Source organism: Maribacter sp. R86514 (assembly GCF_044597005.1).
Taxonomy (GTDB): Bacteria; Bacteroidota; Bacteroidia; order Flavobacteriales; family Flavobacteriaceae; genus Maribacter.
Genome location: NZ_CP138999.1, coordinates 2,372,028 through 2,602,713, shown reverse-complemented (window position 1 = coordinate 2,602,713; position 230,686 = coordinate 2,372,028). Strand labels below are relative to the sequence as shown.

General features: G+C 35.6%; 186 protein-coding genes and 5 tRNA genes (2 of these 191 only partly in view). 117 read left to right on the top strand and 74 right to left on the bottom strand.

Annotation, left to right across the window (positions count from 1 at the left end; translation table 11 throughout):
* On the bottom strand, positions 1–189 hold the 5' portion of the coding sequence (locus tag SJY30_RS11420; RefSeq protein ID WP_396632304.1) for a DUF7009 family protein. The gene continues 177 nt to the left of window position 1, outside the view; 189 of the gene's 366 nt are visible here — the first part of the coding sequence; it begins with the start codon at positions 187–189; its stop codon lies off the left edge, out of view.
* A gap of 263 nt (positions 190–452) precedes the next feature.
* A complete protein-coding gene (locus tag SJY30_RS11415; protein ID WP_396632303.1) occupies positions 453–1,331 on the bottom strand; it encodes an NDP-sugar synthase in 879 nt (292 codons plus the stop codon).
* Positions 1,332–1,475: 144 nt separating this feature from the next.
* Here SJY30_RS11415 and SJY30_RS11410 point away from each other — a divergent pair, with 144 nt between their 5' ends.
* Positions 1,476–2,828, top strand: a complete 1,353-nt coding sequence (locus tag SJY30_RS11410) for a Gfo/Idh/MocA family protein (protein ID WP_396632302.1) — start codon at positions 1,476–1,478, stop codon at positions 2,826–2,828.
* Between the two features lie 8 nt (positions 2,829–2,836).
* Here the strand turns inward: SJY30_RS11410 and SJY30_RS11405 are convergent, their stop codons facing one another.
* From SJY30_RS11405 to SJY30_RS11390, 4 genes are all read right to left on the bottom strand, one after another.
* Complete coding sequence (locus SJY30_RS11405; RefSeq protein ID WP_396632301.1) at positions 2,837–4,012, bottom strand: AEC family transporter; 1,176 nt, start codon at positions 4,010–4,012, stop codon at positions 2,837–2,839.
* A 117-nt stretch (positions 4,013–4,129) separates the two neighbouring features.
* Positions 4,130–5,320 (bottom strand): pyridoxal phosphate-dependent aminotransferase, encoded by a 1,191-nt coding sequence (locus SJY30_RS11400; RefSeq protein WP_396632300.1) that lies wholly within the window; start codon positions 5,318–5,320, stop codon positions 4,130–4,132.
* 28 nt (positions 5,321–5,348) lie between these two features.
* The gene (locus tag SJY30_RS11395; protein ID WP_396632299.1) at positions 5,349–5,852 is read right to left on the bottom strand and encodes a hypothetical protein; all 504 of its coding nucleotides are present in this window, start codon (positions 5,850–5,852) and stop codon (positions 5,349–5,351) included.
* 28 nt (positions 5,853–5,880) lie between these two features.
* Positions 5,881–8,844 (bottom strand): TonB-dependent receptor domain-containing protein, encoded by a 2,964-nt coding sequence (locus SJY30_RS11390; protein ID WP_396632298.1) that lies wholly within the window; start codon positions 8,842–8,844, stop codon positions 5,881–5,883.
* A gap of 534 nt (positions 8,845–9,378) precedes the next feature.
* Here SJY30_RS11390 and SJY30_RS11385 point away from each other — a divergent pair.
* The 3 genes from SJY30_RS11385 (at position 9,379) to SJY30_RS11375 (ending at position 11,043) form a co-directional block, all read left to right on the top strand.
* Complete coding sequence (locus SJY30_RS11385; RefSeq protein ID WP_276471471.1) at positions 9,379–9,852, top strand: Lrp/AsnC family transcriptional regulator; 474 nt, start codon at positions 9,379–9,381, stop codon at positions 9,850–9,852.
* Between the two features lie 272 nt (positions 9,853–10,124).
* Positions 10,125–10,583: a COG2426 family protein gene (locus SJY30_RS11380; RefSeq protein WP_396632297.1), complete on the top strand. Its 459-nt coding sequence runs from the start codon at positions 10,125–10,127 to the stop codon at positions 10,581–10,583.
* 106 nt (positions 10,584–10,689) lie between these two features.
* On the top strand, positions 10,690–11,043 hold the full coding sequence (locus tag SJY30_RS11375) for a pyruvate kinase (protein WP_396632296.1): 354 nt from the start codon (positions 10,690–10,692) through the stop codon (positions 11,041–11,043).
* Positions 11,044–11,226: 183 nt separating this feature from the next.
* Here the strand turns inward: SJY30_RS11375 and hutG are convergent, their stop codons facing one another.
* The 4 genes from hutG to hutH form a co-directional block, all read right to left on the bottom strand.
* Positions 11,227–12,183 (bottom strand): formimidoylglutamase, encoded by a 957-nt coding sequence (hutG, locus tag SJY30_RS11370; RefSeq protein WP_396632295.1) that lies wholly within the window; start codon positions 12,181–12,183, stop codon positions 11,227–11,229.
* Between the two features lie 166 nt (positions 12,184–12,349).
* The gene (locus tag SJY30_RS11365; RefSeq protein WP_396632294.1) at positions 12,350–14,350 is read right to left on the bottom strand and encodes a urocanate hydratase; all 2,001 of its coding nucleotides are present in this window, start codon (positions 14,348–14,350) and stop codon (positions 12,350–12,352) included.
* A gap of 55 nt (positions 14,351–14,405) precedes the next feature.
* The gene (gene hutI / locus SJY30_RS11360) at positions 14,406–15,659 is read right to left on the bottom strand and encodes an imidazolonepropionase (RefSeq protein WP_396632293.1); all 1,254 of its coding nucleotides are present in this window, start codon (positions 15,657–15,659) and stop codon (positions 14,406–14,408) included.
* A 4-nt stretch (positions 15,660–15,663) separates the two neighbouring features.
* On the bottom strand, positions 15,664–17,238 hold the full coding sequence (gene hutH / locus SJY30_RS11355; protein ID WP_396632292.1) for a histidine ammonia-lyase: 1,575 nt from the start codon (positions 17,236–17,238) through the stop codon (positions 15,664–15,666).
* 84 nt (positions 17,239–17,322) lie between these two features.
* Here hutH and SJY30_RS11350 point away from each other — a divergent pair, with 84 nt between their 5' ends.
* Positions 17,323–18,216 carry a LysR family transcriptional regulator gene (locus SJY30_RS11350; protein WP_396632291.1) on the top strand — a complete coding sequence of 298 codons (894 nt, stop codon included), beginning with the start codon at positions 17,323–17,325 and terminating at the stop codon, positions 18,214–18,216.
* Between the two features lie 140 nt (positions 18,217–18,356).
* Entirely contained in the window at positions 18,357–18,914 is a 558-nt protein-coding gene (locus tag SJY30_RS11345) for a nitroreductase (RefSeq protein WP_396632290.1), read from the top strand.
* Between the two features lie 8 nt (positions 18,915–18,922).
* Here SJY30_RS11345 and SJY30_RS11340 read toward each other — a convergent pair whose 3' ends face one another.
* Entirely contained in the window at positions 18,923–19,438 is a 516-nt protein-coding gene (locus SJY30_RS11340) for a DUF456 domain-containing protein (RefSeq protein WP_396632289.1), read from the bottom strand.
* A gap of 144 nt (positions 19,439–19,582) precedes the next feature.
* On the opposite strand from SJY30_RS11340, the gene SJY30_RS11335 reads away from it, so the two are divergent.
* The 6 genes from SJY30_RS11335 (at position 19,583) to hemW (ending at position 24,290) form a co-directional block, all read left to right on the top strand.
* Complete coding sequence (locus SJY30_RS11335; RefSeq protein WP_036151723.1) at positions 19,583–19,945, top strand: BlaI/MecI/CopY family transcriptional regulator; 363 nt, start codon at positions 19,583–19,585, stop codon at positions 19,943–19,945.
* On the top strand, positions 19,942–21,585 hold the full coding sequence (locus tag SJY30_RS11330) for a TonB family protein (RefSeq protein ID WP_396632288.1): 1,644 nt from the start codon (positions 19,942–19,944) through the stop codon (positions 21,583–21,585). Before SJY30_RS11335 ends, SJY30_RS11330 begins: the two co-directional genes overlap by 4 nt.
* Positions 21,586–21,670: 85 nt before the next feature.
* Entirely contained in the window at positions 21,671–22,147 is a 477-nt protein-coding gene (locus SJY30_RS11325; RefSeq protein ID WP_396632287.1) for a hypothetical protein, read from the top strand.
* Positions 22,148–22,152: 5 nt separating this feature from the next.
* The gene (gene ruvC, locus SJY30_RS11320; protein ID WP_396632286.1) at positions 22,153–22,713 is read left to right on the top strand and encodes a crossover junction endodeoxyribonuclease RuvC; all 561 of its coding nucleotides are present in this window, start codon (positions 22,153–22,155) and stop codon (positions 22,711–22,713) included.
* Positions 22,714–22,757: 44 nt separating this feature from the next.
* The gene (locus tag SJY30_RS11315; protein WP_396632285.1) at positions 22,758–23,120 is read left to right on the top strand and encodes a four helix bundle protein; all 363 of its coding nucleotides are present in this window, start codon (positions 22,758–22,760) and stop codon (positions 23,118–23,120) included.
* Positions 23,121–23,156: 36 nt separating this feature from the next.
* Positions 23,157–24,290 (top strand): radical SAM family heme chaperone HemW, encoded by a 1,134-nt coding sequence (gene hemW, locus SJY30_RS11310; protein ID WP_396632284.1) that lies wholly within the window; start codon positions 23,157–23,159, stop codon positions 24,288–24,290.
* Between the two features lie 309 nt (positions 24,291–24,599).
* Here the strand turns inward: hemW and SJY30_RS11305 are convergent, their stop codons facing one another.
* On the bottom strand, positions 24,600–24,890 hold the full coding sequence (locus SJY30_RS11305; RefSeq protein WP_396632283.1) for a GIY-YIG nuclease family protein: 291 nt from the start codon (positions 24,888–24,890) through the stop codon (positions 24,600–24,602).
* Between the two features lie 488 nt (positions 24,891–25,378).
* Between SJY30_RS11305 and SJY30_RS11300 the strand changes: the two genes are divergently transcribed.
* The 7 genes from SJY30_RS11300 (at position 25,379) to SJY30_RS11270 (ending at position 30,889) form a co-directional block, all read left to right on the top strand.
* A complete protein-coding gene (locus tag SJY30_RS11300) occupies positions 25,379–26,125 on the top strand; it encodes a cyclase family protein (RefSeq protein WP_396632282.1) in 747 nt (248 codons plus the stop codon).
* A gap of 2 nt (positions 26,126–26,127) precedes the next feature.
* The gene (locus SJY30_RS11295) at positions 26,128–26,487 is read left to right on the top strand and encodes a DUF4260 domain-containing protein (protein WP_396632281.1); all 360 of its coding nucleotides are present in this window, start codon (positions 26,128–26,130) and stop codon (positions 26,485–26,487) included.
* Positions 26,480–27,106, top strand: a complete 627-nt coding sequence (locus SJY30_RS11290) for a DUF4230 domain-containing protein (protein WP_396632280.1) — start codon at positions 26,480–26,482, stop codon at positions 27,104–27,106. The genes SJY30_RS11295 and SJY30_RS11290 overlap by 8 nt, the downstream gene beginning before the upstream one ends.
* Before the next feature lie 53 nt (positions 27,107–27,159).
* Entirely contained in the window at positions 27,160–27,519 is a 360-nt protein-coding gene (locus SJY30_RS11285; RefSeq protein ID WP_396635326.1) for a Dabb family protein, read from the top strand.
* A 79-nt stretch (positions 27,520–27,598) separates the two neighbouring features.
* On the top strand, positions 27,599–27,952 hold the full coding sequence (locus tag SJY30_RS11280) for an MmcQ/YjbR family DNA-binding protein (RefSeq protein ID WP_396632279.1): 354 nt from the start codon (positions 27,599–27,601) through the stop codon (positions 27,950–27,952).
* A gap of 69 nt (positions 27,953–28,021) precedes the next feature.
* Positions 28,022–29,794 carry a DNA mismatch repair protein MutS gene (locus tag SJY30_RS11275; protein ID WP_396632278.1) on the top strand — a complete coding sequence of 591 codons (1,773 nt, stop codon included), beginning with the start codon at positions 28,022–28,024 and terminating at the stop codon, positions 29,792–29,794.
* Between the two features lie 93 nt (positions 29,795–29,887).
* Complete coding sequence (locus tag SJY30_RS11270; RefSeq protein WP_396632277.1) at positions 29,888–30,889, top strand: metal-dependent hydrolase; 1,002 nt, start codon at positions 29,888–29,890, stop codon at positions 30,887–30,889.
* 4 nt (positions 30,890–30,893) lie between these two features.
* Here SJY30_RS11270 and SJY30_RS11265 read toward each other — a convergent pair whose 3' ends face one another.
* Entirely contained in the window at positions 30,894–33,164 is a 2,271-nt protein-coding gene (locus SJY30_RS11265; RefSeq protein WP_396632276.1) for a BamA/TamA family outer membrane protein, read from the bottom strand.
* A 43-nt stretch (positions 33,165–33,207) separates the two neighbouring features.
* Positions 33,208–38,199, bottom strand: coding sequence for a translocation/assembly module TamB domain-containing protein (locus tag SJY30_RS11260; protein WP_396632275.1), 4,992 nt, complete (start codon positions 38,197–38,199; stop codon positions 33,208–33,210).
* A gap of 423 nt (positions 38,200–38,622) precedes the next feature.
* On the opposite strand from SJY30_RS11260, the gene SJY30_RS11255 reads away from it, so the two are divergent.
* Complete coding sequence (locus SJY30_RS11255; RefSeq protein ID WP_396632274.1) at positions 38,623–38,751, top strand: hypothetical protein; 129 nt, start codon at positions 38,623–38,625, stop codon at positions 38,749–38,751.
* A 57-nt stretch (positions 38,752–38,808) separates the two neighbouring features.
* On the opposite strand, the gene SJY30_RS11250 is transcribed toward SJY30_RS11255, so the two are convergent.
* The 3 genes from SJY30_RS11250 to SJY30_RS11240 all read right to left on the bottom strand — a co-directional run bounded on the left by SJY30_RS11250 (position 38,809) and on the right by SJY30_RS11240 (position 42,849).
* A complete protein-coding gene (locus SJY30_RS11250; protein ID WP_396632273.1) occupies positions 38,809–39,912 on the bottom strand; it encodes a DUF4407 domain-containing protein in 1,104 nt (367 codons plus the stop codon).
* Between the two features lie 136 nt (positions 39,913–40,048).
* Positions 40,049–42,481, bottom strand: a complete 2,433-nt coding sequence (locus SJY30_RS11245; protein WP_396632272.1) for a M56 family metallopeptidase — start codon at positions 42,479–42,481, stop codon at positions 40,049–40,051.
* A 2-nt stretch (positions 42,482–42,483) separates the two neighbouring features.
* Positions 42,484–42,849: a BlaI/MecI/CopY family transcriptional regulator gene (locus SJY30_RS11240; protein WP_396632271.1), complete on the bottom strand. Its 366-nt coding sequence runs from the start codon at positions 42,847–42,849 to the stop codon at positions 42,484–42,486.
* A 222-nt stretch (positions 42,850–43,071) separates the two neighbouring features.
* Between SJY30_RS11240 and SJY30_RS11235 the strand changes: the two genes are divergently transcribed.
* Positions 43,072–43,650, top strand: coding sequence for a PhnA domain-containing protein (locus tag SJY30_RS11235; RefSeq protein ID WP_396632270.1), 579 nt, complete (start codon positions 43,072–43,074; stop codon positions 43,648–43,650).
* Between the two features lie 177 nt (positions 43,651–43,827).
* Here SJY30_RS11235 and SJY30_RS11230 read toward each other — a convergent pair whose 3' ends face one another.
* Positions 43,828–45,219 carry a dipeptidase gene (locus SJY30_RS11230; protein WP_396632269.1) on the bottom strand — a complete coding sequence of 464 codons (1,392 nt, stop codon included), beginning with the start codon at positions 45,217–45,219 and terminating at the stop codon, positions 43,828–43,830.
* 128 nt (positions 45,220–45,347) lie between these two features.
* On the opposite strand from SJY30_RS11230, the gene SJY30_RS11225 reads away from it, so the two are divergent.
* The 3 genes from SJY30_RS11225 (at position 45,348) to SJY30_RS11215 (ending at position 47,209) form a co-directional block, all read left to right on the top strand.
* Positions 45,348–45,429, top strand: a tRNA-Leu gene (locus tag SJY30_RS11225).
* 275 nt (positions 45,430–45,704) lie between these two features.
* A complete protein-coding gene (locus SJY30_RS11220) occupies positions 45,705–46,910 on the top strand; it encodes an alpha/beta fold hydrolase (protein WP_396632268.1) in 1,206 nt (401 codons plus the stop codon).
* Positions 46,911–46,930: 20 nt separating this feature from the next.
* The gene (locus tag SJY30_RS11215; protein ID WP_209435205.1) at positions 46,931–47,209 is read left to right on the top strand and encodes a DUF427 domain-containing protein; all 279 of its coding nucleotides are present in this window, start codon (positions 46,931–46,933) and stop codon (positions 47,207–47,209) included.
* A gap of 64 nt (positions 47,210–47,273) precedes the next feature.
* On the opposite strand, the gene SJY30_RS11210 is transcribed toward SJY30_RS11215, so the two are convergent.
* Entirely contained in the window at positions 47,274–47,522 is a 249-nt protein-coding gene (locus tag SJY30_RS11210; protein ID WP_396632267.1) for a hypothetical protein, read from the bottom strand.
* A gap of 405 nt (positions 47,523–47,927) precedes the next feature.
* Here SJY30_RS11210 and SJY30_RS11205 point away from each other — a divergent pair, with 405 nt between their 5' ends.
* Positions 47,928–50,723 carry a triple tyrosine motif-containing protein gene (locus SJY30_RS11205; RefSeq protein WP_396632266.1) on the top strand — a complete coding sequence of 932 codons (2,796 nt, stop codon included), beginning with the start codon at positions 47,928–47,930 and terminating at the stop codon, positions 50,721–50,723.
* Positions 50,724–51,022: 299 nt separating this feature from the next.
* On the top strand, positions 51,023–53,107 hold the full coding sequence (locus SJY30_RS11200; protein WP_396632265.1) for a family 16 glycosylhydrolase: 2,085 nt from the start codon (positions 51,023–51,025) through the stop codon (positions 53,105–53,107).
* A gap of 185 nt (positions 53,108–53,292) precedes the next feature.
* Here the strand turns inward: SJY30_RS11200 and SJY30_RS11195 are convergent, their stop codons facing one another.
* The 3 genes from SJY30_RS11195 to SJY30_RS11185 form a co-directional block, all read right to left on the bottom strand.
* Positions 53,293–53,415 carry a hypothetical protein gene (locus SJY30_RS11195; protein WP_262493301.1) on the bottom strand — a complete coding sequence of 41 codons (123 nt, stop codon included), beginning with the start codon at positions 53,413–53,415 and terminating at the stop codon, positions 53,293–53,295.
* 234 nt (positions 53,416–53,649) lie between these two features.
* Positions 53,650–53,781 (bottom strand): hypothetical protein, encoded by a 132-nt coding sequence (locus SJY30_RS11190; RefSeq protein ID WP_262493302.1) that lies wholly within the window; start codon positions 53,779–53,781, stop codon positions 53,650–53,652.
* Positions 53,782–53,962: 181 nt separating this feature from the next.
* Positions 53,963–55,210, bottom strand: coding sequence for a 3-deoxy-D-manno-octulosonic acid transferase (locus SJY30_RS11185; protein ID WP_396632264.1), 1,248 nt, complete (start codon positions 55,208–55,210; stop codon positions 53,963–53,965).
* Between the two features lie 89 nt (positions 55,211–55,299).
* Here SJY30_RS11185 and SJY30_RS11180 point away from each other — a divergent pair, with 89 nt between their 5' ends.
* From SJY30_RS11180 to SJY30_RS11165, 4 genes are all read left to right on the top strand, one after another.
* Positions 55,300–56,454 (top strand): DegT/DnrJ/EryC1/StrS family aminotransferase, encoded by a 1,155-nt coding sequence (locus SJY30_RS11180; protein ID WP_396632263.1) that lies wholly within the window; start codon positions 55,300–55,302, stop codon positions 56,452–56,454.
* Positions 56,455–56,498: 44 nt separating this feature from the next.
* Positions 56,499–57,515, top strand: a complete 1,017-nt coding sequence (galE, locus tag SJY30_RS11175; RefSeq protein ID WP_396632262.1) for a UDP-glucose 4-epimerase GalE — start codon at positions 56,499–56,501, stop codon at positions 57,513–57,515.
* Between the two features lie 76 nt (positions 57,516–57,591).
* Positions 57,592–58,863, top strand: a complete 1,272-nt coding sequence (locus SJY30_RS11170; protein WP_396632261.1) for an amidohydrolase family protein — start codon at positions 57,592–57,594, stop codon at positions 58,861–58,863.
* Between the two features lie 46 nt (positions 58,864–58,909).
* Positions 58,910–59,263 (top strand): hypothetical protein, encoded by a 354-nt coding sequence (locus SJY30_RS11165; protein ID WP_396632260.1) that lies wholly within the window; start codon positions 58,910–58,912, stop codon positions 59,261–59,263.
* Positions 59,264–59,270: 7 nt separating this feature from the next.
* On the opposite strand, the gene SJY30_RS11160 is transcribed toward SJY30_RS11165, so the two are convergent.
* Both SJY30_RS11160 and SJY30_RS11155 read right to left on the bottom strand, forming a co-directional pair.
* Positions 59,271–60,374, bottom strand: a complete 1,104-nt coding sequence (locus SJY30_RS11160; RefSeq protein WP_396632259.1) for an acyltransferase family protein — start codon at positions 60,372–60,374, stop codon at positions 59,271–59,273.
* A gap of 36 nt (positions 60,375–60,410) precedes the next feature.
* Positions 60,411–60,926, bottom strand: a complete 516-nt coding sequence (locus SJY30_RS11155) for an alpha-ketoglutarate decarboxylase (protein ID WP_396632258.1) — start codon at positions 60,924–60,926, stop codon at positions 60,411–60,413.
* Positions 60,927–61,043: 117 nt separating this feature from the next.
* Between SJY30_RS11155 and SJY30_RS11150 the strand changes: the two genes are divergently transcribed.
* Positions 61,044–63,839, top strand: a complete 2,796-nt coding sequence (locus tag SJY30_RS11150) for a 2-oxoglutarate dehydrogenase E1 component (protein WP_396632257.1) — start codon at positions 61,044–61,046, stop codon at positions 63,837–63,839.
* Positions 63,840–63,864: 25 nt separating this feature from the next.
* Complete coding sequence (odhB, locus tag SJY30_RS11145) at positions 63,865–65,085, top strand: 2-oxoglutarate dehydrogenase complex dihydrolipoyllysine-residue succinyltransferase (RefSeq protein ID WP_396632256.1); 1,221 nt, start codon at positions 63,865–63,867, stop codon at positions 65,083–65,085.
* A 44-nt stretch (positions 65,086–65,129) separates the two neighbouring features.
* On the opposite strand, the gene SJY30_RS11140 is transcribed toward odhB, so the two are convergent.
* Positions 65,130–65,579: a retropepsin-like aspartic protease gene (locus tag SJY30_RS11140; RefSeq protein ID WP_396632255.1), complete on the bottom strand. Its 450-nt coding sequence runs from the start codon at positions 65,577–65,579 to the stop codon at positions 65,130–65,132.
* Between the two features lie 37 nt (positions 65,580–65,616).
* On the opposite strand from SJY30_RS11140, the gene SJY30_RS11135 reads away from it, so the two are divergent.
* From SJY30_RS11135 to SJY30_RS11100, 8 genes are all read left to right on the top strand, one after another.
* Complete coding sequence (locus tag SJY30_RS11135) at positions 65,617–66,384, top strand: TatD family hydrolase (RefSeq protein WP_396632254.1); 768 nt, start codon at positions 65,617–65,619, stop codon at positions 66,382–66,384.
* Positions 66,385–66,405: 21 nt separating this feature from the next.
* Complete coding sequence (locus tag SJY30_RS11130) at positions 66,406–67,437, top strand: asparaginase (RefSeq protein WP_396632253.1); 1,032 nt, start codon at positions 66,406–66,408, stop codon at positions 67,435–67,437.
* A 71-nt stretch (positions 67,438–67,508) separates the two neighbouring features.
* Positions 67,509–67,596: transfer RNA gene (locus SJY30_RS11125), tRNA-Ser, on the top strand.
* A 77-nt stretch (positions 67,597–67,673) separates the two neighbouring features.
* Positions 67,674–68,423 carry a MotA/TolQ/ExbB proton channel family protein gene (locus tag SJY30_RS11120; protein WP_396632252.1) on the top strand — a complete coding sequence of 250 codons (750 nt, stop codon included), beginning with the start codon at positions 67,674–67,676 and terminating at the stop codon, positions 68,421–68,423.
* A 25-nt stretch (positions 68,424–68,448) separates the two neighbouring features.
* Entirely contained in the window at positions 68,449–68,880 is a 432-nt protein-coding gene (locus tag SJY30_RS11115; protein ID WP_348353261.1) for a hypothetical protein, read from the top strand.
* Between the two features lie 15 nt (positions 68,881–68,895).
* Positions 68,896–69,519: an ExbD/TolR family protein gene (locus SJY30_RS11110; protein ID WP_396632251.1), complete on the top strand. Its 624-nt coding sequence runs from the start codon at positions 68,896–68,898 to the stop codon at positions 69,517–69,519.
* A gap of 22 nt (positions 69,520–69,541) precedes the next feature.
* Positions 69,542–70,024, top strand: coding sequence for an ExbD/TolR family protein (locus tag SJY30_RS11105; RefSeq protein WP_396632250.1), 483 nt, complete (start codon positions 69,542–69,544; stop codon positions 70,022–70,024).
* A gap of 77 nt (positions 70,025–70,101) precedes the next feature.
* Positions 70,102–70,770 carry a porin family protein gene (locus SJY30_RS11100; RefSeq protein WP_396632249.1) on the top strand — a complete coding sequence of 223 codons (669 nt, stop codon included), beginning with the start codon at positions 70,102–70,104 and terminating at the stop codon, positions 70,768–70,770.
* A gap of 599 nt (positions 70,771–71,369) precedes the next feature.
* Here SJY30_RS11100 and rpoN read toward each other — a convergent pair.
* The 5 genes from rpoN to pyrH form a co-directional block, all read right to left on the bottom strand.
* A complete protein-coding gene (rpoN, locus tag SJY30_RS11095) occupies positions 71,370–72,827 on the bottom strand; it encodes an RNA polymerase factor sigma-54 (protein ID WP_396632248.1) in 1,458 nt (485 codons plus the stop codon).
* A 38-nt stretch (positions 72,828–72,865) separates the two neighbouring features.
* Positions 72,866–74,299: an asparagine--tRNA ligase gene (gene asnS, locus SJY30_RS11090; RefSeq protein WP_396632247.1), complete on the bottom strand. Its 1,434-nt coding sequence runs from the start codon at positions 74,297–74,299 to the stop codon at positions 72,866–72,868.
* 90 nt (positions 74,300–74,389) lie between these two features.
* On the bottom strand, positions 74,390–76,780 hold the full coding sequence (locus SJY30_RS11085; RefSeq protein WP_396632246.1) for an RND family transporter: 2,391 nt from the start codon (positions 76,778–76,780) through the stop codon (positions 74,390–74,392).
* 131 nt (positions 76,781–76,911) lie between these two features.
* Positions 76,912–77,466 (bottom strand): ribosome recycling factor, encoded by a 555-nt coding sequence (gene frr, locus SJY30_RS11080; protein WP_036151827.1) that lies wholly within the window; start codon positions 77,464–77,466, stop codon positions 76,912–76,914.
* Between the two features lie 45 nt (positions 77,467–77,511).
* Positions 77,512–78,219 carry a UMP kinase gene (pyrH, locus tag SJY30_RS11075; RefSeq protein ID WP_036151830.1) on the bottom strand — a complete coding sequence of 236 codons (708 nt, stop codon included), beginning with the start codon at positions 78,217–78,219 and terminating at the stop codon, positions 77,512–77,514.
* 142 nt (positions 78,220–78,361) lie between these two features.
* On the opposite strand from pyrH, the gene SJY30_RS11070 reads away from it, so the two are divergent.
* A complete protein-coding gene (locus tag SJY30_RS11070; protein WP_396632245.1) occupies positions 78,362–80,245 on the top strand; it encodes a peptidase M61 in 1,884 nt (627 codons plus the stop codon).
* 82 nt (positions 80,246–80,327) lie between these two features.
* Here SJY30_RS11070 and tsf read toward each other — a convergent pair whose 3' ends face one another.
* The 4 genes from tsf to rplM form a co-directional block, all read right to left on the bottom strand.
* Positions 80,328–81,293 (bottom strand): translation elongation factor Ts, encoded by a 966-nt coding sequence (gene tsf, locus SJY30_RS11065; RefSeq protein ID WP_036151832.1) that lies wholly within the window; start codon positions 81,291–81,293, stop codon positions 80,328–80,330.
* A 70-nt stretch (positions 81,294–81,363) separates the two neighbouring features.
* Positions 81,364–82,482 (bottom strand): 30S ribosomal protein S2, encoded by a 1,119-nt coding sequence (gene rpsB, locus SJY30_RS11060; RefSeq protein ID WP_396632244.1) that lies wholly within the window; start codon positions 82,480–82,482, stop codon positions 81,364–81,366.
* 241 nt (positions 82,483–82,723) lie between these two features.
* Positions 82,724–83,110: a 30S ribosomal protein S9 gene (rpsI, locus tag SJY30_RS11055; RefSeq protein ID WP_036151836.1), complete on the bottom strand. Its 387-nt coding sequence runs from the start codon at positions 83,108–83,110 to the stop codon at positions 82,724–82,726.
* Position 83,111: 1 nt separating this feature from the next.
* Entirely contained in the window at positions 83,112–83,567 is a 456-nt protein-coding gene (gene rplM, locus SJY30_RS11050; protein WP_036151839.1) for a 50S ribosomal protein L13, read from the bottom strand.
* 245 nt (positions 83,568–83,812) lie between these two features.
* Between rplM and SJY30_RS11045 the strand changes: the two genes are divergently transcribed.
* On the top strand, positions 83,813–86,443 hold the full coding sequence (locus SJY30_RS11045) for a DUF5916 domain-containing protein (RefSeq protein ID WP_396632243.1): 2,631 nt from the start codon (positions 83,813–83,815) through the stop codon (positions 86,441–86,443).
* Between the two features lie 94 nt (positions 86,444–86,537).
* Positions 86,538–87,044: a hypothetical protein gene (locus SJY30_RS11040; protein ID WP_396632242.1), complete on the top strand. Its 507-nt coding sequence runs from the start codon at positions 86,538–86,540 to the stop codon at positions 87,042–87,044.
* A 52-nt stretch (positions 87,045–87,096) separates the two neighbouring features.
* Here SJY30_RS11040 and SJY30_RS11035 read toward each other — a convergent pair whose 3' ends face one another.
* The 5 genes from SJY30_RS11035 to SJY30_RS11015 form a co-directional block, all read right to left on the bottom strand.
* Positions 87,097–87,396: a T9SS type A sorting domain-containing protein gene (locus tag SJY30_RS11035; RefSeq protein ID WP_396632241.1), complete on the bottom strand. Its 300-nt coding sequence runs from the start codon at positions 87,394–87,396 to the stop codon at positions 87,097–87,099.
* An 89-nt stretch (positions 87,397–87,485) separates the two neighbouring features.
* Complete coding sequence (locus SJY30_RS11030; protein WP_396632240.1) at positions 87,486–88,160, bottom strand: hypothetical protein; 675 nt, start codon at positions 88,158–88,160, stop codon at positions 87,486–87,488.
* A complete protein-coding gene (locus SJY30_RS11025; protein ID WP_396632239.1) occupies positions 88,157–91,852 on the bottom strand; it encodes a thrombospondin type 3 repeat-containing protein in 3,696 nt (1,231 codons plus the stop codon). The genes SJY30_RS11030 and SJY30_RS11025 overlap by 4 nt, the downstream gene beginning before the upstream one ends.
* A 120-nt stretch (positions 91,853–91,972) precedes the next feature.
* Positions 91,973–94,807, bottom strand: coding sequence for a DNA polymerase I (polA, locus tag SJY30_RS11020; RefSeq protein WP_396632238.1), 2,835 nt, complete (start codon positions 94,805–94,807; stop codon positions 91,973–91,975).
* Positions 94,808–94,909: 102 nt separating this feature from the next.
* Entirely contained in the window at positions 94,910–95,896 is a 987-nt protein-coding gene (locus tag SJY30_RS11015) for an isoaspartyl peptidase/L-asparaginase family protein (protein WP_396632237.1), read from the bottom strand.
* A 41-nt stretch (positions 95,897–95,937) separates the two neighbouring features.
* Between SJY30_RS11015 and SJY30_RS11010 the strand changes: the two genes are divergently transcribed.
* The 3 genes from SJY30_RS11010 to SJY30_RS11000 all read left to right on the top strand — a co-directional run bounded on the left by SJY30_RS11010 (position 95,938) and on the right by SJY30_RS11000 (position 98,336).
* Complete coding sequence (locus SJY30_RS11010) at positions 95,938–96,660, top strand: copper homeostasis protein CutC (RefSeq protein WP_396632236.1); 723 nt, start codon at positions 95,938–95,940, stop codon at positions 96,658–96,660.
* A 57-nt stretch (positions 96,661–96,717) separates the two neighbouring features.
* A complete protein-coding gene (locus SJY30_RS11005; RefSeq protein ID WP_396632235.1) occupies positions 96,718–97,947 on the top strand; it encodes a metallophosphoesterase in 1,230 nt (409 codons plus the stop codon).
* 92 nt (positions 97,948–98,039) lie between these two features.
* Positions 98,040–98,336, top strand: a complete 297-nt coding sequence (locus SJY30_RS11000) for a thioredoxin family protein (protein ID WP_396632234.1) — start codon at positions 98,040–98,042, stop codon at positions 98,334–98,336.
* An 80-nt stretch (positions 98,337–98,416) separates the two neighbouring features.
* Here the strand turns inward: SJY30_RS11000 and SJY30_RS10995 are convergent, their stop codons facing one another.
* Entirely contained in the window at positions 98,417–101,740 is a 3,324-nt protein-coding gene (locus SJY30_RS10995) for a DUF2723 domain-containing protein (RefSeq protein WP_396632233.1), read from the bottom strand.
* Positions 101,741–101,908: 168 nt separating this feature from the next.
* On the opposite strand from SJY30_RS10995, the gene SJY30_RS10990 reads away from it, so the two are divergent.
* Positions 101,909–101,979: transfer RNA gene (locus tag SJY30_RS10990), tRNA-Gln, on the top strand.
* Between the two features lie 252 nt (positions 101,980–102,231).
* Positions 102,232–102,564 (top strand): hypothetical protein, encoded by a 333-nt coding sequence (locus tag SJY30_RS10985; RefSeq protein ID WP_051941699.1) that lies wholly within the window; start codon positions 102,232–102,234, stop codon positions 102,562–102,564.
* A 34-nt stretch (positions 102,565–102,598) separates the two neighbouring features.
* Here SJY30_RS10985 and SJY30_RS10980 read toward each other — a convergent pair whose 3' ends face one another.
* The gene (locus SJY30_RS10980) at positions 102,599–103,924 is read right to left on the bottom strand and encodes a cation:proton antiporter (RefSeq protein WP_396632232.1); all 1,326 of its coding nucleotides are present in this window, start codon (positions 103,922–103,924) and stop codon (positions 102,599–102,601) included.
* Positions 103,925–104,145: 221 nt separating this feature from the next.
* Here SJY30_RS10980 and rimP point away from each other — a divergent pair, with 221 nt between their 5' ends.
* From rimP to infB, 3 genes are read left to right on the top strand one after another with little or no spacing between them, the layout of a single operon-like run.
* The gene (rimP, locus tag SJY30_RS10975; protein ID WP_396632231.1) at positions 104,146–104,607 is read left to right on the top strand and encodes a ribosome assembly cofactor RimP; all 462 of its coding nucleotides are present in this window, start codon (positions 104,146–104,148) and stop codon (positions 104,605–104,607) included.
* Between the two features lie 12 nt (positions 104,608–104,619).
* Positions 104,620–105,852 carry a transcription termination factor NusA gene (gene nusA, locus SJY30_RS10970; protein ID WP_396632230.1) on the top strand — a complete coding sequence of 411 codons (1,233 nt, stop codon included), beginning with the start codon at positions 104,620–104,622 and terminating at the stop codon, positions 105,850–105,852.
* 42 nt (positions 105,853–105,894) lie between these two features.
* A complete protein-coding gene (gene infB / locus SJY30_RS10965) occupies positions 105,895–108,711 on the top strand; it encodes a translation initiation factor IF-2 (RefSeq protein ID WP_396632229.1) in 2,817 nt (938 codons plus the stop codon).
* A gap of 56 nt (positions 108,712–108,767) precedes the next feature.
* On the opposite strand, the gene SJY30_RS10960 is transcribed toward infB, so the two are convergent.
* Complete coding sequence (locus SJY30_RS10960; protein WP_396632228.1) at positions 108,768–109,139, bottom strand: SPOR domain-containing protein; 372 nt, start codon at positions 109,137–109,139, stop codon at positions 108,768–108,770.
* A gap of 232 nt (positions 109,140–109,371) precedes the next feature.
* On the opposite strand from SJY30_RS10960, the gene SJY30_RS10955 reads away from it, so the two are divergent.
* The 9 genes from SJY30_RS10955 to SJY30_RS10915 all read left to right on the top strand — a co-directional run bounded on the left by SJY30_RS10955 (position 109,372) and on the right by SJY30_RS10915 (position 122,112).
* Complete coding sequence (locus tag SJY30_RS10955) at positions 109,372–110,745, top strand: c-type cytochrome (RefSeq protein WP_396632227.1); 1,374 nt, start codon at positions 109,372–109,374, stop codon at positions 110,743–110,745.
* A 35-nt stretch (positions 110,746–110,780) separates the two neighbouring features.
* Positions 110,781–113,900 carry a TAT-variant-translocated molybdopterin oxidoreductase gene (locus SJY30_RS10950; protein WP_396632226.1) on the top strand — a complete coding sequence of 1,040 codons (3,120 nt, stop codon included), beginning with the start codon at positions 110,781–110,783 and terminating at the stop codon, positions 113,898–113,900.
* A 32-nt stretch (positions 113,901–113,932) separates the two neighbouring features.
* The gene (gene nrfD / locus SJY30_RS10945) at positions 113,933–115,678 is read left to right on the top strand and encodes an NrfD/PsrC family molybdoenzyme membrane anchor subunit (protein WP_396632225.1); all 1,746 of its coding nucleotides are present in this window, start codon (positions 113,933–113,935) and stop codon (positions 115,676–115,678) included.
* A 2-nt stretch (positions 115,679–115,680) separates the two neighbouring features.
* Positions 115,681–116,211, top strand: a complete 531-nt coding sequence (locus SJY30_RS10940; protein WP_276471553.1) for a DUF3341 domain-containing protein — start codon at positions 115,681–115,683, stop codon at positions 116,209–116,211.
* A gap of 2 nt (positions 116,212–116,213) precedes the next feature.
* On the top strand, positions 116,214–116,774 hold the full coding sequence (locus SJY30_RS10935; protein WP_396632224.1) for a c-type cytochrome: 561 nt from the start codon (positions 116,214–116,216) through the stop codon (positions 116,772–116,774).
* A gap of 15 nt (positions 116,775–116,789) precedes the next feature.
* Positions 116,790–118,124, top strand: coding sequence for a quinol:cytochrome C oxidoreductase (locus SJY30_RS10930; protein WP_396632223.1), 1,335 nt, complete (start codon positions 116,790–116,792; stop codon positions 118,122–118,124).
* A 32-nt stretch (positions 118,125–118,156) separates the two neighbouring features.
* Positions 118,157–119,260 carry a cytochrome c oxidase subunit II gene (locus SJY30_RS10925; RefSeq protein ID WP_396632222.1) on the top strand — a complete coding sequence of 368 codons (1,104 nt, stop codon included), beginning with the start codon at positions 118,157–118,159 and terminating at the stop codon, positions 119,258–119,260.
* 60 nt (positions 119,261–119,320) lie between these two features.
* On the top strand, positions 119,321–121,150 hold the full coding sequence (locus tag SJY30_RS10920) for a cbb3-type cytochrome c oxidase subunit I (protein ID WP_396632221.1): 1,830 nt from the start codon (positions 119,321–119,323) through the stop codon (positions 121,148–121,150).
* A 134-nt stretch (positions 121,151–121,284) separates the two neighbouring features.
* On the top strand, positions 121,285–122,112 hold the full coding sequence (locus SJY30_RS10915; RefSeq protein WP_396632220.1) for a GIN domain-containing protein: 828 nt from the start codon (positions 121,285–121,287) through the stop codon (positions 122,110–122,112).
* Here SJY30_RS10915 and SJY30_RS10910 read toward each other — a convergent pair.
* Positions 122,109–124,373 (bottom strand): acyl-CoA dehydrogenase, encoded by a 2,265-nt coding sequence (locus SJY30_RS10910; RefSeq protein ID WP_396632219.1) that lies wholly within the window; start codon positions 124,371–124,373, stop codon positions 122,109–122,111. The genes SJY30_RS10915 and SJY30_RS10910 overlap by 4 nt on opposite strands.
* 129 nt (positions 124,374–124,502) lie before the next feature.
* Here SJY30_RS10910 and ruvB point away from each other — a divergent pair, with 129 nt between their 5' ends.
* The 26 genes from ruvB to tsaB all read left to right on the top strand — a co-directional run bounded on the left by ruvB (position 124,503) and on the right by tsaB (position 155,796).
* Complete coding sequence (gene ruvB, locus SJY30_RS10905; RefSeq protein ID WP_396632218.1) at positions 124,503–125,525, top strand: Holliday junction branch migration DNA helicase RuvB; 1,023 nt, start codon at positions 124,503–124,505, stop codon at positions 125,523–125,525.
* Positions 125,526–125,527: 2 nt separating this feature from the next.
* Complete coding sequence (queG, locus tag SJY30_RS10900; RefSeq protein WP_396635325.1) at positions 125,528–126,448, top strand: tRNA epoxyqueuosine(34) reductase QueG; 921 nt, start codon at positions 125,528–125,530, stop codon at positions 126,446–126,448.
* A 169-nt stretch (positions 126,449–126,617) separates the two neighbouring features.
* Complete coding sequence (locus SJY30_RS10895) at positions 126,618–127,934, top strand: MFS transporter (protein WP_396632217.1); 1,317 nt, start codon at positions 126,618–126,620, stop codon at positions 127,932–127,934.
* Positions 127,935–128,055: 121 nt separating this feature from the next.
* On the top strand, positions 128,056–130,350 hold the full coding sequence (locus SJY30_RS10890) for an NADP-dependent malic enzyme (RefSeq protein WP_396632216.1): 2,295 nt from the start codon (positions 128,056–128,058) through the stop codon (positions 130,348–130,350).
* Positions 130,351–130,424: 74 nt separating this feature from the next.
* Positions 130,425–131,006, top strand: a complete 582-nt coding sequence (ruvA, locus tag SJY30_RS10885; RefSeq protein WP_396632215.1) for a Holliday junction branch migration protein RuvA — start codon at positions 130,425–130,427, stop codon at positions 131,004–131,006.
* Between the two features lie 5 nt (positions 131,007–131,011).
* Complete coding sequence (gene sprA / locus SJY30_RS10880; protein WP_396632214.1) at positions 131,012–138,190, top strand: cell surface protein SprA; 7,179 nt, start codon at positions 131,012–131,014, stop codon at positions 138,188–138,190.
* Positions 138,191–138,322: 132 nt separating this feature from the next.
* Positions 138,323–138,703: a glycine cleavage system protein GcvH gene (gcvH, locus tag SJY30_RS10875; protein WP_036151913.1), complete on the top strand. Its 381-nt coding sequence runs from the start codon at positions 138,323–138,325 to the stop codon at positions 138,701–138,703.
* A gap of 34 nt (positions 138,704–138,737) precedes the next feature.
* Positions 138,738–139,088, top strand: coding sequence for a VanZ family protein (locus SJY30_RS10870; protein WP_396635324.1), 351 nt, complete (start codon positions 138,738–138,740; stop codon positions 139,086–139,088).
* A gap of 62 nt (positions 139,089–139,150) precedes the next feature.
* A complete protein-coding gene (locus SJY30_RS10865; RefSeq protein ID WP_396632213.1) occupies positions 139,151–139,855 on the top strand; it encodes an energy transducer TonB in 705 nt (234 codons plus the stop codon).
* Positions 139,856–140,087: 232 nt separating this feature from the next.
* Entirely contained in the window at positions 140,088–140,990 is a 903-nt protein-coding gene (cyoE, locus tag SJY30_RS10860; protein WP_396632212.1) for a heme o synthase, read from the top strand.
* A gap of 2 nt (positions 140,991–140,992) precedes the next feature.
* Positions 140,993–141,574 carry a heme-copper oxidase subunit III gene (locus SJY30_RS10855; protein WP_396632211.1) on the top strand — a complete coding sequence of 194 codons (582 nt, stop codon included), beginning with the start codon at positions 140,993–140,995 and terminating at the stop codon, positions 141,572–141,574.
* A gap of 98 nt (positions 141,575–141,672) precedes the next feature.
* On the top strand, positions 141,673–142,650 hold the full coding sequence (locus SJY30_RS10850; protein WP_396632210.1) for a cytochrome c oxidase subunit 3: 978 nt from the start codon (positions 141,673–141,675) through the stop codon (positions 142,648–142,650).
* 53 nt (positions 142,651–142,703) lie between these two features.
* Positions 142,704–143,087 carry a cytochrome C oxidase subunit IV family protein gene (locus SJY30_RS10845; RefSeq protein ID WP_396632209.1) on the top strand — a complete coding sequence of 128 codons (384 nt, stop codon included), beginning with the start codon at positions 142,704–142,706 and terminating at the stop codon, positions 143,085–143,087.
* A 125-nt stretch (positions 143,088–143,212) separates the two neighbouring features.
* Entirely contained in the window at positions 143,213–143,836 is a 624-nt protein-coding gene (locus tag SJY30_RS10840) for a hypothetical protein (protein ID WP_396632208.1), read from the top strand.
* Positions 143,837–143,839: 3 nt separating this feature from the next.
* A complete protein-coding gene (locus SJY30_RS10835) occupies positions 143,840–144,574 on the top strand; it encodes an SCO family protein (RefSeq protein WP_396632207.1) in 735 nt (244 codons plus the stop codon).
* A 4-nt stretch (positions 144,575–144,578) separates the two neighbouring features.
* Positions 144,579–145,112, top strand: coding sequence for a DUF420 domain-containing protein (locus tag SJY30_RS10830; protein WP_396632206.1), 534 nt, complete (start codon positions 144,579–144,581; stop codon positions 145,110–145,112).
* Positions 145,102–145,320 carry a hypothetical protein gene (locus SJY30_RS10825; protein ID WP_396632205.1) on the top strand — a complete coding sequence of 73 codons (219 nt, stop codon included), beginning with the start codon at positions 145,102–145,104 and terminating at the stop codon, positions 145,318–145,320. The genes SJY30_RS10830 and SJY30_RS10825 overlap by 11 nt, the downstream gene beginning before the upstream one ends.
* Positions 145,321–145,435: 115 nt before the next feature.
* Positions 145,436–146,683, top strand: a complete 1,248-nt coding sequence (locus SJY30_RS10820; RefSeq protein WP_396632204.1) for an ABC transporter permease — start codon at positions 145,436–145,438, stop codon at positions 146,681–146,683.
* Positions 146,684–146,720: 37 nt separating this feature from the next.
* The gene (locus SJY30_RS10815) at positions 146,721–147,977 is read left to right on the top strand and encodes an ABC transporter permease (RefSeq protein WP_036151940.1); all 1,257 of its coding nucleotides are present in this window, start codon (positions 146,721–146,723) and stop codon (positions 147,975–147,977) included.
* Between the two features lie 30 nt (positions 147,978–148,007).
* Entirely contained in the window at positions 148,008–149,123 is a 1,116-nt protein-coding gene (locus SJY30_RS10810; protein ID WP_396632203.1) for an efflux RND transporter periplasmic adaptor subunit, read from the top strand.
* Between the two features lie 94 nt (positions 149,124–149,217).
* Positions 149,218–149,919 carry an ABC transporter ATP-binding protein gene (locus SJY30_RS10805; RefSeq protein WP_027064946.1) on the top strand — a complete coding sequence of 234 codons (702 nt, stop codon included), beginning with the start codon at positions 149,218–149,220 and terminating at the stop codon, positions 149,917–149,919.
* Positions 149,912–151,141 (top strand): ABC transporter permease, encoded by a 1,230-nt coding sequence (locus SJY30_RS10800; RefSeq protein ID WP_396632202.1) that lies wholly within the window; start codon positions 149,912–149,914, stop codon positions 151,139–151,141. The genes SJY30_RS10805 and SJY30_RS10800 overlap by 8 nt, the downstream gene beginning before the upstream one ends.
* A 1-nt stretch (position 151,142) precedes the next feature.
* Positions 151,143–152,399 (top strand): ABC transporter permease, encoded by a 1,257-nt coding sequence (locus SJY30_RS10795; RefSeq protein WP_276471579.1) that lies wholly within the window; start codon positions 151,143–151,145, stop codon positions 152,397–152,399.
* A gap of 44 nt (positions 152,400–152,443) precedes the next feature.
* Positions 152,444–153,568 carry an efflux RND transporter periplasmic adaptor subunit gene (locus SJY30_RS10790; RefSeq protein ID WP_396632201.1) on the top strand — a complete coding sequence of 375 codons (1,125 nt, stop codon included), beginning with the start codon at positions 152,444–152,446 and terminating at the stop codon, positions 153,566–153,568.
* Positions 153,569–153,635: 67 nt separating this feature from the next.
* Positions 153,636–155,030 carry a TolC family protein gene (locus SJY30_RS10785; protein WP_396632200.1) on the top strand — a complete coding sequence of 465 codons (1,395 nt, stop codon included), beginning with the start codon at positions 153,636–153,638 and terminating at the stop codon, positions 155,028–155,030.
* 85 nt (positions 155,031–155,115) lie between these two features.
* The gene (gene tsaB / locus SJY30_RS10780; RefSeq protein ID WP_396632199.1) at positions 155,116–155,796 is read left to right on the top strand and encodes a tRNA (adenosine(37)-N6)-threonylcarbamoyltransferase complex dimerization subunit type 1 TsaB; all 681 of its coding nucleotides are present in this window, start codon (positions 155,116–155,118) and stop codon (positions 155,794–155,796) included.
* Between the two features lie 60 nt (positions 155,797–155,856).
* On the opposite strand, the gene SJY30_RS10775 is transcribed toward tsaB, so the two are convergent.
* The 4 genes from SJY30_RS10775 to SJY30_RS10760 form a co-directional block, all read right to left on the bottom strand.
* The gene (locus SJY30_RS10775) at positions 155,857–156,687 is read right to left on the bottom strand and encodes a mechanosensitive ion channel family protein (RefSeq protein ID WP_396632198.1); all 831 of its coding nucleotides are present in this window, start codon (positions 156,685–156,687) and stop codon (positions 155,857–155,859) included.
* A 72-nt stretch (positions 156,688–156,759) separates the two neighbouring features.
* On the bottom strand, positions 156,760–158,811 hold the full coding sequence (locus SJY30_RS10770; RefSeq protein ID WP_396632197.1) for a thioredoxin domain-containing protein: 2,052 nt from the start codon (positions 158,809–158,811) through the stop codon (positions 156,760–156,762).
* 67 nt (positions 158,812–158,878) lie between these two features.
* Entirely contained in the window at positions 158,879–159,079 is a 201-nt protein-coding gene (locus SJY30_RS10765) for a dodecin family protein (protein WP_027064938.1), read from the bottom strand.
* Positions 159,080–159,149: 70 nt separating this feature from the next.
* The gene (locus SJY30_RS10760; protein WP_396632196.1) at positions 159,150–160,061 is read right to left on the bottom strand and encodes a NifU family protein; all 912 of its coding nucleotides are present in this window, start codon (positions 160,059–160,061) and stop codon (positions 159,150–159,152) included.
* Between the two features lie 123 nt (positions 160,062–160,184).
* Between SJY30_RS10760 and SJY30_RS10755 the strand changes: the two genes are divergently transcribed.
* Positions 160,185–161,207 carry a type IX secretion system membrane protein PorP/SprF gene (locus SJY30_RS10755; RefSeq protein ID WP_396632195.1) on the top strand — a complete coding sequence of 341 codons (1,023 nt, stop codon included), beginning with the start codon at positions 160,185–160,187 and terminating at the stop codon, positions 161,205–161,207.
* 37 nt (positions 161,208–161,244) lie between these two features.
* Here the strand turns inward: SJY30_RS10755 and SJY30_RS10750 are convergent, their stop codons facing one another.
* A complete protein-coding gene (locus tag SJY30_RS10750) occupies positions 161,245–162,420 on the bottom strand; it encodes a VWA domain-containing protein (RefSeq protein WP_396632194.1) in 1,176 nt (391 codons plus the stop codon).
* 203 nt (positions 162,421–162,623) lie between these two features.
* On the opposite strand from SJY30_RS10750, the gene SJY30_RS10745 reads away from it, so the two are divergent.
* From SJY30_RS10745 to SJY30_RS10715, 7 genes are all read left to right on the top strand, one after another.
* Positions 162,624–164,828, top strand: a complete 2,205-nt coding sequence (locus SJY30_RS10745; RefSeq protein ID WP_396632193.1) for a histidine kinase — start codon at positions 162,624–162,626, stop codon at positions 164,826–164,828.
* Positions 164,825–165,556: a LytR/AlgR family response regulator transcription factor gene (locus SJY30_RS10740; RefSeq protein WP_396632192.1), complete on the top strand. Its 732-nt coding sequence runs from the start codon at positions 164,825–164,827 to the stop codon at positions 165,554–165,556. Before SJY30_RS10745 ends, SJY30_RS10740 begins: the two co-directional genes overlap by 4 nt.
* A 10-nt stretch (positions 165,557–165,566) precedes the next feature.
* Positions 165,567–166,076 (top strand): gamma carbonic anhydrase family protein, encoded by a 510-nt coding sequence (locus tag SJY30_RS10735; protein ID WP_396632191.1) that lies wholly within the window; start codon positions 165,567–165,569, stop codon positions 166,074–166,076.
* A 77-nt stretch (positions 166,077–166,153) separates the two neighbouring features.
* Positions 166,154–167,041, top strand: coding sequence for an ACP S-malonyltransferase (gene fabD, locus SJY30_RS10730; RefSeq protein WP_396632190.1), 888 nt, complete (start codon positions 166,154–166,156; stop codon positions 167,039–167,041).
* 157 nt (positions 167,042–167,198) lie between these two features.
* A complete protein-coding gene (locus SJY30_RS10725; RefSeq protein ID WP_396632189.1) occupies positions 167,199–171,302 on the top strand; it encodes a Calx-beta domain-containing protein in 4,104 nt (1,367 codons plus the stop codon).
* Between the two features lie 8 nt (positions 171,303–171,310).
* Entirely contained in the window at positions 171,311–172,291 is a 981-nt protein-coding gene (locus tag SJY30_RS10720) for a type IX secretion system membrane protein PorP/SprF (protein ID WP_396632188.1), read from the top strand.
* 11 nt (positions 172,292–172,302) lie between these two features.
* Complete coding sequence (locus SJY30_RS10715; RefSeq protein ID WP_396632187.1) at positions 172,303–174,213, top strand: OmpA family protein; 1,911 nt, start codon at positions 172,303–172,305, stop codon at positions 174,211–174,213.
* A 22-nt stretch (positions 174,214–174,235) separates the two neighbouring features.
* On the opposite strand, the gene SJY30_RS10710 is transcribed toward SJY30_RS10715, so the two are convergent.
* The 5 genes from SJY30_RS10710 to mutS form a co-directional block, all read right to left on the bottom strand.
* Positions 174,236–175,486 carry an NRAMP family divalent metal transporter gene (locus SJY30_RS10710; protein ID WP_396632186.1) on the bottom strand — a complete coding sequence of 417 codons (1,251 nt, stop codon included), beginning with the start codon at positions 175,484–175,486 and terminating at the stop codon, positions 174,236–174,238.
* A gap of 49 nt (positions 175,487–175,535) precedes the next feature.
* On the bottom strand, positions 175,536–176,171 hold the full coding sequence (locus SJY30_RS10705; RefSeq protein WP_396632185.1) for a vancomycin high temperature exclusion protein: 636 nt from the start codon (positions 176,169–176,171) through the stop codon (positions 175,536–175,538).
* Between the two features lie 102 nt (positions 176,172–176,273).
* A tRNA-Leu gene (locus tag SJY30_RS10700) sits at positions 176,274–176,360 on the bottom strand.
* 42 nt (positions 176,361–176,402) lie between these two features.
* A tRNA-Gly gene (locus SJY30_RS10695) sits at positions 176,403–176,474 on the bottom strand.
* 97 nt (positions 176,475–176,571) lie between these two features.
* Positions 176,572–179,154, bottom strand: coding sequence for a DNA mismatch repair protein MutS (gene mutS, locus SJY30_RS10690; RefSeq protein WP_396632184.1), 2,583 nt, complete (start codon positions 179,152–179,154; stop codon positions 176,572–176,574).
* 166 nt (positions 179,155–179,320) lie between these two features.
* Here mutS and SJY30_RS10685 point away from each other — a divergent pair, with 166 nt between their 5' ends.
* Positions 179,321–179,851 (top strand): RNA methyltransferase, encoded by a 531-nt coding sequence (locus SJY30_RS10685; RefSeq protein WP_396632183.1) that lies wholly within the window; start codon positions 179,321–179,323, stop codon positions 179,849–179,851.
* 118 nt (positions 179,852–179,969) lie between these two features.
* Here the strand turns inward: SJY30_RS10685 and folK are convergent, their stop codons facing one another.
* Complete coding sequence (folK, locus tag SJY30_RS10680; RefSeq protein WP_396632182.1) at positions 179,970–181,112, bottom strand: 2-amino-4-hydroxy-6-hydroxymethyldihydropteridine diphosphokinase; 1,143 nt, start codon at positions 181,110–181,112, stop codon at positions 179,970–179,972.
* Positions 181,113–181,183: 71 nt separating this feature from the next.
* Here folK and sppA point away from each other — a divergent pair, with 71 nt between their 5' ends.
* The 3 genes from sppA to SJY30_RS10665 are packed head-to-tail and all read left to right on the top strand — an operon-like array spanning position 181,184 to position 186,438.
* Complete coding sequence (gene sppA / locus SJY30_RS10675) at positions 181,184–182,944, top strand: signal peptide peptidase SppA (RefSeq protein WP_396632181.1); 1,761 nt, start codon at positions 181,184–181,186, stop codon at positions 182,942–182,944.
* A gap of 3 nt (positions 182,945–182,947) precedes the next feature.
* The gene (locus SJY30_RS10670; protein WP_396632180.1) at positions 182,948–183,664 is read left to right on the top strand and encodes a queuosine precursor transporter; all 717 of its coding nucleotides are present in this window, start codon (positions 182,948–182,950) and stop codon (positions 183,662–183,664) included.
* Between the two features lie 32 nt (positions 183,665–183,696).
* Complete coding sequence (locus tag SJY30_RS10665) at positions 183,697–186,438, top strand: AsmA-like C-terminal region-containing protein (RefSeq protein ID WP_396632179.1); 2,742 nt, start codon at positions 183,697–183,699, stop codon at positions 186,436–186,438.
* Here SJY30_RS10665 and SJY30_RS10660 read toward each other — a convergent pair.
* Complete coding sequence (locus tag SJY30_RS10660; RefSeq protein ID WP_396632178.1) at positions 186,431–187,225, bottom strand: DUF2797 domain-containing protein; 795 nt, start codon at positions 187,223–187,225, stop codon at positions 186,431–186,433. The genes SJY30_RS10665 and SJY30_RS10660 overlap by 8 nt on opposite strands.
* A 79-nt stretch (positions 187,226–187,304) precedes the next feature.
* Here SJY30_RS10660 and SJY30_RS10655 point away from each other — a divergent pair, with 79 nt between their 5' ends.
* A complete protein-coding gene (locus SJY30_RS10655) occupies positions 187,305–188,819 on the top strand; it encodes a GH3 auxin-responsive promoter family protein (RefSeq protein WP_396632177.1) in 1,515 nt (504 codons plus the stop codon).
* A gap of 256 nt (positions 188,820–189,075) precedes the next feature.
* Positions 189,076–189,633 (top strand): hypothetical protein, encoded by a 558-nt coding sequence (locus SJY30_RS10650; protein ID WP_396632176.1) that lies wholly within the window; start codon positions 189,076–189,078, stop codon positions 189,631–189,633.
* 79 nt (positions 189,634–189,712) lie between these two features.
* On the opposite strand, the gene clpX is transcribed toward SJY30_RS10650, so the two are convergent.
* From clpX to SJY30_RS10620, 6 genes are all read right to left on the bottom strand, one after another.
* Positions 189,713–190,948, bottom strand: a complete 1,236-nt coding sequence (gene clpX / locus SJY30_RS10645; protein WP_396632175.1) for an ATP-dependent Clp protease ATP-binding subunit ClpX — start codon at positions 190,946–190,948, stop codon at positions 189,713–189,715.
* An 87-nt stretch (positions 190,949–191,035) separates the two neighbouring features.
* On the bottom strand, positions 191,036–191,716 hold the full coding sequence (gene clpP / locus SJY30_RS10640) for an ATP-dependent Clp endopeptidase proteolytic subunit ClpP (protein ID WP_396632174.1): 681 nt from the start codon (positions 191,714–191,716) through the stop codon (positions 191,036–191,038).
* Between the two features lie 88 nt (positions 191,717–191,804).
* Entirely contained in the window at positions 191,805–193,127 is a 1,323-nt protein-coding gene (tig, locus tag SJY30_RS10635; RefSeq protein WP_396632173.1) for a trigger factor, read from the bottom strand.
* A 100-nt stretch (positions 193,128–193,227) separates the two neighbouring features.
* Positions 193,228–193,575, bottom strand: a complete 348-nt coding sequence (locus SJY30_RS10630) for a phage holin family protein (RefSeq protein ID WP_396632172.1) — start codon at positions 193,573–193,575, stop codon at positions 193,228–193,230.
* A gap of 25 nt (positions 193,576–193,600) precedes the next feature.
* Positions 193,601–194,377, bottom strand: a complete 777-nt coding sequence (locus SJY30_RS10625; protein ID WP_396632171.1) for an alpha/beta fold hydrolase — start codon at positions 194,375–194,377, stop codon at positions 193,601–193,603.
* Positions 194,374–195,087 carry a pyridoxine 5'-phosphate synthase gene (locus SJY30_RS10620; protein WP_396632170.1) on the bottom strand — a complete coding sequence of 238 codons (714 nt, stop codon included), beginning with the start codon at positions 195,085–195,087 and terminating at the stop codon, positions 194,374–194,376. Before SJY30_RS10620 ends, SJY30_RS10625 begins: the two co-directional genes overlap by 4 nt.
* A 92-nt stretch (positions 195,088–195,179) precedes the next feature.
* On the opposite strand from SJY30_RS10620, the gene SJY30_RS10615 reads away from it, so the two are divergent.
* From SJY30_RS10615 to SJY30_RS10585, 7 genes are all read left to right on the top strand, one after another.
* Positions 195,180–195,836, top strand: a complete 657-nt coding sequence (locus tag SJY30_RS10615; RefSeq protein WP_396632169.1) for a CBS domain-containing protein — start codon at positions 195,180–195,182, stop codon at positions 195,834–195,836.
* Between the two features lies 1 nt (position 195,837).
* Positions 195,838–196,719, top strand: coding sequence for an NAD kinase (locus SJY30_RS10610; protein WP_396632168.1), 882 nt, complete (start codon positions 195,838–195,840; stop codon positions 196,717–196,719).
* 113 nt (positions 196,720–196,832) lie between these two features.
* Positions 196,833–197,519, top strand: coding sequence for a DUF6089 family protein (locus tag SJY30_RS10605; protein WP_396632167.1), 687 nt, complete (start codon positions 196,833–196,835; stop codon positions 197,517–197,519).
* Between the two features lie 8 nt (positions 197,520–197,527).
* Positions 197,528–198,268 (top strand): isoprenyl transferase, encoded by a 741-nt coding sequence (locus SJY30_RS10600; RefSeq protein WP_396632166.1) that lies wholly within the window; start codon positions 197,528–197,530, stop codon positions 198,266–198,268.
* A gap of 4 nt (positions 198,269–198,272) precedes the next feature.
* Positions 198,273–200,882, top strand: a complete 2,610-nt coding sequence (locus SJY30_RS10595; protein ID WP_396635323.1) for an outer membrane protein assembly factor — start codon at positions 198,273–198,275, stop codon at positions 200,880–200,882.
* Between the two features lie 103 nt (positions 200,883–200,985).
* Positions 200,986–201,831 carry an OmpH family outer membrane protein gene (locus SJY30_RS10590; RefSeq protein WP_396632165.1) on the top strand — a complete coding sequence of 282 codons (846 nt, stop codon included), beginning with the start codon at positions 200,986–200,988 and terminating at the stop codon, positions 201,829–201,831.
* A gap of 52 nt (positions 201,832–201,883) precedes the next feature.
* Positions 201,884–202,393 carry an OmpH family outer membrane protein gene (locus SJY30_RS10585; RefSeq protein WP_396632164.1) on the top strand — a complete coding sequence of 170 codons (510 nt, stop codon included), beginning with the start codon at positions 201,884–201,886 and terminating at the stop codon, positions 202,391–202,393.
* A 47-nt stretch (positions 202,394–202,440) separates the two neighbouring features.
* Here the strand turns inward: SJY30_RS10585 and SJY30_RS10580 are convergent, their stop codons facing one another.
* The 4 genes from SJY30_RS10580 to gcvP form a co-directional block, all read right to left on the bottom strand.
* Positions 202,441–203,295, bottom strand: coding sequence for a glycosyltransferase (locus SJY30_RS10580; protein WP_396632163.1), 855 nt, complete (start codon positions 203,293–203,295; stop codon positions 202,441–202,443).
* A gap of 15 nt (positions 203,296–203,310) precedes the next feature.
* A complete protein-coding gene (locus SJY30_RS10575) occupies positions 203,311–203,832 on the bottom strand; it encodes a methyltransferase (RefSeq protein ID WP_396632162.1) in 522 nt (173 codons plus the stop codon).
* Between the two features lie 2 nt (positions 203,833–203,834).
* Complete coding sequence (locus SJY30_RS10570; protein ID WP_396632161.1) at positions 203,835–204,893, bottom strand: 3-oxoacyl-ACP synthase III family protein; 1,059 nt, start codon at positions 204,891–204,893, stop codon at positions 203,835–203,837.
* A 162-nt stretch (positions 204,894–205,055) separates the two neighbouring features.
* Positions 205,056–207,908: an aminomethyl-transferring glycine dehydrogenase gene (gcvP, locus tag SJY30_RS10565; RefSeq protein ID WP_396632160.1), complete on the bottom strand. Its 2,853-nt coding sequence runs from the start codon at positions 207,906–207,908 to the stop codon at positions 205,056–205,058.
* Between the two features lie 129 nt (positions 207,909–208,037).
* On the opposite strand from gcvP, the gene SJY30_RS10560 reads away from it, so the two are divergent.
* Positions 208,038–208,865 carry a hypothetical protein gene (locus SJY30_RS10560; RefSeq protein WP_396632159.1) on the top strand — a complete coding sequence of 276 codons (828 nt, stop codon included), beginning with the start codon at positions 208,038–208,040 and terminating at the stop codon, positions 208,863–208,865.
* On the opposite strand, the gene SJY30_RS10555 is transcribed toward SJY30_RS10560, so the two are convergent.
* Positions 208,858–209,088, bottom strand: a complete 231-nt coding sequence (locus SJY30_RS10555) for a hypothetical protein (protein WP_396632158.1) — start codon at positions 209,086–209,088, stop codon at positions 208,858–208,860. The two genes, SJY30_RS10560 and SJY30_RS10555, sit on opposite strands and share 8 nt — an antisense overlap.
* 2 nt (positions 209,089–209,090) lie before the next feature.
* A complete protein-coding gene (locus SJY30_RS10550) occupies positions 209,091–209,645 on the bottom strand; it encodes a sigma-70 family RNA polymerase sigma factor (RefSeq protein ID WP_396632157.1) in 555 nt (184 codons plus the stop codon).
* Positions 209,646–209,716: 71 nt separating this feature from the next.
* Between SJY30_RS10550 and SJY30_RS10545 the strand changes: the two genes are divergently transcribed.
* Positions 209,717–210,070: a rhodanese-like domain-containing protein gene (locus SJY30_RS10545; RefSeq protein ID WP_396632156.1), complete on the top strand. Its 354-nt coding sequence runs from the start codon at positions 209,717–209,719 to the stop codon at positions 210,068–210,070.
* Between the two features lies 1 nt (position 210,071).
* Here the strand turns inward: SJY30_RS10545 and SJY30_RS10540 are convergent, their stop codons facing one another.
* Both SJY30_RS10540 and SJY30_RS10535 read right to left on the bottom strand, forming a co-directional pair.
* Positions 210,072–210,467 (bottom strand): response regulator, encoded by a 396-nt coding sequence (locus SJY30_RS10540; protein ID WP_396632155.1) that lies wholly within the window; start codon positions 210,465–210,467, stop codon positions 210,072–210,074.
* A gap of 6 nt (positions 210,468–210,473) precedes the next feature.
* Entirely contained in the window at positions 210,474–214,640 is a 4,167-nt protein-coding gene (locus SJY30_RS10535; protein ID WP_396632154.1) for a PAS domain-containing protein, read from the bottom strand.
* 306 nt (positions 214,641–214,946) lie between these two features.
* Between SJY30_RS10535 and SJY30_RS10530 the strand changes: the two genes are divergently transcribed.
* The 3 genes from SJY30_RS10530 to SJY30_RS10520 all read left to right on the top strand — a co-directional run bounded on the left by SJY30_RS10530 (position 214,947) and on the right by SJY30_RS10520 (position 220,729).
* Entirely contained in the window at positions 214,947–217,517 is a 2,571-nt protein-coding gene (locus SJY30_RS10530) for a toxin-antitoxin system YwqK family antitoxin (protein WP_396632153.1), read from the top strand.
* Between the two features lie 293 nt (positions 217,518–217,810).
* Positions 217,811–219,157, top strand: a complete 1,347-nt coding sequence (locus SJY30_RS10525) for a M48 family metalloprotease (protein ID WP_396632152.1) — start codon at positions 217,811–217,813, stop codon at positions 219,155–219,157.
* 3 nt (positions 219,158–219,160) lie between these two features.
* A complete protein-coding gene (locus SJY30_RS10520; RefSeq protein WP_396632151.1) occupies positions 219,161–220,729 on the top strand; it encodes a DUF6770 family protein in 1,569 nt (522 codons plus the stop codon).
* A 73-nt stretch (positions 220,730–220,802) separates the two neighbouring features.
* On the opposite strand, the gene SJY30_RS10515 is transcribed toward SJY30_RS10520, so the two are convergent.
* From SJY30_RS10515 to SJY30_RS10505, 3 genes are read right to left on the bottom strand one after another with little or no spacing between them, the layout of a single operon-like run.
* Positions 220,803–222,827, bottom strand: coding sequence for a M3 family metallopeptidase (locus SJY30_RS10515; protein WP_396632150.1), 2,025 nt, complete (start codon positions 222,825–222,827; stop codon positions 220,803–220,805).
* Between the two features lie 51 nt (positions 222,828–222,878).
* Complete coding sequence (gene purE, locus SJY30_RS10510) at positions 222,879–223,367, bottom strand: 5-(carboxyamino)imidazole ribonucleotide mutase (RefSeq protein ID WP_076547358.1); 489 nt, start codon at positions 223,365–223,367, stop codon at positions 222,879–222,881.
* 5 nt (positions 223,368–223,372) lie between these two features.
* Positions 223,373–224,527 carry a 5-(carboxyamino)imidazole ribonucleotide synthase gene (locus tag SJY30_RS10505; protein WP_396632149.1) on the bottom strand — a complete coding sequence of 385 codons (1,155 nt, stop codon included), beginning with the start codon at positions 224,525–224,527 and terminating at the stop codon, positions 223,373–223,375.
* A 136-nt stretch (positions 224,528–224,663) separates the two neighbouring features.
* Here SJY30_RS10505 and SJY30_RS10500 point away from each other — a divergent pair, with 136 nt between their 5' ends.
* From SJY30_RS10500 to SJY30_RS10485, 4 genes are all read left to right on the top strand, one after another.
* Positions 224,664–225,773, top strand: coding sequence for an adenylate kinase (locus SJY30_RS10500; RefSeq protein ID WP_396632148.1), 1,110 nt, complete (start codon positions 224,664–224,666; stop codon positions 225,771–225,773).
* 57 nt (positions 225,774–225,830) lie between these two features.
* Complete coding sequence (obgE, locus tag SJY30_RS10495) at positions 225,831–226,832, top strand: GTPase ObgE (protein WP_396632147.1); 1,002 nt, start codon at positions 225,831–225,833, stop codon at positions 226,830–226,832.
* Positions 226,833–226,844: 12 nt separating this feature from the next.
* Positions 226,845–227,555, top strand: a complete 711-nt coding sequence (locus SJY30_RS10490; protein WP_396632146.1) for an ion transporter — start codon at positions 226,845–226,847, stop codon at positions 227,553–227,555.
* A gap of 118 nt (positions 227,556–227,673) precedes the next feature.
* Positions 227,674–228,192, top strand: a complete 519-nt coding sequence (locus SJY30_RS10485) for a DUF4136 domain-containing protein (protein ID WP_396632145.1) — start codon at positions 227,674–227,676, stop codon at positions 228,190–228,192.
* A 2-nt stretch (positions 228,193–228,194) separates the two neighbouring features.
* Here SJY30_RS10485 and SJY30_RS10480 read toward each other — a convergent pair whose 3' ends face one another.
* Together SJY30_RS10480 and SJY30_RS10475 are read right to left on the bottom strand one after the other, a co-directional pair.
* Positions 228,195–229,202: a transglutaminase domain-containing protein gene (locus SJY30_RS10480; protein ID WP_396632144.1), complete on the bottom strand. Its 1,008-nt coding sequence runs from the start codon at positions 229,200–229,202 to the stop codon at positions 228,195–228,197.
* Positions 229,202–229,933 (bottom strand): carboxypeptidase-like regulatory domain-containing protein, encoded by a 732-nt coding sequence (locus SJY30_RS10475; protein ID WP_396632143.1) that lies wholly within the window; start codon positions 229,931–229,933, stop codon positions 229,202–229,204. Before SJY30_RS10475 ends, SJY30_RS10480 begins: the two co-directional genes overlap by 1 nt.
* Positions 229,934–230,200: 267 nt before the next feature.
* Here SJY30_RS10475 and SJY30_RS10470 point away from each other — a divergent pair, with 267 nt between their 5' ends.
* Positions 230,201–230,686 carry the beginning of a M13 family metallopeptidase gene (locus tag SJY30_RS10470; RefSeq protein WP_396632142.1) on the top strand. The gene runs 1,563 nt beyond the window's last position, so 486 of the gene's 2,049 nt are visible here — the first part of the coding sequence; the start codon lies at positions 230,201–230,203; the stop codon falls past the right edge of the window.

The window sequence follows — 230,686 nt, the reverse complement described above, 5'->3', positions numbered from 1 at the left end:
TAGAACGATACCGTTGTTGTCAAAACTGATATGAAGTTGTTCTGTATTACGCTTTAAAACTACACCGTAATTAAATGTTGCGGTTCCAAAATTAGTACTGTCATAAATTTGACCACTCTCCGATAATTGTCTTACTTCGGTCTGGGTCAGTCGAAACCGCACAGAATCACCTTTTATCCTAATTTTCATAGCTATAAATTCAGTTCACCACAAAAATAGACCATCTCACAACAAAAAATAAGCAGATGACATCAATTTGTTTCTGTTTTTTGACCTTACCTGTACATTTACAATGTAATAAAAAACGAATTAAATTTTTTCATTTTCATATAGTGTTCTCGTAAAAGAGTCCGGTCCTTAAAGGTCGGACTCTTTTTAGTTTAGATCATTTTAGAACATAAAAAAACCCATTAAATAACTATCTAATGGGTTCTACTATACGTTTTGAAAATTTACTTCCAAATAGGAGCAGGGTATTTACCTGAATCAGATTTTTCTTTTAAGCTGTTCATTGCTTTTTCTTTATCACTAGCATAAGTTACGCCAAACCAATCTCCGCCAGAAGGTATACATTTCACTTCAATTTCATTTGCCTGTAACATTTCTTGTATCATTAGAGGTATATATAACTCGCTATTCGCTATGCGGTCTTCATCTTTTAAGAATATTCTAAATTCAGATTCGATCTTATCAAAGATAGACGGTCTGCAAACCCAAAAATTCATACTAGCTTGTTCTTCGCCATTAAATTCAAGTTCTGTTTCTTCATCAATTATCTTATCACCTTTTTGAACCAATTTTAAACGTTCTTGAACAGAAACCAAGTTGTCTCCATTTACTTCACAAACACCTCTAGATACTGATCCATGCTCAGAAAGAGTGTTTTTTAACGTGTATCCTAAAAGAGCATATGCGTTATCATCGGTTTTCATGAAATCAGCTGCTTTTTTATAAGCAGATTGTCCGTAAAAGTCATCTGCGTTGATTACAACAAATGGTCCGTTAATAACATTTCTTGCCGTCCAAACCGCATGTGCAGTTCCCCATGGTTTCTTACGTTCTCCTGTAAAAGTAACCCCATCAGGTAAATCTGTAAGTTCTTGTGCAAGAACATTTAGTTTTATATTACTTGGTATTCTTTTAGAAAGGTGCTCCTCTAAAAAAGAAACGTTCTCTTTTTTTGTAATAACTACAATTTGATCGAAGTTGTTCTGAATGGCATCATAAATGGCAAACTCCATTAAAAACTCACCATTAGGCCCTAAATCATCAAATTGTTTTAGCTTTCCATATCTACTACCACTACCGGCAGCCATTAAAAGTAATGTCATAATTTTCTGTATTTACCGGGCAAAAATAGCGAATGTGATTAAAAATCGTACAAAATATTGGTTGTAACAGCTATAAACTTGATGATTAGTTAATATGCATCGGTAACTTTTTATAAATTCAATGTTCATAAACTACACAACTAAATGGCCACAAGAAGAAAATTTATTAGAAGTACATCATTGGCAGGTATGGGACTATTTGTAGTGCCATCTTTTGCACATAATAGTTTTAGCGCTGCAGATAAATTGAATGTTGGTTTAATTGGTGTAGGGTTGAGAGGAACCAACCATTTGCAGAATTTATTGCTAAGAAAAGATGTGAATGTCACCGCAATTTGTGATGTTGACGAAGAGAGAATAAAAATTGCCAATAAACATATAGCTAATGCAAAAGGCAAGTTGCCAAAAGCATTTGGTGCAAATGAACTTGATTATAAGAATCTATTGGCTTTAGAAGAGGTTGATGCAGTAATCATTGCTACACCTTGGTTATGGCACACACGCATGACGGTAGATGCTATGGAAGCCGGTAAATATGCTGGAGTAGAAGTTTCGGCCTCTAATACGCTAGAAGAATGTTGGGATTTGGTGAATACCCATGAGCGAACCGGCGCGCACATGATGATTTTGGAAAATGTGAATTATCGCAGAGATGTATTAGCGGTGTTGAATATGGTGAAACAAAACGTATTCGGTGAAATGGTGCATTACAGATGTGGCTATCAGCACGATTTACGACACGTAAAATTCAATGATGGTAAAACAGCTTATGGTAAGGGTGTTGAATTTGGTGAAAAAGGAATATCGGAATCTAAATGGCGTACCGAGCATTCCGTAAAAAGAAATGCCGATGTATACCCAACCCATGGTTTGGGTCCGGTAGCCGTAATGGCAGATGTTAATCGCGGTAATCGGTTTGTATCAATGACCTCGCATGCATCTAAAGGTATCGGTCTACATAACTATATTGTAAAATATGGTGGAATAAATCACGCAAATGCAAAAGTGAAATTTAAACAGGGCGATGTAATTACCTCTACCATTGATACCGCAATTGGAGAAACCATTATTATTACCCATGATTGTAATCTACCTAGACCATATTCTTTAGGATTTCGTGTGCAAGGTGCAAACGGACTCTGGGAAGTTGATGGTAGCAGAATTTATGTGGAAGGGAAATCTGAACCACATCAATGGGATGATGCGCAACCTTGGTTAGAAACATATGACCACCCGCTCTGGAAAAAATATGGGGAATATGCATTAAATGCAGGGCATGGCGGTATGGACTTTTTTGTATTGAACTCTTTTGTAGAATCTGCTAAGCAGAATATTGCTCCACCTTTAGATGCTTACGATGCTGCAGCATGGAGTGCGGTAACACCGCTTTCAGAAGTTTCGATTGCCAATAACGGTGAGCCTCAAGATTTTCCAGATTTTACTCGAGGCCTTTGGATGAAAAGAAAACCTTATGAATGGATGAAGGAATCTTATTAAATATAGCTTTAACTAGCTTTCGCCTCATTCAGGTTTTTTTTGTCTTCGTGGTTAAAATTGTTATTCGCAATAGTTATATGTGGGGTGCTGTCATTTACTTTTTGACGGCTATTGTAACTTATCGCTTTTAGAATATCCGGAGCAAAAGTAATTGCAAGAATAACAGTACCAATTCCAATTAATGTCAACGGGTTGATGAAGTAATCACTAAAAGAGAAGATGCCAATAATCAATAAAGTAGAAAAGGGTAACGAACAAGCCAAAATGTTTAAACCAAAGTTTACATCAAAAGTTGGCTTTGGGTGTTTGTCCTTATCTTCCATAGATTGTATGGCACTCATATGGGCAAATGGCCAAAAACTACAAGCACTTTGTGGAAATACCACTAATAGTAAAATCATGGCAGGTGTTAATGACGGTAAAATAAAGGCAAAAACTCCGCTAAGTAAAAATGCTAGACCACTTCTACGTAATAGCATGGATAAGATTAGTTTAAACTCCCCCGAATTTATTCTAACCGCCATACCGATAAATAGTAGTACCAAAGGGGTCATTAAGCCTTTTATACTTAACGCAGTGTTTTGAAAAAAGGTAGGAAGAGAAGAAAGGTTCAATCCAAAACCAAGCATAATCAAACCTACTACAATAACCATGTTTATAGGTTCATTGATCAATGATACCATTAGACCTTTTAGTTTGCTTTTAGAGGATTCTTTTTTCTCTGTAATGGAGTTCTTACGATACCAATGCATGGCTAACATATACAGTAGTATCAAAACGAATATTTTATTTCCAATATCTGCAAGTGCTGCTAATGCTAAGGTATCGTCACCTAAGTAAGCTACAATAAATGGAAAGCAAGAAAGACCAGGCGCAGTAGATGGCAATAGCATCATCAAGGTCCGTTTTTTACTATTTTCTTCGTTTGGTAATGAAGCTGCTAAAAAATATTTACTAGCGAGTAACATTAATAAATTGAAGGTCAAGGCCATTAATGGGTAAGCCAATAGAGTACCGTTAAGCTCTATTTTTAGAAGTGCAACAAAGATCGTTGCAGGTAGAGCAACACTTAATATTAAGACTTTAACTCCTTTTAAATCTTGCTTGGCTACCTTTTTCTGTAGAAGTACACCAAGACCTATAATAAGTATTAATTCGAGGGTTTTTTGTAGTGCAAAATTCATTTTCGAGTGTTTTTGTTTGAGTAGATAGATGGATTATGAATAGTCCGTAGGAGTTGAATTAAGATTTTTGTTGTCAAGGCAATTATCTGCACATTCAACTCCTGGACTAATTCAAACTTAAACTAGCACTTTTTCAAGGGCAGTTGTAAACAGCTTCATTTCATCCATAGTACCCATACTTACACGGCACCAGTTTTTTCCGTAGATTTCAAAAGCTCTAACACCAACACCTTCGGCGGTCATTTTTTCTAAGAAAGGTTTACCGTCCATTTCTATCGGAAATATGATAAAACTTGTAGAAGAAGGCACATATTCGAACCCTAATCTGTCAAGATTTTCATAGACATATTCCCTACATTCTTTATTCAATTTTCTAGATTTATCCTTGAAAGCAATATCTTCCATACTTGCCATTGCGGCATATACAGATGGTAAGGATATACCCATACCACCACGTGTAATTTTTTGTATGATGTTTAAAGTTTCCGGTTGCGCAACTACGTAACCAACACGTAAACCTGCCATACCCTGTATTTTAGAGAACGTACGCGCAATGATTACATTTTTACCTTCGTTGATCAATGATACCATACTCTTTTTGGCAGCATCGTCTAAAAAGCCTAAATATGCCTCATCAACAAAAATCGGAGTCTTTTCAGATACGCGAGAACAGAAATCTATCAGCTCTGCATGGTCTGTCATACTACCGGTTGGGTTATTTGGGTTACAGATGTATACCAATTTTGTGTCATCATCAACAGCAGCTTCCATTGCCGCTAGATCGTGAGACCAGTCTTTCTTTAGTGGAATTGGTTTCCAAGTAGCACCTGTAGCCTGAGCTACTTTGATCAACGACATGTATGCAGGGTCTGCAGAAACAATGTTTCCTCCATTTTGAAAAAATACCATGGCTGTTTTTTCCAATAGATCAGAAGAACCAGGTCCCATCATAATATTCTCTTGCTTAACACCCTCTTCTACAGCGATCTTATCCATAAGTTGATACAACTCTTTCCAAGCATATCTGTTTCCTTTCGGTGCATATTCCTGCATAGCGGAAACAGCCATTGGTGAAGGTCCGTAAGGATTTTCGTTTGCATTTAATTTTGCTGCAAGCGCTAAAGGTTCTGTTGGTGCATATGGTAAATACTCTTTAAAAAACGGAGTGTACGGTATGTTTCCTTTAGCATCTAATGCAATAGGTTGTGATGGGAAAGCCCCATAGGTCAAATAAGGTGCTGCCATTACACCTGCTGCTGTGAGAACGCCTTTTTTAAGCCAATCTCTTCTGTTTACATTTGTTTTCATACTGTGCTATATTTAAGTTAAAAAATTTCTAGTTTGAATCTACCGGCGTAGCATTGGCACCTATATTTCCTTCGGCAACAACAGTGTCATCGACTGTGCTCAATGCAATGCTTACATGTGCGTCTAGTGTTTCTAAACTGTCGTAAAACGATGTGTCCGTAATGAGAAAGAACTTGTTTTGAGTAAGTTCTCCAGTAGTTCCGTCTACATCATCTAACGTTGTTAAAACCGAAGTGCCAACGCCAACAGCTCCATCAATAATCACTGCTGGGTGAAAGGTGTCCTCTATGGTATTGTACATTGATATCTGTACCAATGTTTGCTCTAAATCGGTCTTCCAGAATACGATTCTTCCAAAAACATTGGATCCCATTGGGTCTGTAGAATCTATGGTATAGGCTGTAAACGTATCTAAGGTGCCACCACCTTCGGCTGCCTCTTGAGCTGAATCTAGCCGCTCTAAATCGCACGACCCGAATGTTATTAAGATTACAGTTAATACACTTAACTTTTTTATATATGTCTTTATCATTTTCTTAATTTTTAATATTAAACATCAATTAGAAGCTTAGTGTAGCCCTTACTGAATAAAAAGCCCCTAGAGATCCTTGTTGTGCATTACCGTATAGGTAAAAACCTCTTTCTTCTGATCGATATAAATCGGGATAATTATTGAAAATATTTTGTCCGGTTAGGGTAAAGGCCAAGTTCTCAGAAGCCTTATATGTAATCCCTAAATCAGAGGTGACCTGAGCCGAAAATGTTTGATCGGAAAAACCCTGTTCCCCAACATTTGGAAAGTTAGCATCGGTCAAGGTGCCAATTCCATCATCTATTCTAGCGATTTCCCCAAAATAGTTTCCTCTTAGCATTCCAGACCATTTTCCTATGCTATAGGTTGCAGAAGCAATGAATTGTGTATTTGGAACACCTTGCTCATAGGCACCTATTACGGCACGGTCAATGTAAAGGTCTTCAAGTTCTTGATCGGTCAAAACCGTATTCAAATCAGGAACATTTGCACCTTCAAAAGTTCTGTCCGATAGCAATCCGGATACGTTAAGATTCAACATTCCTTCACCAACTCTTTCACTATAGTTAGCTACTATTTCTATACCTTTTGTGCTGATATCACCACCGTTAATTCTAAAACTTGCCAAACCAGCACCTATAAGTGGTTCTAAAGCTGGGGCGTCACCTGCACTGAAGTTACCTGTACTGAACAAGCGGTCTTTAATATCTATTTGAAAGGCATCGATACTAAGGTCTAACTTGTTAAAAAGTTTTGCGGTAATTCCTAAACCTATGTTAGTAGATCTTTCTTCCTGTAACTGTTGAATACCGATGGTTTTTGCGACTTGACTGCTATTTGGGTATAGTGTTCCGTCAAACGGTTCTAGATCAACAAAAAAGGTAAATGTATGTGAGTAATTCAATTCTTGTAATGATGGTGCTCTAAAGCCATTACTGATCGATCCTCTAACTGATAAATTATCTGTAATAGAATAACGAGTAGCAAATTTGCCGGTAAAAACTCCGCCAAAATCCGAGTATTGTTCTGTACGTAACGCACCACTTACAAACCATTTGTCTGTAACATCTAATTCAAGGTCTAGATAAAGTCCAGTAACCGAGCGAAACTCATTTGCCTCGTTCTCAGGTGCAAAACCTCTAAAACATTGACAATTTGGACTGTATTGTAGTACAGGGTAGGAGCTGACACCACCATAAGGTAATACAAGAGCATCTCCATTACCATCAACAATTGGACTGCCGTCCAAACCTTCTAAAGGAAAACCATCTGGTCCAATAAGTTGTTGATTGTCTTCTGTTGCGGTAATAACACCTGCATCGCCTGCAGCGTAACTTTCTTCTTGTCCTCTTTCTATAATATAGTTCTCAATTCTAAATTCTCCTCCAATAGCGATGTTAAGGCCAGATAAGAAATCTGGATAGTATCTAGAAAGGTCAAAGTTGGTTGTGTTCTGTGTAAATTTGTGCGTACCCAAATCCATTTCTGTTGGTGAAGCGGATTGTAAACTGGCGTTAAACGTATTAAATTGTCCAAGTCTCTGAGTATTGGTGCCAAAGGTGTTGCTGAAATCAAAATCCCATTCACCTACTTTTCCTTTAATACCACCTGTAAAAGCCAAATTGGTTTGATCATTGGTCATTTGTGGTCTAAAACCGTTAGGATACAGGTCATAATTGAAACGATCGGTTTGTGCTGATCTTCTATAAAAACATCCAAATAGCTGACCTGCTTTATACCCAAAATCACCAAAGGAATAAAAGCTGCTTTCAGACATTTCAGAAAGTGGTATTTCTAGATCATAAGAAACTACGCCCAATACACTTGGTGATAAACCTGCAAAGGTTGATATGTCTCTCGCAGTTAGGCCACGTGCAGCAAGTAGTCCTGCATCTGTCTGTAATTCTGCGGCAAGTGCAGCATCTCCGGCAGTTTGTGCGGCCAATAATTCAGGATTGGTTATTATAGGATTACCCTGTGCATCTGTTCTTTCATTATTTAGATAAGAGTCTCCATAAGGTGTAGCGCCGCTAATATTTGGGCGAATTGCTGCTTCATTTTGACGATAGGTTCCTGCAACGTTTAGATATCCTCCGTTTTCAAAAGAGGTTCCGTAATTGATTCCAAGTTGATGTGTTATACCATCTGCTCCGTCTGTGTCGTTAAGCAAATCTTGGTCAGATTGGCTAATATTGGAATCACTAATATCTGGATTGGAATTGGTATAAAACCCGGCAGTGTAGTTTGCTGTGAATTTGTCTGTACCTTTTCTGGTAACTATATTGATTACCCCTGCAATAGCGTCAGAACCATATTGTGCTGAGGCACCATCCCGTAAAACTTCCACACGGTCTATAGCATCCAAGGAAATGAAATCCATATCAACTGAATTTGCAGATCCACCTGTTGCGGAACTTATTAACTGTGCTCCACTATGGCGTCTTTTACCATTTACTAGAACCAATAATTGATTGGGTCCTAAACCTCTTAAAGAAGGCGGTGTAACCGAAGCACTAAGGTCACCCCCCTGCGATCTAACAGCCGTAAACGATGGTGCGGAAGCAACAAGTAATTGACCAACATCCAATTGTGGCATGTTAATGGCCTGTTTACTTACGCTTATAACATCTACAGGAGCTGCCGTCTGTAATTTTGTTCTTGCTTGTCCCCTTGAACCTACTACTATGGTTTCTGTTAATTGTTGTGCAGATTCTTCAAGAATGGCGTTAATAGTCGTTTTGCTGTTTACGGGTATTTCTAGTTTGGCATAACCTATAAAAGAATACACAAGTATGGCATCACTTGATGCCGTAATGGAGTAAAGGCCATCAAAATCGGTAATGACACCTTTAGTGGTTCCTTTGACCATAACGTTAACGCCGGGCAAGGGTCCTTGTGTGTCAGACACTTTACCGTTAATTGTAATTTCCTGTGCTTGCGCTACGAATAGTGTACATAGTAACAAGAAGGATAATGTTAGAATTTTCTTCATAATCATGTGAGTTTAGTTGTTGCTCAATAGTATGCCTACCTAAAAAGCGTTTCTGTGGTTAGCAGAAATACTACTGGGGGAATACCTTATGCGTAAAAGAAAAGTTCCGGATACTTTACAGGTCAAAAAATCATGTTATTAGGTGACTAATTGACTTATACAATATTATAAATTGTTGCATCGAATTAAAAATAGCTGCAATTCGTTATGTGTTGATTATAAGTATGTTAACGGTGTATTTTTTAAATAATCGACAGTTTTTTAGAAAAAATCTATCATTAATTCAATTTTTTGGATTTTTGGAATTGGAAATGTGTCAATCTGGTATTATTGCCCAAAAATGTGCTTTTTATGTAATTAATAATTTGATTAGATAAAAATAAATAAAACGTCAATATTTGGCTTTTTTATTGCTTTATTATCACCAAATATTAGATTATTATAAATTAAATTTGTTAAAAATCCTTAAAACCTTATAATAATTTAACGATAGTTAAATATTGGTTGAAATAGCCGTAAAAACCTTTACCACAGATGAGAAATAAATTAGATCAGGTTGATTTCAATATTTTAAACATTTTAGCGGAAAACGCGCAGACCCCCTATACAGATGTAGCCAAGAAATTGATTGTTTCTCCTGGCACGGTACATATGCGAATGCGAAAGATGAGAGAAATGGGATTAATTACTGGTGCTACTTTAAGTTTGGACTATGCTAAAATGGGGTGGAAGATGACTATATTCTTAGGTATCTTTTTAAGTGAGATCAGCCTATTTAAAAAGGTAATGGCACGGTTGAACGAGATTGAAGAAGTTGTGAAAATACACCACGTAACGGGAAAATACGATGTCTTTATAAAGATGCACGCAAGAGATAGCTTTCACTACAAACAAGTATATCAAGATGAAATTCTAAGTATTTCTGGTATACGTGGTATAGAATCATTCATTTCTATTGAAGAGAATTTAGAACGTCATATTCGATTCGTAGAAGTTGAAGAAGATTAATTACAGTAGTTTCTTTTTTTTTGCAATTTCAACTAGCTGGTTACTTTCTAGCATAGCTTTCGTTTGACAAAAGAGCCGCACCTGCCGCTTTTGGTTTCAATTTTAGATGTTGTAATACTCTTCCCTTTCTACTTAACCATAGGTTATTAAAGCAAACGTTAAGTGTTTTACGGTCATTCATCTGTGTAATTGACCAATTGACAACATTTATGAAATAAATGGCATTAATTTTTTCAAGAACACCGTAATTTTGCATTCCCTTAAAAAAACAATTGTTGAAAGATATACTTATAGCGGCACTTTGGAGCATCTCGCCATTAGGAGAGGCTAAAGTTGGTATTCCATACGGTCTTCTACAAGGTGGTAATATTTATGTCATATTTTTAGTTTGTTTTTTAGCCAATGTTCTGGTCTTTCCAATAATGATGTTTTTTCTAAACACGGTCAATAGGTATTTGTTGAGATGGCATTTTTACAAAAAGAATGCAATATTTGTAGCAAGAAGGGCAAAAACTGGATCTGGTGATCAAATTAAGAAGTATGGTTTTTTCGGACTCATATTTTTCGTAATGTTGCCCGTGCCAGGTACTGGTGTTTATGCCGGTAGTATTGCTAGCTACCTATTTAAAATTGAAAGAAAGAAAGCCTTTTTGGCGAATACGATAGGTATATTTTTATCTTCTTTGATAGTTTGGGCAACTACTTTGTTGACCATGAAGGGAATGGCATAATATGTAATTTCCAAGATTTTTTATCCATTTTTTTTGTGAATAACTATACCCAATTTTAATTTCATTAACTGACTTGTCCTTTTAAATTTGTAGCTTTTTTTGAGCTATGGATACCCTTAAAATTGGAGACAAATTATATAATGTTGAACAGAACGGATTCAGCGATTTCGCACGTTATTCTTTTTCTGAAGTAGTACGGCTTACCGAAACCTTGGCGGTTTTAAAGAATGGCGTTAGACTCATTAATAGACCTAAACAGTCTTACATTATGGAAGATGTTGGCTATTCTGTCAATAGAAATAAGGGCTCGCATTGGCATATTGTTTCTTTAAAAGCAATTAGAAATGCCCAGATAGAAAATGAAAAAATACGGATTCATGATTGGTTTGAAGAGAAGCAATTCACATTAAAAGAGAAGCAATATATCTATAAATTGTTCAAAGCTGATGAAGAGCAATAATCTTTAAAAGTAGTATAGTTATTACAAGAAATGAACAGACCGTTTTTTAATTAAAAAACTCTTATTACCTTTACGGCGTTGTGTTGTGTCTCAAAGCAATTTGAGGCAATTGTGTTTATCGAATTTAATCGATAGAACCCAATGAAAGGCTTTCCATTAAGGGAGGCTTTTTTTGTTTTAACCCTATAGTTTATGTATCACGTAATGTAATAATGAGGCGGCTAATTTTGCCGTTTTATCGTCAATGTCATACTTAGGGTTTAATTCTACTACATCTAAACCTACTAATTTACCAGACTCTATAATAAGTTTTAAACTTTCAATTACAATATCTGGAGAAAAACCCATGGGTGAAGGTGCGCTTACACCTGGTGCAAAAGCCGAAGAAAACCCATCTAAGTCTATTGTAGTGTATACATAATCTACATCTTCAAGAAATTGAATAAGCCTTAATTGTACATGCTCAAGGTAGTTCATGTTAAAGTACTCCTGAAAGAGGTAGTTGACTTGGTGCAACTCTGCGAATTCAAATAAATCTTTGGTATTGGCATCTTTACGTATGCCTAAAGGCATGTATTTGATAGACTGACCATTCTTATTATGGTCTAAGGCAATTTGGTAAAATGGGGTGCCAGAATTATTGCCGTTAGTATGTGCCCTTAGGTCAAAATGAGCATCAAAATTTATAATTCCTATTTTTTCTTCGGGTTTTATATGTTGTAGTAACCCATTATAATGAGCATAAGATAAATCATGACTACCTCCAATAAGTATTGGGGTTGTTCTATTTTCTATTAAAAAGCTTACTGCATTGGCGCATTCTTTCTGTAGTTCTTCTAAGTTTTGATGTTTACATCCTAAATTTCCAAAATCTACTAGCTGGGTATCTTTATCTAAATGATTAGGCATTTTACCTAATTGCTTTCGAATAGCATCAGGACCCAAGGCTGAACCAACTCTTCCCTGGTTGCGTCTAACCCCTTCATCGCTGTTATAGCCTAACAATGCAATAGTCTTATTAGTGGTAACTGAGTTAGGTTCGCTTAGGTTTGAAAATGATACTTTTTCATGCAGATAAAGTTGTTTTTCAGAGCTTCGTCCAAACCAATTATCGGTATTCGCTAACTTATAAGTAGACATATCATTCTTTTTTTGGAATCATGAATCTTGAAATTCCTGATAACTTGAGGGAATTAAAATTCTAAAAAGTGTTTTAGCTAAACGAAAAAGTAATACTAATCTTACTTTTTGCTATGTTAAATGTGAAGATTTAGTTTTATGATGGCTTAATTAGTTGCCTTAATCTTTAAAATAAATCTTCTAGAAGCTTGTCTGCCACCAAGGTAGGGAAGGTTATTTTTAGAGTTTTTGTTCGTTCCATTTCTCGTTGCATCGCAAACATAGCCTCTTTGTTTCTTGCCCAGCTACGTCTAGCTATTCCGTTGTTTACATCGTAGAAGAGCATATTTTTTAATTTACGTGCGGCATCTTTAGAACCATCTAACACCATACCGAAACCACCATTGGTGACTTCTCCCCAACCAACGCCGCCGCCATTGTGTATAGATACCCAAGTTGCTCCTCTAAAACTATCTCCAATAACATTATGTATTGCCATGTCTGCGGTAAACCTGCTACCGTCGTAAATATTGCTTGTTTCTCTGTATGGTGAATCTGTACCACTAACATCATGGTGGTCCCGACCTAAAATTACAGGAGCGTGTAATTCTCCATTTTCAATGGCTTCGTTAAAAGCCAAGGCTATTTTTGCCCTGCCTTCGGCATCGGCATATAAAATTCGTGCTTTAGAACCAACAACTAGCTTGTTTTGCTCAGCTTCGGCTATCCATTTAATATTGTCTGATAGTTGCTGTTGAATTTCTGCGGGTGCTTCCTTTTTTATTTCTTTTAATACACGTAATGCAATGGCATCGGTTTTTTGTAGATCTTCTATTTTTCCTGATGAGCATACCCAACGAAATGGTCCAAATCCGTAATCGAAACACATGGGACCTAAAATGTCTTGCACATACGACGGATACTTAAAGTCTATTTTGTTTGCTGCCATTACATCGGCACCTGCTCTTGATGCTTCCAATAAAAAGGCATTGCCATAATCAAAGAAATAGGTGCCTTTTTTTGTATGCTGATTAATTGCTTCTGCATGCCTACGAAGCGATTCTTGTACTTTTGTTTTAAATGCGTCAGGATCTTGATTCATCATCTCATTAGATTCTTCAAAAGTCAACCCGACAGGATAATATCCACCTGCCCACGGATTATGTAAAGAGGTTTGATCAGAACCTAGGTGAATGAATAATTCTTCTGTATAAAATTTTTCCCATACATCGACCACATTGCCTATATATGCGAGTGATACTACTTCGTTTTTAGATGTGGCTTCCTTTGTTCTGGTTACTAAAATATCTAAATCATCAATCAATTCATCTACCCAACCTTGTTCATGTCTCTTTTTTGCTGCAAGCGGATTCACTTCTGCGCAAATGGTAACGCATTCGGCAATGTTACCGGCTTTTGGTTGTGCACCGCTCATTCCGCCTAAACCTGCAGTCAAGAATATTTTTCCATTGGGATTTTCATCCGTATTTAACACCTTTCTAAAAGCATTCATAACTGTAATTGCGGTGCCATGAACAATGCCTTGCGGACCTATGTACATATAGGAGCCCGCAGTCATTTGACCGTATTGTGTTACGCCAAGTGCATTGTATTTCTCCCAATCGTCTTGTTTGGAGTAATTCGGAATCATCATTCCGTTTGTGACTACAACTCTTGGTGCTTCTTTTGATGATGGGAATAATCCCATTGGGTGACCGGAATAGATATGTAAGGTTTGTTCGTCGGTCATTTCAGATAAATACTGCATGGTTAATAGATACTGCGCCCAATTTTGGAAAACGGCTCCGTTACCACCATAGGTAATGAGTTCTTGCGGATGTTGTGCAACGGCAGGGTCCAGATTATTCTGAATCATGAGCATGATGGCTGCAGCGTGACTAGTCTGTGCCGGATATGCTGAAATAGCACGGGCATGCATATCATAAGAGGGTTGAAAGCGATACATGTAAATTCTGCCATAGGTCTGTAATTCTTCAGCAAATTCAGGAGCCAATACTGAATGCCAGTCAGCAGGAAAATAACGCAAGGCATTTCTAATTGCCAAATGCTTCTCTTCTTTAGAAAGTATCTGCTTTCGGTTTGGTGCGTGACTAACCGCTGAAGAACGCTCCTTTCTTGGAGGTAATTCAGTAGGAATCCCTTGTTGTATTTCTGACTTAAAATCCATTTTTTATGTTTTGAGCTATAGAATTAGAATATTTTAAGAGTTCCCCCTTTGGGGGCTAGGGGGCTTTATGTCTATCAAAAACTAACTCTCCATTTTTCCATATCATACACGGTTTTAGATTACCTTGATTGTACAGAATATCTTGGTAATTATCGGAGTGAAATACCGCCAGGTCAGCTAAAAGTCCCGCTTCCAATTTGCCGCGATCTTTTAGTTTTAAAGCTGCCGCTGCTCTAAATGTGATCCCTGACAGAACCTCGGCATTGGTCAATTTTTCAAAAGTTCCCAGAATACTGGCTTGGGTCAGTAAATCGCCCATTGGTGCGGATCCTGGATTATGATCACTGGCGATGGCAAGTGCTGCTCCCGCATCTAACAGTTTACGAGCGGGAGTAAAATCGCACCCTAATCCTATAGAGGCTCCGGGTAATGCTACGGCAATGGTATCGCTGTTTGCTAAAAGTGCTATTTCTGTATCTGTAATAGCTTCAAGATGGTCTGCGCTAATGGCTTTATGGTTCACGGCAACTTTGCTACCACTTGTGGAGAATTGATCTGCGTGCACGGTAATATCAAAATCTAGTTCACTTGCTTTGGTGAAATATCCCTGAATATCATCCGCGGAAAAAGCACTTTGTTCGATAAAAGCATCCATTCTATGGGTTAGATTTTCCTCTTTAAGAACAGGGAAAAGCTCCTCAGAAATCATTTTTAAATATTCCTTCTCTGAGCCATTAAAATCTTTGGGTAACATATGCGCTGCAAGGCATGTAGCTATCAATTCTGGTAATGCCTTTTCATTAGCTTCTCTAATTGCGCGAAGCATTTTCAATTCGTCATCTATTGTTAGTCCGTAACCACTTTTAACTTCTAGTGTAGTCGTTCCATTTTTAAGATGCCGATTGGCTCTTTTAATGGTGTTTTTGGTCAATTCCTCTATACTCGCCTTTCGGGTTTCGGTAACGGTATCCCAAATACCACCACCGGCATTTGCAATTTCCATATATGATTTACCGGCATTTCTCATTGCGTAATCTTTGGCGCGCGAGCCACCAAAACAGATATGGGTATGGGCATCGACAAAGCCAGGGAGACAAACATGATTTCCTTTTAATAATTGGATGTCCGCTGCTGGATATTTCGATTTTAAGTCTTCAAAATTTCCTGTGGCTAAAATGAGGTTGTTTTCTATTACAATTCCGCCATCGGCAATCACCTGAAGCTCATGTTCGGCAATTGCACCTTTCAATGCCATGCCGGTCATGGGGATGATCTGTTTAAACGGACCTATAAGTGTTCTTTTTGTCATTAGATTAGTAGTTTTCGAACTCTTCTGAGTGTTTTGTCTTTAAAGATATGTTATGTTCTGCTTGTACACGGTCTATAACTTTAAGTATGGTCTGATCTTTTATCATAGCAATACCTTTTTCAATATCGTCTGCAAATACGCGGTCTTTACTTGCAAAAGCTACTTGGCTGCGAACTGCATTATGTACCTCGTCTAAATAAATGCCCGATTTCAAAGGCTTTCTAAATTCAAAAGCTTGAGCAGCGGTTAGTAATTCAATTGCCAAAATCTTCTCAACATTACCAATAACCTGCAACGCCTTTCTGCCACCAATAGAGCCCATGCTTACATGGTCTTCTTGACCAAGGGAGGTAGGAATACTATCTGCGCTTGATGGAAAGCAAAGTCCCTTATTCTCACTTGCCAATGCTGCGGTAGTGTATTGTAAAATCATATATCCGGAATTGATGCCGGTGTCGTTCATGAGAAGTTTTGGTACACCGGGACTATTACCTTCTAAGGAAAGATAAATACGCCGGTCGGAAATGTTTCCGATTTCAGATGCTGCTAAACAGGCATAGTCCAAAGCCATGGCTAAAGGTTGACCGTGAAAATTACCACCACTAATGGTCAGTTCTTCATCTATAATTACAGGATTATCGGTAACCGAATTCAACTCTACTTCCAATAATTCTTTTAAATGTAACCATGCTGTTCTTGAAGCACCATGCACCTGTGGAATACAGCGGATGGAGTAGGGGTCTTGGACTTTCTCACAATCTACATGGGCTTCCATGATTTCTGAACCTTTTAATAATTTCTTTACTCGTTTGGCCACATGCACATTCCCTTTAAATGGACGCAGTGCATGAAGCTCGTTATAGAATGGTTTTACAGAACCCTGTAAACCTTCTATCATCATGGCGCCAATAACATCTGCTTGTGCCAAAATAGAATGTAATTGTGCTACTACTTTTACGGCATGTGCCGCTATAAATTGTGTGCCATTTATCAATGCCAGTCCTTCTTTTGGTCCCAATTCAATTGCCTCCAGTCCTGTTTTTTTGAAAAGGGTTTCAGTAGTTATCGTTTCATTTCTGTATTCCACTTTACCTAGACCAATAAGTGGTAGAAATAAATGGGAAAGTGGCGCTAAATCTCCTGATGCACCAACAGAACCTTGCGATGGTACTATAGGGATGGCATCGTTTTCTATATGCCATATAATTCGGTTTAAAGTGGTCAATGCTATTCCCGAATATCCTTTTGCCAACGATTGTGCTTTAAGAATCAGCATTAATTTTGCAATGTCTTTTGCTATAGGGTCACCAACACCTACACTGTGACTCTGAAGTATATTGCTCTGTAAAATATTAGTTTCTGACTTTGATATTTTGGTGGTACATAATGGTCCAAAACCTGTATTAATGCCATAAACAGGATGACCTTTATCTACAATGTTCTGTACAATTTTCCAGCTTATGGTTATTTTGTTTTCCGTAGCTTTAGACAGTATGGGAGAAAATTCACCATGTACAATTTGCATTGCTTTCCCCGATGTAAGCCAATCTTCGCCCAATTTAAACGTCTGTTTGCTCATAGCTATCTGTCTTGAATATTCTAATTAAAATTAATGACTATTTTTGATACTTAGTAATATCATTTTTGTCATTAATCAATAACTATGAGTAATCAGATAGAATTGCGTCACCTGACCTATTTCCTAGCGGTAGCGCAAGAATTACACTTTAGAAAGGCTGCAGAAAAATTATTCATTTCGCAACCGGGACTTAGCAGGCAGGTGAAGCAGATGGAAGAGATTCTAGAGACCCAATTATTCGAAAGAAATAAGAAAAAAGTGACATTAACACCGGCAGGTCACTACTTAAAGAAGGAGGTTGAATATATTTTCAACCATCTAGAAAAAGTAGAACGTCAATTGAAGTTGGTGGGCGATGGTAATAGTGGCGAACTGCGTATTGGTTTTTTAGGTTCTGCGATGCAACAGGTAATACCTGAATTATTACTTGGATTAAAGGAAAACTATCCAAAGGTAAAAACATCTTTGGAAGAACTCTCTAATGTTGCCCAAGTAGATGCTGTTTTAAAAGATAAATTGGATATAGGTTTTGTACGGGTTTCAAGGGTGCCAAGTACCTTAGAAATGAAAACAGTATTTACAGATACTTTTTCGTTAGTGTTGCCAGAAAGATACCCCATGCTTACTAGGGAGTTTGACGGGATGCAACGATTTGCCAATGAAGATTTCATATTGTTTAGTCAGGCTTATAGTCCGTTGTATTATGACACTATAATGAGTATTTGTCAAGATGCTGGTTTTGCACCTAAAGTCTCTCACAAATCGGTTCATGCGCATACTATTTTTAAGCTGGTAGAAAATCACATGGGCATTGCAATTGTACCTACTTCTTTGCAAAACGGATTTCAAATGAGGGTGAAGTTTGTGGAACTAAAGGATATTCCCCAACGAGCGGAACTATCGGTTATTTGGAAAAAGGAACATACCAACCCTGTTCTTAAGAATTGTATGGAGTTGCTTTTAAAAGATAAGTTTTAATACTTATGTAACATAGAATGAGGTGTTCAAATCTTAATTTTACTTTGGTTACGAAAGGGAGAAAATAGAAAATAGAGAATAGAAAAGAGAAATTTGGCGTGCTGCGCTTAGCGTAATGCGCACAGCGAATAAACGAAAATATGATATTTGATATAATTAAAAAGAGACGATCGGTTTTTCCGGTACAGTATAATGATACACCAATTGCGAAGGCAGATATAGAGAAGGTTTTAGAAGCAGCAAACTGGGCTCCAAACCACAGGTGTACAGAACCTTGGCGATTTAAAGTGATTCAAGGTGAGGCAAAGGGTAGACTTGGGGTTTTCTTAGCAAAAAAGTATGAAGAGTTTGATCCCAAGCCAAAGGCAATGAAGATTAAGAAATTACAAGAGAATCCTATAATGGCAAGCGCAATTATTGCTATTTGCATGCAAAGAGATCCTAACGAATCCATACCTGAATGGGAAGAAGTGGCAGCAGTTGCCATGGCCGTACAAAACATGTGGTTGCAATGTACTGAAATGGGTATTGGATGTTATTGGTCTTCTCCGGGACTCATAAAACATATGGGTGAATTTTTAAATTTAGCCAATGGCGAAAAATGTTTGGGATTTTTCTACATGGGCAATTTCAATGAAGAATTGACCAAAGGAAAACGTGGGTCTATTGAAAGTAAAACAGAATGGATTACGGAGTAATCACTCATTTAATTAAAGAAAGGAAACAAAGTAGTACTATGTTCCCAAGCTTTTGAAATGAAGAGTCCTAGATAAACAATGGCGACCATAAATTTCAAGAACGTTCCTGTCAAGAATCCTAAAAAAGAACCAAAAGCCGCTTTCGTAGCGGTTTTTTTGTCCGCCTTATTCAGTAATTCTCCCACTAAAGCACCAACAAAAGGCCATATAATAATTCCGAAGGGTCCTAGAACTGGGAATATTAAAGCAACCAATAATCCTACCGTGGTACCTATTACTCCCGCTTTCGTACCTCCAAACTTTTTTGTTCCGATGGCTGGTATTACGTAATCTAATCCAAAAACTACTAAGGCTATAACTAATGTAATGCCTAAAAACGTCCAATTCATGGTAATGACGCTTGTAGAGTAAAGTAGCAGCAAACCGACCCAACTAATTGGTGGTCCTGGTAAAATGGGTAAAAAGCTTCCTAAAATGCCTACAAGCATTAAAATGAATCCTAGAACTAATAAAAATATATCCATTGTAAATAGTAAGTGTTGCTTATAAGACTAATATAGGTTGCATTTGTTACATGATCACCTATCAAAAGTAATTTTTTCAACTATAAAATTAGTTTAAACTAAATATTTAGTTATATTTGAGCATAGAACTAAAAGATTAGTTGAATGAAACAGTTGACAAAAGCAGAGGAAGAAGTGATGATTGTGTTATGGGAATTACAGAAATGTAACGTAGCATCGATCATTGAAAAGTTACCTGAACCAAAACCGGCATATAATACCGTTTCTACAATTGTTAGAATTTTAGAAAGCAAGGGTTTTGTTGATCATGAACAAGTAGGTAAAGGATATTTGTATTTCCCTTTGGTGAAGAAATCAGATTACAGTAATCAATCCATCAATAAACTGGTAGACGGCTATTTTCAAGGTTCATTTAAAAGTATGGTGTCGTTTTTTATGAAGAAGAACGATATGAGTCTGTCTGAATTGGAATCGGTATTGAATGAAATTAAAAAGGAAAAACCATGATACAATACATTTTGGAGTGTATCGCCTTTCAACTTCTTTTCTTAGTTATTTATGACTTTTTTTTAAAGAAGGAAACCTTTTTTCAATGGAACAGATTGTATCTGCTAGGAACATTTTTGTTGTCCTTGATTTTACCTTGGGTAAAAATTGAAGCTTTTAAGCAGCAAGTGCCGCAGACATTTGCCAATTACCCAGAATATTTATGGGGATTACAAAATGAAGCTGTTGTGGTTCAAGTTCAGGAATCAGCCAGCTGGAATCTTACTTGGCAAGAAGGTGTTTTTTATGGCGGAATGCTTGTAGCATTAGTGTTATTCGGATTAAAAATTAGACAATTATATCTCTTGAGAAAGAGCGGAGAAAAGATTTCTTACCCTTTGTTTACCCAGATTGTTATAGAAAATAGCAACATTGCTTTTTCATTTTTTAAATCCATTTTCATTGGAGATAAAGTATTGAAAATGAAGCATGATACCATAATAGCACATGAACTGGTACATATAAAACAAAGGCATACGTACGACTTGTTGTTTTTTGAGTTGATGCGAATTGTAGGCTGGTTTAATCCGCTAGTGTACGTATATCAAAATCGCATTTCAGAATTACATGAGTTTATTGCCGATGCTCAAGTATCAAAAGAGCATAAAACAGATCATTATGAGCAGTTATTGGCTCAGGTTTTTCAGACCGAACATATATCATTCATCAATCAATTTTTTACAAAATCATTAATCAAAAAACGAATAATCATGTTACAAAAATCAAAATCAAAAAAAGTTTGGCAGTTGAAGTATTTACTATTAGTACCAATGGTGCTGGGAATGTTGTTTTATACTAGTTGCGAGATGTCGCCAAAATCAGAAAACGATGAATTTATTAATGGAACTTCATTATCTACAAGTGTTGATGTTCCTTATGCTGTAGTTGATGAAGTCCCAATTTTCCCAGGCTGTGAAGATGCAGACGATAAGCGCGCTTGCTTTAATGAGAAAATTCAAAAACACATCGGTAAGCATTTTAATTACCCTCAAAAGGCTCAAGATGCTAATATAGAGGGACGAGTAAGTACGATGTTCACTATTTCCTCTGAGGGAACAATTGAAAATATTAAAATGCGTGGTCCAGATAAGCTGCTGGAAGATGAGGTGGAACGCATAATTAAAAGGTTGCCAAAGATGACACCTGGAAAGCAATCTGGTAAAGTAGTAAATGTTCCTTTTTCAATTCCTGTACAATTTGTTTTAGATAATACTACTAGTTCTACATTAAACGAGAAAACATACATGAATGAAAATGATGTTCCTTTCGCTGTGGTTGACGAGGTTCCAATTTTTCCTGGTTGTGAAGATGCAGATAATAAACGTGCTTGCTTTAATGAGAAAATGCAGCAACATATTGGGAAACATTTTAAGTACCCCAAAGCAGCTGTAGATGCTAATATTGACGGTAGGGTAAGTACTATGTTTATGATTAATTCAGAGGGAACTATAGAGAACATTAAAATGCGTGGTCCGGATAAGCTGTTGGAAGATGAGGTGGAGCGTATAATAAAAAGGTTGCCAAAGATGACTCCAGGGAAGCAATCAGGGAAAGCAGTTAATGTACCTTTTTCTATTCCTGTTAATTTTAAGTTGCAGTAACTCTAAAGTTAATATTCTATAGTAGGTTTTAATTGTTGAAATAACTCCTCAAAAAAATCGTAATTTCACCAGTAGAACAGGTGAAATGAAACGAGTTATCTATTTTCTTGTGTTAATTTTAATAAGTTCTTGTTCGTTCTTTGAGTCCAAACAAAAAAGAACGCAAGAGCTTATTGATGAGGAGTTGCGCCATATGGATTGGAACAGTGTAGATTCTTATCCGTTTTTCTATACTTGCGATGAAGCGGTTACCAAAGAACAGCAGAAAATTTGCTTTGAAGAAACCTTAATCTCCCATTTTCAAGAAACCTTGAATGATTTTGAATTTACCTTGACAGATAAGGAAAGTGAAACCGTTGAGGTTATTTTTGTTATTGATACCTTAGGTCGAATACGAGTTAATAAGATTTATAAAAATGAACTAGTATTAGATCAAATGCCAGAATTTGATGGCGTTATTACACAAAGCTTAAAGAATCTTCCTAAACTTGCACCCGCTTTAAAAAGAGGAATTCCGGTGAATACCAAATATCGAATTCCGGTTCAATTAAATACAAAATAAGCATTTTGGCGAACGAGAAAATAATTTTGGGTATTGACCCAGGTACGACTATTATGGGTTTCGGACTCATAAAAGTGGTAGGTAAAAAAATGGAGTTTATTCAAATGAACGAATTGCTTCTTCAAAAATATAACGACCCATACACCAAATTAAAACTCATTTTTGAGCGTACTATAGAATTGATAGATACCTATCACCCAGATGAGATTGCCATTGAAGCACCTTTCTTCGGTAAGAACGTACAATCGATGCTTAAACTAGGTAGAGCACAAGGGGTTGCTATGGCAGCGGGACTATCACGTCAAATACCGATTACCGAATACTTGCCCAAAAAAATCAAAATGGCGGTTACCGGAAATGGTAATGCCAGTAAAGAGCAAGTTGCTAGAATGTTACAAAGCGTATTGCGACTAAAAACACTCCCAAAAAACCTAGATAGCACTGACGGACTTGCTGCTGCAGTATGCCATTTTTATAATCAAGGGAGAGTTGATGTGGTCGGTAAAAGTTATTCTGGCTGGGATGCTTTTGTGAAGCAGAATGAGAAAAGGGTTAAGAAACCTTAACAATGACTAATAAACAATTAACAGTTAACAGTAATTAATTGGCAATGAATAATGAAAATCCTCTTTTGAGTAAATCTTATGATTTTGCTTTGCAAATTGTTAAATTATATCAAGAACTAACGAAGAAAAAAAGGGAGTATGTTCTATCGAAACAACTTTTGAGAGCAGGAACTTCTGTAGGTGCGAATATAGCAGAAGCTAATGGCGCGATATCAAAAGCCGATTTTTCAGCTAAGATTTCAATTGCTTATAAAGAAAGTTTAGAGACTAAATATTGGTTAAACCTTTTAAAGGATTCAGAATATATTGAATTGTCAATTGCGAATGGTTTAATAGAAAAAGCTGATGAACTTTCTAAAATTATGTTCGCTATACTTAAATCCACAAGAACTAAAAAACAAGCATAATTGTTAACTGATTATTGCTAATTGCTAATTGAACTCATGTCCGGTATCTACATCCACATTCCTTTTTGCAAGCAGGCTTGCCATTATTGTGATTTCCATTTTTCTACCACTATGGGTAAGAAAGCGGCGATGGTGAATGCTTTGTGTAAAGAACTGGGGCTTCGTAAAAAAGAGTTTAAAGGTGAGCAGGTAGCTACTATTTATTTTGGCGGTGGAACGCCTTCTGTTTTGGAGACTGAGGAAATTGAGCAATTGATAGAAGCGGTTCGTGAACATTATCATGTTGTAGACAATCCGGAGATTACCTTAGAGGCGAATCCTGATGATTTATCCGAAGAAAAAATATTGCAATTGGCGGATAGCCCAATAAACCGATTAAGTATTGGTATCCAGTCTTTTTTTGAGGAAGATCTAAAACTGATGAATCGTGCACATAATGCTTTGGAAGCTGAAAAGTGTTTGCAATTGGCGAGCGAACATTTCGATAATATTTCGATTGATCTTATTTACGGAATGCCGAATATGACTTTAGAACGCTGGAAACGGAATATAGATAAAGCACTTGGTTTTAATATTCCCCATATCTCTAGTTATGCCCTTACGGTTGAGCCCAAAACGGCACTTGCGAAGTTTGTAGAGGATGGATTAATTACTCCCGCTACTGACGAAGAAACGCAAGAGCATTTTAACTTGCTGAACGAGACTTTGCTTGGGGAAGGATTCGATTGTTACGAGATTTCCAATTTTGGGAAACCAGGGTATTACTCTAAGAATAACTCGGCCTACTGGCAGCAGAAAAAATATATCGGTATTGGTCCGTCTGCGCATTCATTTGATGGTGTTCGTAGAGGATGGAACATTAATAACAATCCGAAGTATATAAAATCCATAGCGCAGAATATATTACCTATGGAGGTTGAAATACTTTCTTCGACCGATAAATACAACGAGTATGTGATGACAGGCTTACGCACCATTTGGGGTGTTTCTCTTACTAGAATATCAACTGAATTCGGTTCTCAATACAAAGAATATGCGCTAATGCAAGCTGATAAATTTATAGAAGAACATTTACTTTTTGTTGACGGTGACATTCTGAAGACCACTAAAAAAGGGATGTTTCTAGCAGACGGCATTGCGGCAGATTTGTTTATGTTGAATTTGAAATAATCTATTTGCAAAGTTGAGGCAAAACGTAATGTCAGTTCGAGTGATTTTTATTGAAGTGTAACGGAAATATAAAATAGTATCGAGAACAGTTTTGGAACACGCGAGCTTCTCGATACCCTCCTCAACGACCGGCAGGCAAATTTTCTCATACCTCGTAAATCCACTCGAAGTGACATGAGTACTAGAAGAAATCATTTTGTTAGGGTTAATGTTAAACGTATTGTCAGTTCGAGTGATTTTTTATTGCAGTGAAACGGAAATTAAGAATTGTATCGAGAACAGGTCTGGAACACGAATTCACCATTGTCTTTATTTAAACTTCTTTTTCGAAAGATTCGGCAATTCGTCGTATTCTCCTGCAATAAGCGCTCTTTTCTTAGCTTTTGACCATTTTTTAATACGCTTTTCGGTTTCAATTGCGATATTGGGGTCAGTGAATTCACAATAATAGACTAGAGTGACAGGTTTTCTTTTGCTTGTGTAGCTGTCCTTATATTTACCTGATTGGTGTGATTCTAACCTTTGAGTTAGTCTAGAGGTTATGCCGGTGTAAAAAGTGCTGTCGGCACATTCCAATATATAAACATAGTAAGTGATCACCTTTTCAATTTACGATTTAGATGGTCACAAACGAGTTCTCGATACAAATTTCTTCGTGCCTCAAAAATTCACTCGAAGTGACAAGAGTACTGGAAACAATCATTTTGTTAGGGTTAATATTAAACGTTTTGTCAGTTCGAGTGATTATAAGCTGCAATGTAATGGAAGCATAAAATTGTATCGAGAACAGGTTTGGAACATGCGAGTTCTTGATACCCTCCTCAACGGCGGGCAGGTAAATTTTCTCGTACCTCAAAAATTTCCTCGAAGTGACATTAGTACTTGAAATATTCTATTTGTCAGAGTTGGTATAATACGTACTGTCAGTTCGAGTGATTTTAAGCTGCAATGTAATGGAAGCATAAAATTGTATCGAGAACAGGCTAGGGACACGAATATTCACCTCTTCTAAAATCCTTCGAAATAACCGCCCAAAAATTTGTAAATTTCTTATCTCAAAGCTACTATGTAAATTGAGGCTAAAGACAATGAAGACTACCATAACCTATAATGCCAACGAGTACGAAATAGACTTGTCTAAACCCCTAGATATTTCCATACCAATCACTAATAAAGATGATAACGTAAACGCTTGGTATGTTGATGCTCCAACAATAGAGCCCCATAGAGAAACTAATTTTACAGGAAGTATTGCGGCAGGTTCTAGCACCAATTTTTATGATATATCTTTCAATCCGCATTCTCATGGTACGCATACCGAATGTGTTGGTCATATTTCTGCAGCGCATCAATCTATAAATCAGCATTTAAAACAGTTTTTCTTTTTGGCTGAGGTGATTACGATTACACCATCTGAAGAAAAAGGAGATTTGGTCATCACAAAAGATAAAATTGAAAATGCACTTAGCGATAATACACCAAAGGCACTAGTGATAAGAACGCTTCCTAATCAGGCATCAAAACAAAATAGGCAGTATTCGCATACCAACCCGCCCTACATATTAGAAGATGCGATGGTGTTTATAAGAGAATTGGGAGTGGAGCATTTGTTGATCGACTTGCCATCTGTAGACAAGGAAAAAGATGATGGCAAGCTTCTGGCACACAAGGCATTTTGGAACTTCAATTCAGAGGTGAGATTGAACGCTACCATTACGGAGTTCATATATGTTACAGATTCCATTACTGATGGTTCGTACTTTGTAAACTTGCAGGTGGCACCTTTTGAGAATGACGCTAGCCCAAGCAGACCGGTGCTTTATAAAATAGAATAATTATGAAAAATCTACTAAAATTAGAGGAACTCGCCTTAATGGTGCTCGGTATTTTTATGTTCGGCTTGTTAGGTTATCAATGGTGGTGGTTGCCAGTTTTGATACTTACACCAGATATTTCAATGTTGGGTTATTTACTAGGTTCCAAAATTGGTGCAGTGTGTTATAATACCTTTCACCATAGGGGATTCGCCGTACTATTATACTTTGTAGGTATTTATTTTATGTTACCTATAATACAATTAATAGGTACAATTCTTTTTATACATACCGCCATGGACCGTATCTTTGGTTACGGACTCAAATATGATAAAGGGTTTAAGTTTACGCATTTAGGCGAAATAGGTAATAACAATGGATAATATATTTGATACGATTCTCGGTCTGGTTTTAGGGGCTATTGGCATGTATTGGCTTTTTAATTTTTTTAAAGGCAAGAAAAGTAAAGAGATCACAACACACCAATCTACCGTATTGTTAGAGAAGATGAAAAGTGTTTGCAAATTGATATCTGTAGAAGGGGAATTTGCAGAAATCTACCAGTATGAAAATGTAAAAGATTTCATGAGTTTGGTGAGTAGTAAAAAGAAGGCTTTAGTAGTTATAAAAGCTAAAGCACATATTGGTTATGATCTAAGTAAACTTTTAATGCATGCCGATGAGAAAAAGAAAAAAATAGTTCTTGATAATTTTCCGCAACCAGAAGTATTGAGTATTGAACCAGAACTGGAATTTTACGATATTAAAAGTGGATTTTTTAACTTTTTTGCTCCAGATGATCTGACCAAATTAAATGCGGAAGCCAAATCGCATATAAAGGAAAAAATTCCTGAAAGCGGACTAATGGATAACGCAAGAAAAGAAGCCTTGCAAACAGTTTTGATTATGGAAAAGATTGTTGAGACCATAGGTTGGACATTAGATTATTCCGCACTTAAAATTCCGCAAAAACAAATAGAATTACTCGAAGAAAAACAATAAACAACTAAGATTTAATTATGAAAAACGTAATTTGTATCCTTGCAATAACACTAATGACCTCTGTAACTTTTGGTCAAAATGATGATAAAATGACTGAATTCGACGCTAATTTTTCCCATACTGTATTTTTTTGGTTGAAAAACCCTGATAATCAAGCAGACCGAACTGCTTTTGAAACTTCTTTACGTAAGTTTTTAGATAACTCGGCATATGCTAAAACACAATTTATTGGCAAGCCGCCAAAAGCGAGTAGAGATGTGGTAGATGGTTCATTTACGTATTCTTTAATCGTAAGTTTCGACTCTGCTGAATCTCAGCAAGCATACCAAGATGAAGCACCACACAAGGTGTTTATTGCCGAATCTGAAAAGTTGTGGTCTAAGGTCATCGTTTACGATTCTACAGGTATTTAAAAAGTACCATAATTTTAAGGTCGGGTACTGTTTATTGTATTTGACCTTAAGTTAATTTATGTTCTAAAACCTCAATAGCATGAATGTTGAAGAATACCGAGATTATTGTATCTCAAAGAAAGGAGTAACAGAATCTTTTCCTTTTGATGAGACGACGCTGGTATTCAAAGTTATGGGTAAAATGTTTGCCCTTTGTGGCTTGGATAATGTTCCGCTTCGCGTTAATTTAAAATGCGACCCAGAAAGAGCTATAGCACTTCGTGAAGAGCATGATGGCATTATTGAAGGTTGGCACATGAGTAAAAAGCATTGGAATACCGTATACCTAGACAAAATATCTAAAGACCTTACAAAAGAACTTGTTAATCATTCGTACAATTTGGTGGTTTCTAAATTGACTAAGAAAGTGAAGGCGGAGTTGGAGGCACTTTAATTCATCATTCCATTTATAGAAACCATTTTCTAAGGCTATCTTTACCTTTTCTATAATAGGTTGATATTCATGAATAATTTAGAAGAATTTTACACCCAACGCGTACAAAAGTTTGAAGAGGTTATTGAAGCCTTGAATAAGAAACTTTTTTTATTTAGCACGTTACGATTACTGATATTCTTAGGTACAATAGCTGCACTTTATTTTGCTTCGGTAAATGCCAAATATGTGGTTGCCGTGTTATTTGTTGGTATACCATTGTTCTTATTTTTAGTAAGTAAGTACACAAATCTAAAACTTCAAAAAGCTAAAATTGAAGAATTGAGAAATCTCAATCAAGTAGAGCTTAAAGTACTGAAGAGAGATTACTCTGAACTACCTAACGGAAAAGAATTTGTCGATGACATTCATTTTTTCAGCCAAGATATAGACTTGTTTGGTGAAGGTTCTTTTTATCAAATTTCGAATAGGACAAAACTTGCTGAAGGCAGCCTTTTATTAGCCGATATTTATAAGGAGAATTCGATAAACGAAATTGCCGATAAACAAGAAGCAATTGCTGAAATTGATGAAAAAGTCGATTGGCGACAAGAGTTTTCCGCCATGGCGGCGTTAACGAAAACGGAAACTTCTACACATACTATTGCCAAATGGTTAAAGAATTACGAGTCTTTTGTACCAAAGGCAATGAAATTTATTCCGTTAATATTTTCAATTATTTCAGTGGCTATTTTTATTGCATACTTTTTGGATTACCTACCGGAATCTGTATTGATTTCATGGTTGGTTCTAGGTATGATCATTGTTGGCCTATTTACAAAAAAGGTAACCAATTTAGGACAGAGTGCTACCAAAATGAAATCTACTTTTGACCAGTACAATCAACTATTGGCAATGATAGAAAAGACTGATTTTACATCAGATCTATTGAAAAAACAAAAGGAAAACATTTTAAGCAATGGTGAACATAATTCTAAAGTTCTAAAGAAATTTGCATCACTTTTAAGCAACCTAGACCGTAATAATAATCTACTCTATTTAATATTTGCAAACGGATTTTTCCTTCGCTCATTAACTGATTGTCTTGCTATTGAAAAATGGATTGATGCGCATGGTAAAAGTGTAGAAATTTGGTTCAATACCATCGCATTTTTTGATGCCTATAGTAGTTTAGGGAACTTTGCTTTTAACCATCCGAATTTTACATATCCTACGATTACCAATGACGGAGTGGTATTAAAGTCTAAAAATGCAGGTCACCCGTTGTTAGATCCAGCAAAAAGTGTATTAAATGATATTACTATTGATGGCGGACAGTTCTTTATCATTACCGGTGCAAATATGGCTGGTAAGAGTACATTCTTACGAACTGTTTCATTACAGATTATGATGGCTAATGTTGGGTTGCCAGTTTGTGCTGAATCCGTAAGTTATTCCCCAATAAAACTAATTACCAGTATGCGTACTACAGATTCATTGACAGATGATGAGTCTTACTTCTTTTCAGAATTAAAACGACTTAGATACATTGTAGACGAAATACAAACAGATTGCTATTTTATTGTTTTAGATGAAATTTTAAAGGGAACTAATAGTACTGATAAGGCATTGGGTTCAAGAAAGTTTGTAGAGCGTTTGGTAAAGAGTAAATCTACTGGCATTATTGCTACACATGATCTTAGTCTTTGCGAAGTCGCTAATGAATATGATGCGGTAAAAAACCATTATTTTGATGCAGAAATCATAGATAACGAACTACATTTCGATTACACCTTTAAAGATGGTATTTGTCAAAATATGAACGCTTCTTTTTTGTTAAAGAAGATGGGGATTATAGAATAGAACTGAAAGTCAAGAAATTAAATTTTAATATTATTAAAAATAATATCAATAACTATTAATTCCCCCTTTGGGGGCTAGGGGGCTCTGCATCATATGGATTCATTAACACAAATTGTACTTGGCGCAGCAATGGGCGAGGCGGTTCTTGGTAAGAAAGTGGGCAATAAGGCTATGCTTTATGGTGCAATTGCAGGTACAATTCCCGATTTAGACGTAATAACACGCTATTTCCTAGATACCGTTACGGCTACCGAATGGCATAGGGGAGTTAGTCATTCTATTTTCTTTTCAATAGTATGTGCACCCATTTTTGGTTGGTTGGCCTGGAAAATAAATAAGAGAGAATCGGCTACTTGGAATGAATGGTCTTGGCTCATGTTCTGGGGGCTCTTTACGCATCCGTTGTTAGATGCATTTACTACTTGGGGCACACAATTATTCTGGCCATTTAAAACTAGGCTGGCGTTTCAAAGTGTATTTGTGATCGATCCATTGTATACAGTTCCGTTTATCATTTTTTTGATATTGGCCATGTTTCAAAATAGGACGTCTGTAAAACGCAGAAAGTATGTAAAACTCGGACTCCTAGTTAGTACATCATATTTAGTATTAACATTAGTTTTAAAAGGTATCGCTTTTCAGAAATTTGAAAATGCGCTTGAGGAACAAGGTATTTCTTATAATGAAATGAATACCCGCCCTGCACCATTGAATACGGTATTGTGGATGGCAAATATAGATACTGAAGATGCTTACTTAATGGGAGATTATTCTTTCTTTGATACGCAGCCTATCTCGTTTATATCGTATCCTAAAAATCATGAATTACTGGGTAAATGGTCTGGTAACGATAAAATAGAGCGACTTGTAAAAATAACCGAAGGCTGGTATACGATTACCGAAAATGATGGGCAGCTGTATTTTAATGACCTAAGATTCGGACTTATTAGTTTAGACAATAATGAAACCCAGTTTGCATTCAGTTATAAATTAGTACCTAATGGAGATGATTTAATTTTGGAAGAAAGACCAAAGTTTAAAAGAGACGCCAAACGTTTAATGGTTGCGTTGTGGCAACGTATTTGGGGCAATTAGCTTCTTAAAACGGATAACCTATCGCAAAATTCAAGGTCATATTATTATCAGCATTTCCAAAGAAAGGTACATTCCAACGTTCGTTTTCATCTAAATAGGGTATACGCAGTGGCGAAGCTAAATCTAACCGAATCACAAAACTTTGAATATCTAAACGAACACCAAAACCTACACCTGCGGCTACTTCGCTTAACCAATCTTTTTCGAATTTACCATCGGTAAAAAGTGTTTCTGAAAAACTACTGTTTCTTTGGTCGGCTTCGATATCAGAGTAGTCACCTGTCAACCAAACATTACCTGCATCAATGAAAAAGGCACCCTTTAGGTAAGAAAACAAAGGGAAACGATATTCAACATTGGCTTCTAATTTTAGGTTTCCAGACTGGTCAAAATAATCTGTAGTGGCGTTTTCGGTTTCTGCGTTAAAATTACCCGGACCCAAAGAACGAATATTGAAGGCCCTAACACTATAGGGACCTCCAGAATAAAATTGCTTTATAAAGGGTAGCGTTGTGCTATTGCCATAAGGCACACCCCAACCGGCATATATGCGAGAAACTAAGGTGCGTTCTTTTTGCCAACGCAAATATAGTCTCAAATCTGCATCTGCCTTTGCATATTGTGCATAAGTAGAACCGAATACAGTCTCTGATCCACTGCTAATAAGACCCAGAAGATTACCGGCTACATCAACATTTGTAGCGAAATATATTGGTGCCTCTTTACTTAATTTAGAAACTTCATCGTAAGTAAAACTATACAATAAGCCTGCAATAAAGCGCTGCTCGAAACTTTGGCTGAGATATTCGTTATCGTCTAGTATGGTCTGGAAGTCATTGGTTACGTTAGAAAGTTTAGAGTAGTTGATACTAATAGGGTCTAGGGTGTGGTATACATATTGATTTTCTTGCCATGTATAGCCAAAAGAAGCATTAACTGAGCTTAGAGTAAACAATTGGCTGCGCTGTAAAAAATCGTAGCCTAGGGATATTTTTGTCTTGGGTACTGCATATTGAAACCTGCGAGGAGATAATGGTACGGATCTAGGTATGACCAAGTCTGCGCTTATACCACCGGCAATGCTGCTTAAACTGGAATTATTACCACTTGATAATTGCGATTCATAACTGAAATTGGCGGAAACACTAAAGGTTTCGCCCCCATTAAAAATGTTTCTATTGATATGGCTTAATAAAACACCTGGCCCGGTAAATCCATTTGATTTAGATACGGCCTGTATCTCTGCCCTAATAGACCTTTTGGTCAATGGAGCCAAATAAATGTTTGCTGCCAACGAACCGCCATTGCCATCGGTTGCAGTGGTGTCTATTTCGGTGTATTGTATATTTACATACTTATAACTGCCTAATGCAGATAATCTGTTGCTTGTTTGTTTAGACGTGTTGGCATTGTACAAATCTCCCTTATTGAATAATAAATACGACTCTAAGAGTTCTGGTTTAAAATAAAGCTCTTCTTGAATAAAATCGATACCGTTAACCCGTGTAGTATTTTTTTCATTCAAGGGTAATGTGTCGTCCTCAATAGTATAATTTGGATAAACAGTAATAGAATCTATAGTGTAAGGAATAGATGCACGCGCTGGTACATCTTTTTTAAGCCTGAGAAATAAATCGAACTTGCGATTTTTATATTGATTGGTGTCCGCTTCAAAAATCAAAAGGTCTTCTTGGCTGTTATAAAACCCCCTTTGTTTTAGTCCATTATTCAAACGTATTCTTTCAGCTTTTAATAGATTTAGGTCAAAACGGTCTCCTTTCTTTAGAGCTGTTTCAGGTAGCATTTTTTCTATTTCCTTATATATGGGTAAGGTGTCAGATTCTAGATTGTAATTCTCCAATACATAAGGAACAGGTAACTTGGCGGAATAATTTACAGAGGCAAATTTCTCATCTATGACCGTTTCAGATGCTGATCTACTGTAGAAAAATCCATTATTATCCAGTCGGTTCAGTATCAATTCTTCTATACGTTCTGGGTTTACATCTGAAAAATATACAGGTTCTTCCCCAAAAGATTTGTTTAGAAATTTGTATATGAAACCTGGTTTTTCTCGCTGCGCTTTATAATGAAAGAACAAAGCTGGCTTCATTCCTAAAAACGTAGTATTCGGGTTGGGCTCAATAAGACCTAGTAGTTCTGATTTTATTTCTTTTTCGTCTTTACTGTTACTTTCTGTAGTTAACTCAAGAGTTGATCCTGTATATAGTTGCTCACCCTCTGGTATATACTTCTCTATTCCACAAGAATGCATGAATAATAGTATTATGCAGCATAGATTAAGGTATGTTGTTTTTTTATTTTTCAATGTCCTCTTCTTTCTTATCCTCTTTCAGAGATTTTTTATCGGAATTCTTATCTTTTATCGGGCTGAATAATTGACTGAATTTATTGAACTCGCGGTTAAATATAAAAGCCACACCGGTTATGATCAACTGTCCATCTATAATATTTTGATATTCTTGTTTTCTAAAACCTTTAATTCTATACGTACCTTCTTCACTTAATAAATATTCTAAGGTAACGTTACCGATTATAGGGGTTTCGGTATCGCTAGATGATGCGCTGCCCTCAACGTCTACGGCACTACCTGCCGTTACTATCAAGCGTTCGTTGAATAGTTTTTTACTGGCATTAATATTTAACTGTGTTCTACTCTCTGCGGTACCACTTTCATAATCTTCAAAGCTATCTAAATCAAAACCAAGCTCAAAACCTGTATTGCCCAGTAGTTTACTTGAAATAGCGGTAAGTTCGTTTGAAAGTACTTTGTTGACGTTGTTTTTTGCAATGGAAATAGCACCGCCACTACTACCATCACTACCAGAAGTAGGATAAAATCGGTTGAGTGCCAATAGCGAAAACACCTGTTTGTTCAATTCAGCTTCTTGCTCGTTCAATTGTTGAATACGACCATAAACCGCACCACCAAAATTACCTTGTTCGTTTTCGGGCATGTCCAAAGCAAATGAAATTTCTGGTTTAGTTAATTGACCGTCGATATTCAAGTATACCAAAAAGTCTGTCGCCTGCTGATAAATGCCTGAAGCGCTGTTGTCAGTACCGTAACTAATAGATGACATTAACGAAGATGCCGAGGTTTCTATCTCGTATATGGCGGTAACATCCATTCTGGCATCATAAGGGTCTCCACTCCAAACGATACTGCTGCCTTTTTGTAATTGAAATTCACGGCTAACTAGATTATACAGGCTTGTTCTATAAAAGCCTGAATTTAATTCTAATCTGCCAGCGAGACGTATATCTTGATTTGGATCAATATTTAAATTCAATGTTGCACTACCTGATGCCTGTAATTTATCTTGTGTTTTCTCATCGAGAACAATAGTGAATTTGGCTTCTTCACCAACCTCCAATATGGTATTGATATCCATGCCGGCAAAAAAAGATTCGGTAGTTTCTTCATCTGTTCTGGTAAGAATAGCATCGGGATTTTGCCTGTTTACGAAAATAACAACCCCGTCACGCTCTTGAATGTCCAATTGGTCTTGTGGTACAACATAGGTAATATCCGTAATATCACGAATACGTAATTTTCCATCTACAATCGGTAATTCTAAGTTACCCTGTACTTTTAAATCTGCCTGTATACTTGCAATACCATATACGAGTTCATTATCTCCTTTTTTAGAATCCAATACTCTAAACTGATCGGTCATCAGAGACAAATTAAAAGTAGGATTTGCAAAACTCTTTGTAGTAACGTTACCATCAATGGTTAGTTTACCCTGGTTGACATCGTTTATGTAGAAGTCATTAAAGGTGATTTCATCTTGATCGATATCAATACTTTGATTGTCAATGAGCAATGCAGACTTGTAAGCATTTAAGCTTATGCCAAATTCATTAAAATTTATTCTTCCGGAATATTTAGGTTGGGTAAGTGTGCCTTTGACCAATAAGCTACCATCTAAATAACCACTACCGTTTGTTAGTTGTTCGTTAGAAAATCCTTCAACAACACTAGCCTGTAGCTTTTGAATATCAAGTTCCATGTTTAAATACGCAGCATCTTCCGTAGCCTTGTAGTCTCCTGTCAAGGTGAGGTTAGCACCACCATCTTTAACCGCAAGGTCGAAGTCGTATTCTGATAAAGATTTGGAGGATCCGTCTAAGGTTAACGTACCTAACGGGTTTTGCATTACTTGAAAATCTTTTATATCGATATCGGCAATTAAACCAGAGGCCGAGTATGGATTAAGAATAACAAAATTACCTTCTACGTTGCCTTTTGCAAGAGCTTCATCAGGATTCAAAAAGCTTAGAAATGTCTGTAACTGAAAATTCTCGAACAGAATGCCAATATGTTCGCCCTTCATTTTCGGTACTTTGTTTGAAATTTCAAGTTTTTGTGTGTTTCTGGACAAAATTAGATTCTTGAAGTCTGAATATTTATCGGCTATAACGATATTATTATCCTTAGGTATTTGCCATTGTTTTTTATTTAATGTCAAATCTTTAGAATCAATTTGTAGTTTTAAGGTATCCTTTTGAAAAACGAGTTTAGAACCTATATGCATTACTTGAACAGAGTCGTTCTTGGATGTAAAATCAAGCAAAAGCTCTTTGTTACTCAAATTACCCTTTAAATAAGTCTGTTTTAGGTGAACGGGTTCATAAATCAAATCTGCCAAACCTGCCGAGAACCTAAGGTCAACGGCATCTCCTTTTATGAATGCATTTAAACTATCAACAGAGCTGCCTGCATAAGCAATATGCGGTACTTTAACCTCTGCGGATATTTTTCTATTTTTAGAATTAAAACTTGCATCTATATTCAAAGAGTCTAAATCTTCTACTCCGTTGAAAAACACTTTAGAAAGAACCGGAGTTGGAATAATTGCGAGAGCCAATTTCGCGTCAATATCATCCTCAACTTCAAATGTGCTGCCGTCTGTAGAGAAGTAATTCGCCATTTGTTTTTTTAAGGCATTAGTAATTCTATTGGGTGATGTGTTTGATGCCAATTGCCCGTTCAAGAAGTTACTTTCAACAGAAACGTCGGTAATAGTATCTTCAATGTGGGCTTTTAAAAGTATGGTAGAAACTTGATATTGTTCGTTATCTGCAATGGCAATACCGTCATCAATAGTTGTTTTGATCCTGAAATTTGATGGATTGCCTTTATAATTACCATTGATATTTGCCGCAATTTTTATGTTTTGCTTTGTAAGGGCAAGCTGCTGTAAATCTGCGCCAATGATATTTGAAGTGAACGTAATATCATTTTCTTCTGCTGAAAGCACCATTTCTGCATTAGCTTTCATGTTCAAATTTGGATCTTTTATGTTGGCTGTTACATCGCCATTTCCGTCTTTTAGAAAACCATTAATACTCACTTCTTTATAGGTATATCCACTGTACTGAAATTGCGAAACCGTACCGTTGATATTAGCATTAAAATTACTTAATTCATTACCTGATCCTTTAGCTTTTACATCAAGTGAAATGTTACCCATTCGATTGTTTTGTAGCAGCTGCCCCAGCTCTAAACTATCCACTGAAACAGTGCCGTCGAATTTCATGATATTTTCAAAATCCACTAGGGCATTAATGTTAGCGTTTCCTTCTGGTATTTTAATGTTTAAATTGGGGTTTGCCCATGTTGTTCCACCAGATAAACTCCCTTTTGTAACTATGGTTTTTGGAATAGAAATACCTAAATTTTTGGACGATATTATTTTATTAATAGCCATTTTGGTAGTGTGAAGGCTAATATTGTTCAATTTGTAATTGAGGGAATCTGCATCTGTAAGATTATTTATACTGCCTTCTGCAATAAGTTCGGTGTCTTTGCCCCATTGTAGTTCTGTATTGAAATTATCTACTTTTTTCAAGGTCCCCTCAGCTTTTAAATTCCCCTTAATAGGATATGCGGATAGGGAATCTATATACTGATTTTGAGCTAAGTAAGGTTGAAATCTCAGTAGATCGTCAAGTTCTAAATTAAGGTCTGAAATTTGTGCGAACAAAGTACTTTTCTCAGGATTTTTCATTGCTCCTTTCAAAGAACTAAACCGTATATTAAAATCTGCATTTGCAGAACTCTGATTCATTTGAAAAACCACATCTGAAAGTGACGCTTTGGTATTGGTCAAACCTACATTAAATGTCAATTGATTTAACCTGATGCCGCTAGATTCTGAAAAGGAGAAATCAGAAAGGTTTAGATTGAATTTCTTTGGTTGGTACTTTAAATCTTCAGCTAGCAGTTGTAGCTTTTCAATTTTAAATGCTTTTGGGTTGAAGGCTTCAGTTTTATATTGGTTACCATTTAATGAATAACTAAATGTATTTTTTGAAATATCAATATCGTTGGCTGCAATGATAAATTCGGGCCATATAAATTCAGCTGTATTATTGGTAGTTTCTACTGCTTCTTCACTATTTATTTGAAGGTCGATTTTTGAATTTTGAAAAACAAAGTCATCTGTCTCGTAACTATTCTTAGAAACATCTGCTAGTATATCTGTAAGTTCAATAGTGCCTAATTGTAATTTAGTTTGTAAACCACCAGATTGGCTATCGTAGTTGATATGAACATTTTTTACATTAAAATCTTCAACTTCTATATATGGTAGGGCTGTACTAGTGGTGTCTTCTGTTATTGGAAAGGCTTGGGATTGTACATATGTAAACTCAGTATCGCTAAGCTCAAAATCATCTAAAGAAAATTTCATGGCATCTAGGTCAAATTCAGATACATCGATATCTAGTTTACCAAGTACTAAGTTCATATCCGTTCCTAAATAGGTATCGTTATACTTCAACTTCCAATCGGCTATATCTAAATTGCCCACAGTAATACTCATTGGTTCGCTGGCAGTTGTAGTAGTATCCGTTGGTGTGGTCAGGGCATCGATCAAAAATGTAAAATTAAATTCATCGGGGTTGCTTGCTCGACTAACATTAGCAACTACGCCGTTCGATATGACATCATCTACATTTAAAGAATTTTGAAAGACAAGTGGGTAAATAGGTATATCTGCCTGCAATGATTTGGAGAAGAACAAAGTATCTCCCTTTTTATCCTCAAGAAATATATTTTCTATTTGAACGTCTCCTAAGAAGGTGAGGTATAAATTACCAACCTCTACTTTAGTATTGGTTTTGTTTGATATGGAACCAGTGACCTTTGAAACAATAAAGTTCTGCGCCCAAGGAGTTCTAATTATTAAAATTAATATGAGGAATAGAAACAAGAGACCAAGAGCTGTTTTTCCTAGTCGTTTTAGATATTTTTTAAATTTCGGATTTATATTGGCCATTTCGTTAATACTGAGTGATTGAATACTAACATTCAATTATAAACCTGGGCAATACTATCCCAGTTGAGCCATAAAACCTGTAGCAATTATAATCAGCAGTACTATTATAATAACGAGGTTGTAAAACCTTCTCTTTTTTTTCTTGGATTCTTTAAGTGATGCCATAAAACAGCAAAGTTAAACCTACCAATAGATAAATTTAGCTTTTTTGAAAAGAAGATTATCTGTATGCGTTTTTATTTGATCGAAGACTATTGTTTGTTCTTGATATAATTAGGTGTTAGTAATAGCACATCTATGCAAAACGGTATTTCGTCTACACATACCGCTGATTTGGCAGCTACGGTCTTTTAAAGCCAGACCGTCACCATATCTTTGAAGTGTAAGTAACGATTAACAAACAAAGTATTATTAGTAAGGTCTATGAAAAAAGTAGTCAACGCAAAACAATGTTTAGGTTATTTTGAAACCGTTAGCCAAGATGAAATTTTCGAAATCGGCAATTTTAATATTACTTGTTCTGAACTAATTTTAGAGGCTATGGCAAAATAGGTAATTGTTCAGGTAGTTCCCCCAAATCACTAAAAGCCAATAGTAATATTGGCTTTTTTATTTTAATCCTTTGGTCTGAATTTTATGAAAACTATCGGCTTGTAGGCGAAGTAGTTCTTCTGCCTTTTTCTTTTTATAGCCGTACAATTCTTCTTCACCTTTTAAATCTTCATATATTTTTTGATTAATTTCTCCGTCAGTTGAAGCTATAAGTTGACGTTGTGCCAATTTTTGTTCTACCCAAGTAGAAAGTACACTTTCTTCCTCTTCTTGTTTAATATCATATTCTCCTTTGGGGGCAAGTAATTTTGCAATAATCGGTGATGTTTCAATAGCCAGAAACAATAGAAATATAAAGAAAGAAGGTAACCACGGCAATTCGTCTAAAGCGGTAATTCGAGCCATTAATCCGTCGAAACCATCTATTATGGGTTGCGAATTTTTTACTACTTCGGCATATTCAGTGTTTAAAACTGCAATTTGAGATTCTATCGCCGATACCTTTTCATTGTTAGTGGTTTTTAACGCCTGTAATTCTGCAAGGGCGGCATCATGCTTATCTCGTTTTTCAGCATAAACGGGACCTTTGCCTAGCAGTTTGGTTCCGGCAGTACCTTCGGCTTCATTGATATAAATATCATAAAGCGCATTTGTTTCTTTTTCTTTAGTCGCGATTTCTGATTTTAAATCGGTAATATCTTGATTCAATTGCGCAACCCTTGGCGTGTATTGCAATGCAAGTTGGTCTTTATTGGCAAGGGTAAGTTCATTCTTTTGCTCTAATAGTACCTGATTTATTTCCTTCTCGAAAATTTTCATTTCCAAGGGTTTTGAAATTACTATGGCAATTATGACAGCGAGAATGATACGTGGAGTAGCTTGTAAAAACTCTTGACCAAAATTGTTTCTTTTTTTAATGGTAGCAACTATAAAACGGTCTAAATTGAATATTAATAATCCCCAAATGAAACCGAAGAATGCTGCGGCATACACATTGTCGAAAACCGTGAATAATGCATAGCTACTAGCAATAAAAGCCATTACCGCTGTAAAAAATACGGTAGCGCCAATACCTGCATATTTGTTTTGTTCACCTTTAGAGCAGGTTTTTAAAAGATCGGCATCTGCCCCTGAGCAGAGAATAAAGAAGTTTTGTATCATGATGATTGATTTGATTCTTACACACTTAATGGCGGGTAAGTTGATGATGATGTATACTGGGTGAACGTAACTATTTCACTTTTGGTACTGAAAAAGCCCTCGTAAAGAGGGCTTTAACATATGTTTGACGCTGTGGTTATCTTATTGTTACAGGTTCTTTGGTAATTCTTACTTCTGCTTTGCCATTTTTCTCTCTAGATTCTATATTTAACGCTTTGTTTTTCTTTAGTAGGTCAATGGCTTTGTCAGACGAAACCTTTTTGCCTTCATAGAAGAATGTTGCTCCTTTTTTTGCCATATCAATGGCATAATCTAATGGAGATGGTGGAGTAGGAGGAGATGGCGGAGGTGGAATAAGATCGGTATTAGTTTTCTTGTAAATTTTAATCTCTGGTGGTCTGTTGGTATAAGGTAGAGTTTGAATTTTAATGTCCTTTTCGTACTTTATAATTTCAAAACCTTCTTCTGAGGATATTTTTTCACCTTCAAAATAGAATTGGGCATTTTGTTTTTCTAGTGAGCGTAAATATTCCATTAGACTAGGGTTGTTTTTAGTTTTGGAGCTATTTGAGTTATAAATGTATACTCTAGTGTTTTCTGGTTTCTTCTCATCATATTTTAGCTCTTCATAAGTGTTGATATAGGCAGTGTTATTATGAGGTAAATTATTCTCTTTGTGCTGAAATAATTCTCCATCGTATGTGTCTTGAGTTGCTATAATCCTTTCAATTTCAGCATCTGCATAATCAGAAGTGTTTGGGGACTTAAGTGCCTTTGGAGCAGGTGGTGGCTCCGGGAAATCAGGGAATGGCTCTGCATTCACTTTTTGTTTTTCAGACATTAATCCGTAGATATATGTTAGTTGATCAACATCTGATTTTAGAATGCGAATGTTTCCGCCTTCGGAAATCATGGTGTTGTATTTTTTAGCTAATGCATTGTAGGTGGAAAGTTGTTTTTTTGTTGCAATCTCTTGTAAAATAATATCGTTAGTTTTTAAAATAACAGTTTCAGGTGTTATCTCAACAATTTCTTCATATTCGTTTTTAGGCATGATATACTTATCTGAAAAAATAGTGATGCTTTTTGTCTTTAGCTTTCTTAATTCTTTGGTAATTGCATCTGTAAAACCAGAATTAATAACCTCTGTAGCATAAATTTGCGCTGATAGTTTATTGTTTTCAATAGCTAATGGAAATTCCACCTTTATCTTTTCATTTAGTTTTGATAGAGGAACAAGTTGATTATTGAACCAAATTTCATTTTCATTCTTTACTTCTATCCAGGCTACTTCTAACAATGGTTCATGATTGACATCAGTTTTATGCTCATTTAATACATTGTTCTTTCTGATAAGTTTTGCTTCATCTACTGTTTTTCCATGATACTCACTTGCTTGAAATCCGTTTTTGCCAAAAATATTCGTAGTTCTTTTACTAAAATGTTCAATGTTAGAAATACCTATAGCTGCTAGTTCTGTCTGAACTTGGTCAATTAATCCATACTGATTTTCATGATAAAGAATATGAGCCGTTAGATAGTTTTTTATGATGTAAGGACCGAAATTTTGATTGGCTCTTAGAACTTCTGTCGAAAGGTTTTCTAATGCTACTGGCTTATTATTGATAAGTAAATCTCCAGTTTTTGTGATTTCTATATTAATGTCTTTAATAGTGTTTTGAGTTATTACATTTTTTTGACTGAAACCATAAAGCATTAAAGCCAATACAGGTAGCAACAATAGACTTCGAATTGCAATTCCTTTTTTTGAGGTTTGTTTTTTCATGATGATGAATCGTTTTTTGATTGATGAATAATTTATGGCATTTGCAATGCCAACTGATTGATGGGTGTTAAAATTGTCGTTTGATAAGTACGACAGTAATGTATTTTGATAGTTTAAGTGGTCTTCTTGACCATTTAGTACAGCACTATCTGCTAAAAATTCATGGTTTAGTTTTATTGTTTTTTTGTAAACGTAAATCAACGGATTAAACCAGAATACCACTTGCAATACCTCCAGAAAAAGAACATCCAAACTATGCCTTTGTATAGCATGGGTTTCTTCATGTAGCAGCACAGAATTAGGTATGCTTTTGGTCTCAAATTTTTGTTTGTTCAGAAATATGTACTTTAAAAAAGTGTGTGGCGGCAGGTGTTCTTTTAATAGGATTCTATAGATAGTACTATGTTTCGTTTTTGGATTATTACGAATACGTTTCCATATTTTAAGTAGATTAAACATAAAGCGAAATGAGAATCCTGCAACTCCTAGTCCGTAGATAGTCCATAGTATTAAAGACCAATTCATGGGCGATTTTTCAATAGCCTGAACTATTGGTGGTATATTCTGGGGTTCATTTATGGATACAATTTGAGTTACTGCCGTGGTGGGTTTTACTTCAATATATTCTGTAAATACAATTTGTGGTATTATAAAAGAAGCGATGATTGCAGTTAATAGAAAGAATCTTTTAAATTGATGCATACTTTCATTCTCCAAAAGGATTTTATAAAAAAGCAAGAAGATGCCCATACATGCGGCAGATTTTAAAAAATAGATTTCCATAATTACTTCTTTTCTATTTCAACATCTATTAGTTTTTTCAGTTCTTCCAATTCTGCTTTGCTTAAATTGGTTTCTTGAGTGAAAAATGATGCGAACTGACTGGCACTATCATTGAAAAAGTTTTTAATGAGTCCGTTAACGTGTTTAGAGAAGTAATCTTTCTTTTTTACTAACGGAAAGTATTCTCTACTTCTACCAAAGTTTTTATAGTCAATAAACTTCTTGTCGGTCATTCTTTTTAAAAGTGTGGCAACCGTTGTAGTGGCAGGCTTGGGTTCTGGGTAAGCATCGAGCAAATCTTTCATGAAAGCCTTCTTTTGCTTCCATAGAATATTCATTAATTCTTCTTCTGATTTGGATAACTGCATTTTCTACAAGTCTAGAGTATGTTCTACAAACATAGAACATATATTTTGATTCTACAAATGTAGAGTAAGTTTTGTTTTTTGCCTTAGGGATAGTAATGAAAAGCCCGCATTCGCTTTTTGCGAAGTGTACTTGTAATGTATAGCCCGACCCCAATTCTTTGGGGAAAGGTCCAATTGACCCACTTAAAAGATGTAAGTTTGTTTTCTTAAACAACCAATAATATGAGTGTATTAGCAGATTTGGAAGCGCGTAGTGGCTCCACTTGCGAATTATGTACGGGAATCGATAATTTAGAGGTTTTTGAAGTAGAACCGGTTTCTATTAGTGGAGTCGATTCAAGTATTTTGGCTTGCGAAACATGCCGTACCCAAATTGAAGACCCGGAGCAGATGGATGCAAACCATTGGCGTTGTTTGAACGACAGTATCTGGAGTGAATATGACTCAGTAAAAGTTGTAGCTTGGCGAATGCTTTCTAGATTAAAATCTGAAGGCTGGCCTAAAGATTTGCTGGATATGATGTATTTGGAACCAGAGGTTTTAGATTGGGCAAAAGCTACTGGCGAAGGATTAGCAGAAAGCGAGAAAATAATTCACCGAGATGTAAATGGGGTAATTCTTGAAAATGGCGATAGTGTGATTTTGGTTAAAGACTTAAAAATAAAAGGTTCTAGCCAAGTAGCCAAGCAAGGTACCGCGGTTCGTAGAATTTCTTTAGATCGTGAAAATGCAGAATACATTGAAGGTAAGGTAGGACCAACCATGATGGTTATCATTACAAAGTATGTGAAGAAAATTTAGTTGTTGATTGTAGGTTCTTAAAATCAGTATCTCATCTATAAAAGATACTTCTAGAACAAAATAAACGTCTTTGCGAGGAGCTTTTTAGCGACGAAGCAATCTGTAAGTTTCGTGTTTTAAAGTTACAGATTGCTTCGCCAAACTCGCAAAGACGTTTTATGTTCAACTGTCAACCATTTACTTCTTGGTCATCTCAGTAAAATATTCATAGAAATAAGGAATGGTTTCAATTCCTTTAAAATAGTTCCATACTCCGAAATGTTCGTTAGGGGAGTGTATGGCATCACTATCTAAACCAAAGCCCATTAGTATGGTCTTGCTTTTTAGTTCTTTTTCAAATAGAGAAACTATGGGGATACTACCTCCACTACGTTGCGGTATCGGTTTTTTACCAAAGGTAGTTTCATAAGCCTTGGATGCTGCTTGGTATGCAATGGTATCAATAGGCGTTACATACCCTTGTCCGCCATGGTGAGGTTTTACAACCACCTTCACACCTTTTGGAGCAATAGCTTCAAAATGTGTTTTGAATAAATCGGTAATTTCTTTCCAATCTTGGTTCGGTACCAATCGCATAGATATTTTAGCAAAAGCCTTACTAGCAATAACTGTTTTTGCACCTTCGCCAGTATATCCGCCCCAAACACCATTAACATCTAATGTTGGTCTGATAGAGTTGCGTTCGTTGGTAGCATATCCTTCTTCTCCGTAAACAGATTCAATATCTAAAGCCTCTTGGTATTTTTCAATACTAAAAGGTGCTTTTGCCATTTCAGCTCTTTCTTCAGCAGAAAGCTCTTCTACCTTATCATAAAAACCAGGAATGGTAATATGATTTTTCTCGTCATGTAGACTAGCAATCATTTTTGTCAAAATATTGATAGGGTTGGCAACAGCGCCACCATATAAGCCAGAATGTAAATCACGATTAGGTCCGGTAACCTCTACTTCAACGTAACTTAGTCCGCGTAAACCTGTAGTTATAGACGGGACATCATTGGCAATCATTCCCGTATCCGAAATTAAGATAACATCGTTGGCCAGTTTTTCTTTGTTCTCGGCTACGTAGATGCTTAAGTTATTACTGCCAACTTCCTCTTCACCCTCGATCATGAATTTTACATTACATGGTAGCTGGTCGGTTTTCACCATAAGTTCCAATGCTTTTACATGCATATACATTTGCCCTTTATCGTCACACGCACCACGTGCAAAAATGGCTCCTTCCGGGTGTAAGTCCGTTTTTTTAATAACTGGCTCATATGGTGGTGAAGTCCATAATTCTAATGGTTCGGCAGGTTGTACGTCATAATGACCATAAACCAGTACGGTTGGTAGGTCTTTATTTATAATTTTTTCGCCATAAACTATCGGGTAACCGGCTGTTTCATGAATTTCAACAATATCGCAGCCCGCACCCTCTAATCTAGTTTTTACCATTTCTGCGGTATTTAAAACATCTTGCGAATAAGCAGGATCTGCACTAACAGACGGGATCTTAAGTAGTTCTATGATTTCGTTTAAAAATCTGTCCTTATTTTCCGCTATATAATTCTTTACGTTTTTCATGTACTTTTTTATATGACTTTCGATAAAAGTACAAAAAGCGTAATTTTTAAATAGCTAAAATTTAGAGAATTGATTTTTTGCATTATATTTGCACCCCGATAATCACATATCGTGATTTAGGAAAGTATGCAGGCGTGGTGGAATTGGTAGACACGCTAGACTTAGGATCTAGTGCCTTGCGGTGTGAGAGTTCGAGTCTCTCCGCCTGTACAACGAGAAGCCTTTCAGGAAACTGAGAGGCTTTTTTTATGGAAAAAAATATTGGAGATTCTATTCGGAGAGATGAGAAGTTTATCCTGAGCGCAGCCGAAGGGAGTCTCTCCGCCTGTACAACGAGAAGCCTTTCAGGAAACTGAGAGGCTTTTTTTATGGATGAACTTTTTAAATAAGCACTTTAGAACTTCCCTTTTAAAACAGATCTGTAAGTTTTAACCTTTATTTACTTCTAATGCTATAGGTTAAGTCAAATAGTAGAAAGGATAATTATGGGGTTCGAAAAAGTATCGTTTACAAATTCTGAAGGAAAACAATTAGCGGCTAGGTTAGAAGTGCCTAACAATCAAGTGGCGCATAGTTATGCAATTTTTGCCCATTGTTTTACGTGTAACAAGAATTTTTCTGCCGTTCGTAATATATCAAGAGCTCTAGTAAATAAAGGTATTGCGGTACTTCGATTTGATTTTACCGGGTTAGGAGATAGTGAAGGTAGTTTTGAAGACACTAATTTTTCATCGAACGTTTCTGATCTTATTCACGCGGCTAATTTTTTAGAAGAAAATTATAAGGCTCCTTCTCTTTTAATTGGACACTCGCTTGGTGGTGCAGCTGTTATTTTCGCAGCTTCTCAGCTTGAATCTGTTGTCGCCGTTTCAACTATTGGGGCTCCATCTTCACCAGCTCATGTAAAACATTTATTTAAATCTAATGTGGAGGAAATAAATGCGTTAGGAAAAGCAAAAGTGAATATTGGCGGTAGAGACTTCACCATTAAAAAAGATTTTATCGATGATATTGAGTCAAAACCTATGAAAGAGGTTTTAAAGAACTTGAGAAAACCATATTTGGTCATTCATTCGCCACAAGATACTATTGTGGGTATTGAAAATGCAAAAGAACTCTATCAATACGCGCATCATCCTAAAAGCTTTATTTCAATAGATAAGGCGGATCATCTTTTGACGGATAATGAAGATTCTACATATGTAGGTAATGTTATTGCCGGTTGGGCAGAGCGTTATTTGGATATTCCTAAGAGAGCACCTTTAGAGACTGCTCATCAAGTAGCGGTGAGTATAGGTAATGAAGGTTTTACCTCTGAAATAGTTTCTGGTAATCATTTTTTGATTGCAGATGAGCCTACTGATTTTGGTGGAAACGATTTTGGTCCTTCTCCGTATGATTATGTTTCATCGGGATTAGGAGCTTGTACAGCGATGACATTGAGAATGTACGCCACTAGAAAAAAATGGGATTTACAAAGAATAATAGTACATGTTGATTATGGCAAAGAGCATGCCCCAGATTCTGAAAACACAGCAATGATTAAGAAAATAGATACCTTTAAAAGAAAAATAGAACTGTTCGGTAATCTAGATGAAAAACAACGTCAGCGGTTATTGGAGATTGCTAATAAATGTCCTGTACATAAAACTTTAACGATTGGTTCTACAGTATTAACGGAATTAAAATAGAATTAAATATTTAAGATATGATACAAGCAATTTGGAATAACGAGGTAATCGCAGAAAGTGATGCCACAGTAGTGATCGAAGGAAATCATTATTTTCCTCCAACAGCAATAAAACAAGAATTTTTTAAAGGTACCGAGACCCATACAAACTGCCCTTGGAAAGGAGTAGCGTCGTATTATGATATTGAAGTGAATGGAGATGTTAATAAAGATGCTGCATGGTATTATCCTGAAGTTTCAGAACTAGCCAAGGGAATTAAGGGTTATGTGGCTTTTTGGAAAGGCGTAGAAGTAAAATAGTTTATATTAAAAAAGGTCAGCTTTTGGCTGACCTTTAAATTTTTCACTTAAATATTTTTTGCATTTATGCAGTAGCATTTTGTGGTGCCCAATGGCTACAAGACATACCAGGTGCTGCCTTTTGTGGATTAGCACAATCACTTGTTTCAAACTTTACACAGGTTACACAATTGGTGTCATCTTTTAAAGTGGCTTTCATTTCAAAACTATCACACGTATAACTATTTCCTACTTTTACGCCGTGCACTTTACAAGTATTGCCTTCAACCAAATTATCACAATTAACACAACTATTTCCAAATCTTATCGACATAATCTTCCGTTTTAAATTCATATTAAAACTAGACCCTTCATCCTTTAGAAGCAATTTAAATAACTGTTTTTCAGTAGTATGTATTTAGATTATTTAAAAATAATACTTTGTTAAAAGCAACATAAGCGGTATTTTCAGGTGTTTTTAATCGAAAATGAAATTACTATTTCAATCAAAATTAAGACCTAGGTAAATATAAGATGACTATAAATGTTAGATTTGAAATATCATTTTGAATGAATGTAATTTAGACTTTCTCGATACTTAGTTTTATGAATGAAAGAAAATCTAGCAAGTCATATTTTATGTCTTTTTTGATTTAACATACAACGGTATTCAGTTCTTCTCTCGTTATAAATGCATTATATTTAAATGCAACTAATTTTGATTTTCCTAAAAATAATCATGAAGCCGTATTATTACATTTTTCTTTTGTATTCTTTATTTGTTTCTGCTCAAGAAATATCTCCTATTCAAAATTATACTCCTATTGAATATAATGCCGGTAATCAAAATTGGAATTTAAGCCAGTCAGAAGATCAAACTATATATGTTGCAAATAATAGTGGCTTGTTAGCATTTAATGGCACTACTTGGCAATTATATCAGGCTCCTTTTGGTACTCCTGTTAAATCTGTAAAATCCATTGGAAGCAAAATTTATACTGGAGGTTACATGGAATTCGGCTTTTGGGAAAAGGATGATTTAGGGGTTTTAAATTATAGTTCGTTATCCTCTGAATTAAATGAGCCATTAATTGACGATGAAGACTTTTGGAATATTACTCAGTTTAAAGATTGGGTTTTGTTTCAATCTTTAGATAGGATTTATATATATAATTCTAAAACAGGCTATTTTGAAATATTAAATGCAAAAAATACAAGAGCAAAAATTTTTGAAGTTGGGGGGAAGGTCTATTTTCAAATAAAGGATAAAGGTTTTTTCACTTTAGAAAATGGCAAACCACTCTTGGTTTCCGATGATTTTATCTTTAAAAATAATAATATTGTTGGTGCATTTCCATTTGGAGATAATATGTTAGTTATTACTGAAAATGGAGCGTTTTTATACTTGAAAGATGGTCATCTTGAAAAATGGAAGATTAAATCAGAGATAGATTTGTCAGCAGTAAAAGTTTATAGTTCTCTGATTTTAAATGATGGGACTTTTGTTCTGGGAACTATTTCAAAAGGTATTTATCATTTAGATAAGGACGGAAAAATAGTTGAACATATAAATCAAGAAAAAGGACTTAACAATAATACAGTTCTTTCTTTATTTCAAGATGATGATCATAATTTATGGCTGGGTCTGGATAATGGGTTAAGTGTTTTAAATCTAGATTCTCCGTTTAAAGAATATATAGATCATATAGGTGCTCTAGGAGTGGTTTATACTGCTAAGAAAATGAATAATGTTTTGTATTTAGGTACAAATCAAGGACTGTTTTATAAAAGTGACGAGGAGGAAGACTTTAAACTAGTCAAAGGTACGGAAGGTCAGGTATGGATTTTAAAAGAAATTAACGGTACTTTGTTTTGTGGGCATCACAAAGGTACCTACGTTGTTAAAAATGATACTGCTACCCTTATTTCAGATTATCCAGGTACTTGGGATATTCAACCTATAAAAACAAATTCAGAGTTACTAATTCAAGGTAATTACAAAGGGTTGAGTATTCTTGAATTTAAAAACGGAGCATGGAAATACAGAAATAATATAACGGGATTTGATAGCTCAAGTAGATTTTTTGAGTTTGTGGATAATCATCGAATATTAGTTAACCACGATTATAAAGGTGTTTTTGACATAAAGGTAGATGCAACATATACATCAGCTTTAGATGTCAAGCAAATTGAATCGAAAGGTAACGGATCAAGCTTGTTGAGATATAACAACGATATAGTATATTCTACTATTAACGGTGTTTTCAAGTTTAGTGCTAAAGAGAATAACTTTGTTTTAGATACATTGTTGACCAGTAAATTTTTCACTAAAAATGAAAGTATTCTTGGGGTGCTAAAATCTACTAATGATTTTGAGAGGTTATGGGGTTTTACAGATGATAATATTATTAGTGTTTCTACAGGGCACTTAAGTGAAGAACCAGAAAGTATTAAAATATCTATTCCCAATTTTTTTAGAAGAAGTATGGGAGTTCTTGGTTTTGAATCTGTAGTTCATTTAGAAAATGAATTGTATTTAATTGGAATTTCTAATGGTTACGTTACTTTAAATCTTAGTAATGTTAAAATGCAAGATTATAATATCAGTCTTAATAGTGTTTTACGTAAGGCTTATAATGCTCTAAGCGTTCCTGTCGCCTTTAAAGACAATGACAAGTATGCATATGATCAAAATAGTCTAAGCTTCAATTATAACATTACATCATATGATAAATTCACTGAGGTTTATTACCAGTATAGATTAGACGGTTTTTACAATGATTGGAGTAATTGGGATACTGGGTCAGAAGTTTCTTTTAATAATTTACCTTATGGTTCCTATGAATTTGAGGTTAGAGGAAAAGTAGGTAATGAATTAACCAAAAATACATCTTCTTATAGGTTTGTTATAGAACGACCATGGTACATCTCTTACTGGGCGCTGTTGGGTTATATGATATTAGGTGCTTTCCTAGCTGTTTTAATTCATAAGATGTACAAGGATTATTACAAGAAACAGCAAAGGAACCTTGTCAAGGAGAATAATAAGAGGTTGAAACGTAAAAAGCTGAAAAATCAAAGAAAGATAGTTCAAATAAAGAATGAACAGCTGCAAGAACTTGTAGAAAGCAAAAATAGAGAACTAGCTATTTCTACAATGAGTATTATAAAAAAGAATGAGTTTTTGAATACTATCAAAGAAAAGTTGAAAGATAGTAGTGATATTCCACTGATAAAATCTGTAATTAAAACAATAGATAGTAATATTAACAATGCAGATGACTGGAAATTTTTTGAAAGTGCATTTAATAATGCAGATAAAGATTTTCTGAAAAAGGTGAAAGAAAAGCATTCTGAGTTATCTGCTAATGATTTAAAATTATGTGCATATTTAAGATTAAACCTGTCTTCTAAAGAAATTGCACCTCTTTTAAATATATCGGTCAGAAGTGTTGAAGTGAAACGATACCGCCTGCGTAAAAAAATGAATCTTCCGCACGAAACTGGATTAACAGACTATATCATTAATTTATAATCTCCACTACAATACTCAAAAACACCACAACATTACCACAACAATAGCTGTTTTTATGTATTTGTGGTGTATGTTTTGTTGCTGATTTTTAGTTGATAATTCACGACTTTGTTTATCATAATCTCTTTTTTGAGCCATTTATTTTGTATTGTATGTTTTTTGTAGTGGTAAAAATTTACAATTTGATAATTGCATATTGTAAATTGCATAAGCGATTATCTTAGTTTTAACACTACATAGTTAGTTGGTGTTATGTTTAGATAAATTGTAAATCAAATAATTAACTCAAAAAATTAACTATGAAAAAATTAAAGTACATCATGGTGTCGGTATTTGCAGTAATGATGAGCTGCGATGGTGATGACATTGATATTCCAGAATCGGTTACGCCTTCTAATCTTACGGTTAGTGCTCAGAACATGGGCGAAGGTGTATTCGACTTTACAGCATCAGCAACAAATGCTAATTATTATCATTATGATTTTGGTGATGGCACAAGTGCTCTGGAAACTTCTGGAGCAACTTCAAAAACCTATGAAGAAATAGGTGATAATACATATACTGTAACTATTACTGCGGGTTCAACTGAAGGTAAAAAGATATCTGAGACTTTAGAGATTTCTGTTTCATTAGCTTTTACCGATACTGAAACGGTAACATTTTTAACTAACGATAGCTCAAAAACTTGGTTTTTAGCGGCATCTCAACAGGGTCACTTAGGACTTGGACCTGCTAGAGAAGGTATTGATGGCGATTGGTGGTATCCTAAATGGTATTCCGCTGCTGCATTTGAAAAATGTGGAACGGAAGATTCTGATTGTCTTTGTGATGATGAACTTACGTTTTCAGTAAATGCGACTGGTGGTTTAGTTTACAGTTTGGATAATAAAGGTCAAACATATTTTAATGTAGGTCATAAAGCTGTTGTTGGCGGAGGTGAGGATATTGATTTTTGTTATGATTTTGATACTTCAGGTGAAAAAGCAGTTCAGCTTTCTGAAGTAGAAGGAAATGTTCCAGAGGGTGAGACAACTGGAATACAAATGACATTTTCTGATGGAGGTTTCATGGGGTACTATGTAGGTTCTTCTGTATATGAAATACTATCTATAAGCGAGGATTTCTTATATGTAAGAACATATGATACGGAGAATGCTGATTTAGCGTGGTATCATAAATTTACTTCTGATGTTGCTGTTGATGGTGGAGACGAAAGTCTTGAAACCATTTATACCAATTTAGTTTGGTCAGATGAATTTGATGTTGATGGTGCACCAAATGCTGCCAATTGGGGTTATGACCTTGGCGCAGGTGGCTGGGGTAATGGTGAGGCTCAAACATATACAGATGCAGCTGAAAACGTTAAAGTTGAAGACGGTGTTTTAAAAATTACCGCTATAGCTGGTGAGGGAGAAGCAGCTGTTCACTATTTTGATGAAATGACATTAGTCGATGGAAGTGGTGCTACGCAAACTTTAGAAGATTTTGAAGGTGCGGCCCCTGTTTTTACTGGTTTTGGTGGTGTTGGTACTGCAGTTATTGCAAATCCGGATCCTACGGGAGAGAATACTAGTGCTAATGTGGCAGAATCTACTAAAGCTTTAGGTGCTGAGACATGGGCAGGTTCTTTCTTTGATTTGTCTGCACCGGTTGATCTTGTTGCATATCCTAGTATTAGTTTAAAAACATGGTCGCCTGCAGCTGGAGCCAATATAATTTTGAAACTTGAGAATCAAGCTAATGCTGATGAGAATGTTGAGGTAAGCGTAAATTCAACTGTTGCAAATGCCTGGGAAACACTAACATTTGATTTCACCGGTGTTCCTGTTGGTACTTATGACCGAGTTGTGTTGTTTTTTGATTTTGGTGTTTCTCCTTCTGGTGGAATCACTTCGGGTCGTATTAAATCTGAAAACTTATTCGAGTTTACTTACGGTAGAGTTGAGATAAGAGCTAAACTTCCATCAGCTGGTGGTACTTGGCCTGCATTATGGGCTTTAGGTGCTAATTTTGATGAAGTTGGTTGGCCTACGGCTGGAGAGATAGATATTATGGAACATGTTGGTAATAATAACAATACTATTAGTAGTGCATTACATTATCCTGGTAATTCTGCAGGTAATGCCGTAGTAGGATCTACGCCAGTGGAAAATGCAACTTCTGAGTTTCATAATTATACTGTAGAGTGGACGCCTGATAGTATTAAGTTTGTTGTAGATGATCAGTTAGTGCATAACAGTTTTGTGAACAATGCTACAACACCATTCAATGCTGATTTCTTTTTAATAATGAATGTCGCTATGGGTGGTACACTAGGTGGTACTATCGATGCGGCTTTTACAGAAGATACTATGGAAGTAGATTATGTGAGAGTTTATCAATAATAACATTTGGTTTATATAAAGGGCTGTTGATTTCTAAATCAACAGCCCTTTTGTTTTTCTTTAATAATTTTAGAAGAATTATAAGATTAAATATTACATGAATTGATCATATAAAAAATGCCCCTTGAATAAGGGGCATTTTTTTTAAAGTAATTTTTTCTCAATAAGGATTTGGTATTAAAAGATTAGACAATCCCCAAAAGGGCTAAAAAAGCTCCTACCACAACTACAGCTAAAAATGCATGCATTGCAATAACAAGCACGGAGAGATAAGTTTCTACTCCGGTTTTAAATGATAAATTGTTCATAACATTACCTACTTTAAAGTTACACTACTAAAGTTAGTTGAATTAAGCAACAATTCCATAGAAAAAGTTGTAAAACTCTCTTTAATAGATGTAAAATCTTACATTTTTGTGGTATATGTTTTTTAAAATATGCATTTCAGCCTAGAAAATGGTATCTCGTCGATAACTGAATTACAGCACTTTAGAATTTTATATCACAATTTGTAGCTTTCGTAAGTATTATTATGATGAAATCTATTTAATAAGATTCAACCAATCTGCTATGCCTGCCAAGGGTACAGATAAAAGTATTATTACCAAGCAGGTAACCATTAATTTAAGAAATCCATTGAGTATTTTAACTCCTGAAGTTAGTTCTTGTTCCATAATCATTATTCTATTGTTCTGCTTTCAATATGGTAGATCTAACCTAAAGTGCTGTTAAATAGAAGGGTAAAATCGATTAACGTATAGAAAGTATCTGTGTAAAGTATGTTTTCTATACAATAATTAACAGTTATGAAAATGGTTTATTAAATAATACAGAAGGTGTTTAATTGAAAATAATTCAATTATTTGATGTTAAAACTGCATTTAATTCAGAAACAATACGTTCGGTGGCACCAGCTTTTTCTTTGATGTAGCCTGTGTTTAAAAGACCGATTTTTGACCTGTAGTCAATATTTTCAAAGCACTTATCTGCATGCTCTTGGAATTCATTATTATTTTTTATAGAAATGACACCGCCTAGTTGTACCAATTCTTCTGCCTCGGCAAATCCATCATACTGTGGACCTATAATAACCGGGATACCGAAGACGCCTGGCTCTAATGTATTGTGCAATCCTGTAGCAAAACCACCACCTACATATGCAATGTCGGCATAGCTATATACTTTGGTCAAAATACCTATGGTGTCAATGACAAGTACATTATATTCAGCTAAAGTTGCGTGTTCCATTTCTGTATAGCGTATTACTTTTTTGTCAATAGCTGCTATTATCTCTTCAATATAATTATCCTTGATGGCGTGCGGAGCTATCACAAATTTTATTGGCTGAACATTTTTATTGATATAGTCTATAATGATTTTTTCGTCCTCTGCCCATGTGCTTCCTGCTACAAAGCAGTATTTATCATTTTTAAAGCGGGTCATGAAATCTAATTCGTTGTCACGCGCTACTATTTCACTTACTCTATCAAAACGAGTATCCCCGGCAATGGTTACATTAGTATAGTCAACGGAATTTAATAATGATTTTGATTTTTCGTTTTGCACAAAAAAGTGCGAGAAGTTATTTAATGCGTTGCGCATAAAACCACCATACCACTTAAAATAAATTTGATTGTCTTTAAATAATGCTGAAATTAAATAGGTAGGAGTATCAGCCTTTTTTAAGGCATTTAAGTAGTTGGGCCATATTTCATATTTAATAAAAATGGCGATATCTGGGTGTGCGGCTTTCAAAAAGGACTTTACTTTCCGCTTTGTATCCATTGGTAGATAGCAAATAACATCGGCTATTTTGCTATTCTTTTTTACTTCGTATCCTGAAGGAGAAAAAAAAGTAAGTATTATTTTATGTGCAGGATGATGAATTTTTAATTGTTCAATAACAGGTAGTCCTTGTTCATACTCGCCTAAAGATGCTGCATGAATCCAAATAACGCTGTCTTTTTTTGAAATAGATTGCTTAATAAGCGAAATAGATTCATTTCTGCCCTTTACAAATAGCGATAGTTTTGAATTCACCAATGCCAATACCTTTAAAATGGCAGATGCGCTTATGACAAGAAGATTATAGAGAAAGTTCAAACAGATGCTTTTAGGCTAAATTACGTTTCTTCCATAAAATTAGTGTTGTCTGTTTCGTATTTTTGTAGGACTTCATGTAATTACAACAGATGAAAAAGATACAAATGGTAGACCTAGGTGGTCAATACCAAGAAATTAAAGATCAAGTAAATACTTCTATAACTCAAATTTTAGAAACGTCGGCATTTATAAACGGACCAGAGGTTCATGCTTTTCAGAAGGAGCTAGAAGACTATCTTCAGGTCAAGCATGTTATACCATGTGCCAATGGTACCGATGCTTTGCAAATAGCTATGATGGGTTTAGGTTTGAAACCTGGTGATGAGGTTATTACAGCAGATTTTACTTTTGCTGCAACAGTAGAGGTTATTGCATTGTTACAACTTACTCCGGTTTTGGTAGATGTCTATCCAGATACGTTCAACATTGATATAGAAGCTATAGAAAAAGCAATAACACCAAAAACTAAGGCTATAGTTCCTGTTCATTTATTCGGTCAATGTGCCAATATGGATGCTATTCTTGAGTTGGCAAAAAAACATGATTTGTTCGTTATTGAAGATAATGCTCAGGCAATTGGAGCTAAATATCTCTCAAAAGATGGCACAAAGCATATGGCTGGTAGTATGGGTAATGTAGGTGCAACATCTTTTTTTCCTTCTAAAAATTTAGGGTGTTATGGAGATGGTGGGGCAATTTTCACCAATGATGATGAACTGGCACATACCTTAAGAGGTATTGTTAATCATGGTATGTACGAGCGTTACCACCATGATGTAGTTGGTGTTAATTCTAGATTAGATTCTATACAAGCTGCAGTGTTGAGAGCTAAATTACCTAGGCTAGATGGTTATTGCAATGCAAGAAGAAATGCCGCTCGTGCGTATTCAAAAGCCTTTGAGGGTCAGGAAAATATAATTACTCCCGTAACCGTAAATAATTGTGAGGGTATTTGCGATGTGTGCGATTGTCATGTTTTTCATCAATATACTTTGAGAATTACAAATGGTAAAAGAGATGAGCTAGCACAATTTCTGGCTGAAAATAAAGTTCCTTTTGGTGTCTACTACCCAATTCCGCTACATAAGCAGAAAGCTTATCAAGATGATCGATATAAGGAAGAAGATTTTCCTGTAACCAATCAATTGGTAACAGAAGTATTGTCTTTACCGATGCATACAGAATTAGATGAAGAACAGATTAACTACATAACTGAGTTAATTATCGGATTTGTAAACGGGTAGTGGTGTAGTTTTTTAAATTTGATAACGTTCAAACAGCATTATAAATGAAAGTATTAGTAACAGGCGGATTAGGTTTTATCGGTTCTCACACAGTAGTAGAGCTTCAAAACAAAGGCTTTGAAGTGGTCATTATTGATGATTGCTCTAACTCTGATGAAAATGTACTTGATGGTATTAAGGCTATCACAGGTAAAAAGCCGCTTTATGAAAAGTTAGATTTAAAAGAAAAGCATAAAGTTGAAGACTTTTTTCAACGATATCAAGATGTTACTGGCGTTATCCATTTTGCTGCCTCTAAAGCAGTAGGCGAAAGTGTTGAGAAACCATTGTTGTATTATGAAAACAATATTGGTACGTTAGTTTACATATTAAAAGAACTTTGTAAAAAGAATAAGGCTAGTTTTATTTTTAGCTCTTCTTGTACAGTTTATGGTCAGGCAGATAAAATGCCGATTACAGAAGACGCACCGGTTAAGGTTGCAGAATCGCCATATGGTAATACTAAGCAAATGGGCGAAGAAATAATTGCAGATACTTGTAAAGTTACTCCAAGTTTAAATGCAATTGCATTACGTTATTTTAATCCAATGGGAGCACACCCAAGTGGAGAAATAGGGGAGTTGCCAAAAGGAGTGCCTCAGAATTTGGTGCCTTTTATTACGCAAACTGGTATTGGATTAAGGGATCAGTTATCCGTTTTTGGAGATGATTACCCTACACCAGATGGTACATGTATAAGAGATTATATCTATGTAGTGGATTTGGCTAAAGCGCATGTGGTTGCTTTAGAGCGTTTGTTGAACGGAAAAAACGAATCTAATTTTGAAGTTTTTAATGTAGGTACCGGAACTGGTAGCTCGGTATTAGAGGCGATAAAAAGTTTTGAAAAAGTATCTGGCAGAAAATTAAATTATAAAATAGTTGACAGAAGACCAGGTGATATTACCACTGCTTATGCAGATACCACTAAAGCTAATAAGGTATTGGGTTGGAAAGCGGAGTATACTTTAGAAGAGGCCATGAATTATGCATGGATTTGGGAACAGAAAATACGTGACTGATTTTTTCAGGTGTAACCATATAAATAAGGGGAAATATAGCTATATTTCCCCTTATTTAATTTAAAGACCACCTCTTATGAAAAAATCATTATTTCTTCTCATGCTTCTGTCTTTTACAATAGCTACAGCCCAAGACACATACCTTCAGTGCGGTAAAATCGTAGATGTTGAATCGGGTAAAGTATTGTCTGAGAAAACAATTGTTATTTCGGGTAATAAGATTACAGAAATCAAAAATGGTTATGTAATTGGTGGTGATCAAGATCAGGTGGTGGATTTAAAGTCAAAGACCATTTTACCGGGTTTCATAGATATGCATGTGCACATTGAAAGTGAGTCTAGTCCGTCAAGATATTTAGAGGCTTTTACCATGAATGAAGCTGATGTCGCCTTTGAATCCACGGTTTATGCGAAAAGAACATTGATGGCCGGGTTTACAACCGTACGTGATTTAGGTGGGTCGGGAGTAAATATTGCCTTGAAGAATGCAATTAATAAGGGTACTGTTGTTGGTCCACGTATTTTTACGGCAGGTAAAGCACTTGCTACTACAGGTGGTCATGCAGATCCAACTAACGGTAGAAGTAATGAATTAATGGGTGATCCGGGACCAAAAGAAGGTGTAGTCAATTCACCTGCAGATGGTAGAAAAGCGGTTCGCCAACGTTATAAAGATGGTGCGGATGTCATTAAGATCACTGCAACCGGTGGTGTTTTAAGTGTCGCTAAAAATGGTCAGAACCCTCAGTTTACTATTGAAGAAATAAAAGCAATTACAGAAACGGCTAAAGATTACGGTATGCTTACAGCAGCGCATGCGCATGGTGATGAAGGTATGCAAAGAGCTATTTTAGGAGGAATTAAAACTATTGAGCATGGTACATTGATGTCAGAGGAAACAATGGAATTAATGATGAAGCATGATACGTATATGGTGCCAACCATTTCTGCAGGACAAGAAGCGGCTAGGTTGGCAAAAATACCAAACTACTTACCACCTGTTGTAGCTAAGAAAGCTTTGGAGATTGGTCCTAAATTGAATGCAACATTCGCAAAAGCTTATAAAAAGGGGGTGAGTATCGCTTTTGGTACCGATTCTGGAGTGTCGCCTCATGGAGATAATGCTAAAGAATTTATCTACATGAACAAAGCAGGTATGCCTATCATAGAAGCGTTACGTTCAGCTACGATTACAAATGCAATGCTTTTAGGCGAGAAAGAATTAGGACAAATCAAAGAAGGTTATATAGCCGATATCGTTGCAGTAAATGAAAACCCGTTAGATAATGTAGAAACATTAACAGATGTTGTTTTTGTTATGAAAGATGGTGTTGTATATAAGCAATGATTTTGGATTATTTTCTATTTGATGAAATAAGGTATATAGGTGCGAAATGAAGTTAAATGTTGATAATAGCGAGCAATTAATGCAGGTTGCTATTGGTGATTCTCTTTTTGATAAATTGAAGCATCAGGTGGAGAAGGATTTTGTTCTTGCCAATATACCTCTGCAAATTCCTGAAAAATTAGATCATGCTGAATTTATAGCGCTTATTCGTGAGAAGGTGTATTACTTAATGATGGAGCATTTTGCTGAATATTTAAACTTAATGTACATCATAGATATTCAGGAAAGTGCATTTCAGAATATTGAAATCACCGATACTGTTGATGTTGCAGATCAGGTCACATTATTGATTTTAAAGCGGGAGTATAAAAAGGTATGGTATCGTAATCGATATCAATAATGTTACTTCATACCTTTATATAAATACCTTTTTTGTCCATAATATAACCAACAAGCCAGCAGGTAAACATTATCCATAAGGCAAATAACAACGAGCCAAAATAATCACCAGCGGTGGCTATAAAAATGTTATCTGCTATCCAGTTATAAGCATTTGTGCCATTCATGGATATTGCGGCCAAGCTGATAATGAACAGTTCAGATAATAGGTAAATGAATAGTGTATTTCTGCCAAATACTTCAAAAAAATAAGTCCATTTGCCAGGTTTGGACATATCCATTAGATATATTAAAACGGCTATGATGAATATGTCTATTCCACTAGTAAGTAATACAAAAGAGCTAGACCAAAGCTTTTTGTTGAACGGTAATATTAAATCCCATGCAAATCCTGCTACAACAAGAAGACCTGCAACCATTATAAGTTTTGCAATGGTTTCGTAATTCTGACCGCTCTTTTGAATGAATTTTCCGGTAAAATATCCTGCAATAACATTTACTATAGCTGGTAGGGTGCTTAACAATCCCTCAGGGTCAAAAGCTACGCCACCGTTACCATGATACATATGGTCTGCGCCAATTAAGAATTTGTCAAGTTTTAAAACGGCATTGCCCATTAAAGAGAGGTCTCCAAAAACTACCAATATAACATGATAACATATTAATGCTAGGGCACTGAAAATTAGTACGGATTTTGTTTTAAAATAATGGAGTAGGATAGAAGCGAATAAATAGCATAGTGCAATTCGTTGTAATACTCCAAATATTCGGGTTTCTGCAATCGGTTTTAAACCACCATCTTCAAAAAATGGGAACCAATACATGAGAAATCCTAATAAAAATAGTATAGAAAAGCGTTTTAGAACCTTTTTGAAAAATGTACTTCTTCCTTCGCCTTCGTATTTTTTCATACTAAAACTCATCGCATTACCTACCACGAACAAAAATGTAGGAAAAACAAGATCGGTAAGTGTAAATCCGTTCCAAATGGCGTGTTTCAAAATTCCAAAACTCGTATCACCATTTCCGGGGGAGTTCACTATAATCATAAGCGCAACATCCATCCCCCTAAAAACATCCAATGAAAGATATCGGTTCTTAAATGTATTCATGTTGGTTGGTTTGGTCTTATGAAAGATAACGATTAATTAAAAATAAACACGTACAAATGGCATTAGGGCATTGCCGTAAATGCTTTTGTTGTCGTCATATAGTAAGTCGTACCGTATGCCAAATGTTATATTTCTGTTGCTGTATCCTGCGCCAATAAAAAATGCCGGTAGCCAATAGTTGTCTTCTATATCTATAGTCTGTGTGGCAATAGTTCTATTTATGCGTAATTGTTCAAATTCTGCAGATAGCTGTAATTGTGCGAATGGGTTGTATAGTGATAGAACACTGCCGCCATAAGCCAATAATTTATCATTGTCAAACTTGGCGTAATTGAAACTTAAGCTAGCGCCAGATGCAAATTGATCGTTAAATTGATAAATAGCACTTGGTGCAATTGATCCGTTAAATCCGTTATTTGTAAAACTTAAGCCAATACTTCCACCAAATCTTACGTTATTCCAGAAATCAGCATTGTTTTTTGGAGTTTGAGCAAGGGCTAAAGTGATATTTAGCATTGCGAGTCCAGTGAAAATTAATTTTTTTAAGTTCATATGACGATTTTGTTTTAAAGTTTCGTTTTTTTCAATAATACATGGCATTCTATCGTTAGATATTGTAAATGTTGTATTTTTGTTAGAAATTTATTCTAAAGATACAGAAAGTAATTCATGGATAAATATTCCTTTTTAAATACCGTTCATACCTCTTTTTTTTCAGAGTTATACGATAAGTACTTAGTAAATCCAGATAGTGTAGAGCCAAGTTGGAGAGCCTTTTTTCAAGGATTCGATTTTGGAATGGAGAGCTCTTTAGATGAGCTGGAAATCGATGAAAATCGTACTACAGTTGTAGTTAATGGCCATTCTAGTGAAATGCCAGAATCTCTTCAAAAAGAGTTTCAGGTAATTCGATTGATAGATGGTTACAGAAGCAGAGGTCATCTGTTTACTAAAACGAACCCCGTACGTGAGCGAAGACATTACGAGCCGACTTTAGATATTGAAAATTTCGGATTAGCTTCGTCTGATCTCAATACTGTTTTTAATGCAGGTGACGTAATTGGTATAGGTCCAAATTCCTTAAAAGAGATCATCAGGCATTTACAAAGTATCTATTGCGATGCTATTGGTGTTGAGTATATGTATATACGAAAGCCAGAGCGCGTTAAATGGATCCAAGATTGGATAAATGTTAATGACAATCATCCGAATTTTGAGCCAGACCGTAAAAAGCATATTCTTAAGAAGCTTAATCATGCTATTTCTTTCGAAACTTTTTTGCACACCAAGTATGTAGGGCAAAAGAGATTTTCTTTAGAGGGAAATGAATCGTTGATACCTGCCTTAGATGTAATTGTAGAACGCGCCGCTGAAATGGGTGTGAAGCAATTTGTTATGGGTATGGCACACCGTGGTAGATTAAATGTACTTACCAATATATTTGGCAAATCTGCTAAAGATATCTTTAGTGAGTTTGACGGTAAAGATTACGAACAAGAGATTTTTGATGGAGACGTTAAATATCACTTAGGTTGGACGTCTGACAGAAAATCTGATAACGGAAATAAAATTAAGATGAGTATTGCTCCTAATCCATCTCACTTAGAGACGGTAGGTGCAGTTGTTGAAGGTATTGCTAGAGCAAAACAAGATGCTGATTATCAAGATGATATTTCTAAGGTTTTGCCTATTGTAGTTCATGGAGATGCTGCAATAGCAGGTCAAGGTTTGGTCTATGAAGTAGTTCAGATGGCAGGTCTTGATGGATATAAGACAGGTGGTACCATACATATAGTTGTAAACAATCAAATTGGGTTTACTACGAATTACCTAGATGCAAGAACATCTACCTATTGTACCGATGTTGCTAAGGTGACACTGAGTCCGGTATTACATGTTAATGCAGATGATGCAGAGGCGGTAGTACACGCATCTCTTTTTGCATTAGAATATAGAATGCGCTTTAAAGGTGATGTATTTATAGATTTGTTAGGATATAGAAAATACGGGCATAATGAAGGTGATGAGCCAAGATTTACACAGCCTAAATTATATAAAGCAATATCTAAACATAAGAATCCAAGAGATATCTATGCGGAAAGACTGATTCAAGAAGGCGTTATTGATGGCACTTATGTAAAGCAGTTAGAAAAGCAGTATAAAGATTCTCTAGAAGAAAAATTAGAAGATTCGCGTAAAGAAGATAAAACTGTAATTACACCGTTCATGGCAGATGAATGGAAAGGTTTTGAAAATGTGCGTGAGTGGGAAATGATGGATGCGGTGAACACTAAATTCACTAAAACCAAATTGAATAAAATTGCCAAAGTAATAACGGCTTTACCAGAAGGTAAGAAGTTTTTACGTAAAGTGGAGAAATTGGTTAAAGATAGATACAATATGTATTTTGAAGCCGATAATCTTGACTGGGCCATGGGGGAACTTTTAGCATACGGTTCTTTATTAGAAGAAGGTTATGCGGTTCGTATGTCTGGACAAGATGTAGAACGTGGTACCTTTTCTCACCGTCATGCGGTAATGAAAGTTGAAGAAAGTGAAGAAGAGGTTATTTTATTGAATCACCTTTCTGAAAAGCAAGCTAAATTTCAAATTTACAATTCACTATTGTCAGAATATGGTGTGGTAGGTTTTGACTATGGTTACGCCATGGCTAGCCCTAATACACTAACTATTTGGGAAGCACAATTTGGAGATTTCAGTAATGGAGCCCAAATTATGATCGATCAATATATTTCTGCGGCAGAAGATAAGTGGAAGCTTCAAAACGGTTTGGTAATGTTATTGCCACACGGTTATGAGGGGCAAGGTGCTGAGCACTCTTCTGCTAGAATGGAGCGTTATTTACAATTGTGTGCTAAGGATAATATGTATATAGCAGATGTGACTACACCAGCGCAGATGTTCCATATTCTTCGTAGACAAATGAAGGCTAACTTTAGAAAGCCATTAATCATATTTACGCCTAAAAGTTTGTTGAGACATCCAAGAGCGGTATCTAAAATTGCTGATTTAACCGGTGGTGGTTTTCAAGAAGTAATAGATGATGAAACTGCAGATGCTAAAAAAGTAAAAAGTTTAGTATTCTGTACAGGTAAGTTCTATTATGATTTGCTTGCTGCTAAAGAAGAGGGCAATAGAGATGACGTTGCTTTGGTAAGGGTAGAACAGTTGTTCCCTATACCAGAAAAACAAATGAATGCTGCTATTGCCAAATACAAAAATGCCGATGATCTTGTGTGGGCTCAAGAAGAACCTAGAAACATGGGGGCATGGAGTCACCTATTGACGCATTTTGATGGAGCTCGAAATTTTAGAGTGGCATCTAGACGTTTTTATGCGGCACCTGCAGCAGGTAGTTCTGTGCGTTCAAAAGCACGTCACCAACAAGTTATAGATTACGTCTTTGACAAGACAAAGGACAATATGTCCAAACCTAAAAAATAATATAACATATCAAATTATAGAAAGAATGATTCTAGAAATGAAAGTCCCTTCGCCGGGAGAGTCTATCACAGAGGTAGAGATAGCGGAATGGTTAGTTGAAGATGGGGATTATGTAGAAAAAGATCAAGCAATTGCAGAAGTAGATTCAGATAAGGCTACTTTAGAGTTACCAGCAGAAGTAAGTGGTACAATTACATTGAAAGCAGAAGAAGGTGATGCTGTTGCCGTTGGTGCTGTCGTGTGTTTAATAGATACAAGTGCAGCTAAACCAGAAGGTGCTGCAGATGCATCTAGTGCACCAAAGGAAGAGAAAAAAGAAGCGCCAAAAACTGAAAAAGCTCCTCAGCCAGCTAAAGCTAAGGAAACTTATGCTTCGGGTGTGCCTTCACCGGCTGCAAAGAAAATACTTGACGAAAAAGGAGTGGATAGTACATCTGTTTCCGGTTCAGGTCGTGATGGAAGAATTACTAAAGAAGATGCTGTAAATGCAGTTCCTTCAATGGGTACACCTACAGGTGGTAACCGTGGTGAGACGCGATCTAAACTTTCTATGTTAAGAAGAAAAGTTGCCGAGAGATTGGTTTCTGCAAAGAACGAAACAGCTATGCTGACCACTTTCAACGAAGTGGATATGAGTGCTATTTTTGAACTTAGAAAAAAGTATAAAGAAGATTTTAAAAGTAAACATGGTGTGGGGTTAGGGTTTATGTCCTTCTTCACAAAGGCTGTGGTTAGAGCTTTGGAAATGTATCCTGCCGTTAATTCTATGATTGATGGTAAAGAGATGGTTTCTTATGATTTTTGTGATATTAGTATAGCGGTGTCAGGACCAAAAGGATTAATGGTTCCTGTAATAAGAAATGCTGAAAACTTAACATTTAGAGGTGTTGAGGCAGAAGTAAAAAGGTTGGCATTAAGAGCACGTGATGGAGCAATTACCGTTGATGAAATGACGGGTGGTACATTTACTATTACTAATGGTGGTGTATTTGGTTCTATGTTGTCTACGCCAATTATCAACCCGCCACAAAGTGCTATTTTAGGTATGCATAATATTGTAGAGAGACCAATCGCTAGAGATGGGGCTATTGCAATTGCTCCTATAATGTATGTTGCGGTTTCTTATGACCACAGAATTATTGACGGCAAAGAATCTGTAGGTTTCTTAGTTGCAATTAAGGAAGCCTTAGAAAATCCAGAAGAATTATTGATGGATAATAATGTAAAGAAAGCTTTAGAAATGTAAATATTCTAAAGTTCGTAATATATAGAAAAAGCGTTGAGGTAAACTCAGCGCTTTTTCTTTTTTAGATAAATACACTTTTTGTTGTAGTCTATAATTGCTTTAGACTTTTTTAGAATGTCGGCTCCAATAATTCCATCAACAGGTTCTGCATTGTGGGCAGTCAATGCTTCGTTAACGTGTTTAAGGTCGAAAAGTACGATCTCTAGTTTTTTATACTTCCAAGAGTTGATGTCAATTGTATTCTCTTTAGCAACTAAGGTTTCCATATTAGTGGCGCCTGCTCCTGCAGCTTTAATTATAGATTCTTCAGAAATCAATTTAAAATGTTCCATACGATCCATTCCAATACAGGTGTTGGATGCTCCGGTATCTAAAATAAACCGCCCTTCAACAGCGTTTATTTCTGCATTAATTTCAAAATGATCTGTAGCGGTCAAAACTAAGGGTATGCGTACGTAATTTTTATCCTTCAAAAAGTTTTTGAGGGTAGTCATAATTCATTTTTTTCAAAGATAAGCCTATTTTTGCGGCATGATAATAACAGATACGCATACACATTTATATAGCGAAGCTTTTGATGAAGATAGAAATGAAGCCGTGCAGAAAGCAATTGATTTAGGAGTGAATCGATTTTTTATTCCTGCTATAGATTCTACCTATACAGATAGTATGTTGGCTTTAGAGAAAGAATTTCCGGATCATATGTTCTTAATGGCAGGTTTGCATCCTACGCATGTGAAAGAAAATTTTGAGCAAGAGTTGTCGCATGTAGAAGAAATGTTGGGTAAACATACTTACTATGCAATAGGTGAAATTGGAATAGACTTATATTGGGAAAAGAAGTATTTGAAAGAACAGCAAATAGCTTTTAGAAAGCAAATACAGATAGCCAAAAAGCATAAATTGCCTATAGTTATACATTGTCGTGATGCCTTTGATGAGGTGTTTGAGATATTAGAAGAGGAAAAAGGTGATGATTTGTGGGGTATATTTCATTGTTTTACGGGAACATATGAGCATGCGGAAAAGGCTATATCATATAATATGAAGTTGGGTATTGGTGGAGTAGTTACTTTTAAAAATGGTAAAATAGATACTTTTTTAAATAAAATAGATTTAAAACATATTGTACTTGAAACTGATTCGCCTTACTTAGCGCCTACACCTTATAGAGGTCAAAGAAATGAAAGTGCCTACATTATTAATGTACTTGAGAAATTGGCGGGTATTCATGGTGTTCCGAATGAAGAGGTAGCTTTATTGACAACAGGGAACTCTAAGGATGTTTTTGGTATTTAGTAATTTAAATAAAGAATGGTTTTGGGTGTAGATAAAAGAAATATATTATTGATTTATACGGGAGGTACTATAGGTATGATGAAAGATTATACCTCTGGAGCCTTAAAAGCCTTTGACTTTTCGCAGTTGCTGAAGAATATACCTGAGCTTAATCAATTGGATTGTATCATATCTAGTTTTTCATTTGATCATCCAATAGATTCATCTAATATGAACCCTGCTCATTGGGTGGCTATTGCAGATATTATTTCAAAAAAATATCAAGAATATGATGGTTTTGTGGTGCTTCATGGTAGTGATACTATGAGCTACACGGCATCCGCACTGAGTTTTTTGCTAGAGAATCTTTCAAAACCTGTGATATTGACAGGGTCTCAATTGCCTATTGGTGATTTGAGAACCGATGCTAAAGAGAATTTAATAACTGCTATACAAATTGCTGCTTTATATAAAAAGGGTAAGCCTGTGATACAGGAAGTCGGACTTTATTTTGAGTATAAATTGTATCGTGGTAATAGAACTACGAAGATAAATGCAGAACAATTTCAGGCTTTTGCGTCTTTAAATTATCCTCATTTAATTGAATCTGGTGTGCATTTGACCGTTTTTAATGAATATTTATTGCCTCAAAAAAAGAAATTAACCTTAAAATCTCATAGAAATATGGATGATAATGTGGCGATTTTAAAAATTTTTCCGGGAATTAACAAAAATGTTATTGATGCAATTTTACAAGCCGAAAAGTTAAAAGCACTTGTTTTGGAGACGTACGGTTCTGGAAATGCGCCTATGGAAGAATGGTTTTTAGAGAAATTAAATAAGGCAATAAATAAAGGTATTCATATAATTAATGTTACGCAGTGTTCTGGTGGTGCAGTAATGATGGGGCATTATGAAACTAGTTCTAGGCTAAAAAAAATGCAAGTGATTAATGGTAAGGATATTACAACTGAGGCTGCCATTACAAAGGCAATGTACTTACTTGGTAGTGGTATATCTAATGAGTTGTTTAAAACTGTTTTTGAAACTTCTTTGCGTGGAGAGATGTTATAAATTTAACAGTGCTTTAATTTCTTAAACCAATATTTTTTTTGTTATTTGCCCACCCTTGAAAAAGGTGTCTTAGAGAGGTGGCCGAGTGGTCGAAGGCGCACGCCTGGAAAGTGTGTATACCCCAAAAGGGTATCGAGGGTTCGAATCCCTTCCTCTCTGCAAGTAAATTTTACTTTTTTTATATTGTTTTTTTTTTATCTTTAACCCTATTAACTAACTAATTTAAGTTTGAAAAAATGAAAAAATTATTCCCAAGCCTAGCAGTCGCTGGGGCATTTGTAGCAGGTACAAATATTGTAAGTGCAAAAGTAGCAGCAGTAGCTTTGCTAGTTCAAGAAGGAGGAGCTGAAACTGAAAGAGGTTTTACTCAACTATTAAAAGAAATGTTTATTACAGGTGGTGCCGGTTTCATGGGTATCGTTCTTTTATGTTTGATTCTTGGTTTGGCGGTTGCTATTGAAAGAATTATTTATTTGAACATGGCTAGTACAAATTCTGCCAAGTTGAAACAACAAGTTGAAGACGCATTGGCATCTGGTGGTGTTGAGGCTGCAAAAGAGGTTTGTAGAAATACAAAAGGACCTGTTGCATCTATCTACTACCAAGGTTTAGATAGAGCTGGTGAGAGTATTGAGTCTGCTGAAAAAGCTGTTGTTGCTTATGGTGGTGTTCAAATGGGTCAATTAGAGAAGAACGTTTCTTGGTTGTCTTTATTTATCGCAATTGCACCAATGCTTGGTTTCATGGGTACGGTAATCGGTATGATCGCAGCCTTCCAAAAGATTGCAGCTGTTGGTAACTTAAGTGCATCTCTTATTGCAGGTGATATTCAGGTAGCATTATTAACAACGGTATTCGGTCTTATTACGGCAATTATCCTTCAAATTTTCTATAACTACATTATTGCTAAAATTGATAGCATCGTTAATGATATGGAAGACTCTTCGATTACTTTAATCGATATGTTGGTTGATCACAAAAAATAAGTATCACTTTTAATACCTAAAAATTATGCAAAAAATTATTAAAATAGCATTAATTGCTATAGGTGTATTAAGTGCTATACTATGGTATTTATTACCAAGTTCAGATATGCCGGCAGCTGAAGCTGCTTCAAGTGGAGCTTTGAACACAATGTTTATTATTACATACCTTTTATTAGGAATAGCTGTTGTAGTAAGTTTAGTGTTTACTTTAAAAAACTTGTTTTCAAACCCACAAGGTCTTAAAAAGACTTTGTTTGTTGTAGGTGGTTTTTTATTAGTAGTTGGAGTTTCTTATGTATTAGCTAGCGGAACGGATGTAGATCCTGAGTTTGCTGCTATGTCAGATGAAGGTACTATAAAGAATATAGGAATGGGATTGAATGTATTTTTCATCCTTACTATAATCGCTGTATTATCTTTGATTATACCAGCTGTTAAAAACATGTTTAGTAAATAATAAAATTAGAAAACTATGGCTAGAAGAGCAGGAGCACCAGAAGTTAGTGCGGGTTCAATGGCAGACATAGCTTTCCTTTTACTTATCTTTTTCTTGGTAACGACTACTATTGAAACTGATGCAGGATTGGATCGTATGTTGCCGCCAATGGAGCCACCTACGGAAGCACCACCAATTATTAAACAGAAGAACATATTTACGGTAAATATTAACCGAAATGGTCAATTGTTGGTGGAAGATGAGATTCTTTCAATAGATAAATTGCGTGAAAAAGCAGTAGCATTTTTAGATAACGGTGGAGCGCCATCAGGAAGTCCTGATTATTGTAGCTACTGTAAAGGAAAACGTAATGCTGAATCTTCGGATAATCCGACAAAAGCAATTATCTCTTTGAAGAATGATCGTGAAACTAAGTATAGTACTTATATAACAGTTCAGAATGAGTTGGTAGGTGCATACAACGATCTTAGAAATAGAGAAGCTAAACGTTTATTCGGCAAAGATTATGTTGAAATGGAAGCTGAGTATTTAAATCCTGAAACTGAAGATTCTGTTAAAGAAGAATTGAAGGAAAAGGTACAGAGAATACAAGGTTTGTTTCCTCAAAAATTATCTGAAGCTGAAACTTCAAGCGAATAATTAATAAATAAAAAGTAACACTATGTCAAAATTTGCAAAGAAAAAAGATGGAGAGGTACCAGCGGTATCAACAGCTTCCCTTCCTGACATTGTATTTATGCTTTTGTTTTTCTTTATGACGGTTACCGTTATGAAAGATAGTTCCTTGAAAGTTGAAAACGTACTTCCGAACGCTAGTGAAGTAAAAAAATTGGAAAAGAAAGATCGTGTAATCTATATTTATGTTGGTAAGCCAACAAAAGAATACGAGAAGACATTTGGTAATGAACCAAAGATTCAATTAAACGATAAATTTGCTAGTCCTTCAGAAGTAGGTGATTATATTTTAATGGAAAGAGCTAAAAAGCCTCAGGAAATTCAAAATGTATTGACCACGGCACTTAAGGTTGATAAGAACGCTAATATGGGATTGATTTCCGATATTAAACAAGAGTTAAGAAAGGTTAACGCTTTAAAGGTAAATTATACTACCTATGAAGGTGACGCTTTCAATAATCTACAATAGTTAGTTAAGTAGAATATTACATTTTTAAAACGCTTCAAATTTATTTGAAGCGTTTTTTATTTCATTAAATTTACTTCATGCGCTTTGTCCTATTATTTTGTTTGGTCACACTTTATTCCCATGCTCAGTTAGTAACTGATAGTGTAGAGGATGAACGTTATTTTGAAGATCAGTTTTATATAGGATTATCCTACAATTTTATTTTAAATCATCCTGAGGGTTCTAATCAACGTAACTTATCTTATGGTCTACAAGCAGGTATAATTAAAGATTTGCCTTTAAATCGTTCAGGAACTAAGGCTATAGGTATAGGAGCAGGCTTGGCATTGAACAGTTATTACTCAAATCTTGTGGCAGATATTTCCGATGAAGGGATATCTTATAGTATTAACGACGATATTACCAGGAGTAAGCTCGAAACGCACTTATTAGAGTTTCCTTTAGAGTTTAGATGGCGGAATTCTACAGCAGAGGAATATAAGTTTTGGCGTATATATGGTGGTATTAAGGCTGCATATGTGCTAGGTGCTCGATCAAAGTATGATTTAGATGATATTAGTGAGGGTTTCAAGAATAACGATCTGACAAAATTTCAATACGGATTGACTTTAAGTTTTGGGTATAATACCTTTAATGTAAATGCTTATTATTCTTTAACCGAATTGTTTGATGGTAATGCTTCTGTAAATGGAGAGGTATTGCAGTATCGTCCACTTAGAATCGGACTTATTTTTTATATTCTATAACCAAAATCTTACGGTTAACAATTGTGATAATAGCCCTATAAACAGACCAACTATCACTTCAATATTTGTGTGTGCTCTTAGATAAAGTCTGGCGGTTATAATACTTCCCGTAAATAAAATAAATAAACTTATTGCTATTATTAAGTTGATTTCAAAGTGTATGCTTAGATTGATCAAATACATTAAAAGACCACTTACGCCAACAGTATGTAAACTGGTCTTAAAATTAAAAAGCAGTAATAAGATACAGGCAACAGTGGCTCCTAATAAACCCGTAAAATAAAAGTATAACTCACTCACGTAATTGTTTGGAATGACCTTGTAGAGTATTAAAAGAAGAATTGAGGCATGAATATAAAGGGGGTATTTTCTTTCTTGTATAGTGTTTAGGGATACTGATTGGACTAGACCCAAATTTTTCAATATTAAAAATGTAATTATGGGTATAATAACTGTCAATATAAAAATAGGTAGAATGCTAGCACTCTGTATTTCTAATGGTGTGTATTTTGGAGTTATAAGGAAATAGGCAACAGTACCACCTATGGGAATGAAAAGGGGGTGTAATATGTATGAGATTAAGTTAGAGAAAACCTTCATTAGATTTCTTTTCTCATGCGTGCTACCGGAATACTTAGTTGTTCTCTATATTTAGCAACCGTTCTTCTAGCAATAGGATATCCTTTTTCCTTTAGAATTGCTGCAAGTTTGTCATCTGTTAATGGCTTTTTCTTAGGCTCATTTTGGATAACTGTTTCTAAAATTTTCTTTATCTCTTTAGTAGAAACATCTTCACCTTGTTCATTTTTCATTGACTCGGAAAAGTACTCTTTAATAAGTTTAGTCCCATAAGGGGTGTCAACATATTTGCTATTTGCTACCCTTGAAACGGTAGAAACATCCATGCCGATTTCATCTGCAATATCTTTTAAGATCATGGGTCTTAAATTACGTTCATCTCCTGTTAGGAAATACTCTTTTTGATATTGCATGATTGAGTTCATGGTAATGAACAATGTCTGCTGACGTTGTCTAATAGCGTCTATAAACCATTTAGCAGCGTCTAATTTCTGCTTAATGAACATAACCGTGTCTTTCTGGGATTTAGACTTCTCCTTGGCTTCTTTATAGCCTTTAAGCATATTGCTATACTCTTTAGATACATGTAATTCTGGTGCATTTCTACCATTGAGGGTAAGTTCTAATTCACCTTCTGTAATTCTAATTGCAAAATCAGGTACAACGTGCTCTACAATTCTGTTGTTTCCAGAATAGGAACCACCTGGTTTAGGATTTAATTTTTCAATTTCTCCGATTGCCTCTTTTAGCTCAGCTTCGGTTATATTATGTTTTTGAATTAATTTTTGATAATGTTTTTTGGTAAAGTGCTCAAATGATTTTCTGAGAATATCCGTAGCAAGCTCAATACTTGGTGTAATTTCTTTACGTTCCAGTTGTATGATCAAACATTCTTCTAAGGACCTTGCGCCAACACCTGGTGGGTCTAGCTCTTGAACTATGCCCAGTATTTTAGTTATGGTTTCTTCGTCTGTGTATACATTTTGCGTAAAAGCCAAATCATCCATAATGTCGGCTATTGGTCTACGTATGTATCCACTTTCATCTACACTACCTACTAAGAACTCGGCAATGTTCCATTCATCATCTGTTAGATAAACGGTATTTAACTGATTTAATAAATGTTGGTTGAATGAAATACCTGCAGCATAAGGAACACTTTTTTCCTCATCGTCAGAGCTATAGTTATTTGCTTTGGTACGATAATCAGGAATTTCATCATCACTTAGATAATCGTCTATATTGATATCTTCTGTATTGATGGTTTCATTGTCCGATGCATCATCATAAACATCATCATAATCATCGGTAGTGCTTTCAACATCTTCTTTACCGGTTTCTAAAGCAGGATTCTCCTCTAATTCTTGTTTTAGGCGTTGTTCAAAAGCCTGCGTAGGCAATTGAATGAGCTTCATCAATTGAATTTGCTGGGGAGATAACTTTTGGGAAAGTTTAAAAGATAAATGTTGTTTTAGCATTACTTTATTCTAGTACTTGTAAAAGTAATTAAATCCGCTTAGAATTCAGCATTCTGCGGTGTTCTAGGAAACGGTATTACATCTCTAATATTGCCCATACCTGTTGCAAAAAGAACTAATCGTTCAAAACCAAGTCCAAATCCACTATGCTCTGCAGTTCCAAATTTTCTCAAATCTAAATACCACCAAAGTTCTTTTTCGTCAATACCTAGTTCTTTAACCTTTTCCTTTAATACATCTAAACGCTCTTCTCTTTGAGATCCACCAACTATTTCACCAATACCAGGGAAAAGAATATCCATGGCTCTAACAGTCTTTCCGTCTTCGTTTAAACGCATGTAAAAAGCTTTGATTTTTGCAGGATAATCAAACAATATTACAGGACATTTAAAATGTTTTTCTACTAAATAACGTTCATGTTCACTTTGTAGATCGGCACCCCATTCTTCTATTATATATGAGAATTTTTTCTTTTTATTGGGCTTGCAATTTTTTAGAATATCTATAGCTTCAGTGTAACTAACTCTTTTGAAGTTGTTATCTGCCACGAACTTTAATTTTTCAATTAAAGGCATTTCACTACGCTGAGCTTGCGGCTTGCTTTTTTCTTCGTCTAACAATCTCTTTTCTAAGAACTCTAAATCTTCTTGACAATGTTCTAAAGTATAAGAAATAACATTCTTAATAAAGTCCTCCGCCAAGTCCATATTAGCATCTAAATCAAAGAAAGCCATTTCTGGTTCTATCATCCAAAATTCTGCTAAATGCCTAGATGTATTAGAATTTTCAGCTCTAAATGTTGGTCCAAATGTATATACTTTTCCTAAAGCCATAGCGTAAGCTTCAGCTTCTAGTTGACCAGATACCGTTAAGTTAGTTTCTTTTCCAAAAAAGTCTTCTTTGTAATTAACATCTCCGTCTTCAGTTAACGGTGGATTTTTTTCATCAAGTGTGGTTACTCTGAACATTTCACCTGCACCTTCTGCATCTGATCCCGTAATAATAGGCGCATGAAAATAGTTGAAACCATTTTCTCTAAAGTAGTTGTGTATAGCAAAAGATAAGGTAGATCTAACACGCATAATTGCTGCAAATGTGTTAGTACGTATTCTTAAATGTGCTTTTTCTCTAAGAAATTCTAAGGAGTGTTTTTTAGGTTGAATAGGATATTCTTCTGGATCTGCTATACCCAATACTTCTAAAGCGCTAACCTGAATCTCTACAGATTGTCCGCGACCTTGACTTTCAACAAGCGTTCCCGTTACTTTTAATGCAGCACCAGTATTTACTTTTTTTAATAGCTCTTCGTCAAAATTTTCAAAATCAACAACACACTGAATGGTGCCCAAGGTAGAGCCATCGTTCAATGCTATAAATCTATTACTTCTAAAGGTTCTTACCCAACCTTTAATTGTTACTTCTTGTAGTAAGTTCTTACTTGCTAGTAATTCTTTTATTGTTGCTAAACGCATGATCTTGAATTGAAAATTATAGTCCCAAAGATAGGATTTTGTTAAAAAATAGAGAGCTTAAATAGCTATATAACTTGTGATGAAATAATTTTATTGGTTATTATTTTCATCTTGTGGTAAAATATCTATTTGTGGTTTTTTAAGTGTTTGTTTGTTAGCGATACTTTTTTCCAGTGACAAGAGTAGTGATGGCAATAAAATTAAGTTGGCCAACATGGCTAATAACAATGTTGCTGAAACTAACGAGCCTAGTGCTACGGTGCCACCGAAATTAGATATTACAAAAACTGAGAAACCGAAAAATAATACAATTGAGGTGTAGAACATACTAACCCCTGTTTCCCTTAATGCATTATAAACCGATTTTTCTATGCGCCAATTGTTAGCCGTGAGTTCTTGTCTATACTTTGCGAGAAAGTGTATGGTGTCATCTACCGATATACCAAAGGCAATACTAAATACCAAAATGGTAGATGGTTTTATTGGAACGCCAACAAAGCCCATAATACCAGCGGTTATTACCAGTGGCAATAAGTTTGGAATCAATGAAATAACGATCATTCTAAATGATCTAAACAAGTAGGCCATAAATAAGGCAATTAACCCAATTGCTAAAGCAAGTGACATGATAAGGTTTTTTACCAAGTACTTAGTTCCTTTTAAGAACAATAATGCACTACCCGTCATGTAAACATTATATCGCTCAGCTGGGAATATTTTTGTAATATTCTCTAATAAACGCTCTTCTATTTCCTCCATACGGCTGGTATTAACATCGCGCATGAAAGTCGTCATTCTGGCTGTTTGTCCCGTGCTGTCTACAAAGGCTTTTAATAAATCGCCATTATCACCAGATTTACGGGCAACATCCATAATGAACGTATTTTCTTGACTGGTAGGTAATTGATAATATTTTGGAATACCATTATAGAAAGCCTGTTTAGAATACTTTACCAAATTCACGACAGAAACAGGTGTAGAGAGTTCTGGAATTTCTTCAATAACTTCCCCAAGTTGGTTCATGCGCTTAAGGGTAACAGGTTTTAAAACGCCTTTAGGCGTTTTAGTGTCTACTACTATTTCTACAGGCATAATACCTTTGAACTCTTTTTCAAAAAAACGAATGTCATGAAAGAATTCAGCATTTTTGGGCATGTCTTCAATAGGGCTTCCTGATATTCTTATTTGATAAATTCCTATAATACTTATTACCAATAACGATATAGAAACTATATACACCGTAATTCTTCTATGTCTTACAATGCGTTCCATCCACTGAACAAAGGCATCAATCCATTTTTTATTTAAATGTTTTAAATGCTTTGTTTTTGGAAGCGGCATAAAACTATAAATAATCGGGATGATCAATAGCGATAAAACAAATATGCCTATGATATTAATAGAGGCAACTATACCGAATTCTTTTAATAAGGTACTGTCTGTTACAATGAAAGTAGCAAAGCCTGATGCGGTCGTAATGTTGGTCATCAAAGTAGCATTTCCAATCTTAGAAATAACTCGTTGTAGTGACAATGCTTGGTTACCGTGTTTCTTGACTTCTTGCTGGTATTTATTTATCAAAAAGATACAATTAGGTATACCTATAACAATAATTAATGGTGGAATAAGTGCGGTAAGAACGGTTATTTCATATTGCAACAATCCAAGTAAACCAAAAGCCCACATTACACCAATAATCACCACACACATAGAAATGAACGTAGCTCTGATACTTCTAAAGAAAAAGAAGAAAATTAACGAGGTAACACCAAGTGCCGCCAAAATAAATTTACCAATTTCATCAATGATATTTTGGGAGTTCATTGTTCTCACATAGGGCATACCTGATATGTGAACGTCCAAATTGGTCTCTTCTTCAAATTTTTTGACTAAAGTGTTTATGTCCTGTAAAATGAAGTCTTTTCTAACCGAGGTATTTACAATATCCTTATCTAGATTAACAATGGTTCTTATTGTCTTGCTGTCCTTATTGTACAGTAGGTTGTCGTAAAATGGTATATCATTAAAAAGATGATTGGTAATGCTATCTATTTCTTTTTTAGATTTTAGTTCGCCATTTATTAAAGGGCGCATTACAAATTCTTGCTTCTCTTTGTCTTTTATAAGCTCCTTTAAATTGTCTGTTGAAACAACAAATTCTACCTCAGGGAAAGCGGCAAGTTGTTTGCTAAGTTTGTTCCAACGGTTAAAATTGGCTGGTGTAAACAAGGCACTATCGCGTATGGCGAAAACAACCGCATTACCCTCTTCTCCAAATTTGCTTAGAAAATCTTGATATTGAACATTTACGGGGTGATCATCTGGCAGTAGATTCGTTTGCGAGCTAGAGAATCGCATGTATTGCCATTGCCAACCCATAAAAACGGTAAAACCGGCAATCAAGAGTAAAATCAGGATTCTGTTTCGTAGAATTATGTTTGCCGTTTTAGGCCAAAATCCTTTCGTAAGTTTAGCTACCATAACTGTTTTTGCAGGTCGCAAAGGTAACTATTAGCTACATCTGTTCCTAAATTGAAAAGTTTAAATTTTTTACAAAAAAAATAAAGCTACCTAGTTTAGGTAGCTTTAAATGATAATTATAAATTTCTTGGTTATACTTTCATAATCTCAGCTTCTTTCTTAACTAAGAAGTCTTCGATTTTCTTTGTGAAAGCATCAGTTAAATCTTGAACATCCGCAGTGGCATTTTTTTGAAAATCTTCAGAAATATCTAAATCCTTAATTTCTTTGTTTGCATCTTGCCTTGCGCTTCGTACACCTACTTTTGCATGTTCGGCTTCTGCCTTGGCTTGCTTGGTAAGTTGTATTCTTCGTTCTTCTGTTAATGGCGGAACGTTGATGATAATCATGTCGCCATTGTTCATAGGGTTAAAACCTAGGTTGGCGTTCATAATTGCTTTTTCAATTTCTTGAAGCATATTCTTTTCCCATGGTTGAACAGAAATGGTTCTACCATCTGGGGTGTTTACATTGGCTACCTGAGCTAACGGAGTTTGTGATCCGTAATAATCAACCATTACCGATGATAACATTGTTGGGCTGGCTTTCCCAGCTCTTATCTTCAAAAATTCTCTTTCTAGGTGAGCTATGGCGGCATTCATGCCTTCCTTTGTAGCGTCTAATATAAATTGTACTTCTTCGTTCATATAATAATTATATTACTATCGCAATAACATAAACTATACCGAAAATTAAAGGTTGACCGTTGTACCAATAGTTTGGCCGTCAACAATTTTAAGTAAGTTTCCTTTTTTGTTCATATCAAAAACTACAATTGGTAGTTCATTCTCTTGACTTAGTGTAAAGGCTGTAGTATCCATCACCTTTAGTCCTTTTGTAAGTACCTCTGAAAAAGAGATGTTATCAAATTTCGTCGCACTTTTATCCTTTTCTGGATCGGCAGTGTAAATACCATCTACACGGGTTCCCTTTAAAATTACATCGGCTTCTATTTCAATAGCCCTTAGTACAGCTGCAGAATCCGTGGTAAAATATGGGTTACCTGTTCCTCCGCCAAAGATAACAACTCTTCCTTTTTCTAAATGCCTCATGGCACGTCTTCTAATGAAAGGCTCGGCAACTTCATTGATTTTAATGGCACTTTGTAATCTGGTTTGTATACCGTTCATTTCTAATGCACTTTGTAATGCTAAGCCATTGATTACGGTTGCCAACATTCCCATGTGATCACCTTGTACTCTGTCCATTCCTGTTGCGGCACCTGCTAAGCCACGAAAAATATTACCGCCACCAATAACTATGGCAACTTCAATACCTTTTTCAACTACTTCTTTAATTTCTTCCGCATATTCATTTAGACGATTAGAGTCTATTCCGTATTGCTTTTCGCCCATTAAGGCTTCACCGCTTAGTTTTAGAAGAATTCTTTTGTAGTGCATCTTAATTTTTTATTTGCCATCAAAAATAATGAAAATATTTGATGGGTGTAGTCAATATTTGGTTGAAGCAAAACATAAATCGTTGAGATGTTGTCTTTACATATTATCTATCTTTGATATCATTGATTTTAAATATTCACATATGAAGTTTTTTATGAAGAAAAATGTATTAATTATTGCCACTGCGTTGCTACTAAACGCTTGCGGGGCAGGTAAGGTTCTTTTGTCTGTCGAGAATAGTCCCGTTGTCACCTCTATTGATTTGGTAAATGTTGTTGATGATAAAGTTCAGGTAGGGATCAACCCTGGAGCGTTTACAACTTCAACGGTCATATTTAGAATACCTAAGACTGTGCCTGGAACATATAGTTCAGATAATTACGGTAAGTATATTGAAGATTTTGAAGCGCTGGATTATAAAGGGATTGTTCTGCCTAGCACTAAACTAGATGATAACTCTTGGAGTATTTCAAATGCTGCTCAGTTAGATAAAGTTCAATATTGGGTAAATGATACTTATGATACGGAGGATGAAGTAGATGATGCTGTTTTCTCACCGGCAGGTACCAATATCTTAAAGGATAGCAATTTTATGCTTAATCTTCATGGATTTGTAGGTTATTTTGATGGGTTCAAAGAAATACCTTATGCTATTCAGATTAAAAAGCCAACAGATTTAGTAGGTACTACTACGCTTGCTAGAGAAGTAAATAATAAGCCAGATCCTTTGTGGGATGCTTTTAAGGCAAATCGTTATTTTGAAGTAATTGATAACCCAATAATGTATGCAAAACCAAATACAGAGTCTTTTGAGATAAATGGTATTACGGTAACCTTAAGTCTTTTTTCGCCTAATAACGTTTACAAGGCGTCTGATTTAAAAGATAGAATGGTGGCTATGATGGGTGCTCAAAAGAAATTTTTAGGAGATGTTGATAGTACAAAGGAATATGACATCTTATTATATATGTCTGATAATACTGTGCCAGATGCTCATGGGTTTGGAGCACTAGAACATCATACCTCTACTGTGGTTGTGTTACCAGAAGCTATGGATATTGGACGTTTAGAACAGGCTATGGTAGATGTGGTTTCTCATGAGTTTTTTCATATAGTTACACCGTTGTCCGTTCACTCTAAAGAGATTCAGTATTTTGATTTTAACGACCCAAAAATGTCTGAACATTTATGGATGTATGAGGGCACTACAGAGTACTTTGCTAATTTATTTCAGATTCAGCAAGGTCTAATTACTGAAGAGGATTTTTACGAACGTATGTTGGCTAAAATCACTAATTCTAAATTTTATGATGATAGTATGTCTTTTACTGTTATGAGTAAAAATATATTGGAACAGCCTTATGAACCTAATTATGCCAACGTATATGAGAAAGGAGCTTTAATAAATATGTGTCTAGATATTATATTGAGAGAGAAGAGTGGAGGGGAGAAGAGTATGCTTTGGTTAATGAAAGAGTTATCTAAAAAATATGGTACAGACGTACCTTTTAAAGATGATGCTTTGTTTGGGGAAATTGTTTCCATGACATATCCTGAAGTTTATACTTTCTTTAAGCAGCATGTAATTGGTACAACACCTATAGATTATGATGTGTATTTTGCTAAGGTTGGTTTAGTGACAAAGAATGTTGAGGAGCCTACCGGTTACTTTTTTGATGGTCAAGTGCCTTATATGGATGTTGATGTTAAAAATGACAGCGTAGTATTTATTCGTAAGAATATAGCTTTGAATTCTTTCTTTGATGATTTAAAATTGAAGGGTGGCGATATTTTTAGGGTTATCAATGGTCAAGATATTAATTTAGAAACCCTACGTCCGATAATAGGTGAAAGCTTTGGTTGGGCACCAGAAACCGTAGTAAGCATGACTGTAGAAAGAGACGGGGAAATGATATCTGTAGAAGGACCAGTAGGGCAACCTTTAAAGAAGGTCAGGAAAATTGTTCCGTTAGAAGGGGTAACTGAAGAAACCGTTAAGTTGCGAAATGCCTGGTTGAAAAATTAAGAGATAAATAAATTATTGAAAATAAAAAAACCGTCTACTTTTTACAGTAAGACGGTTTTTTATTGAGTTAGTTGTATTGTAATTAACCTACGGTTACACGTTTAAAACCTAAAACAGAAACATCACCATGAGACTCAACATATTTAGCTACGTTGATTTTCTCATCCTTAATGAAGTTTTGGTCTAATAAACATTGTTCTTGGTCCAAAGTGGTATTATCAGATACGAATCTTTCCATTTTTCCTGGAAGAATTTTATCCCAAATTTTCTCTGGTTTACCTTCAGCTTGTAATTGTGCTTTGGCATCTTCTTCTGCTTTAGCCATAACTTCAGGAGTTAACTGCGACATAGAAATATACTGAGGTACATTTTTAAGTGTTTTACCTAAACGACCTAGTTCTTCGTTGTCTTTTTCAATAACAGCTATTCTAGCCTCTGTTTCAGCAGCTACGAATGTAGGGTCAAAATCTTTATAAGATAATGTAGTTGCACCCATAGAAGCAACTTGCATAGAAACGTCTTTAGCCAATACATCAGCAGTCTCAACCTTAGCGGATAGACCAACTAAAGCAGCGATCTTGTTGATGTGAACGTAAGAACCAACATATGGTGCTTCTAATTTTTCAAAAGCCGTGATTTCTAATTTTTCACCAATAACACCAGTTTGCTCAACTAATTTGTCAGCAACTGTCATACCTCCAAAATCAGCAGCTAAAAGCTCTTCTTTAGAGTTGCAGCTAAGTGCTATTTCAGCTAATTGGTTGGCAAGAGAAATAAAGTTCTCGTTTTTACCAACGAAATCAGTTTCACAACCAAGTACTATAGCAACACCAACAGTTTGGTCAGAATTTAACTTAGCAATCGCAGCACCTTCAGATGAATCTCTGTCTGCTCTTTTTGCTGCTACTTTTTGCCCTTTTTTACGAAGTACTTCAATGGCTTTGTCAAAATCACCTTCGGCCTCGACCAAAGCGTTTTTACAATCCATCATTCCAGCGCCAGTCGCCTTTCTTAATTTATTTACTTCTGCGGCGGTAATTTTTGCCATTTTATTTTCTTTTAGGATACCCGTTTTAAAGGGTTGTTCTTAGATTTATTTATATCAAAAATAGAAAAACTTATTCTACACCACCTTTAGTGTTGTCTTGCCATTCTTTAAGTTCGTCCCATTTACCATCAGCAGCCATTTTAGCTTGCTTTGGCCAAGAGGTAGGATCTAAATGAGCCATTCTAGAACTTGCTTCTGTTAAGATTTCTTTGATCTTTTCAGCTTCACCTTTAGAAAGGTCTGCGAATGTAGCGATACCTGCAGCAACTAATGCTTCAGCAGCTTTTGGTCCAATACCTTCAACTTTTGTTAGATCATCAGCCTTCACATCTTTAGCTACTGCTTCTTTTGTAGCCTCAACATTTACCTCAACGTCTGGTACGTTAGCAACCATTGGTGCAGGTTTAGTATCAACCTTGGCTGGAGTTGGAACTGGCTTTTCAGCTGCTACTTTTTTCTTAGGAGCTTTTTCTTTTTTCTCTTCTGAGTTACCTTTTTCAGCCTTACGTTCTGCAAGACCTTCAGCTACTGCGTTGGTAACTTCTGTCATAATGATGTCAATAGACTTTGATGCATCATCGTTAGAAGGTATAAGGTAATCTACATCTCTAGGATCACAGTTGGTATCTACCATTGCGAAAATAGGAATGTTCAATTTTTGAGCTTCTTTTACTGCAATGTGTTCTCTCATTGTATCAACAATGAACAAAGCACCTGGTAAACGAGTCATTTCAGAAATAGAACCTAAGTTCTTTTCTAATTTTGCACGTAAACGATCAACTTGCAATCTTTCTTTCTTAGATAATGTAAGGAAAGTACCATCTTTCTTCATACGATCAATAGAAGCCATTTTCTTAACAGCTTTACGGATAGTAACAAAGTTGGTTAACATACCACCTGGCCATCTTTCTGTGATGTAAGGCATGTTTACTGCAGCTGCTTTTTCAGCAACGATATCTTTTGCTTGTTTTTTGGTAGCTACGAAAAGTATTTTTCTACCTGATGCTGCAATTTTGCTAAGAGCCTCATTCGTCTCGTCTAATTTTGCAACTGTTTTGTAAAGGTTGATTACGTGAATACCATTACGCTCCATGTAGATGTAAGGAGCCATGTTAGGATTCCACTTTCTTGTTAGGTGACCAAAATGTACACCTGCTTCTAATAATTGTTTTACTTCGACTCTCGCCATTTTAAATTTAGTTTACGTTCTTATGAATTAGCAATGATAAAGTGGTATTTCGATTTACAACCGAAAAGCCTTCATCATTTAGATGCTAAACTAATCTTACCTTTAATATTAAGTGATTAAAGGATTTTTAATTGTCCTAAAAGGACTTTCAATGAACTTGTTAATAATCTGGATTTTCCAGTATGATAAAATATAAAAATAGGCACCCAAAAAGGGTGCCTGGTAATCTTGTAATTCCGAATTAACGTTTCGAGAATTGGAATTTTTTACGTGCTTTCTTCTGACCGAATTTCTTACGTTCAACCATTCTAGGGTCTCTAGTTAATAGACCTTCTGGTTTTAAGACTGTTCTGTTCTCAGCATCAATCTCACACATTGCTCTAGATAAAGCAAGACGAATAGCTTCTGCTTGACCAGTGATACCACCACCGTAAACATTTACTTTTACATCGTAAGTATCTAAGCTTTCAGTTAATGTGAAAGGTTGTTTTACTTTGTATTGAAGTGTTGCAGTTGGGAAGTATACGCTTAAATCTTTGTTGTTAATAGTGATATCACCATTACCATCAGAAAGATATACTCTAGCTACAGCGGTCTTTCTACGACCAATTTTATGAATTACTTCCATCTTATTTAATGTCTTTTAAATTAACAACAGTTGGCTTTTGAGCTTCTTGACCGTGCTCTGTACCTGCGTAAACTTTAAGGTTTCTAAAAAGTTCTGCTCCTAATCTGTTCTTAGGTAACATTCCTTTTATTGCTTTTTCAAGAATACCTTCTGGATTTTTATCCAATAATTGTTTTACACTAGTAGTACGTTGACCACCTGGGTAGCCAGTGTATCTCATATATGATTTATCAGACCACTTGTTTCCTGTAAGAACAATTTTCTCTGCGTTGATAATAACAACATTATCACCACAATCAACATGAGGGGTGAAACTTGGCTTGTGCTTTCCTCTTAACAAATAGGCGACTTTTGAAGCCATGCGTCCTAATGTTTCTCCTTCGGCATCTACCAATAACCACTCTTTGTTTACAGTTGTTCTGTTGGCCGAAACGGTCTTATAACTTAATGTATCCACTACTGCTATTTTTAACTATTATTTTAATCAATCCCTAGAAAGGGGCTGCAAATCTACAATTATTAACTTGAATTGCAAATACTTGTTTCTTATTTTTTTACATTTTTTAAATAAATGTAATATCTAACTACTTTGTCTTTATTGAGATACTGTTAAACTTATAGGTTTTATTACTGTTTCTGTAACAATTACAATTCTTTTGTGTCTCTTCATTATCACATCAATCAACCAAAGAACGCACAGTTATGAATAAATGTTTATCCCTAAGTATCTTATTTCTACTATTTCTAACGACAGTAGTAGCTCAAAAAGATGTTGCAAAGGTACAAAGGGAATATATTACCAAGCAACTTACGTTAGGAGAAGAAATTACAATTGACGGAGAATTGTCTGATAAGGCTTGGGATACTGTATCTTGGGATGGGGATTTTACTGTTTTTGATCCTAATAATGGAGAAAAACCAAGTCAATCCACAAAATTTAAGATTACCTACGATGCCAAATTTCTTTATGTAGGCATTCGATGTTATGATAGTATTCCTTCTAAAATAGAAAAAAGACTTGCAAGGCGCGATAATTTTTCTGGTGATTGGATAGAGATTAATATAGATAGTTATAACGATAAAAGAACCGGTTTCTCTTTCAATATTTCTGCCGCAGGCGTAAAGGGGGATGAGTTTATATCTCAAAATGGAGATTTTTGGGATGCTAGCTGGAATCCAATTTGGTATACTGCTTCTCAAATTGATGCGGAAGGATGGACTGCTGAGATGAAAATACCTTTCAGTCAATTAAAATTTGGAGAACAAAAAGAACAGATTTGGGGTTTACAATTGAACAGAAGATTTTTTAGGGCAGAGGAACGTTCTCTTTGGCAACCTGTTTCGTTAGATGCCCCGGGCTGGGTAAGTGAGTTTGGTGTACTTAGGGGACTTATTGATATTCAACCACAAAAACAATTAGAAATTCAACCTTTTTTGGTAAATCAATATGACGCATACCCTTCGCAAGATGGTAATCCATTTCGTGATGGTAATGATTATAGGTTAAATGCTGGATTAGATGCTAAAATTGGTTTGACAAATGATTTGACTTTAGACTTAACCGTAAATCCGGATTTTGGTCAAGTAGATGCTGATCCCGGAGCTATTGCTTTAGACGGATTTCAAATCTTTTTTGAAGAGCGACGACCTTTTTTTATCGAGAACAAGAATATTTTCGATTATGAGTTTGCCGATGGTAACGACAATATTTTTTATAGTAGAAGAATAGGAAGAAGTCCGCAAGGTTTTGCAACGACAACACCAGATGAATTCATTGATCAGCCAACCAATAGTACAATTTTGGGTGCTGCTAAGTTCTCTGGCAAAACCAAAAACGGGTGGTCATTGGGTCTTTTAGAAAGTGTCACCGGTAAAATGTATGCAGACATTGAAGATGTTGTAGGTAACAAACGTTCAGAACTTGTAGAACCACTAACTAATTATCTGGTAGGTAGGGTGCAAAAAGATTTTAATGAACGTAATTCTTTTATTGGTGGAATTTTTACTGCTACAAATAGAAATATACCAGATAATCTAGATTTTTTAAGAAGTGGTGCATACACCGGCGGTTTTGATTTTAAACACAATTGGAAGGATAGAAATTATTATGTGGAAGGCAACATTGTTGGTAGTCATGTTACAGGAAGTGAAGATGCCATTACAAGAACGCAAACTAGTATAACGCACCTTTTTCAAAGAGTTGATGCAGATCATGTTTCTGTAGATCCTAATAGAACCTCGCTTACAGGTACTGGTGGTAAAATAGAGATAGGTAAAGCAGGTGGTGGTAATTGGAGATATGATGGTGGCGTCATTTGGCGATCACCCGAATTGGAACTTAATGACATTGGGTTTCTAAGACAAGCAGATGAAATAAAACAAACTGCATCTATAAGTAGATTGTTTATTAAACCCACTAATTTCTATAGAAGGGCAAATATGGAATTAAGTCAGTATTCAACCTACGATTTTGAGGGTAATTATAATAGAATTCAATATCAGTTTGAGGGATTTATAAATTATAAAAATAATTGGTGGACAGAAGTTGGGGCGGCGCATAAACCCCGTATATTCTCTAATACCGTATTACGTGGCGGACCACGTTGGCGTTGGTCAGATGAAAATTTTGCATATCTATTTTTCGGTTCTGATAGTAGAAAGAAACTAAGTTTTACCTTGGGTTATGTAAATAGTCAAGCAGCCGAAAAAAACTTTTCCTTAGCGCGTTATGTGTTTAGATTATACTACCAACCTTTTGATGCTTTTAACCTGTCTATCTCTTCTGAATTTGAAGAGAATCCTAATATAACGCAATATGTTACCGAAACCAATTTTAATGGAGATGCTAGATATATTACCGGTAATATTGATCAAAAAACGTTTAGTACTTCCATCCGTTTTAATTATAGTATAAATCCTAATTTATCTATTCAGTATTATGGCGAGCCATTTATTTCTAGAGGAACGTATACTGATTTTAATTACGTGAATAATCCCATTGCAGAAAGCCTCAATGAGCGAGTAACTTTATTTTCTGAAAATCAAATTTCACAATCTAATAATATTGATAATTATTTGATTGATGAGGATTTTGACGGAATTACAGATTATCAGATTGAAAATCCAGATTTTTCATATGTCCAGTTTCGATCGAATTTAGTATTGAGATGGGAATATGTGCCTGGGTCGGAAATCTTTTTGGTCTGGTCTCAAGGGGTTGTAGGGGCAGGGAATCCTGGTGAAACTTTGGGTAGGAATTTAGATCGTCAAATACTAGGGCAGAAAAAAGATAATACCATTTTGTTAAAGGCAACGTATAGATTTATACTCTAAGTCCCCGTCCTTGTTAGGTAGCTGTTGGTTCAGATATGTAATAATAAGTTGATTTTTTCGTTTTTAAGCTTGTACAACCAAAAAAACTAAAAAGATGTATAAGCATATTTTACTAATTGCAGGAGTAGTATTAACACTGGTATCTTGTAGTTCTGACAAAGATGAGACCCAAAATGAAGCAGAACTCAATAGTGCGGCTATTATAGGTACTTGGGATGCTACAGAACTTGAAATTGACAATGAAACAGCAAGTGACGATGCTAAATTTGGAAAACAGATTCTAGATTTTCTTACAAAAGAAAATTGCTTCATTATTACTTTGCAGTTTAATGAAGACTTAACGGCTAGCGCTTCTAATTCCGCAAATTATATTGAAGTTAACGCAACTGCTACGGGTTTAGATATTCCTTGCCCAACAGAATCTGATGTCAATGAAAGTACTTATACTTTTGATGGGGAAACTGTAACTACCATAGATGAAAATGGTGAGGAAGTGGCAATAGGTGTTACTATTGACGGTAATGTAATGACATTAGATGCCAGCGATCTTGATATTCCTAACTTTTCAGAAGACGGGCAATTGATTTTCGTGAAGCGATAAACTATATTGAATTATAGTAATAAATGACCCTTGCACTTTGTGTGAGGGTTTTTTATTGCTTGTAAAATTTAGTTTTTACATTTTGATGTTCAGATTGTATGGTAATCATGTACAAACCTTTTTCAAGATTGAAAACAGGAATATTTAGGGAATTTCTTTTAATATCCCATTGGTGAAAGATAATTTGGGTTCCGTAACTATCTCTGATGCTTATAGCCGCATTCGAATCATTTTTGAGTCCTAAGACATTGATGACATTCGTTGCAGGGTTAGGAAAGACTTTTATGTCTTGCGCAGCTAGTTTGTTTGCTCCAAGGCTTATCAAAAATACTATGATTAGAAGTCTTTTCATGAAAAATAGCGTACCTCATTGTAGAAGTACGCTATATGCTAACGTTTTAAAAATACATTTTCGTCTTCCTTTAAAGAAACTTTAACTTTCTAAAATGTGAAATAGGTTTCGCTAGTAGATGTATTGTTGTTGCTATCTTTAGAAACTACACGAGCAATATATTGCTCTCCGGCTGTAATATTGTAGTTGGTGCTTTCATTTGTTGTATTCTCAAGAATCAATTCTAAGTTACCTGAGGTGCCAATGTAAACATCGTAGGTTGATAGGTCGTCATCTAGGTCTTCACCTGTCCAAGATACGCTTACTGTACCATCACCATTATCTGAGACACTAATTTCTGCAGGGAAGGGAGCAAAGTTCTCTGTGCTGGTACCTTCGGAATAGAAATTCCATGAGTCGCTCGCCAGTGTTTTTGAACCCAAAATTGCAGTTACACCCCATGAAAATTGCGTGCCTTTAGGTAGTCCTACAGTAAGTGATGTTGTGGTTACAGTTCTTGTGTCGGTAGAATTAGTTTCTTGATTAGTAATTTCAAGTTCATAGGAAGTTGCATTGGCTGAGGCAGACCATTTAAGCTCTATGCTAACGCCGTCTGTACCATTATCTTCTCCTTCTGTACATATTAAATTGTTTTCAGGAAATATAAGATTAAATGCGCCCAGTTCTTTTTCTGTTTCCTCTGGCTGATTGTTGTTGCTGTCGTCGCTTCCACCGCATGACGCAACTAATAATCCCACAAAAATTAATTTTATAACTAATCTCATTTTTTTACAAATTTTAAGTTGATTTCTTTTTCTCCATCTATAATTGTTAACATATAGACGCCAGGAGAAAGATTGGAAATATTCATTTCTAATGTGCCATTACTTATCTGTTTGCGCTCTTGTAGAGTTGTTACCCCGCTTAAGTTTGATAAGATAATTTGAGCATTAGTCATAATGTCCAGACCTTCAACTCGTAACATATCAGTCACTGGGTTTGGAGATAAAATAGCATTACTGAGTACAATACTATCATTAAAAACACCTTGGCAAATTTTATCCGTTTCTATTGTAATGAAATTGGAGCCTTTATCTAGCGGAAATGATAATTGCTGATTATCACTATTGTCAACTTCAAAGGAATACACTTTCTCATTAACTAAAACTTGGTAATTCTTACTTCCAGAAACCACAACACTTGCTTTTTTAGCGGTGTAGTCTATAACGGTTTTACCAGAAATAAATTCTTCGGGAGTTTCAATTGTTACTGTGTAGCATTGCTCATAACTTGGATACTCAGGTATGGTTACACATACCGAATACGAACCAGAAGAAAGATCTGATCTTACTAGTCCATTTGATGCGTTAATGTTATTAAAAGTGTTATCTAATAGCATACCGGTGATTTGAACCGTGTAAATGTAATCCTCAGTGAAAGAAACAGAAATTTCACCATTTGCCGTATTTGGACAACTGGTACTTGCTACTTTTACTTGAATACCATCATTTGGAATATCTGGGAGCGTATTTTCGACAATAGTACACCCGCTCGAATCTACAGTCTCACCTGTAGGGGTGTTGGGACAATTGTCATCGGGATCTGTTACGCCGTCATTGTCAGAATCTATTACTGTGGTCACTGTACAGCCATTTTCATCAACTGTATCTCCTGTTGGAGTATTTGGGCAATCGTCATCAGTATCTGCTACACCGTCATTGTCAGAATCTATTACTATGGTCACTGTACAGCCATTTTGATCAACTGTATCTCCTGTTGGAGTATTCGGACAATCGTCATTAGCATCTGTTACACCGTCATTGTCAGAATCTGTTACTGTGGTCACTGTACAGCCATTTTCATCAACTGTTGAATTTGCTGGTGTATTAGGGCAATTGTCTATATCATTGTTAACACCGTCATTGTCATCATCCAGTTGGCTTTGTGAGCAACCATTAGTATCAACGGTTTCTCCTGCTGGAGTATTTGGGCAGTTGTCATTAGTGTTGATTATTCCGTCATTATCGTCATCTCCAACGGCAGTAACATTTGCTCTAATTACGGTATTGTCTAGTAAAATTCTGTCTCCGGTTTGACCAGATTCAACTCTAATACCTAAATCTAACATTTCGTTGGAAGTTGGTATAAAAGTTGTTGAAAAAGTTTGCCAACCTGATGGACTAGGTGTAGTGCTAAATTCAGCAACAATCTCACCAAATACACCGCCTTCTGTCAACTCAAGTTGTAAAGTGGTGAAAGTGCCTTCTAGTACTTGATAATCTATTGAGATTATATATTCTACACCTTTGTAGAACTGCAATTCGTTTTGGAATATTGAATTTGATGAAGCACCACCTGTAATTAACTCCACACTATATTGTAGATTATCACTAATGTCTGTGTTTTTTACCCAGCTCCCTAATTGGATATAAATACCCCATTTTGCCAAATTAGCACCACCTCCATAAGACCAATCTTCAAAACTAGGGTCTTCTAATAGATTTGAACCATCTATTGTAACTTCACAGCCATCATCATCTACAGCAAGAGCAGTATTAGAAGTGTTTGGGCATAAATCATTATTATCTAAAACACCATCATTATCCGCATCTGGTAAAGGGTCTCCTAAAACCCTAAGATTGTCAAGAATGATTATACCTGTTTCAGTGGTGTTAGCTCTAAAAATAAGTCTAAAAATATGCGATTCATCGGTAGTGTTTGTGTCAAAATCAAAAGAGAAAGTATGCCAGTTGCCATCCGTATTAAATGTTGTATACTCTCTTAATAAAGGTATTCCATATGGGTTTCCGTCTTTTGAGATATGAATTTCAGCACTAACGTCCGTGCCTCTTTTTATTTTGTAATCAAAGGCATAGGTATAAGTTGTATTGGTTGCTAATTGAATAGCAGTAGTATTTATGAGTTCTGTTTTAAATTGTAGAGAATTATCTAAATCTAGCTCTAAAGATGAAGATCCGTCTGTGGCATCCGTACTTTGAATGATGCTATTTTCATTTTCAATAGTCCAATCTTCAGGTGTGGTCGGGTTTGTTGACCAATTTTCAAAACTAAAATTCTGTGTGTAATTAACTTGATTGTTATTGCTTACTATACAACCTTGGCTGTCTACGGTATTGCCAAATGGTGTATTTGGGCATTGGTCATTGCTATTTGTTACACCATCGTTATCATCATCTAATTGATTTTGAGAGCAACCATTGACGTCAACGTTTTCCCCAGTTGGTGTGTTTGGGCAATTGTCATTAGCATTGTTTACTCCGTCATTGTCATCATCTAATTGATTTTGAGAGCAGCCATTGGTGTCTACTGTTTCTCCTGTAGGAGTGTTGGGGCAATTGTCATTGCTATTTGTTACACCATCGTTGTCATCATCTAATTGGCTTTGGGAACAACCATTGGTATTAACGGTTTCACCTGTTGCAGTGTTTGCACATTGGTCATTATTGTTTGACACGCCATCGCTATCATCATCTAATTCACTAACGTTGAGAGTTATTTTATTTTTGTAAAGTGTTAATTCTGGAAGGTTTGTGTTGGTGATTACACAATCATATACACCGCTGTCTGTAGTTTTAAGACCTGTTATACTAAAAGTTGATTGGTTGGCGTTAATTATATCGATTTCATTTTTTCTCCATTGATAGGAATTTTCTATATGATTTGTTCCATTTACTTCAAGATTTAAATTAGTATTTTCATTAAGGGTTATATTTTGTACTTCATCAACATTGGCTTGAGAACCATAATTCGAGTTTGCTTGATTCGAAATGGAGTTTTGTAGGTCACTAAAGACAAAATTGTTATCTCTTACATCAAAATATGTCATATCTTGAACTGGAAATATCGGTAGTGTTCCACTAAAATTATTACCAAGAATTCTAAACATAGTAAGGTTTTCAAGTTCAGTTAACTCTTCAGGAATATTTCCTTCTAGATTATTCCAATACACAAATATTCCCTCTAAAGAAGAAATGTTTCCTATCTCAGCTGGTAGTGAACCTGTAAATTCATTATCACTTAGACTTAGTATTTTAAGTTTAGTTAAATTTTCAATTTCATTGGGTATTGTTCCGTAAAAATTATTATCTTCTAAGCCAAGTTGTTCTAGGTTTTCTAATTGTAATACCACAGTTGGAAAAGTCCCTGATAAATTATTAGAATAAAAGTTTAAATTAATTAATAAGTTGAGGTTTGCTATTTCAGGGGGTAATACTCCTGTTAAATTATTGTTTTGCAGTCTTAAATGAATAACTCTGCCATCTGTATTTGTGGATACACCGTACCATGTATTCATATCAGCGCTAAGGTCCCATGAATTAGTCCAATTATCTCCGCCGGTGGAATTATACAATGCAATCAGTGCGTCACGATCAGTAGCTGAACTACCCTGAGAAAAAAGTTGTGTTGCAATCAAAAAGAAAACTGCCAATAGCAGCTTAGTGTAGTTTTTAATCATAGTAAAATATGGTTAGCAAAACACTAATATAAATATTAGCGTTTCGTTAACAGAATATTTTCGTCGAAATACTACAATTGTTTCTTACAAAGTGTGGTTCATTTATTACAAATATTAGCATTAATGGGCAACCAACCAGTTATCCCCCATACCAACTTCTACATCTAAAGGAACTGCAATTTTGTATGCATTTTCCATTTCAGATTTAATTAGCGTCTGTAATTCTTCTAATTCTGGCTTGTAAATATCAAACACCAATTCATCATGTACTTGTAAAAGCATTTTAGACTTATAATTGCCTTTTTCTAGTTTGTTATGAATATTGATCATAGCGATTTTTATGATATCTGCGGCACTACCTTGAATAGGTGCATTTACGGCATTTCGCTCTGCAGCACCACGAACTATAGCGTTACTTCCATTGATATCTTTTAAATAACGTCTTCTTCCTAAAACGGTAGATACGTAGCCATTGTCACGTGCAAAATCTACTTGCTCGCTCATGTAATTTCGCAATTTTGGGTAGGTCTTGTAGTACGTGTCTATTAATTCTTTTGCTTCTTTTCTTGACAAGTCCGTTTGGTTACTTAATCCGAATGCAGAAACACCATAGATGATTCCGAAGTTAACTGTTTTCGCATTGCTACGTTGCTCTCTAGTCACTTCTTCCAAAGGCACATTAAATACTTTTGAAGCCGTAGAGGCGTGAATATCTTCACCATTCTTAAAAGCTTCTATCATTGTAGTTTCTTCACTTAACGCAGCAATAATACGTAGCTCTATTTGTGAATAATCCGCTGCTAATAAAGTATAATTTTCATCTCTTGGTACAAACGCTTTTCTTACTTGTCTACCGCGTTCTGTTCTAATTGGTATGTTCTGTAAATTTGGATTATTACTGCTTAAACGACCTGTTGCCGCAACGGTCTGCATATAGTCTGTATGTACTCTGCCTGTAGATGGTTCTACTTGTTCTGGCAGTGCATCTACATACGTGCTTTTCAATTTGGCAAGACCTCTATAATCCAATACATTCTGAATAATTTCATGGTCTTTTGCCAAATTGGACAATACATCTTCTGCAGTAGAATACTGACCTGTTTTGGTCTTTTTAGGCTTGTCGACTAGTTTTAGTTTGTCAAACAGTATTTCGCCTAGTTGTTTGGGTGAACCAATATTGAATTCTTCACCGGCAACTTCGTAAATTTTCTTTTCTAAATTGCTAATGTCATTGTTCAGGTCTTCTGAAAGTGAATTCAAGAATTTCTCATCTAAATTGATGCCTTCCAATTCCATGTCCGCCAAAACGCGTAATAACGGAATCTCAATGTCTTGAAATAACTTTTCGGTATTGGCTTCCTTTAATTCTGGTCTAAAATGTTGTGCAAGTTGATAAGTGATATCTGCATCTTCAACAGCATATTCCGTTTGTTTTTCTAAAGGAACATCGCGCATGCTTAATTGATTCTTTCCTTTTTTACCAATAAGTTCTGTGATGGAAACGGGAGTGTAGTTTAAATAGGTCTCCGCCAGTACATCCATATTATGGCGCATATCCGGATTAATTAGATAGTGTGCCAACATGGTGTCAAATAAAGGTCCTTTTACATCTATATTATATTTATCTAATACTTTAATATCGTACTTTAAATTCTGACCTATTTTTTCAATTTCTTCAGATTCAAAGAATGGGCGTAATTCATCTAAAAGTGTCTGAACTTCTTCTTTATTGTCCGTGAAGGGGATGTAATATCCTTTTGTTGCTTCCCAAGAAAAAGCAATACCAACTAATTCCGCTGTCAAAGGATCTAAACCTGTAGTTTCGGTGTCAAAACATACAGAGGTTTGCTGCATTAAGCTTTTTAGAAATAATTTCATTGCCATACCAGGAGCAACACTTTGGTAGGAGTGTGCAACATCTGCAATGGTCTTTCTGCTTGAAAAATCTTTAACGGTTGCACCAGCATCTGCAGGACTTCCAAATAGCGAGAACTGTCCTGATCCAGCATCTTGTATCTCTTTTTTAGCGACTGGTTTGTTTGTAGCTTCTGTATTCGCCTCTTCGGCTTCCGCAGAGAATAATTTTATAAATTGATCTTTTAATCTTCTAAACTCAAGCTCTTCAAATATTTTCTGAACTTCTTCGGCATTTGGTTCAGACATTTCATAATCACTAGCATTAAAAGTAACATCAACATCTAAACAAATAGTAGCTAATTTTTTAGAAAGCAAACCAAGTTCACCATTGGCTTCTACTTTTTCTTTCATTTTACCTTTAAGCTTATCGGTATTCGCCAAAAGCCCTTCCATTGAATCAAACTGCTCTATAAATTTCTTGGCAGTTTTATCACCAACACCCGGTAAACCAGGTATGTTGTCACTGGCGTCACCCATCATACCTAAATAATCAATAACCTGTTCTGGTCTTTGAACCCCAAAACGTTTATGAATTTCAGGAATACCCCAAATCTCAATACCGTTACCCATTCTAGCAGGGCGATACATAAATATATTTTCAGATACCAGTTGTCCAAAATCCTTATCTGGCGTTACCATAAAAACTTTGTAATCTTCTTTTTCAGCTTGCTTTGCCAGCGTTCCAATAATGTCATCTGCTTCCCATCCTTCTTTTACTACTACAGGAATCTGCATTGCATTTAAGATATCTTGAATATAAGGTACGGCAATACGGATGGCATCAGGAGTTTCTGATCTGTTGGCTTTATACTCGGGGAATAACTCAGTACGTTCGGCACTACCTCCCTTATCAAAACAAACGGCTAAATGATCTGGTTTTTCACGACGAATAACATCGAATAAAGAATTCATGAACCCCATAATTGCCGAGGTATCCATTCCTTGAGAGTTTATTCTAGGGTTTTTTATAAGTGCGTAGTAACCACGAAAAATTAGTGCGTATGCATCTAGCAAAAAGAGTCTTTTTTGATCTGCCATTTTTGAGTATTGATTGTAAAACGTTAAAAGTACAAATTGATAGGGAAACAATAGGTGGGATTACGCTATTGCTTCGTCAATTTATGGAGCAGTGTTGATAAGTTATTTGTTCAAATAACTATCTGAAGGATTGTTTACATGACCTTCTTTAGAATAAGTTCTATAACTAAATCCTGGGTGAATACAATAACCGCCTGTTTCGCCTTTTTTGTTAATGGCGATAAACCCTATTTGAAAATCTTGTTTGTCCTTATTTTTTGCAATGATGCGTTTTACACCTTCTTCGCATGCCTCTTGTGGCGATTTGCCTTGTCGCATTAATTCAACAATTAAAAAACTACCAACTGTTCTTACAACTTCTTCACCAACACCTGTTGCCGTAGCGCCACCAACTTCATTGTCAACAAAAAGTCCGGCTCCTATAATAGGCGAGTCACCAACCCTGCCTGCCATTTTATATGCCATGCCACTAGTGGTACATGCACCGGCAATATCGCCATCGGCATCAATTGCTAACATACCAATGGTATCATGATTTTCTATATTTATAATAGGTTTATATTGTGATGTTTTTTTCCATTCTTCCCAAGCTTGTTTCGATTCTTCGGTTAGCAAATCTGTTTTCTCAAAACCTTGTTCGTAGGCAAACTGTTCGGCTCCTTTGCCGGCTAGCATTACATGCGGAGTCTCTTCCATTACCTTTCTTGCTACAGATATGGGGTTTGCAATATTCTGTATTGCCAAAACCGCTCCACAATTACCGTCTTTGTCCATTATACAGGCATCTAAAGTAACATTGCCATCTCTGTCTGGTCTGCCGCCATTTCCTACTGTGCTATTGCTTAGGTCGTTTTCTTCTACCATGACCCCTTGGTGAACGGCATCTAATGCATTACCTCCTTTCTCTAAAACCTCCCATGCTTTGGCTGTTGCATTGCCAAAATTCCATGTACAGATTGCAATAGGTAGAACAGGCGTTACTTCTGCCTCTTTAACTACAGGTATTTCTTTGTATGTGGCTAATACGGGTGCCGATACTATTCCTGCAGCGACAGTAGTAGAATTTCTTAGAAACTTTCTTCTTTTCATGGGATGGGTTCTTTACTTTTAGTGACCTTAAATATAGGAATATGATTGTAGAAGTTTGTGCTAATTCATTGGAATCTGCTTTAGTTGCCGTACGTGCCGGAGCAGACCGAATTGAGTTGTGTTCTGAATTGGCGGTTGGCGGATTAACACCTTCTTACGGATTGTTGAAAGCGGTAAAGGAACAAGTTTCCATTCCTGTACATGTTCTGATTCGTCCACGTAGTGGAGATTTTACCTATTCAGCTAATGAATTGAATATGATGATTACCGATATTGAATTATGTGTTGAATTAGGTTTTGACGGAATTGTATCGGGAGTACTCTTAAATGATTTTTCGTTGGATGTAGCACAAACTCAAAAGTTGAAATCAGCGGCAGGTAATTTGAAATTCACCTTTCATAGGGCATTTGATTGGGTGAAAAATCCGTTGGAAGCATTAGAACAGCTTGATGCTATGCAAATTGATTATGTGCTTTCATCAGGTCAACAAAAGTTGGCACCTTTGGGTATCGAACTATTAGCGGAATTAAAAAAGAAAAGTAAGACCGTACAGATTATGCCTGGGTCTGGTGTAAATGCTGGTAATATTGATGTTTTTAAGAATAATGGCTTTAATGCGGTTCATTTGTCGGGTACGGCTATGATTCAAACACTGGCTCAGGAACCCGCTATAACTATGAATTCAGAGCGCTTTTTAAGTGATGTTTATATAGCAATTACGCAATTGGAAAATATTAAAGCGGTAGTTAACAAGGTTAAATAAAATGCAAATGAGCTTATATACCGCTGTGATACAGATATCTTTGTAAAAATTTTAGTCATGATTCGTTGGTTTGTTTTTGTCTTAGCTTATGTTGCTTTAAGTTTTTATGTGCTTCAGGCATTAAAAACCATAACCAAACAACCATGGTGGTCATGGATTTATATTGCAATATCATTAGCGGTCATGTTAAATTTTATCTACCAATTTTCTGTAGGGGAAGAGACAGGTCGTGTTTTAAGTATATCTAAAAGTTATGCTTTTGGTTTTTTATTGACCATGTTAACGTTCAATATCATCACTATCTTATTCTTGTTTTCTGAAGATATATATCGTTTTATAGCAGGTGTATATCAAAAAATGTATGGTGAGGAAAAGCAATTCGGACTTCCGGCACGTAGACGTTTTCTAAGTTTATTGGCGCTAGGAGTAGCTGCCGTACCATTTGGGGCGCTGCTATATGGTATGTACAAAGGGAAGTACAATTTTAAAGTATTGAAATACGATTTAGAATTCGAAGATCTTCCCGATAGTTTTGATGGGTACCAGATTACCCAAATTTCAGATATACATAGTGGTAGTTTCGATGATAGAAAAAAGATTGAATACGCTGTAAACCTTATTAATCAGCAGAAAAGCGATGTACTCTTGTTTACGGGCGATATGGTGAATAATATGACTTCTGAAATGGAGCCGTGGGCAGATCTTTTTAGTACCCTTCATGCAAAAGATGGTAAGTTTTCAGTTTTAGGTAATCATGATTACGGTGATTATATTCCTTGGGATACCGAAGAGTTGAAACAACAGAATTTGGAAGACCTAAAAACATTGCAAAAAGAAATGGGTTTTGATCTTTTGCTTAACGAGCATAGATATTTACAAAAAGGGGATGATAAGATTGCTTTGGTGGGAGTAGAGAATTGGGGAAAAGGCGGATTCAAAAAAGCCGGGGACCTAAAAAAAGCTGCCTCACAGATTAATGCCGATGATTTTAAAATTTTAATGAGTCACGATCCATCGCACTGGGAAATGGAAGTAATTAAAGATGCATACCATTATCATTTAACTTTAAGCGGACATACGCACGGAATGCAATTTGGTATTGAAATACCCGGTTGGATCAAGTGGAGTCCCGTAAAATGGAGATACCCTTATTGGGCGGGTATTTACAAAGAAATGGGGCAATTCATTAATGTAAATAGAGGTTTTGGCTTTTTAGGATATCCTGGTAGGGTAGGTATTTGGCCAGAAATCACGGTAATAACTTTGAAGAAAAAGGCATTAACATGATTTTAACCCTCTTACTGCGCTACTATTGGGGTGTTAAGAGTAGTATTTTAACAATTTTTATTACATTTGGCTAACAAAGAAAAGCATTTTATATGTCCAAATTTGGTGAATTAATAGATTTAAAAGTACCTGTTCTTCTTGACTTTTATGCAGAGTGGAACGAGCAGTCAACTGCAATGCATTCTGTATTAAGAGATGTAGCCGCTGCTTTAGGTAGTAGGGGTAAGGTTATAAAGATAGATGTAGATAAGAACAAAGAGCTTTCTCAGGCTTTACGTGTTAAGGGTCTACCTACGCTTATGATCTATAAAAAAGGTGAAATGGTATGGCGACAAAGTGGCGAACAAGATGCTACTACTCTAATGGGTATTCTTAAAGAATACGTTTAAAATTTAATATTATTTAGAACATAAAAAAGCTTTGAGTGTAAACTCAAAGCTTTTTTTTATGCGCTATTTTGACAGAATATCTATTCTACAATTTCAGTTTTAGTATTGTCAGGTAAAATGGTGTCAGAAACCGGCATGGTATCCATCATATCTGGATTGGTCTGCTGCATTTCTTCAAGCATGTCCATATCGTCCTCGTCTTTATAGAAGTGTTGGAACTTATCTATATACTCATTGAATATTAAGGTTTCTTTTTCAGCAACATCCTCGCTATCATTGGTTATGATCATATCTATATTACGTCTATAAGCTTCCATATCTGCAATGATGTCATCAATATTGCTGTATTGCTCGTCTAAACTTGTAGAAGCGTAATACTCTAATCTTTCTTGGTATTTGCCTTTCAACTTTTCAAAGAGAGCACGTGCTTTCTGGCTTTCACCAACCTTATAATAGCCGTCTACAAAAGGTTCCACTAAAGTGTAGTATCCAAATTTATCTACAGGCATGTTGGTCAATGAAATCTCAATGATATCTTTAGCCTTGTCCATTTTGTTCTCCTTTATCAAAGCTTCCGTTAAACGAGCTAAATTACCTCTAAAAGATACGCTCTGAATACGGGTTTGTGTATCGTGGTATATGTCGCCACCTGCATTACCCCAATCCCATCCGGTAACGATATCATACATTAATTCGGTATCAATTCTTCCTAATTCAAATGCGTTAGGTCTTTCTGTACGAATAGGTACGAGCTTATACGCTAAACCATCTAGTTGAAGATAATCTTTCATCCATAAGTACTCAGCATCGTCAAAACTACCTCCAGAGAAATATATAGGACGTTTCCAGTCGTTGTTTGCTAGTATGTCTAGCATCATCATGCTCTTCTTAGTAATAGCGCCCGGTAAGTCAATATCAATGTAATCTACAATAAGGTCTGCGTCTTTTGCTTTGACCAAGCCGCTGCTTAATACATTTTGTTTATTTACAGGAACCCTAATTTTATTAGTAGGGTAGTAAACCATATTTTGAGTATCCTCAGAATACTGACTTAAATCTGCACCATTTTGCTCAAATAAATACTTAAGCTTTGTTCTAGGTTTATCGCTGTCGATCCAATTGATGAAGTCCTTAATTGGCCATCTATTCTCTGTAATACCTTGGTGGTATAGCACATCTCTTGATCCCCATCTATATTTTTCATGTGTAATCTGAGAAGGTATAGGTGCACTTTCATAAGCGGCAACCTTCATTTGATCCACATACCAATCTGTTTCAAAAAGACTGGTGCAAACTATACGAACGTCTGTTCTGTAGTGTTCAATCTCCTGTGCGTACCAAATTGGGAAGGTGTCATTATCACCAATGGTAAATAAAATAGCTCCTGCATCTTCCTGGCAAGAATCTAAATATGCTTTTGCAGACGAATTTGCCGTGAATTTGCCAGATCTATCATGGTCATCCCAGTTTTGTACCGCCATTACCGTTGGTACGGCAAGTAATGTTACAACAACTACTGCAGGGGCTAATATTTTAGGAGTGATCCATTCTTTAAAACTATCATACAATCCATAAACCCCTAAACCGATCCAAAGAGCAAATACATAGAATGAACCTACAAGTGAATAATCTCTTTCACGAGGTTGAAAAATTCCAGGGTTTGTATAGAACTGTATAGCTAGTCCGGTAAACAGAAAGAACATCAATAATACCCAAAATTGTTTTTTGTCTTTTGAGAGTTGAAAAACTATACCTATGATTCCTAAAATTAATGGCAAAAAGAAATAGGTGTTTCTGCCTGGGTTATTTTTTATATCGCTTGGTAAGTTCTCTTGACTGCCCAATCTCATGCTATCAATGGCGTTAATGCCACTTAACCAATTTCCGTTTTCATTATAGCGACCCTGAACGTCATTCTGTTTTCCAACGAAATTCCACATGAAATAACGCAGGTACATGTAGTTGAATTGAAACTCGAACATGTATTCAATATTATCCCATAAGGTTGGCGGCTGTACTTCTATATATTCATCAAAACGTTTTAAGAAGCTTATATACTGGTCGGCGCCAATTTCGCCATTTGCAAAACCAATTTTAACTTGTTCTGCAGCTTGTCTTAATTCTTGATTTGGTTGTGTGATCCTAAAATTTAAGGCTCCAAAATAACGCATGTAGTTTTCGGCATTTTGCGAACTCCACATTCTAGGTAACAAACCTTGGTGTTTAGGGTTGGGACCTTGAACGGCATCTTTGTATTTATTTACAATAATGTATTTTCCTAATGTGTAATCTTTCTCATATTTAGGTTTACCATCTTGATCTTCGCCTGCAGGTGCAAACATATCTGAATAATAGGTACCGTAAACGGGACTATCAACACCTGGGTATTGCTCTCTATTATAATATGCTAAAAGTGCTCTTGCATCTTCTGGATTGTTCTCATTGATAACAACTTTGGCATTTGCTCTAATAGGCAACATTAACCAAGAAGAAAAACCTAGAAATAAAAACATCATACACAGAACAATGGTATTGCCTGTCTTATAATTGTTTTTACGGGTATAGTTTAAGCCGAAGTAAAAAGCAGCTATAAATAATAGACCAATGATAATAGAACCTGAATTAAAAGGTAGACCTATACTATTAATAAAGAATACCTCTCCCCAACCAAATAATTTAAGTACGTAGGTAAGTGAAAACTTATATACCAGCATTAAAATGGCTATAACAATGATGTTAGCTAATAAAAAGTTCTTTACTGTGGTCTCTTTGTAGGTTTTAAAATAATAAAGTAAACCAATTGATGGTATTGCCAAGAAGCCCATAAACTGAACTCCAAAAGTTAACCCGACAACAAAAGATATTAATACAAGCCACTTGTTTCCACGAGGGTCATCAAGATTATCTGTCCATTTTAATCCTAGCCACAACAACAAGGCCATGATAAAACTTGCCATAGAATATACCTCTGTTTCTACGGCATTGAACCAAAAGCTATCTGAATATGTAAATGCCAATGAACCTACTAAGGCACTACCAAATACTGCAATTGCTTTGCTATTGGTGAAAGGACCATCGTTATCTATTAATTTTCTGGTGATATTGGTAATTGTCCAGAACATGAATAAAATGGTAAATGCACTTGATACGCCGGAAACTAGGTTTACCATCATAGCAACTTGACTTGGTTCTAAAGCGAACATTGCAAAAAATGCGCCTATCATTTGTAGTAAAGGTGCTCCTGGTGGGTGACCCACTTGAAGCTTGGCTGCTGTTGCTATATACTCTCCCGCATCCCAAAAACTATTGGTGGGTTCAACGGTAATGTAGTATGTAATAAGGGCTATAAAAAATACGGACCATCCTAATATAGTGTCCCACTTGTGGTAGTTCTTTGAAAACATGAAGCTTGGGTTAAACCTAAGTGGCGAATTTACTAATTAATATAGAAAGGAATGAACTATTTTTATAAACCTTTAACATGGGTAAAGCATATTTTTTTCATTTTTACTTAAAAAAATGTTTGGTGAAACAAAACTTTGTTTTAAATTTGCAGCCTCTTAAAAAGGTATTGGCCCATGGTGTAATGGTAACACTTCGGTTTTTGGTACCGTCATTCAAGGTTCGAGTCCTTGTGGGCCAACTAAGAGAACAAAGAAAATCCTGATATCATTTGATATCGGGATTTTTGTTTTTATGACCTATGTCATTTTAAAAGCCTTTTTAAAGCTAGTTCTTTGCTATTCATACGTACATAAGTACTTAATGTGAAGAAATGGTTAACTGTGTGTCAGTATTTTTGTACATTTAAACCGATAACGTTACAAATACATCGGAAAAGAAACCATTTCGACAATGTTATTATATACTTTGGTACCCTAAAGAACTTAACCCTATGAAACTCTCTCCAAAAGTTTTAAAGATTTTATTGATTGTTGTTTTACTTGGATTTGGAATTGGATTCTACTTGCAAGATGTGAAACATGAAGAAAGTACTGCCCATGCTTGGAAAGCGAATCGTTATAATTTAGATCGCTTCAACAAGATCATGGAGTACAATAATAAAATGAACTCTTCTAACTGGAGAGTGCTTAAAGATAGTATTGATCAACAGCTAGATACACTAATGATACTTCGTTTTCGTAAAGAAGTAGATAGTTTAGAGGATTCTGAGCCACAAGCATATAGTGATCAAGTTGAGGTACATGCATCTTTCATGCCTCAATAGTTTAATCAAACTTCCTAATTTTATAGATTTCTTTTTAGTGCGAGGTCTCCGGGTCAATTTGTTCTGGAGTGTCATCTTCTATCTCTAAAAGTTCTTCGTCTTCTGATTGTCTAATTGCGTCTTCGGCTAAATTTCTTTCGGTTATTTCTTCGTCAATTTCATCTAGCATGGTACCCATTTTTCGTTTATCACGTATCATAGCCCATGTCATTACTAAGCTAGTAGCTATTATAACGAATAATAGTATGCCAGATTCAAATCCTTCAATTTGTGCTTCCATAGGTATGGCATAGAAAAGTAGTACGGTAATTAATCCCCTTGGGGCAATGAATAACTGCGGTAACATGTCTTTGCCAACAAAAACTATAAGTATCAAAAACCGTATGACATAAATAGATGCTATAATTAATAAACTTACTATAGCAACATTTATGCTCAGTAATGATGAAAGTACTATGGTGATACCAAATATTACAAAGAAGAAAGTTCTGACTACAAATGCAGTTTCTAGAGTGACGATGTGCAATTCATGATAAATTTGTTGCATTCTTTCCTTTTCAAGAAAGATTTTGGTCTTACCGGGGAAAAATAAGTTGACATTTTTTACGATCAAACCAAATATTAGAATGATAATTAAAGATGATAGGTGCATTTTCTTTCCTATGGCATAAAGAAGTAACAGGACAGAAATCAATAAAAATAGTTTTGCTTGGCTTTTTATGCGTTGAAATACTAAAATAATCGCATAACTGGCAACCAATGCTATTACTATAGTTACAACGAAATTTATACTGAAACCAGCAACACCCGAGTCTTCTGCGGGATTTAGTTTTCCTGTTAAAAAGTAGAACATCATAATACCCATGATATCAGAAAAAGTACTCTCATAAATATGGAATTCTTTTTTAGCTTCACTTAGTCCGCCAACGCTTGGTATAATTATGGCGCTAGAAAGAATAGACAACGGTGTGGCATATAACCATGCAGATTGCATAGTCATATTAGGGATAAATTGGTATAGAATCAAGGCGGCAACATACGCAGAGCCTACCAAACCAATTAAAGCAATGGCCATTGATTTGAGAATGGGCCATAATTTTTCTTTTTTTAATTCTAGTTCTAAAGCAGCTTCTAAAACGATCATTATAAGACCAACAGTACCTAAAATTTCTAAAGAACCTTTAAAGTCTGGAATCTCTGGTATAAAGAATTCTAATCCTATTTTGATAAGAATCCCCAGAACAATGAGCATGAGAACTGCTGGTATATTCGTTTTTTTAGAAATGCCGTTAAAAAAGAATGATAAAACTACAATTAAAGAAGCCCCTATGATAAGGTTGTAAGATGAAATAATTTCCATTACGTATTATTTTGGTTGGTGTTTTGCTAAAAATAAGATAATTTCTAAAAGAGGATATTTTTGAGGTATTAATTATTTATTTAGATTGTTTTCATAGTGAGTGAATTAGGTGGGAATAGTCTATTGTAGGAAATTAAATTTATTGTATATTTGCAAAGCTGAAAGGATATAAAAGTATTCATGAGGGGACAATTAGTCCCCTCTTTTATTACTTATTATTTATGCTAAAGGAAAAAGTAAAAGAATTATTGGAACAAGGTCTTCAAGAAGACCCCTCCCTATTTTTAATCGATTTCACTATGGGTGCTGATAATAGCATTCATGTTGTAATAGACGGTGACCATGGGGTTACGGTTAGCGATTGTATAAAAATAAGTAGGGCTATTGAACATAATTTAGATCGCGATGAACACGATTTTTCCCTTGAGGTTGCCTCTGCTGGTGCAGCGGCTCCGTTGGTTATGCCGCGTCAATATGTAAAAAATGTTGGCAGAAAACTTGAAGTTCGTACAAATGACGATAAGTTTGAAGGAAATTTAACCGCTGTGAACGATAATTCTATTGTTCTGGAATGGAAAGCTAGAGAGCCTAAGCCTATAGGTAAGGGGAAAGTGACTGTTCAGAAAAAAGAAGAAGTAAATTTTTCAGATATTATTAAAGCAAAAGTTGTATTAAAATTTTAATTGTAATTACCAATGGAAAATATTGCGTTAATTGAATCTTTCTCAGAGTTTAAGGACGATAAGTTCATAGACAGGGTAACATTGATGGCCATTTTGGAAGATGTTTTTAGAAATGCGCTTAAAAAGAAGTTTGGTTCAGATGATAACTTTGATATCATTATCAACCCAGATAAAGGGGATTTAGAAATTTGGAGAAACCGTATCGTTGTTAACGATGGTGAAGTTGAAGAACCAAATGAGGAAATTTCATTGTCTGCAGCTCGTAAAATTGAGCCAGATTTTGAAGTTGGTGAAGATGTGTCTGAAGAAGTTAAGTTGATAGATTTAGGAAGAAGGGCAATTTTGGCATTACGTCAAAATCTAATTTCCAAAATTCATGAGCATGATAATACAACTATCTATAAGCACTTTAAAGATTTAGAGGGTGAAATTTATACGGCAGAGGTTCATCACATTCGTCATAAAGCCATCATTCTGTTAGATGATGAGGGTAATGAGATTATTTTGCCGAAAGATAGACAAATACCTTCTGATTTCTTCCGTAAGGGGGATAATGTAAGAGGTGTTATCGAAAGTGTAGAATTAAAAGGTGCAAAACCTACTATTATAATGTCTAGAAGTTCACCTAAATTCTTAGAACAATTATTTTTTCAAGAAATACCAGAGGTGTTCGACGGATTGATTACTGTTAAAAAAGCGGTTAGAATACCAGGGGAAAAAGCGAAAGTGGCTGTTGACTCTTATGATGATCGTATTGATCCTGTTGGTGCCTGTGTAGGTATGAAAGGTTCAAGAATTCACGGAATTGTTCGTGAGTTGGGTAATGAAAATATCGATGTTATTAACTGGACAGCTAACCAGCAGTTGTTGGTTACTAGAGCGTTGAGTCCGGCTAGGGTTTCATCTGTTAAGTTGAACGATGAGAAGATGACGGCGCAAGTTTACCTAAAGCCAGAAGAGGTTTCGAAGGCAATTGGTAGAGGTGGTCACAACATAAGATTAGCTGGTCAATTAACTGGTTATGAGATAGATGTATTCCGTGAAGGAGTTGAGGAAGATGTTGAATTAACAGAGTTCTCTGATGAAATCGATGCTTGGGTTATCGAAGAATTCAAGAAAATCGGTTTTGATACAGCACGTAGCGTCTTGGAGCAAGATGTTAGCGATTTAGTGAAACGTACAGATTTAGAAGAGGAAACAATTTTAGAAGTTGTGCGTATCCTAAAAGAAGAATTAGAAGATTAGCTATATATTAGCACTTAAATAAAAGAACGGGAATCAGTATTTATGGCAGACAATGCAAAAATAAGGCTTAATAAAGTTCTTCGTGAACTTAATATTTCCTTGGATAGGGCAGTGGACTTTCTTAACGGAAAAGGACATGATGTGGAAGCGAGGCCTACCACAAAAATTTCTGATGATGTTTATCAGGTTTTGCTTGACGAGTTCCAGACGGATAAAAGCAAAAAGGTAGCCTCAAAAGAAGTTGGTGAGGAAAAGCGTAAAGAGAAGGAAGCAATTCGAGTTCGATTAGAAAAAGAACAAGAAGATCGTCGCTTGGCCCGTGAGCGAAGAAACGCTGAATCTGAAGATAAAACCTTGGTTGGTAAAGTAGAGCTTTCCGGACCTAAGATGGTTGGTAAAATAGACTTAAATCCTAAGAAAAAAGTGGAAGAGGAGCCTGTTAAGGAAACTCCGAAAGCTGAGGAAAAAGTCGCTCCTAAGGTTGAAGAAAAGACTGCGCCCAAGGTAGAGGTAAAAGAAACTAGAAAGGTTGTATTACAAGGACCTAAAATAGTTTCCCAGCCTGTGAAAAAGACAGAGGATAAGAAAGAAGAGGCTAAGGTCGAAGCGCCAAAAGCAGAAGAAGCTACTAAGCCAGAAGCTAAACAGGAATCTGCCAAAGTAGAACCTGCTACCGAAGAGCCAGAAGCTCCTAAAACCATAGAGACCCAATATCAAAAATTATCAGGTCCGAAAATTGCTGGTGAGAAAATTGATCTTAGCAAGTTTGAAAAGCCTAAGAAAAAGAAAGAAGATAAAAAACCTGCTGCCGGTGCAGATCGCAAAAAGAGACGTAGAAGAATTGTAACAAAAAATACTTCTGGTCCAGGTCAAAATAGAAGCACAGGGAAACCAGGTGATAGAAATAAAGGTAGAGGAAGATTTGCGCCAGTGGCAAAGGTTGAGCCTACCGAAGAAGATGTTCAAAAGCAAGTACGTGAAACCCTAGAAAAACTTCAAGGTAAATCTAAGAAGGGTAAAGGGGCCAAGTACAGAAGAAGTAAAAGGGATCAGCATCGTGAGCAGACCGAAAAAGATCTAGAACAACAAGAATTAGAGAACAAGGTACTTAAAGTAACCGAGTTCGTTACGGCAACCGAGGTTGCTACTATGATGGGTGTTTCTACAACCGAGATTATTTCTGCTTGTATGTCTTTAGGTATTATGGTGACCATGAATCAGCGTTTAGATGCTGAAACATTATCTATCGTAGCCGAAGAATTTGGTTATGAAGTTGATTTTGTTACTGCAGATATCGAAGAAAGTATCGTAGAGGAGGAAGATGCTCCTGAAGATTTAAAACATAGAGCTCCTATTGTAACCGTAATGGGTCACGTGGATCACGGTAAAACTTCTTTGTTGGATTACATTCGTAAAGAAAATGTAATTGCCGGTGAAAGTGGTGGTATTACACAGCATATTGGTGCATATGGGGTAACACTTGAAAATGGAGAGCGAATTGCTTTCTTGGATACACCGGGTCACGAAGCGTTTACCGCTATGCGTGCAAGGGGTGCCCAGGTTACCGATATCGCGATTATCGTAATTGCTGCTGATGATGATATCATGCCACAGACGAAGGAAGCAATTAGCCATGCGCAAGCTGCTGGTGTGCCAATCGTTTTTGCAATTAACAAGGTTGATAAGTCCACATCTAATCCTGATAAGATAAAAGAAGGTTTAGCACAGATGAACTTATTGGTTGAAGATTGGGGCGGTAAAATACAATCTCATGATATCTCTGCCAAAACTGGTTTAGGTGTTAAAGAATTATTGGAAAAAGTTTTGCTTGAAGCTGAATTGTTAGAGTTGAAAGCTAATCCAGATAAGCATGCTACCGGAACCGTGGTAGAAGCTTTCTTAGATAAAGGAAAAGGTTATGTGTCTACTGTACTGGTTCAGTCGGGTACACTTAAGATAGGTGATTATGTATTGGCCGGTACCACTAGTGGTAAGATCAAGGCAATGCAAGATGAGAGGGGTAATAATATTAAGAATGCAGGGCCGTCTACTCCAATATCTATTTTAGGACTTGATGGTGCTTCGCAGGCAGGTGATAAGTTCTATGTGCTGGAAGATGAGCGTGAGGCAAAACAAATTGCTTCGAGAAGATCTCAATTGCAACGTGAGCAGTCTGTAAGAACACAACGTCATATTACACTTGATGAAATTGGGCGTAGAATTGCATTAGGTGATTTCAAAGAACTTAATATTATTCTTAAGGGAGATGTTGATGGTTCTGTTGAAGCACTTACAGATTCTTTCCAGAAACTATCTACAGATGAAATTCAGGTAAATATTATTCATAAAGCAGTTGGTCCTATTACAGAATCAGATGTGTTATTGGCTTCTGCATCAGATGCGGTAATTATCGGGTTCAATGTAAGACCTATGGGTAATGCTAAAGCTATTGCTGAGAAAGAAGAGATCGATATTCGTATGTATTCTATTATATATGCTGCGATCAACGATCTTAAAGATGCAATGGAAGGTATGTTGTCTCCAGAAATGAAAGAAGAGATTTCTGGTACTGCTGAAATTAGAGAAACATTCAAGATTTCTAAAATTGGTACTATTGCAGGTTGTATGGTAACGAGCGGTAAAATCTTTAGAAACTCTAATATTAGATTAATACGAGATGGTGTAGTTATTTATACCGGTACATTATCTTCATTAAAACGATTTAAAGATGATGTAAGAGAGGTAGCTAAAGGTTATGACTGTGGACTTCAAATTAAGAACTATAATGATATCAATGAAGGTGATATCGTTGAAGCGTTCCAAGAGGTTGCGGTGAAGAAAAAGTTAAAATCTAAGTAGTATTTTCATTTAAGAGTTTCTAAATCTCTTTAAAAATAAAGCAAAAAAAAATCGACCTATTTGGTCGATTTTTTTGGTTTTAATAGCATTGCATCGGGGTACTTTATTCTTACTTCGTTGAACTTTCGTTCGGCGTCTAATCTAGAAGTGAATCTGCCAACTCTTACACGATATGTCGGTGAATCAAAGTCAATTTTAGAGGCAAGTTCAGGAAAGTCCTCTTCTACGTTTGCTTTTATTCTTTGCGCTTTTGCATAGTTGCCAAAGCCAACTTGAATTCTGTAGTATTCATTGTTGCTTAGAGATGACTTGTAAATCTCTAGCAATTGATCAATCTTTGGATCTTGTTGTATTTCTGCGTTTGCACTTTGTGCATAGCCAAAGTGACTAAAACAAGCAAAAACTAAGAGGGTACTTATAATTTTCATAAGCTATTTTCAATTTTATTTTCATTCAGGGCAAAAGTAATTTATTAAGGGTCAAACAAATAAATCTTGATCTATTTAGAATATTTCTAAATTGTAAATTATAGATACATTAACATTTTGCAAATGAAAGTCTATGTCGTATTTTTGTGGTCGATTTAGGCATTTGGTGGATTATAATTGGTTTCATCTATGACCAAAATCATGCCAAGATTCCGATAGAAATATTCGATATATGAAAAAGGTTCCAAACCGAAATCAGTTTTCTAAAATTTTAGGATTATCCCTAATTGTATTTTTGCTTTTTGTAAGCCCTTTAATAGCGCAAGAAGAAGCTGTTGCTGATGCAACAGTTACTGAAGCTGCTGCTGGTGCAGGAGATGCAAAAAATGGTAAATCACTGTTCAATCAAAACTGTGCTGCTTGCCATGCATTGAATCGTAAGATGACCGGTCCTGCATTGATGAATGTGGAAGCTAGATTGAGTGAAGAAGAAGGCTTAGACAGAGAATGGTTGTATGCTTGGATTAAAAATAGTCCGGGTGTTATTAAGTCAGGGGATGCTTATGCAAACAAATTGTATGCTGAGTACAATCAAGCGGCGATGACTGCTTTTCCAACATTGTCTAATGCTGATATTGATGATATTTTGGCTTATACTGCGGCTCCTCCGGCAGCCGCGCCTGCAGCTGTTCCAGGGGCAGGTGAAGTAGCAGTTGGTGGGTCGGGAGGTTCTTCAGGTGTTTCCAATGAAATTATTTTAGGGGCTTTAGTTCTTGTATTCGGTTTGTTGGTGGTTATGTTGTTGTTGGTGAACAAAACACTACAGCGTATAGCTCAGGCAAACGGTGTTGTTATTGAAAAAGAGAATGCAGAGAAAAGAACTCCGATTTGGAAAGCGTTTGCTCAAAATCAGTTTTTGGTTTTAGTTACTGCAATAATTTTATTATTGGGTAGTGCTTATTTTGCTTACGGCTGGATGATGCAGGTTGGGGTCGATCAAGGTTATGCGCCTATACAGCCTATTCATTATTCCCATAAAATACATGCTGGTGATAATAAGATAGAGTGTAAGTATTGTCACTCTTCCGCTAGGGTGTCTAAACACTCAGGTATACCTTCGTTAAATGTATGTATGAACTGTCATAAATCAATTTACGAATATACAGGAAACCCAGAGGGTCCATCTCAGGAAGATTTGGAAAATGGGTATACCAACGAATTCTACACTGGTGAGATAAAGAAATTGTACAAAGCAGTTGGTTGGGATGAAGAAAATCAAAAATACACTGGCGAGAGTCAACCTGTAGAATGGGTTAGGATTCATAATTTGCCAGATTTCGCATACTTCAATCACTCACAGCATGTTTCTGTAGCTGGGGTTGAGTGTCAAACTTGTCACGGTCCGGTAGAGGAAATGGAAATAATGTATCAGTATTCTCCATTGACAATGGGTTGGTGTATAGATTGCCATAGAGAGACCAATGTTAAAGTAGAGGGTAATGAGTATTACGAGAAAATTCATGCTGAGCTTTCGAAGAAATATGGTGTAGATAATTTAACAGCTGCTCAATTGGGCGGACTGGAATGTGGTAAATGTCACTATTAATAATAATTTAAAGAAGCTAATTACAGATAATACGTATGGCATCAAACAAAAAATATTGGAAGAACGAGGCGGAGTTAAATCCTAACGATTCCATTGTTGAGGCGCTAAAGCAGAACGAATTTGTAGAGCAAATTCCTGTTGGTGATTTCTTGGGTGACAAGGAAACTTTGTCTTCTACAAATACAAATCGTAGAGATTTCTTGAAGTATGTTGGGTTTAGTACTGCAGCTGCTTCGTTGGCAGCATGTGAAGGACCGGTTGTAAAATCTATTCCTTACGTTGTGTTACCCGAAAATATAGTTCCTGGTGTTGCTAACTATTATGCAACAACAATTGCTAACGGTTTCGATTTTGCAAGCATACTAATTAAGACGCGTGAGGGTCGTCCTATCAAGGTTGAGAATAACACTTTGGCTAAGGTTGGTGGTTCTGCAAATGCGAGAGTGCAGGGTTCTGTTCTTTCATTGTACGATAGTACAAGGTTGCAAGGGCCAATGGCAAATGGCGAGCCTGTTGATTGGGATGTTTTAATGTCAACGGTAAAAGCTAAGATGGGTGGACTTAAGGGTTCGGCTAAAAAAATAGCTATACTTACGCAGACGTATACAAGTCCGTCAACTGATCGTTTAATGTCTGATTTAGTCGCGGCGAACGAGAATGTTGTTCATGTTACTTATGATGCTATTTCTGAAGATGCGGCTTTAACTGCATTTGAAAATAAATATGGTGAGCGCGCTTTAGCTGATTATGATTTTGAGAAAGCGGGACTGATTGTTTCTTTCGGTGCTGATTTTATTGCTGATTGGCAAGGTGGTGGTTATGATGCCGGGTATTCTAGAGGTCGCGTGCCCAAGAATGGTAAGATGTCAAGACACGTGCAGTTAGAGGCGAATATGTCATTAACTGGCGCTAACGCAGATAAGCGTGTGGCTATGAAGCCAAGTGCGCAAAAAGTTGTTTTAGCTAAATTATACGGAAAATTAAATGGTACTTCTGTTGGTGGTAACACTTCAGAATATGATGCATTGGTTGATTCCATTGCAGCTGAAATAAAGAAGGCAGGTTCTAATGCAGTTGTTGTGACTGGTTTGGACGATGTTAATGCGCAAGCGGTTGTTTTGGCAATTAATGAAATGTTATCTAGTAAAGCTTATGATGCTACGGCGCCTAAGTATATTAGAAAAGGTAGTGTAAAAGCGGTTAATGCTCTTATTGCAGATATGAAGGCTGGCAGAGTTGGTGCTTTGTTGATGGACGGTGTAAATCCTGTTTATTCGTTGCCTAATGCGGCTGATTTCAAAGAAGGTTTGGCGAAGGTTGATCTGTCGGTTGCTTTTTCTATAAACTGGAATGAAACTACCGAGGCTGTTCAATATGTGGGTGCGACAAATCACTATTTAGAGTCTTGGGGAGATATTCAGATTAAAAAGGGGCATTATAGTTTAATGCAGCCTACAATTAAAGAATTATTTGATACAAAGCAGTTTCAAACAGTAGTTTTAGAATTACTTGGAAGCGAGCAAACGTATTATGATTATATAAAAGAAACTTGGTCTTCATCTGTGCTTAATGGTGCAAGTTGGAATCAAGCGCTGCAAGATGGTGTTTTCAGTACCGAAACAATGGTAGTGAATGCTGAAGGTGCAGCGCAAAATATAGTAGCTACGGAAGATGCAACTGAGGTTGTAACCAATGCTTCATTGGCTTCTGCTGTACGTAGTTTGGCAAATACCACGAGTGATGGTATGGAACTTACTTTATATTCTAAAGTAGGTATGGGAGATGGTCAGCAAGCAAGTAACCCTTGGTTGCAAGAGTTTCCTGATCCGATTACAAGAGTATCTTGGGATAACTATGTGACAATTTCTAAAGCTGATGCTGCTGAATTAGGAGTAGAAAATGTAAATGTTGCCAATGGCGGTATGGACGGTAGCTATGTTAAGCTTACTGTAAACGGTGTTAGTTTAGAGCAAGTTCCTGTTGTTGTTCAGCCAGGGCAAGCCAAAGGTACCGTAGGTCTTTCTTTTGGTTACGGTAAGAAAGTGGGCTTGAAAGAAGATATGCAGACTGGGGTTAATGCCTTTGAACTGTATAGTGGCTTCAACGCCAACCAATCTGTAAGTGTTCAAAAAGTAGCAGGTAACCATGAGTTTGCTTGTATTCAATTGCATAAAACCCTTATGGGTAGAGGTGATATCATTAAGGAAACTACCTTAGAGATATTTAATACAAAAGACCATGCTGAATGGAACGAAGTTCCTGTGGTTTCTTTAGATCATCAAGAAGTTCCGGCAACTTCTGTTGATTTGTGGGATAGTTTTGATCGTACGATTGGGCATCATTTTAACATGTCAATAGATTTGAATGCTTGTACCGGTTGTGGTGCTTGTGTAATCGCTTGTCATGCTGAGAACAATGTACCGGTAGTTGGTAAAGCCGAAGTAAGAAAATCAAGAGATATGCACTGGTTGCGTATCGATAGATATTATTCTTCTGAAGAAACTTTTGAAGGTGATAATGCCAAGAAAGATGGTTTTGACGGTTTGTCTGGTGATAATGGTTCATTAGGTGGTTTTGGTGAGTTAGAAGATCCTTCTGCGAACCCTCAGGTTGCTTTTCAGCCTGTAATGTGTCAGCACTGTAACCATGCGCCTTGTGAAACTGTTTGTCCTGTAGCGGCAACATCGCATGGTAGACAAGGTCAAAATCAAATGGCTTACAACAGATGTGTAGGTACAAGATATTGTGCAAACAACTGTCCTTATAAAGTACGTAGATTCAACTGGTTCCTTTATAATAATAATGACGAGTTTGATTTCCATATGAATAACGACTTGGGTAAAATGGTATTGAACCCAGACGTAAATGTTCGTTCTAGAGGTGTTATTGAGAAGTGTTCTATGTGTATTCAAAAAACACAAAAGACTATTCTTGATGCTAAAAGAGACGGACGTGTTATTGAGGATGGAGAGTTCCAAACGGCTTGTTCTTCTGCGTGTAGTAACGGTGCCATTGTATTTGGTGATGTTAATGATGAGAAGAGTAAAGTTGCAGAATTAAAAGAAAGTGACCGCATGTATCATTTGTTGGAACATGTAGGTACACAACCAAACGTTTTCTACCATGTTAAGGTTAGAAACACCAACGAAGCATAAACAATAGTAGAAAGTAATTATAACAAAAGTCTATGGCGTCGCATTACGAAGCACCTATACGTAAACCCCTAGTAACTGGAGACAAAGGCTACCACGATGTAACTGTGGATATTGCCGCACCAGTTGAAGGCAGAGCTAATAAGCACTGGTGGATAGTTTTTTCCATTGCCTTAGTGGCATTCCTTTGGGGAGTAGGTTGTATTATTTATACGGTCTCTACCGGTATCGGTACTTGGGGTCTTAACAAGTCTGTAAACTGGGCTTGGGATATTACCAACTTCGTTTGGTGGGTAGGTATTGGTCATGCTGGTACTTTGATATCGGCAGTATTATTATTGTTCCGTCAAAAATGGAGAATGGCAATTAACCGTTCTGCTGAGGCAATGACGATTTTCTCGGTAGTTCAAGCAGGTTTGTTCCCTATTATTCACATGGGTCGTCCATGGTTAGCATACTGGGTACTGCCTATTCCAAATCAATTTGGTTCGTTATGGGTGAACTTTAACTCTCCACTTCTTTGGGATGTATTTGCAATATCAACATACTTATCTGTGTCATTGGTATTCTGGTGGACAGGTTTACTGCCTGATTTTGCTATGATTCGTGATAGAGCTGTTTTGCCTTTCCAAAAGAAAATCTATAGCTTGTTAAGTTTTGGTTGGAGTGGTCGTGCTAAAGATTGGCAACGATTTGAAGAAGTATCTTTGGTACTTGCTGGTTTGGCAACACCTTTGGTATTATCTGTACACACCATTGTATCTTTTGACTTTGCTACATCGGTTATACCTGGTTGGCATACAACAATCTTTCCACCATATTTCGTTGCTGGGGCAATCTTCTCTGGTTTCGCAATGGTAAACACATTATTGATTATAATGAGGAAAGTGTGTCATTTAGAAAATTACATTACTATTCAGCATATTGAATTGATGAATATCGTAATCATGTTAACAGGTTCTATTGTAGGTTGTGCATATATTACAGAGTTGTTCATGGCATGGTATTCAGGTGTAGAATATGAGCAGTACGCTTTCTTGAACAGAGCAACCGGTCCTTACTGGTGGGCATACTGGTCAATGATGACTTGTAATGTGTTCTCCCCACAATTTATGTGGTTCAAAAAATTAAGAACTAGTATTATGTTCTCTTTCTTCATCTCTATCGTTGTGAACATAGGTATGTGGTTTGAAAGATTCGTGATCATCGTAACCTCTTTACACAGAGATTACCTTCCATCATCTTGGACGATGTTCTCGCCAACATTTGTTGACATAGGTATCTTTGTTGGTACAATTGGTTTCTTCTTTGTATTGTTCTTATTGTATTCTAGAACATTCCCCGTAATTGCACAGGCAGAGGTTAAATCTATTTTAAAATCTTCTGGACAAAAGTACAAGGTATTAAGAGATTCAGGTAAGCCATTATATGAAATCAAGACATCGAATATAGAGATTAAAGAACCTATTACAGATGACGTATTAATGGGTGAAGTTGTACCTGCTGTGGGTGATAAAGTGGGTGTCTCTGATCTTTTAAGCGCTGTCGGTACTTTTGATGCCACTACGCAAGAAGCCGATGATTTGAAGAAGGTTAAAGGTATTGGTCCTCAAATGGAGGCTACATTAAATGAAATAGGAATTTACACTTTTGCTCAAGTAGCTAGAATGACTGAGAGCGAATATAATTTGTTAGATTCTATTACAGGTTCTTTCCCGGGTAGAGCACAACGTGATGACTGGGCAGGACAAGCAGCAATTTTATTAAATAACAAAAGATAAATATGGCATCTAAAGTTATACACGCTTTTTACGATGATGACGATGTGCTTATGCTTGCCGTTAAAAAGGTAAAGGCAGCAAAGCTTCACATAGACGAGGTATATTGTCCATTTCCTGTACACGGGTTAGATAAAGCTATGGGCTTGGCACCTACGCGATTGGCTATTACGGCATTCTTGTATGGTTTGGTTGGTCTTACTGTTGCAACCCTTATGATGAATTTTATCATGATCGAAGATTGGCCACAAGACATTGGTGGTAAACCAAGTTTCAGTTATTTGGAGAATTTGCCTGCATTCGTACCTATCATGTTCGAATTAACAGTTTTCTTTGCGGCTCACTTAATGGTTATTACTTTTTACCTTAGAAGTAGATTATGGCCTTTTAAAGAAGCTGAAAATCCTGATGTAAGAACTACTGATGATCATTTTTTAATGGAGATAGAAATCCATGACAACGAGCAAGAATTAAGAGATTTGTTAATGAATACTGGTGCAGTAGAAATTAATATATCAGAAAAAAACAGTCATTAAATATGAACAGTTTTAAGAAATTAGCAATAATATTCGGTTTGGCTATAGTAGCAACATCTTGTCAAGATGACAGTGTTCCTAACTATCAGTATATGCCTAATATGTATGAGTCTGTAGGTTATGAAACTTATAGTGAGGTAGACTTTTTGCCAAATGAGGCCGAAGCTTTGGTTCCGCCGGCAAATACGATTAACAGAGGTTGGTTGCCTTATGAAATCGAAAATTCACCTGAAGGTAAAGAATTGGCAAGATTACAGTCTAGTCCATTAGATTCAATAAATACGGAAACTAATTTAGCAAAGGGTGGTCAATTGTATACTATTTATTGTGCCATTTGCCACGGAGATAAAGGTGATGGTAAGGGTACTCTAGTGAAAAGAGAAAAGATACTAGGTGTTCCTAGTTATGCTGACCCAGTAAGAAACTTGACAGTAGGATCTACATATTATACAATTCATTACGGATTGAATTCAATGGGGTCTTATGCATCTCAAATGAATACAGAAGAGATGTGGCAAGTATCTGAATATGTTATGACACTGAAACAAGATTTAACCAAATAATAGGTAAACAATACTATGTATACGTTTTCAAATAGACTTAAAATAGCTTCCATCGTTCTAATGATAGTAGGTGCATTAGGAATTATAGGTGGATTTGTTATGGCTCCTGGAACTATAGCAGAGGCAAAAGAAATGGTAGCAAGTCATGACGGAGGTCATGGTGATGCCCATGCTGCTGAAGCTGAACACACAACTAAAGAAAGTGATCACGCTGTTGCCGAATCTCATGGTGAAGAACATGATTCTTCTCATGATCAGCATTTATTGGATCAATTAAAGAATAGACCTTGGGCTGCATTATATGTTGCGGCATTCTTCTTTTTTATGATATCCTTAGGGGTGTTAGCGTTTTACGCTATACAACGTGCTGCACAGGCAGGTTGGTCGCCGTTATTGTTTAGAGTTATGGAAGGTATCACCGCTTACTTGGTTCCTGGGGGAATCATAGTATTTGTTATTTTACTTCTTTCGGTTCTTCACATGAATCACTTATTCATTTGGATGGATGAAACTGTAGTTGCTCACGATGCATTGTTACAGGGTAAATCTGGATACTTAGATCCTACGTTCTTTTTGATAAGAGCAGCGATATTCTTAGCTGGTTGGATAGCCTACAGAGAGTATTCTAGAAAATTATCAATAGCTCAAGATGAATCTGATGACAATTCAAATTTTAAATTGAATTTTAGAATTTCTGCTGGTTTCTTAGTGTTTTACTTGATTTCTGAATCTATAATGTCTTGGGATTGGATAATGAGTGTTGAGCCACACTGGTTTAGTACACTATTTGGTTGGTACATATTTGCTAGTATGTTCGTATCGGGTATAACAGTAATCGCTATGGTTACCGTTTATTTAAAATCTAAAGGTCATTTACCAGATGTAAACGATAGTCATATACATGATTTAGCAAAATTCATGTTCGGTATCAGTATCTTCTGGACCTATTTATGGTTCTCTCAATTTATGCTTATCTGGTATTCTAACATTCCTGAGGAAGTAACATATTATGTAACTAGAATTGCAGATTATAGATTACCATTCTTTGGTATGGTGGCTATGAACTTCTTGTTCCCTGTTTTGTTGTTGATGAATAGTGATTATAAGAGAATAAACTGGTTCGTAATTTTAACAGGTATTGTAATACTTGTGGGTCATTATATGGATATCTTTAATGCTATTATGCCTTCTACCGTTGGTAAGAATTGGTATATAGGTATTCCTGAAATTGGTTCTGTATTGTTTTTTGCAGGCTTATTTATATTCTGGATTTTTAGAGCGCTTTCAACTCAGCCTTTGCAACCAAAAAGAAATCCTTTTATTGAAGAAAGTAGACACTTTCATTACTAGTAATTAAGTAAAGTATAACATTTATATATACAATGACGACATTATTAACTTTAGCTGTACTTGTTCTTGTAGCCATTGCCATTTGGCAGTTGACTAAAATATTTGAATTATCTCAGCTTAAAACTGAACAACACCAAATTGCAACTGATAGTGATAACAAGAATAACGGTTATATGTTATTCGGTTTTTTGGCATTCATTTACGGAATTACCATATTCAGTTTTTGGAAATATGGTAAATTCTTATTGCCAGAGGCAGGTTCTGCTCATGGTGAAGAGTACGATAGCTTAATGTTGGTATCTTTTATCATCATTTTTATAGTACAGACACTTACGCAAGCTTTGTTACATTATTTTGGATATAAGTATGCAGGTAAAAAGGGACAAAAAGCATTGTTTTATGCCGATAATGATCGTTTAGAGTTTATCTGGACAATTATACCCGTAATTGTATTGGCAGGACTTATTTTATGGGGATTATATACATGGACAACTATTATGGATGTCAATGATGAAGATGATCCTTTGATTGTAGAGCTTTATGCGCAGCAATTTAATTGGACCGCTAGATATGGTGGGGATGATAATGTACTAGGTGGGGCAAATGTTAGAATGATAGATATCGATAAAGCTAATGTACTTGGTTTAGATGAAGCTGATACGTATGCTCATGACGATGTTATTGTTAAAGAATTGCATTTGCCAGTAGGTAGAAAAGTGAACTTTAAAATGCGTTCTCAAGATGTATTGCATTCAGCATATATGCCACATTTTAGAGCACAGATGAACTGTGTACCTGGTATGATCACTGAGTTTTCTTTTACTCCTATTTATACAACTGAAGAAATGAGAACAAATCCAGATGTAATGGATAAGGTGAAAAGAACCAATAAGATTAGAGCGGAAAAATCTGCCAGTACGGGAGAGGCTCTAGACCCTTGGCAGTTTGATTATATCTTACTTTGTAATAAGATTTGTGGTAAATCGCACTACAATATGCAGATGAAGATTATCGTAGAGACAGAAGATGAGTACAATGAATGGATGAAGAGTCAATCAACTTTTGCTGAAACGGTTATGAAAGATGATACTAACCCTGCTTTTAATACGGTTAGTGCAGTTTCAGTAGCAGAGTAATTTTTACTCTTAGATTAATATAGCTATAATTAGAAAATTAATATAAATAAGATTACGATTATGTCAGCAACAGCACATGCACATGTAGATGATCATGCACACGACGATCATGGACATCATCATAAAGAAACTTTTGTAACAAAGTATATCTTTAGTCAAGACCATAAAATGATTGGTAAACAATACCTTATTTTGGGGGTATTTGTTATGGGTTTTATTGGTATTGCAATGTCATTATTGTTTAGAATGCAATTGGCTTGGCCAGGAGAGTCTTTTCCAATATTTGAAGCTCTTTTAGGTAAGTGGGCACCAGGCGGTGTTATGGATGCCGATGTTTATTTAGCCTTGGTTACTATGCACGGTACCATTATGGTATTCTTTGTACTTACCGCTGGTTTAAGTGGTACGTTTAGTAATTTATTGATTCCATTACAGATAGGTGCAAGAGATATGGCATCGGGTTTCTTGAATATGGTTTCTTTTTGGTTGTTTGCTATTGCTTCAGCGATAATGATAGTTTCATTATTTGTAGAAGCAGGACCAGCGGCAGCAGGTTGGACAATTTATCCGCCATTAAGTGCTTTGCCAATGGCTCAACCTGGTTCAGGTATGGGTATGACATTATGGTTAAGCTCAATGGCAATATTTATTGCTTCATCACTTTTGGGGTCATTGAACTATATTGTAACTGTGATCAACTTAAGAACCAAAGGGATGTCAATGACAAGATTGCCTTTGACGATTTGGGCTTTCTTTGTAACAGCTATAATTGGTGTTATTTCATTCCCGGTATTATTATCTGCAGCATTATTACTGATAATGGATAGAAGTTTTGGTACTTCTTTCTTCTTGTCGGATATCTTTATACAAGGTGAAGTTTTACATTACCAAGGTGGTTCTCCGGTATTGTACGAGCACCTATTCTGGTTCTTAGGTCACCCTGAAGTTTATATTGTATTGTTACCTGCATTGGGTATTACCTCTGAAGTAATGTCTACGAATGCTCGTAAGCCTATTTTTGGTTATCGTGCAATGATCGCTTCTATTTTGGCAATCGCATTTTTATCGACAATCGTTTGGGGTCACCATATGTTTATCTCTGGTATGAATCCATTTTTGGGATCTGTATTTACATTTACTACATTATTGATTGCAATACCATCAGCGGTAAAAGCATTTAATTATATAACTACACTTTGGAAAGGTAATCTACAATTGAACCCGGCTATGCTGTTTTCCATTGGTTTGGTATCAACATTTATTACTGGTGGATTAACTGGTATAGTTTTAGGTGATAGTACATTAGATATTAACGTTCATGATACTTACTTTGTGGTTGCTCACTTCCACTTGGTAATGGGGATATCTGCTTTGTACGGATTGTTCGCAGGTGTTTACCACTGGTTCCCTAAAATGTATAGAGGTAGATTAATGAACAAGAACTTAGGTTATGTTCACTTCTGGGTAACTGCAATTTGTGCTTATGGAGTATTCTTTCCTATGCACTTTGTTGGTATGGCTGGTGTTCCAAGAAGATATTATGAGAATACAGCTTTCCCAATGTTTGATGAGTTAACTGATATTCAAGTATTAATGACTGTTTTTGCTATTATAGCAGCAGCGGCACAGCTGGTATTTGTTGCTAACTTCTTCTATAGTATATTTTATGGTAAGGTTGGACCTAAGAATCCATGGAAATCAAATACCTTAGAATGGACTGCTGAACAAGAGCATATTCACGGAAACTGGGCTGGTCCTATTCCTGAAGTTCACAGATGGGCTTATGACTATAGTAAAGTCTACGAGAATGGCGAATACATTATTACTGGTCAAGATTATGTGCCTCAACATATACCTTTACAAGAGAATGAAGAGGAGATGAATCATTAGAAAGTATTAAGATTATATAAGGCCCAACTAGTAATAGTTGGGCTTTTTTTTGGTTATAATCCTAAGATATTATTAAGTTGTTCTAATTTTACTTAAAATTGGATATCTTCAATCATTAAACATAAGTAAACACTATGAAAAAGTTCGCCCTATTGATTATGCTATTGGTTATTTCTGCTAATGGTTATTCACAACGTAAACCCAAGATAAAAGGGAATAAAAATGTCATTGAAGTACGCGAAGATTTAGAGCCTTTTAATGCTATTGAATTGGTTGATGATTTAGACATTGTTATTCAAAAAGCAACTACAGAAGGTTATGCTTTGGAGTTAGATGACAATTTATTAGATGTGCTAAAGTTTAAAGTGGAGAATGGTACACTAAAGATATCTTCGTTTTATAATATTACGGGTAAGAAAAAATTGGAAATCACTATTTTCTTTCAAGAGCTGAATAGTATTAGAATGATGAATGGAAAAATTAGTATGAAAGATGTTATTTCTACCGATAGATTGAGTGTAGAAACCTTTGGTACATCTAGACTAGAGTTAAATGCTACTGCTGACATTATGGATATTAACATGGAAGAAATTAGTTCTGGAGATTTTAACTTAGCGAGCGACTCATTAAATCTTACATTAAAAGATAGAATAGATGTGAAATTATATACAACTGGTGCTAGTAATAATATTTACATGTATAAAAATGCCTCTGCTAAAGTTGAGGGTACAACAGATTTTTTAATGGCTAAGTTGTATGGTAACACATCTCTAAAAGCAACTGATCTTCAAGCTAACTATGTTCTTGTAGTTGCCGAAGATTCACCAGATATAGAAGTTAGGGCTTTGAACACATTACAGCTTAGTTCTAAAGGTGGTACTAGAACCAAGCTCTATGGTGAACCCGAAATAACTATTCTTGATTTTTTAGATAAATCAAGATTAGAGAAAGAGCGTAATTAGTTAGCTATTGGCGCTGTCATTAAGTGATCCGGTATTCCAAAACCATCTACAAGGCTATTAAGGTGCGGTCTCAGTTCTGTACAAAGACGTTCAACTCTTTGGCGTATAGCTTTAGATTTAGTTCCGCTAATGTAGCCTTGCTCTAAATACCATGATGCATCTTTTCTTATTTCGTGCAGAGCATATAAGGTGCCTAGTTTTTCAAATAGCGCTTTATACTCTGGGTCGTTCATTGTGTCGTTGTGCGCTATAAATGATTTGTACGCCAGTTCGGCACTATATGCCTTGCCAAGTGTCATTAAGTGTGTTTGTACCTTTAAAAAGGCTTGATATGACGGAATTCCTTTCTTGATATAACCTCTAATACGCATTGCAATGGTATAGGTTAATCTTCTTGTTCTATGCTCTAATGCGTGTACATGAAATTTAGGATTATATAAATGATCTTTATCTGTTTTGTTCGTGTACAACGGGTTTATGGTGGACAGTTTATCACTTAGCTGAGAGCTTAATAATTTCAAGACAGTTGAAAAGCCTGCGCTGTTGAACTCCGCTTTAAAATCTGAAAGAACACCCTTAGCGGCTAATTGTAATAATACATTATTATCGCCTTCAAAAGTTGTGAATATATCAACATCACCTTTTAGGTCTGCAATTCTGTTTTCTAAAAGATAACCCTTGCCGCCACAAGCTTCTCTACATTCTTGAATGGCATCGTTGGCATACCAAGTAATAATGGATTTAAGTCCTGCTACCTGTGTTTCAACCTGTCTTTTGTCTAGTTGAGATTCATCGCAATAGAGCTCCATCATTTTATCCAACGTAATGTGATACACATACGCGCTGGCTACTAAGGGAGTCAAGCGTAGTTGGTGAGAGGGGTAATCCATCAAAAGGTCTTCTTGTATTTTAACGCTATCATTAAATTGTCTTCTTTTTAAAGCATGCTTAATGGCAACTGTCAATGCAAATTTTGCTCCGCCCAAACCTGCCCTGGCAACGCATATTCTACCACCTACCAGAGTACCCAACATAGTGAAAAAGCGTTTGTTCGGATTCTTTATTTCTGAATAATAATCTCCATTACCTAATATACTACCGTACTTGTTCAATAGATTCTCTTTTGGCACCTCAACTTGGTTAAACCAAATTTTGCCGTTATCAACCCCGTTAAGTCCCAGTTTGTAGCCATTGTCTTCAACCGTAATACCTGGTAATAATTCATGTTCTTTATTCCTAAGAGGAACTAGAATTGCATGTACACCTTCATTTTTTCCGTTTACAATAAGTTGAGCAAAAACAGATGCCATTTTAGAATGTATGGCATTCCCAATGTATTCTTTATTATCGTTTTTACCTGGGGTATGTATGACAATGGTTTCGGAATCTTTGTTATAGGTAGCCGTTGTTTTAATTCCGCGAACGTTAGATCCGTGTCCGGTTTCTGTCATGGCAAAGCAGCCTAATAATTCAGCCTTACCTGTATCGTTTAAATACTTGTCATGGTGTTTCTTGGTGCCCAATTTCTGAATACTACCACCGAACAATCCGAATTGTACCCCAAATTTTATAGATAGACTTCCGTCTGCCCACATCATATTCTCAAAAATGTAAGCGTAGCCTTCCATATCATCGGTGCCGCCATATGCTTCGGGATATGCCATTGCGCCGTAACCTTTATCCGCCAAAAATTCAACTTGTTTTAGAACATGATTGCGAAACTCTTCTTTGTTACGTCTTACTTCCCAAGAGAAAATTGGATCACTAAGTACGGCTCTAAAAGAATCTATTGCCTTTGCATGTTTTCCTTTTAAAATAGTGTCTATGGTTTTTGCCGAATATTGGGATGATTTTTTTTCTAAGTCAATATGTACGTCAAATAAATGGCTGTAATGATTGGGTTGAATGCCCAAATTAATTTCAATACTTTTTATTTGATCGTTGTACGATATGTCTTTATGGTAGTGTGATACTACTTTTTGACTGAAAGCCGTTAATGGATACGTTTCGTGCTCCACTAACTTTACCCCACTATTTATAATCAATTGTTTCCAAGACTTGAATAACTCGTTTTTTGGTGGATTTTTGACATTCATCCACGCTTTAAGTTGTTTTTTGTCATTTGAGGACAAGGTAACATCATTTGATATGGCGTTTTCAACGACATTTATTTCTGAAGCCGACAAGAGGTCGTCTGACCAGATAATATAAAAAACCGGAATATATTGTAATACTTGTGCTGTGTAATTTTCTTTTGTCATACCATGAATTTACGATTTTTAGTTAGATTTCTCATTGGTATTTAACGGTCATTTAGGAAATCTAATAAATGGAATTAGGTATTGGTTTAAGTTTAAAGTTATCTGGTGTTTGTCTATCTTTGTTAGTGTATGAACGAGTATTTAGACCCATCTGCTGATGGTTTCTCTAATGAGGAGCTTGATATTGAAAGAGCATTAAGACCTGTAAATTTTAATGATTTTGCCGGTCAAGATCAGGTGCTCGAAAACCTAAAGGTTTTTGTGGAAGCCGCGAATAGAAGGGGAGAAGCATTGGATCATACCTTGTTTCATGGTCCTCCGGGTTTAGGTAAAACTACTTTGGCAAATATTCTTGCTAATGAATTGGGGGTGTCGATTAAAATAACATCGGGACCCGTATTGGATAAACCAGGAGATTTAGCAGGGTTATTGACCAATTTAGATGAGCGTGATGTGTTGTTTATTGATGAGATACATAGATTAAGCCCTATTGTTGAAGAGTATTTGTACTCTGCAATGGAGGATTATAAAATAGATATTATGTTAGAATCTGGACCAAATGCCAGGTCGGTTCAGATAAATTTAAATCCGTTTACATTAATCGGTGCAACCACACGGTCAGGATTATTGACTGCGCCTATGCGTGCGCGTTTTGGTATTCAAAGTCGATTGCAATATTATTCTACAGAACTACTTTCTACTATTGTAGAGCGTAGTGCAGAAATTTTGCGCGTACCTATTTCTCAAGAAGCAGCTATAGAAATTGCCGGTAGAAGCAGAGGTACACCTAGAATCTGTAATGCCTTACTTAGAAGGGTGCGTGATTTTGCCGAGATTAAAGGTAATGGCTCTATTGATATGGAAATTTCGAAGTTTAGCTTAAAGGCATTGAATGTGGATGCCCATGGTCTTGATGAAATGGATAACAAAATACTAACAACTATAATTGATAAATTCAAAGGCGGTCCTGTTGGTATTACCACTTTGGCAACTGCGGTTTCTGAGAGTGCAGAAACGATAGAAGAGGTATATGAGCCGTTTTTAATTCAACAAGGTTTTATTATGAGAACTCCCCGCGGTAGGGAAGTCACTGAATTGGCGTATAAGCACCTTGGTAGAATAAAAGGAGGAATTCAACCTGGTTTGTTTTGAGTATCGATATAAAACATAAATGGACAAATAGTATTAAAACCGAAGCCAAACGCCTCGGTTTTTTATCATGCGGTGTATCGAAAGCTGATTTTCTAGAAGAGGAAGCTCCTAGATTAGAGCAGTGGCTCAATAATAATATGAACGGCGAAATGAGCTATATGGCGAATCATTTCGATAAAAGATTAGATCCAAGAAAATTGGTTGAAGGTTCAAAATCTGTTATTTCCCTTCTTTTAAATTACTATCCGGAAGAAACCCAACGAGAAGATGCTTATAAGATTTCTAAATACGCATATGGCCACGATTACCATCATGTGATAAAAACGAAACTTAGGCAGCTACAGGAATTTATGTCTGAAGAAATAGGTGAAGTCAATGGGCGAGCCTTTGTAGATTCTGCTCCGGTATTGGATAAAGCTTGGGCAGCAAAAAGTGGTTTAGGTTGGATCGGTAAGCATAGCAACCTACTTACGCAACAAGTAGGGTCTTTTTACTTCATAGCAGAGCTAATTGTAGATATCGAATTGGAATACGATCATGCGGTTACAGATCATTGCGGTACCTGTACGGCTTGTATAGATGCCTGCCCAACACAAGCTATTGTAGATCCTTATGTAGTTGATGGTAGTAAATGTATTTCTTATTTTACGATTGAATTGAAGAATGAATTGCCCAATGAAATGAAAGGGTCTTTTGATGATTGGATGTTCGGCTGCGATGTTTGTCAAGATGTTTGCCCCTGGAACCGATTTTCTAAACCTCATAATGAACCTTTGTTCAATCCTCATCCAGAATTGTTGAATATGACCAAAAAAGATTGGGAAGAAATTACCGAAGATGTGTTCAGAAAGGTGTTTCAAAAATCTGCAGTGAAGCGAACAAAGTATGTTGGACTCACCAGAAACATCGATTTTCTGAAATAATATTTTATTTTCAATCGTTTTCGTTAGCTTTTTTTCTTTACTGATGACTTAGAGCAGACTTAATTATATTATATTGCTAGTCATGTAAAATTATGGTTTTCTAATAAAACACATGATTTTTGTAAGAATGTAATAAAGTTTTCCACCGAATCAATAACACTTTTCTTAGATGAAAATCAAAAAACCGAGTCTTAGTTTTTGGCAGATATTTAATATGAACGTTGGGTTTTTAGGTATCCAATATAGTTTTGGGTTGCAGCAAACGGCTATTAATCCTATTTTTTTATACTTAGGCGCTCCAGAAGATATGCTTCCTATTTTAAATATTGCGGGTCCTATCACCGGTTTAATTGTACAACCTATTATTGGTGCAATGTCAGATAAAACTTGGTCTGAACGTTGGGGTAGAAGAAAGCCTTATTTTTTGATTGGGGCAATTTTGGGTAGTTTATGTTTATTCGCTTTTCCAACGAGTCCTGTTTTATGGTTTGCGGTTGGTTTACTTTGGATTTTAGATGTCGGTAACAATATGGCAATGGAGCCTTACAGAGCATTTGTTGGGGATAAACTCCCTGAGAAACAATTGAGTTTGGGGTATCAAATGCAAAGTTTATTTGTAGGTGCAGGTATTCTATTGGCTAATGGATCTATTGTACTATTCCAATATTTATTTGGAGGTGAATCTGTAGAAGTTGCGGGTACGATACCTACTTGGTTGTACTACTCCTTTTATATTGGTGCAATTCTTTCTGTTACCACTATCCTTTATTCAGTTTTAAAAACTCCCGAAATTCCGCCGTCACCAGAAGAGTTGACCGCAATTAATCATGCAAAAACTAAACCATTAACCGAGCGTATTGCTTTGCCTTTTAGAGAAATTGGCGAGTCTATAAAGAAAATGCCCAAATTTATGTGGAGAGTTGGTGCAGTTTATTTATTTCAATGGTATGCTTTATTTATTTACTGGCAGTATACTACGCCGTTATTTAAATTGACAATGGGTTACACTACAGGAGAAGCAGCTTCACAATCTGCACAAATGAGTTTGACCTATAATATAGTAACCATGGTCGTTGCTTTGGCTTTGGTGCCGCTTACATTAAAATATGGTGGTAAAAAAATATATGCATTAAGCTTGTTCGGTACTGCTATTTCTTTATTTGCGATTCCGTATATCACAGATCCTATTATGGTATTAGCGCCAATGGTGCTGTTCGGTATTGGTTGGGCGGCAATGATGGGTATTCCTTATACCATGGTGTCAAAAGTGGTTCCGCAAGAAAGACGTGGTGTTTATATGGGTATTTTAAATATGATGATTGTAATTCCTATGGGAATAGAGACCCTTACCTTCGGACCAATTTATAAATTCTTATTAGGTAATAATGCAATTAATGCAATGCTTTTCGCAGGAGCATTTTTTATGATTTCTGGTTTTCTGGCGTTACGACTTAATGTTTCAAGTACAGAAAGGGTGGCCGACTAGTAATATCATATTTACTTAAAAGCTTTTTGGTCAATGCTATTTATTTTGTTTGTATAAATATGTATCCTCTTAACGCTTTCTTACAGAATACCTTTAAATTTGTTTTTTTAAATAGAAGCGTATGAGCAATGAAAAGCTAAGAAGAGAAGCACTTATTTATCATGCTAAGCCACAGCCTGGTAAGATAAAAATAGTGCCTACTAAACCATATAGTACACAACGCGATCTTGCACTGGCATACTCGCCCGGGGTTGCAGAACCATGTTTAGAAATAGCAAAGGATAAGGACAACGCCTATAAATATACTTCTAAAGGTAATTTAGTAGCCATTATATCTAACGGTACCGCTGTTTTAGGTTTAGGAAATATAGGTCCTGAGGCTTCAAAACCGGTAATGGAAGGTAAAGGTCTTCTGTTTAAGATTTTTGCCGATATCGATGGTATCGATATTGAAGTAGATACTGAAGATGTAGATAAGTTTATAGAGACCGTAAAAATGATCGCCCCTACTTTTGGCGGAATTAATCTTGAGGATATTAAAGCTCCTGAAGCTTTTGAGATTGAACGCAGATTAAAAGAGGAATTGGATATTCCGGTAATGCACGATGACCAACATGGGACTGCGATAATTTCTGCAGCTGCATTGTTGAATGCCTTAGAGCTTTCTGAAAAGAAAATGGAAGACGTACGCATTGTTATTAGTGGTGCGGGTGCTGCCGCTGTTTCGTGTACTAAATTGTATAAGGCGTTTGGTGCCAAAGCGGAAAATATAGTAATGCTTGATAGTAAAGGTGTTATTAGAAAAGATGCCGATAATTTATCTCCTGCAAAGAAAGAATTTGCAACCGATAGAAAAATAGATACCCTAGATGAAGCCATGGTAGATGCCGATGTATTCGTGGGTCTTTCTATTGCCAATATTGTTACTCCGGCAATGTTGGAATCTATGGCAGAGAATCCTATTGTGTTCGCAATGGCAAATCCTGATCCTGAGATTGCTTACGATTTGGCGATTGCTACACGTAAGGATATTATAATGGCAACAGGAAGATCAGATCACCCTAACCAAGTGAATAACGTACTAGGTTTTCCATTTATATTTAGAGGTGCATTAGATGTTAGGTCTACGGCCATTAATGAAGCTATGAAAATGGCAGCCGTAAAAGCTTTGGCAGACCTAACCAGACAGCCCGTACCTGAGCAAGTGAACATTGCCTATGGTGAAACTAGATTAACATTTGGTAAGGAGTATATTATTCCAAAACCTTTTGATCAACGATTAATATATGAAATACCACCTGCCGTAGCTAAGGCCGCGATGGAGAGTGGGGTTGCAAAAGCACCAATAGAAGATTGGGATAAATATAGGGAAGAGTTAATGCTTCGTTCAGGTAACGATAATAAGGTTGTTCGTCAACTTTATGGTAGGGCTCGTAGCAATTCCAAGAAAATCGTATTTGCTGAAGCTGATCATTTAGATGTTTTAAAAGCAGCGCAGATCGTGCATGAAGAGGGTATTGCAATTCCTATTCTTTTAGGTAGAAAAGATATCATTCTTGAATTAAAAAAAGAGTTGGAGTTCGATGCTGATCTTGCTATTATAGATCCTATGTCAGAGGAGTTTGACGAACGCCATATTCGTTATGCTACTAAATACTGGGAAAGCCGTAAAAGAAGCGGGGTTACTTTTTACAGCGCGAAAATAAAAATGCGCGAGCGTAATTATTTCGGTTCTATGATGGTGATGGAAGGAGATGCTGATGGAATGATTTCTGGTTACTCAAGAGCATATCCTACGGTGGTAAAACCAATTTTAGAAGTTGTTGGTAGAGCAAGTCAGGTGAAAAAAGTAGCCACGGTGAACATTATGATTACCGATAGAGGTCCGTTGTTTTTGGCCGATACTTCAATCAATATAGAGCCAAATGCCGAAGAACTGGCAGATATAGCACAAATGACCGCAAATGTTGCTTCAAATTTTGGATTTGATCCCGTGTTGGCCATGTTGAGTTATGCAAACTTTGGCTCATCTACGCATCCTAACGCGAAAAAGGTTAGAGAGGCAGTTCAAATTCTTCATGAAACAAAGCCAGATTTGGTGGTTGATGGTGAAATACAGACAGATTTTGCTTTGAACAGAGAGCTTCACGAGAGTAAGTTTCCATTTTCCAAATTAGCTGGTAGAAAGGTGAACACCTTAATATTTCCTAATTTAGAATCTGCGAACATTACCTATAAGTTGTTGAAAGAATTGAATAGTGCAGATTCTATCGGTCCGATCATGGTAGGTTTAAGAAAAGCCGTTCACATTATGCAATTAGGTGCTAGTGTTGATGAAATAGTAAATATGGCTGCAGTTGCTGTAATCGATGCTCAAGAGCGTGAAAAACGCAAGAAAGCGAAAGGTTCAAAATAAATTATAATTAAAGAATAACTCAAATAGGGAAATTGGTAGGCATACTTCTTTCCCTTTTTAATTTTAGAAAAATCATGATACATCACTTAAGAGGAAAACTAGTAGAGAAAAACCCAACTCATGTTATTATCGAATGTGGTGGTGTTGGCTATTTTGTAAATATTTCTTTAAATACTTTTTCTAAGTTGCCAGAGCAAGAAAACATCTCTGTTTTTACGCACCTTCAAGTGAAAGAAGATTCGCACACACTGTTCGGTTTTGTTGAAAAATCAGAGCGTGAGATATTCCGTTTGTTATTGTCCGTTTCTGGCATAGGATCAAGTATAGCAAGAACCATGCTTTCTTCTATGTCTCCGTCTCAAGTTAGAGATGCCATTGCTAACGGTGATGTGGCATCAATAAAGGCTGTTAAAGGTATAGGGGCGAAAACTGCACAGCGCGTAATTTTGGATCTTAGAGATAAGGTCTTAAAAGTTTACGATATAGACGAACTTTCGTTAAGTACAAACAATACAAATAAAGATGAAGCGTTATCTGCTTTAGAAGTTCTGGGCTTCGCACGTAAACAATCAGAGAGGGTTGTCGATAAAGTGCTTGGTCAAGATGCTTCGCTAAGTGTCGAGGATATAATAAAACTCGCGCTCAAAAATTTGTAATAAGTTTGAAAAACGGGGTAACTAAATTTCTTAAAATTTCTTTTAAGGGCATCTTTGCATTCTTTGTGTTTGTGGCATCTATAACAACTGTTATGGCGCAAGAAACAGAAGAACAAGAAATTGATTCGGTAAAGACAGGGTATGATCTGGGAAGAATTCTTATCGAGAATCCAGAAAGTATCGTGTCAAAATATATTTATGACCCTAAACTTGATCGTTATATCTATAATGAGAGTGTGGGCGATTTTAATATTGGTTATCCTATAATTCTTACACCAGATCAATATTTTAAATTGATCAGGGAAGAAGGTATAAAGTCTTATTTCAAGGAGAAATCAGATGCTTATTCAGGTAAAAAAGAAGGTAGTGAAGAGGCACGAAAAAACTTACTTCCTAATTTCTATGTAAATAATGATTTCTTTTCTACCATTTTTGGCGGTAATACTATTGAGATAATTCCACAAGGGTCTGTTGCGATGGATTTGGGTGTTATTTGGCAGAAAAACGATAATCCTTCTTTATCACCAAGAAATAGAACAAACCTTTCTTTTGATTTTGATCAGCGTATTAGTCTTAGTATGTTGGGTCAAATTGGAGAGCGTTTACAAGTAAATGCCAATTACGATACTGAAGCAACTTTCGATTTTCAGAATATTGTAAAATTGGATTATACGCCTACAGAAGATGATATTATTCAATCTATAGAGGTCGGTAATGTAAATATGCCATTAAATAGTAGCCTAATTCAAGGAGCACAAAGTTTATTTGGTGTAAAAACGAAACTGCAATTTGGTAAAACCTCTGTAACCGCGGTTTTTTCTGAACAACGTTCGCAAAATAATACTGTTGTGGCGCAAGGTGGTGGTACATTGAATGACTTCACTTTAACGGCATTGGACTATGATGAAAATAGACACTTCTTCTTAGCGCAGTATTTTAGGGATAATTATGACGAAGCGCTTTCGTCTTATCCATATATACAAAGTCAAGTACAGATTACTCGTTTAGAGGTTTGGATTACGAATAGAACACAACAAACGTTAAACGTACGTAATGTTGTGGCCATTCAAGATTTAGGTGAGCCAGATGTTACAAAAACTAGGGTAGGGCAGAATAATGGTAATGCATCGGGTTTCTTTAACGGTGCTGCCGATGTTAGGCCTAGAAACAATGCCAATGATTATGACCCGTCGTTAATACTTTCTGGTGGTGGTGCTTTAAATGATAATATAAGAGAAATAGCAACGGTAGAAAGTGGTTTTAATGCAGGTAGTTTTGCTGGCGGATATTCTCCTAACCAAGGTTTTGATTATGCGTATTTAGAAAACGCTAGAAAATTGGAACAGGGTAGAGATTTCGATTTTAATACACAATTAGGGTATATATCTTTAAACCAGCGATTAAGCAATGACGAGGTTTTGGGTGTTGCCTTTCAATATACTTTTCAAGGTCAAGTATACCAGGTTGGTGAATTTGCAAATGGTGGTATAGAGGCTACAACGGTAACACAAAATGTAAATACGGTTATTGAGAACAATACCTTAATACTAAAACTTCTAAAAAGTAATATTACCAATATCACTGATCCTATTTGGGATTTAATGATGAAGAACATTTACGCCACTGGTGCATATAGTTTAAGTCAAGAAGATTTTAAGATGAATATTCTATATTCTGATCCTACGGCAAGAAATTATATTACACCAATAGAAGAGGGTCCGGGTTCTGGTTGGCCAGAAGGATTAGAAGAGACTATTCTTTTAAATGTTTTTAATCTAGATAGGTTAAATGTGTATAATGATATTCAACCCGGTGGTGATGGTTTCTTTGATTTCATTAGTGGGCAAACCATAGATGTGCAGAATGGTCGTATCATCTTTACCACAGTAGAACCTTTTGGAGAGTCTTTGTACGAGAAACTACAAAATGGTAACAGCGGTCAATACGATGTTACTTCTGGGTATAATGCCAACCAAGAGCAGTATGTATTTAGAGATATGTATGCTTTAACGAAAACGGCGGCACTACAAGATCCAGAAAAAAATAAGTTCTTATTAAAAGGTTCGTACAAATCAGAGGGTAGTAACGGTATTTCTATCGGAGCATTTAATGTGCCCCAAGGTTCTGTAACGGTTACGGCGAATGGCAGAACATTGCAAGAGGGTATAGATTATACGGTAAATTATCAATCTGGTACGGTACAAATTTTAGATCCTAGTTTAGAGGCTTCAAATGTGCCTATTAATATATCGGTAGAGAATAATGCGGTTTTCGGTCAGCAAACACGACGGTTTACAGGGGTGAATGTAGAGCATCAATTCAATGAAAAATTTGTTTTGGGCGGTACGCTGTTAAATATGAACGAAAGACCGTTGACCCAAAAATCAACATACGGTGTAGAGTCTGTAAACAATACCATTTTTGGATTGAATACTAATTTTTCTACAGAGGTGCCTTTCTTGACCCGTATGGTAAATAAGTTGCCGAATATTGATACAGATGTACCTTCTAATATTTCGGTAAGGGCAGAAATGGCTACGTTAATACCTAGCTCACCTAAAAATGCCGATTTTGAAGGGGAGACTACTACTTATTTAGATGATTTTGAAGGTGCGCAAGCATTAATAGATATTAGAGCTTCCCTTGGGTGGTCTCTTGCCAGTATGCCTTTGGAATTTGGTAATGATGACCAACCATTTGGTAGTTCTCCAGAAGATGCAAATAATCTGTTGAACGGTTATGGTAGGGCAAAGTTATCTTGGTATACTATCGATCCAATTTTCTTTACTACGCAACGACCAGATGAAATTAGCGATGATGATATTTCTACCAATGCTACCCGTAGGGTGTATATCGATGAAGTTTTTCCTGAGACAGATGTTGCTCAAGGTCAAACCCGAGTACAGTCTACTTTAGATATGGTGTATTATCCGAATACCAAGGGGCCCTATAATAATAATCCTGATTTTAATACTGAAGCTCCAACTGAAAAGTGGGGTGGTATGATGCGCTCTTTGAGCAGTACGGATTTTGAACAGAGTAATGTTGAATTCGTTCAATTTTGGGTAATGGATCCTTATGTTGATGGTATTGCAAATGGACCGGGTGAGTTAGTGCTCAACCTAGGTAATATTTCTGAAGATATTCTACGCGACGGTAAAAAGCAATATGAAAACGGATTGCCGGGTGTTGATAGTAATGATTTTGTTTCACCTACCTCTTGGGGTGAGGTGCCGGCAACACAATCTTTGGTTTATGCTTTTGATGCCGATGAAAATAACAGAGGTTTACAAGATATTGGCTTTGACGGTTTAGATGATGTACGTGAAGCGAATGTGTATACCAATAATGGCGGTGATGACCCTGCATTGGATAATTATGGATATTATTTAAATAGAGATGGTAGTATTTTAGATAGATATTTAGATTTCAATAACCCACAAGGCAATTCACCTGTAACGGTAACCAATACAGATAGAGGTTCTACAACATTACCTGATGTGGAAGATGTTGATAGAGATTTAACGATGAATACGGTTAATAGCTATTATGAATACCGTATTGCTATAAAGCCGAATACGACTATTAATGATGAGTATGTGACCGATATTATTGAAGGCACGGCAAGTGATGATGTTAGAATACCTAATGGTGATGATGTCAATTACCGCTGGATCCAGTATAAAATTCCATTGAGCGACTTTACAGATGCTGTTGGTGGCATTACAGATTTTAGGTCTATTAGTTTTATGCGTATGTATATGACAGGGTTCAATAGTCCTACCATATTACGTTTTGCTACTTTAGATTTGGTAAGGGGAGATTGGCGAACCTATACGAATACTTTACAAGATAAAAATATCGATAGTGATCCTTCTGATGATGGTACTACCTTAGATGTAAATACCGTAAACATTGAAGAAAATAGCAGTAGAACACCAATACCATATGTGTTGCCACCAGGTGTAGTTAGAGAGCAGTTAAATAATAACAATACCATTATTAGACAGAACGAGCAATCACTTTCTTTAACGGTGTCTAATTTAGAGTCTGAAGATTCGCGTGGAGTGTTTAAAAATTTGAATGTTGATATTCGTCAATATGAGAAGTTGAAAATGTTCATTCATGCCGAAAAAATTATAGATAGTGACTATGCTGACACCTCTACGCCTTTAGTTGGTTTCTTGCGTATGGGTACAGATTTCACCCAAAATTACTATCAAATAGAATTGCCGTTAGAGTTTACGCCTTTTACAGCTGTGTCAGATGAAGAAATATGGCCAGAAAATAACGAGATGAATATTTTGCTTAGTGATTTGGCGAAGGTGAAATCGCAATGGATTGCAGATGGCGAATTAAGTGAGGTTCGTTTCTTTGAAATTGAAAATGATGAAGTGATCCCTGTTGGTGAGTTTGATGTTCGTACCCTGGGTAGAGTTCGTATAGGTATTAAAGGTAACCCATCTTTAGGTAGTATACGTACCATGATGGTGGGTGTTAAAAACCAAGATATATTGCCTGCAAGAGGTGAGGTATGGTTCAATGAGCTTCGTCTTGCAGGATTGGATAATAATGGCGGTTGGGCTGCAATTGCCGCTGTAGATGGTAATATTGCAGATTTTGCCAATTTTAGTGCAACGGGTAGTAAGAGTACTTCTGGTTTTGGGTCTATAGATCAAATGCCAAATGAACGTGCACGTGAAGATGCGGTTTCTTATGATGTCGTTACCAATGTTAATGTTGGGCAATTACTTCCTAAGAAGTGGGGAATTCAATTACCGTTTAATTACGGAATTTCTGAGCAATTAATTACTCCGGAGTTTGACCCTGTGTATGACGATTTAAAACTAGAGGATAGAATTGCGGCAGAAGATACCCAAGAAGGCAAAGATGAGGTATTGGAGCAAGCTGAAGATTATACAAAGCGTACAAGCATTAACTTAATTGGTGTTCGTAAAGATCGTGGAGAAGAAGCAGATGCCAATTTTTACGATATCGAAAACTTTACCTTTAACTATAGCTACAACGAAACTGATCATAGAGATTTTGAAATTGCCGAATTAAAAGAACAAAATGTAAATACAGGTTTTGTGTATAATCACAGTTTTGAACCGGTAGAGGTTGCTCCGTTTGCTAAAAAGGATTCACTATTTAATGGTAAGTACTGGCAGTGGTTAAAAGATTTGAATCTGAATTTGTTGCCGTCGAACATTGGCGTAACTTCTAATATTAACAGGCAGTTTAATGCACAGCGTTTTAGAGACGTGTATACCGATGGCGAGGATAGAATTTCATTGCCAGAACTTCAGCAACGTAATTATTTGTTTAACTGGCAGTATGCGGTAAATTATAATTTGACAAAGTCGTTACGATTGAATTTAACGGGTTCGAATAATAATATTGTTAGAAATTATCTAAATGAAGATGAGCCTTTAGAATCTATAGATAGAATTAGAAATGAATTAGGTTTATGGGACGGCTTTTTTGATGTAGGTGAACCAAACAGGCATTCTCAGCAAATGCAGCTGAATTATGAGGTTCCTTTTTCTAAAATACCTGCGTTAGATTTTATAAGTACTCAGTATTCATATACCAGTAATTTTGATTGGCAAAGAGGGGGTGATGCACTTTTTGAAGTGGCAGGTGAATATATTAACACGGTGCAAAATGCAAATACGCATACATTGACATCGTCTTTGACCATGCAGAAGTTCTATGATTTAATCGGACTCAAAAAGCGTGAGGCTCCTAGGGCATCTACTACGGGGCCAATACGAAGAGATAAATCTGGAGCATTATCCGAAGATCAAGAAAAGATTAAGGGTAAGACAAGTGATTTGTTCAATACCGTTGTAGATATCGTTACCATGGTAAAGCGAGTGAATTTCAACTATAGCGAAAACAATGGTACGGTGCTTCCTGGGTATACTCAATCTGTTGGTTTCGTTGGTACTACCAAACCTACTATTGGTTTCTTATTCGGTAGTCAGTCAGATGTTCGTTTTGAGGCGGCTAGAAATGGTTGGTTAACAGGGTTTGAAGATTTTAACGAGCAATTTATCCAAAGAACTAATAAGCAGTTAAATATTACAGCTACGGCGCAACCAACAAGAGATATAACGATAGACTTGGTGGCAGACAGACAATATTCAGATAGTTATCAAGAGAATTTTAATGTTGTAGACCAAGAGTATAACCGTCAGTTAGGTAATAACTATGGTAGTTTTAGTATTTCTACTATGATGATCGGTACTGCATTTGGTAAGAGCGATGAATTTGATTCAAGTACTTTTCAGCAGTTTAAGGATAACAGAATTACCATAGCGAATAGAATTGCAGTCGAAAAAGGTATCCCTGTAGATCCAAATGGTGAGTTTCCTGAAGGCTATGGAAAAACTCAGCAAAATGTTTTGCTGCCAGCTTTCTTTTCAGCGTATACTGGTCAAGATGCTGAACGTGTAAACTTAGATACGTTTAGAGATATTCCAATACCTAACTGGAGTATTAAGTATACCGGGCTAATGAAGAGCAAGTGGTTTAAAAAGAAATTCAAGCGTTTTTCTTTAAGTCATGGGTATCGTGCATCTTACAGTATCAACTCCTACCAAACAAACCTTGAGAAAGTACAGTTGATTAAAGATGGTCAAGATGCTATTAATGCTGAGAATCTTGACGTTTTACCTGATTTGATTTTAAATAATGTGGTGCTTACAGATCAATTCAATCCGTTAATTCGAGTAGATTTTGAAATGAAAAATTCTGTTAGTGTATTGGCAGAAGTAAGAACAGATAGGGCATTATCATTAAGTTTTGATAATGATTTAATGACCGAGATCAATGGTAAGGAATATACCGTTGGTTTAGGATACCGTTTTAAAGATGTAAAATTTGTAACGAATATAGGTGGGAACAAGACTAGGTTGAAGGGCGATTTAAACTTAAAAGCTGATTTAACTTTACGTGATAACATTACTATTATTAGAAATTTAGATATCAATAATAATCAAATAACCTCTGGTCAAAATCTAATGTCATTGAAGTTTACGGCAGATTATGCCTTAAGTAAGAACTTAAATGCATTGTTCTTTTATGATCATTCGTTCTCTCAATTTGCAGTCTCGACCGCTTTTCCGCAAACAACCATTAACACCGGATTTACAATTCGTTATAATTTTGGTAATTAATAGGGCTATTTAATAAAGGTTAAGCTTAAGAATGAGCTGCACTTTTGATCAAATCATAACATGTGTAATTATTTTGATAACCTAAGTTGAATACTTTACATTTGCCGAAGTAAAAAATAATAAACGATTATAATGAATATACCAGCTGAATTAAAATATACGAAAGATCACGAGTGGGTAAAGATAGAAGGTGATGTTGCCATTGTAGGTATTACAGATTTCGCTCAAGGTGAATTAGGTGATATTGTTTATGTAGAGGTAGACACTCTTGATGAGACTTTAGATCGCGAAGCGATTTTTGGTACGGTTGAAGCTGTAAAAACTGTTTCTGACTTATTCTCTCCTTTATCTGGTGAAATCGTTGAATTCAACGAAGCGCTAGAAGATGAGCCAGAAAAAGTAAATTCTGATCCTTACGGTGATGGTTGGATGGTGAAAATTAAGTTTAGCGATGCTAGCCAATTGGAAGATTTGTTGAGCGATGCTGCATATAAAGAAATCATAGGTGGTTAAAAACACTATTTATAAAGTACTTTTCATAAGCTGGATGATGTTTGTAACATTTTCCAGCTTATTTTCTTTTTCAGGAATCGGTAACTCAAGGTTCAATATTCTGCATATGGATAAGGTCGTTCATTTTACGTTCTATTCCGTTATGGTGGTGTTGGGTTATTTGGCAATACCTAAAAGTAAAGAACAAGTTGTAGGCAAGTCTAAGTTATTGTGGTACATTGTTTTATTCGCTGTGCTGTACGGCATAATTATTGAGGTAATACAGCATGTAGCTACGGCTGATAGACACGGAGATCCGTTAGATGCACTTGCAAATTCTACTGGAGCTATTGTAGGATTGTTAGCCGTTAGATTTCTGTTTTTTCGAGTGCCCTCGTTAAAATGAAAATTTTAGTTGCATATTTATGGATTAATTAGTTAAATTAGCAATCACTAAATTGAAAATATATGGAACCTAAAAAGAATCCAAAAGCGGATTTAACAAAGAACAGCAGTCTTTATTTCGTTATCGGTTTGTTCGTAGTAATGCTATCTACTTTTATAGCATTTGAATGGAAAACCTATGATGAGGTGAATGATTATGATATTTCTATGAATGTGGATGATCTTTTAGATGAAGAAGTTCCAATGACAGAACAGATCAAGACTCCACCACCTCCACCGCCACCAGCTGCACCTGAAATTATTGAGGTTGTAGAAGATGAAGAAGAGGTTGAAGAAACCGTAATCGAGTCTACCGAAACTAGTCAAGAAGAAGAAATCGTTGAGGTTGAAGATGTTGTTGTTGACGAAATCGAAGAAGACGTTGATGTACCTTTCGCAGTTATTGAAGATGTACCTGTTTTTCCAGGTTGTGAAAACGAAAGCGATAAAAGAGCTTGTTTTAACAAAATGATTCAAAAGCATATTGGTAAAAACTTCCGTTACCCAGAAATTGCTCAAGAAATGGGTGTTCAAGGTAGAGTTAGTGTAATGTTCGTAATTCAGAAAGACGGTAGTATCGGTAACGTTAGAATGCGTGGTCCAGATAAGAACTTAGAGAAAGAAGCTGCGAGAATTATCGGTAAATTACCTAAAATGACTCCTGGTAAGCAAAGAGGTAGAGCAGTACGTGTTCCTTTTAGTATTCCAATTAATTTTAAATTACAATAGTATTTATTTACTGTTTTAATCATATAAAAAAAATCCTGAGCTAATTGCTCGGGATTTTTTTTTGCTTTCTTTTTAAAGAATTAATTGCCGTTTAGATTATGTATCACAAGGTTGCATTCTTTTCTTTATGCAATAGCCAATAGTGGTAGGCTTTCAATAATACTAGAAATAAAGGTTTTAGGTTGCAGAAATATGACTAGGGCGTTATCTTTGCACCCCTATTTAAAGAAATATGAAGATGGCTGTTGATTCGGAAAATGAAAGTGCTTCTGCATTGATTTTTGCCGATTTTAAGGAGATTACAAAGGCTAGATTGGCTATTAGTGTCGTCTTTTCTTCTATTGCAGGTTATTTTCTTGGTGCCAATGAAATAATTTGGGTACAAGTGTTGTTGTTGGCATTTGGTGGGTATTGTATGGTAGGGGCGAGTAATGCTTACAATCAAGTTATTGAGAAAGATTTAGACGTTTTAATGAAACGTACTAAGAACAGACCTATTCCTGCAGGTCGTATGACGGTGAATACGGCTATGAGCCTTGCTATTGTTTTAACATTGCTGGGTATATTATCATTATATCTTTTAAACCCTAAAACGGCAATGTTTGGGGCAATTTCCATATTTCTATATACTAGTGTGTATACTCCTTTGAAAACAATTACTCCTTTAGCTGTTTTTGTAGGTGCAATACCTGGGGCAATCCCCTTTATGCTGGGTTGGGTAGCCGCTACAGATGATTTTGGAATAGAGCCTGGTACTTTGTTTATGATTCAGTTTTTTTGGCAATTTCCTCATTTTTGGGCATTAGGGTGGATGTTGGATGATGATTATAGGGCTGGTGGATTTAAAATGCTACCAACAGGAAAGAAAGATGCGGCAACAGTATTGCAAATAATAATGTATACTATTTGGATGATGGCAGTTTCCATAATTCCGGTATTTGGCATTACGGGTAAATTACATTTATCTGTAGTATCTGCCGTAATTATCTTTTTAATGGGGGCGGTAATGTTAGCATTCGCTTTTCAGTTATATAGAAAGAGAGATAATGTTTCTGCAAGAAAATTGATGTTAGCAAGTGTTAGTTACATAACACTGATGCAAATAGTTTACGTAATAGATAAATTTTTAGCTTAATTATGGATTTAACACAAGGTACGGAGGCAGAGAAGAATGCTAGGGCAAAAAAGATGATGCTTTGGTTTGGAATTATTAGCTTGTTAATGGGTTTTGCTGGGTGGACAAGTGCTTATATCGTTAGTAGTTCTAGAGAAGATTGGTCTAGTGATGTTTCGTTGCCAGATTCTTTTCTATACAGTACAATTGTTATTATTATAAGTAGTGTTACTTATATGCTCGCAAAAAAGGCCATTAAGGATGGTGAAAATGCTAGCGGTACTAAATGGTTATGGATTACGTTAGGTTTAGGAGTTCTTTTTATCTTTTTGCAGTTTTCGGGTTTTTCCCAGATGGTGGCAAAAGGGTATTACTTTACGGGGCCTACTAGTAGTATCAAAGTTTCATATGTTTTTTTAATAGCAATGGTGCATGTAGTACACGTTGTAGCGGGTATGATTTCTTTATTAGTGGTTTTGTATAATCAAAACAAAGGAAAATATAGTAAAGAGAACTATTTAGGTGTTACCTTAGGGGCGACATTTTGGCATTTTTTAGATTTATTATGGGTCTATTTGGTGTTGTTTATGTTCTTTGTGAAATAAAAAAAACGAATCAAAGTTAGTTTTGGGTCAAATTGCGTTTTTAAATAGTTCAAAAAAATGTAAATTTGCTAAAGTTTTATTAAAACGATAATTAGTATATGAATTCTACGGTGACTACGGGAACGGAAACAAACGTATGGGGTGGTGGCAATCAGCCTTTAGGAGCAAGCTATGGAAAAATGATGATGTGGTTTTTCCTTGTGTCGGATGCGTTAACTTTCTCTGGATTTTTAGCGGCATACGGCTTTTCAAGATTTAAATTTATTGAAACATGGCCCATAGCGGACGAAGTGTTTACACACGTTCCTTTCTTTCATGGTAATTACCCCATGATATATGTTGCATTTATGACTTTTATTTTGATTATGTCATCGGTGACAATGGTATTGGCGGTCGATGCTGGTCATAAAATGAAAAAGAACGCCGTTACCTGGTATATGTTCGCTACGGTAATTGGTGGTATTATATTCGTTGGATCGCAAGCTTGGGAATGGGGTACATTTATTAAAGGTGATTTTGGTGCTTTAGAGACCAAAGGTGGTAGAATCTTACAATTTGTAGATGCCAATGATACAGAGAAAAGAGTTGCTTTATCCGAATTCGCGACATCTATTCCTAGTGAGAGAACCGTTCATGAAAGAAAAAATGGTGTTTGGTTTTACGACGAAGCTACTAGAACAAGTGTTTCACTTAATGAAGTAGTTGAAGGTTTTAAGGCAAACCCAAATGTGTTGATTAGAACAGAGCTTATTAACGAAGAAGGTAAGAAAACTGTTCTTGATAGAAAAGCCTCGTTAGCTAAATTGGCAGATGCAACGCAAGTTGTAGAAGGTGCTAATTTAATTCATAATGAATATGGCAGTAGACTATTTGCCGACTTCTTTTTCTTTATCACAGGTTTTCACGGTTTCCATGTATTCTCTGGGGTAGTGATAAATATTATTATTTGGTTCAATGTTATACTTGGTACGTACGAACGAAGAGGGCATTATGAAATGGTAGAGAAAGTTGGTTTATACTGGCACTTTGTAGATTTGGTTTGGGTATTTGTATTTACCTTCTTCTACTTGGTATAATCATTATAAAAGCAATTAGCATTACTGTAAAAAGAATTTTAGATTAAAGTAACATGGCAGACGGACATAAATTAGAAATTTTCAGAGGACTAGTAAAGTTCAAATCCAATACACAGAAAATTTGGGGAGTTTTAGCATTTTTAACGCTTATTACTGCTGTAGAAGTTGTTTTGGGTATTATTAAACCAGTATCATTAACAGATACATATGTATTGGGAATGAAACTTATTAACTGGGTTTTCATCATTTTAACTTTGGTTAAAGCATACTATATTGCTTGGGATTTTATGCACTTACGTGATGAGAAGTCGGCGTTAAGAAGAGCAATAGTTTGGACACCTATATTTTTGGTTATTTATTTGACATTTATTCTACTTGTAGAGGCAGATTATATCTATAATGTATATAAAGAAGGCTTTGTAGGTTGGAATTTCTAAGTTATAATTAACAGTATTGAAAGACGGTTTTATAACCGTCTTTTTTATTTTTGTATAGTTTGTAATTTAATGGCTATCGCTGTTGAAACTCCTTAATAGGTTTCAATAAATAGTCCTCCTTATTTATGAAAAAGACTTTTGTTCTTGTTGTCTTGTTTGTGCTGCCAATAGTGGCCTATTTATTCTTTGCTTCTGGGGTTAACAATTTTGGTAAATTATCTCAGTTAACTAAAAATGTAGAGGAAATTGATTTCTCCGATCAAACCCAATTTAAAAATAAAATTACGGTATTGGGCTTTTTGGGTTCTGATGTAGAAGGTAGAAAAGGAAATGCCTTTAACTTGAATCAAAAAATTTACAAGCGCTTTTACGAGTTTACAGACTTTCAATTTGTAATGGTAGTAGCTGATGGTACTAATGATGAAGTTGATGCACTAAAAAAAGAGTTGGCAACTTTAGCTGATAATGATAAATGGAAATTTGTATACGCAAGTGATGAAGAAATCAAGAAACTTTTTAATAGCCTTAAAACGGATATTGAGTTAGATGATAATAACAGTACTCCGTATGTATTTATTATCGACAAGGGTTTAACTTTAAGAGGTAGGTCTGATGATGAGGATGAAGGCACTAAATATGGTTTTAATTCTACTTTGGTTTCAGATTTGAATAATAAGATGGTAGATGATGTGAAAATCATTTTGGCGGAATACCGTCTAGCCTTAAAGAAGAATAATGCAGAACGATAAGTAATGAATAAAAAATATACATACGTTTGGGTTTCGTTAATTGTTCTGATTTTCGGGATCATTGTTATACCAAGAATTGTTGATAGATTATCTTCTGGTTCTGTCGTTGAAAATGACCGTCTAAATTCAGAAGGTAAAGATGATAGTGAAGAAAAGTTAGGTTATATCTTGTTAGATGGTAAAAGACGTAGAGTGCCATCTTTTGAATTTATCAATCAAGATAGTGTTCTGGTGTCAGATAAAGATTATCTGGGTAAAGTGTATGTGGTAGATTTCTTTTTTACTAGATGCCCAAGTATTTGTCCTGTTATGACAACTAACCTAGTAGATGTTCAAAATCATTTTAAGGATGCTAACGACTTTGCTGTAGCGTCTTTTAGCATTACTCCAGATTTTGATACACCACAGGTTTTAAGAGCTTATGTGGAGAAGTATGGCATTAATGGTGCGAATTGGAATCTAATGACGGGTGATCATGATGGTATTTACCAATTGGCAAATTCCGGATTTAATATTTTTGCTGCCGAAATGCCTGATGTTCCTGGAGGCTTTGAGCACTCAGGTCACTTTGCTTTAGTAGATAAAGACGGTTTTTTAAGATCAAGAATAGATGATTTTGGTAACCCTATTGTTTACTATAGAGGTGCTATTTTAGAAGAAAAAGGAATTAACGATCAAGGAGAAACCGAAGAAATCGGTATTCTTAAAGTTGATATCCAGAAATTGTTAGAAGAATAAGAATATGCAAGGGAGTGTTGAGAACGAGAAAAAGTTTAATAGGTTAATAGCGATTGTTTCAGTAGTTATACCAATAGTGGTAGCTATTCTTTTCGGTGTCAAATTGCCTAATGTTGAACCGCTTTCTTTTTTGCCTCCTATCTATGCTACTATTAATGGGCTAACTGCTGTTTTGTTGTTGGTTGCGGTTTGGGCTATTAAAAATGGAAATGAAAAACTACATCAGAATTTAATGACGACCAATATTGTATTGTCTTTATTGTTTTTAGTGATGTATATAGCATATCATATGACATCTGATTCTACCAGTTATGGTGGCGAAGGTGCAATTAAATATGTGTATTATTTTATATTGATTACCCACATTGTACTGTCTATTGCTTTAATACCATTGGTTTTAAGAACATATGCCAAGGCATATTTAAAAAAGTTTGAAGAGCACAGGGCATTGGCAAAATATACATTTCCGGTTTGGTTGTATGTTGCTGTTACCGGTGTTGTGGTTTATTTAATGATATCTCCTTACTATGCGTACTAAACAAATCTTCTTATTGGTAGTTGTAACGCTTTTGTTGATTCCTATAGATGCCGAGGCGCAATGTGCTATGTGTAGAGCGGTTTTAGAAAGTGAATCTTCTGGTAAAGCAGCTGAAGGTATAAATAACGGTATTGTTTATTTAATGGCTGTACCCTATGTTTTGGTGGCTGGTCTTTTCTATTTTATCTACAGAAAAATGAGGTCTTAAGCCTTTTTTATATTTTTTTACACAAAAAGTGTAACAATCTTCCATTTGGTTAGTCTTATGATTGTGTGATAGTTGTATCGCGCTCATCAATCAATCAAACTAATCAATCCATCTTATGTTCGACTTAGAACGTTGGCAAGAAATTTTCGATACTATTCGCAAGAATAAGTTACGCACTTTTCTCACAGGACTTTCCGTTGCTTCAGGAATATTCATTCTAGTTATTTTATTGGGTTTTGGTCAAGGCATGCAAAATGGTATAGCCAAAGAATTTGAGCAAGATGCTGCCACAAGTGTTTGGGTCTGGCCTGGGGTAACCACTATTGGTTATAAGGGTATGAATCCAGGTAGACCGATACAGTTCCGAAACGAGAACTATGACATGGCCGGTGCTTTGTTTGATGACCAAATTGAGAATAAATCGCCAAGGCTATTTGTAAGAGATGTTTTTGTAAACTATGGTAGTGAGTCTTTAGCTTATAATGTACAGGGTGTTTCCGATCAATTTCAATTTATCGAAAATGAGTATATGACCTTAGGTAGATTCCTTAATCAACAAGATGGAGTTTCTAAGGCTAAAGTTGCCATCATCAGTAATAAGATCAATCGAGAAGTATTTTCAGAATTAGAAAGTCCTTTAGGGGCGTTTTTAGACCTATCTGGTATCCCGTTTAAAATTGTTGGGGTATACGGTGATATTGGGGGTGAACGAGAAGAAGACCGTATTTATATTCCTGTAAGTACCGCGCAACAGGTTTTCAATGGCGCTGATCATTTAAATAATCTATCCTATACTTTGCCTAAGGTAGATGATTTTGAAACTGCCGTTGCACAATCTATCAAATTTAAGAACGAATTAAAATCGTATTTACAAAAAGCACATACCGTAGCTCCTGAAGATACAAGCGCAATTCAAGTATATAACCCTATGGAAGAGGCTAAGCGCTTTTATGCATTAATGGGTGGTATTAAATTCTTCTTTTGGTTTGTAGGTGTGTGTACTATCATCGCTGGTATTGTAGGTGTTAGTAATATCATGTTGATTGTCGTTAAAGAGCGTACAAGAGAAATTGGAATTCGAAAAGCTCTTGGTGCCAAGCCATGGTCAATTGTTGGGATGATTTTGCACGAAGCAATTTTTATTACTGCAATTGCAGGTTTTACAGGACTTATTTTAAGCATGGGGCTTTTGGAGATTGTGGGTCCACATATAGAGGTAGATTATGTACTGAATCCCTCAGTGAACTTCAATGTTGCCTTAACCACTGTATTTGTACTAATTTTTGCAGGAGCGATAGCGGGATTTTTCCCTGCATGGAGAGCAGCTAAAATTCATGTTATAGAAGCATTGAGAGATGAGTAGTTCAAAAATGAAAAGTTTAAATAATTAAGATGTAACCATGTTCAATAGAGACCGGTGGAAAGAAATTTTAGAGGTATTGTCTAGCAATGTGTTTAGAACATTGGCTACTTCTTTTGGCGTGGGTTGGGGTATATTCATTTTGATTATACTACTTGCTGCAGGCAAAGGATTGGAAAATGGTATTCGTGCCGATTTTGGCGATATAGCTACCAATACAATGTTTATGTGGTCTCGTAATACGACCATGTCATATAAAGGACTGCCAAAAGGAAGACGCTTTAGTTTCAAAATTGAAGATGTACAGGCTATAAATGATAATGTTCCCAACTTAAGGTTTATTTCTCCCCGTAACCAATTAGGCGGTTTTGGCAGTGGTAATAATGTAGTGCGAGGTTTGAAAACAGGTGCATTCAATGTCTATGGTGACTATCCTGAAATAATAAGGCAAGAACCTATGACCATAACATCTGGTAGGTTTGTGAACCACAACGATATTCAAGATAAACGGAAGGTGGCCGTCATTGGTGTTGGTGTAAGAAATGAACTTTATGACCAAGGTGAAACAGTATTGGGGACTTATATTAAAATTCAAGGGGTTAATTTCATGGTAGTGGGTACCTATCAAAAGAAAGATGATGGTGGTGGTGAAGAAGGTCAGAAAGAAATTTATGTTCCGTTCACGGCATTCTCACAAGCTTTTAATATGGGTAATGATGTTGGGTGGATGGCTATTACCGCTCATGACGGTAGTTCCATATCTAATTTGAAAGAGAAGATAGTAGGTGTGGTCAAAGAGAAAAGAAAAATTCACCCAGATGATAAACGTGCCGTCGGGTATTTTGACTTGTATGAACAGTTTAATAGAGTAGAAAGTTTGTTCGGCGCATTACGCTGGGTAGCCTATTTTGTGGGCGTGCTTGTATTACTATCCGGAATTATTGGGGTAAGTAATATTATGCTCATTGTAATTAAAGAACGAACCAAAGAAATCGGGATTCGTAGGGCTCTGGGCGAAGCTCCTTGGTCTATTAAAAAACAAATTTTAATGGAGTCTATTTTCCTAACTATCATATCTGGCATGATCGGTATCGTTTTCGGTGCTGCATTTATATATGGCGTTAATGCGGTTCTTGATTCCGTAGGTCCGGTAGATATGTTTGTGAACCCAAGTGTAAGTTTGGGTGTGGTGGTCAGTGCACTGGTCATTTTAATATTTTCGGGATTGTTAGCAGGCTTCATACCAGCACAGAGTGCTATTAAAATAAGACCAATTGAAGCTTTGAGAACAGAATAAAATTATCATCAAAATATAACCAATCAAAAAATGAAAAAGTCAACAACAATCGTAATCCTGCTAATTATCGTACTAGCCTTTGGCGGTTCTATGTTCTATTTGTATTCTAAAAATGCAGAAGATCCCGTAGTATACGAAACAGAAGAGCCTTCTAAGCAGACCATAATAAAAAAGACAATGGCTACGGGTAGTATTCTTCCGTTAGAAGAAGTATTGATAAAACCGAATATCTCGGGAGTGATAGAAAAGATTTTCGTGGAGGGCGGAGATTATGTAAAATCTGGCGATTTGCTGTGTACCATTAAAGTAGTGCCTAATTTAAGTTCATTAAACGATGCTAGAAATAATATCAATGAAGCCAAAATCAATTTAGATGATCAATTGAGAAACCTTGATCGTCAAAAAGGATTGTTTACCAAAGGGGTGATTTCTAAGGTAGACTTAGAGCGTGCTCAGTTGAGTTATGACCAGTCTAAGCAATCTTATGCAGCCGCCAATAAAAGGTATGACATTGTAAAAACGGGTACTACTTCTGGTTTTGGGAATGCTGCAAATACACAAATAAGGGCAACTGTTAGTGGTATGGTACTAGAAGTGCCTGTAGAAGTAGGTAACCAAGTAATTGAAAGTAATAACTTTAACGAAGGTACTACCATAGCAGCTATTGCAGATGTGGATAAAATGATTTTTGAAGGTAAGGTAGATGAATCTGAGGTGGGTAAAATTAAGGAGAACCTTCCGTTAGAAATTACCGTTGGTGCCATAGAAGATAAAGTATTCGATGCCGTATTGAATTATATAGCTCCGAAAGGAAATGAAGAGAATGGCGCTATTCAATTCGAAATAAAAGGTACACTTAAAAAACAAGATTCCGTATTCATTAGAGCAGGCTTAAGTGCTAATGCCTCTATTATTTTAGCGCGTGCTGATAGCGTTTTAGCAGTAAAAGAAGCTTTGGTTCAGTTTGATGATAAAACCAAAAAACCTTTCGTGGAAATCGCTACGGGCGATCAAGAATTTGAAAGAAGAGATATTGAGTTGGGTATTAGTGATGGCATTCATGTACAGATCAATTCAGGTATAGAAGAAGGAGAAAAAATAAAGGTTTGGAACGAGGTAGTGCCAGATGAGCTTGCTGAAAACTAAAAATCAAAAAAAAATAATTCAATTGATGTAACAAATATTACACGACATAGTCTAATGTATAGACAGTGTAAAATTGTTCAAAACAACAACCAACATGATTCAAATTAAAGATCTTCATAAGTCCTATAAAATGGGCAAGAATTCACTTCACGTTCTTAAAGGAATAAATTTTAATGTTGAAGAAGGTGAGCTAGTAGCTATCATGGGTTCTTCTGGTTCTGGTAAATCTACCTTATTGAATATTTTAGGAATGTTGGATAGCTCTGATTCCGGAGAATATATATTAGATAATGTTCCTATAAAGGATTTAAACGAAACTAAAGCTGCTAGATATAGAAACAAGTTTTTAGGTTTTGTTTTTCAATCGTTCAATCTTATCAATTATAAGAGTGCTGCAGAGAATGTGGCCTTACCGTTATACTATCAAAAAGTACCAAGAAAAGAACGTCAAGAAAAAGCTTTAAAATATTTAGAACAAGTTGGTCTTAAAGAATGGGCCGGTCATTTACCTAGTGAACTTTCTGGTGGTCAAAAACAACGTGTTGCCATAGCAAGAGCTTTAGCTGCCGAACCTAAAGTATTGCTTGCAGATGAGCCTACAGGTGCATTGGATAGTAAAACATCTTACGAGGTGATGGACTTGATACAGAAAATTAACGATGCGGGGAATACCATATTGATCGTTACGCACGAGCCTGATATTGCAGATATGTGTAAGCGTATTGTGCATTTGAAGGATGGGGTTATCATAGAGGATAAGAAAATAGAACAAGTAAGAGCCGAGCAATATGTTTGATAGAGACATTTGGCAAGAAATATACCATAGTATAAGCAACAACAAGCTTAGAACTTTCCTTACCGGGTTTTCGGTAGGTTGGGGTATTTTCATTTTGGTATTGCTTTTGGCTTCTGTAAAGGGAATGCAAAACGGCTTTACGCTACAGTTTAGTGATGACGCTACCAACTCCATTTTTGTAAGAACAGGTACTACTTCATTAGCTTATGGCGGATTTGAAGCTGGGCGAAGAATTCAAATGACAAACGACGATGTTGAATACATTAAAAGAAGTTTTCCTAACGACGTAGAATATATAAGCCCGAGAGTATATCAAAATACATCGGCACGTTATAAGAGCGAAACGGGTAGTTACAATATACAGGCTGTTCATCCGGATCACCAGGCTATTGAAAAGACGATTGTAAGTAAGGGTCGCTTCATCAATACCAACGATTTAATGAATGCTTCTAAAGTTGCTGTTATCGGCAGAAAAGTAGAGGAAGATTTATTTAAAAACGAAGATGCACTAGGCAAGTTCGTTGAGTTCAACGGGTTGCCTTTTAGGGTCATTGGTATTTTTACCGATGATGGTGATGATAATGCAGAGCGTAACATTTACGCACCTACCACTACCTATCAAAAAATGTATGGTCAAACGGATCATATTGACCAGATTGCTTTAACCTATAATCCTAATTACGATTTAACCGAAGCACTAGCTTTTTCAGATAGATTAGAAAATGTTTTTAGAAGACGTTTTAAAATTGCTCCGAAAGACCAATCGGGAATTAGAATCTTTAACTACGCTGAGGTTTTTGAAGACATCAGCAACTTTACTGGTGGTTTGGATATTGCGGTAATTATAGTGGGACTTTTAATATTACTATCTGGTATTGTAGGTATCGGTAATATTATGGTGTTTATCATTAAAGAGCGTACAAAAGAAATTGGTGTGCGTAAAGCTTTGGGTGCCGAGCCGTGGTCAATCATAAAATTAGTGTTGTTCGAATCTGTTTTTATAACGGCCTTATCCGGATTTATAGGATTAGGAATTGCAACGGGATTATTGGCGGCCATTGGCCCAAGTATTAAAACAGGTGCATTTGCCAATCCGTCCGTTAGTATGTCAATGGTTGTGACCGCAACTATAATATTGATTGTTGCAGGAGTTTTAGCAGGATTGATTCCGGCAATGAAAGCCGCGAGAGTAAAACCAATTGTAGCATTAAGCGATAAATAATATGTGGATATTTGATAGAGATTTATGGTCAGAGATTTTTGCCACATTAGGTAAGAACTTGTTTCGCACATTCTTAACCATGTTAGGGGTTATTATCGCTATGATAATTCTTGTATTGCTTTTAGGTGGTGCAAACGGAATGAGTAATGGTTTTCAAAAAATATTTGCAGGTACCGCATCTAACAGTCTATTTGTTTGGAGTCAAAGTACGTCAGAGCCTTATAAAGGATTTGAAAGAGGACGTAGAATTCAATTTAAATTGGAAGATGCTACCATTTTAAAAGAACAGATTCCAGAAATAGAAGTTCTTGCCCCGCGAATAGAACTTGGTAGTCATAGGGGCGTGGTTACTGTATATAGAAATGGTTTGACTAGTGGTTCGGCAGTTTATGGTGATTATCCTAATGTGGATGAAATCATGAAGAAGAAGCTAGTAGAAGGTAGATTTCTGAATGAAAATGACATGACCGAGTCTAAAAAGGTGTGTGTTATTGGAGAAGAAACGTATAAACTTCTATTTGAAAAAGGCGAAAATGCTATAGGGGAAGATGTTCGTATTAACGGAGTGTTCTTTAATATCGTCGGAATTTATAAGCCAAACCAAAACATAAATATTGACGGAGAGAATTCGGTTTATATTCCGTTTTCAACATTTCAAAAAGCATTTGGTTCTGGAGATAGAATGGGATGGATGGCAATCTCGGTTCAGTCAGATACCAAAGTACCTGTAGTGGAAAGTCAGATAAAACGTTTGCTGAAGAACAAATATGATATCAACCCAACAGACGAACGCGCCATTGGAAGTTTCGACATGTCTGAAGTGTTTAATAATGTATCGGCATTTACAGGTGTGTTACAAGGCGTCTCTTTCTTCGTTGGAATTTTGACTTTACTGGCAGGTGTCATTGCTATTAGTAATATTCTTTTAATTACCGTAAAAGAACGTACAAAAGAAATAGGAATTAGACGCGCCTTGGGTGCAACCCCTAAAGTAGTAAAGAGACAAATTGTACTGGAGTCTATCGTAATTACGGTATTTGCAGGTTTTGTCGGTTTTGCAATCGCAATCGGGTTTCTAGCTATTGCGAATAATATGATCGGCGAGAATAGTGATGTACCCTTTTATAACCTTATGATCAGCATACCACAATTTTTAGGTTCCTTTGTTTTAATGGTAGGTCTTAGTGTTTTAATAGGATTGATACCTGCGAATAGAGCCATTAGAATAAAACCAATAGACGCTTTAAGAGAAGAGTAACAGACCAAACAACAAAAGAATAAATAACAATCAAATAGTTGAGCATGAACAAGTATGTAAAGTACGTATTAATAGGATTAGTAGTTTTTGGAATACTGGCTGCAGTAGTCTATTTCATGAAAAAGAACAGCACTCCTTTAAAAACATATGAAACGGAGACCGTTGAAAAAAGAGATATTACCAACAAGGTTGTTGTTACCGGTAAGGTAATACCACAAGATGAAATTGAGATCAAACCTCAAATTTCAGGTATTATTCAAAAAGTATATTTAGAAGAAGGGGTTCAAGTTAAAGCTGGTGATCTAATTGCTACGATAAAAGTTGTACCCAATGAACAGTCTTTAAATCAGGCTCGTGGTAGAGTAAACAATGCCAAAATTGCTTTAAGTAATACAAAGATTGAATACGACCGAAATAAAACGCTATTTGATAAAGGGGTGATTTCTAGTCAAGATTTCAATGCGTTACAATTACGTTTTGATCAGGCTACGCAAGAACTGCAAAATGCTCAGGCAGACTATCAGATAATTAGAGTAGGTTCTGCAGGTGGCTCATCTAGTGCAAATACCAATATTAGGGCTACGGTAACTGGTACTTTATTAGAAATCCCAGTAGAGGTAGGTGATCAGGTTATTGAAAGTAATAATTTCAATGACGGTACAACGATTGCATTTATTGCCGATATGTCTAAAATGATTTTTGAAGGCGAAGTTGATGAAGCTGAAGTAGGGAAACTTAAAGTAGGCATGCCATTAGAAATTAGCATGGGTGCCTTACAAGATGAAAAATTTAATGCCAAGTTAAAGTTCATTGCTCCTAAAGGAGTGGAAGAAGAAGGTGCCGTTCAGTTTAAAATTGAAGGTGATTTGGTAGTGTCTGATAGTACTAATATTAGAGCTGGTTATAGCGCAAACGCTGCAATTGTCTTAGAAGAAAAGAAAGATGTGCTTTCTATTAAAGAAGCATTGTTGCAGTTTGATAAAGAAACCAATAAGCCATACGTTGAGGTAGAGACTGGTGATAATGAATTTGAAAAAAGAGAACTTGAGCTTGGTGTAAGTGATGGTATCGACGTAGAAATTGTTTCTGGTATCGATGAAGATTCTAAAATAAAAATCTGGAACAAGTTAGAAGCTAAGAGTGAAGACAATGGTCCGAACGAGGATTAAAAATAATCAATCAAATCAAAAAACGAATCGAGCAGCCTATTTATAGGTTGGTTTTAAAAACAATAAAATGAAAGTAAAAATCACGGGATTACTACTATTATGTTCTGTTGTAATGGGTATGGCGCAGCAAAAGAAATGGACATTAGAAGAGTGTGTGGCTTATGCGGTAGAAAATAACCTGACAATAGAACAATTGGAATTGGATTTGGCAACGGTTAAAATAGATAAATCAGATGCGGTCGGAGCATTTTTGCCTAATTTAAATTTAAGTTCTGGAGTTTCTGAAAGGTCAGGTTTAGTTGTTGATCCTAACAGTAATGCAAATGTTTCTGGAACTATATTTTCTGTTACTCCTGGTATTACCACTGGCGTTACACTTTTTGATGGTCTTCAAAATATCCATAGATTAAACAGAGCTAAATTAAATACTATAGCAAGTCAATTTCGTTTGGATGATTTGAAAGATGATATTCGACTTAGCGTGGCTAATTCATATTTGCAAATATTGTCCAATAAAGAGGCTTTAGAGGTAGCTAAAGCGCAATACGCAGTAACTGAGCAGGATTTAAAAAGAACTAAAGAGTTAGTGGATTCTGGAGTTGTGCCCAGAGGAGATTTATTGGAAATACAAGCTACAGCAGCTACCCAAGAACAACAAATAGTTAATAATGAAGGTCTAATTTTAATATCTAAGATTAGTTTGGCTCAGATTTTACAAATAACGGATTATGCTAATTTTGAGATAGCAGATGAAGAGTTTAATATACCTCTTTCAGACATTTTAAATAACTCGGCAAAGGATATTTTTTCTAAAGCATTAGAGTTTAGAAACGATATCAAGGTTTCAGAATCTAACGTCGCAATTGCTGAAAAAGATCAACAAATTGCCAAAGGGGCACTTTATCCTACCATAAATGCTTTTTTTAATTATAATACATTTTATACAAATCAATTTGCGCCAGTGCCAGACCCTAATAATCCTGGGCAATTTTTGTTTGATCCCAATAATCAAGGTACCCTTCTCTTAACTAGAGAATCAATTACTAACCAATTTTATCTTAATGATGGTATTTCTTATGGTTTTCAGATTAATGTACCAGTCTTCAATGGGTTCAGTGTAAAGAATAACATTAAACGTGCAGCGATTAATTTGGAAAGTTCAAAGCTTCAATTAGAACAGGATAAGCTTGCCCTAGAGGCAGAAATACAGCAAGCATATGTTAATGTTTCTACCTTTTTAAAATCATATGAAGCAGCCGAAAAAACTTTGGAAGCGACAACGTTGGCTTTTGAATATTCAAAAGAAAGGTTCGATGTAGGTTTAATGAACGCTTTCGAATATAGTCAGGCTCAATCAAGGATTGACAATGCAAAGGCAGATGTTATTAGAACAAAATACGATTACATATTTAGATTAAAAATATTAGAATTCTATTTTGGTATTCCTATTTCGTTAGAATAAAATAAACAAAACTATAATTGATGGGCCTGTAACATTTTAATGTATACAGGCTTTTTCATTTTATAGTATGTAATACCTTTGCAATATGGGCATACTATTAAATCTAGAAACTTCATCAACAAATTGTTCGGTCTGTGTTGCTAAAGACGGCGAGATTCTTGCAATTAGAGAATTGAATTCTGCAAACTATTCACATGCAGAGAAACTACATATTTTTATTGAAGAGGTAATGCAGGAAGCTTCTTTGAAAATGGAAGATTTAGAAGCTATAGCGGTCAGTAAAGGTCCGGGTTCTTATACAGGACTCCGAATTGGAGTTTCGGCGGCAAAAGGGCTTAGTTATGCTTTAGGTATTCCGTTAATATCTGTTTCTACTTTGAAAAGTATGGCATCACAAGTAAAAATCAAAGATGGTGAAGTGCTGATTCCTGTATTAGATGCAAGGCGTATGGAGGTGTATTCTTCGGTTTTTGATGAGAATGGTAAGGAGATAAGAGAAACCAAAGCTGAAATAATAGATGAAAATTCTTTTAAAGAATATATCAATACAAAACATATTCACTTTTTAGGTAGTGGAGCAGAGAAGATAAAAGAACTGTTTCCACTAGAATCTATATCCTACCATTGTGAAGTAGTGCCTTCTGCTAAAGGAATGGCTTTTATTTCATCGGAAAAGTTTAATGCTTCTGATTTTGAAGATGTAGCCTATTTTGAGCCGTATTATCTAAAAGACTTTGTGCTACAAACCAAGAAAGTAAAATCGTAAAAGTTTAAATAAATAAAAAAGCCCTTGATTACTCAAGGGCTTTTTTATTTGTAATACCTGTTAATCTGTTTTCATTTGAGTAACAACGCGTTGTGGGAACGGAATTTCAATTCCAGCAGCATCAAAACGGTATTTTATTTCTTCCATCACATAAAAATGTGCTGCCCAAAAATCACCATTATCAGCCCAAAAACGTAATGTGAGATTAACCGAACTGTCTCCTAATTCACCTACATAAACTTCAGGTGCTGGTGTTTTATGAATCGTTTCACGTTCATTACATATGGCTAAAAGAATTTCTTTGGCTTCTTTAATGTTAGAAGTATACCCAATACCTACATCGATTTTGTCTCTTCTAGTGTCTTGCGCGTTATAGTTTGTAATGGTGTTATTAGATAATTGTCCATTGGGTATAATTGCAATTTGGTTTCCAAATGTGCTCACTTTGGTAGTGAAGATCGAAATCTCTTTTACGGTACCATCAACACCTTGGGCAGATATAAAATCTCCTATTTTAAAGGGTTTAAATAACAATATAAGAACGCCACCGGCAAAATTAGCTAATGAGCCTTGTAACGCTAAACCAATAGCCAAACCTGCAGAAGCCAAAATGGCAACTAAAGAACTTGTTTGAACCCCTAATTGGGTAATGACCAATATGAAGAGTATTATTTTTAAAGCAATACTGATAAAGCTTTGTAAGAATGTTTCTAAGGCTAAATCGTAATCTTTATTTGCGAAAAATTTACGTACCATTTTATTAATGAAACGTATGACATATGTGCCGGCAATTAATAGAAAAATGGCCCATAATATACTCGGTAGTACATCCCAAAGCCAAGCTATAGCATTATCTGCATGTTCTTGCAGATTCATTATTTTATCTAACATATTCTTTTTTTTTTTAACAGCCAACTTAGCTAATTGTAAGTACCCCGTAAAAAGTAAGAGTCTAAACAATGGTTAAATGATAGGAGAGACAAGATCTAAAGCTTTGCTTGGTTCTTCTACGGGCATTTGACAGCTACCGTAATTACAAACGTAGATTAGCGTTTTGTTCATTACATACCTATTCATCAATAATGGTAAGTTGCTAGTTTTAACATTTGAAGCAGCAAATATAGCGTTTGGCATATAGTTCTTCATGAGGCTTGCGCATATGAGTTCAAAGTTTTCACCGATAACGACCAATTCATAGAAATTCTCACTCATTAGCTGTGCCAAATGAAGCCAATTGGCATGATTTTGAGGATTTTCAGTGATAGCAATTTTCATGCTTTTCATCATTTGATGTAAACGACTATCAAAATTATCTTCAGGAAAATATTTTGAGAGCTTATGTAAATTATGCGCCATCAAGGAGTTGGAAGACGGAATTACGTTATCTGAAACTTCTAAGGTCTTCCTAATCAGATTATCGTTATTATTGGATGTGAAAAAGAATAGACCAGTTTCAGAATCTGAGAAATTTTTAATGACATATTTTGCTAATTCAAAACTGTGATTAAGCCATTTCTCATCGAATGAAACTTCATACAGTCCAATGAATGCATCTATTATAGAAGCGTAATCTTCTAGGAAACCATGAATGGTACTTTTTCCATTTTTGAAGTTGCGATATAAACCACCATCTTCTGTGGTCATATGTTCTAGAATAAAACTAGCATTGTTAATAGCAAGGTTCAAATATTTTTCATTTTCTAAATACCTGTAGGCATCTGTGAGTCCTTTTAATGTCAAGCCATTCCAAGAGGTTAGGATTTTATCATCTAATCTTGGTTTATTTCTCTTGGCTCTCTCCATTTTCATTAAAGACAGGCATTTAGATATGATTTGTTGCAACTCAACTTTTGTGATAGAATGATTCATTGCAATGACCAATGATTCTGAATCTCTAATAAGTACGTAGTTTTCATCTTCCCAATATCCATAAGAATTAATGCTGAAGTATTCACTGAAAATAGGGTAATCGTCTTTTAAAAGTTCTTTGAGTTGTTCTTTCTGCCAAACATAAAATGCACCTTCTACTAATTTGTTATCATTAGTCAAGCTATCAGCATCTAAAGAAGAGTAAAACCCATTGCTTTTATCTAACAGTTCTTCTTCTAGAAAAGTTATACTCTTTTCAACGACATTTTTATAGAGCTCGTTATTGGTCTTAGCATATGCATTTGCGTAAAGACTGATCAATAAACCATTGTCATATAACATTTTTTCAAAATGGGGAACATGCCATTTCGTGTCTACTGAATATCTAGAGAACCCACCACCCACATGATCAAATATGCCGCCCCAGGCCATTCTTGTTAAGGTGGTGTTTACATATTCATCTACTGCACTATCTTGTTTTGCATGAGAATAGTATTGTAAAAAATTAAGGTTGGTAGGCATCATAAATTTAGGTGCCCGTTTGTATCCTCCTAAGAAAGTGTCAAAGTATTTTGACCAATCTGCAACCATTACATCAATTTCCGAATCTTGAATTAAATCTTGGTTTTCACCTGTTGTTATGGCATTTATCTCTTTAAGTCCGGTTGCCATGTTTTCGGCATATCCAATAATTTTATCAGGGTCATCAATATAGAGCTGTTGAAGTTGATTCAATACTTGTATCCATTCTTGTTTTTTAACGAAGGTTGCGCCCCAGAAAGGTCTGCCGTCGGGCAAGGCAAGAATATTTAAAGGCCAGCCTCCACTACCGGTCATCATTTGTAGGGCGTCCATATAAATATGGTCGATATCCGGTCTTTCTTCCCTGTCCACTTTAATGTTAATAAAGTGAGCGTTCATTGCTTCGGCTACTTCTTCGTCTTCAAAGCATTCATGCTCCATAACATGGCACCAGTGGCAGGCGGCGTAACCGATACTAATAAGAATTAATTTATTTTCTTTTTTAGCCTTTAGCAAAGCTTCATCGTTCCAAGCTTCCCAATTAACTGGGTTATGAGCATGCTGCAGTAAATACGGACTACTTTCTTTAATTAGATTGTTTGTATGCTTTTGTGGGGTTGGCATGATATGTATTTTATTTTTAAAGCAAAAAAAAGCGCCTTTTGGCGCTTTTAATGCTGTTGAATGATTGTTATTTCACTTCGAAAGTGATTTTCACGTTCACTCTATAATTTTTGATTTTACCGTCTTCAACAGTAGCACTTTGCTCGTTGATGTAAACCGACTTGATATTCTTTACTGATTTTGATGCTTCAGAAACTGCTTTTTTTGCCGCGTCTTCCCATCCGTTATCAGAATTTGCTAATATTTCAATTACTTTTAAAACTGCCATAATTATTGTTTTTAGATTTTCTACAAGTTACAAAAACTAATAGCAATGTTTAATTCGATTCATTTAATAATTAACCGTTTAGCGCAACCACTTCATTCACCTTATCGCCCATCATATTCTTTAACATGGTTTCAATACCATTTTTAAGGGTAAAGGTTGAAGAAGGACATCCGCTGCAAGCACCTTGTAAAATTACATTTACAGTTTTGCTGTCAACATCATATGATTTAAACATAATGTTACCACCGTCACTAGCAACAGCAGGTTTTACATACTCTTCTAAAATATCAACGATCTCTTGAGATGTTTCGTCAAGTTCTATAGTGTTTTCAGCAGATACTGTTTCTGATACCTGTGCTTCTTCACCAATTGCTTTTGCATTATCTGCAACAATCTGTTTACCGTCAGCAATGAAATTTCTAATTACTTCACGTAATTCTATAGTGATGTCATCCCATTCTGCAACTTCAAATTTAGATACAGAGACGTAATTCTCGTCAATGAAAACTTGCTTAACAAATGGGAACTGAAATAGCTCCATAGCCAATTTAGAATCTCTAGCTTCATCAATATTTTTGAATTCGAAAGCAGAAGCCACTATTTTCTTGCTTGCTACAAATTTCATAGTAGATGGGTTTGGTGTAACCTCGGCATAAACTGTTACCGGAACTGGTTTGTCCATGTCTTCTTCTATCACAATAGGCTCACCGGCATTTAAATACTCAACCAACTGTTGTGCAACTTCATCCTTTACATCTTCCCATTGCACAATGTCATAGCGTTCCAATCCAATAAAATCACCGGAAATGTATACCGTTTTAATAAATGGCAAATGAAATAATTGCTGTGCTAGAGGAGAGTTTTTAGCATCGTCAATATTCTTGAATTCGTAATTTTTTCGTTGGACTAAAATATGATTAGTTTCGAACTTTAAAATATTTGGGTTATTGGTTTTAACTACCGTAATCGAATACTCTTTCATCTCTCAATATTTTTATGCAAAAATACAAAGGAAATCTTAGTTTGTACCTACATAATAATGTTGAGGTTAACTCGTTATACACATTATATTAGTGAAACTAAACCCTAGTTTTAAAGTCCCAAGATGAAATACCACTTACTTCTATTCTTTTCCGTGCTTATGATTGGTTTAAAATCTACCGCACAAGAAGGTATTCCCGTTTATTTTGATTATTTATCAGATAATTATTATCTGGTATATCCATCTATGGCAGGTATTGGTGAAGGTGGTAAAATTAGGGCTACTGCTAGAAAACAATGGTTCGATGTTGATGATGCACCAAGTTTACAGACAATAAATGCACATTTTCGATTGGGAGATTCTCCTAGTGGTATTGGAGCAATCATATTTAATGATGCTAACGGATACCATTCTCAAACAGGATTGAAACTAACATATGCTCACCATTTAAGAATGGGGGGAGATGATGTAAGACAGTTGAATCAATTATCTTTTGGTTTGAGCGCAACCATTTTACAAAGCAGTTTAGATGAGACCGAGTTTAGGTCTGCTATGATTGATCCAGCCATTTCTGGTATAAAATTAAGTTCTTCTTACTCAAATGTGGATATTGGTGTTTCTTACAATTATCAAGAATTCTATACCCATTTCGCTGTAATCAATGCACTTACCGGAAGCAAAAGAAACATATATTACAGAGATAGAAATGACGACCCAGAGGAATTGGTTATTGATAATATTAGAAGATTTTTAGTATCCGCAGGTTATGTTTTTGGTAGAAGTGAATGGCAATTTGAGCCTTCTATACTTTTTCAACTGACTGAATTTACAAAGGAAAAAAGTATGGATATCAATGCTAAGGTATACAAGGATGTAGATTTTGGGCGTATTTGGGGCGGACTATCATATAGAAGAAGTTTTGATGGAGCACAGTTTCAAGACGGCACTTCATTTGGAGAACAACGCTTGCAATTGGTAACCCCAATAGTTGGTGCCAACTTCAAAAACTTTATGGTTTCATATAACTACTCATACCAAATGAACGATTACCGTTTTGATAATGGGGGTTTTCATCAAATTACTTTAGGGTATGATTTTGGACAAATAGAACGTAAGTACGATTGTTACTGTCCTGCAGCAAATTAAAAAGGCCTGCTCGTAATTGAGCAGACCTGAGATTCTATTATTCCCAACTGTAGTTTTTTGTTTTGGCTTGTTTTTTTATTGCTTTGATCATAGCATTTTCAAGCTCTCCTGAATTTTCATCTTTCTGATGTTTAGAAATATAAGCTAATCTTTTTGAGTTGTATTCTTTAATCTCTTTTTGAATCTCTTGCCTTTCAAACTTTTTAGATTCAATAAACATTTTTATTTCTTTTTCATTTTTACCTTGTAGTTCTTTAGGTAATTCGTCATTTTCTACTAAACTGATTTCAAATACGGCATCGTCGTAAGCATCGACCAAATCCCATTTTTTATTATTGTAAAGTCTAGAACTTTTACTGACCGCTCTTTTCACGGCAACCGCTTCTTCCATCTCTAATGCATTACTGTCTTGTGCTTTTTGTGCGATAATTTTTGATTGCCCCATCGACCCATAAGATACATAAGTGGTATTTAATTTGGAATTCAGTTTTATGATGATATCGTCATAGGGAGTGTTAATATGTACAACTTCTTTGTTGTGATCAATAGCCATATATTCCCCACCTGTTAATGAAGCACCATTTTTCCAATCGGTATTTATTCCTAATTCATAATTTCCACAGAAGATGGTGTTAACCACTACATCTTTTTCATTGGCATTAGCTAATGCAGTTCTGTAGTTATATCTACCTTGAGTAAATGGTTCATTGCCTGCAATAAAAATCATTCGCAGTAAATCTGGGTTCTTATTCCATGGTAATTGGTGTAAAGAGGTTTGTAGTACCTTTCCGCAATACTCTTCGCCGCCATTGGTGGTCAAAGAAAATAACTTCTCTGAAATTTCGTCTAAATCACTGCTAAAGCCTAATACTTGCTGAATATAACCTTCGTTTGCGGATAGGTTGTCATTACCATATTGGTATAGTGCAATTTGTAAATTTGGTCTGCTGTCATTTCCGCATTTTGCATAACTGAACTCATTTACGATATCCCAAAGCTGAGATTTTGCTTGGTTTATTAGTCCGTCCATACTATTGCTAGTATCTAATAACAAAGCTATCTGAACGGTATTCGTTTCTTTGGGTTCAATAGTTTCAGAAGCTTGAGCAATTAATTCAATGGGCTTTTTTTTATCGGTAGTATTACATGCAAATACTGTAGTTAAAGTAAGAAGTGCTATGCCGAATGATCCAAGTTGTTTAATCGTTTTCATCGTTTTTTGTTTTAAATTCAATGCTAAACTAAAATCAAAGTATTTCTCTGAATAACGATAATGAGCGAACTGTCCGTTTCACTTCGTAAAGTGTAGTGCGGAGTTTGTTAACCAATGAAATGATAGCTTATTATTAGGTGTTTTGAGTATTTCGTATTTTTTAGTGCCACAATAATCAGCTAAGTTTACCGTAGTAATAGCAGATGAAAAATTATAGTATATATATCGTAATATGTTTTCTTTTGGGATGGAGTACGCTTTATTCCCAGGGGCAAAATGATGCACTACGATTTACTTTAGAGGGTAGGGTAGAAGTTAGAAATACAGGAAAACCAATATCTGGTGTTTCCGTTTATAACAATTTGGGAGACTTTGTAATTACTAATGCATTAGGAGAATTTAAAATTAGAACTAGAATTGGTGATCAGCTTGTAATAGAGCATGATGATATTGAGACTTTACGGTACGATGTACAGAAGAATGACGATGTTTTAATCTTAGTAGAGGATTATGAATCTTCATCAAGTAGTAGTCGTTCAAAATCATTACCAGATATAGCTGTCAAGCATCAGCAATTATTAGATTCAGCAGAAGAGTATAAAGCCCAAGATATTGAAAGAAGTATAGATTTGGTAGCGCAATCAATTTCAATTTTAGGTAAGCGAGGACGAAAGAAAGAACTGGCAAGGTCGCTTTCTAAACTTGGTGAGATCTATCAATATCATAAGCAATTAGATTTAGCTATCGATAATTATGAAGATGCTTTAGAAAACAATAAGACGATTTCAACTTCTTTGCTTTTGGCTAGGGCGTATAACTTAACCAACAGCTTTGGTGAAAGTTTAGAGCTATTGAATCCGTTATTGGAGATTAAGTCCTTGCCATCGCGCCAAAGTGTACAACTCTATGAGCTGTTAGGTGATGCGAAAAAAGGAAACGGTAGAACTCAAGAAGCTTTGGACTTGTATAATAGAGGCTTGTTAATTGCCGATAAGAATCAGATTACATCAAAGATGATCGATTTAAATTCTAAAATAGCAGATACATATTCTTTGGGAAACCAAAACATGGAAGCTGAGGCTTATTATGATAGTTCATTGGAATTAGCAACTCAATCTGCACCAAAAAGAGCATTACAAGAAAAAGAAAAGGTCGCAGATTTCTACAATACAAAAAGTAGGTTCAATGAAGAGATAAATATGCGTAAAAGTAGTCTTCAAGAATTAAAGAAACTGAATTCGCCTAACGCAGGTGTCAAGAAATTAGAATTAGGCGATACCATAACATCACAGCGTATAAACTATAAAATTGCAAACGCATATATCTCTCAAGACAGGTACAATGAGGCTATACCTTTTTTAGAGAAAAGTATTGTTGAGGCAGATTCAGATAATGATTTGGTAGTGCAAAAAGATGCTACTAGAAAGTTGTCTGAAGTGTACAAAGTAAAAGGTGATTTTACCAAGGCATTAGACACCTACCAAAGTTATGTGGCTTTAGTAGATTCGCTATATGTTCGTAAAGAACAAGAAATTTCTAGAGCTTCAAGATTTAATCGTGAAATTGCAAATGCAGAAAACCGACTTACAGGTTTAGAGCAAGAAAGAGAATTATCGCAAAGCAAGTATGATCTAGCACTTACGGAGCAGGAGTTGGTGAAAGAGAGTAATAAGCGGCAGCAATTGGTGATTTATTCACTCATATTCGGGCTCCTATTAACCTTACTGGCTGCTTTTTTCTTTTACCGTAGCAATCAACAACAAAAACTGGCAAATAATTTATTGGCGTTGAAATCGTTGAGGTCGCAAATGAATCCGCACTTTATTTTTAATGCATTGAATTCGGTAAATAACTTTATTTCTAAAAGTGATGAACGTAGCGCTAATAGATACCTAAGTGATTTTTCAAAGTTGATGCGCTCTGTTCTTGAAAATTCTGAAGAAGATTTTATTCCCTTAGAAAAAGAAATGCAACAGCTAGAGCTTTATATAAAACTAGAACATTCTAGATTCGAAGATAAGTTCGATTATCAGATAATTGTTGATGAGAATGTACAGGTTTCTAAATTTCAAATACCGCCAATGTTATTGCAACCATATATAGAAAACGCTATTTGGCACGGGTTACGATATAGGGATGAGAAAGGGGAGTTGTTGGTCACTATAAAGGAGAATACTGCAGAATCCATAATTATTTCTATTACGGATAATGGTATTGGAAGAAAGAAATCTGCCGAAATTAAAACCCAAAATCAACGAAAACAAAAGTCTAAAGGAATGGGCATCATTAAAAAACGTGTAGCTATTCTAAACGATATGTATACAGATAAAGTAGATATCAAAATTTCAGATTTACATTCAGATGGTTCAGGAACTAAAGTCCTATTCATTTTAAAAAGAGAAAAATGAGCTTAAACGCAATTTTAGTAGAAGATGAGGCAAATAGTAGAGAGATATTAAGAAATTATATTGCTAAATATTGCCCAAGTGTAAATTTGTTGGGTGAGGCTTCATCAATTAAAGAAGCCTTGGTCTTAATTGGAGACAACGATTTAGATTTGGTGTTTTTAGATGTAGAGATGCCTTTTGGTAATGCGTTCGATTTACTTGATCAATTACCGGACAGAACCTTTGAAACCGTTTTTGTTACGGCTTATGATCATTACGCAAAAGATGCTTTAAACAATCATGCCGCTTATTATTTGACGAAACCTATCAATATAGATGAGTTGGTAAATGCGGTGGAGTATGTAGACGGTGTTCGTGAAAAAGAAGCTAGTTTAGAGGGAGAGGTGTTAAGTGCCAAGTCTAACGGAGTTGAAGGGAAGTTGACATTGCCACAGCAAGACGGATTTCAAGTTTTGAATATTGCCGAAATACTATATTGTAAGGCCGATGATAATTATACTGAAATTTACTTATTGAATAAGAAGATTTTGGTCAGTAAAACATTAAAATATTTTGAAGATGCTTTAACCGACTATCCGTTTGCGCGAGTACATAAATCTTTTTTAGTAAATGTAAACGAGGTGGTGAAGTACAGAAAAGGTAAAGGAGGAAGTGTAGTAATGTCTAATGGTAAAGAAGTGATGGTTTCCGCATCAAAAAAGAAAGATTTTCTATCCTATTTTAATTAAAAGAATTACGATGATAAAAGCAGTTAGAGGTAAAGAACCTGTTATTGGTGAAGATTGTTTTATTGCAGAAAATGCAACAATTGTTGGTGAAGTTAGCATGGGTAAACAATGTAGTGTCTGGTTTAATGCAGTTTTACGTGGCGATGTTCATTTTATAAAAATGGGCGATAAGGTAAATGTACAGGACGGAGCCGTAGTACATTGTACATATTTAAAATCTCCTACCACAATTGGCAATAATGTTTCTATTGGGCATAATGCTCTTGTGCATGGTTGTACTATACATGATAATGTGTTGGTAGGTATGGGTAGTATTATTATGGATGATTGTGTAGTAGAAAGTAATAGTATTATTGCTGCTGGTGCTGTTCTCACCAAAGGGACACATGTATCATCTGGGAGTATTTTTGCCGGTATGCCTGCTAAAAAAATCAAGGATATCAGTCCCGAATTAAGTTCTGGAGAAATCAATAGAATTGCAGAAGCTTACACTATGTATTCCGGTTGGTTTAAGGAGTAAAGGTTGACTCAAAAAAAACAATTGCTTGTTACAATCTATCTAAAATACGTACTTTTGAGCCACCAAAACTAAAAGTTATGAACGCGTATGTTTTTCCTGGGCAAGGTGCTCAATTTGTTGGAATGGGATTAGATTTATATGAAAAATACCCTATTGCAAAAGAGTTGTTTCTTAAGGCAAACGATATATTGGGCTTTGAGATTACTGAGGTAATGTTTAGAGGTACTGCCGAAGGATTGAAAGAGACCAAGGTTACCCAACCTGCTATTTTCCTGCATTCTGTTATTTTGAGTAAAGTAATGGGTGATGCATTTAAACCAGATATGGTTGCTGGTCATTCATTAGGAGAGTTTTCTGCTCTTGTTGCAAATAACACTCTTAGTTTTGAAGACGGATTAAAATTAGTGTCGCAACGTGCTTTGGCAATGCAAAAAGCCTGTGAACTTAAACCATCGACAATGGCTGCCGTTTTAGGATTAGAAGATGCTGTTGTGGAAAAAGTATGTGCGGAAATTTCAGGAATTGTGGTTGCTGCGAATTATAACTGTCCCGGTCAATTGGTAATTTCCGGTGAAATATCGGCAGTAGAAGAAGCTTGTGAAAAATTAAAAGAGGCAGGAGCAAGACGTGCTTTGATGCTTCCCGTGGGTGGCGCTTTCCACTCACCTCTAATGGAACCTGCTAGAGAGGAGTTAGCTGCTGCAATAGCGAATACTACCTTCTCTACGCCTAGTTGCCCTATCTATCAAAATGTACCAACAACTGCAGTGAATAGTGCAGATGAGATTAAAAAGAATTTGATGCTGCAATTGACAGCCCCTGTAAAATGGACTCAGAGTGTACAGCAAATGGTAAAAGATGGAGCTACAGTTTTTACTGAAATAGGTCCTGGTAAGGTGTTACAAGGGTTAGTAAGAAAAATTGAACCTAGCGTTACTACGCAAGCCCCAGAGTTAACAGACTAACCATTGTTTCCTTAATATTACCATTTAACCTATAAATCCTTTTTTCAACTGTTTGTGAGGGGTTTACCTTGATTTTTTTGTAATATTGAGACCCTCATTTTTGGTTATGGATTTAGAACATCCTTAAGCCTTATGGTTGGGAATGATAAAGAATGCTATGAAAGTAAGTATATATAATAATTTTTTGACTCGTAATATTAGCAGGAGTCTAAAGAAATTCCTTTTTGTTTTTGGATTCCTTTTTTTAGGTGCTTTTTCCCAGAGTGCTTATGCTCAAAACGTGACTATTGAGAAAATAAACGATGCTCTTGAAGAGGATGAAGTATCTGGTGGTTTTAGAATTAATGTTATTAATCCAGGATTTGGAGCTGGTAATGTAACAGTAAAATATAATGTTTTATTAACCAGTACGGCTATCTCAAATATCGATTATCAAGAGTTAAATGAAGAAATTGATATATCTTATAATTTCGCTGGGGTAGGTAGTGCGACTGTAGATATTTTGGTCGATGATGATAACCTAGTTGAAGGTGAAGAAACTATTACTATCGAATTGGTTGAAGATGAGCCTAACTATTTTATAGGAGTAGATAGTGAGGTTACCATTAATATTGAGGACAATGATTTTGGTGAAGTTTCCGTAATAGCGAATATACCAGAAACAGAAGAAGGTGCTGCAACAGCTGCCGATTATGGTAGGTTCAGAGTTGAATTAAGTGAGCGAAATAATACAGGAGAAAGTGTTGTTGTCGATTACACTTTAACCGGCACAGCAGGTTTGGGTGCTGGTCTGGATTTTACAATTACTGGAAATGCTACTATAGCGGATGGAGCAATTGCTTCAAATATAAATGTAATACCTAATGATGATGACTTAGTCGAGGTTGACGAAACAATTGTTATCGTGCTGGATGATGTAAATAGCGAGTCATATACAATTGGTACTCCAGATACAGATACGATTACCATAATTGACAATGATATTTTTGAAGCTTCTATTGAATCTACAACTGCGACAGCCAGGGAAAGCCCTTTAACTGAAGGTGTTTTTACCGTTGATGTAGATAAGGTCAATGCGACCGGTGCACCTCTTGAAATTGAATATACGGTTAGTGGTACGGCAGATGAGGGAGATGATTTTTCAGCTCTATCAGGTACGGTTCTTATTGAAGAGGGTGAAAGTACAGGTGTTATCACACTTACACCAATTAATGATACCGATATTGAAAGTAACGAAACAGTGGAATTAACTTTGGTAAATGGTCCTGATTATACGGTTGGCGGTCCAGATAGTGCTACGGTGATAATCGTAAGTGACGATAGCAATGTTGCACAAATTACTGCATCAGATGGTACGGCTGCCGAAAGTAATGGTGCTGTTTCTTCTGGAGAATTTACGGTTAGCTTAAGTGCTCCTAATAATACAGGAGGTCCGATTATAGTTAATTATGCAATAAGTGGTACAGCTGATAATGAAACAGATTTTGATGAAATAAATGAAAATGCCGTAACTATTTTAGATGGTGAGCAAGATGCTGTCATAGAAATTTTACCTGTAAATGATGTAGTTCAGGAAGGAACAGAAACCGTTATAATTACATTGGCTACTGGTACAGGTTATATATTAGGTTCTGGACCTACACAAACGGCAACCGTTCAAATAAACGATAACGATCAAGCCACTTTAACAATCTCTGATAATTCTTTAAATGAAGACGATCCAGATGGTGAAATGGAATTTGATGTTGTTCTTGATTTAGCAGTTGTTGGTGGTACAACAGTGGCATATTCCTTTTTTGATGATACAGCAACAGGTGGTGGTACAGATTATACGGGTACTAACGGTTCGCTGACTTTTACAGGAACAGCTAACGAAATCCAAACAATTACAGTGCCTATTAACAACGATGCTGTTCTTGAAAATACAGAAACTTTTACGGTTCAATTAGGGTTGCCCACTAATAACGTGCAACGTGCAGATGGTGGCACGGCAACGGGAACAATTCAAGATGATGATAATTGTGTTGCAGCTCCAACATTAGATACTACGGTTTCAAATATCTATTGTGTAGAAGAGGCTGGAGATGATTTTTCTGCCAACTTATTTGATTTTACAAATAGTACGGCTCCTGCAGGTACGGTTTTGACTTGGAGTAGAGTTTCCAATCCTTTAAATACAAATTCTCACTTGACGACTGCAGAAGCCCAAGATGTAGATTTACCGGCTTCGTACTATGGTTTTTTCTATGATGAAGCTAATGATTGTGCAAGTGGTACGATCGAAGTGCAAATAGTTAGAAATGTGTTGCCGCAATTAACTGTTATTAATGATAATGAACGTTGTGGTCCTGGTACTTTATTGTTAAGTGTTGAACCATCTGATGGCGCATCTGTTAATTGGTATGATTCTTTAGACGCGGTTACGCCGATTGCTATGGGCGAAACATTTACTACACCTTCTTTAAACGCTACTGCTACGTATTTTGTGGAAGCAACCGAAAATGAGTGTACCACTGAGAGACAACCGGTTGTGGCGAGAATTGGTTCTCAAGCTTCTACTGGCACGGCAACAAACGGTTCTATATGTAATGTGGCTGCGAACGGACTTACAGCGATAGATTTAGATACGAGACTTAATGGAGCTGATCCCGGAGTGTGGATTTTTGTTTCAGGTCCTGAAACCAGTGTTGATATCAGTTCAACTAATGTGGTAGAATTTGAAGGTGCAACTTCTGGTGCTTATGTATTTAGCTATACAACAACAAATTCTACGGCACCTTGCGAAAACCCTACGGTAGAAGTAACTATTAACGTGAGTGACTGTGAAACCGATGATGATGAAGACGGTCTTTTAGGTGGCCAAGAAGTAATTTTGGGTACAGATTCTAATGATGCTGATACCGATGGTGATGGAATCGATGATGGTGTTGAAGTTGGGGACGATATCGATAATCCATTAGATGAAGATGGCGACGGTATCATAGATGCCCTAGAATCAAATACTGCAGATGCCGATGAAGATGGAGTAAGCGATCAAGAAGATCCTGCAAATAATAATCCGTGTTTGCCCAATCGTTTTAATGGGAATTGTGATACCGATGGTGACGGAATTTCAGATTTAGACGAACAAACAAATGGTTCTGATCCAGATGATCCTTGTGATCCAGTGGCTACGCCTAATTGCGATGACCCTATTGATTTAGAAGTATTGAAGTCTGTTGATAATATGGATGCCTTGATTGGTGAAACCATTATTTTTAAGATATTAATTACCAATTTATCTGACAGAATTGCAAGAGCTATTGTTGTTGGTGATCTTTTAGAATTAGGTTTTGATTTTGTTGCTGCAGATGCTCCTGAGGCTACTGAATATGATGAGGTATCCGGTAACTGGACTATTTCAGAACTTGCAGCGGGCATTTCTTTGGAACTATCTATTACCGTAGTGGTGGCTGAGCAAGGACCTTATACGAACACTGCCGTTCTACTTGAATCTATTCCTTCAGATAATAATCCTGAAAATGATGAAGCTACTGTAGAATTGAGTACAGAGGCTCCAGAAGGGGTTGATTTAAGGATTGAGAAAGAAGCTCGACCAGATACCGCATTGGTAGGCGATGAGGTAGAATTTATTATTCGTGTAACTAATATTTCAGAATCTGATGTGGTGACGGATATTATTGTGAATGATTTGATATCAATTGAAAACGGATTTGAATTTGTTTCTGCGGAGTCAGACTTCAACGGCACTTATGATGAAGCTTCTGGTAATTGGAATATTCCTACGCTAAACAGGGAAGAGACCGCTACATTGATAATAAGGGCAAGAGTTCCTGCAATTGGTACTTATACGAATACTGCGAATATAGTAAGGTCAACACCAAGAGATGGTAATATTGAAAACAACGAAGCAACTGTAGAAGTTGAAGTGATTCAGAAAAGCCCAGCTGATCCAGGATTCCTTTTTAATCAATTCTCGCCAAACGGTAATAATCAGAATGAAGTTCTTCGTATTAATAGAACTATGACTGATCCAGAAACTGGTGTACAGGTAGATGTGAATTTGCAGTACAAAATTAAAATTTACGATCGTTATGGGAACCTTGTTTTTGAAACTGAAAAAGTAAATGATGGTGATGTTTGGGACGGTACTTATGAAGGTAAAGAATCGCCAAAGGGAACTTATTTTTATATCATGAATTATAGTGTTAATAATCAACCTGCAGTTTTGGATAAAGGTTGGATACAGCTTATTAGATAAAATAAATTATGGATTATAACTTTAATAAATCGAGTTATACTATTGCTTTGGTACTATTTTCTCTGTTAGGCTTTAACGCATTTGCACAGAAAGAACCGCAGTACACGCAGTACATGTACAATATCGGTAGTTTTAACCCGGCTTATGTTGGTACAGTAGAGAACCCAGAGTTTTCTGGATTGTACAGAGCTCAATGGATAGATATTCCTGGTGCCCCTAGAACATTTCGTTTTGGTGCCAATCTACCTTTTAAAAATGAAAAAGTAGGTTTGGGTATTAACATCGTAAATGATGAATTAGGTCCCGCTACACAGACTTACGCTGATATTTCTTATTCATACCAAATAATGGTTTCAGACGAGACAAAATTATCTTTTGGTATTGATGCCGGTGGTTCGTTCTTGAATGTTGATTTTTCTAAAGGTACTTTTGAGAATCCTGGCGAAAATCTCAGTGATGAAATGATTACTAAATTTTACCCAACTGTTGGTGCCGGTGCATTCCTTTACTCAGATGATTGGTATTTAGGTGCTTCGGTTCCTAATTTTCTTACAGAAGGTATTTATAATGATGAGATAGCCTCTGTAGTAGAAGATAAGATTCAATTTAATTTTATTGGTGGTTACGTTTTTGAACTATCTGATAATTTAAAATTTAAACCGGCCTTTTTAGTGAATACTATTTCTGGTTCGCCGGTAAATGTGAACTTATCTAGTAATTTCTTGATTTCTGATGTGGTTACTGCGGGTGTTTCTTATCGTTTAGATAATGCATTTAGTGGTTTAGCAGGTTTTCAGATTTCAAATACCTTGTTTGCGGGGTATTCATATGATTATAATACGAACTTACTTGGAGACTTCAATAACGGATCTCATGAAATCATACTTAAATTCTATTTAGGTAGAAAAGGTCCTTCGAAATCTAAAGGTAGTAGTGATAAGAATGCAAAAGGTAAACCTAAACAAGTAGATTCGCCTAGATTCTTTTAAAGTGAACGATAATGAGATTTAAATTAATCATAGTATTGCTAGTTTTTGTACCATTCTTAGGTACGGCTCAAAACAAGAAGTCTAAAGCCGATAACCTTTTTTATGGTTATCAATATGAAAAAGCCATTGCAGCATATAAGAGTGAAATGCAAAAAGATTCATTGACCAATCATCAATTGCTGAACCTTGCAGATTCTTATTTTAGTACAGGTAGTTATGATAGCGCATCTGAGCTTTATTTAAAGGTCAATAAGAATGATACCATAATGTCTGTCAATAGGTTTAATAAAATGTTGCAGAGCCTTTCTAAAAACTCTGAGAGGGATAGGGTGAAAATGTTCTTAAAGTCAAAAGCCGACAAATTATCTCCTGAACTTTTGGAGAATGCGGAATTTAATTACAGTTTGTTAGAAATTCCTTCAAATACAGATAACAGCGTAATACGTGATTTAGGTGTCAATAGCGCTCAAGGAGATTTTTCTCCTGCGTTTTATAAGAACGGAATATTGTTTAGTAGTAGTAGAGGACGAAACAGTAAAAATGTATACGAGCCTACAGGTGAATCTTATTTAGATATTTATTTTGCAAGACTAAGTTCAAATAACAACTTGGTAGATGTGGAAACTTTTAAGGAGATTCCTGCGACGGACTTTCATAAATCTACACCATATTATTCTGAAAAATTGGAAACGTTTTTTTACATCCTTTCCAATGAAGAAGATGGTGAGCTTAGATATGATGAGAACGGTAAAAATGCATTGGCAATAGGCACACTTACAAAAAATAACAGGTTTAGATTTATATTAAAAGATTTAAGCACATCATTTTACTATCCTTTCTTTGATGATGCTACGGAGCGTTTATATTTCGCTGCAAATTTTGATGATAGTTACGGTGGTACGGATTTATATTATGTATATACTAATAACGGACAGATAATGTCTGCGCCTATTAATTTAGGACCTAGAATTAACTCACCAGGAAACGAGATTGCTCCGTACGTTTTTGACGGAAGTCTGTATTTTTCTTCGGATATTTTCTATGGGCTTGGTGGAATGGATATTTATAAATCTAATATGTTGCCTAATGATGCTTACACCATACCGGTAAACCTTGGGGAAGGAATTAATTCAAAAGCAGATGATTTCGGATTTATTATTCAAAATGTTGAAAACACAGGAATGTCAGGTTTTTTTGCATCAAATAGAACCGGAGGCAAAGGCGGAGACGACCTTTATGGTTTTCAGCTAAAAAATGCACCAGGATTAAAAACATTTGCGTTAGGTGGTAAAGTGGTTAACCTTAGAAATAAGGTTGGGTTAAAAGGAGCTCAAGTGAGACTACTGAATCAACAAGGAGATGTATTGAAAGAAGTTATTGCAGGTAATGACGGTAGCTTTAGAGTAGAAGTTCCATGGATGTCTCAAGTGACTATACAAGCGATGAGTGATGGGTATTCTATTTTTTCAACTACATACTCTGAAGAAGGGATGGAGGAAATTCAAAACACGTCCTATAACATGGGGCTTGCAAGAATGGAAGACTTGGTAACTCAACGAGAAGATAAAACGGTAATAAAACTTAATAAGTTCTATTTCGATAAAGGTAAATCGGTTATTAACGCCCAAGTAGAAACTGAATTGAATAAAGTGGTAGATGCTGTTGTGCGTTTTCCACAGATGAGGTTGAGAATACAATCCTATACCGATACTAGAGGGAGTACGTCGTCTAACAAAAGGTTATCACAGGCAAGAGCTGACGTAATTAAGAATTATCTTTTAAGTAATGGGTTGAATTCTAGTAATATTATTGAAGCAACCGGTTATGGTGAAGAAAATATTGTAAATAATTGTGTTAATGGTGCTTACTGTTTAGATTTTCTTCATAAACAGAATGAACGTACCTTGTTCGTTGTTGAATAAACCGAGTCTTATTTCTATGCTATTAGATAATAATGATATAGAAATAGTAAAGCGCGAAACATGACAAGAATAAAATTCCGGCATAGGTAAGGATTCTCAATTTCTTACCTGGTTGAAATTTAGGTTCTAATTCGGTACTGGTCACATTCTTTAAATTCATGTATCCTATGACAGGTGCAACAACAAAAGAAACAAATGTTGCTAGAGCTACCAGATTACCCATATTGGCACTAAATGCTGCTATCACAACAAAATTGATCAGGGTTAAAATCAATACCCCAACTGCGAAAGCTGCTTTGGTAGTGTACCATTTACTTTTTGATTTCAATAAAGAAATTATATCTAAACTTACTCTAGCTAAAGCATCATGTGCCGTCATACAAGTGCTGAACATAGTGGCGAATGCAGATATGGCAATAAATAGATATGCCCATGACCCTATGTGTTGGGTAAACAAGCGTACTACTTGATCGGCAAAACTCACGGCATTATTACTGAGTTGTATGTTAGTGCCGTATAAGGTGTACCATCCTATAATCATAAAGAAAATAGCTAGTACAGCAGTAATGGTATATCCGATATTAAATTCTTGTAACGATTCTTTTAAACTAGGCTTGTCTTGAGTTTTCCATTTTTCTATACTCCATAAACTGATCCAGCTAGATGCTTCTACACTAGTAGGCATCCATCCTATTAATCCTATTAAAAATAATATGCCTACTTCGTTGAAAATGGGTAATGGTTCAAAGTCCGGAACATGACTTAAAGGTCCTTTAGCTATAACTAAAATTGTTGTAACCAGTAAAGCAACAAATAGTACACTAACAACGAATTTTAAGCTAATTTCTAAAAGCTTGTATTTTCCAAAAATTAGTAGTGCGCTTATGATTAAAAATAAACTTAATGCGACCATTGCTATAGAGCTATGACCAATATCGAACAAATTAATAAAGAGACCTGCCGTAACCGTATACAAAGCTGCTAAGATGGTGAAAGTGGTTACAAAGGTAATTATGGCATAAAACCAGAGATAGCCTTTACCGCGGTTTAAATAGCCTTCTATTAAGGTTTTGTTCGTGACGTTCGTATAGCGAACACCAAATTCAAAAAAAGGGTATTTTAAAACGTTTGCTAAAATGATGGGGATAACCATTAACCAACCATATTGTGCTCCTGCTTTAGTGGATAGAACGAGATGAGATGTGCCTATCGCCATACTGGCGAACAAAAGTCCGGGGCCTAAGTTTTTTAGAATTGTTTTAAAATGGAGCATTATAATCCGGTTTGGTTGGTCCTGTTAAATGTAATCTATTTAATGCTACTTATTTTATCTCAATTGTGGTGCCGTAAAATTTAGGCTGTGTATTAAGAATCATGTCTATAAATACTTTTACACGGGCAAGGTATTCTCTTATTTGAACTTTTAGACCTTGGCTTGTAGAAACGTCTTTTGCATTAAACCCTATAGCATTTAATCCTTTTTGTTTGGCAATATATATAGCTCTTTCATTATGGAACTTTTGCGAGATTACGGTAACATTGTCTAAGCCGAATATAAACTTTGCCCTAAACATGGAATCTAGGGTTCTGAAACCTGCATAGTCCAAGAATATAACTTTTTCTGGTATTCCTGCTTTTACCAAATCTTTTTTAAAGGTATCTGGTTCGTTATAATAGATGCTGCCATTGTCTCCGCTAACCAATATAAATTTAATCTTACCGGCATTGTAAAGTGCTTTGGTTGCATTTATTCGGTATGTGTAATATGGGTTGGGAGAACCGTCTGTTAATCTGTTAGAGGTCCCTAGAACAAGACCGACACTATTACTTGGAATTGAGGCTATATCGGAATAAGTTTTTCCTTCTGCAGTGCTAGAAATAATACTATTGCAGACAAATATCATTAGAATTAACGCTAATAGTAATAAGCCAGATATTTTTAATATTTTTTTTAGCATGCACTTATAATGAAAACTAAAGTTAATGAATAACTAAAGACTTCGATTTGAAATGTATATAAAATAAAAAAACCCCTGAAATCAATTGATTTCAGGGGTTTGTGGTACTCGAGGCGGGACTTGAACCCGCACGCCCCAAAGAGCACAGGATTTTAAGTCCGGCGTGTCTACCAATTCCACCACTCGAGCATACTTAGCATTGAAAAAAATGTTGACCGGCAACATTTTCTGAGCGAAAAACGGGATTCGAACCCGCGACCTCCACCTTGGCAAGGTGATGCTCTACCCCTGAGCTACTTTCGCAAATTTTAAAGAACGTGCATCTCTTAAAAGATGCGGGTGCAAATTTAATACAATTCTGTAAAAACCAAAGTAAAAATGCGCAAAAGAATAAAAAAATTTACGAAGTCGCTTTTTTGTCCTTGGTTAACAGCCTTTTAATCTCATTTAATTTCATCAAAGCTTCTACCGGAGTTAGCGTATCTATGTCTAAATGTGTGATTTCTTCCTTAATTTCTTCCAATAATGGGTCGTCTAGGTTGAAAAAGCTGAGTTGCATTTCGTCAGAATCACTTTTAAGTTTATCACTTACATCTTCACTAACGTGTTTGTTTTCCAACTTTTTTAAAATCTTGTTTGCCTTCTGAATTACTTGTTGGGGCATACCCGCCATTTTAGCCACATGTATACCAAAACTGTGTTCACTACCACCAGGAACTAATTTTCTTAGGAACAAAACGGTATCTTTTAATTCTTTAATAGCTACATTATAGTTTTTGATGCGATTAAATGTGTTGGTCATTTCATTGAGCTCATGATAATGTGTGGCGAACATGGTCTTTGCTCTTGCTGGGTGTTCGTGAAGGTATTCTGAAATTGCCCATGCAATGGAAATACCGTCATAGGTACTTGTACCTCTACCGATTTCATCTAAGAGAACCAGACTGCGTTCAGATAGGTTGTTAAGAATAGATGCTGTTTCATTCATTTCTACCATAAAAGTAGATTCACCCATAGAAATATTATCACTAGCGCCTACACGTGTAAAAATTTTATCTACAACACCGATTTTTGCTGTTTCAGCGGGTACAAAACTACCCATTTGCGCTAGTAAAACTATTAATGCCGTTTGTCTTAATAAAGCAGATTTACCACTCATATTAGGACCCGTAATCATTATAAATTGTTGATTGGAACGGTCTAACTGTAAGTCGTTGGCAATATATTGCTCACCTAATGGTAATTGTTTTTCGATAACAGGGTGTCTTCCATGTGTTATTTCCAAATCTGTGGAATCGTTTAAAGACGGACAATTGTATGCGTTTTCTTTTGCCAATTGAGCAAAACCGCAAAGGCAATCTAACTGAGCTATCAAATAGGCGTTATTCTGTACTGGGGCAATGTATTCTTGCATCCATACCACCAGTTGTGAAAATAGTTGTTGCTCCAAGGTTGAGATACGGTCCTCCGCACCTAGAATTTTTGCTTCATATTCTTTAAGCTCATCGGTAATATAACGCTCGGCATTGACCAAGGTTTGTTTACGGGTCCAGGTTTCTGGAACTTTATCTTTATGGGTGTTTCTAACTTCTATATAATAGCCAAATACATTATTAGATGCTATTTTTAGGGAGGTAATACCTGTTGCGGCAGTTTCCCTTTCTAACATATTGTTCAAGTAGTTTTTACCCGATGTCGCCAAGCCTCTTAATTCGTCTAGCTCTTCTGAGAAACCTTCTGCGATCGTGCTACCTTTTAAAATGTTAACGGGTGCCTCTTCGCTAAGCATCTCTTTTATTTTGGCTCGTAATAAATCGCACGATTGAATTTGGTCTCCTGTTAAGGCCAAAGATTCGTTTTTAGAAGAGGTGGCTAATTGTTTAATAGGAATTAAAGCTTCTAAAGAATTTTTTAATTGAACTACTTCTTTCGGGTTGACTTTGCCTGTAGCGACTTTAGAAATCAATCGTTCTAAATCGCCCATTTGTTTAATATGATGTTGAAATTTTTCTAGTATAACTTCTTCATCATATAGAAAGGAAACAATTTGCTGTCTCCTTTTAATTTTTTCTAAATTTTTAAGAGGTAAGGCAAGCCATCTTTTGATCATACGTCCACCCATGGGTGAGATGGTTTTGTCAATAACATCTAAAAGTGTTACTGCATTGACGTTGGTTGAATGGTAAAGTTCTAAGTTTTTAATGGTGAATCTATCCATCCATATATAATCATCTTCCGCAATACGTTGCAGTTTTGATATATGCTGCAATTGGCGATGTTGGGTTTCACCTAAGTAATGCAAAACTACGCCAGATGCTATGATGCCACAGGTTAAATGATCAACACCAAAACCTTTAAGAGTGTTAGTGTTAAAATGTGATGTAAGATTTTCTAAAGCATAATCTTCTTGAAAAACCCAATCCTCTAAATAAAATAGGTGGTGATTTTTACCGAAGACCTCTAAGAATTCTTTTTTATGCGCTTTGGATATTAATACTTCATTAGGTGAGAAATTCTGAAGTAATTTGTCAATCTGTTCTTCACTACCTTCTGAGGTTAAAAACTCACCTGTTGAAATATCTACGAACGAAATTCCTATTTTCTTTCTTCCAAAGTGAACGGCACAAAGAAAATTATTTGTTTTAGAGTTTAAGATGTCATCGTTCATTGCCACTCCTGGGGTAACCAATTCGGTAACACCTCTTTTGACAATGGTTTTGGTCTGCTTAGGGTCCTCTAACTGATCACAAATAGCAACTCGCTGACCTGCTTTTACCAATTTAGGTAAATAGGTATTTAAAGAATGATGCGGAAAACCAGCTAACTCGGTTCTTTCGCCACCATTATTTCTGTTGGTTAAAATAATACCTAATATGCGTGAAGCCTTTACTGCATCTTCACCAAAAGTTTCATAGAAATCACCTACGCGAAACAGTAATAATGCATCAGGATACTTGGTCTTGATGTTGTTATATTGCTTCATTAAAGGAGTTACCTTTTTTGTCTTGCTTTTATCCGCCACTTTATCTTTATCTCATTAATTTTGCTCCTTCACGAAATTATAATTTAATCTCTGGAAATTAAATCATTGTTGATATTTCAGGATAAGTTTATAACCTTTCAAACTAATGAAAATTGAATTGTAAAGCATGAGAAAATTAAGAAATGAGGAGTTGGATAGAATTGATGTGGAAGGGTATAAGCTTGCCGGAAAATCTCCTATAATAATTGTTCTTGATAATATAAGGAGTTTAAATAATATTGGTTCTGTTTTTAGAACCGCCGACGCTTTTTTGGTAGAAAAAATATACTTGTGCGGCATCACCGCTACGCCACCTCATAAAGATATCCATAAAACTGCTTTAGGAGCTACGGATAGTGTTGACTGGGAGCATGTAGCAGATACTGTTGAATTGGTAACTAGGCTTAAAGAAGATAGATATCATATTATTTCTGTTGAACAGGCAGAAAATGCAACGCAGCTAAATGACTATGCGCCAGCAAAAGATAAAAAGCAAGTGCTTATTTTTGGAAATGAGGTTAAGGGTGTTGCTCAGAACGTAGTTTCTGCTAGTGATGAGGTTTTGGAAATTCCGCAATTCGGCACCAAACATTCTTTGAATATATCAGTGAGTGTTGGCGTTGTAGTTTGGGATTGTTGGAGTAAGTTGAACGCATAAAAAAACCTGGTCGTAGACCAGGTTTTTTAGTATAGTTTGAGTTAGTTAGTTGCACGTATGCTTCCACAATAAAAGATTTTCTTTTCATTTACGCAAGAAATAATTTAATTTATTATAGTTATAAGTTGGCTAGGGCGAAGTCTTCGATCTTGGTTAAAATGGTTTCGTAATCTTTTGAGTGTCTCACGAAATCTAGCTCGCTAACATCTATAATCAATTGATTTTCTTTAGGGTATGTCTTTAAAAAGTCGAAATAACCCCGATTAATTTTTTCAAGATAGGTAAGCTCTATATTTTGCTCATAATCTCTGCCGCGTTGTCTTATTTGTTGTAATAATCTTTCTGTGGTTTGGTATAGATAAACGTAGACTTTTGGCTTTTTAACCTCCTTGTACATAAAGTTGAATACCTTTCTGTATAAATCAAATTCGTTTTGTTGTAGTGTAACCTTGGCAAAAATCAGCGATTTAAAAATATCATAATCGCTCACCATAAAACTTTTAAATAAATCTAATTGATTGGTGTCTTCTGTAAATTGTTGATATCGATCTGCTAAAAACGACATTTCCAAAGGAAAGGCATACCTAGCCTGATCTTCATAAAAATTAGGTAAAAATGGATTCTCGGCAAATCGTTCTAAAATCAATTTTGCATTGAAATCTTCTGAAATCTTAGTGGCCAATGTTGTTTTGCCTGCACCGATATTACCTTCTATGGCAACATATTGTAAACTTGCAAAAAATGTATGTCTACTTTTAAAAAGCCTTTTTATTTGTTTGGTTATAGTGCTCTTGTCTTTACATTCTTGCAGTAAATTTCTAGTGTCTTTGTTGAATATGGGGTGATAGAATTGCGGAGTAATATCTGCAAGCGGTTTTAGAATAAACTTTCTATCTTGCATTTTAGGGTGTGGAACCGTTAAGTTCTCTGTCTTGATAATATCTTTTTCGTAATAGAGAATATCAATGTCTAAAGTTCTACTTTGGTAATAGTCACTTTCGTTTCTTTCTCTTCCAAAATGAGTCTCTATAGCTAATAGCTTGCCCAATAAGTCTTCTGGAGCAAGTAATGTCTGTAATTCTAAACAGGCGTTCAAGAAATCTTCCCCTTCAAAACCCCATGACGGTGTTTCATAGACAGCGGAAACTTGCCTGACTTCACCGGCTATTTTTCCGATTTCGAAAATGGCTTTTTGCAATAATAATTGGCGATTGCCTAAATTACTGCCTATAGATAAGAATGCTGTTTTGTATACTCCCATAATATTAGGACAAAATAACTAAAACATATTCACATTAGTTATCTTTGTTTACTATTAAAATAAAGATTTAAATGAATTTTTTAAGAAATTTTCTTGCTTCCATTTTAGGTTCCTTGTTTGCATTTGGGATCATGTTTGTTATGTTTTTAATTTTTATAAGCCTTGTCAGTAGTGGTGAAGACACCGTTGCTGTTGAGGATAACTCTGTACTGGAATTACAATTGCAAAGACAGATTTCAGATTATACAGGTAGTAATGAGTTGGATCCATTTGCAGGTATTTTTGAGGAGTCGCAAGGGTTAGATGAAATAATACAGGCTATTGAAGTAGCAAAAAATGATGATCGTATTAAAGGGATCAGTATCAATAACAATTTCATTATTGCGGGTTTAGCTCAAACGCAAGCTATTAGAAAATCATTGGAAGATTTTAAGGCTGAGGGAAAATTCATATACGCGTATGCAGATTTTTTTATGCAGCGCGATTATTATTTGGCTAGTGTTGCCGATTCTATTTTTATTAATCCAGTAGGGGTTTTAGATTTTAAAGGTTTGTCAACAGAGGTGCTTTATTACAAAGAGCTTCAAGAGAAATCTGGAATTAAGATGGAGGTTATACGTCATGGTAAGTATAAAAGTGCCGTTGAACCATATCTTGAGAATAATATGAGTGAAGCCAACAGAAGCCAATTGACTTCATTGCTTCAATCGCTTTGGAATTCTATGATCGTAGATATTTCAAAAACACGTTCTATATCTGAATCTGATTTAAATATCATAGCGGATACCTTAGGCGGTAGAAACCCTGAATATGCCAAGCGTTCTGGTTTAATTGATGATGTTGTTTTTTATGATGAGTATGAGGATAAAATTGCAAGTGCGCTTGATATCAAGAAAGATGAAGACGTCAATTTTACGAAGTTAGATGACTATGTAAAATATTCGAATAAAAAGAAATTGAAATCTGGTGACGATAAAATCGCAATTGTATTTGCACAAGGTGAAATTTTATATGGTGAAGGTGGTCCTAACATAATAGGTCAAGGTATTATAAACGAAGCGTTGATTAAAGCTCGTGAAGACGAAGATGTAAAGGCGATCGTATTGCGGGTAAATTCTCCAGGTGGTAGCGCTTTAACTTCAGATATTATTTGGAGAGAGGTTGCGCTAGCCAAGAAAGTGAAACCTGTAATAGTATCTATGGGTAACGTAGCCGCATCTGGTGGTTATTATATTGCTGCCGGTGCAGATAAGATTTTTGCAGAGCCAACGACAATAACTGGATCAATAGGTGTATTCGGTACAGTGCCTAATATGACCGAGTTGGCAGATAATGTCGGTATTAATGCTGAACAGGTAGGTACCAATAAAAATGCTGTAGACTATTCGCTTTTTGAGCCAATGGAAGAAAGCTTTAAAAATCAAATTCAAGAAAGTATAGAGGAAACTTACCAAACATTTCTAGGAAGAGTGTCAGAAGGTAGAAATATGACAATGGCACAAGTGGATAGTGTTGCCCAAGGTAGGGTTTGGAGCGGTACTGAAGCTTTAGAGGTCGGTCTGGTCGATGAACTAGGTAATTTAGATGATGCAATCAATGCTGCCGCAGAGATGGCTGAATTGAGTACTTACGGCATTAAGAAATTACCTAAGTACAAAAGTGGATTCGAACGCTTTATGGAAGATTTAGAAGGAGCTAGTCTACGAATAAAAGAGAACGTACTAAAAGATGAAATAGGTGATGAGGCATATAAGGTGTTAAAAGAACTACAGTCTTTTAAAGAGCAAAAAGGGATACAGGCTAGAATGCCGTTTGCATTAGATATTAAATAATATATGACCTTAAAAGATAGAAAATTAGCTCAGCGTATTTATCTGTATTTAGGGGCTTTGTTTATCACTTCTCTAGTGGTTTCAAATCTTATATTTCAAAAGTTTTTTTATTGGAATCCCTTCGGGGATTTCACTGTTTATGGGGTTTCTCTTTTTGAGGTTTCCGTAGGTATTTTGCCTTATCCCATAACTTTTTTGATTACGGATATAATATCAGAGATATATGGAAGAAAAATGGCTAATCAGATTGTTACCGCTGGTATTTTCGCTTCCTTCTTTTCAATGGGTATTATTTTGTTGGCAGATATTGCGCCTGCAATTACTTCTTCACCCATAAATGATGAAACTTTTACACAAGTTTTTGCGCTTTCGCCTATTGCGGTCTTGGCTTCGATGATCGCCTACTTGCTAGCGCAATACGTTGATGTGGCGATATATCATTTTTGGAAAAAGTTGACCAAAGGGAAATATTTATGGATTCGTAACAATTTTTCAACATTCTTGTCGCAATTTCTTGATACGTTTACCGTTGTGGGGTTATTATGTGTTTTTAAGGTGTTACCGTGGGATCTTTTTTTTGGTCTTGTAGTAAGCGGATTTATTTTTAAGATTTTTATAGCATTTATAGACACCCCTTTTTTATATTTCTTCGTATATATATTAAGAAAGCGCTTTAATTTAAAGCCAGACGAAGAGTTGGATTTAGATGTTTTAGAATAAGAAAATTAAAGAAATCAGTATAAAAGTATACTATGGGTAAGAAAATATTGAAAATTATTGGGGTATTGTTAGTGTTGATTATAGTTGTTTTAATAGCAGCTCCTTTCTTTTTGGAAGCCAAAATAGGCGAGATTATTAAAAACAATGTCAACCAGAATGTAAATGCAACGTTAGATTTTTCTGAGGCTAATTTAAGTTTGGTCAGTAGTTTTCCTAATGCTGAAGTAGATTTTAAAAATGTTGTTCTATTGAATAAAGCTCCTTTTGAAGGTGATACATTGTTTAAGGCTGAAAATTTAGACTTAACCATGGGTATCATGCAATTGTTTAAAAGCGAGGGAGACGCCATAGCAATAAATAATATCAATTTAGACGGTGCATTCATTAATGTAGTGGTGGATGAAGAAGAGAACGCTAACTATGACATAGCTTTGCCGACCGATGCTTCTGCTACGGTAGAAGAGGAGGCTGGTGCTACAGATGGTTTTAATCTAGATTTACAGTCGTATGAAATTACGAATACACGAATATATTATACTGATAATTCAACGGGTATTGCTTTCGAATTAGATGATTTTCAACATACAGGAACCGGCGATTTGTCTTTGGCTACTTCTGAGTTAGATACACACACCGATGCTTTTATTTCATTGGAAATGGATAGTGTAAACTATTTAAACAAGAATAAAATTAAGTTAGATGCCCTTATTGGTATTGATTTAAATGAGAATAAATACTCCTTTTTAAAAAACGAGGCATTACTAAATCAATTGCCTTTGGTTTTCGATGGTTTTATTAAATTAAATGAAACCAATCAAGAAGTAGATCTAACCTTTAAAACGCCTTCTTCAGATTTTAAGAACTTCTTAGGGGTTATTCCAGAAGTGTATTCTAAGAATATAGAAGATGTTACTACTACTGGTGATTTTGCCGTAAATGGTAATTTTAAAGGTGTTGTAGATGAAACGCATATCCCAACTTTTCATATCGAGTTGAAATCTGATAATGCATCGTTTAAGTATCCAGATTTACCAAAAGCGGTAAGCAATGTCTTTTTTGATATTCAGCTGGATAATAAAACCGGTATTGCGGAAGATACTTATGTGAACATCAATAAGGCTTCATTTAAGATAGATGAAGATAAGTTCAATCTTACTTCCAATATTACGGAGTTAATGGGTAATACTAAGGTTAAAGCACATATGGACGGTGATATGAACTTGGCAAATATCTCTAAAGCTTATCCGGTACCAGAAGAATACAATTTGAAAGGATTGTTGAAAGCGGATATTACTACTGCTTTTGATATGCAATCCGTAGAGAATGAGCAGTATGAAAAAACAAATACTACGGGAAATCTAGATTTGTCGGATTTTGAATATAACTCAGAAGAGCTTGCCAATCCTGTTAAGTTTAAAGCGGCGAGATTAACTTTTAACCCTAAAACAGTTACTTTGAATAATCTGAACGGTACTACGGGTACTACAGATTTTGATGCTACTGGAAGAATCAATAACCTGTTAGGATTCATGTTTAACGATGAAAAGGTGGAGGGTAACTTCAATTTAAAATCAAACTCTTTTGCTTTAAGTGATTTTATGATCGCTGAAACCGAGACTACATCAACTTCTGGTGAGGTTAATACAACAGGAAAAGGAACCGTTCAAGAAGAGAAGATAAAGATACCTTCTTTCTTAGATGCCACTATAAATGCAGATGCTAAAAAGGTGATTTACGATGATATTGTTTTAAGTGATGTTAAAGGGGTTTTAAAGATTAAAGATGAAACTGCTACACTTAGTAATATGACGGCAGGTATGTTTGGTGGTAAAATTGCTTTTAATGGTGATGTGTCAACAAAAAATGAATCTCCGACTTTTAACATGAAGTTAGATTTAAATCAGTTGGGTATTCAAGAAACTTTTGCTTCGGTAGATTTGTTTCAAACAATTGCACCTATCGCTAAAATGTTGAATGGAAAATTAACCTCGGATATTTCTCTGTCAGGTAATTTAACTGATGATTTAATGCCTAATTTATTATCATTGACGGGAGAATTGTTTGCTGATTTAATGACTGAAGAAGTCAATACTGAAGAGGCACCAGTGTTAAATTCATTAGTTTCTAATTTGAATTTTATCGATTTGCAACAGCTCAACTTAAAGGATTTAAAAACATCGTTAACTTTTAATGACGGTATTGTTGTTGTAAAACCCTTCACATTAAATTATAAGGATATTGCCATTAATGTTGACGGTAGCCACTCATTTGATCAAAAACTGGATTATAAGGCCACGTTACAAGTGCCTGCAAAGTATTTAGGGTCTGATATTACTAATTTAATTGCAAAAATTGACGATCCTTCTTTAGCTGATTTAACCATACCGGTAGTTGCTAATATTGGTGGTCTTTATAATAGCCCTAAGGTATCTACGGATATGACCACTGGTGTAAAGCAATTAACCACTAAGTTGATAGAAGTAGAAAAGCAAAAATTAATAACTAAGGGTACAGATAAGGCGAAAGACTTAATAGGTGGTTTAATTAGTGGAAATAAAACTACGACAGATTCTACTAGTAAAAAGACTACTAATACTAAAACAGCTGCTAAAGATATTCTGGGAGGTATTTTATCTACTAAAAAAGATACGGCAAATACCAGCGCGGTAAAGAAAGATTCTACACCTGTTAAAACCGAAGAAGCTGTAAAGGAAAAGGCAAAAGATATCTTAGGCGGCTTATTCGGTAAAAAGAAAAAAGATAGTACTAACTAATGGTCAAGCCCACGTAAAACCCTTCGCTACCTCTTACGTTGAAAACGGTATTGTCTTCAAAAATCAGGTATTGCCCTTTAATACCTTTTAATTTACCTTCAAAAGTTGGTGTTTTAGCAAGGTTTAGGCTTTTAACTTTAGTAGGGTATTGTAGTACCGGAAATTTTAATTCGGTTTCTTGTTTAGCATCTAAAAAATAGGGTAGTGCCTCTTCCGGTATATATTTCTTTAGTTTATCTCGCCATTCTTGAAGATTTTCATCGACAACGGTATTTGTAAGCATAGTGCGCCAGTTGGTTTTATCACCAACATGATCTTTTAGGGCAACTTCGGTAACGCCGGCTAAGTATCTGTTCGGCACCTCTACAATTTCTATAGCTTCATGAGCTCCTTGGTCAATCCAACGTGTTGGTATTTGCCCTTTTCTGGTAACTCCTACTTTTACATTACTAGAATTGGCCAGGTAAACAATGTGAGGTTGTAGTTGCACTTTCTTTTCATAAGCCAAATCTCTGTCTTCTTGATCTAAATGTGCTTTACTTAGCTCGGGTCTCATGATCCAATCTCCTGCAGATGGTATTTCAAAAAAACATGTTCGGCAAAATCCTTGTCTGTAAATAGGTCGGTCATTACCGCAATTTAAACACTGATGTTTAATGAATTCTATTTTCAAAGTTTTGTCCAGAACTTGATTTACATTTAGAAAATCAGATTCAAATAACATATAATATTGAATAGGATTTCCTATTTCTGTCTGCATTTTTCTAAGTACTCCCTCGTATTGCATTTAAATTTGGCTTAATGAATTATCAATTTGAAAATGATAGTGAGATACGCTATTTTTAACAATACAAAGATACCTATAAATGCCAATTACCCTATTTAATTCAATCGCCTCTTGGTTACTTAAAAAACGATATCACCAGATAGAACTTTTTTTAAAGTATCCTGATGAGGTTCAAGAAGAGGTTTTATTGCAATTGCTTGAATTTGCAGAGGATACAGAGGTTGGTAGAACTTATGATTTTGAGTCTATTGAGTCTTATAAAGTGTTTAAGGAGAGATTGCCTATAGTATCTTATGAAGAAGTTCAGCCTATTATTGAACGCACCAGAAGAGGGGAGCAGAATCTATTCTGGCCTACCAAAGTAAAGTTGTTTGCTAAAAGTAGCGGAACTACAGATGCTAAGAGTAAATTTATACCTGTTAGTGGAGAGGCATTGGAAGATTGTCATTATAAATCAAGTAAAGATTTGTTATGTCTTTATTTGAACAATAATGAAAATTCTCAACTTTTTACTGGTAAGAGCTTACGCTTGGGTGGTAGTAAAGAGCTTTACGAGGATAATGGGTCCCTGTTTGGCGACCTATCGGCTATTTTGATAGACAATATGCCATTATGGGCAGAGTACAGTAGCACGCCCAGTAATAAGGTTTCTTTGATGAGCGAGTGGGAGAGTAAGCTTATGGCCATTATTCATGAAAGTGTGCAAGAGAATGTAACCAGTTTGGCAGGTGTGCCTTCTTGGATGCTGGTTTTAATGAATAAAGTACTTGAAGAAACTGGTAAAGAAAATCTTTTTCAAGTTTGGGAAAATCTTGAAGTCTACTTTCATGGTGGTGTAAACTTTAACCCTTATAAAGAGCAGTATAAAAAAATATTACCGAGGAGTGATTTTAGATACTATGAAATCTATAATGCTTCTGAAGGGTTTTTTGCTATTCAAGATAGAAATGGTGCCGATGATTTGCTGTTGATGTTAGACTATGGAATTTTCTATGAGTTTATTCCAATGGATGTTTATGGTTCTTTTGAGGAAGAAGCAATACCCTTATGGGAAATTGAATTAAGCAAGAACTATGCTATAGTAATTACTACCAATTCAGGATTATGGCGATATAAAATAGGGGATACCGTACGTTTTACTTCTAAAAGCCCTTATAGAATTAAAGTTACCGGTCGTACCAAACACCATATTAATGTTTTTGGTGAAGAGTTGATTATTGAGAATGCCGAAGAGGCATTGAAAATTGCTTGCGCAAAAACCGAGGCTGAAATAATGGACTACACGGCCGGACCTGTTTTTATGGTCGGTAAGGAAAAAGGAGCACATGAATGGATTATGGAATTTAGAACTTTGCCAAAAGATTTTGATGCTTTTGTAGAGATATTCGATAATGCCCTGAAATCTCTAAATTCTGATTACGAAGCAAAAAGGCTTAATAACATTACCTTGAATATGCCAATAGTACATTGCGCACGTAAAAACCTATTCTATGATTGGTTAAAGAAAAATGACAAGCTTGGTGGTCAGCATAAAATTCCAAGACTTTCTAATAAAAGGGATTATTTAGAAGAACTTTTACTAATGAACAAGTAATTTGCTCTATACACACTAGATTTTAACCTAATCACAACAATTTTTTATATTTTCTCAATGCTTGCTATACATTTGTTTTCCTAGAAATAGCTTACATTTTTACATGTTTATCGCATTCGTACGGTCATTATGATTTTTCTTAAGAAATGGACTACATCGATATTTTTAAACCTGTAAACAATTAAATGGCTGTAAATGGAGTTATTGTTTCAACTTGCTTAAGTAAAACTTAACCAATACTATAAATATTATTATTATGGCAGAGAGATTAGTAATTGTTTCCGATATGTGGGGTGCTAAAAAAGGACTATGGATAACTTCATACTTAGGGTATCTTCAACAGTATTTTGATATTACTTTTTATGATAGTCAACAACTCGCCAATTTAGATATACTAATACAAACAGAAGAAAACGTACATAATGCTTTTTTAGAGGGTGGTAGTGATACCGCAGTGTCTCATTTATTGAAAAAGGAAACTGAACCATGTTATTATCTTGCTTTTAGTACCGGTGCATCCATCGTTTGGGAAGCTGCCAAAAAAGGCTTGCCGGTAAAATCATTATATGGTGTTTCCCCAACAAGAATCCGTAAAAAGAACGATAGACCTAATATTCCATTTCAATTAGTATATGGAGCTAACGATGAGTTTAGACCAAGTGAGGAATGGGCAGATAAATTAGGTGTAGAAATGGAAGTTTTACCTAACTATGGCCATACACTATATACCGATGAGAAAATTATTCAAAAAGTATGTATGGACTTATTACAAAAAGTTACAAAGATCACACCTAAAGCAAAAAAGGTGGTTTGAAAATAGGATAACGATAAAGCATAAAAAAAGCGAAAATTTAAATCTTCGCTTTTTTTATGCTTTATATTTTATTGTAAACTTACGAAACTGCTTTCAGTTTTTTAATGGTATCATAAGACAGCATTTCTTCTGCATATGGTTTTGTAACCTTAAAATTAGTTTCCCCAGAACTAGGCATTTCAAACATGGCATCTGTAAAAATAGCTTCACACAATGAACGTAGTCCTCTGGCTCCAAGTTTGTATTCTATTGCTTTTTCTACAATATAATCCAATGCTTGATCTGTAATGGTAAAAGTGATATCGTCCATCGCAAACAATTTTTCGTATTGTTTGATAATGGCATTTTTTGGTTCCGTTAAAATTGCCCTAAGGGTTTTCTTGTCTAACGGGTTCATGTGCGTAAGTACTGGAAGTCTACCGATAATTTCTGGTATAAGACCAAAATCTTTCAAATCTTTTGGGATGATGTATTGTAATAAATTATCATCATCTAAAGTGCTGTCAGATTTTGAAGCGCTATAACCTACCGCTTGCATATTTAAACGCTTGGTTATTGCGCGCTCAATACCATCGAACGCTCCACCTGCAATAAATAAAATATTCTCGGTGTTTACTTCAATGAATTTTTGGTCGGGGTGTTTTCTGCCTCCCTTTGGCGGTACATTTACGGTTGTTCCTTCTAACAACTTCAATAAACCTTGTTGAACTCCTTCTCCAGAAACATCTCTAGTTATAGAAGGGTTATCGCTTTTACGTGCAATCTTGTCTATTTCATCTATAAAAACAATACCTCTTTCAGCTTTTTCAAGATTGTAATCTGCAGCTTGTAATAGACGTGTAAGAATACTTTCTACATCTTCACCTACATAACCAGCTTCGGTCAATACGGTTGCATCAACAATCGCCAATGGTACATTAAGTAATTTGGCAATTGTTTTGGCCATTAAGGTCTTACCTGTACCGGTTTGACCGACCATTACGATATTACTTTTTTGAATTTCTACATCATCTTCTTGTGAAGATGGTTGTAATAATCTTTTGTAGTGATTGTAAACTGCAACAGACATTACCTTTTTGGTACGCTCTTGTCCGATAATAAAAGTGTCTAAAAACTCCTTGATTTCTTGAGGCTTTTTTAGAACAAGTTCAGAAGAAAGATCATTGGTCTTTGTCTGTTTTGACTCTTCGGCAACAATGCCGTGAGCTTGTTCAATACAACGGTCGCATATATGTGCGTCGAGACCGGCAATCAACAAATTTGTTTCAGGCTTTTTTCTACCGCAAAATGAACATTCTAAATTTTCCTTGGCCATTATCTATCTTCTCTATTCTATTCCTTAACGATCAAAAATCGTTTTTGGTTTAAAAATCATTAATTTATTTGATTCAATTGGTCGAAATTATTTCTTCTCCCTTACCAATATCTCATCAATCATACCATACTTAAGCGCTTCATCGGCTTTCATCCAATAGTCACGGTCACTGTCATCACGTACTTTTTCAATGTCCGTTCCAGAGTGGTCAGATATGATTTGGTATAATTCATCTTTCAATTTCAAGATCTCTCTAGCGGTAATTTCAATATCACTAGCTTGACCTTGTGCACCTCCAAGTGGTTGGTGAATCATAACACGAGAGTGTTGTAAGCCACTACGTTTTCCTTTTTCACCTGCACATAAAAGAACAGCGCCCATTGAAGCCGCCATACCTGTACAGATAGTGGCAACATCAGGAGTGATAAACTGCATCGTATCATATATACCTAAACCGGCATATACGCTACCACCTGGTGAGTTAATGTAAATTTGGATATCTTTTTTAGCGTCAACACTTGCTAAAAACAATAATTGTGCTTGTATAATATTAGCTACTTGGTCGTTAATACCAGTACCCATAAAAATAATGCGATCCATCATTAAACGCGAATAAACATCCATTGCAACAATGTTCATAGAACGCTCTTCTATAATGTTAGGCGTCATGTTCGTTGGGTACATGCTGCTCATGATAGAATCGTAATATGTGCTACTAATACCTTGGTCGTTTATAGCGAAATTCTTGAATTCTTTTCCGTAATCCATAAATTGTATGTCTATATTTTAGAGTAAAAAAAGGTGCCGAAAATTTCATTTCCGGCACCGTAAAGATACTTAATTTATTGTTTGGAATTTATCCATAAACTTCTTTCACGAAATTTTCATAGGTAACTTCCTTTGTCTTAAGATTCGCTTTTTCTTTGTAAAGATTCAATAGTTTCTGACTCATCAATTGTTCCGATAGTCTTTTTACTTCATCTTGGTTGCCAAGAACTCTTGCAGCAATAGAATCTAATTCTTCTTCTTTTGGGTCTAATTGACCAAATTGTGCCATTTGAGAACGAATAAATCCTTTAGAGAATTCTTTCAATTCATCAAACTGAACTTGTAGTTCATTATCCTTTATTATTTTACCTTCAATAAGTTGGTAGCGTAAGCCTTTTTCAGATTTAGCATATTCTTCAACAGCTTGTTCTTCAGACAATGGCTCTTCACCAGTCATTTGAATCCATTTGGTCAAGAAACCAGTTGGTAGTTCAAATTTTGTATTGTCAATAAAATATTCGGTAACATCGTTCAATAACTTTTGATCCGATTGTTGCTCAAATTGTTTTTCAGAATCTTCTTTGATGCGCTCTTTTAATTCCTTTTCAGATTTAACACTGTCCGGGCCAAAAAGTTTGTCAAATAATTCTTGATTTAATTCAGCGGCTTCTCTTTCGTTAATTTCAGAAATGGTGAAAGTAACTTCAGTATCCAATGCCTCGGCTTTTTGTTTGTCAATGCCTAAAGCGCTGGATAGCATGTGATCTTCATTGAAAAGACCCTTTGTTTTCAATGTAACAACATCGCCAACTTTTTTGCCTTTTAAAGCGTCTAAAGCTTTTTTGCTCTTCAACTTGTCAGTCTCAATCAATGTTTTGTTGTCGATTTCTTCCGCTTCATTAGTGAAAGTTCCACTTACTTCATCATTCTTGCTAACAACATCTTTGCTTACAAGTTTACCGTATTGCTTTTGAATACGTTCAACTTGCTCGTCGATCATTTTCTTGTCGGCAACGATTTTATATTGAGTGATCGCTTTTTTGGTTTTCAAAGAAACTTCAAAATCAGGAGCTAATCCTAATTCAAATTCAAAAGCCAATTCATCTTGGTCCCAATCAAAATTGTCTTGTTGTTTTGGTAAAGGGTTACCTAAAACGTCTAACTTTTCTTCAGTTAGGTATTTGTTAAGATTGTCTTGCAACAATTTGTTTACTTCATCTACCAATACGGCTTTACCATACTGCTTTTTAATAAGACCCATAGGAACTTGGCCTTTTCTAAAACCAGGAATATTAGCTTGCTTCTTATAATCCTTTAAAATGGTGTCAACCTTATCTTGGTAATCTTCTTTTGTGATAGCAACTTTAACTACTGCATTTAAATCGTCTATCTGCTCTTTCGTAATATTCATTCCTTAATATCTATTTGCATGTGTAAAATGGGATGCAAAAATACTACATTTTGCAAAGTCAACCAATTTTTTAAAGTATTGAATTTCAAATCACAAGCAACTATGACTTGTCTTCTTTTAACAGTGTAAAAAAGATTGATTGTAAAAATGATAGCAAGAGACTAAAAATCAATGCCCACCAAATATTTCCAACCGCAAATCCGTCAATAAGTTTATCTGCCAATAAAATAATTATTGCATTAATGATCAGCAGGAAAAGACCAAAGGTAATTACGGTTACCGGTAGCGTTAAAATCACTAAAATAGGTTTTACCAGTAGGTTTAAAATGCTTAAAACCACTGCTACAATTACTGCGGTAACAAAATTGTCTACAGATACATTGGGTAATACATTGGCTAGAATTACAACGGCAACTGCACTTAATAGAATTCTTAAAATTAGTTTCATGGCTTATGGTATATAGGATTATGGTTTATCGTTGGTTCAAAAAGGTAATTGATTTTTCAAAGAACTGTTTAGGGTTTTCTGCATGTAACCAGTGTCCTGCATTGTCAATTTTTTCAACTGTAGCTTTAGGGAAATGACGGTGTATGATATCAAAATCATTGTTGGTTACATATTCAGATTTATCGCCTCTTAGAAATAGGGTTTGACCATTAAAACTGTCTGAACTATTGATATTGTCACCAATTTCTTCCATCTTATCGCTCAATACTTCTAAATTAAACTTAAAGCAAAGCTTTTTGTCATCATTTCTTTGCAAGTTTTTTAATAAAAATTGTCTGATGCCTGGGTTAGATAGATGTTTCTTTAGTTGCTCGTCTGCATCTTTTCTTGACTTTAAATTGGTGGTGTCAATGGCATTTAGACCATCAATGATTTCTTGGTGATGTGGTGGGTAATATTTTGGGGCTATGTCCGCTATAATTAATTTATTGACCCGTTCAGGGTAAGTGCATGCGAATTGCATGGCGGTTTTACCTCCCATTGAATGACCTATTAATGCAGAATTTTCAATATCGTGTGCATCTAAATAATTTAAAAAATCATCAGCAAGTATGTCATAGTTGAAATCTGGCGAATGAAAACTTTTACCATGATTTCTTTGGTCGATGAGGTGAACACGGAATCCGTTTTCTGCGTATTGTGCACCTAGCGTTTTCCAATTGTCGAGCATGCCCAGAAATCCGTGTAGAATGCATAAAGGCTTACCTTCTCCTAAAATTACCGAATGTAATAGCTGTTTCATTTTAATCTATGTAAATACATGTTCACTACATTGTCCAGCCCTAAGTATAATGCTTCACTAATAAGCGCATGACCAATAGATACTTCTAGTAAGTTAGGGATATTTTTGGCGAAATATTCAATGTTGTCCAAACTTAGATCATGACCGGCATTAATTCCAATTCCTAATTCGTTGGCATGTTTGGCAGCTTCAATGAATGGTCTTATAGCTTCTTCTTTATTTTTTTCGTAGTCTGTAGCGTAACTTTCAGTGTATAATTCTATTCTATCTGTACCAACCGCTTTTGCACCCTCGATCATTTTTGGATTGGGGTCAACGAATATTGAAGTACGGATGCCGGCTTCTTTGAAGGTTTTGATAACATCGGTTAAGAATTCTTTGTGCTTTATAGTATCCCAGCCTGCGTTTGATGTGATGGCATCTACAGCATCTGGTACCAGTGTAACTTGTTCTGGTTTCACTCCTAGAACCAATTCGATAAATTTTGGAACCGGATTACCTTCAATATTAAATTCTGTAGTTACCGTATTTTTTAAATCTCTCGCATCTTGGTATCTAATATGACGTTCATCTGGTCTAGGGTGAATAGTGATACCCTGCGCTCCAAAACTTTCTAAATCTTTAGAAACCTTAAGTAAATCTGGAACATTGCCGCCACGGGCATTTCTAAGAGTTGCAATTTTGTTTACGTTAACGCTAAGTTTTGTCATTATGTCTTATTTACCTTTTAAGAGCATCAAAAATACAAATAAGGCACGCCTTTTGATATTATTAATTGTTATTTTGCGTTATATAAAGGTCTATGAATATTCAAGAACATATCATTACGAGCTTACCGGTATTCGATATCAACGATACTGCTGAAAAAGTATTAGCGTTTTTTCATGATACTACCTATTCCCATATCGCTATTTTGGAGGATGGAAGGTTTTTAGGACTTTTCTCTGAAATAGATGCTGACGGATTGCTACCGGAGTCTAAAATTGAGGAGTTTAGATATGAACTTCAAAGTTTTTTTGCTCGTAGAGATACCAATTGGCTAGATGTGTTGGAAGTTTTTGCTAGAAATGAAGCTAATTTAATTCCGGTTCTTAATGAAAAAGAAGAAGTTACGGGTTACTATTGTTTAACCGATGTTGTTGCCGAATTTATTGACACGCCGTTTTTTACCGATCCAGGCAGTATTCTGGTCGTAGCAAAAGGTGTTAAGGATTATTCATTTAGTGAGATTGCGCAGATAGTTGAAAGTAATAATGCCAAACTTTTTGGTGGTTTTATTACCGATACCCAAAATGATGTTATACAAGTAACCTTAAAAATTACAGCAAATAACTATAATAAGGTAGTGCAGACTTTTAGACGTTATAATTACCATATTATATTTGGTAACAGCGATGACCAATTTTTAGAAGACCTAAAAAACAGATCAGATTATTTAGATAAATATCTTAATGTATAATATGAAAGTAGCTGTTTACGGTCAAACTTATCAAGATAATGCCATTGAGTACCTCATTGAACTGTTAGATGAGTTGCAAACGGTATCTGCAGAAGTTCATATTGAAAAAGATTTTTACGAATTGTATCAAGCTAAAGGTAATAGTCAAACCTTTTCTGTTTTTACGATGGAAGAAGGGTTAAATGCTTCTTTCGATATGTTTGTTAGTTTTGGTGGTGATGGTACTATATTAAGGGCAACAACTTTTGTGAAAGACTTGGGTATTCCTATTGTGGGTGTTAATACCGGTAGGTTAGGGTTTCTTTCAACTTTTAAAAAAGAAGATGTTAGAAAAGTAGTTCAAGAATTCAAGCAAGGTGCCTATACCGTTGTGGAGCGTAGTTTGGTGCAATTGAATACCGAGAAATTGGATGCCGAGTTTGGAGATTTAAATTTTGCATTGAATGAAATTACCGTAAGCAGAAAAGAAACTACTTCTATGATTACGGTAGAAACATATTTAAATGATGAGTACTTAACATCGTATTGGGCAGACGGATTAATAATATCTACCCCAACTGGGTCAACCGGGTATTCCTTAAGTTGTGGAGGTCCTGTAATTGTGCCTACTGCTAAATCATTGGTGCTGACCCCAATTGCTCCGCATAACTTAAATGCGAGACCACTGGTTATTTCTGATGATACTGTAATTCGTTTGAAAGTGTCTGGTAGAGAAGAAAACCACTTGGTTTCTTTAGATTCTAGAATTGCATCATTAGAAAATGGAGAGGAGATAACTATAAGTAAGGCTCCTTATACCATTAAAATGATAGAATATACTTCAGAAAGTTTTTTAAAGACCTTAAGAAATAAGCTTCTTTGGGGCGAGGATAGGCGAAATTGAGCCAACATTTAAACAATAATTGTCCTTAATCGCTGTTTATCTTTTGAGAACATTAAAATTATTGCATTCTCAGTTTTACATATAATATCCGCAATAATTGTAAAATCTATTTTATGCGTTACATAACGTTGTTAGTATTGCTTTTTTCACTGTCAGGTTTGCAAGCGCAGACGTATGAGGTGGGTGTTTTTGCCGGTGGTGCCAATACAATTAGTGATGTTGGTAGAACAGATTATCTGTTGCCTTCCAACATTGCCTTTGGTGGTTTGTTTAAATGGAACATTAGTAAGAGATATGCATGGCGTGGTAGTTTAACTTACGGTAAGTTTACTGCCGATGATAATAAATCTAGTTCTACGGCAAGGCAGCAAAGAGGTTATGTTATAGATAATTCAATTTTTGAGGGCTCTGTGGGATTGGAATTTAATTTCGTAGAATATAATTTACATAAACTTGGTCCGGCATTTACGCCCTATTTATATACAGGTCTCACCTATTTTAGGTATGATTATCAATATTTTAATGGTGGTGTTCTACAAGATATAAATCAAAAAGAAGGAAGTTTTGCAGTGCCAATGACTGTTGGTTTTAAGTATCGTATCAATCAGTTTCTTATTTTTGGGGGCGAAATAGGGGCCAGGTATACTTTTACAGATAACTTAGATGGTAGTAACCCTAAAGGTTCTAACTTTGAAGAGTTCCAATTCGGTAATATTTTTAGTGATGACTGGTATGTGTTTTCCGGTCTAACTTTAACCTACACTTTTGGAAGAAAGCCTTGTATGGATTGTTTTGAGTAAATTTTAAGATGAGTGATATAAACGATATTGATAAACTGAATGTTCCAAAGCACCTTGCTATTATTATGGACGGTAATGGTAGGTGGGCAAAAGAACGCGGTAAACTAAGAGTTTTTGGTCACGAACACGGTGTAAAAACCGTTAGAATCGTTGTTGAGCAATGTGTTCAACTGAAAGTTAAATACTTAACATTATATACTTTTTCTACAGAAAATTGGAATAGACCTAAGATAGAAGTGCAGACACTTATGCGCTTATTAGTCTCTTCTTTAAAGAAAGAACTTAAAACTTTTAACAAAAATAACGTACGCCTAAATACTATAGGTAACATAGATGCGCTTCCTGCGAAAGCATATAAAGAGTTGGTCGAAGTAATGGATCAAACAAAGCAAAACACAGGCATGACATTGACTTTGGCTTTGAGCTATGGTGCTCGTGAAGAGTTGCAATCTATGGTCAAAGAGATAAGTACCAAAGTTAAAAATAATATAATTTCAATTGAAAACATTGACCAAGAAATTATAAATAGCCATCTTTACACGCACGATTTGCCAGACGTAGACTTGCTAATCCGTACTAGTGGAGAACATCGGATCAGCAATTTTTTATTATGGCAAATAGCATATGCAGAGTTATATTTTATTGATGTATATTGGCCTGATTTTAGAGAGCATCACTTAGTTGAGGCCATAAAAAACTACCAGAACAGAGAACGAAGATTTGGAAAAACAAGCGAACAACTCACTTAAAGATATGACCAGGTTCATATCATTGAACCACTTTTTAACTACCCTTTTATTTTTGACCACCTTTATTGCCGCTGCACAGGATGCTTCCTATGAGGACGGTAAAAGCTATATTTTAGGAGGTTTAGACGTTACCGGACTGCAAAGTTATAATGAGCAAACCGTAAAAACTTATACTGGGTTAAGAGTAGGTCAACCTATTACATTACCAGGAGAACAAATAAGCGAAGTCATAAAAAAATTATGGGGTCTAGAGCTTTTTAGTGAAATTGACATCTTTATTACGAATATAGAAGAGAATACCGTCTTCTTGGAATTGAACATAATTGAACGTCCAACATTGACTAATGTTACGTTTTATGGTGTTAAAAAAGGTAAAGTCGAAGGGCTTATTAAGGATACCGATCTTAAAAAAGGGAAAAAAATTACCGAGAGTTTAATTTCCAACTCTAAAAACTATATCACTAATAAGTATAGGAAACAAGGTTATTTAAATGCCGATGTTACTATTGCTACTTCTAAAGATACTACCGATACCAATACCCAAAAGATGGTAGTAAACGTTAATAAGGGAGATAAAGTAAAGATTCGTGATATTATATTTGAAGGTAATGAACAGTTGTCTGACAAGAAATTACGTAAAGCTTTAAAAAATACCAAGAAGAAAAAATTAGGTCGTTTCTGGAAAAAATCAAAATATATTCAAGATGACTATGAAGAAGATCTTGGTCTACTTGTAGATAAATTTGCCGAAAATGGATATCGTGATGCCCGTGTACTGTCTGATTCTATTATTAAGGTCGATGAAAACAACATTGATTTAAAGATAAAGGTAGAAGAGGGAGATAAGTACTATTTCGGTAATATCGACTTTGTAGGTAATACTGTGTATACAGATCGTCAATTGAATAGGGTTTTAGGTATCAAAAAAGGCGATACTTATAATGGTGTATTATTACGTGAAAGAATTGCCGATAATTCTAAACCAGACCCAAGTGATGTAACTAGTTTATATCAAAATAATGGATATCTTTTTTCTACCATCAACCCTGTAGAAATATCTGCCGCTAACGATACTATTGATTTTGAAATTAGAATTATAGAAGGTAAAGAGACATTTTTAGATCACGTTACGGTTTCTGGTAACGATAAGACAAATGATCATGTAATCTATCGTGAATTACGCACAAGACCTGGGCAAAAATATAATAAGGCAGATATTATTAGAACTATTCGTGAATTAGGTCAACTTGGCTTTTTTGATGCGGAGCAAATTACACCAGATGTTTTAAATGCCAACCCTAACGAGGGTACGGTAGATTTAGCTTGGAACCTGGTTGAATCTGGCTCTAGCCAAATTGAATTGCAAGGTGGTTATGGTGGCGGTGGTTTCATTGGTACCTTAGGGCTATCGTTTAGTAACTTTTCTATCCAAAATTTATTTAATGGAGAAAAGTACAAACCTGTACCAATGGGCGATGGGCAAACTTTCGCTTTACGTTTACAAGCAAGTCAAACTTTTAGGGTGTATAGTTTAAATTTTGCCGAGCCGTGGCTAGGTGGTAAAAAACCGGTACGTTTTAACTTAAGTATGTCAAGAACGCAACAGTTTGCTGCCTCCTTTGAGAATAACGGGGATATAAATGTTAGTAAGGATCGACAATTTTCAATTACAGGTATTACGGCAGGTTTGGCAAAACGTGTACAATGGCCAGATGATTTCTTTACTATATCTCATTCACTTAGTTACCAGTTATATGACTTCAGAAATTATAACATAGGTCTATTTAATTTTGGTAATGGTAAGGCAAATTCTTTAGCTTATACATTCGGTATCTCTAGAAGTTCTCAAGGGCCGAGTAGAATTTTCCCTACTTCGGGTTCAACATTTGAGTTGTCAGGTAAATTTACCCCGCCTTGGTCGTTATTTAGTGATAAAGATTTTAGAAGTTTAAAAAATGAATCAGAAGAGCTGGAAGATTTGAAAAACGCTCAGGGTGGTCAGTTGAGTACGGCTGATCAAAACAGATTGTCAGAATTAGATCAAGATCGCTTTAGATTACTTGAGTACTATAAAGTTAAATTTAAAGGTGATTGGTATTCTACGCTGGTAGATAAGTTAGTGCTACGTAGCAACGCTGAACTAGGGTTTTTGGGCAGTTACAATAGTGCCGTAGGTAATGTACCTTTTGAACGTTTTTATGTTGGTGGTGACGGTTTAGGTAACTTTACATTAGATGGTAGGGATGTTGTTCAGCTTAGGGGTTATGAAAACCAGTCTATTACACCTTATTCCGAAGGGTCTAATACTCCAGATGGTGCTGTAATCTATAACAAATTTTCATTAGAGTTACGTTATCCATTGACGTTGAAGCCGTCTGCCTCTATTTACGGACTCGCATTTTTAGAAGGTGGTAATGCCTTCAACAATTTTCAAGAGTTTAATCCGTTTGAATTAAAACGATCGGCCGGTGTGGGGCTTCGTATCTTTATGCCAGCGTTTGGTTTGTTGGGTATTGATTTTGGATATGGTTTTGATGAAGATCTTAGACCACAATCCATTGGGCAAGGAGCAAGCGGATGGCAAACACACTTCATTATTGGTCAACAGTTTTAATTTTCATTGAATTATTATATTCGAGCTTAGTGCTAATCCTTTAATTTTAAAAGATTTAGTAATTTTGGCACGATATTTTCTATAGGATTAAACGACATTAACAATGAGTACAAAAACAAGAGTTCTATTAATAGTTTCGGTCATCTTTATGACTATACAGGGTTTTGCCCAAAGAGGGGTAAGAATGGCCTATGTAGATATGGAGTACATATTACAGAATGTAGACGAGTATAGAGAAGCCACAGAACAGTTAGAAACTAAAGTACAGCGTTGGAAAGTCGAGGTCGAGCAGAAGCAGAGTGTGGTAGAACAAATGAAGAAAGATTTAATGGCAGAGAAAGTGCTGTTGACTCCAGAGCTTATAGCTGAACGTGATGAAGAAATTCAAATTCTGGAACGTGAGATGATCGAGTATCAACAAGATCGTTTTGGGCCGCAGGGAGATTTGGTTTTGCAAAAAAGAAGGTTGATACAACCAATACAGGATCAAGTGTTCAATGAAGTTCAGAAAATCGGCGCTAATAAAAAGTATGATTTTATTTTTGATAAATCTGCGGATGTTGTAATGTTGTATTCCGAAAAAAGGCACGATATTAGTGATTTGGTGCTGAGAGGCATTGCTAGAACAAGAAAAATTAGTAAACCAGCGAAAAAATCAAATGATCGTAGTAGATTAGATGATTTTGAAGAAGAAGAGGAAGAAGTGGTGAGCGAGGCATTACAAGAACGTTTGGATAAAGCAACGCAAGCTGCTGAAACAAGACAGAAAAGTGCTGCCGATGCCAAGGCAGAACAACTTAAATTGCGTGAAGAAAGAAAGAAGGCTTACGAAGAAAGAAGAAAGAAGTTGTTAGAGGAGCGTGAAGCTAAAAGGCAAGAAAAGTTAAAAGAAAGAAATAATAAAGAAGAAAATAGCGATACCGAAAAAGATGATAACGGTACTATTTAAATAGGTCTAACGACCGTAAATTAACACTCAAAATTGAATTAAAATTACACTCATGAAACAAGTAAAACAAATTTTGGTAGCCTTATTGTTGTTCGTAGCAACGACAAGTTTTGTAAATGCTCAAAGTAAAGTAGCTCATATAGATGTTACTCAATTATTATCTGCAATGCCAGAAATGAAAGCAGCAGAAGCAGAACTTAAGAAATTGCAAGAAACGTACAATGCGGATATTGAAGGTTCAATGACAGAATTGCGTAACAAATACACGCAATACCAAAATGAAGCTGCTGCAAAATCTAAAGAAGAGAACGAAAAAAGAGCGGTAGAATTACAAGGTTACGAAAAGAATATTGGTGAAGCTCAACAAAGGGCTCAACAAGAATTTCAAAAGAAACAAGCTGAGTTATTTGCCCCTATTTCTGAAAAAGCAAAAGCGGCTATCGAACAAGTTGCAGCTGCACAAGGTTTTGACTACGTTATCGACGCGCAAGCAGGTGGTGGTCTGATCGTTGCAAAAGGTAAAGACCTTTTAGCTGATGTTAAAAAACAATTAGGTTTCTAATTAGAAACTCATAAAATTTAAAAAAGCCATCTGTTTAGATGGCTTTTTTATGCTTTGATTTTTCTCTTTATATTCGTCCATCTTAGTTTTCGAATAAATTCTCCTTCCTTTTCGCTAACCAAATATGGCGTACTATTTTGCTTTGCTTGCAGGTATCCGAGCATGTTGTTGTAGAATGACTTTACCGATTTATTTTTCAAGGCCATTTTTAAAGAGGCGATACAGGTGATTACGAATCCATAGCGCATGGTATACATTGCCTTACCTTGTAATTTTTTTGCTTTGGCGTTATACGCTTTTCCAGTGGGCCTTAAGTGTTTTACTTTTAATTGGGCATCGGTAAGTATAGAAAACCCATGAAACCTTGCTAAGAGCTCGTCTACTGTATCCCATCCCATTGCATTTTTTAATCCGTCTATCGCCTTAAAACAAGCTTTAGAATAGGCTTTGATTGCGCCTCTAACATGATCTTTATCCATAGGGTGATTCAAAATCCATTCTCCATTTTTATTTTCTTCGTAAATGAATCCGCCGGCAATACCCAATCTTTTATTTAATTTGAAATGTGCGCTTATTAGCTCAAAGTAGTTAGAGGGTAAAATTACATCGCCATCTAATTTTACAATGAAATCATAATTGTCATCTAATAAACTAAGTCCCTTGTTGAAAGCGTTTATTACTTTGCTGCCAGGCATGTGTTGTGTAGAAGAAGTAGAATTAAGTTTTGTAAACAATGTGTACTCAGAGCAATATTTGTCTATTATGAATTCGGTGGTGTCGGTAGAGTTATCATTAACCAAAATGACTTTTTTGGGTAAAAACGTCTGTTGTAAAATAGAGTCTAACGTGCTTTTTAAAAAAGCCTCTTCGTTGTGTATAGGAATAACTATGTAGTAATCCATCTTTGATATAGTCTCTTATTTTCTGGTAGCGTAAACAATATAGTACCTGGGTGTAAATAACCGTAGAAAAGGTCTAAAGCCTAGCTTTTTTACAGGATTGGTCCATTTCATTGAATCTTGAATTTCCCATCCGGCTTTTTCCAATAACCAGTCGAACTGCCAATCTTCAAACTCATGATAATGTCTGTCCCATTTATCCGTTTTACTTCTATACGCGGGTGAAAACCAAAGTTTTAATGGTATACTTGCTACAAGCTTTTTAGATTTAGAATTGGATAAGAGGTGTAACGGCGCTAACAAGTGTTCAAATATTTCAAATGCGGTCATTACCTCGGCATCTGTATTGGTTACGGCACTAAAGTCGATATCTAGATCCTCTCCGCTAGTATTGCTTACTTGGTAACCGTCTTGTTGCATAATTTTAGTAAACGGGTTTTCTACCCCTAGATCTAGTATAGGCTCACTGGTGTTTATATGTTTACGTAAAAATTGTAAGGTATGCTTATAGCGTTTGTTAGGAAAAGTGTTCTCGTACATGTTTAGATTCTGTATACCATTGCATTGACGTTCATTCCGGCGCCAACACTAGCAAAGATAACAACATCTCCCTTTTTAATTTCTTGATTTTCTAATTTACCTTCTTTTACTAGGTCAAATAGGGTAGGTATAGTGGCAACAGAACTGTTCCCTAGTTTTGATATGCTCATGGGCATAATGCCTTCTGGCATTTCTTTACCGTATATTTTGTAAAAGCGTTTTACTATGGCCTCGTCCATTTTTTCGTTTGCCTGGTGAATGAATATCTTTTTCACTTCATCAATCGTAATACCGCTGTTATCTAAGCAAGAAGCCATGGCAGGTGGCACATTGGTAACGGCAAATTCATAAATTTTTCTACCGAACATTTTTATATAATAGGCTTTCTTTTCATCTTCTTTATTATAAGATTCTCCAAAAAATAGATAGTTGGCTTCATCGTTGGCAAATGTTGCCGATTCGTGAGCTATTATTTCGCCACCATCAGAAGACTCTTCTAGAATTGCAGCACCTGCACCATCGGAATAAATCATGGAATCTCTATCATTGTCATCTACTATTCTTGATAATGTCTCAGCGCCTATGACCAAGCACTTTTTTGCAATGCCACTTTTGATAAATGCATTAGCTTGTATCATGCCCTCTAGCCAACCCGGACAACCAAAAATCAAGTCATATGCAACACATTTAGGATTTTTAATCTGTAATTGATGTTTTACCCTAGTAGCTAAACTTGGTAGGGTGTCACCTTGTATATACCCGTCTTTAAGGTCCCCGAAATTATGGGCAACAATAATATAGTCTATCGTTTCTTTGTCTACTTTGGCATTTTTGATAGCCTTTTCCGCGGCGAAAAAAGCTAGGTTGGAGGTAGTGTATTTTTTGGGAGCATATCGCCTTTCTTCAATACCGGTTATGGCTTTGAACTTCTCAATAATAACCTCGTTGTCGTGTTTAAAGGAACTACCGTCTAAATTTAGAAAACTATGGTTATTAAAATCTGAGTTAGAAATTTTCAAATCAGGAATATAACTTCCCGTTCCCGTAATTGATATGCTCATTTTTAAATTTTGATTTGTAACCGAAATTTAATCAAAATGAAAATATTTTCTATGCATGCATAATAAATTTTACGATGTTCAAGCAATTTTATTTTAATTACGGAGTATAAAAAAAGCCCTTTCATAATGGTGAAAAGGCTTTGTAGTATGGGTTTGCAGCTATTATTCAGTTTCCATATACGCTTCAATAGGTGCGCAAGTACAAATTAAATTACGGTCTCCATATGCATCGTCAACTCTGCGTACAGAAGGCCAAAATTTATTATCGGCAATGTACGGCAATGGAAAAGTTGCTTTTTGTCTTGAATAAGGAAACTGCCAATCATCTATAGTGGCCATTTCTAAAGTATGTGGAGCGTTCTTTAAAACATTGTTAGGTTCATCTGCACTAGATTCGTCTATTTCTTCTCTGATTGAGATCATAGCATCGCAAAAGCGGTCTAGTTCAGCTAAATTTTCACTTTCTGTAGGCTCGATCATTACCGTACCTGCTACGGGAAAGGATACCGTTGGTGCATGAAAACCATAATCCATCAGTCGTTTTGCAATATCAGTAACTTCAATGCCATTTTTCTTAAATGGTCTACAGTCTAAAATCATTTCATGGGCAGCTCTTCCTTTCTCACCTGTATAAAGAACATCGAACTTGCCGTCAAGTTTATGCTTAATATAGTTGGCGTTCAAAATTGCGATTTTCGTAGAGTGAGTTAAGCCGTATTCGCCTAACATTTTTATATATCCGTAAGAAATTAGGCAAACCAATGAGCTTCCCCAAGGTGCTGCTGAAATAGCGGTAATAGCTTTTTCACCACCAGTTGCAATAACTGGATTACTCGGTAAAAATGGCACTAATTGCGGAGCAACACATATCGGACCAACACCGGGGCCACCACCGCCATGTGGTATGGCAAAAGTTTTATGAAGATTCAAGTGACAAACATCTGCACCGATAGTTGCAGGGTTAGTTAAGCCTACTTGTGCATTCATATTTGCACCATCCATATAAACCTGACCGCCATGATCATGTATTAATTTTGTTATTTGCTTAATGGAAGATTCGAATACACCATGTGTAGATGGGTAGGTTACCATTAACGCAGCTAATTTGTCTGAATGTAGTTTTACCTTTTCTTCAAGATCGGCAACATCTATGTTTCCTTTTTCATCAGTCTTTGTTACCACTACTTTCATACCTGCCATTACTGCAGATGCCGGGTTGGTACCATGTGCAGATGAAGGGATCAAACAAATATTTCTTTCAGATTCTCCTCTAGATTCGTGATAAGCTCTAATAACCATAAGCCCTGCATATTCGCCTTGTGCGCCAGAGTTTGGTTGTAATGATGTATCTGCAAAACCTGTAATGATCGATAAGTCTTTTGCAAGCTCTCTTAATATGGTTTGGTATCCTTCTGCTTGGTCAACCGGTACAAATGGATGAATATTGCCCCAGTTAGATGAGCTTAAAGGCAGCATTTCACTAGCTGCGTTTAATTTCATGGTGCAGCTTCCTAAAGAAATCATGCTATGATTTAGGGCAAGATCTTTGCGTTCCAATTTTTTGATATAACGCATTAATTCTGTTTCTGAATGATAAGAATTAAATACTTTATTTTCCATAAAAGTACTTGTTCGCTGTACATTATTAGGTATGGAAGTGGCGCTTAGTAGACTTGTAATCTCTGAAGAGGCTTTGCCAAGTGCTTCGGCAAATATTCTTAAAATTTGATTAAGGTCGTCTAAAGAAGTAGCTTCATTGACCGCAATTGAAATAGTGTCATTGTCTACATAGTAAAAGTTTACCTCATTGGCTTCGGCTATTGGTCTCACCTTTTTGGCATCTGCTTTTACCGTTATGGTATCGAAATATGCAGAATTAATTTGATAGATACCTAGATTTTCAAGAGCATCGGTCAAGGTAACCGCTGTAGCATGAATTTTCGATGCTATGTATTTTAGTCCTTTGGGGCCATGGTAAACACCGTACATGCCTGCCATTACCGCAAGTAATACCTGTGCTGTACAAATATTAGACGTTGCTTTATCCCTTTTTATATGTTGCTCCCTTGTTTGTAAAGCCATTCTTAGAGCAGGCTTGCCATCTGTGTCTTTGGTGACTCCTATTATTCTACCGGGTATATTTCTTTTAAACTCTTCTTTAGTAGCAAAGAATGCCGCGTGTGGTCCACCATAACCAAGCGGAATTCCAAATCGTTGGGTAGTACCTACAACTACGTCTACACCAAAATCTCCAGGAGGCGTCAAGAGTACCAAACTCATAATATCGGCAGCAACAGCTACTTTAATATCATTATCTTTTGCCTTGGCCACGAAACCTGCATAATCATAAACTTGCCCGTGTTTTCCAGGGTATTGTAATAATGCACCATAAAACTCTGTACTAAAGTCGAACTCTTCATGATTGCCTATGACCAATTCGATACCTAATGGAATAGCACGTGTTTTTAATAGTGATAATGTTTGTGGTAATATTTCTTCTGAAACAAAGAATTTTACGATGGCATTCTTTTTTTGCTCACGGCTTCTAACATCAAAAAGCATGGTCATAGCTTCTGCTGCGGCCGTACTTTCATCAAGCAATGACGCATTGGCCAGCTTCATACCCGTTAAATCTGAAACTATGGTCTGGAAATTTAAAAGCGCCTCTAATCTGCCTTGGGCTATTTCAGCTTGGTATGGCGTGTAAGCGGTATACCAACCCGGATTTTCTAAAATATTTCTTTTGATTACCGACGGTGTTAAACTTTCATGATAACCTAGACCGATATAGGTTCTAAAAACCTTATTTTTTTTAGATAGAGCCTCTGCGTGCGCAAGAAATTTATGCTCACTCATCGGGGGGTCTAATTTTAAGGGTTCTTTTAAGCGAATATGATCCGGTATGGTCTCGAAAATAAGTTGTTCAAGATTTTCAACACCAACCGTGTTGAACATGGTAGTTAAATCTTCTTCCCTAATGCCGATATGGCGCAAAGCAAACACGTCAGTCTTCATAGATACTTTTGTTATATAAAGTGTAAAATTACCACTTTTATGTGTTTTAATTAGTGTTGAAAGATGCACATATCTTGAAAGTTTTTAACCAAAACATAAGGTTATAAACACTTTAACTACTTTTGTTTAATGACCCTTATCAAAAAGATTTTTGATTTTTATCTTGATGCCAGTATACATGTCGCTTTGGCAATATTCAGCTTGGTTCATGTTACTGCACTTACCTTAAACATTAATGTACCAAATGCCCTTTATTTTTTCATTTTTTTTGCGTCGATAAGCTGTTATAATTTTGTGAAATTTGGTGTAGAGGCAGAGAAATACATTCTTGTAGCGAATACCTATCAAAAAAATATTCAGTTTTTTAGTCTAGGCTGTTTGCTTGTTGCGGTATATCAATTGTTTTTCTTACCGGCAAACGTATTTTTATGGTTATTTATTTTAGCGGTTATTACTGGGCTTTATGCCTTACCGGTTTTGCCTAAAAACAAAAACTTTAGAAGTTTAAGCGGACTGAAAATTTTAATTGTTGCAGCTGTTTGGGCCGGGGCTACAGTAATATTACCGTCCGTATCGGTTTTAGATGAAATTTCTTGGAACGTTAAAATTGAGACGGCACAACGTTTTCTTTTTGTATTGATACTTTTAGTCCCATTTGAAATAAGGGATTTAAAGTACGATAGTGCTGCATTAAAGACCTTACCGCAGCGTTTAGGGGTGAAAACAACTAAAATGATCGGCTTTGTATGGACAATTCTTTTCTTTTTAATTACTTTTTTAAAAACAGATTTAGAAGTTGCCCCTATCGTTGTTAAAACAATATTGTTTTTGACATTGATATTCGTGGTATATAAAACTGAATTAGAGCAAAAAAAATATTTTTCGTCTTTTTGGGTAGAGGCAATTCCATTATTCTGGTGGTTGCTCTTTATTATTTGGAAAAAGTGTATTATCTAATCTTTGAAAAGCTTTCTTTCATCTTCTTTTTTTCATCATCTGTCAAAACGGACAAATTAGCCTGATTGCAAAGCGAAGTTAATTTTGTATTGTCTTTACTGTGCTTTGCACATGTTTTACAAATAAGTAAGTGGAATTTTAATTTCATTCTATCCCATCCCGAAGCTTCTTTGTATTGAGCTTTATCGCATATATTTGCTGCTTTTTCACACGAAATCATCATAACTAAAACCAATTTTGATTTAAACAACCCATTAAGCCTGTTCTGGCCCTATGTATCATTACCCACAGGTTAGACGCATTAATTCCTAAAGCATTACAAATATCTTCAGTTTCCATTCCTTTAATAGTTTTCATGGTAAAAACTTGCGCTTGTTTTTTCGGTAGTTTTGAAATACAGTTTTGAATGGCAAGTCCTAATTCTTCATTTTCAATTGCATCGTTTTCAAAATTGCTATTAGGGTCTGCAATGCGCTCTTCTATCCAATCGCCCTCTGCATCGGTTTGAGAACTGTAGCTCATGCGAACTTCAGCTTTTCCTTTTTTTGAATTTATTTTACGATAGTGGTCTATGACTTTGCGCTTTAGAATAGCTATTAGCCATGTGCGTTCTGCTGCATCACCTTTAAAATTCTTAGCAGATTTTAAACCTGCAATAAAGGTGTCTTGAACAAGATCTTTAGCAATTTCAGCATCACTTACTCTTGTAACGGCATAATTGAAGAGGTAATCTGCATAGAGATCTACCCACTTGTCTGGATTTAGGTTGTTTGTTTCCATTTTTTCTTCTGCACTTCAAAAGTAACTGAATTTTGGTTATTATGTTTATTTTTGGCTATAAACACAGCGCCATGAAGATTTTATTGTCTTTTATATTTCTAATATGTACTCAGTTTGCCGTTGGGCAAATGGAATCTATGCCTATAACTGATTTTAATGCCTTTAACCCATCTTTAGAAATTTTGTTGGATGTAAGGACTTCTGAAGAATTTAATGAAGGTTGTATAGATGGCGCCGTTAACGTAGACTGGTTTTCAGAAGATTTTAACCAAAAAATCATGCAGATGGATAAAACCAAAAAAATCTATCTGTATTGTAAGAAGGGCGGTAGAAGTTTAAAATCTCAACAACGGTTGGCGGAACTCGGTTTTAAAAATGTAGTCAATTTAGAAGGTGGTTATGATGCATTTTCTAAAATTAAATAAGCTATAATTCTGCTAAAATTTTAGTCAGTTGATTGTCTTTTATCGGTTTAACAATGTAGTTTGATACTTCTTTAATCTTTTTGGTCTTTTCAAAATCTGCTAAATCTACAGAAGATGATAATATGTAGATCTTGATTTTTTTAGGAATCTTCGCTATCAATTTAATGTATTGATTCATAAATGTATAACCATCCATTACCGGCATATTAATATCCAAAAAAATGATGTCGGGTAATTTGCTAAGGTCATCTATGTGTTCATTGAAGTAGTTCATTGCTTCTGCACCATCTGTAAACGGCATGATCTTATCTACAGATTTGTGCGTTTCTAAGGTGTGAAATATGGTATATTGAAAAACCTCGTCATCATCAATTACGCAAACTTGAATATTATTCATTTTAGTTTAGTTTAAGGTGATATAAAATGTGGTTCCTTTATTGACTTCACTTTCTACAGAGATAGAACCACCCATAGACGAAATCTGTGCTTTGGTCAAAAATAGTCCAATTCCCTTAGCGTCCGGATGTTTATGAAAAACCTTGTTAAGTCCAAATATTTTATTTCCGTGCATTTTCATATCTATTCCTAATCCGTTATCCTTGAACTCTAAAAGTATTTTTCTATTTACTGTTTGTGACGTTATAAAAATTTCAGGCACTCTATCGGGAGATTTATATTTTAGAGAATTACTCACTAAATTTAGAAAAATACTCTCTAAATAAATAGGATTGCATTTTACGATTTTTGCATTTGAGAAATTACAATGAATTTTTGCATTTGTTTCAATTAACTCTGCAGCTAAGACATTTTTGGTTTTAAGTAATACATGTTCAAAATAAAGTTCTTCTGTAATAGCTGAGGCGTTATGCTTTATGGTGATTGTTTCAATTAATGCATTTAAGGTTTCTGATAAGTGGTCTACTACAATTTCGAACTTGTCAAAGATCTCTAGTTTCTTCTTTTTGCTATCGGTCTTTTTGTAAAGATTTAACAGAGCATTTAAATTACTGACCGGAGACCTTAGGTTATGCGATGTTATATGATTAAAGTCAGCAAGTTGCTTGTTTTTTGATGTAAGGGTTATGGTAGATTTTTCTAAGCTTCTATTGGTGTCCAATATCTTTTGCTGTGCTTCTATTTGTTCTGTTATGTCTTGACTTGATCCTATAAGTTCAATAACATTTTGTTCTGTATCTAAAATAACCTCGCCAACAATTTTAATGGTTATAATGGCATTGTCATTTTTTATAATTCTATGATGAAAAGTATTGAACTTTTTAGTTTCAATGATTTTTTGGATAATATCTACTACTTTTTCACGATCTGCAGGGTGTACCCTTCTCAAATAAGTGTCGAAATCTAGTTTTGTACTTTGGTCTAAATCTAAAATTTTCAATAAATTTTCAGATTTTTCCATTTTGTCTATTCTTATATCCCATTTCCAATGGCCTATACTAGATAATTCTTCGGCGAAATTTAGAAGTTGATTTTTTTCTACAAGCTCGTTTTCCTTGATAATACGATTGGTAATATCTTGTGTAGTGCCAATTATTTCAGTTACTTTTCCATTGACGACTTCGGTAACATTACCAATGCTCTCTAAATATTTTATTTCACCATTATCATTAACTATGCGAAAAGCGATTGGTTTGTAAACCAAGTTTTTAAGAGAGTCTTTTACTATGTCTCTTGTTACTTCTACGTCTTCTGGATGCACACGGGTATTTGCTAAATCGATAGATATTTCTTTGTTGTAATCCAAACCATAAATTCGATAAAGATTTTTTGACCAATGTAACGTCTTGTTCTGCGGTTGCCATTTCCAAGAACCTAATAAGGCTATTTCTTCGGCAAAGGAAAGCAATTGGTTTTTTTCCTTAATTTTTTCTTCTGCCTTGATTTTATCTGTGATATCTTGTGTTATACCTCTTAATTCTAAGATATGACCATTACGATCTTTTATTAGTTCACCTATCAATTCTAACGATCTTATGGTTCCATCTCTCTTTACAATACGATAAGATAAAGTAAGGTTTCTTTTTTTTGAACTAAGAATGGTTGTCATGTAAGTATCTAACTTCTGCTTGTCGTTAGGGTGAATTTTTGATAAAAACAACTCATTGGATATAGGTGTATTGGTTTCTACATCGTAAATCTTATAAAGATTATCTGACCAAGTTGAAACATTTGTTACAGGGTTCCATTTCCAAGAACCCATCATGGCCATTTCTTCTGATACTGAAAGCAGATGATTTTTTTCTTGAATTTGTTGTTCTGCTCTTACGCGATACGTAATATCTTGAGAGGTTCCTTTTAATAAAACAATACTTCCTTCTTTGTCTATTATTACTTCTCCAATTACCTCTAAGGTTTTAATATCTCCGTTTTGAAGTTGAATTCGAAACCTTGTTTTGGTAAATTTTTTGTTGCTTAAGATTTCTTGTTCTAATTTTTTTAAGAAATCTAAATCATCTGGATGTACTTTGTTGTAAATGATATCTAAATCTATTGGTTTTCCTATTTCAATACCGTATAATCTATAATGATTGTCTGACCAATTTGCTTTGTTTGTATGCGGGTTCCACTGCCAAGAACCAATATTGGCTATTTTTTCAGCAAAATTAAACTGTTGGTTTTTTCGTAATAATGCTAGTTCTTTTATTTTAGTCTGTGTAATATCTTGACAAACACCTGTCATTTCTGTTACTTCCCCTTGGTCGTTTCTTATGATTTTACCAAGAGACTTAATAGTTTTAATTGTGCCGTCTTCTAATTGAATTCTATATACTGAACTCGGAAAATCACCGCTGTGCATAGCCTTGGTCAAGGCGTTTACCATACGCTCACGATCTTCTTCATGTATATAATTTATATAGGTTTGAAAGCTTAAAGGCGCATCTTTGTCATGGCCGTAAATAAAATGTAGGTTATCTGACCAAAAAACCTCGTTGGTGGGTGTGTTCCACTGCCAATAACCGATCATTGCCATTTTTTCAGCAACATTTAAGCGGTAATTCTTTTTAGATAGTTCTAAATCTTTGGTATGGCTTTGGGTAATATCTAAACATGTGCCCAATAATTCTTGTTGACCATCCAATTCGTTAATGATAACCTTGCCAATGATATGTATTACTTTTGTCACATTCTCTCCAAGAACAATTCTATGGGTGTAATCGTAGAACTTTTTGTCCTCTATGGCCTTGGCGACTTTTTTTGCAACAAAGTCCTTATCGTCTTGATGTATTTTATCGAAGTAATTATCAAAGGTTAATTTGTCTATTTTAGGTTGACCAAAAATATGAAATAGATTATCTGACCAAAAAACTTCATTTTTGTCTGGAATGTAACGCCAATAACCCATGTTGGTAAGTTGTTCTGAAAAGTTAAGCAGATGGTCTTTTTCATTTAACTCGTGTTCTATTTTTACACTATTGGTAATATCTCTTGCAGTTCCAATCAATACTTTATTATCGCTTATATTATTCGATAAAATATCTGCGGAAATTTCTAATGTTCTAACGCTACCGTTTTTTGTTATAAGACGATGATTGAAAGTTTGCTTCGTACCACTTTCTTCAACCAACTTTAGTGCTTTGTTAACTTGTTGCTGATCATCTGGGTGTATTCGAGAATATAATATTTCAAAACTTATAGTCTCGTCGGGTTCAAAATCTGTGATTTTATAAAGATTGTCTGACCATTTAAAGGATCCTGTACTTGGGTTTAGTAGCCAAGTACCCGCTTCATTATTATTTTCGGTTAATTCTAGTTGTTGTTTTTTTTGAATTAGCTCTTGTTCTCTCGCTGTGGTTTCTGAAATGTCTTGACAGGTTCCTATGAGTCGCGTAACCTCTCCTATTTCGTTAGTTATAACTTTACCAACAGACCGCAGTGTTTTAATAGTGCCGTCTTTTAATTGTATACGGTAATTTGATGCTGGAAAATGTTTGGCCTTGAGTGCAGTTTCAAATTTTGCGGCTACGTCTTCTTTATCGTCCATAAAAACGTAGTTTAGAAAAACTTCATATGAAATTGGACAGACCTGATCATGTTTAAAAATGTCGTAAAAATTAGAAGACCATTTTAGTTCGCCGGTCATTACGTTCCAATTCCAAGATCCTGATTTAGCTAATTTTTCAGCGTAGTTTAATTGATGTTTTAAATGAAGTTTTTCTACGCTTGAACAATCGCTCTCGGTAATGTCTTTAACTACTCCATAAAGAGCGGTACTTTTACCTTCGTTTTTAACCGTCTGTACTGCTATACGTAAATGTCGAGTATTGTCATTAGCGGTTATTATTTCATAATCCACTTCAAATGGTGTACCATTTTCAATAGCGTTTTTATGTAACAGTAGTATGTTATCTTTTGAATTGCCTTTTTTGCAATTACCGTAGCAGTCTTCGGTACGGGGAATGTATTCTAACGACACTTCATGTATTTCTTTTAAACTATCGTTCCAGTCGACTTGATTGGTTTTTAAATCTAAGTGAAACATACCTTGTTTAAATACTTGTTTAGAATTTTCAAAAAACTGATCTGTATTTGAAAGCGTGTTTTCTTTACCCATTCCCTTTAGGTATTAATTGATTTGATTGGTAATGCTACTTTAAATAGGTTAACCATAAAGTATTATTGTAGCTATATGCTTACAATATAAATATTAAATATTTGATAAACAGAATGTTTTTAGACTTTCTAAAACAAAGGGAAATGAATTGTTTTTGGCATATTTAAAATAATGTCTTGTTGCTATAAGGTATTTGTCTTTTATAGGCTGGTTTTGTTTTCCAACTGAAACAACTAATTTAGTCTACTTTAAATTTTTATAAATATTCTCTAAACCATCTTATGCCACAATTTAAAATTAACAGCAGTGTTTGTTTGTTTCTTTCTTTGCCCTCGTAATCTGCTTTTCGTATGTATTTGTTTAATCATTGGCGTATACACGGCACATGCTCAAAATGACACTATTTTTTTTGATGCTAAATGGAAGGTCACTTCCAAAGAAAATGCCTCCTTTTTTAGACCTAAAGTTAAAAAGATAGATAGCCTTTATAGGGTTGAAGATTATTATATAAATGGTAATCTACAAATGAAGGGTATGTCTTCAAGTAATGAAAAGGACATTTGGCAAGGTTTAGTGACTTGGTATAAAGAAGATGGTAAGCCCTATCGCCAAAGTACGTACTCAAATAATAGATTAGATGGTGAATTTATTTCTTACAACGATGAAAAGAAATACGTAGCCTATTATAAGAACGGTTATTTTATTTCTGGTAAAATGATCTCAGGGGAAGGTGAGGGTCAATTTTATCAAGAAAAAGTAGGAGATACATTACTACAGGTTTATTATGATGGTAAGCGGCAAGGTATTAGATATGAGAATTATAGTACCTCTAAAAAAGGAAATTTTTATTCTAAATATTACGACGATGAAGGTAGATTAATTGGCGACCGTACCCTGCTTTCAAATGGATATGCTAAAGGGGTAGAGGTATTCTATTATTATAACCCTATGAGAGTTCAGCAAATTAAATATCTTCCATATGGTCGTGAACTTATATCCGCTACTTTTTATGCCAACGGTCAGGTTCGCGAGAAGGTCAATACCAATGATAAATGGTCAAAAGAATATTATTCTAAATCTGGTGAGCTTCTGGGTAAAATAGAGTATTCTTTAGATGGTGATTATCTGCGACCTACAAATGGTAAACTCATTAAATTTCAATTAAATACTACTAAAGAATATAATAGCGCAGTTGGTTCTGTAGCTACGTATGCAGATGGAAAAATTATAAAGGAAGAGGTTTATAATGACCGTAATAAACTAACTACATCCGCCACTTTCGAAAATGGCTTTAAATCATTGCAGATAAACTTTGATGATCACGGTAATGAGATCCATAGAATGAAATTTAAGAACGGATTGCCGTTTCATGGTACCGAAATTACCAAATATCATAGTATTGTATATAATGAGGGTGAACTGGTAGAAGAGGTTGTTTTTTATAGAGACACTCGAAAACCCAAAAAAAAAATGAATAAGACCAAAGAAGTCTATTATGACTTTGAAGGCAATGTTTTAGGCGAATTAAAAATCAATTACGAAAACGGATTTAGTTCGCCTTACGAAGGTAAACGGTTTACTTTGGGTTCAGAGAACGGCGAAATAGTAGGCATTAGTGAGTATAAAGAAGGCGTATTGATAAGACGTACAGATTTTAGAAAGCGCTTGGTCGCTAAAGATACTTATAAGACCTTCAAAAAAATAGAAGAGTACGATAATAACGGTTACGACAAAATAAGGGAAATTCGTTTTTATAATAATGAACAAATGCAGAGTAATATCGCTTATGCCAAGTATAAGGAAGTAAAAGGTGAATATTTTGATATGCAAGGCAAGCTATTGGGCGTATTTGATTACAAAAATAAAGAGGGTAAATTATATAAATTCTTTGTGGATAGCAATGATATACAATTAATGGAAACTTTTGAAAACGGTAGCCTAGTATCCTCCAAAAGATATGAAATGCAAAGAAATGTAGATTATGACAAGCAGAAGGCTATTTTAATCCATGATTTTGATATTACTGGTTGTGAATCTTTTTATAGCGATGAGACAGGAGAGTTACTTGGTCGTGTTGAATATGTAAATAAAAAGCCGTGGAAGGGTATAGCTTACAATACCGTTGATAGAACCAAGTATGTAATTGACCAAGGTAAACGTAATGGTGAATATGTTAAATATGATTATTCAGGTAAAATAAAAGAAGAGGGTAAATTCGTAAATGATAAAAGAGAAGGCGCGTTTAATTATTATAGTTATAATGAAGCTTTAAAGAAAACTGAAAATTATAAGAATGACATATTAGATGGAGATGTAGTATACTATAACGACGAAGGTAAATTGATTTCTAAAGTTGAATACAAAAATGGCAAGCCTTACAATGGTACAATACTTCAAAATACATATTCTAAACGTGGTGCTAACGAAGAGTCTTACGAAAAAGGTGTCTTGGTAAAACGTATAACCTATGGTGAAAATGGTAAAAATGTAACTACATATGTAAATGGAATAGAAGATGAAACAGTTTCTTTTTATCCTGAATCAGATTTTATAAGGCTTAAGTACCGGTCAAAAAATAACTATATAGATGGTGATGTAATTAGATATGATGAAAAAGGAAACCAAGAGTTTAAGGCCAACTTAAAAATGGGAAAGTTATTATCGGGTACGATTTTGTTGACTACAAACGATTATAATAACAGGGTAAGTTATGTTAAACTTACCAAAGACGATGCATATGTAAAAACGGAAGTAATCGATATTGACGGCATAATTATTTTTGAGGCTAAAGAAAAAATAATTCTAGGTTCTAGACCAGAATATTTAGAGCGCTTGAATATTGTTACGAAGTTTATTGATAGCAATCATCTGTATTGATTCTATATACATAATTACCACTAATAATTAAACAGGGAGTCGATGTAAATCGACTCCCTGTTTTTATGTTTGATCGTTTTGGTCATCAGATTTTCATTTTCTACTTCTAAACTTATAGTATAAATAGTTCTATGGTTCAATAAACTTTTATTTGTTTTTGTAATGGTCGTAAATACTGTGCTGGTTTTGAACTATCTGTAGCTAATCTTGCAATAACAAGATAAAGAACTCGTTATGTTAAAATGCATTTTATATTTTTTGTCTTATTGTTAAATTTTGAATAGGCAGTCTTAATGAATAAAACTTGTTTCTTATCATATTTTGCATTTTTCATTTCATTTTTTGCCCTGGCACAGAATAGTTCTGACAATGTATACATACCAGAGAATTTTAATTCTATTAAGAAATATCTGTCGATAATAAATGAAAAGCAACTTGAAAAAGTTGAGGGACCTTACGCATTTAAAATAAAAAAGATTTATAAGGATAGAGATGTGAAAATGACAGAGGCTATTGAAGATAGTGTCTATTTTTTCAATCCAATTCTTAAAGAGAATTTAGATGCCATTTTACAATCGGTTTATATAGCTAGCGATGCTTATATAGAACATAATGATTTTTATTTTTTCGTTAAAAATTCTACGTTGCCAAATGCAGGTTGTTATGGCGATGGTTCGTATGAAATAAGTTTAGGTCTTTTTAATTTATACGATACTGATGATGAATTGGCATTTGTTATCTGTCATGAAATTGCCCATGATATTTTAGATCATTCATTTCGAAAAATAAATAACATTGTATCAGAATTAAATTCCAAGGAGACGAAGCAGAAAATCAAGACAATTGAACGTAATAAATACGGACAAACAAGGGCAAGCTTGGCTTTGATCAATGAGTTGAACACAGATTTTTTATCACATTCTAAAGAAGTAGAATCTCAGGCAGATTCTTTAGGTTTTGTTTTATTTCAAAAAACGAGATATAATCCTGTTAAAGCACTTACTGCATTGAGAAAATTGAAAACAGAAGAAGATAGGTTTTTCAATTTCCCTATTCATTTAGATAGTGTTTTTAATTTCAAGACATATCCGTTTAAATCATTTTGGCTAGAAGAGGAAATGACAATTTTTAATACCGAAGAAAAGATAGATGATTTTAAAATGTCTTCAGAAGATGAAGAAACCCATCCAGAAATAGATTTCAGAATAAAACAACTAGAAGAACAATTTACAATTGTGGATAATCAACATTCTGAAAATAATTACTTGAAATCCATCTCTGAAATTTCTATATCGCAAAGTATAGTATCTAGTATAGATTCCAATTCATATGACTTGGCAATGTATCAACTCATAAGAAAGTATAACCTAGGATTTATTACTGAAGAATTTTACGTATCGGCAATGGCAACCGTATTGACGAAAGTTTACAAGGCAAAAAAAAACCATGAATTAGGTAGTTACGTACCGCGTAAAAACGGATTTTCATCAGAGTCCGAATTAAATAAAATACGTCTATTTCTCCACAATTTAGAACTGGGTGAAGTGCGTAATATCGGTATTGCATTTTGTCAAAAGTACTTAGGTGAAAATTATCAAAACCAAACAATAAACCAATCATTAACATTTTTCAAACTTTAATTTATGAATTTTAATTTCAAAAAAAACATTTGTCTTTTTATGGCAGGTGTGTCTATTTCAATTGTCAGTGCCCAAGAGAAAAAAATTAGCGATTTAACATCGTTTAAGCTTCGAAATTCAGGTACGCTTATGGATAAGGAGATGGACGTTGACGGCTATTATTTATTCTATGAAATGGACAAGCTTAAAAAAGGTCAGCGCGAGTTTTCTATTCAAATGATGGATAAAAATTTAAATGAGATTGCTAACAAATCTTACGTGGATCACAAGAACGTGTCTTTGGTAGATAGTAAATTTAACAATCAAGCCTTGCTATTTGCTTTTTCTAACCCTGGATCAGAGAATTATAAGGCTATAATATTTGATAGAAACGCCAATGAAGTGCAGAACATAGAAATACCCTCAAATAAAAAAGAAAAACAGTGGATGTCACAATTAATGGCACAAGGTCAGGCCAATATGATTTTTACAGTTGATAATAAAGGGTTCTTATTTAACCATGTCATAGATAATAAAAAAATCGGGTATGGACTTAAATACATACCGACCGATGGCGGTAATGCTTGGGATTATAATTCACCGACTGACGTTAAGGAGATTAAAATGATAAATCCTATTGAGGCTAATGATAAGGTTGTTATTGCTTTAGAAATGACTAAAAAGAGCATGTTAAGTGGCTCGGTTAGTATGAGGATCGTTGTTTTGGATGTAAATAACGGTAAGTTGCTTTTTGATCGCGACTACAGTAGAAAAGATGACCCTAGGTTTATTACCAATGCCTTTTTAAAAGATGATAATAGTTTAGTCTTATTGGGTGAATATTTTAAATCTGGCGACAATATATTTAAAGATAAAAGTCTAGGTCTGTTTGCTGAGACTACAGATTTAAATGGAAATAAATTGAATGATTCAAAAGTAAGTTGGGAAAATAAAATCGGCAAGATTATGGCTGAAGCAGACCCAAAAGATGATAATAAAATGAGTAAAGGTTATATTTATTTTCATGACATTATCAGAAATCAAGATGGTAGTTATTATGCTATTGGCGAACGTTATAAGAAAACAATAAGTGCCGGTGGTCTCGCAATGACAATGCTGTCAAGAGGAGCTGGAAATTCTACGCAATTAACTATAACTGATGCTGTAATGTTTAAGTTCGATAAAGATTTTTCTTTACTTGATGCCGAAGTAATTACAAAAGGAAAATCAAGAATTCCAATACCTGGCGCGTTTACAGGACCACAATTAGCTGCACATTATATTAATGCTATAGGTGGATTTGATTATCAGTTTACCCAAATAGATACTAAGAGAGATCGTTTTTATTCTTCATTTATTGATTATGAGCGTATTAAAGGCGATAAAAATAAATGGTCATTTACAACCTTAATGCATCAAGATGGTAAATTTGCAAAGGATAAAATATATTTAGATACTCCTAATAAATCAACATATAGAAGGGTATTGCCAGGAAAATTAGGTCATGTTGTTATCATGGATTATGATAAGAAAGAAAAAAGTCTGGACATTCATTTAGAAAAATTAAACTTTGAAATTGGTTTATCTAAATAATTTAAATATTTCAATTAATAAGAAATGGGAGTCGATGTAAATCGACTCCCATTTTTAGTTTATAAGTGAAATTTTAAGATTGTAATAATCCTGCTCTTTCCAATAAAGCCTCTACTTTAGGTTCAGCACCTCTAAATCTTTTATAAAGTACCATAGGGTTCTCAGTACCACCTTGTGAAAGAACATTGTCTTTGAACTTGGTTGCTATTTCTTTATTGAAAATTCCTTTTTCTTTAAAATAAGCAAAAGCATCTGCATCCAACACTTCTGCCCATTTGTAGCTATAATAACCAGAAGAATAGCCTCCTTGAAAAATATGGGAGAATGCTGTACTCATACATGTTTCTGGTGTTGCTGGGTATAGGCTTGTATCTTTGAAAGCCTCATCTTCATGTGCTTTTACATTGGTAATGCCTGTTGGGTCTATACCGTGCCAAGACATATCTAAAAGTCCAAAACTTAGTTGACGTAGCGTTTGCATACCTTCTTGAAAGGTTGCCGATTCCTTTATTTTTTCAACCAGTTCCATTGGTATGGTTTCTCCGGTTTCGTAGTGCTTTGCAAATAATTCTAATGCTTCTTTTTCATAACACCAGTTTTCTAAAACCTGGCTAGGTAATTCTACAAAATCCCAAAATACAGATGTTCCAGATAGGCTAGGGTAGGTGGTGTTTGCCAACATACCGTGTAAACCGTGTCCAAATTCATGAAATAGGGTCGTTACCTCATTAAATGTTAATAATGAAGGTTTGCTCTTTGTTGACGGAGTAAAGTTGCACACGTTAGATATATGCGGACGCACATTTTCGCCGTTTCGCTTCCATTGCGACTTGTATGAAGTCATCCATGCGCCACCACGCTTGCCTGCTCTTGGGTGAAAATCGGCATAGAATAAGGAAATAAAGTTTTTATCGGCATCGTAAACTTTATATGTTTTTACCTCGTCATGATATTTTTCAATGTCATGAACCTCTTCAAACTGCAAATCGAATAAGTTTTCCGCTACTTTAAAAACTCCATTGATTACATTTTCAAGCTTGAAATATGGCTTCAGTTTCTCATCATCTAAATTAAATAACTCTTGCTTTAATTTTTCAGAATAGTAACTACTGTCCCATTTTTCTAAACGGTCAACATTATCTAGTTTTTTAGCAAAATCTTCTAATTGTTTAAACTCGCGTTCTGCGGCCGGCTTCGCTTTTTCAAGTAACTCGTTTAAGAATGAATGTACTTTTTCAGGTGTTTCTGCCATGCGTTCTTCTAGAACAAAATCGGCATGGGTTTTATAGCCTAATAAGTTGGCTCTCTTAAAACGTAATTTCGCTATTTCTAGCACATTTTCTTGATTGTCCAATTCATCGTTGTGGAAAGCCTTGCTGCCAAATGCCAACGAAAGTTTCTTGCGAAGTTCTCTGTTTTTCGCATATTTCATAAACGGAATATAGCTTGGGTAATCTAATGTGATCATCCAACCATCTTCCTTGCCTTTTGAAATCGCCAATTGTGCGGCAGCTTCTTTTTCACCTTCTGGTAATCCGTCTAGATTTGCTTCATCTGTAAGGTGTAGTTGAAATTTATTGGTTTCGGCAAGTACGTTTTCGCCAAATGTTAGTTTTAGCTTTGCCAGTTTTGCATCAATCTCACGTAAACGTGTTTTTTTGTCTTCGGATAAATTAGCTCCGTTTCTGCTAAAGCTCTTATATTTCTTATCTAAAAGGGTGTTTTGCTCTACGGTAAGGTCTAAATCATCCTTTTGGTCATAAACTGCTTTTACCCTCTTGAACAAGTCTTCATTTAGGGTGATGTCATTCCCAAATTCTGATAATAACGGAGAAATTTCTTGTGCAATTTTCTGAATTTCCTCATTGGTTTCGGCGGAATTCAAGTTGAAAAACACACTTGAAATTCGGTCTAATTGCTGACCTGAAAATTCCAATGCTTCTATGGTGTTTTCAAAAGTTGGTGCTTCCGTATTATTCGTAATAGCATCTATTTCCGCTCTTGCATCTTCTATAGATTGTAAAAAAGCAGGTTTAAAATACTCGTTTTTAATTTGTGAAAATGGAGCAGTATCAAAAGGGGATAATAATGGATTCATATTTCTAGTATTGAGAAATTAGATTTGAGAATTGAAATTTCTTGTAGATGACTATTTGCCATTTACAGCTTTAGCACCATCGATAACTTTTTGCTTTAGACCTTCTTTATACAAAATCACCTTGTCTAAAACACATTTATCTGAGCTACCTATAATTTGAGCAGCTAAAATTCCTGCATTTTTTGCGCCATTCAATGCTACAGTTGCTACCGGTACACCACCTGGCATTTGTAGAATAGATAGTACAGAATCCCATCCGTCAATAGAATTGCTGCTTTTTACAGGAACCCCGATTACGGGTAACGGAGACATGGACGCTACCATACCTGGTAAATGCGCTGCACCACCAGCACCGGCTATAATAACCGAATATCCGTTAGTATGTGCATTTTTACTGAAATCGAACAATTTTTCAGGTGTTCTATGGGCAGATACAATGTCTACATCTACTTCTATATCAAAACCTTTTAAAATATCTATGGCGTCTTGCATTACGGGCATGTCACTTGTACTACCCATTACTACGGCTACTTTACTCATGTTTTTTATTTTGAAATCACTTGTATTGTTTCTTTTACTTTTTCGGCTATGGTTCTTGCCTTGCCTAAGTCATCGTTAACTATGGTTACATGTCCCATTTTACGAAATGGTCTTGTTTGTGCTTTACCATATATATGCGGAGTAACACCTTCCATACCTAAAATTTCTTCGATGTTTTTATAAACCACATTTCCTGTATGGTTTTCCGCTCCTACCAAATTCACCATTACACCTGCTACTTTACTATCGGTTATTCCTAATGGCAGCCCTAGAATACTACGTATATGTTGTTCAAACTGGTTGGTGTAACTGGCTTCAATACTATAGTGCCCGCTATTATGTGGTCTTGGTGCTACTTCATTAACCAATATCTGGTCATCTTCGGTTTGGAACATTTCTACGGCAAGCAACCCTGTAAGACCTATTTTATCCGCTACTTTTAATGCGAGCGCTCTTGCTTTTTCAGCCACTTTTTCATCTATACGGGCAGGGCAAATCACATATTCCACTTGGTTGGCTTCCGGATGAAATTCCATCTCTACAACTGGGTAGGTCTTAATTTCTCCTTCCGCATTTCTAGAAACAATTACCGCTAATTCGTTTTTAAACGGTATCATAGTTTCTGCTATGCACTCTCCAGTAGGTAATCCTTCTAAATCGGCTAAACTACGAACAACTTTTACACCTTGTCCGTCATATCCAAACTGCGCAACCTTCCATACAAAAGGAAACTGTAATGCTTCATTTTCAATACTATCTTCAATTTCACTTAGGTAAGCAAATCGCTGAAAATCTGCAGTAGGTATGTCATTATCTACGTAAAATAATTTCTGCTTGGCTTTATTTTGAATAATGCGTAACGCTTTTGGTTGCGGATATACTTTAACGCCTTCATCCTCTAATTTCTCTAAAGCATCCAAATTTACATTTTCAATTTCAATGGTCAACACATCTACATCTTTGCCAAAATTGTAAACCGTATCAAAATCCAGTAGACTGCCTTGAACAAACTCGTTACATGACATTCTACTTGGCGCTTCGGCGGAACCATCTAATACTTTGGTGTAAATATCCCATTTTCGCGTTTCGTACAACATCATTTTACCTAGTTGACCACCACCTAAAATGCCTAATTTAAAATCTGAAGAAAAATAATCCATATAATTGTCGCTTTTGGCAGTTGAAAAAACGCCTTAAGTACTACAAAAATACGGTTAAATCTTAGAAACCAATTCCTTTCTAATTAAAAACACAAGGCAATACCTTATCTTTGCTGACCTCGATAATTTATGAAAATTGATACAAATTCACGACAAGTTTTTTAAACCTTATCTCAGCGAATCTGAAATTTTGCAGGCGGTAAAAACGGTTGCCGATAAAATTGCTGTAGATTATAAAGATGAAACACCCATTTTTGTTGGCGTGTTAAACGGATCTTTTATGTTCGTTTCAGATTTAATGAAAGCTTACCAGCACCCATGCGAAGTTTCTTTTGTACGATTGAGTTCTTATCAAGGCTTAACATCTACGGGTATTGTAGAGACCTTATTAGATGTGCCAGAGAATATAGAAGGGCGCAGTGTCATTATATTAGAAGATATTATTGATACCGGGCGTACCTTGCAGAAATTAGTGCATTTATTTACGAAGACCAAGGTTAAGGAATTTAAAATAGCCAGTCTTTTTTATAAACCTGATGTGTACAAAGGCGAATATGCCATTGACTATTTTGGTTTGGCCATACCAGATAATTTTATTGTGGGTTACGGTCTAGATTATAAGGAACAAGGAAGAAATTTAAAAGAAGTATACCAATTAAACCAGAAACATATGATTAATCTTGTACTCTTTGGCAAGCCAGGAGCCGGCAAGGGCACACAAGCACAATTCTTAAAAGAGAAATATAATTTAAAACATATTTCTACGGGAGATGTTTTTAGATTCAATATCAAAAACGGAACGGAGTTAGGTACTTTGGCCAAGTCATATATTGATAAAGGAGAGCTAGTGCCAGATGAGGTAACTATTAAAATGTTACAAGAAGAAGTGGAGAAGAACGCTGATGCAGACGGATTCATTTTTGACGGTTTCCCTAGAACCGCTGCACAAGCCGAAGCTTTAGATAATTTTTTGGAATCTAAAGAAATGGGCATAAATGCTACTATTGCGCTAGAGGCAAATGATGAAATTTTAATTGAACGTCTTTTAGAGCGAGGTAAGGTTAGCGGTAGAACAGATGATCAAGATGTAGCCAAGATCAGAAATCGTTTTGATGAGTACAATGCAAAAACTACGCCTGTAAAAGAATTTTATGAGGCACAAGGTAAGTTTCATAGTGTAAATGGTATTGGTACCATTTCCGAAATTACCGAACGCCTTACAGAAGTAATAGAAGGCTTAAAATAATATAGAAATTCTCGCATTGAAGATATTGATGAAAGATTTTGAATTGAAAGAATAACAATGACCGAAGGTAATTTTGTAGACTACGTAAAAGTGGGTTTGACTTCTGGTAAAGGAGGCAAGGGATCTGTGCATTTGCACCGCGAAAAATTTATTACCAAAGGTGGTCCTGATGGTGGTGATGGTGGTCGTGGCGGACATATAATTGTTCGAGGTAACGAAAACCTTTGGACACTGGTCAATTTTAAGTACAAAAAACATTTTAAGGCAGGTCATGGTGCACACGGTAGTAAAAGCCGAAGTACCGGTGCAGATGGTGAAGATGTATACTTAGACGTACCATTAGGTACGGTAGTCAAAGACTTTGAGACCAAAGAAGTGCTTTTTGAAATAACCGAACATGGTGAAGAGAGAATTCTTCTAAAAGGTGGTCTGGGTGGTCGTGGTAACTGGCACTTTAGAACATCTACAAACCAAACACCTAGATATGCACAACCCGGTATGGACGGTCTGGAAGGCGAGTTTCTTTTAGAGCTTAAAGTATTGGCAGATGTTGGTCTAGTTGGTTTTCCAAATGCCGGTAAGTCTACTTTATTATCTGTAATAACTTCAGCGAAGCCAAAAATCGCTGACTACGAGTTTACCACATTAAAACCGAATTTAGGTATTGTGGAATATCGAGATTTTAAGAGTTTCGTAATGGCAGATATTCCTGGTATAATTGAAGGTGCTGCAGAAGGCAAAGGTTTAGGACACTACTTTTTAAGACATATAGAACGTAATGCCAATTTGCTGTTCTTAATACCTGCGGATAGTAAGGATATCAGCAAGGAATATGAGATTTTATTGGATGAACTACGTCGTTATAACCCAGAGTTGTTAGACAAGGAACGTCTTATCTGTATCTCTAAAAGCGATATGCTCGATGAGGAGCTGATGGATGAAATGAGAGAGGAACTGAATAAAGAATTAAACGGAATGCCTTTCATGTTTATATCATCTGTTGCGCAAATGGGCATTGTAGAATTGAAAGATAAGCTTTGGGCAATGCTTAACGCTTAATATGTTTGTGTAATGAAACAGTATCTTAAGAATATTGTTGAAATTAATGATAATAGGAAAAGTAGAACCTTTGCCTATTTCATACAAGCATTAATTTTTTTATCTATTATATCCTTTTCTTATGAAACGGTACCCGATTTGGAACCGGATACTCGTAAAGTTTTAAGAATAATCGAGGTCTTTTCTGTAGTTGTATTTTCAATAGAATATGTACTAAGAATTTATGTGGCTGATAATAAGTTCAAGTTTATTTTTAGTTTTTACGGAATTGTAGATTTTTTAGCTATTCTCCCTTTTTATTTAGCTTTAGGTATCGATTTAAGATCGTTAAGAGCACTTAGGTTTTTGAGATTGTTCCGTATTTTAAAGCTTATGCGATACAATAGGGCTATTAATCACTTTACAAAGGCTATATCGTTAGCAAAAGAAGAAATTTTACTTTTCTTGATAGTAACATTGATTTTGATTTACTTTTCTGCTGTTGGTATTTACTATTTTGAAAATGCGGTGCAGCCAGAAAATTTTTCTTCTATTTTTGATAGTCTTTGGTGGGCTATTATAACTTTAACTACAGTGGGTTATGGTGATGTTTATCCTGTAACGGTAGGTGGTAAGGTATTTACTTTTTTTATTCTCATGATCGGTCTGGGTATTGTAGCGATTCCTACAGGAATTATTTCTTCTGCCTTAACAAAATCTGTAGATAAAAACGAAGAGGTATAACGGTTTAAGAATTGAGTAATGGGAATATTAGGTTCTAAGCGAGCTCATTTAGTCGAATATGGCGGTAAAATCATATAATACTCTTTTAATTTCTTTAATTTTAAGAAAATACATTTTCATGAGAATTTTCCTTTTTAGTGTTGTATGGATCATTTTAACTTCTTGCGGAGCTGCAAAAGTAAATTATGATTATGATGATCAAACCGATTTTACAGCCTATTCTACCTATAACTATTTCGTAGATATGGAAACTGGTCTAAGTGAATTAGACGAGAAAAGGTTGATGGATGCCTTAGATGCTACTTTAGGCGAAAAAGGATTTATGTTCGCTGAAGAGCCAGACATGTTTATAAATATTAAAAGTGCAGTATTTAAATCACAGTCCGGTAATAATGTAGGTGTAGGTCTTGGTGGTGGTAACAGAGGTATTGGTGGCGGAGTATCAATAGGTATTCCCGTTGGAGGACCAAAAATGACAAGAGAACTTCAAATAGATTTTGTAGATTCTAACAAAGACATGCTTATTTGGCAAGCCATTAGCGAAAGCCCATTTCGAGAGGGAGATACGCCTCAAGAAAAATCAGAAAAGATTCAAGCTGTGGTTGATAAGATCTTTAGTAAGTATCCACCACAATGATACTATTTTACCTTAATAACGTAAGTAGCAATTAGTTGATTTTCAACTGAAATATGAACATCATAAAGTCCTTTCTTATCAAATTTTTGTTCTAGATGAACTTCATTTTCTTCTCTATTGATAATTGGATTACCTTTCTTTTGACTACCTCCTTTATTCAATAAAAGTTGAATGTCTTCATTATATTCTTTTGGCACTTGTAATGTAAAAGTTACAGATGCTCCTTTTTTAATGTTATTATGCATTACTGCCGGTGCAATAGGAATTAGGGGTGCTAAAAACGCTTCTTTGTAAATGACGGGTCCTGCAACGTAGTCTTTGAATGCATCCGTTTTCAAATCTTGATTTTCATCGCTGTTGATCGGGAAATGATTTTTTGCAAATAATTTTAGATCAGCTAAAAAATAGCCATCGAAATAGTCTTGCTGAAAAAATGGAGTGCCATTAACAACTATAGTTTCTCCGGCAGACCAAGTAGCATCGCACAGATACCACTTATCATTTATCTGAACCCTATTCCAAGAATGATTGGGTGCGCTATCCTCTTTTAAAAGTAAGGTAGGTGTACGTCCGTAGCCATCGATAATATCACAATTAAATCCTGCCAAATTTGCCATTTCCTTTACCAGATACGCATAACCCGTACAGGCGGTTTTTCGGTATTCTAATAAACTTTTAAAGACTTTAGGGGTAATGCTTGTATTCCAATCTAAAAAGGCTTCTCGGTCTTTGGCAAGTCTTTTTCTCTTTGAACTTATTTTAAGATAAGAAGAATAATCATTGGCAATGTTAGAACTGATCCAGGTGTATATTGCCCTAAATTTTTCAACATCGGTTTTTAATGATGCGGTTAAATTATGGGTTAGTACCGGTAAGTTTTTAAGGCTCGCATCCTTATAATAATGAGCAATGCTGTCTGCTTTTGTAAAATCAATTTCTTGAAAATCTGCGCGTTGAGCAAAGCTCGTTATTGAAAATAAGAGCATAAATAGTAGAACGAGGTTTTTCATTATTTAAAAATATCCCCGATCTTCTGAAAAATATTTCTTTTGCTCGTATAAGCTCCGCCAATTACAACCTCGCCCATCAGCTCAACATCGTAGGTGTCGAATGTAATATTGATATCTATATCAGCATTACCGTTAGCTACAACTTTGTACGTTTTGGTTTCATATCCTATATAACTAAGTACTAGAATATCATTCTCTTCTAGTTGTTGAGGAAATTCAAATTTACCATCAAAATCTGTCTGTGTACCTACTGTAGTTCCTTTTAATACAACATTTACCCCAGGTAATGGTTCATTTGCTTCATCGACAATGGTACCTGTTACGGTGTGTTTTTCTTGTATAGTTTCAACATATGAAATATCACCCATAATATCTGTAGATACAACTTCAATAGGTGGCGCTATACTTGCTGTTTCTTGACCTTTAACTTCAGTAGCGCATAGGGCTAGCAGAGAAAAACCCATCATTGCAATTCCTTTATGTAACATAGAATTATTCATAGTCTGTAAAGAGTTGGTTTCGTATGTTTTTAGTTGCGATGCCTTGAACATTCCGCAGGCTTTCTTATTGCCTTGGCTTAAATAGTTTATAAGTTTATTATCAGAAAAATTGGTAAAATCAATGACCTCTTTTTCACAACTTTGGCAAAAACCTCCTTTTTCGGTTTTACTAAAATTACTGAATTTTTCTTTGCAAGGTTCTTTTACTGAAATTGTTAATGTGCTTTTCATATTATTTTGGTTTTATATCTATACCCCTAAACTAAAATGGAACTAGGTCTTTTAAAATCTATAATGAGTAAAGAGATACTTTCAATGAGTTAACAAGGTATTCTTAAGTTTATTAATCGGTTTTTAAGGAGTAAGCAACTCTATTTCAAATGTTAATGTTCTAAATTGATGGTGAAATAAATGATCTGAAAATAAAATCCTGTTATTTTTGTAACAAAACTCAAAACGAGCGTCTTATAAGGCGATACGTTTAAAACTAACTCACAAATGAAAAAAGTTTATTTATTCGCTGCTGGTCTGGTAGCATTAGCTTCATGTAAAGAAGAGGCTAAATCTACTGCTGAGGTAGAAAAAATTCCCGGTATCGTTCTAACGAACATGGATACTACTCAAAACCCAAAGTCAGATTTTTATAACTATGTGAACGGAAACTGGATGAAGTTTACCGAAATTCCTGATGATAGAACTAGCTGGGGTGGTTTCAGTGTACTTCGTAAATCTACTGACGACGATGTTTTAAAAATATTAGCTACTGCAAAAGAAAGTGGTAACTACGCTGCTGATACCGATCAGGCGAAGGCTTTGGCAATTTTTGATACTAAGTTAGATACTGCTGCTAGAAACAAAGCGGGTATTACTCCGTTGAATTCGGCATTTGAAGCAATTGCTTCGGTAAAGAATTTAAATGATTTGCAAACTGTTTTGGCAACAAATGCTGCTGTATCTTCTCCTTTCTTAAATATTGGTGCTGGT

Coding starts and splice junctions, on each gene's coding strand:
- SJY30_RS11415 (WP_396632303.1), bottom strand. CDS start 1,331: ATGACATTACTTTTAATGGCTGCCGGTAGTGGTAGTAGATATGGAAAG.
- SJY30_RS11410 (WP_396632302.1), top strand. CDS start 1,476: ATGGCCACAAGAAGAAAATTTATTAGAAGTACATCATTGGCAGGTATG.
- SJY30_RS11405 (WP_396632301.1), bottom strand. CDS start 4,012: ATGAATTTTGCACTACAAAAAACCCTCGAATTAATACTTATTATAGGT.
- SJY30_RS11400 (WP_396632300.1), bottom strand. CDS start 5,320: ATGAAAACAAATGTAAACAGAAGAGATTGGCTTAAAAAAGGCGTTCTC.
- SJY30_RS11395 (WP_396632299.1), bottom strand. CDS start 5,852: ATGATAAAGACATATATAAAAAAGTTAAGTGTATTAACTGTAATCTTA.
- SJY30_RS11390 (WP_396632298.1), bottom strand. CDS start 8,844: ATGAAGAAAATTCTAACATTATCCTTCTTGTTACTATGTACACTATTC.
- SJY30_RS11385 (WP_276471471.1), top strand. CDS start 9,379: ATGAGAAATAAATTAGATCAGGTTGATTTCAATATTTTAAACATTTTA.
- SJY30_RS11375 (WP_396632296.1), top strand. CDS start 10,690: ATGGATACCCTTAAAATTGGAGACAAATTATATAATGTTGAACAGAAC.
- hutG (WP_396632295.1), bottom strand. CDS start 12,183: ATGTCTACTTATAAGTTAGCGAATACCGATAATTGGTTTGGACGAAGC.
- SJY30_RS11365 (WP_396632294.1), bottom strand. CDS start 14,350: ATGGATTTTAAGTCAGAAATACAACAAGGGATTCCTACTGAATTACCT.
- hutI (WP_396632293.1), bottom strand. CDS start 15,659: ATGACAAAAAGAACACTTATAGGTCCGTTTAAACAGATCATCCCCATG.
- hutH (WP_396632292.1), bottom strand. CDS start 17,238: ATGAGCAAACAGACGTTTAAATTGGGCGAAGATTGGCTTACATCGGGG.
- SJY30_RS11350 (WP_396632291.1), top strand. CDS start 17,323: ATGAGTAATCAGATAGAATTGCGTCACCTGACCTATTTCCTAGCGGTA.
- SJY30_RS11345 (WP_396632290.1), top strand. CDS start 18,357: ATGATATTTGATATAATTAAAAAGAGACGATCGGTTTTTCCGGTACAG.
- SJY30_RS11340 (WP_396632289.1), bottom strand. CDS start 19,438: ATGGATATATTTTTATTAGTTCTAGGATTCATTTTAATGCTTGTAGGC.
- SJY30_RS11335 (WP_036151723.1), top strand. CDS start 19,583: ATGAAACAGTTGACAAAAGCAGAGGAAGAAGTGATGATTGTGTTATGG.
- SJY30_RS11330 (WP_396632288.1), top strand. CDS start 19,942: ATGATACAATACATTTTGGAGTGTATCGCCTTTCAACTTCTTTTCTTA.
- SJY30_RS11325 (WP_396632287.1), top strand. CDS start 21,671: ATGAAACGAGTTATCTATTTTCTTGTGTTAATTTTAATAAGTTCTTGT.
- SJY30_RS11315 (WP_396632285.1), top strand. CDS start 22,758: ATGAATAATGAAAATCCTCTTTTGAGTAAATCTTATGATTTTGCTTTG.
- hemW (WP_396632284.1), top strand. CDS start 23,157: ATGTCCGGTATCTACATCCACATTCCTTTTTGCAAGCAGGCTTGCCAT.
- SJY30_RS11300 (WP_396632282.1), top strand. CDS start 25,379: ATGAAGACTACCATAACCTATAATGCCAACGAGTACGAAATAGACTTG.
- SJY30_RS11295 (WP_396632281.1), top strand. CDS start 26,128: ATGAAAAATCTACTAAAATTAGAGGAACTCGCCTTAATGGTGCTCGGT.
- SJY30_RS11290 (WP_396632280.1), top strand. CDS start 26,480: ATGGATAATATATTTGATACGATTCTCGGTCTGGTTTTAGGGGCTATT.
- SJY30_RS11285 (WP_396635326.1), top strand. CDS start 27,160: ATGACCTCTGTAACTTTTGGTCAAAATGATGATAAAATGACTGAATTC.
- SJY30_RS11280 (WP_396632279.1), top strand. CDS start 27,599: ATGAATGTTGAAGAATACCGAGATTATTGTATCTCAAAGAAAGGAGTA.
- SJY30_RS11275 (WP_396632278.1), top strand. CDS start 28,022: ATGAATAATTTAGAAGAATTTTACACCCAACGCGTACAAAAGTTTGAA.
- SJY30_RS11270 (WP_396632277.1), top strand. CDS start 29,888: ATGGATTCATTAACACAAATTGTACTTGGCGCAGCAATGGGCGAGGCG.
- SJY30_RS11265 (WP_396632276.1), bottom strand. CDS start 33,164: ATGCATTCTTGTGGAATAGAGAAGTATATACCAGAGGGTGAGCAACTA.
- SJY30_RS11260 (WP_396632275.1), bottom strand. CDS start 38,199: ATGGCCAATATAAATCCGAAATTTAAAAAATATCTAAAACGACTAGGA.
- SJY30_RS11255 (WP_396632274.1), top strand. CDS start 38,623: ATGAAAAAAGTAGTCAACGCAAAACAATGTTTAGGTTATTTTGAAACC.
- SJY30_RS11250 (WP_396632273.1), bottom strand. CDS start 39,912: ATGATACAAAACTTCTTTATTCTCTGCTCAGGGGCAGATGCCGATCTT.
- SJY30_RS11245 (WP_396632272.1), bottom strand. CDS start 42,481: ATGGAAATCTATTTTTTAAAATCTGCCGCATGTATGGGCATCTTCTTG.
- SJY30_RS11240 (WP_396632271.1), bottom strand. CDS start 42,849: ATGCAGTTATCCAAATCAGAAGAAGAATTAATGAATATTCTATGGAAG.
- SJY30_RS11235 (WP_396632270.1), top strand. CDS start 43,072: ATGAGTGTATTAGCAGATTTGGAAGCGCGTAGTGGCTCCACTTGCGAA.
- SJY30_RS11230 (WP_396632269.1), bottom strand. CDS start 45,219: ATGAAAAACGTAAAGAATTATATAGCGGAAAATAAGGACAGATTTTTA.
- SJY30_RS11220 (WP_396632268.1), top strand. CDS start 45,705: ATGGGGTTCGAAAAAGTATCGTTTACAAATTCTGAAGGAAAACAATTA.
- SJY30_RS11210 (WP_396632267.1), bottom strand. CDS start 47,522: ATGTCGATAAGATTTGGAAATAGTTGTGTTAATTGTGATAATTTGGTT.
- SJY30_RS11205 (WP_396632266.1), top strand. CDS start 47,928: ATGAAGCCGTATTATTACATTTTTCTTTTGTATTCTTTATTTGTTTCT.
- SJY30_RS11200 (WP_396632265.1), top strand. CDS start 51,023: ATGAAAAAATTAAAGTACATCATGGTGTCGGTATTTGCAGTAATGATG.
- SJY30_RS11195 (WP_262493301.1), bottom strand. CDS start 53,415: ATGAACAATTTATCATTTAAAACCGGAGTAGAAACTTATCTCTCCGTG.
- SJY30_RS11190 (WP_262493302.1), bottom strand. CDS start 53,781: ATGGAACAAGAACTAACTTCAGGAGTTAAAATACTCAATGGATTTCTT.
- SJY30_RS11180 (WP_396632263.1), top strand. CDS start 55,300: ATGAAAAAGATACAAATGGTAGACCTAGGTGGTCAATACCAAGAAATT.
- galE (WP_396632262.1), top strand. CDS start 56,499: ATGAAAGTATTAGTAACAGGCGGATTAGGTTTTATCGGTTCTCACACA.
- SJY30_RS11170 (WP_396632261.1), top strand. CDS start 57,592: ATGAAAAAATCATTATTTCTTCTCATGCTTCTGTCTTTTACAATAGCT.
- SJY30_RS11165 (WP_396632260.1), top strand. CDS start 58,910: ATGAAGTTAAATGTTGATAATAGCGAGCAATTAATGCAGGTTGCTATT.
- SJY30_RS11160 (WP_396632259.1), bottom strand. CDS start 60,374: ATGAATACATTTAAGAACCGATATCTTTCATTGGATGTTTTTAGGGGG.
- SJY30_RS11155 (WP_396632258.1), bottom strand. CDS start 60,926: ATGAACTTAAAAAAATTAATTTTCACTGGACTCGCAATGCTAAATATC.
- SJY30_RS11150 (WP_396632257.1), top strand. CDS start 61,044: ATGGATAAATATTCCTTTTTAAATACCGTTCATACCTCTTTTTTTTCA.
- odhB (WP_396632256.1), top strand. CDS start 63,865: ATGATTCTAGAAATGAAAGTCCCTTCGCCGGGAGAGTCTATCACAGAG.
- SJY30_RS11140 (WP_396632255.1), bottom strand. CDS start 65,579: ATGACTACCCTCAAAAACTTTTTGAAGGATAAAAATTACGTACGCATA.
- SJY30_RS11135 (WP_396632254.1), top strand. CDS start 65,617: ATGATAATAACAGATACGCATACACATTTATATAGCGAAGCTTTTGAT.
- SJY30_RS11120 (WP_396632252.1), top strand. CDS start 67,674: ATGAAAAAATTATTCCCAAGCCTAGCAGTCGCTGGGGCATTTGTAGCA.
- SJY30_RS11115 (WP_348353261.1), top strand. CDS start 68,449: ATGCAAAAAATTATTAAAATAGCATTAATTGCTATAGGTGTATTAAGT.
- SJY30_RS11110 (WP_396632251.1), top strand. CDS start 68,896: ATGGCTAGAAGAGCAGGAGCACCAGAAGTTAGTGCGGGTTCAATGGCA.
- SJY30_RS11105 (WP_396632250.1), top strand. CDS start 69,542: ATGTCAAAATTTGCAAAGAAAAAAGATGGAGAGGTACCAGCGGTATCA.
- SJY30_RS11100 (WP_396632249.1), top strand. CDS start 70,102: ATGCGCTTTGTCCTATTATTTTGTTTGGTCACACTTTATTCCCATGCT.
- rpoN (WP_396632248.1), bottom strand. CDS start 72,827: ATGCTAAAACAACATTTATCTTTTAAACTTTCCCAAAAGTTATCTCCC.
- asnS (WP_396632247.1), bottom strand. CDS start 74,299: ATGCGTTTAGCAACAATAAAAGAATTACTAGCAAGTAAGAACTTACTA.
- SJY30_RS11085 (WP_396632246.1), bottom strand. CDS start 76,780: ATGGTAGCTAAACTTACGAAAGGATTTTGGCCTAAAACGGCAAACATA.
- frr (WP_036151827.1), bottom strand. CDS start 77,466: ATGAACGAAGAAGTACAATTTATATTAGACGCTACAAAGGAAGGCATG.
- pyrH (WP_036151830.1), bottom strand. CDS start 78,219: ATGCACTACAAAAGAATTCTTCTAAAACTAAGCGGTGAAGCCTTAATG.
- SJY30_RS11070 (WP_396632245.1), top strand. CDS start 78,362: ATGAAGTTTTTTATGAAGAAAAATGTATTAATTATTGCCACTGCGTTG.
- tsf (WP_036151832.1), bottom strand. CDS start 81,293: ATGGCAAAAATTACCGCCGCAGAAGTAAATAAATTAAGAAAGGCGACT.
- rpsB (WP_396632244.1), bottom strand. CDS start 82,482: ATGGCGAGAGTCGAAGTAAAACAATTATTAGAAGCAGGTGTACATTTT.
- rpsI (WP_036151836.1), bottom strand. CDS start 83,110: ATGGAAGTAATTCATAAAATTGGTCGTAGAAAGACCGCTGTAGCTAGA.
- SJY30_RS11045 (WP_396632243.1), top strand. CDS start 83,813: ATGAATAAATGTTTATCCCTAAGTATCTTATTTCTACTATTTCTAACG.
- SJY30_RS11040 (WP_396632242.1), top strand. CDS start 86,538: ATGTATAAGCATATTTTACTAATTGCAGGAGTAGTATTAACACTGGTA.
- SJY30_RS11035 (WP_396632241.1), bottom strand. CDS start 87,396: ATGAAAAGACTTCTAATCATAGTATTTTTGATAAGCCTTGGAGCAAAC.
- SJY30_RS11030 (WP_396632240.1), bottom strand. CDS start 88,160: ATGAGATTAGTTATAAAATTAATTTTTGTGGGATTATTAGTTGCGTCA.
- SJY30_RS11025 (WP_396632239.1), bottom strand. CDS start 91,852: ATGATTAAAAACTACACTAAGCTGCTATTGGCAGTTTTCTTTTTGATT.
- polA (WP_396632238.1), bottom strand. CDS start 94,807: ATGGCAGATCAAAAAAGACTCTTTTTGCTAGATGCATACGCACTAATT.
- SJY30_RS11015 (WP_396632237.1), bottom strand. CDS start 95,896: ATGAAAAGAAGAAAGTTTCTAAGAAATTCTACTACTGTCGCTGCAGGA.
- SJY30_RS11010 (WP_396632236.1), top strand. CDS start 95,938: ATGATTGTAGAAGTTTGTGCTAATTCATTGGAATCTGCTTTAGTTGCC.
- SJY30_RS11005 (WP_396632235.1), top strand. CDS start 96,718: ATGATTCGTTGGTTTGTTTTTGTCTTAGCTTATGTTGCTTTAAGTTTT.
- SJY30_RS11000 (WP_396632234.1), top strand. CDS start 98,040: ATGTCCAAATTTGGTGAATTAATAGATTTAAAAGTACCTGTTCTTCTT.
- SJY30_RS10995 (WP_396632233.1), bottom strand. CDS start 101,740: ATGTTTTCAAAGAACTACCACAAGTGGGACACTATATTAGGATGGTCC.
- SJY30_RS10985 (WP_051941699.1), top strand. CDS start 102,232: ATGAAACTCTCTCCAAAAGTTTTAAAGATTTTATTGATTGTTGTTTTA.
- SJY30_RS10980 (WP_396632232.1), bottom strand. CDS start 103,924: ATGGAAATTATTTCATCTTACAACCTTATCATAGGGGCTTCTTTAATT.
- rimP (WP_396632231.1), top strand. CDS start 104,146: ATGCTAAAGGAAAAAGTAAAAGAATTATTGGAACAAGGTCTTCAAGAA.
- nusA (WP_396632230.1), top strand. CDS start 104,620: ATGGAAAATATTGCGTTAATTGAATCTTTCTCAGAGTTTAAGGACGAT.
- infB (WP_396632229.1), top strand. CDS start 105,895: ATGGCAGACAATGCAAAAATAAGGCTTAATAAAGTTCTTCGTGAACTT.
- SJY30_RS10960 (WP_396632228.1), bottom strand. CDS start 109,139: ATGAAAATTATAAGTACCCTCTTAGTTTTTGCTTGTTTTAGTCACTTT.
- SJY30_RS10955 (WP_396632227.1), top strand. CDS start 109,372: ATGAAAAAGGTTCCAAACCGAAATCAGTTTTCTAAAATTTTAGGATTA.
- SJY30_RS10950 (WP_396632226.1), top strand. CDS start 110,781: ATGGCATCAAACAAAAAATATTGGAAGAACGAGGCGGAGTTAAATCCT.
- nrfD (WP_396632225.1), top strand. CDS start 113,933: ATGGCGTCGCATTACGAAGCACCTATACGTAAACCCCTAGTAACTGGA.
- SJY30_RS10940 (WP_276471553.1), top strand. CDS start 115,681: ATGGCATCTAAAGTTATACACGCTTTTTACGATGATGACGATGTGCTT.
- SJY30_RS10935 (WP_396632224.1), top strand. CDS start 116,214: ATGAACAGTTTTAAGAAATTAGCAATAATATTCGGTTTGGCTATAGTA.
- SJY30_RS10930 (WP_396632223.1), top strand. CDS start 116,790: ATGTATACGTTTTCAAATAGACTTAAAATAGCTTCCATCGTTCTAATG.
- SJY30_RS10925 (WP_396632222.1), top strand. CDS start 118,157: ATGACGACATTATTAACTTTAGCTGTACTTGTTCTTGTAGCCATTGCC.
- SJY30_RS10920 (WP_396632221.1), top strand. CDS start 119,321: ATGTCAGCAACAGCACATGCACATGTAGATGATCATGCACACGACGAT.
- SJY30_RS10915 (WP_396632220.1), top strand. CDS start 121,285: ATGAAAAAGTTCGCCCTATTGATTATGCTATTGGTTATTTCTGCTAAT.
- SJY30_RS10910 (WP_396632219.1), bottom strand. CDS start 124,373: ATGACAAAAGAAAATTACACAGCACAAGTATTACAATATATTCCGGTT.
- ruvB (WP_396632218.1), top strand. CDS start 124,503: ATGAACGAGTATTTAGACCCATCTGCTGATGGTTTCTCTAATGAGGAG.
- SJY30_RS10895 (WP_396632217.1), top strand. CDS start 126,618: ATGAAAATCAAAAAACCGAGTCTTAGTTTTTGGCAGATATTTAATATG.
- SJY30_RS10890 (WP_396632216.1), top strand. CDS start 128,056: ATGAGCAATGAAAAGCTAAGAAGAGAAGCACTTATTTATCATGCTAAG.
- ruvA (WP_396632215.1), top strand. CDS start 130,425: ATGATACATCACTTAAGAGGAAAACTAGTAGAGAAAAACCCAACTCAT.
- gcvH (WP_036151913.1), top strand. CDS start 138,323: ATGAATATACCAGCTGAATTAAAATATACGAAAGATCACGAGTGGGTA.
- SJY30_RS10870 (WP_396635324.1), top strand. CDS start 138,738: ATGATGTTTGTAACATTTTCCAGCTTATTTTCTTTTTCAGGAATCGGT.
- SJY30_RS10865 (WP_396632213.1), top strand. CDS start 139,151: ATGGAACCTAAAAAGAATCCAAAAGCGGATTTAACAAAGAACAGCAGT.
- cyoE (WP_396632212.1), top strand. CDS start 140,088: ATGAAGATGGCTGTTGATTCGGAAAATGAAAGTGCTTCTGCATTGATT.
- SJY30_RS10855 (WP_396632211.1), top strand. CDS start 140,993: ATGGATTTAACACAAGGTACGGAGGCAGAGAAGAATGCTAGGGCAAAA.
- SJY30_RS10850 (WP_396632210.1), top strand. CDS start 141,673: ATGAATTCTACGGTGACTACGGGAACGGAAACAAACGTATGGGGTGGT.
- SJY30_RS10845 (WP_396632209.1), top strand. CDS start 142,704: ATGGCAGACGGACATAAATTAGAAATTTTCAGAGGACTAGTAAAGTTC.
- SJY30_RS10840 (WP_396632208.1), top strand. CDS start 143,213: ATGAAAAAGACTTTTGTTCTTGTTGTCTTGTTTGTGCTGCCAATAGTG.
- SJY30_RS10835 (WP_396632207.1), top strand. CDS start 143,840: ATGAATAAAAAATATACATACGTTTGGGTTTCGTTAATTGTTCTGATT.
- SJY30_RS10830 (WP_396632206.1), top strand. CDS start 144,579: ATGCAAGGGAGTGTTGAGAACGAGAAAAAGTTTAATAGGTTAATAGCG.
- SJY30_RS10825 (WP_396632205.1), top strand. CDS start 145,102: ATGCGTACTAAACAAATCTTCTTATTGGTAGTTGTAACGCTTTTGTTG.
- SJY30_RS10820 (WP_396632204.1), top strand. CDS start 145,436: ATGTTCGACTTAGAACGTTGGCAAGAAATTTTCGATACTATTCGCAAG.
- SJY30_RS10815 (WP_036151940.1), top strand. CDS start 146,721: ATGTTCAATAGAGACCGGTGGAAAGAAATTTTAGAGGTATTGTCTAGC.
- SJY30_RS10810 (WP_396632203.1), top strand. CDS start 148,008: ATGAAAAAGTCAACAACAATCGTAATCCTGCTAATTATCGTACTAGCC.
- SJY30_RS10805 (WP_027064946.1), top strand. CDS start 149,218: ATGATTCAAATTAAAGATCTTCATAAGTCCTATAAAATGGGCAAGAAT.
- SJY30_RS10800 (WP_396632202.1), top strand. CDS start 149,912: ATGTTTGATAGAGACATTTGGCAAGAAATATACCATAGTATAAGCAAC.
- SJY30_RS10795 (WP_276471579.1), top strand. CDS start 151,143: ATGTGGATATTTGATAGAGATTTATGGTCAGAGATTTTTGCCACATTA.
- SJY30_RS10790 (WP_396632201.1), top strand. CDS start 152,444: ATGAACAAGTATGTAAAGTACGTATTAATAGGATTAGTAGTTTTTGGA.
- SJY30_RS10785 (WP_396632200.1), top strand. CDS start 153,636: ATGAAAGTAAAAATCACGGGATTACTACTATTATGTTCTGTTGTAATG.
- tsaB (WP_396632199.1), top strand. CDS start 155,116: ATGGGCATACTATTAAATCTAGAAACTTCATCAACAAATTGTTCGGTC.
- SJY30_RS10775 (WP_396632198.1), bottom strand. CDS start 156,687: ATGTTAGATAAAATAATGAATCTGCAAGAACATGCAGATAATGCTATA.
- SJY30_RS10770 (WP_396632197.1), bottom strand. CDS start 158,811: ATGCCAACCCCACAAAAGCATACAAACAATCTAATTAAAGAAAGTAGT.
- SJY30_RS10765 (WP_027064938.1), bottom strand. CDS start 159,079: ATGGCAGTTTTAAAAGTAATTGAAATATTAGCAAATTCTGATAACGGA.
- SJY30_RS10760 (WP_396632196.1), bottom strand. CDS start 160,061: ATGAAAGAGTATTCGATTACGGTAGTTAAAACCAATAACCCAAATATT.
- SJY30_RS10755 (WP_396632195.1), top strand. CDS start 160,185: ATGAAATACCACTTACTTCTATTCTTTTCCGTGCTTATGATTGGTTTA.
- SJY30_RS10750 (WP_396632194.1), bottom strand. CDS start 162,420: ATGAAAACGATTAAACAACTTGGATCATTCGGCATAGCACTTCTTACT.
- SJY30_RS10745 (WP_396632193.1), top strand. CDS start 162,624: ATGAAAAATTATAGTATATATATCGTAATATGTTTTCTTTTGGGATGG.
- SJY30_RS10740 (WP_396632192.1), top strand. CDS start 164,825: ATGAGCTTAAACGCAATTTTAGTAGAAGATGAGGCAAATAGTAGAGAG.
- SJY30_RS10735 (WP_396632191.1), top strand. CDS start 165,567: ATGATAAAAGCAGTTAGAGGTAAAGAACCTGTTATTGGTGAAGATTGT.
- fabD (WP_396632190.1), top strand. CDS start 166,154: ATGAACGCGTATGTTTTTCCTGGGCAAGGTGCTCAATTTGTTGGAATG.
- SJY30_RS10725 (WP_396632189.1), top strand. CDS start 167,199: ATGAAAGTAAGTATATATAATAATTTTTTGACTCGTAATATTAGCAGG.
- SJY30_RS10720 (WP_396632188.1), top strand. CDS start 171,311: ATGGATTATAACTTTAATAAATCGAGTTATACTATTGCTTTGGTACTA.
- SJY30_RS10715 (WP_396632187.1), top strand. CDS start 172,303: ATGAGATTTAAATTAATCATAGTATTGCTAGTTTTTGTACCATTCTTA.
- SJY30_RS10710 (WP_396632186.1), bottom strand. CDS start 175,486: ATGCTCCATTTTAAAACAATTCTAAAAAACTTAGGCCCCGGACTTTTG.
- SJY30_RS10705 (WP_396632185.1), bottom strand. CDS start 176,171: ATGCTAAAAAAAATATTAAAAATATCTGGCTTATTACTATTAGCGTTA.
- mutS (WP_396632184.1), bottom strand. CDS start 179,154: ATGAAGCAATATAACAACATCAAGACCAAGTATCCTGATGCATTATTA.
- SJY30_RS10685 (WP_396632183.1), top strand. CDS start 179,321: ATGAGAAAATTAAGAAATGAGGAGTTGGATAGAATTGATGTGGAAGGG.
- folK (WP_396632182.1), bottom strand. CDS start 181,112: ATGGGAGTATACAAAACAGCATTCTTATCTATAGGCAGTAATTTAGGC.
- sppA (WP_396632181.1), top strand. CDS start 181,184: ATGAATTTTTTAAGAAATTTTCTTGCTTCCATTTTAGGTTCCTTGTTT.
- SJY30_RS10670 (WP_396632180.1), top strand. CDS start 182,948: ATGACCTTAAAAGATAGAAAATTAGCTCAGCGTATTTATCTGTATTTA.
- SJY30_RS10665 (WP_396632179.1), top strand. CDS start 183,697: ATGGGTAAGAAAATATTGAAAATTATTGGGGTATTGTTAGTGTTGATT.
- SJY30_RS10660 (WP_396632178.1), bottom strand. CDS start 187,225: ATGCAATACGAGGGAGTACTTAGAAAAATGCAGACAGAAATAGGAAAT.
- SJY30_RS10655 (WP_396632177.1), top strand. CDS start 187,305: ATGCCAATTACCCTATTTAATTCAATCGCCTCTTGGTTACTTAAAAAA.
- SJY30_RS10650 (WP_396632176.1), top strand. CDS start 189,076: ATGGCAGAGAGATTAGTAATTGTTTCCGATATGTGGGGTGCTAAAAAA.
- clpX (WP_396632175.1), bottom strand. CDS start 190,948: ATGGCCAAGGAAAATTTAGAATGTTCATTTTGCGGTAGAAAAAAGCCT.
- clpP (WP_396632174.1), bottom strand. CDS start 191,716: ATGGATTACGGAAAAGAATTCAAGAATTTCGCTATAAACGACCAAGGT.
- tig (WP_396632173.1), bottom strand. CDS start 193,127: ATGAATATTACGAAAGAGCAGATAGACGATTTAAATGCAGTAGTTAAA.
- SJY30_RS10630 (WP_396632172.1), bottom strand. CDS start 193,575: ATGAAACTAATTTTAAGAATTCTATTAAGTGCAGTTGCCGTTGTAATT.
- SJY30_RS10625 (WP_396632171.1), bottom strand. CDS start 194,377: ATGAAACAGCTATTACATTCGGTAATTTTAGGAGAAGGTAAGCCTTTA.
- SJY30_RS10620 (WP_396632170.1), bottom strand. CDS start 195,087: ATGACAAAACTTAGCGTTAACGTAAACAAAATTGCAACTCTTAGAAAT.
- SJY30_RS10615 (WP_396632169.1), top strand. CDS start 195,180: ATGAATATTCAAGAACATATCATTACGAGCTTACCGGTATTCGATATC.
- SJY30_RS10610 (WP_396632168.1), top strand. CDS start 195,838: ATGAAAGTAGCTGTTTACGGTCAAACTTATCAAGATAATGCCATTGAG.
- SJY30_RS10605 (WP_396632167.1), top strand. CDS start 196,833: ATGCGTTACATAACGTTGTTAGTATTGCTTTTTTCACTGTCAGGTTTG.
- SJY30_RS10600 (WP_396632166.1), top strand. CDS start 197,528: ATGAGTGATATAAACGATATTGATAAACTGAATGTTCCAAAGCACCTT.
- SJY30_RS10595 (WP_396635323.1), top strand. CDS start 198,273: ATGACCAGGTTCATATCATTGAACCACTTTTTAACTACCCTTTTATTT.
- SJY30_RS10590 (WP_396632165.1), top strand. CDS start 200,986: ATGAGTACAAAAACAAGAGTTCTATTAATAGTTTCGGTCATCTTTATG.
- SJY30_RS10585 (WP_396632164.1), top strand. CDS start 201,884: ATGAAACAAGTAAAACAAATTTTGGTAGCCTTATTGTTGTTCGTAGCA.
- SJY30_RS10580 (WP_396632163.1), bottom strand. CDS start 203,295: ATGGATTACTACATAGTTATTCCTATACACAACGAAGAGGCTTTTTTA.
- SJY30_RS10575 (WP_396632162.1), bottom strand. CDS start 203,832: ATGTACGAGAACACTTTTCCTAACAAACGCTATAAGCATACCTTACAA.
- SJY30_RS10570 (WP_396632161.1), bottom strand. CDS start 204,893: ATGAGCATATCAATTACGGGAACGGGAAGTTATATTCCTGATTTGAAA.
- gcvP (WP_396632160.1), bottom strand. CDS start 207,908: ATGAAGACTGACGTGTTTGCTTTGCGCCATATCGGCATTAGGGAAGAA.
- SJY30_RS10560 (WP_396632159.1), top strand. CDS start 208,038: ATGACCCTTATCAAAAAGATTTTTGATTTTTATCTTGATGCCAGTATA.
- SJY30_RS10555 (WP_396632158.1), bottom strand. CDS start 209,088: ATGATGATTTCGTGTGAAAAAGCAGCAAATATATGCGATAAAGCTCAA.
- SJY30_RS10550 (WP_396632157.1), bottom strand. CDS start 209,645: ATGGAAACAAACAACCTAAATCCAGACAAGTGGGTAGATCTCTATGCA.
- SJY30_RS10545 (WP_396632156.1), top strand. CDS start 209,717: ATGAAGATTTTATTGTCTTTTATATTTCTAATATGTACTCAGTTTGCC.
- SJY30_RS10540 (WP_396632155.1), bottom strand. CDS start 210,467: ATGAATAATATTCAAGTTTGCGTAATTGATGATGACGAGGTTTTTCAA.
- SJY30_RS10535 (WP_396632154.1), bottom strand. CDS start 214,640: ATGGGTAAAGAAAACACGCTTTCAAATACAGATCAGTTTTTTGAAAAT.
- SJY30_RS10525 (WP_396632152.1), top strand. CDS start 217,811: ATGAATAAAACTTGTTTCTTATCATATTTTGCATTTTTCATTTCATTT.
- SJY30_RS10520 (WP_396632151.1), top strand. CDS start 219,161: ATGAATTTTAATTTCAAAAAAAACATTTGTCTTTTTATGGCAGGTGTG.
- SJY30_RS10515 (WP_396632150.1), bottom strand. CDS start 222,827: ATGAATCCATTATTATCCCCTTTTGATACTGCTCCATTTTCACAAATT.
- purE (WP_076547358.1), bottom strand. CDS start 223,367: ATGAGTAAAGTAGCCGTAGTAATGGGTAGTACAAGTGACATGCCCGTA.
- SJY30_RS10505 (WP_396632149.1), bottom strand. CDS start 224,527: ATGGATTATTTTTCTTCAGATTTTAAATTAGGCATTTTAGGTGGTGGT.
- obgE (WP_396632147.1), top strand. CDS start 225,831: ATGACCGAAGGTAATTTTGTAGACTACGTAAAAGTGGGTTTGACTTCT.
- SJY30_RS10490 (WP_396632146.1), top strand. CDS start 226,845: ATGAAACAGTATCTTAAGAATATTGTTGAAATTAATGATAATAGGAAA.
- SJY30_RS10485 (WP_396632145.1), top strand. CDS start 227,674: ATGAGAATTTTCCTTTTTAGTGTTGTATGGATCATTTTAACTTCTTGC.
- SJY30_RS10480 (WP_396632144.1), bottom strand. CDS start 229,202: ATGAAAAACCTCGTTCTACTATTTATGCTCTTATTTTCAATAACGAGC.
- SJY30_RS10475 (WP_396632143.1), bottom strand. CDS start 229,933: ATGAAAAGCACATTAACAATTTCAGTAAAAGAACCTTGCAAAGAAAAA.